At 48.2% G+C, this 230,686-nt stretch carries 186 protein-coding genes and 4 pseudogenes (1 of these 190 running past the window's edge); 148 read left to right on the forward strand and 42 right to left on the reverse strand.

Features of this window, described 5'->3' with window-relative positions; all coding sequences use genetic code 11:
- Positions 1-1,011, forward strand: partial view of a sigma-54 interaction domain-containing protein gene (locus tag AC4EVX_RS00245; protein WP_490159325.1) — the 3' end only. 1,014 nt of this gene lie to the left of the window's left edge; the window shows 1,011 of its 2,025 coding nt (coding positions 1,015-2,025); the start codon falls outside the window, past its left edge; the stop codon is at positions 1,009-1,011.
- A gap of 35 nt (positions 1,012-1,046) precedes the next feature.
- Here AC4EVX_RS00245 and rpoN read toward each other — a convergent pair whose 3' ends face one another.
- Together rpoN and AC4EVX_RS00255 are read right to left on the reverse strand one after the other, a co-directional pair.
- Positions 1,047-2,543, reverse strand: a complete 1,497-nt coding sequence (rpoN, locus tag AC4EVX_RS00250) for an RNA polymerase factor sigma-54 (RefSeq protein ID WP_490159326.1) — start codon at positions 2,541-2,543, stop codon at positions 1,047-1,049.
- Positions 2,544-2,593: 50 nt separating this feature from the next.
- Complete coding sequence (locus tag AC4EVX_RS00255; protein ID WP_177978563.1) at positions 2,594-4,015, reverse strand: amino acid carrier protein; 1,422 nt, start codon at positions 4,013-4,015, stop codon at positions 2,594-2,596.
- Positions 4,016-4,586: 571 nt separating this feature from the next.
- Between AC4EVX_RS00255 and leuA the strand changes: the two genes are divergently transcribed.
- The gene (gene leuA, locus AC4EVX_RS00260) at positions 4,587-6,260 is read left to right on the forward strand and encodes a 2-isopropylmalate synthase (protein ID WP_490159327.1); all 1,674 of its coding nucleotides are present in this window, start codon (positions 4,587-4,589) and stop codon (positions 6,258-6,260) included.
- A gap of 195 nt (positions 6,261-6,455) precedes the next feature.
- Here leuA and AC4EVX_RS00265 read toward each other — a convergent pair whose 3' ends face one another.
- Together AC4EVX_RS00265 and AC4EVX_RS00270 are read right to left on the reverse strand one after the other, a co-directional pair.
- Complete coding sequence (locus tag AC4EVX_RS00265; protein WP_490159328.1) at positions 6,456-7,655, reverse strand: cell wall-binding protein; 1,200 nt, start codon at positions 7,653-7,655, stop codon at positions 6,456-6,458.
- Between the two features lie 190 nt (positions 7,656-7,845).
- Entirely contained in the window at positions 7,846-9,639 is a 1,794-nt protein-coding gene (locus AC4EVX_RS00270) for a sugar phosphate nucleotidyltransferase (protein ID WP_490159329.1), read from the reverse strand.
- 498 nt (positions 9,640-10,137) lie between these two features.
- On the opposite strand from AC4EVX_RS00270, the gene AC4EVX_RS00275 reads away from it, so the two are divergent.
- The 3 genes from AC4EVX_RS00275 (at position 10,138) to AC4EVX_RS00285 (ending at position 12,708) form a co-directional block, all read left to right on the forward strand.
- Complete coding sequence (locus tag AC4EVX_RS00275) at positions 10,138-11,859, forward strand: cell wall-binding protein (RefSeq protein WP_490159330.1); 1,722 nt, start codon at positions 10,138-10,140, stop codon at positions 11,857-11,859.
- A gap of 333 nt (positions 11,860-12,192) precedes the next feature.
- Positions 12,193-12,528: a phage integrase N-terminal SAM-like domain-containing protein gene (locus AC4EVX_RS00280; protein WP_490159331.1), complete on the forward strand. Its 336-nt coding sequence runs from the start codon at positions 12,193-12,195 to the stop codon at positions 12,526-12,528.
- Between the two features lie 27 nt (positions 12,529-12,555).
- Positions 12,556-12,708, forward strand: a complete 153-nt coding sequence (locus tag AC4EVX_RS00285; RefSeq protein ID WP_490159332.1) for a hypothetical protein — start codon at positions 12,556-12,558, stop codon at positions 12,706-12,708.
- Here the strand turns inward: AC4EVX_RS00285 and AC4EVX_RS00290 are convergent.
- From AC4EVX_RS00290 to AC4EVX_RS00305, 4 genes are all read right to left on the reverse strand, one after another.
- Entirely contained in the window at positions 12,690-12,854 is a 165-nt protein-coding gene (locus AC4EVX_RS00290) for a DUF6311 domain-containing protein (RefSeq protein ID WP_490159333.1), read from the reverse strand. The genes AC4EVX_RS00285 and AC4EVX_RS00290 overlap by 19 nt on opposite strands.
- Positions 12,855-12,885: 31 nt before the next feature.
- A complete protein-coding gene (locus tag AC4EVX_RS00295; RefSeq protein ID WP_490159334.1) occupies positions 12,886-13,854 on the reverse strand; it encodes a glycosyltransferase family 2 protein in 969 nt (322 codons plus the stop codon).
- A gap of 146 nt (positions 13,855-14,000) precedes the next feature.
- A complete protein-coding gene (locus tag AC4EVX_RS00300) occupies positions 14,001-14,573 on the reverse strand; it encodes a hypothetical protein (RefSeq protein ID WP_490159335.1) in 573 nt (190 codons plus the stop codon).
- 52 nt (positions 14,574-14,625) lie between these two features.
- Positions 14,626-15,852, reverse strand: coding sequence for a hypothetical protein (locus tag AC4EVX_RS00305; RefSeq protein ID WP_490159336.1), 1,227 nt, complete (start codon positions 15,850-15,852; stop codon positions 14,626-14,628).
- A 768-nt stretch (positions 15,853-16,620) separates the two neighbouring features.
- On the opposite strand from AC4EVX_RS00305, the gene AC4EVX_RS00310 reads away from it, so the two are divergent.
- The 10 genes from AC4EVX_RS00310 to atpC all read left to right on the forward strand — a co-directional run bounded on the left by AC4EVX_RS00310 (position 16,621) and on the right by atpC (position 24,151).
- Entirely contained in the window at positions 16,621-16,884 is a 264-nt protein-coding gene (locus AC4EVX_RS00310; RefSeq protein WP_177977100.1) for an AtpZ/AtpI family protein, read from the forward strand.
- A 217-nt stretch (positions 16,885-17,101) separates the two neighbouring features.
- A complete protein-coding gene (locus tag AC4EVX_RS00315) occupies positions 17,102-17,518 on the forward strand; it encodes an ATP synthase subunit I (protein WP_490159337.1) in 417 nt (138 codons plus the stop codon).
- A gap of 81 nt (positions 17,519-17,599) precedes the next feature.
- Positions 17,600-18,361, forward strand: coding sequence for a F0F1 ATP synthase subunit A (locus AC4EVX_RS00320; protein ID WP_177977099.1), 762 nt, complete (start codon positions 17,600-17,602; stop codon positions 18,359-18,361).
- A gap of 34 nt (positions 18,362-18,395) precedes the next feature.
- Positions 18,396-18,677 carry an ATP synthase F0 subunit C gene (gene atpE, locus AC4EVX_RS00325; RefSeq protein WP_177977098.1) on the forward strand — a complete coding sequence of 94 codons (282 nt, stop codon included), beginning with the start codon at positions 18,396-18,398 and terminating at the stop codon, positions 18,675-18,677.
- Between the two features lie 136 nt (positions 18,678-18,813).
- Positions 18,814-19,320 (forward strand): F0F1 ATP synthase subunit B, encoded by a 507-nt coding sequence (gene atpF, locus AC4EVX_RS00330; RefSeq protein WP_177977097.1) that lies wholly within the window; start codon positions 18,814-18,816, stop codon positions 19,318-19,320.
- Entirely contained in the window at positions 19,317-19,850 is a 534-nt protein-coding gene (atpH, locus tag AC4EVX_RS00335; protein WP_490159338.1) for an ATP synthase F1 subunit delta, read from the forward strand. The genes atpF and atpH overlap by 4 nt, the downstream gene beginning before the upstream one ends.
- 23 nt (positions 19,851-19,873) lie before the next feature.
- Positions 19,874-21,394 carry a F0F1 ATP synthase subunit alpha gene (atpA, locus tag AC4EVX_RS00340; protein ID WP_177977095.1) on the forward strand — a complete coding sequence of 507 codons (1,521 nt, stop codon included), beginning with the start codon at positions 19,874-19,876 and terminating at the stop codon, positions 21,392-21,394.
- A gap of 42 nt (positions 21,395-21,436) precedes the next feature.
- On the forward strand, positions 21,437-22,294 hold the full coding sequence (gene atpG, locus AC4EVX_RS00345; RefSeq protein WP_308450912.1) for an ATP synthase F1 subunit gamma: 858 nt from the start codon (positions 21,437-21,439) through the stop codon (positions 22,292-22,294).
- 21 nt (positions 22,295-22,315) lie between these two features.
- Entirely contained in the window at positions 22,316-23,716 is a 1,401-nt protein-coding gene (gene atpD, locus AC4EVX_RS00350) for a F0F1 ATP synthase subunit beta (RefSeq protein ID WP_177977093.1), read from the forward strand.
- 15 nt (positions 23,717-23,731) lie between these two features.
- On the forward strand, positions 23,732-24,151 hold the full coding sequence (gene atpC, locus AC4EVX_RS00355; protein ID WP_177977092.1) for an ATP synthase F1 subunit epsilon: 420 nt from the start codon (positions 23,732-23,734) through the stop codon (positions 24,149-24,151).
- Between the two features lie 251 nt (positions 24,152-24,402).
- Here atpC and AC4EVX_RS00360 read toward each other — a convergent pair whose 3' ends face one another.
- On the reverse strand, positions 24,403-25,650 hold the full coding sequence (locus AC4EVX_RS00360) for an MFS transporter (RefSeq protein WP_177977091.1): 1,248 nt from the start codon (positions 25,648-25,650) through the stop codon (positions 24,403-24,405).
- A gap of 351 nt (positions 25,651-26,001) precedes the next feature.
- On the opposite strand from AC4EVX_RS00360, the gene AC4EVX_RS00365 reads away from it, so the two are divergent.
- The gene (locus AC4EVX_RS00365) at positions 26,002-27,114 is read left to right on the forward strand and encodes a DUF3810 domain-containing protein (protein WP_490159339.1); all 1,113 of its coding nucleotides are present in this window, start codon (positions 26,002-26,004) and stop codon (positions 27,112-27,114) included.
- Between the two features lie 143 nt (positions 27,115-27,257).
- Here AC4EVX_RS00365 and AC4EVX_RS00370 read toward each other — a convergent pair whose 3' ends face one another.
- Both AC4EVX_RS00370 and AC4EVX_RS00375 read right to left on the reverse strand, forming a co-directional pair.
- A complete protein-coding gene (locus AC4EVX_RS00370; protein ID WP_490159340.1) occupies positions 27,258-28,247 on the reverse strand; it encodes a hypothetical protein in 990 nt (329 codons plus the stop codon).
- Positions 28,248-28,326: 79 nt separating this feature from the next.
- Positions 28,327-28,650 (reverse strand): hypothetical protein, encoded by a 324-nt coding sequence (locus AC4EVX_RS00375; RefSeq protein ID WP_490159341.1) that lies wholly within the window; start codon positions 28,648-28,650, stop codon positions 28,327-28,329.
- Between the two features lie 343 nt (positions 28,651-28,993).
- On the opposite strand from AC4EVX_RS00375, the gene AC4EVX_RS00380 reads away from it, so the two are divergent.
- Positions 28,994-29,188, forward strand: a complete 195-nt coding sequence (locus AC4EVX_RS00380) for a hypothetical protein (RefSeq protein ID WP_177977072.1) — start codon at positions 28,994-28,996, stop codon at positions 29,186-29,188.
- 22 nt (positions 29,189-29,210) lie between these two features.
- Here AC4EVX_RS00380 and AC4EVX_RS00385 read toward each other — a convergent pair whose 3' ends face one another.
- Together AC4EVX_RS00385 and AC4EVX_RS00390 are read right to left on the reverse strand one after the other, a co-directional pair.
- A complete protein-coding gene (locus AC4EVX_RS00385; RefSeq protein ID WP_177977088.1) occupies positions 29,211-29,717 on the reverse strand; it encodes a hypothetical protein in 507 nt (168 codons plus the stop codon).
- 291 nt (positions 29,718-30,008) lie between these two features.
- Positions 30,009-31,406: a cell wall-binding protein gene (locus tag AC4EVX_RS00390; RefSeq protein ID WP_177977087.1), complete on the reverse strand. Its 1,398-nt coding sequence runs from the start codon at positions 31,404-31,406 to the stop codon at positions 30,009-30,011.
- A 236-nt stretch (positions 31,407-31,642) separates the two neighbouring features.
- Here AC4EVX_RS00390 and AC4EVX_RS00395 point away from each other — a divergent pair, with 236 nt between their 5' ends.
- The 11 genes from AC4EVX_RS00395 to clpX all read left to right on the forward strand — a co-directional run bounded on the left by AC4EVX_RS00395 (position 31,643) and on the right by clpX (position 48,861).
- The gene (locus tag AC4EVX_RS00395) at positions 31,643-33,616 is read left to right on the forward strand and encodes a thiamine pyrophosphate-dependent enzyme (protein ID WP_177977086.1); all 1,974 of its coding nucleotides are present in this window, start codon (positions 31,643-31,645) and stop codon (positions 33,614-33,616) included.
- A gap of 67 nt (positions 33,617-33,683) precedes the next feature.
- Positions 33,684-34,655 (forward strand): NAD-dependent epimerase/dehydratase family protein, encoded by a 972-nt coding sequence (locus AC4EVX_RS00400; protein ID WP_490159342.1) that lies wholly within the window; start codon positions 33,684-33,686, stop codon positions 34,653-34,655.
- A complete protein-coding gene (locus AC4EVX_RS00405) occupies positions 34,603-35,808 on the forward strand; it encodes a class I SAM-dependent methyltransferase (RefSeq protein WP_308450921.1) in 1,206 nt (401 codons plus the stop codon). Before AC4EVX_RS00400 ends, AC4EVX_RS00405 begins: the two co-directional genes overlap by 53 nt.
- A gap of 103 nt (positions 35,809-35,911) precedes the next feature.
- Positions 35,912-36,817, forward strand: a complete 906-nt coding sequence (locus AC4EVX_RS00410) for an NAD-dependent epimerase/dehydratase family protein (protein ID WP_308450956.1) — start codon at positions 35,912-35,914, stop codon at positions 36,815-36,817.
- The gene (locus tag AC4EVX_RS00415; RefSeq protein WP_177977103.1) at positions 36,817-37,803 is read left to right on the forward strand and encodes a glycosyltransferase family 2 protein; all 987 of its coding nucleotides are present in this window, start codon (positions 36,817-36,819) and stop codon (positions 37,801-37,803) included. The genes AC4EVX_RS00410 and AC4EVX_RS00415 overlap by 1 nt, the downstream gene beginning before the upstream one ends.
- Positions 37,804-37,835: 32 nt before the next feature.
- Positions 37,836-40,028: a glycosyltransferase family 2 protein gene (locus AC4EVX_RS00420; protein ID WP_177977083.1), complete on the forward strand. Its 2,193-nt coding sequence runs from the start codon at positions 37,836-37,838 to the stop codon at positions 40,026-40,028.
- Between the two features lie 9 nt (positions 40,029-40,037).
- Positions 40,038-41,078, forward strand: a complete 1,041-nt coding sequence (locus AC4EVX_RS00425) for a glycosyltransferase family 2 protein (protein ID WP_308450922.1) — start codon at positions 40,038-40,040, stop codon at positions 41,076-41,078.
- Positions 41,079-41,219: 141 nt separating this feature from the next.
- The gene (locus tag AC4EVX_RS00430; RefSeq protein ID WP_308450923.1) at positions 41,220-42,632 is read left to right on the forward strand and encodes an undecaprenyl-phosphate glucose phosphotransferase; all 1,413 of its coding nucleotides are present in this window, start codon (positions 41,220-41,222) and stop codon (positions 42,630-42,632) included.
- Positions 42,633-42,875: 243 nt separating this feature from the next.
- Complete coding sequence (locus AC4EVX_RS00435; protein WP_490159343.1) at positions 42,876-44,972, forward strand: LCP family glycopolymer transferase; 2,097 nt, start codon at positions 42,876-42,878, stop codon at positions 44,970-44,972.
- 721 nt (positions 44,973-45,693) lie between these two features.
- Positions 45,694-47,013 carry a S1C family serine protease gene (locus tag AC4EVX_RS00440; protein ID WP_490159395.1) on the forward strand — a complete coding sequence of 440 codons (1,320 nt, stop codon included), beginning with the start codon at positions 45,694-45,696 and terminating at the stop codon, positions 47,011-47,013.
- Between the two features lie 399 nt (positions 47,014-47,412).
- On the forward strand, positions 47,413-48,861 hold the full coding sequence (gene clpX / locus AC4EVX_RS00445; RefSeq protein ID WP_490159396.1) for an ATP-dependent Clp protease ATP-binding subunit ClpX: 1,449 nt from the start codon (positions 47,413-47,415) through the stop codon (positions 48,859-48,861).
- Positions 48,862-48,943: 82 nt separating this feature from the next.
- Here the strand turns inward: clpX and AC4EVX_RS00450 are convergent, their stop codons facing one another.
- Entirely contained in the window at positions 48,944-50,683 is a 1,740-nt protein-coding gene (locus AC4EVX_RS00450; protein ID WP_490159344.1) for a S8 family peptidase, read from the reverse strand.
- Positions 50,684-50,926: 243 nt separating this feature from the next.
- Here AC4EVX_RS00450 and AC4EVX_RS00455 point away from each other — a divergent pair, with 243 nt between their 5' ends.
- On the forward strand, positions 50,927-51,487 hold the full coding sequence (locus AC4EVX_RS00455; RefSeq protein ID WP_490159345.1) for a signal peptidase II: 561 nt from the start codon (positions 50,927-50,929) through the stop codon (positions 51,485-51,487).
- A gap of 39 nt (positions 51,488-51,526) precedes the next feature.
- Here the strand turns inward: AC4EVX_RS00455 and AC4EVX_RS00460 are convergent.
- Positions 51,527-51,877 (reverse strand): annotated as a pseudogene (locus tag AC4EVX_RS00460) (TIGR04086 family membrane protein); the annotation flags it as partial.
- Between the two features lie 249 nt (positions 51,878-52,126).
- Between AC4EVX_RS00460 and rpsL the strand changes: the two are divergent.
- The 5 genes from rpsL to AC4EVX_RS00485 all read left to right on the forward strand — a co-directional run bounded on the left by rpsL (position 52,127) and on the right by AC4EVX_RS00485 (position 58,436).
- Positions 52,127-52,549 (forward strand): 30S ribosomal protein S12, encoded by a 423-nt coding sequence (gene rpsL, locus AC4EVX_RS00465; protein ID WP_177977076.1) that lies wholly within the window; start codon positions 52,127-52,129, stop codon positions 52,547-52,549.
- Between the two features lie 248 nt (positions 52,550-52,797).
- The gene (gene rpsG / locus AC4EVX_RS00470; RefSeq protein WP_308450927.1) at positions 52,798-53,268 is read left to right on the forward strand and encodes a 30S ribosomal protein S7; all 471 of its coding nucleotides are present in this window, start codon (positions 52,798-52,800) and stop codon (positions 53,266-53,268) included.
- 15 nt (positions 53,269-53,283) lie between these two features.
- The gene (fusA, locus tag AC4EVX_RS00475) at positions 53,284-55,407 is read left to right on the forward strand and encodes an elongation factor G (protein WP_308450928.1); all 2,124 of its coding nucleotides are present in this window, start codon (positions 53,284-53,286) and stop codon (positions 55,405-55,407) included.
- A 154-nt stretch (positions 55,408-55,561) separates the two neighbouring features.
- Entirely contained in the window at positions 55,562-56,755 is a 1,194-nt protein-coding gene (gene tuf, locus AC4EVX_RS00480) for an elongation factor Tu (protein ID WP_308450929.1), read from the forward strand.
- 364 nt (positions 56,756-57,119) lie between these two features.
- Positions 57,120-58,436 (forward strand): S8 family peptidase, encoded by a 1,317-nt coding sequence (locus AC4EVX_RS00485; protein ID WP_490159346.1) that lies wholly within the window; start codon positions 57,120-57,122, stop codon positions 58,434-58,436.
- 251 nt (positions 58,437-58,687) lie between these two features.
- On the opposite strand, the gene AC4EVX_RS00490 is transcribed toward AC4EVX_RS00485, so the two are convergent.
- On the reverse strand, positions 58,688-60,292 hold the full coding sequence (locus AC4EVX_RS00490) for a D-alanyl-D-alanine carboxypeptidase family protein (RefSeq protein ID WP_490159347.1): 1,605 nt from the start codon (positions 60,290-60,292) through the stop codon (positions 58,688-58,690).
- Between the two features lie 219 nt (positions 60,293-60,511).
- On the opposite strand from AC4EVX_RS00490, the gene nrdD reads away from it, so the two are divergent.
- The 5 genes from nrdD (at position 60,512) to AC4EVX_RS00515 (ending at position 65,866) form a co-directional block, all read left to right on the forward strand.
- Positions 60,512-62,701, forward strand: coding sequence for an anaerobic ribonucleoside-triphosphate reductase (gene nrdD, locus AC4EVX_RS00495; protein ID WP_177976791.1), 2,190 nt, complete (start codon positions 60,512-60,514; stop codon positions 62,699-62,701).
- 85 nt (positions 62,702-62,786) lie between these two features.
- Entirely contained in the window at positions 62,787-63,011 is a 225-nt protein-coding gene (locus AC4EVX_RS00500) for a hypothetical protein (RefSeq protein WP_490159348.1), read from the forward strand.
- An 81-nt stretch (positions 63,012-63,092) separates the two neighbouring features.
- A complete protein-coding gene (locus AC4EVX_RS00505; protein ID WP_490159349.1) occupies positions 63,093-64,280 on the forward strand; it encodes an iron-containing alcohol dehydrogenase in 1,188 nt (395 codons plus the stop codon).
- 161 nt (positions 64,281-64,441) lie between these two features.
- Positions 64,442-65,584 (forward strand): amidohydrolase, encoded by a 1,143-nt coding sequence (locus AC4EVX_RS00510; RefSeq protein WP_177976793.1) that lies wholly within the window; start codon positions 64,442-64,444, stop codon positions 65,582-65,584.
- A gap of 81 nt (positions 65,585-65,665) precedes the next feature.
- Positions 65,666-65,866 (forward strand): hypothetical protein, encoded by a 201-nt coding sequence (locus tag AC4EVX_RS00515; RefSeq protein ID WP_177976794.1) that lies wholly within the window; start codon positions 65,666-65,668, stop codon positions 65,864-65,866.
- 276 nt (positions 65,867-66,142) lie between these two features.
- On the opposite strand, the gene AC4EVX_RS00520 is transcribed toward AC4EVX_RS00515, so the two are convergent.
- Positions 66,143-67,045: an Rpn family recombination-promoting nuclease/putative transposase gene (locus AC4EVX_RS00520; protein ID WP_177976795.1), complete on the reverse strand. Its 903-nt coding sequence runs from the start codon at positions 67,043-67,045 to the stop codon at positions 66,143-66,145.
- 314 nt (positions 67,046-67,359) lie between these two features.
- On the opposite strand from AC4EVX_RS00520, the gene AC4EVX_RS00525 reads away from it, so the two are divergent.
- The 16 genes and pseudogenes from AC4EVX_RS00525 to AC4EVX_RS00600 all read left to right on the forward strand — a co-directional run bounded on the left by AC4EVX_RS00525 (position 67,360) and on the right by AC4EVX_RS00600 (position 85,461).
- Positions 67,360-67,827 (forward strand): hypothetical protein, encoded by a 468-nt coding sequence (locus AC4EVX_RS00525; protein WP_490159350.1) that lies wholly within the window; start codon positions 67,360-67,362, stop codon positions 67,825-67,827.
- A complete protein-coding gene (locus tag AC4EVX_RS00530) occupies positions 67,814-67,987 on the forward strand; it encodes a hypothetical protein (protein WP_177976789.1) in 174 nt (57 codons plus the stop codon). Before AC4EVX_RS00525 ends, AC4EVX_RS00530 begins: the two co-directional genes overlap by 14 nt.
- 306 nt (positions 67,988-68,293) lie before the next feature.
- On the forward strand, positions 68,294-69,694 hold the full coding sequence (locus AC4EVX_RS00535) for an ABC transporter ATP-binding protein (RefSeq protein ID WP_308450936.1): 1,401 nt from the start codon (positions 68,294-68,296) through the stop codon (positions 69,692-69,694).
- Positions 69,695-69,698: 4 nt separating this feature from the next.
- A pseudogene (locus AC4EVX_RS00540) lies at positions 69,699-70,175 on the forward strand (class I SAM-dependent methyltransferase); the annotation flags it as partial.
- A gap of 345 nt (positions 70,176-70,520) precedes the next feature.
- Positions 70,521-73,823: a glycosyltransferase gene (locus AC4EVX_RS00545; protein WP_490159397.1), complete on the forward strand. Its 3,303-nt coding sequence runs from the start codon at positions 70,521-70,523 to the stop codon at positions 73,821-73,823.
- 360 nt (positions 73,824-74,183) lie between these two features.
- Positions 74,184-74,909 carry a sugar phosphate nucleotidyltransferase gene (locus AC4EVX_RS00550; RefSeq protein ID WP_177976799.1) on the forward strand — a complete coding sequence of 242 codons (726 nt, stop codon included), beginning with the start codon at positions 74,184-74,186 and terminating at the stop codon, positions 74,907-74,909.
- Entirely contained in the window at positions 74,903-75,973 is a 1,071-nt protein-coding gene (locus AC4EVX_RS00555) for a GHMP family kinase ATP-binding protein (RefSeq protein ID WP_177976800.1), read from the forward strand. The genes AC4EVX_RS00550 and AC4EVX_RS00555 overlap by 7 nt, the downstream gene beginning before the upstream one ends.
- Before the next feature lie 93 nt (positions 75,974-76,066).
- Positions 76,067-76,678, forward strand: a complete 612-nt coding sequence (gmhB, locus tag AC4EVX_RS00560) for a D-glycero-beta-D-manno-heptose 1,7-bisphosphate 7-phosphatase (RefSeq protein WP_490159351.1) — start codon at positions 76,067-76,069, stop codon at positions 76,676-76,678.
- On the forward strand, positions 76,675-77,334 hold the full coding sequence (locus tag AC4EVX_RS00565; protein ID WP_177976802.1) for an SIS domain-containing protein: 660 nt from the start codon (positions 76,675-76,677) through the stop codon (positions 77,332-77,334). The genes gmhB and AC4EVX_RS00565 overlap by 4 nt, the downstream gene beginning before the upstream one ends.
- 8 nt (positions 77,335-77,342) lie before the next feature.
- The gene (locus AC4EVX_RS00570) at positions 77,343-78,134 is read left to right on the forward strand and encodes a glycosyltransferase (protein WP_177976803.1); all 792 of its coding nucleotides are present in this window, start codon (positions 77,343-77,345) and stop codon (positions 78,132-78,134) included.
- Between the two features lie 49 nt (positions 78,135-78,183).
- Complete coding sequence (locus AC4EVX_RS00575; protein WP_308450943.1) at positions 78,184-80,061, forward strand: hypothetical protein; 1,878 nt, start codon at positions 78,184-78,186, stop codon at positions 80,059-80,061.
- Between the two features lie 100 nt (positions 80,062-80,161).
- On the forward strand, positions 80,162-80,938 hold the full coding sequence (rfbF, locus tag AC4EVX_RS00580) for a glucose-1-phosphate cytidylyltransferase (RefSeq protein ID WP_177978117.1): 777 nt from the start codon (positions 80,162-80,164) through the stop codon (positions 80,936-80,938).
- A gap of 127 nt (positions 80,939-81,065) precedes the next feature.
- Positions 81,066-82,127 carry a CDP-glucose 4,6-dehydratase gene (gene rfbG / locus AC4EVX_RS00585; protein ID WP_177978116.1) on the forward strand — a complete coding sequence of 354 codons (1,062 nt, stop codon included), beginning with the start codon at positions 81,066-81,068 and terminating at the stop codon, positions 82,125-82,127.
- Between the two features lie 58 nt (positions 82,128-82,185).
- Entirely contained in the window at positions 82,186-83,529 is a 1,344-nt protein-coding gene (gene rfbH / locus AC4EVX_RS00590) for a lipopolysaccharide biosynthesis protein RfbH (RefSeq protein ID WP_490159352.1), read from the forward strand.
- Between the two features lie 23 nt (positions 83,530-83,552).
- Positions 83,553-84,398 carry a LicD family protein gene (locus AC4EVX_RS00595; protein WP_177978114.1) on the forward strand — a complete coding sequence of 282 codons (846 nt, stop codon included), beginning with the start codon at positions 83,553-83,555 and terminating at the stop codon, positions 84,396-84,398.
- A 115-nt stretch (positions 84,399-84,513) separates the two neighbouring features.
- On the forward strand, positions 84,514-85,461 hold the full coding sequence (locus AC4EVX_RS00600) for a glycosyltransferase family 2 protein (RefSeq protein WP_177978113.1): 948 nt from the start codon (positions 84,514-84,516) through the stop codon (positions 85,459-85,461).
- A 213-nt stretch (positions 85,462-85,674) separates the two neighbouring features.
- Here the strand turns inward: AC4EVX_RS00600 and AC4EVX_RS00605 are convergent, their stop codons facing one another.
- Positions 85,675-87,240, reverse strand: coding sequence for a BCCT family transporter (locus AC4EVX_RS00605; protein WP_177978112.1), 1,566 nt, complete (start codon positions 87,238-87,240; stop codon positions 85,675-85,677).
- A gap of 286 nt (positions 87,241-87,526) precedes the next feature.
- Between AC4EVX_RS00605 and AC4EVX_RS00610 the strand changes: the two genes are divergently transcribed.
- The gene (locus AC4EVX_RS00610; RefSeq protein WP_177978111.1) at positions 87,527-88,771 is read left to right on the forward strand and encodes an MBL fold metallo-hydrolase; all 1,245 of its coding nucleotides are present in this window, start codon (positions 87,527-87,529) and stop codon (positions 88,769-88,771) included.
- Between the two features lie 107 nt (positions 88,772-88,878).
- Here the strand turns inward: AC4EVX_RS00610 and AC4EVX_RS00615 are convergent, their stop codons facing one another.
- The 3 genes from AC4EVX_RS00615 to tnpA all read right to left on the reverse strand — a co-directional run bounded on the left by AC4EVX_RS00615 (position 88,879) and on the right by tnpA (position 91,951).
- Complete coding sequence (locus AC4EVX_RS00615; protein ID WP_177978110.1) at positions 88,879-89,859, reverse strand: zinc dependent phospholipase C family protein; 981 nt, start codon at positions 89,857-89,859, stop codon at positions 88,879-88,881.
- A gap of 208 nt (positions 89,860-90,067) precedes the next feature.
- The gene (locus AC4EVX_RS00620) at positions 90,068-91,528 is read right to left on the reverse strand and encodes a transposase (protein WP_177978109.1); all 1,461 of its coding nucleotides are present in this window, start codon (positions 91,526-91,528) and stop codon (positions 90,068-90,070) included.
- A 21-nt stretch (positions 91,529-91,549) separates the two neighbouring features.
- Complete coding sequence (gene tnpA / locus AC4EVX_RS00625) at positions 91,550-91,951, reverse strand: IS200/IS605 family transposase (protein WP_177978108.1); 402 nt, start codon at positions 91,949-91,951, stop codon at positions 91,550-91,552.
- Positions 91,952-92,590: 639 nt separating this feature from the next.
- Here tnpA and AC4EVX_RS00630 point away from each other — a divergent pair.
- The 4 genes from AC4EVX_RS00630 (at position 92,591) to AC4EVX_RS00645 (ending at position 97,468) form a co-directional block, all read left to right on the forward strand.
- Positions 92,591-94,051, forward strand: coding sequence for an alanine/glycine:cation symporter family protein (locus AC4EVX_RS00630; RefSeq protein ID WP_490159353.1), 1,461 nt, complete (start codon positions 92,591-92,593; stop codon positions 94,049-94,051).
- 473 nt (positions 94,052-94,524) lie between these two features.
- A complete protein-coding gene (locus AC4EVX_RS00635) occupies positions 94,525-95,694 on the forward strand; it encodes an alginate O-acetyltransferase AlgX-related protein (RefSeq protein WP_490159354.1) in 1,170 nt (389 codons plus the stop codon).
- Entirely contained in the window at positions 95,695-97,119 is a 1,425-nt protein-coding gene (locus tag AC4EVX_RS00640; protein WP_177978106.1) for an MBOAT family protein, read from the forward strand.
- A gap of 55 nt (positions 97,120-97,174) precedes the next feature.
- Positions 97,175-97,468, forward strand: coding sequence for a GIY-YIG nuclease family protein (locus tag AC4EVX_RS00645; protein ID WP_177978128.1), 294 nt, complete (start codon positions 97,175-97,177; stop codon positions 97,466-97,468).
- A gap of 134 nt (positions 97,469-97,602) precedes the next feature.
- Here the strand turns inward: AC4EVX_RS00645 and trhA are convergent, their stop codons facing one another.
- Complete coding sequence (gene trhA / locus AC4EVX_RS00650; protein WP_308450953.1) at positions 97,603-98,253, reverse strand: PAQR family membrane homeostasis protein TrhA; 651 nt, start codon at positions 98,251-98,253, stop codon at positions 97,603-97,605.
- A 279-nt stretch (positions 98,254-98,532) separates the two neighbouring features.
- On the opposite strand from trhA, the gene AC4EVX_RS00655 reads away from it, so the two are divergent.
- Positions 98,533-99,303 carry a pseudouridine synthase gene (locus AC4EVX_RS00655; RefSeq protein ID WP_177978104.1) on the forward strand — a complete coding sequence of 257 codons (771 nt, stop codon included), beginning with the start codon at positions 98,533-98,535 and terminating at the stop codon, positions 99,301-99,303.
- 75 nt (positions 99,304-99,378) lie between these two features.
- Entirely contained in the window at positions 99,379-100,464 is a 1,086-nt protein-coding gene (locus AC4EVX_RS00660; RefSeq protein ID WP_490159355.1) for an AI-2E family transporter, read from the forward strand.
- Positions 100,465-100,575: 111 nt separating this feature from the next.
- On the opposite strand, the gene nudC is transcribed toward AC4EVX_RS00660, so the two are convergent.
- On the reverse strand, positions 100,576-101,436 hold the full coding sequence (gene nudC / locus AC4EVX_RS00665; RefSeq protein ID WP_177978102.1) for an NAD(+) diphosphatase: 861 nt from the start codon (positions 101,434-101,436) through the stop codon (positions 100,576-100,578).
- Between the two features lie 407 nt (positions 101,437-101,843).
- Between nudC and AC4EVX_RS00670 the strand changes: the two genes are divergently transcribed.
- The 14 genes from AC4EVX_RS00670 to AC4EVX_RS00735 all read left to right on the forward strand — a co-directional run bounded on the left by AC4EVX_RS00670 (position 101,844) and on the right by AC4EVX_RS00735 (position 119,662).
- Positions 101,844-102,119, forward strand: a complete 276-nt coding sequence (locus tag AC4EVX_RS00670) for a type II toxin-antitoxin system HicB family antitoxin (RefSeq protein WP_177978101.1) — start codon at positions 101,844-101,846, stop codon at positions 102,117-102,119.
- A gap of 106 nt (positions 102,120-102,225) precedes the next feature.
- The gene (locus AC4EVX_RS00675) at positions 102,226-102,594 is read left to right on the forward strand and encodes a RidA family protein (protein ID WP_177978100.1); all 369 of its coding nucleotides are present in this window, start codon (positions 102,226-102,228) and stop codon (positions 102,592-102,594) included.
- Positions 102,595-103,104: 510 nt separating this feature from the next.
- Entirely contained in the window at positions 103,105-104,463 is a 1,359-nt protein-coding gene (locus tag AC4EVX_RS00680; protein WP_177978099.1) for a CitMHS family transporter, read from the forward strand.
- 360 nt (positions 104,464-104,823) lie between these two features.
- Entirely contained in the window at positions 104,824-106,110 is a 1,287-nt protein-coding gene (locus tag AC4EVX_RS00685; protein WP_177978098.1) for a CapA family protein, read from the forward strand.
- Between the two features lie 495 nt (positions 106,111-106,605).
- A complete protein-coding gene (gene proS / locus AC4EVX_RS00690) occupies positions 106,606-108,039 on the forward strand; it encodes a proline--tRNA ligase (protein WP_177978097.1) in 1,434 nt (477 codons plus the stop codon).
- Entirely contained in the window at positions 108,039-109,283 is a 1,245-nt protein-coding gene (locus tag AC4EVX_RS00695; protein WP_308451193.1) for a CCA tRNA nucleotidyltransferase, read from the forward strand. Before proS ends, AC4EVX_RS00695 begins: the two co-directional genes overlap by 1 nt.
- 403 nt (positions 109,284-109,686) lie before the next feature.
- A complete protein-coding gene (locus AC4EVX_RS00700; protein ID WP_490159356.1) occupies positions 109,687-110,655 on the forward strand; it encodes a phosphate ABC transporter substrate-binding protein in 969 nt (322 codons plus the stop codon).
- 60 nt (positions 110,656-110,715) lie between these two features.
- Complete coding sequence (gene pstC / locus AC4EVX_RS00705; RefSeq protein ID WP_490159357.1) at positions 110,716-111,717, forward strand: phosphate ABC transporter permease subunit PstC; 1,002 nt, start codon at positions 110,716-110,718, stop codon at positions 111,715-111,717.
- Complete coding sequence (pstA, locus tag AC4EVX_RS00710; protein ID WP_331682043.1) at positions 111,714-112,598, forward strand: phosphate ABC transporter permease PstA; 885 nt, start codon at positions 111,714-111,716, stop codon at positions 112,596-112,598. The genes pstC and pstA overlap by 4 nt, the downstream gene beginning before the upstream one ends.
- A 45-nt stretch (positions 112,599-112,643) precedes the next feature.
- Positions 112,644-113,426 (forward strand): phosphate ABC transporter ATP-binding protein PstB, encoded by a 783-nt coding sequence (pstB, locus tag AC4EVX_RS00715; protein WP_490159358.1) that lies wholly within the window; start codon positions 112,644-112,646, stop codon positions 113,424-113,426.
- Between the two features lie 60 nt (positions 113,427-113,486).
- On the forward strand, positions 113,487-114,212 hold the full coding sequence (phoU, locus tag AC4EVX_RS00720; RefSeq protein WP_490159359.1) for a phosphate signaling complex protein PhoU: 726 nt from the start codon (positions 113,487-113,489) through the stop codon (positions 114,210-114,212).
- 180 nt (positions 114,213-114,392) lie between these two features.
- Positions 114,393-115,370 (forward strand): phosphotransferase, encoded by a 978-nt coding sequence (locus tag AC4EVX_RS00725; RefSeq protein WP_177978094.1) that lies wholly within the window; start codon positions 114,393-114,395, stop codon positions 115,368-115,370.
- Between the two features lie 180 nt (positions 115,371-115,550).
- Positions 115,551-117,287 carry a phospho-sugar mutase gene (locus AC4EVX_RS00730; RefSeq protein ID WP_490159360.1) on the forward strand — a complete coding sequence of 579 codons (1,737 nt, stop codon included), beginning with the start codon at positions 115,551-115,553 and terminating at the stop codon, positions 117,285-117,287.
- A gap of 296 nt (positions 117,288-117,583) precedes the next feature.
- Positions 117,584-119,662, forward strand: a complete 2,079-nt coding sequence (locus tag AC4EVX_RS00735) for a hypothetical protein (protein ID WP_490159361.1) — start codon at positions 117,584-117,586, stop codon at positions 119,660-119,662.
- A 126-nt stretch (positions 119,663-119,788) separates the two neighbouring features.
- Here AC4EVX_RS00735 and AC4EVX_RS00740 read toward each other — a convergent pair whose 3' ends face one another.
- The 5 genes from AC4EVX_RS00740 to AC4EVX_RS00760 all read right to left on the reverse strand — a co-directional run bounded on the left by AC4EVX_RS00740 (position 119,789) and on the right by AC4EVX_RS00760 (position 124,078).
- A complete protein-coding gene (locus tag AC4EVX_RS00740; RefSeq protein WP_177978091.1) occupies positions 119,789-120,652 on the reverse strand; it encodes a putative ABC transporter permease in 864 nt (287 codons plus the stop codon).
- Between the two features lie 233 nt (positions 120,653-120,885).
- Entirely contained in the window at positions 120,886-121,551 is a 666-nt protein-coding gene (locus AC4EVX_RS00745; protein WP_177978090.1) for an ABC transporter permease subunit, read from the reverse strand.
- Position 121,552: 1 nt separating this feature from the next.
- A complete protein-coding gene (locus AC4EVX_RS00750; protein ID WP_177978089.1) occupies positions 121,553-122,260 on the reverse strand; it encodes an amino acid ABC transporter permease in 708 nt (235 codons plus the stop codon).
- Positions 122,261-122,263: 3 nt separating this feature from the next.
- On the reverse strand, positions 122,264-123,178 hold the full coding sequence (locus AC4EVX_RS00755; protein ID WP_177978088.1) for a transporter substrate-binding domain-containing protein: 915 nt from the start codon (positions 123,176-123,178) through the stop codon (positions 122,264-122,266).
- Between the two features lie 177 nt (positions 123,179-123,355).
- On the reverse strand, positions 123,356-124,078 hold the full coding sequence (locus AC4EVX_RS00760) for an amino acid ABC transporter ATP-binding protein (RefSeq protein WP_177978087.1): 723 nt from the start codon (positions 124,076-124,078) through the stop codon (positions 123,356-123,358).
- A gap of 570 nt (positions 124,079-124,648) precedes the next feature.
- Here AC4EVX_RS00760 and thrC point away from each other — a divergent pair.
- The 7 genes from thrC to AC4EVX_RS00795 all read left to right on the forward strand — a co-directional run bounded on the left by thrC (position 124,649) and on the right by AC4EVX_RS00795 (position 136,232).
- Positions 124,649-126,136 (forward strand): threonine synthase, encoded by a 1,488-nt coding sequence (thrC, locus tag AC4EVX_RS00765; protein ID WP_177978086.1) that lies wholly within the window; start codon positions 124,649-124,651, stop codon positions 126,134-126,136.
- A gap of 255 nt (positions 126,137-126,391) precedes the next feature.
- Positions 126,392-127,255 (forward strand): class II fructose-1,6-bisphosphate aldolase, encoded by an 864-nt coding sequence (gene fba / locus AC4EVX_RS00770; protein ID WP_177978085.1) that lies wholly within the window; start codon positions 126,392-126,394, stop codon positions 127,253-127,255.
- 298 nt (positions 127,256-127,553) lie between these two features.
- Entirely contained in the window at positions 127,554-129,671 is a 2,118-nt protein-coding gene (locus AC4EVX_RS00775) for a glutamine synthetase III domain-containing protein (protein ID WP_177978084.1), read from the forward strand.
- A gap of 286 nt (positions 129,672-129,957) precedes the next feature.
- Positions 129,958-130,944, forward strand: coding sequence for a glycosyltransferase family 8 protein (locus AC4EVX_RS00780; RefSeq protein WP_490159362.1), 987 nt, complete (start codon positions 129,958-129,960; stop codon positions 130,942-130,944).
- Positions 130,941-132,041, forward strand: a complete 1,101-nt coding sequence (locus AC4EVX_RS00785) for a glycosyltransferase family 2 protein (RefSeq protein ID WP_490159363.1) — start codon at positions 130,941-130,943, stop codon at positions 132,039-132,041. Before AC4EVX_RS00780 ends, AC4EVX_RS00785 begins: the two co-directional genes overlap by 4 nt.
- Complete coding sequence (locus AC4EVX_RS00790; RefSeq protein ID WP_177978081.1) at positions 132,038-132,922, forward strand: glycosyltransferase; 885 nt, start codon at positions 132,038-132,040, stop codon at positions 132,920-132,922. Before AC4EVX_RS00785 ends, AC4EVX_RS00790 begins: the two co-directional genes overlap by 4 nt.
- Positions 132,923-132,950: 28 nt before the next feature.
- Positions 132,951-136,232 (forward strand): response regulator, encoded by a 3,282-nt coding sequence (locus AC4EVX_RS00795; RefSeq protein ID WP_490159364.1) that lies wholly within the window; start codon positions 132,951-132,953, stop codon positions 136,230-136,232.
- 136 nt (positions 136,233-136,368) lie between these two features.
- Here the strand turns inward: AC4EVX_RS00795 and AC4EVX_RS00800 are convergent, their stop codons facing one another.
- Positions 136,369-138,054: a L,D-transpeptidase gene (locus AC4EVX_RS00800; protein WP_490159365.1), complete on the reverse strand. Its 1,686-nt coding sequence runs from the start codon at positions 138,052-138,054 to the stop codon at positions 136,369-136,371.
- Positions 138,055-138,289: 235 nt separating this feature from the next.
- On the opposite strand from AC4EVX_RS00800, the gene AC4EVX_RS00805 reads away from it, so the two are divergent.
- The 13 genes from AC4EVX_RS00805 (at position 138,290) to AC4EVX_RS00865 (ending at position 151,391) form a co-directional block, all read left to right on the forward strand.
- Entirely contained in the window at positions 138,290-139,270 is a 981-nt protein-coding gene (locus AC4EVX_RS00805) for a glycosyltransferase (RefSeq protein ID WP_177978080.1), read from the forward strand.
- A 116-nt stretch (positions 139,271-139,386) separates the two neighbouring features.
- Positions 139,387-140,838, forward strand: a complete 1,452-nt coding sequence (locus AC4EVX_RS00810; RefSeq protein ID WP_490159366.1) for a lipopolysaccharide biosynthesis protein — start codon at positions 139,387-139,389, stop codon at positions 140,836-140,838.
- A 258-nt stretch (positions 140,839-141,096) separates the two neighbouring features.
- Positions 141,097-142,167 (forward strand): ATP-grasp domain-containing protein, encoded by a 1,071-nt coding sequence (locus AC4EVX_RS00815; RefSeq protein ID WP_177978079.1) that lies wholly within the window; start codon positions 141,097-141,099, stop codon positions 142,165-142,167.
- Between the two features lie 46 nt (positions 142,168-142,213).
- Positions 142,214-143,338 carry an aminotransferase class I/II-fold pyridoxal phosphate-dependent enzyme gene (locus AC4EVX_RS00820; protein WP_177978078.1) on the forward strand — a complete coding sequence of 375 codons (1,125 nt, stop codon included), beginning with the start codon at positions 142,214-142,216 and terminating at the stop codon, positions 143,336-143,338.
- 28 nt (positions 143,339-143,366) lie between these two features.
- Positions 143,367-144,062, forward strand: a complete 696-nt coding sequence (locus tag AC4EVX_RS00825; protein ID WP_177978077.1) for a glycosyltransferase family 2 protein — start codon at positions 143,367-143,369, stop codon at positions 144,060-144,062.
- 27 nt (positions 144,063-144,089) lie between these two features.
- A complete protein-coding gene (locus AC4EVX_RS00830) occupies positions 144,090-145,400 on the forward strand; it encodes a lipopolysaccharide biosynthesis protein (RefSeq protein WP_177978076.1) in 1,311 nt (436 codons plus the stop codon).
- On the forward strand, positions 145,397-146,344 hold the full coding sequence (locus AC4EVX_RS00835) for a glycosyltransferase (RefSeq protein ID WP_177978075.1): 948 nt from the start codon (positions 145,397-145,399) through the stop codon (positions 146,342-146,344). Before AC4EVX_RS00830 ends, AC4EVX_RS00835 begins: the two co-directional genes overlap by 4 nt.
- The gene (locus AC4EVX_RS00840) at positions 146,341-146,706 is read left to right on the forward strand and encodes a DUF2304 domain-containing protein (protein ID WP_308451215.1); all 366 of its coding nucleotides are present in this window, start codon (positions 146,341-146,343) and stop codon (positions 146,704-146,706) included. The genes AC4EVX_RS00835 and AC4EVX_RS00840 overlap by 4 nt, the downstream gene beginning before the upstream one ends.
- Positions 146,690-148,492 carry a DUF2142 domain-containing protein gene (locus AC4EVX_RS00845; protein ID WP_490159367.1) on the forward strand — a complete coding sequence of 601 codons (1,803 nt, stop codon included), beginning with the start codon at positions 146,690-146,692 and terminating at the stop codon, positions 148,490-148,492. The genes AC4EVX_RS00840 and AC4EVX_RS00845 overlap by 17 nt, the downstream gene beginning before the upstream one ends.
- 202 nt (positions 148,493-148,694) lie before the next feature.
- The gene (gene rfbC / locus AC4EVX_RS00850) at positions 148,695-149,249 is read left to right on the forward strand and encodes a dTDP-4-dehydrorhamnose 3,5-epimerase (RefSeq protein WP_177978072.1); all 555 of its coding nucleotides are present in this window, start codon (positions 148,695-148,697) and stop codon (positions 149,247-149,249) included.
- Between the two features lie 17 nt (positions 149,250-149,266).
- Positions 149,267-150,079 carry an ABC transporter permease gene (locus tag AC4EVX_RS00855; protein ID WP_177978071.1) on the forward strand — a complete coding sequence of 271 codons (813 nt, stop codon included), beginning with the start codon at positions 149,267-149,269 and terminating at the stop codon, positions 150,077-150,079.
- Positions 150,080-150,141: 62 nt separating this feature from the next.
- Positions 150,142-150,663 carry a peptidylprolyl isomerase gene (locus tag AC4EVX_RS00860; RefSeq protein WP_177978070.1) on the forward strand — a complete coding sequence of 174 codons (522 nt, stop codon included), beginning with the start codon at positions 150,142-150,144 and terminating at the stop codon, positions 150,661-150,663.
- The gene (locus AC4EVX_RS00865) at positions 150,663-151,391 is read left to right on the forward strand and encodes a GNAT family N-acetyltransferase (RefSeq protein WP_177978069.1); all 729 of its coding nucleotides are present in this window, start codon (positions 150,663-150,665) and stop codon (positions 151,389-151,391) included. The genes AC4EVX_RS00860 and AC4EVX_RS00865 overlap by 1 nt, the downstream gene beginning before the upstream one ends.
- 301 nt (positions 151,392-151,692) lie before the next feature.
- On the opposite strand, the gene AC4EVX_RS00870 is transcribed toward AC4EVX_RS00865, so the two are convergent.
- The 3 genes from AC4EVX_RS00870 to AC4EVX_RS00880 all read right to left on the reverse strand — a co-directional run bounded on the left by AC4EVX_RS00870 (position 151,693) and on the right by AC4EVX_RS00880 (position 154,411).
- Positions 151,693-152,433 carry a hypothetical protein gene (locus tag AC4EVX_RS00870; RefSeq protein WP_490159368.1) on the reverse strand — a complete coding sequence of 247 codons (741 nt, stop codon included), beginning with the start codon at positions 152,431-152,433 and terminating at the stop codon, positions 151,693-151,695.
- A gap of 85 nt (positions 152,434-152,518) precedes the next feature.
- Positions 152,519-153,181, reverse strand: a complete 663-nt coding sequence (locus AC4EVX_RS00875; RefSeq protein WP_177978067.1) for a DUF624 domain-containing protein — start codon at positions 153,179-153,181, stop codon at positions 152,519-152,521.
- A gap of 276 nt (positions 153,182-153,457) precedes the next feature.
- A complete protein-coding gene (locus tag AC4EVX_RS00880; protein WP_177978066.1) occupies positions 153,458-154,411 on the reverse strand; it encodes a LysR substrate-binding domain-containing protein in 954 nt (317 codons plus the stop codon).
- A 333-nt stretch (positions 154,412-154,744) separates the two neighbouring features.
- On the opposite strand from AC4EVX_RS00880, the gene AC4EVX_RS00885 reads away from it, so the two are divergent.
- The 7 genes and pseudogenes from AC4EVX_RS00885 (at position 154,745) to AC4EVX_RS00915 (ending at position 162,744) form a co-directional block, all read left to right on the forward strand.
- Positions 154,745-155,686 (forward strand): ABC transporter permease, encoded by a 942-nt coding sequence (locus AC4EVX_RS00885; protein WP_490159369.1) that lies wholly within the window; start codon positions 154,745-154,747, stop codon positions 155,684-155,686.
- A gap of 14 nt (positions 155,687-155,700) precedes the next feature.
- A complete protein-coding gene (locus AC4EVX_RS00890; RefSeq protein WP_177978064.1) occupies positions 155,701-156,555 on the forward strand; it encodes an ABC transporter permease in 855 nt (284 codons plus the stop codon).
- A gap of 1 nt (position 156,556) precedes the next feature.
- Positions 156,557-157,537, forward strand: a pseudogene (locus tag AC4EVX_RS00895) (ABC transporter ATP-binding protein); the annotation flags it as partial.
- Between the two features lie 69 nt (positions 157,538-157,606).
- Positions 157,607-158,587, forward strand: coding sequence for an ABC transporter ATP-binding protein (locus tag AC4EVX_RS00900; RefSeq protein ID WP_490159398.1), 981 nt, complete (start codon positions 157,607-157,609; stop codon positions 158,585-158,587).
- A 106-nt stretch (positions 158,588-158,693) separates the two neighbouring features.
- The gene (locus AC4EVX_RS00905; protein ID WP_177978062.1) at positions 158,694-160,319 is read left to right on the forward strand and encodes an ABC transporter substrate-binding protein; all 1,626 of its coding nucleotides are present in this window, start codon (positions 158,694-158,696) and stop codon (positions 160,317-160,319) included.
- 144 nt (positions 160,320-160,463) lie between these two features.
- Positions 160,464-161,450, forward strand: coding sequence for a mannonate dehydratase (locus AC4EVX_RS00910; protein WP_177978061.1), 987 nt, complete (start codon positions 160,464-160,466; stop codon positions 161,448-161,450).
- Between the two features lies 1 nt (position 161,451).
- Positions 161,452-162,744 carry a glycosyl hydrolase family 28 protein gene (locus AC4EVX_RS00915; protein WP_177978060.1) on the forward strand — a complete coding sequence of 431 codons (1,293 nt, stop codon included), beginning with the start codon at positions 161,452-161,454 and terminating at the stop codon, positions 162,742-162,744.
- A 103-nt stretch (positions 162,745-162,847) separates the two neighbouring features.
- On the opposite strand, the gene AC4EVX_RS00920 is transcribed toward AC4EVX_RS00915, so the two are convergent.
- Both AC4EVX_RS00920 and ispE read right to left on the reverse strand, forming a co-directional pair.
- Positions 162,848-163,522 carry a GntR family transcriptional regulator gene (locus AC4EVX_RS00920; RefSeq protein WP_308451226.1) on the reverse strand — a complete coding sequence of 225 codons (675 nt, stop codon included), beginning with the start codon at positions 163,520-163,522 and terminating at the stop codon, positions 162,848-162,850.
- A 12-nt stretch (positions 163,523-163,534) separates the two neighbouring features.
- Complete coding sequence (ispE, locus tag AC4EVX_RS00925) at positions 163,535-164,425, reverse strand: 4-(cytidine 5'-diphospho)-2-C-methyl-D-erythritol kinase (protein ID WP_177978058.1); 891 nt, start codon at positions 164,423-164,425, stop codon at positions 163,535-163,537.
- 679 nt (positions 164,426-165,104) lie between these two features.
- Between ispE and AC4EVX_RS00930 the strand changes: the two genes are divergently transcribed.
- The 9 genes from AC4EVX_RS00930 (at position 165,105) to AC4EVX_RS00970 (ending at position 176,084) form a co-directional block, all read left to right on the forward strand.
- The gene (locus AC4EVX_RS00930; RefSeq protein WP_177978057.1) at positions 165,105-165,623 is read left to right on the forward strand and encodes a hypothetical protein; all 519 of its coding nucleotides are present in this window, start codon (positions 165,105-165,107) and stop codon (positions 165,621-165,623) included.
- A gap of 184 nt (positions 165,624-165,807) precedes the next feature.
- Positions 165,808-167,802, forward strand: a complete 1,995-nt coding sequence (locus tag AC4EVX_RS00935) for a PrpR N-terminal domain-containing protein (protein ID WP_177978056.1) — start codon at positions 165,808-165,810, stop codon at positions 167,800-167,802.
- A 23-nt stretch (positions 167,803-167,825) separates the two neighbouring features.
- Positions 167,826-168,860 (forward strand): pectinesterase family protein, encoded by a 1,035-nt coding sequence (locus tag AC4EVX_RS00940; RefSeq protein WP_490159370.1) that lies wholly within the window; start codon positions 167,826-167,828, stop codon positions 168,858-168,860.
- 209 nt (positions 168,861-169,069) lie between these two features.
- A complete protein-coding gene (gene garR, locus AC4EVX_RS00945) occupies positions 169,070-169,963 on the forward strand; it encodes a 2-hydroxy-3-oxopropionate reductase (RefSeq protein WP_177978055.1) in 894 nt (297 codons plus the stop codon).
- A gap of 116 nt (positions 169,964-170,079) precedes the next feature.
- The gene (locus tag AC4EVX_RS00950; protein WP_177978054.1) at positions 170,080-170,979 is read left to right on the forward strand and encodes a dihydrodipicolinate synthase family protein; all 900 of its coding nucleotides are present in this window, start codon (positions 170,080-170,082) and stop codon (positions 170,977-170,979) included.
- Between the two features lie 178 nt (positions 170,980-171,157).
- On the forward strand, positions 171,158-172,303 hold the full coding sequence (locus AC4EVX_RS00955; protein ID WP_177978053.1) for a glycerate kinase: 1,146 nt from the start codon (positions 171,158-171,160) through the stop codon (positions 172,301-172,303).
- Positions 172,304-172,306: 3 nt separating this feature from the next.
- A complete protein-coding gene (locus AC4EVX_RS00960; RefSeq protein ID WP_177978052.1) occupies positions 172,307-173,278 on the forward strand; it encodes an AEC family transporter in 972 nt (323 codons plus the stop codon).
- Between the two features lie 329 nt (positions 173,279-173,607).
- Positions 173,608-174,462 carry an aldo/keto reductase gene (locus AC4EVX_RS00965; RefSeq protein WP_177978051.1) on the forward strand — a complete coding sequence of 285 codons (855 nt, stop codon included), beginning with the start codon at positions 173,608-173,610 and terminating at the stop codon, positions 174,460-174,462.
- Positions 174,463-174,773: 311 nt separating this feature from the next.
- Positions 174,774-176,084 (forward strand): nickel pincer cofactor-dependent isomerase, group 22, encoded by a 1,311-nt coding sequence (locus AC4EVX_RS00970; protein ID WP_177978050.1) that lies wholly within the window; start codon positions 174,774-174,776, stop codon positions 176,082-176,084.
- Positions 176,085-176,120: 36 nt separating this feature from the next.
- On the opposite strand, the gene AC4EVX_RS00975 is transcribed toward AC4EVX_RS00970, so the two are convergent.
- Positions 176,121-176,873 carry a LysR family transcriptional regulator substrate-binding protein gene (locus AC4EVX_RS00975; RefSeq protein WP_490159371.1) on the reverse strand — a complete coding sequence of 251 codons (753 nt, stop codon included), beginning with the start codon at positions 176,871-176,873 and terminating at the stop codon, positions 176,121-176,123.
- A gap of 32 nt (positions 176,874-176,905) precedes the next feature.
- Between AC4EVX_RS00975 and AC4EVX_RS00980 the strand changes: the two genes are divergently transcribed.
- The gene (locus tag AC4EVX_RS00980; RefSeq protein WP_490159372.1) at positions 176,906-177,664 is read left to right on the forward strand and encodes a GntP family permease; all 759 of its coding nucleotides are present in this window, start codon (positions 176,906-176,908) and stop codon (positions 177,662-177,664) included.
- A gap of 145 nt (positions 177,665-177,809) precedes the next feature.
- Here AC4EVX_RS00980 and AC4EVX_RS00985 read toward each other — a convergent pair whose 3' ends face one another.
- Entirely contained in the window at positions 177,810-178,721 is a 912-nt protein-coding gene (locus tag AC4EVX_RS00985) for a LysR substrate-binding domain-containing protein (RefSeq protein ID WP_177978048.1), read from the reverse strand.
- A gap of 361 nt (positions 178,722-179,082) precedes the next feature.
- On the opposite strand from AC4EVX_RS00985, the gene AC4EVX_RS00990 reads away from it, so the two are divergent.
- The 4 genes from AC4EVX_RS00990 to AC4EVX_RS01005 all read left to right on the forward strand — a co-directional run bounded on the left by AC4EVX_RS00990 (position 179,083) and on the right by AC4EVX_RS01005 (position 183,956).
- Positions 179,083-180,549 carry an FAD-dependent oxidoreductase gene (locus AC4EVX_RS00990; protein ID WP_177978047.1) on the forward strand — a complete coding sequence of 489 codons (1,467 nt, stop codon included), beginning with the start codon at positions 179,083-179,085 and terminating at the stop codon, positions 180,547-180,549.
- Complete coding sequence (locus AC4EVX_RS00995) at positions 180,546-181,784, forward strand: FAD-dependent oxidoreductase (protein WP_177978046.1); 1,239 nt, start codon at positions 180,546-180,548, stop codon at positions 181,782-181,784. The genes AC4EVX_RS00990 and AC4EVX_RS00995 overlap by 4 nt, the downstream gene beginning before the upstream one ends.
- Positions 181,778-182,155, forward strand: coding sequence for a DUF1667 domain-containing protein (locus AC4EVX_RS01000; protein ID WP_177978045.1), 378 nt, complete (start codon positions 181,778-181,780; stop codon positions 182,153-182,155). The genes AC4EVX_RS00995 and AC4EVX_RS01000 overlap by 7 nt, the downstream gene beginning before the upstream one ends.
- 421 nt (positions 182,156-182,576) lie before the next feature.
- Complete coding sequence (locus tag AC4EVX_RS01005; protein ID WP_177978044.1) at positions 182,577-183,956, forward strand: GntT/GntP/DsdX family permease; 1,380 nt, start codon at positions 182,577-182,579, stop codon at positions 183,954-183,956.
- Positions 183,957-184,086: 130 nt separating this feature from the next.
- On the opposite strand, the gene AC4EVX_RS01010 is transcribed toward AC4EVX_RS01005, so the two are convergent.
- Both AC4EVX_RS01010 and AC4EVX_RS01015 read right to left on the reverse strand, forming a co-directional pair.
- The gene (locus tag AC4EVX_RS01010) at positions 184,087-184,974 is read right to left on the reverse strand and encodes a LysR substrate-binding domain-containing protein (protein ID WP_177978043.1); all 888 of its coding nucleotides are present in this window, start codon (positions 184,972-184,974) and stop codon (positions 184,087-184,089) included.
- Positions 184,975-185,024: 50 nt separating this feature from the next.
- Positions 185,025-186,047 (reverse strand): LysR substrate-binding domain-containing protein, encoded by a 1,023-nt coding sequence (locus AC4EVX_RS01015; RefSeq protein WP_177978042.1) that lies wholly within the window; start codon positions 186,045-186,047, stop codon positions 185,025-185,027.
- Between the two features lie 308 nt (positions 186,048-186,355).
- Here AC4EVX_RS01015 and AC4EVX_RS01020 point away from each other — a divergent pair, with 308 nt between their 5' ends.
- Positions 186,356-187,639 carry an SLC13 family permease gene (locus AC4EVX_RS01020; protein WP_490159373.1) on the forward strand — a complete coding sequence of 428 codons (1,284 nt, stop codon included), beginning with the start codon at positions 186,356-186,358 and terminating at the stop codon, positions 187,637-187,639.
- Positions 187,640-187,773: 134 nt separating this feature from the next.
- Positions 187,774-188,700, forward strand: coding sequence for an alpha/beta hydrolase fold domain-containing protein (locus tag AC4EVX_RS01025; RefSeq protein ID WP_177978040.1), 927 nt, complete (start codon positions 187,774-187,776; stop codon positions 188,698-188,700).
- A 21-nt stretch (positions 188,701-188,721) separates the two neighbouring features.
- Here AC4EVX_RS01025 and AC4EVX_RS01030 read toward each other — a convergent pair whose 3' ends face one another.
- The gene (locus AC4EVX_RS01030; RefSeq protein WP_177978039.1) at positions 188,722-189,639 is read right to left on the reverse strand and encodes a LysR substrate-binding domain-containing protein; all 918 of its coding nucleotides are present in this window, start codon (positions 189,637-189,639) and stop codon (positions 188,722-188,724) included.
- 691 nt (positions 189,640-190,330) lie between these two features.
- On the opposite strand from AC4EVX_RS01030, the gene AC4EVX_RS01035 reads away from it, so the two are divergent.
- The 5 genes from AC4EVX_RS01035 to AC4EVX_RS01055 all read left to right on the forward strand — a co-directional run bounded on the left by AC4EVX_RS01035 (position 190,331) and on the right by AC4EVX_RS01055 (position 197,747).
- Positions 190,331-191,494 (forward strand): efflux RND transporter periplasmic adaptor subunit, encoded by a 1,164-nt coding sequence (locus AC4EVX_RS01035; protein ID WP_490159374.1) that lies wholly within the window; start codon positions 190,331-190,333, stop codon positions 191,492-191,494.
- On the forward strand, positions 191,491-194,544 hold the full coding sequence (locus AC4EVX_RS01040; protein ID WP_177978037.1) for an efflux RND transporter permease subunit: 3,054 nt from the start codon (positions 191,491-191,493) through the stop codon (positions 194,542-194,544). Before AC4EVX_RS01035 ends, AC4EVX_RS01040 begins: the two co-directional genes overlap by 4 nt.
- A 72-nt stretch (positions 194,545-194,616) precedes the next feature.
- Positions 194,617-195,264: a TetR/AcrR family transcriptional regulator gene (locus AC4EVX_RS01045; RefSeq protein ID WP_490159375.1), complete on the forward strand. Its 648-nt coding sequence runs from the start codon at positions 194,617-194,619 to the stop codon at positions 195,262-195,264.
- An 83-nt stretch (positions 195,265-195,347) separates the two neighbouring features.
- Entirely contained in the window at positions 195,348-196,514 is a 1,167-nt protein-coding gene (locus AC4EVX_RS01050; RefSeq protein WP_177978035.1) for a TolC family protein, read from the forward strand.
- 12 nt (positions 196,515-196,526) lie between these two features.
- Positions 196,527-197,747, forward strand: coding sequence for a TolC family protein (locus AC4EVX_RS01055; protein ID WP_490159376.1), 1,221 nt, complete (start codon positions 196,527-196,529; stop codon positions 197,745-197,747).
- On the opposite strand, the gene AC4EVX_RS01060 is transcribed toward AC4EVX_RS01055, so the two are convergent.
- Entirely contained in the window at positions 197,722-198,219 is a 498-nt protein-coding gene (locus AC4EVX_RS01060; RefSeq protein WP_490159399.1) for a stage II sporulation protein R, read from the reverse strand. The genes AC4EVX_RS01055 and AC4EVX_RS01060 overlap by 26 nt on opposite strands.
- On the opposite strand from AC4EVX_RS01060, the gene AC4EVX_RS01065 reads away from it, so the two are divergent.
- The 7 genes from AC4EVX_RS01065 (at position 198,100) to AC4EVX_RS01095 (ending at position 204,205) form a co-directional block, all read left to right on the forward strand.
- Positions 198,100-198,357, forward strand: a complete 258-nt coding sequence (locus AC4EVX_RS01065) for a hypothetical protein (RefSeq protein WP_490159400.1) — start codon at positions 198,100-198,102, stop codon at positions 198,355-198,357. The genes AC4EVX_RS01060 and AC4EVX_RS01065 overlap by 120 nt on opposite strands.
- Positions 198,358-198,647: 290 nt before the next feature.
- Complete coding sequence (locus AC4EVX_RS01070; protein ID WP_490159377.1) at positions 198,648-199,706, forward strand: D-alanine--D-alanine ligase family protein; 1,059 nt, start codon at positions 198,648-198,650, stop codon at positions 199,704-199,706.
- Positions 199,707-199,716: 10 nt separating this feature from the next.
- Positions 199,717-200,583 (forward strand): glutamate racemase, encoded by an 867-nt coding sequence (gene murI, locus AC4EVX_RS01075; RefSeq protein WP_490159378.1) that lies wholly within the window; start codon positions 199,717-199,719, stop codon positions 200,581-200,583.
- A gap of 12 nt (positions 200,584-200,595) precedes the next feature.
- Positions 200,596-201,045 (forward strand): YwiB family protein, encoded by a 450-nt coding sequence (locus AC4EVX_RS01080; protein ID WP_177978031.1) that lies wholly within the window; start codon positions 200,596-200,598, stop codon positions 201,043-201,045.
- Between the two features lie 181 nt (positions 201,046-201,226).
- Positions 201,227-201,925 (forward strand): DUF5058 family protein, encoded by a 699-nt coding sequence (locus AC4EVX_RS01085; RefSeq protein WP_177978030.1) that lies wholly within the window; start codon positions 201,227-201,229, stop codon positions 201,923-201,925.
- A 98-nt stretch (positions 201,926-202,023) separates the two neighbouring features.
- Complete coding sequence (locus AC4EVX_RS01090; RefSeq protein WP_490159379.1) at positions 202,024-202,716, forward strand: hypothetical protein; 693 nt, start codon at positions 202,024-202,026, stop codon at positions 202,714-202,716.
- Between the two features lie 121 nt (positions 202,717-202,837).
- On the forward strand, positions 202,838-204,205 hold the full coding sequence (locus tag AC4EVX_RS01095) for an amidohydrolase (protein ID WP_177978028.1): 1,368 nt from the start codon (positions 202,838-202,840) through the stop codon (positions 204,203-204,205).
- Positions 204,206-204,389: 184 nt separating this feature from the next.
- Here AC4EVX_RS01095 and AC4EVX_RS01100 read toward each other — a convergent pair whose 3' ends face one another.
- Positions 204,390-204,857: a hypothetical protein gene (locus AC4EVX_RS01100; RefSeq protein ID WP_177978027.1), complete on the reverse strand. Its 468-nt coding sequence runs from the start codon at positions 204,855-204,857 to the stop codon at positions 204,390-204,392.
- A gap of 225 nt (positions 204,858-205,082) precedes the next feature.
- On the opposite strand from AC4EVX_RS01100, the gene rpoB reads away from it, so the two are divergent.
- The 8 genes from rpoB (at position 205,083) to AC4EVX_RS01140 (ending at position 220,039) form a co-directional block, all read left to right on the forward strand.
- Positions 205,083-208,952 carry a DNA-directed RNA polymerase subunit beta gene (gene rpoB, locus AC4EVX_RS01105; RefSeq protein ID WP_177978026.1) on the forward strand — a complete coding sequence of 1,290 codons (3,870 nt, stop codon included), beginning with the start codon at positions 205,083-205,085 and terminating at the stop codon, positions 208,950-208,952.
- A gap of 18 nt (positions 208,953-208,970) precedes the next feature.
- A complete protein-coding gene (gene rpoC / locus AC4EVX_RS01110; protein ID WP_308451842.1) occupies positions 208,971-212,669 on the forward strand; it encodes a DNA-directed RNA polymerase subunit beta' in 3,699 nt (1,232 codons plus the stop codon).
- Between the two features lie 270 nt (positions 212,670-212,939).
- Positions 212,940-214,349: a polysaccharide deacetylase family protein gene (locus AC4EVX_RS01115; RefSeq protein WP_490159380.1), complete on the forward strand. Its 1,410-nt coding sequence runs from the start codon at positions 212,940-212,942 to the stop codon at positions 214,347-214,349.
- 211 nt (positions 214,350-214,560) lie between these two features.
- Positions 214,561-215,304, forward strand: a complete 744-nt coding sequence (locus AC4EVX_RS01120; protein ID WP_490159381.1) for a CpsB/CapC family capsule biosynthesis tyrosine phosphatase — start codon at positions 214,561-214,563, stop codon at positions 215,302-215,304.
- A 5-nt stretch (positions 215,305-215,309) separates the two neighbouring features.
- Positions 215,310-216,074, forward strand: a complete 765-nt coding sequence (locus tag AC4EVX_RS01125) for a YveK family protein (RefSeq protein WP_308451853.1) — start codon at positions 215,310-215,312, stop codon at positions 216,072-216,074.
- Positions 216,074-216,871: a polysaccharide biosynthesis tyrosine autokinase gene (locus AC4EVX_RS01130; RefSeq protein ID WP_177976729.1), complete on the forward strand. Its 798-nt coding sequence runs from the start codon at positions 216,074-216,076 to the stop codon at positions 216,869-216,871. The genes AC4EVX_RS01125 and AC4EVX_RS01130 overlap by 1 nt, the downstream gene beginning before the upstream one ends.
- A 204-nt stretch (positions 216,872-217,075) precedes the next feature.
- A complete protein-coding gene (locus AC4EVX_RS01135) occupies positions 217,076-218,530 on the forward strand; it encodes a sugar transferase (protein ID WP_490159382.1) in 1,455 nt (484 codons plus the stop codon).
- A 480-nt stretch (positions 218,531-219,010) separates the two neighbouring features.
- Positions 219,011-220,039: a polysaccharide deacetylase family protein gene (locus AC4EVX_RS01140; RefSeq protein WP_490159383.1), complete on the forward strand. Its 1,029-nt coding sequence runs from the start codon at positions 219,011-219,013 to the stop codon at positions 220,037-220,039.
- A 148-nt stretch (positions 220,040-220,187) separates the two neighbouring features.
- On the opposite strand, the gene AC4EVX_RS01145 is transcribed toward AC4EVX_RS01140, so the two are convergent.
- Positions 220,188-221,387, reverse strand: coding sequence for a class I SAM-dependent rRNA methyltransferase (locus AC4EVX_RS01145; RefSeq protein ID WP_490159384.1), 1,200 nt, complete (start codon positions 221,385-221,387; stop codon positions 220,188-220,190).
- Positions 221,388-221,952: 565 nt separating this feature from the next.
- Between AC4EVX_RS01145 and AC4EVX_RS01150 the strand changes: the two genes are divergently transcribed.
- The 9 genes and pseudogenes from AC4EVX_RS01150 to truA form a co-directional block, all read left to right on the forward strand.
- Positions 221,953-222,261: a DUF6110 family protein gene (locus AC4EVX_RS01150; protein WP_490159385.1), complete on the forward strand. Its 309-nt coding sequence runs from the start codon at positions 221,953-221,955 to the stop codon at positions 222,259-222,261.
- 177 nt (positions 222,262-222,438) lie between these two features.
- Entirely contained in the window at positions 222,439-224,523 is a 2,085-nt protein-coding gene (locus AC4EVX_RS01155) for a heavy metal translocating P-type ATPase (RefSeq protein ID WP_308451969.1), read from the forward strand.
- Positions 224,524-224,626: 103 nt separating this feature from the next.
- Positions 224,627-224,869, forward strand: coding sequence for a hypothetical protein (locus AC4EVX_RS01160; RefSeq protein WP_490159386.1), 243 nt, complete (start codon positions 224,627-224,629; stop codon positions 224,867-224,869).
- On the forward strand, positions 224,844-225,350 hold the full coding sequence (locus tag AC4EVX_RS01165) for a flavin reductase family protein (RefSeq protein WP_308451968.1): 507 nt from the start codon (positions 224,844-224,846) through the stop codon (positions 225,348-225,350). Before AC4EVX_RS01160 ends, AC4EVX_RS01165 begins: the two co-directional genes overlap by 26 nt.
- Before the next feature lie 15 nt (positions 225,351-225,365).
- Positions 225,366-226,760 carry an MATE family efflux transporter gene (locus AC4EVX_RS01170; RefSeq protein WP_308451967.1) on the forward strand — a complete coding sequence of 465 codons (1,395 nt, stop codon included), beginning with the start codon at positions 225,366-225,368 and terminating at the stop codon, positions 226,758-226,760.
- Positions 226,761-226,923: 163 nt separating this feature from the next.
- Positions 226,924-227,856: an energy-coupling factor transporter ATPase gene (locus AC4EVX_RS01175; protein ID WP_308451966.1), complete on the forward strand. Its 933-nt coding sequence runs from the start codon at positions 226,924-226,926 to the stop codon at positions 227,854-227,856.
- A 102-nt stretch (positions 227,857-227,958) separates the two neighbouring features.
- Positions 227,959-228,846 carry an energy-coupling factor transporter ATPase gene (locus tag AC4EVX_RS01180; RefSeq protein WP_490159387.1) on the forward strand — a complete coding sequence of 296 codons (888 nt, stop codon included), beginning with the start codon at positions 227,959-227,961 and terminating at the stop codon, positions 228,844-228,846.
- Entirely contained in the window at positions 228,843-229,637 is a 795-nt protein-coding gene (locus tag AC4EVX_RS01185; protein ID WP_308451964.1) for an energy-coupling factor transporter transmembrane component T family protein, read from the forward strand. The genes AC4EVX_RS01180 and AC4EVX_RS01185 overlap by 4 nt, the downstream gene beginning before the upstream one ends.
- A 191-nt stretch (positions 229,638-229,828) precedes the next feature.
- Positions 229,829-230,563, forward strand: a pseudogene (gene truA, locus AC4EVX_RS01190) (tRNA pseudouridine(38-40) synthase TruA); the annotation flags it as partial.
- Positions 230,564-230,686 lie beyond the last annotated feature (123 nt).

Below are 230,686 nucleotides of genomic sequence, written 5' to 3' on the forward strand. Positions count from 1 at the left end.
GCGCGGTATCATTTTGAAGATATTATCGGACAGTCAGAGATGATGGAGACCTGTCGATTCCGGGCAAAACAGTTTGCAAGACACCATGCGAACGTTCTGATTCTCGGGGAGTCCGGAACCGGAAAAGAGTTATTTGCGCAGAGCATCCACAATTTCAGTCTCAGAAAGGGAAATCCGTTCGTGGCGATTAACTGTGGAGCGCTCCCGGAAAGTCTGTTGGAGAGTGAGCTGTTTGGCTATGTCGGAGGAGCTTTTACCGGCGCAAACAGCAAGGGAAAGAAGGGATTGATTGAGCAGGCGGACAAGGGAACGATCTTTCTCGATGAGATCGGGGAGATGAGTCCGGAGGGGCAGGTGCGTCTTTTGAGAGTTCTCGAGGAGAGGACGATCACGCGAATCGGAGATGACAGGCAGATTCCGGTAAATGTCCGCATCATCGCGGCGACGAATCGAAATCTTTACCAGGAGGTTCAGAAAGGAAAATTCCGTGAAGATCTCTATTATCGCCTGAATGTTCTGACGCTGAATATTCCACCGCTGAGAAAGCGGAGAGAGGATATTGAGCTTTTGGCGAATCATTTTTTAGAGAAGTACAGCAGAGAGAATGAAAAACATGTTGTCCTTGATGCAGGCGCCATGGAAGTGTTGAAAAATTATCCGTGGAGAGGAAATGTGCGCCAGCTCAGAAATTTCTGTGAGCGTCTCGTGATTATCAGTGACCGGAGAGTGATTGGGAGAGAACTTTTGCAGTCCCAGATTCAGGAGATTTATCAGCAGGAGAATGAGGAGATTGAGGAGACTGAGTTGTCGACCTTGAAATCAGGGACGTCGACAGCGGAATCGGATATGGTGGTGGCAGAGCGACAGGAACAGGATGAAGAAACGGAGAGACAGAGGATTCTCGCGGAGCTGAAACTCTGTCTGGGAAACCGTGGGGAGACTGCAAAAAATCTCCACATGTCGCGGGCAACGCTGTGGAGAAAGATGAAAAAATATGGAATTAGTGTGTAAGAATTGATGCGTAAACGGTAAGTGAAATGGGGGACTTATCGATTTTGCTTTCGTCCGCTTGCATCCGGAATTCCCAGTTCCTGGCGGTATTTTGCAACCGTTCTTCGTGCCACTGTGATATGCAGGGAGTTCAGTGCATTGGAAAGTTTCTGATCACTCAGCGGTTTCGCCGGATTTTCCTGATCAATCAGGTTTAAGATTGCGGATTTAATCTGTTCGGAGGTGATTCCGCTACTCTCTGTTTCTTCGCTGTTAAGTGGGAGTGGTTTGTCCTGATCCGATTTTCTTTCCGCTTTTTCTGGTTTTTCTAAGGGCTTTCCGACCTGACGGGTGAAGAAATAATTCAGGGGATAGACACCCTTTGTGCATTGCAGAAATTTTCCTTTCACCGCTCTGCTCACGGTTGATTCATGGATTCCAAGACGGGTTGCCACGTCCTGAAGATTGAGAGGAACTCTATGTCCGTCAGCTTTCAGGAAAAAGGTTTCCTGTGCCCGGACAATTTCTTTTGAGACAAGTTTCAATGTTTCCGCACGCTCCTGCACACAACGCTGAAGCCACTCGACCTGTTGATACTTTTTTTCGAGATATTCTCTGATCTGTTCCGACTCGTCTTGTTTCATCAAATTCAGATAATACTTGCTTGGAAAAATGTGTGGAGTCTGTTCCGTTCCGATCAGCACTTCCAAATAATCTGAAAAGTGCACAACAGTCACATCGGGTTTGATGTACTTCAATTTTTCGCGGGAGCTGAAGGAATTTGCCGGGATCGGGTTTAAGGTCTGAAGAATTGCACAGAGTCGCTGAACTTCAGCCGGGCTGATCTGCATGTGTTTTGCAATCTGATTTAAATGATTTTTTCCGATCTCTTCGATCCAGTGTTCGGTTAAGTCAGTCAGGAGATCGGCATCTGCTCTTGAGAGCGCGCCATTCTTACACCGGCGACGAATCTGGATTTGAAGACATTCTTTTAAGCTCGAAGCACCCGCCCCGGCAGGATCTGCGGATTGAAGCAGTTTTTTGTAGTTGTGTAGCTCGTCCGCAGAGAGACCGAGTGCACTCTGAAGTTCTTCTTCCGAGTCTGTCAGATATCCCCGGGAGTCCAGATTGTATACAAGAAAATTTATACAGGCTTCGTCCTTCGGCGTTTTTAGATCCGTTACAAGTTGACTCAGCACATATTCTTCCAGACTGTTTTCGGATTCTGCGACATTCCGGAAATCTTTGTTCTCATTCTCTTCGCACTCATTTGCATAGTAGATTCGATTCTGCTCATCAGACTGGTTCAGCCATTCCAGTTTTCGGCGAAATTCGATGTCCTGAATGCTGTCGTGACCGGAACGATCAGGGGCAGAAGCGGACAGCGCATGCTCGGTCCGATCTAAATCAATCATTGGATTTTCCAAAGCCTGATTTTGAATATAAGCCTGAAGTTCCTGCAAATCCATTTGAAGAATCTCAGCGGATTGAATCATTTTCTGCGAGATGACGGTCTTTTGTGCCTGAAATTGCTGATAGTCTAGTGTATACATTTGAGTCCCCTCTTTTGTTGCAGTGAAGGTTGGATGCCTTGTAAGTTAAGTCAGTTACGTTGCAGATCAGATACTTTGTGAAGCAGAGAAGCGTTTTTTCCGGATTCATATTGTCTCAGGAGTTCCAGTGCCTCTCTCGACATCGGGTAGAGGATCACAATGTTAAACAGCGTCATCAGTCCGATGCCGACATCGCCGAGATCCCAGACAACCGTGTATTTCTGGAGACCGCCGATGAAGAGCATGATCAGTGCGAGTACCTTGTAGGCGGTCTGGAAGCACCAGCGGTTTCCGAACAGGTAGGAGACGTTGGAGCGCGCATAAAACAGGATTCCGATGAACGTTGAAAAGCTGAACAGTGCGAGTGTCAGTGCAATGAAGATCACGCCGATCGATCCGAGATGATAGTGCATTGCAGTCTGGAGAAGATCCATTCCGGTCAGATCAGTAGTCAGATCCTCCGGTGTGAGAAGCATAATCATCGCGGTACAGCTACACACAACGATCGTGTCGATCAGGACACCGAGTGCCTGGGTGAGACCTGTGCGAACCGGGTCATTGCTGTGGGCAGCGGCAGCGGCACATGGGGCAGAGCCGGAGCCGGCTTCATTCGAGAAGAGTCCGCGCTTGACTCCGTTCATCAGCACAGCGCCAAATCCACCGGAAACTGCCTGACGAAGCCCAAATGCCTCCGAGAAGATGCGGGAGAAGACCGATGGGAGAAGCGTCAGATTTCGGGCGATGATGAAGAGCGTGATCACGAAAAATCCGCCCGCCATGATCGGCACGAGGAAATCGAGGAGCCTGACTGTCGCATTTCGCTGAAGCACAATGACCGCGGAGAGGATCACGAGAATGATCGTCGTGACAAGTGGCGGGATCTGAAACGCATTCTCAAATGCCGAGCTCACCGAGTTGCTGATGACCTGGCTGATGCCACACCAGCAGATCAGACCGGAGATTGCAAACAGACAGGCAATCAGAGAGTGAGACGTTTTTCTGCCGGTTTTCTTCTCTACAAAATGGTGGATGTAGTAGGCAGGTCCGCCGTGGTATCCACCGTAGAGCGGATCAGGCTCCTTGTATTTCTGGGCGAGAACTGCCTCGACAAACGCGGTTGAGGAGCCGATCAGCGCCGTCACCCACATCCAGAACACGGCACCGGCTCCGCCGAGGGAGACGGCAGCGACAACGCCGACAAGGTTTCCCATACCAACGCGGGTCGCAGTGGAGATGATCAGTGTCTGAAGCGAGGAGAGATTGTCTGGATGTTCTTTTTTCTCACTCAGCGCGCGGATCATGTCCGGAAACAGACGAATCGGGAGAAGACGGGTGCGAATCGAAAAATAGATGCCTGCCGGAATCAGGAGCAGAAGCATCAGCGAGATGCCGATTGAGCTGTTGTTCAGCGGAATCGTGAACAGATCGCCCCACAGAAACGAGTAAACGGTTTCAATTAAGTGTATAATCAATGAGAAATCGTTCCTTTCTTGAGATTTTTGCAGTCCGGATTTCTATTTTATTTAAAACCGGACGTTTGCTATTATATCGGTTTCCGGCAGGTTTGTAAATTGACAATTCCTTGAAGTTTTGTCGATAACGGAAGACAGAGTTACTGACTGTATGTTGGTTGCACAAATGATAATGGTAAAGCAGATTTTTCCGATGGATCAGGAAATTCACCAGGGACGGCTTGTCATGCCTGTTAAAATGTGATAAAATATAAGAACGTTGCGACAGAAAAGTCGGAAAATCCCGGGTGTGAGTCTGCATCCGGGATTTATCGTTTGTACTGTGACACCGAAGTTTATGAGAAAAGGAATGATGTACGATGGGGCTGAACCCAAACGAGTGACAATTTTTATTGTCAAGCATTATGGCGTGATTTACCGACTGCAAGGCTCAGGGAGTCGCGTCCTATGACGCTTTCATAGGCTTTGAGAAAGAGAAAGCAGATAAGACTATAAGACTTACAGCCAGATCTAAGACAAATGTAAGATAAGATGGCTGTGACAAGAGAGCGAAAAGCAGGAGGAGCAGATTATGTTAAATTACAAGAGATATAAGAGAGTACCGGTTGTTAATTACCCGGAGAGACAGTGGCCGAACAAGGAGATCGAGAAAGCACCGGTATGGTGTAGCGTTGACCTGCGTGATGGAAACCAGGCGCTGATCGAGCCGATGGTTGTTGAGGAGAAGATCGAGTTCTTCAACATGCTCGTAAAGCTGGGCTTCAAGGAGATCGAGATCGGTTTCCCGGCAGCTTCCCAGATCGAGTATGATTTCCTGCGTCAGCTTGTTGACCGCAAAATGATCCCGGATGATGTTCGTGTGCAGGTTCTGGTACAGTGTCGTGAGCATCTGATTAAGAGAACCTTTGAGGCAATTCAGGGAATCAAGAAGGTAGTCGTTCACATTTATAACTCTACCTCTACCTTACAGCGTGACGTGGTATTCCATAAGAACAAAGAGGAGATCAAGCAGATCGCAATCGACGGAACGAATATGGTCAAGAAGTATGCGAAGGACTATGACGGAGACCTGATGCTTGAGTATTCCCCGGAGAGCTTTACCGGAACGGAGCTGGATTATGCACTTGAGGTATGTACCGCTGTTCAGGATACCTGGGGTCAGGCAACTCCTGAGAAGCCGATCATCTTCAACCTGCCGTCCACCGTTGAGATGAACACTCCAAACGTTTACGCAGACCAGATCGAGTGGATGGATCGTCACTTCAAGGATCGTGACAGCGTGATCCTGAGCGTACATCCGCACAATGACCGCGGAACCGGCGTGGCAGCTACCGAGCTGGCACTGCTTGCAGGTGCAGACCGTGTAGAGGGAACTCTGTTCGGAAATGGTGAGCGTACCGGTAATGTGGACATCCTGACACTGGCTTACAACATGTTCTCTCAGGGAATCAATCCGGAGTTGAATATCGAGAACATCCGTGAGATCGCAGAGGTTTACGAGCGTTGCACAAAGATGAACATCGATCCGAGACATCCGTATGCAGGTAAGCTCGTATTTACTGCATTCTCCGGTTCTCATCAGGATGCCATCAACAAGGGTATGCAGGCTCTGCATGAGCGCGGAGGCGAGATCTGGGAGGTTCCGTATCTTCCGATCGACCCGTCCGATATTGGTCGTCAGTACGAGCCGATCGTTCGTATCAACAGCCAGTCCGGAAAGGGTGGCGTAGCCTTCGTTATGGATACGTTCTACGGATTCAAACTGCCGAAGGGCATGCACAAGGAGTTTGCAGATGTGATCCAGAAGATCTCCGAGAAGCAGGGTGAGGTTGCTCCGGAGCAGATCATGGATGAGTTCAAGAAGAATTACCTCGACAAGAAGGAGCCGATGCACTTCCGCAAGTGCCAGATCACGGATACGGAAGTTGAGCCGGGTGAGTATGCAACCCTTGTCAAGGTTACTTATACGAATCATGGTATCGAGAAGACATTCGAGGGCATCGGAAACGGCCCGATCGATGCCGTTCAGAGAGGTCTTGAGAAGGAGCTTGGCATTCAGATGAAGGTTCTCGACTACAACGAGCATGCACTGACCTCCGGTTCCGGCGCACAGGCAGCTTCCTACATCCATCTGATGGATCAGGTAAGCGGACGTGTGACCTACGGTGTTGGTATCAGCTCCAACATCACCCGCGCTTCGATCCGTGGTATTTTCAGCGCAGTGAACCGCCTGTTCTTTTCATAATCTTTTCATAAACTGAGATCATATTTGTATAGCTTCATATAACTCAGAGTCGATGTTTCCCTTCTTTCTGTTAAGTGGGGGGACATCGCAAAACGAAAAACTGGATAACACAAAACAGGATAACACAAATAGGACAAAAAACGCACCGGAGGAAAATTCCTTCGGTGCGTTTGCTTTTGGTGGTTATTGTGAGCTTTACGGCTGGGGACCGCCGGTCTGACCCGGGGTCAGGCTCGTTCCACCGTTTGCACTTGAACTGGTTGTTGAGCTCGTGCTGTCCGTTGTAGAGGTGGAGGTACCGGACGGAGTTGAGCTTGTGCCGGAAGCCTTTCCTGCTCCAACGGTGATCGTTGTGCCAGTGGAAGTGTTCTCTTTCTGGTTGCCGGTTCCGGATACGCCAGGACCGCTGTTGCTGTCATTGCTGGAAGAAGAGCTTCCAGACGGAGCGGAGGTTGTGCCGGAAGTGTTACCGGAGGTGTTGTTGCTGGTGCCGGAATTAGCGGTTCCGTGGGAAACGTTCTGGGCAGCGGTGCCATCGTAAGCATTTGCAACGGAAACAGTCGTGGTGCAGATTCCATTTGCACCGAACTCATAGGTCGTGCCGTCAATCTTCTTCGACTCGCCTGCAATCATGCGTCCGTCTGCCTTCGGATCAAAGTAGTAATAATTTCCGCTTAATACAACCCAGCCGGTCTGACGATGTCCGGAGGTGTTGAAAAAGTAGTAGTAACCGCTGATGTCCTTGCTTCCGACAGACATGCGTCCATTTGCCGGATCCATGTAGTACTTGTTCGTTCCGTCAGACAGCCATCCGGTCAGCATGCGTCCGTCGGTGTGAAAGTAGAAATAGTAACCGTCGACCTGTTGCCATCCGGTTTTCATTTTTCCGTCTGCGCCGAAGAGGTACCAGCTTCCGTTGACTTCCTGAGCCTTGTTGACAACACATTTTCCGGAATCCGGTGCAAAGTAATACCAACCGCCGTCCATCTGTTGCCATCCGGTCACCATCACTCCGTTGCTTCCGAAGTAATAATAATCCTCGCCGATGTTCAGCCAGCCCTTGTGCATCGTGCCGTCGGTCAGAAGGTAATAGTAGTTGCCATTGTCATTGACAAGTCCATTTCCCATTACACCATCTGCCTGGAAATAATACCAGGTGTTGTTGATCTGCTTCCATCCGGTTGTCATAGCTCCGGTTGTAGGATCAAGATAGTAATAGCCGTTTGAAAGGTTCAGCCAGCCCTTGTGCTGGGAACCGTCTGCATCATAATATACATAGGCATTGCCGGACTGTGCCCAGCCGGTAGCCGCATATGCGGTGAGACCAGAACCGAGTGTCATTGCACTCATCATTCCAGCGACCACGGTTGCGGTAAAGAGCCGTTTGTTCTTCATGATAACCCCATCTCCTTTATCTTATTTTTATACTTAATTTATCTCGTATTGATTATAACACAACAAAAAAAGGAAAAGATAACAAATTTATTACGAACTGCGAAAAAATTCTAGTCGGTATGATGCTCCATTTTAGAAAATTCCTGTTTGAAGAAAATCAAAGGCAGATCAGCAGTTCTTTTGTTACTGTTCAAATGCCTTGCAAACAGTAACGTTCTTTTACTTTGCGGTAGTAGGCTTTCGCATAGCGATACTGGATGATTGTGTACTCGCCAAATTCCTCTCCGAGGGAAGCCTTGTAGACGGCCCAGAGACTCCACAAAAATCCGCCGAGGGCGACATAAGAATAAACGACGAGACGCTCGGTATTATCCGGGATTCGTCCAAAATAGATTTCCATCAGTTTTTCGAGGTCTTCTTCCTTGTAATAGGAATAAATTCCCGCCATCGACAGATCGATCAGCGGATCGCACATTCCGGCATACTCCCAGTCGATCAGGCGCACGGAACCGTCTTTGAGAATCAGGAAATTGTCGGCATTTGCATCGATGTGCGACAGGACTTTTGGGCGGTTCATCGAGTCGAGCTGGTCGAGAAGTTCGATCATCTGAGCACGCACATTCTGATAATCCTCAAACGGGATTCCGCCATGCTGGAGACAGAGACGCTCATAAAACAGAATTCGCTCGCGGATGTCGAAGGAGTGGTCGACCGTCAGACCGGACTCGTGGAGCTGATGCATGACTTTCATGCAGGCGCGCATGTCGTTCCAGTTGAAGGCTTCGGAGTTGCGTGCGCCATCGTAATATCTTGAAATCTTGTAACCGGTGTCTCCACTGATATAGATTAAGCGGTCGGAAATTCCGAGTGGCTGGATGGTCCGGTAAACTTCCGCTTCTTCCCTGCGGTTGATCAAAAGACCGGTTCCGGGTCCCGGAATTCGGCAGATGTAGGATTTTCCGTCGATCTGAAACAGGAACGATTTGTTCGTCATTCCCGATTTCAGACAGCGCAAATCATGGATTTCGGATTCCGGTACCCTGAATACCTTTGCGATCAGCTCAAGAGCTTCGTTGTTGGAGCGGGTCTGATAGCGGGAATCGAATCTGCGGAGCTCTTCAAGGTTCTCAAACTCATAGATCTGGTTGGCAGGCTGGCGGTTAATGTCGATCTCGAAGCGGTCAAAGTGGTGGATCAGAACATTTTCCCAGTAAAATTGCTCTGTTCCCGGAGTCTCGTACTCTTTCTCAAGCTCCGGAAGAAACTCGGCGGAAAACTCCCGCGAGAAGTAGACCGGTCCGTACATCACCCATGCATTTTCGCCTCCGACAGTCACATCGGTGATTCGTCCTTTTTTATTATAGGAAAGAACCCACTCGGAAGTTTTGCCCTCCATATAAGTCGAAGCGTACCACGCACCGCACTCATATTTGTGGAACATGTTTTCGCGGAGCCAGTTGTCGGACGAGAGAATGTACATGTTCTTTCCGTAGAGCGCTTTGCGCGCATGGTAGATCGTTGCGAGCGTGTTTTTGCAGGAATATTCCGGATTGTAGAGCAGGGTCACGTTGTACTTGTCGATCAGGTACTCGAACTTTTCTTTCAGATAACCTACCGCAATCGTGATGTTTTCGACTCCGGCTTCCCGAAGCTGGCGGATCTGGCGCTCAATCATGCGCTCACCGAAGACTTCAAGGAGTCCCTTCGGGGTTTCAAATGTGAGCGGGACAAAGCGGGAGCCGAAACCGGCGGCAAGGATCAGAGCTCCATCCACCTTGAACTGGTTCAAGAAGGTTTCGCCCTCGCCGGTCAGCTCGTAAGTGCCGGCGATACTCTTTCCTGGTGCAATGTAATGAAGATTCATACATTCTTTGATCAACGTGTTTACGGTGCCGAGGGAGAGCTCCATCTTCTGTGCAAGATCTCTCTGACTGCTGTGTGGGTTTTCTTTTAGGTAACGACAAATGAGTCCGATTCGGTTCATAAAAAAATCCTCCATCTTATTATTCAGATTCGTAGGTTCCGTATTTTGCTGGTTTTGCAGGTGCACGATGTTGAGATGCACTGCAGGTGCGCGCATGTCCTCGTGTGCACGACAGAATCGTCATGAATGTTCAAAAATAAATAAAATAACTAACTAATGAACAGTATAGCGCGGAGAACTAAAAAAAGCCATATAAAAACAGAGTTGTACTAATATTAATACAATTTTCGTGAAAAATTCGATTTCCGTAAGATTTTCGTAAGAAAACGCTTAGGGTTTTGTTATAGCATTTCCGGAAAAAGTGTATTATACTGTGAACTGTGATGGAGAGGTGGTAAACTTCCGGGCAGTATCCATAGTTGGTCATTTGTTACATAAATGTGAAAAATGTAAAAAACTATTGATAATTTACCTTATCAGAAGTATAATCACTTCGTGATGCGATTTTAATAGGAATTTTAAGAGCATTTCAGAAAGAAAAAGGAGAGTGCATTCATTATGAAGAAGCAGACTAAGATCGTTGCAGTTGCATCTGCAGCAGCAATGCTTGCTATCGGCGCTTCCATGACCTCTTTCGCAGCTACTGGCTGGGTTGAGGAAGATGGACAGTGGTACTACTATGATAAAGATGGCAACAGAGTAGAGGATGAGTGGAAGAAGTCCGGAGACAACTGGTACTGGCTGGATAGCGAGGAGAACGGCGCTATGGCAACCGATAAGCTGGTTGAGGATGACGACGACACCTACTATGTAGATGCAAACGGCGTTATGGTAAAGAATACCTGGGTTAAGGTAGTAAACGAGGATCAGGATGATGATGATGATCCGGCTGAGTATCGTTACTACTACATGCAGAATTCCGGTAAGGCTTACAAGGCTTCTGATAACACTAGCTCTGTAAAGTTCAAGACCATCGACGGCAAGAAGTACGCATTCGATGAGGATGGTAAGATGCTGTACGGTTGGATCAACAAGGATGATGCATCCCTGAAGACCGAGGACAGCGACTGGGAAGAGGCTACTTACTACCTTGGTTCCTGGGAGGATGGTTCTCTGAAGACTGGTTGGCAGAAAGTCAACGTTTACGATGAGACCGAGGATGATGATTACGATTACTGGTTCAACTTCAAGTCCAACGGTGAGAAGAGAGCATCCGTAGAGGATAAGAAGATCAACGGTAAGCACTATCGTTTCGATGGTCGTGGTGTTATGGTTTACACCTGGGGTCTGGCAAGTGGCGCAGAGGCATCTGCTTCTTCAGCTGCTAACTGGCAGTACTTCAACAGCCCGGAGGACGGTGCTCGTGTAACCAAGGGTTGGTTCAAGGTTGTAGCTCCTATGACCGATGGTACCGACAACACCTTCAAGAACTACGGCGATGGTACCTTCGCAAAGACCAATGCAGATGATGAGTCTGAGAAGTGGTACTATGCAGATAGCGACGGCGAGCTGTATGTTGGCGCAATCAAGAAGATCAAAGGTAAGTACTACGGCTTCCGTCCGGATGACGGCAAGAAGGGTGCTGCAATGCTGACCGGTCTGTGCATCCTGCAGGTTGACAACAGCGGTAACATTCAGAAGGTAATCGATGATGATATCGGTGCTGATGATGTTGATGATATCCTGGATGGCAAGTACGATGGTCAGGATTCTTGGGCAGCTGATGGCGTTAGCCTGTACTACTTCGGTAACAACGCTGATAGCGACGGCGCTCTGAAGACTGGTTCTACCACCATTTCCCTGGATGGTTCTTCCTACAACTTCTACTTCAGCAAGACCGGTGGTACCGAGGGTAAAGGTAAGGGTGTATCTGGTATCGATGATAACAAGTACATCTACATGTTCGGTTGCAAGGTTAAGGCTGATGCAGACGACAAGTACCAGCTGGTTAAGGTTACCGCTAACGAGAAGGGTTCTAAGGACATCAACGCTGACGGCGTAGCTGTAGAGAAGGTTGAGTCTGCTGACTTCAGAGGCGATGCTATCACCGGAACTTACACCAACACCGATAAGGAGTCTGTAAGCTACACCAAGCTTGAGGACGCTGATCTGTACCTGGTTAACACCGCTGGTAACGTTCAGAAGAACAAGACCGCTGCTAAGGATGGCAACGACTGGTACTTCTACGTAAGCGACTACAACGCTAAGCTGTACACCAACAACAAGTCTCTGAAGGCTAAAGATGGTTCCGTAACCGATTGGAAGGGTCTGGTTAAGTAATTAACCTTTCACATCCATTCTGAGCCAAATCAGATGATATAGAAAGCCACTGCTCACAGTTTGAAAAAGCTGTGGGTGGTGGTTTTTTTTGTTTTTTTCGAAAATTGTAGAAATCGGATTGACAAAACTCTTATAATGAAAAGATATGTAGATATTTTATCGTCTTATCGTTTGTTTTAACCTTCATCTGAATTAGAAAAATCAGGTATGGAAATGGAAAATCAGATATGAAGAGGGATGAAAACAGTAGAAGAAAGATCTATTCATTATTGAAACGATTTAGACAGAATAAAGAGGGAGACTCACCGAGGTCTGCAAAGGAGAAAAAACATCATGGAAGAGATTGGAAAAATTGAAAAATTTGAGGAATATCTGAAAGATCAAAATTTAGCCGTCAACACGATCACCTCTTATTTATATGCAATCAGACAGTTTAACAGTCTTTATGACACTCTGACCCGAAAAAATCTGCGGGAATACAAGTTATTTTTGATGAAAACATACAAACCTCAGACCGTAAATCTGCGGATTCGAGCAATCAATTGCTATTTGGAGAGCATTCAGAAAGAGAAGTGGAAGCTCAGTTCCGTCAAAGTCCAACAGAAACCCTTTCTCGAAAATGTGATCAGCGAAGCTGATTATCTGTATTTTAAGAATTGTTTAAAGTGAGACGGGGAAATTTACTGGTATCTTGTCGTGCGATTTCTTGCGGCAACTGGGGCGAGAGTCAGTGAGCTTGTTCAGATCAAATCAGAACATGTTAAGATCGGTTATCTTGATCTCTACTCGAAGGGAGGGGAACTGCGCCGAATCTACATTCCGTCCGCACTTCAGAATTTCCATCCGTAATAGGATTGGGTGAGATCTCCGCTTGCATTTAATATCCAGTCTACATAAGAACCATTAATGATATGAATTCCATAGATGCTTATAAATATGAATGCACCTAAGATACCACCAAGAAATACCGTTTTTTTCATATAGATATTGCTCATTTTTTTCCCCCTTAATGTTTCTTTGATTTTTCTATAAATTATTTACATCAGTAGTTCTTTCGCTAATGATATATCTTGGGCGAGCTTTTGTTTCCAGATAAATTTTTCCGATATATTCGCCTAAAATACCAAGACAAACAAGTTGAACTCCGCCAATAAAACAGATTAGACTGGTCATACTCGCCCAACCGCTTACTGTATTTCCATAGAAATGTTCTACGATAGACCACATACCAGTTAAAAAACTTAATCCTGCAATGATAAGTCCAAGGATTGCGATGATATGAATTGGTTTTACACTTAAACTTGTAATTCCATCAAACGCTAATGCAAGCATTTTCTTTAGTGGATAATGACTTTCGCCGGCAATCCGTTCATAACGCTCATAATAAACGCAGGTACTCTTAAAGCCGACAAGGGGAATCATCCCGCGTAAAAAGATATTTACTTCTTTAAAATTTGCAAATTCCTGAAGAACATGGCTGGATATCAAACGATAATCGGCATGATTGTATACAACCTCTGCCCCCATCCAATTTAGTAACTTATAAAAACTTTCAGCAGTGAATCGTTTGAAGAAAGTGTCCGTCTCGCGTCGACTTCGTACACCATATACGATTTCGCAACCATCTAAATAAGCGTCTACCATTTTATCCATGGCATTGATATCATCTTGTCCATCACAATCAATGGAAATGGTAATGTCGCACTGATCTTTCGATTCCATTAGACCAGCTAAGACAGCATTCTGATGCCCACGATTTCGGCTTTGAGAAATACCTTTATAGATAGAATTGGCTTTTGACAAGTTACAAATAATATTCCAGGTGTTATCTTTACTGCCATCGTTTATGAAAAGAATTTTGCTTTTTGCGGAAATTTTATTTTGGTGAATGAGATCCTGAACTTTATTGAGAAAGAGAGGGGCTGTAATAGGCAAAACTTTTTCTTCGTTATAGCAGGGAATTACAAGGTACAATGTAGGCTTTTTTTCATACATATAAGACTCTCCCTGTGATCTTTAATAGTAAAATAAAGGAAAACAGAGTGTGCAAAATACCCATGATTAGTTTCATAGCTAATTGTGCACACTCTGTTTTATAAAAAACTAACTGTTATCGATACAAAGTAAATAACTTGTAAGAATTAGTCGTTAGCTTCTGCATCACTGTCGGTTGCAGTCTTATTGAGTCCATTATCGTACTTGATAACGCTCTCATACTTATTCTCAATGTCCTTGTAAGCAGAATTCTCGCCACTCTTACCAGTCAGAGTCTTGTTGTTGGTGTAGAGCTTAACTTCCTTATCCTTGCCTACATAGTAGTACCAGTCATTGCCGTCCTTAGCAGCGGTTTTGCTCTTCTGGATCATACCGCTGGTGTTAACAAGGTAGTAACCCTTGCCTTCCAGAACAGAGTAAGTTACAGTCTCATCATCCTTGTTGGTGTAGCTCTTATTACTGCTTCTGAACTCGCTGGAATCCTGCTTAGATACAGTTACACCAGTTGCGTTGATATCATTAGAACCAGTTGCAGTAACCTCAACTAACTGATACTTATCATCAGAATCTGCCTTGATACGGCAACCATACATGTAAATGTACTTATCGTCATCGATACCAGTTACACCCTTACCCTTACCTTCTTCACCGCCAGACTTGCTGAAATAGAAGTTGTAGGTATCACCGTCTAAGGTAACAGTGGTAGCTCCTGTCTTCATAGCACCGTCGGCATCTGCATTATTTCCGAAGTAGTACAGGGTTACATTCTCATTAATTTCCGAAGTAGTACAGGGTTACATTCTCATTATCTTTCCACTTATTCTGGTTAGACATGGTCTTAGCATCATCACCAGTTGTATGGAAGGTACCATCCAGAATGTCATCCAGATCATCAGCATCGATATCATCAGCAAGAACATTCTTGATCTCGCCATTCTCAACTTCGAGCAGACACAGACCAGTCAGCATGGAAGCACCCTTCGCGCCGTTATCATTCCAGAAACCGTAGTATTTGCCTTTGATCTTCTTGATAGCACCGTTGTACAGGTTACCATCTCCATCTGCATAGTACCATTTCTCGGACTCATCATCAGCATGCTTAGCTGCGAAGGTATTACCCTTACCGTAATCCTTGAAGGTGTTATCGGTTCCTTCCATAGGTGCAACTACCTTAAACCAACCCTTGGTTACACGAGCACCGTCCTCCGGGCTGTTGAAGTACTGCCAGCTGTTAGCAGAAGTTGCGGAAGCACCGCTTGCCAGACCCCAGGTATAAACCATTACACCGTTCTCATCGAAACGATAGTGCTTACCGTTAATCTTTTTATCGTTTTCATCAGATCTCTTCTCACCGTTGGACTTGAAGTTGAACCAGTAGTCATAGTCATCTTCTTTTCCATCCTCGTCATCGTAAACAGAAATTTTCTGCCAGCCGACTTTCAGAGAACCATCTTCCCAAGAACCAAGGTAATAGGTTGCGCTCTTCCAAGCATCATCGTCCATCTGCAGGCTCGGGTCATCTTTCTCAATCCAGCCGTACAGCATCTTACCGCTGTCATCAAATGCGAACTTCTTACCATCGATAGTTCTGAACTGTACTTTACTGCTGCTATCGGAAGCTTTGTAAGCCTTACCGGAGTTCTGCATGTAGTAGTAACGATACTCAGCCGGATCACTGTCCTCGTCCTGATCCTCATTTACTACCTTAACCCAGGTATTCTTTACCATAACGCCGTTTGCATCTACAAAGTAGGTGTCATTGTCATCCTCAACCAGCTTATCGGTTGCCATAGCGCCACCTTCTTCGCCATCCAGCCAGTACCAGTTGTCTCCAGATTTCTTCCATGCGTCTTCTACTCTGTTGCCATCTTTATCATAGTAGTACCACTGTCCATCTTCCTCAACCCAGCCAGTAGCTGCGAAAGAGGTCATGGAAGCGCCGATAGCAAGCATTGCTGCTGCAGATGCAACTGCAACGATCTTAGTCTGCTTCTTCATAATGAATGCACTCTCCTTTTTCTTTCTGAAATGCTCTTAAAATTCCTATTAAAATCGCATCACGAAGTGATTATACTTCTGATAAGGTAAATTATTGGGAAGTAGGAGAGCAGTGAAAAAATGGATTGAATGATAAGAAATTAGGATGAAAAAATAGAAAGTAGTACAAGAAAAAATAAAGAAAATGAGCACAGGTAAAAATGGGAAACCATAGAATAAAGAGACAAATTCTGTATACAAAGTGCATATAGAAGAAATTCTTTTGGGTTTTAAGTGGGGCGGATGGAAAGACAAAAGAGAAAATAACACATGTTATCATGTGAAAAAATACGTCACTTTAAAGCAATAAAGAAAAAGTGTAAATTTGGATTTCAGACACATTCTACAAATTTCTTTCAATAAATAGATGTAAACGCTTACAAAACCCTGTAAATTGATAAAAATTAACCTTTTATGAATAATATTAAACTTGAGTTAAGATGTTGTCAAAACCGTTGAGATCGGTTATAATTAAATTTATGTTGTGTAATAATGACAGGAAAATATGATGGTTTTTAGGAAAACAATATAAAAAAGTGACAAAAACAGGAAAGATGTATCTTTTTTTACGTTTTCTTTGCAGAATGATCGGGAACCATTTTTTGACTAATATTTAACGAAGAAAATGGGGATTTAGATGGGGTTGCATAGGAAATGTGGAAACAAGATGATAATGAAAATAGTGAAATTGAGAAATGCTTTTTTGGCAGTTCGAGGAGGAAGAATACGATGAAACACTGGAATTCCGTTTTCCGGCAACTGTCCATGCTGAGCCAGATGGGAATCTCCCTGATGATGCCGCTTCTTCTGTGTCTTTTGGGAAGCTATTGGCTGAATACGAGGTTTCATGTCGGGGGCTGGATTTACCTACTCGGCTTTTTCTTTGGACTCGGTGGTTCCTTTGCGACAGCATACAAGATCTATCAATCCATTATGAAGGAGACGAATCGAAAAAAAGAAAAAAGATGTCCATCTTATAACAGACATCATTGACAAATGTATCGGGAAACCAGCATAATCAAGGAAATGGCAGATACAAGTTCACAAAGTTATCTGAATGGACTTGAGGAAGTTGTGAGAAGATAAGAAACAGCAAAGAATCATAGAATAGAACAAGAATATAGAACAAAAGAGATGAGACAGGAAATTTGTAGGACAGAAATCAGATACAACATATCAGACACAAAATGTCAGCAGAAGGAGGATTCCGGTGATTCAGGTTCAGGATGCAGTGAAAAAGGAGACTGCCCGAATTGGGGCGGGAACGGCAGGAGTTTCTGTCGTGATGATTTTAGTATTTTGGGGCTTACATCTGGTGATTCCGGACTCAGTTCCGTTTGACTACAAGGTGATTCTGGGGGCGGTGATCGGAAGTGCAGTGGCAGTGGGAAATTTCTTTTTCATGGGACTTACGGTGCAGAAGATTGCAGACATGCAGGATCAGGATCTGGCATATCGCCGGATGAAGACCAGCTACCATTACCGCACAATGATTCAGTTTCTTTGGATTATTCTCGCAGTGACGGTACCTTTCATTAACGGAGTAGCGGGAATTATTCCGCTCTTTGTCCCGGGCGCGGTTATCAAAGCCCGCGGAATTTTGGGCACTATAAAAACCAATAAATAATATGTAGGTTCAAAGCCTTCGTTTTCATTCAGGGGGAGCGGAGAACAAGAGCATACATGAAAAAGAAAGGAGGAAACAAGGATGAATTTTGATGTGACAGGTGCAGCCGTCTATTTCACAATTCCTACGGGGATTCCGATCCTTGGTGACATTCAGATCACAGAGACTCTCGTAGTCAGCTGGATTGTGATGGCGCTGATTACGGGACTGTGTATCTGGCTGACCCGTGACCTGAAGGTGGAGAATATCTCCAAACGGCAGGCACTTGCAGAGTTTCTGGTTGAGCAGGCAAACAACTTTGTCCGCAACAATACTGGAAGCAGAAAGTTCGACAAGCTGATTCCGTTTGTCGCTGCGCTCTTTACAACGAGTGTGGTATCGAACCTGATCAGTTTGACGGGCTTGAGAAGCCCGACAGCAGATCTGTCCACGGAGGCAGCGTGGGCGATTGTCGTATTTATTATGATTACAGGCAATAAGATCAAGGCTGGAGGATTCCTTGGATACTTGAAGGGATTCACGACCCCGATTGCGGTCATGACTCCGTTCAATATTCTTTCAGAGCTTGCAACGCCGGTCAGCATGGCATGCCGTCACTTCGGCAATATCTTGTCGGGTGTGGTAATCAATGGTTTGATCTATGCGGCTCTGGCACTTGCGTCAAGCGCACTTCTCGGATGGCTTCCGGGTGCTCTTGGACAGATTCTGGGAAGCATTCCGATTCTCGATGTTGGTATTCCCGCTATTTTGTCTGTATACTTTGACTGGTTCTCCGGAGCCATGCAGGCATTCATTTTCAGTATGCTGACGATCATGTACATCGCCAATGCGGCGGAGGGATGAGGCAGATAAATTTTATTTTCAGGAGGAAATTACTATGACAGATTTTCAGTTACTCGCGCGTGGTATCGCACTGGCAGGTTGTGCAATTGGTGCCGGAAGTGCTCTGATTGCAGGTATCGGACCTGGTATTGGTGAAGGTAATGCAGTTTCTAAGGCTCTGGAGGCAATTGGCCGTCAGCCGGAGTGCAAGGGTGATGTAACCAGCACGATGCTTCTTGGTTGTGCAATCGCAGAGACCACCGGTATTTATGGTTTCGTTACCGGTCTGCTTCTGATCTTCGTAGCTCCGGGTATGTTCATGAACTATCTTGGTTAATTCATGAATGATGCGGATCAGATATTAGATCGAATCAGATAGATATAAATAGATATAGATCGATATGCCGGGTGAAAATCCGGGAAGATAAATGATCCGGAGAATGCGTGAACCGCAGGAAAACAGGAGGGAGAACATGCGCGAAGTACAGGATTTGGTGGGAATTGCACCATGGACCTTTATTGCACAGATCTGCAACCTCTTTATTCAGATGTACCTGATCAAGCGTTTTCTGTTTAAGCCGATCAATGCCGTGCTCCAGAAGAGAAAAGAGATGGCGGATGCTCAGCTGACGGATGCGAGAAAGTCCAAGGAAGAAGCGGAAGCGATGAAAGCCGAGTATGAGCAGAACATGGCTCAGGCAAAGGCAGAAGCAAGCGAGATCCTCAAGGACGCTCAGAAGTCTGCTCAGACAAAGGCAGAGGCAATCCTTCAGGATGCTCAGGCTCAGGCAGCCGGCATCAAGGCGAAGGCGGAGGCAGATATTGCTCAGGAGCGCAAGAAGGCAGTTGGAGATCTGAAGAATGAGATTGGCTCGATTGCCATGGATATTGCAGGAAAGGTAATTGAGCGCGAGGTCAGCGAAGATGACCACGAGAAACTGATTAACGAGTTTATTAAGAATGTAGGAGAAGCGTCATGATGGATACAGGCAGGCTTTATGGAGACAGCCTGTACGATCTGGCTGTCGAAGAAAAGCTGACAGAGACTTTGATGGAACAGTTGGAGATGGTCGCAGAGGTTCTCAAGGAGAATCCGGAGTATCTGACCCTGCTTTCTGAGCCGTCGGTCGCAAAGGCAGAGCGACTTTCTCTGATTGATGAGGCGTTTGGCGAACAGGTGCATCCGTATCTGCTGAATTTTTTCAAGATTCTGTGCAGTGAGGGCATCGTCCGCAGTTTTTCCGGATGTAGTCGGGAATTCAGACGTCGTTATAATGAAGACCACAACATTGCCGAAGCACTCATTGTCACAGCGGTTGCGCTGAAAGAGGAGCAGAGAGAAGCACTCAAAGCACGCCTTGAGAAAATCAGTGGCAAGACGGTCATCATGAAAGAAAAGCAGGAGCCTCAGGTTCTGGGCGGTATTCGCGTGGAGCTCGAGGGAATTGCTCTGGACGGAACGCTTGAGAATCGTCTGGACAACCTGCGAAAGCAAATTACCGAAAACTAAACGTATAAAGGACGGGTGTAAACATGCAATTAAAACCGGAAGAAATTTCCAGGGTCATCCGTAGCCAGATCAAACATTATCAGAATGCGATCGAGCAGAGCGAGACCGGTACCGTATTGACTGTCGGAGATGGAATCTCCAGAGTCAGCGGACTGGCAGGCTGTATGTCCGGTGAACTTCTGGAATTTGAGGACGGCACATTTGGAATGGCGCAGAACCTGGAGGAGACAAGTGTTTCCGTTGTACTTTTCGGTTCGGATCAGGGAATCAGCGAGGGTCAGACGGTAAAACGTACTGGCAAGGTGGTTTCTGTTCCGGTCGGAGAGGCAATGATCGGACGTGTCGTAAATGCAATCGGACAGCCGATCGACGGAGCTGGCCCTATTGAGACATCGGAGTACCGTGCAGTAGAATCTCCGGCACCGGGAATCTGTGACAGACAGCCGGTTAAGGAGCCGTTACAGACGGGAATCAAGGCAATTGACTCGATGATCCCGATCGGTCGTGGACAGCGAGAGCTGATCATCGGCGACCGTCAGACTGGTAAGACGACGATCGCAGTGGATACGATCATCAACCAGAAGGGGAAGGACGTTATCTGTATCTATGTTGCAATCGGACAGAAGCGTTCGACCGTAGCAGGACTGGTATCTCAGCTTCAGGAGAGCGGAGCAATGGACTACACGATTGTTGTCGCTGCAACTGCTTCTGAATCCAGCCCGCTTCAGTACATCGCACCGTATTCCGGATGTGCGATGGGCGAGTATTTTATGAATAAGGGAAAACATGTGCTGATCGTATACGATGATCTGAGCAAGCACGCGGTCGCTTACCGTGCACTTTCTCTGCTGATTCGTCGTCCGCCGGGCCGTGAGGCATATCCGGGAGACGTTTTCTATCTGCATTCCCGTCTGCTTGAGCGTGCAGCTAAGCTGTCCGCTGAGAAGGGTGGCGGTTCGATGACGGCTCTGCCGATCATTGAGACCCAGGCAGGAGATGTATCTGCATACATTCCGACAAACGTAATTTCGATTACTGACGGTCAGATCTTCCTTGAGACCGAGCTGTTCCATTCCGGTATCATGCCGGCAGTAAACCCGGGTATTTCCGTTTCCCGAGTAGGTGGTAATGCTCAGATCAAGGCAATGAAGAAGGTTGCCGGTACTCTGAAACTGGTTTATTCCCAGTACCGTGAGCTTCAGAGCTTCGCACAGTTCGGTTCCGATCTGGATGCGGATACGAAGGCTCGTCTGGCACAGGGTGAAAGAATTGTGGAAGTGCTCAAACAGGGACGCAGTATGCCGGTTCCGGTTGAGAAACAGGTTGCAATTCTGTATGCGGTTGTAAATGGCGTGCTTTCTGCGGTTGCGGTAGAGGACGTTCATGAGTACGAGATGGGTCTGTATGATTTCCTCGACAGCGATGCAAACGGTGCGACTGCAATGGACAACATCCGTGCAAAGGGCACTCTCGATGCAGAGACTGAGGAGAAGCTCAAGACGGCACTCAAGGATTACACGGAGAAGTTTTTAAAAGCAAAATAGGGTGAAAGGAAGCTGAATGAAGCTGAATAAAGGAGGAAACTCATGGCTGCAAATATGAAAGCGGTAAAGCTGCGTATGAAGAGCATACAAAGCACCATGCAGATTACCAAAGCGATGGAACTGGTGGCATCCTCCAAGCTGCGCAAAGCAAAGGAACGTGCCCAGGTCAGCAAGCCCTGTTTTGAGATGCTTCGGGATACCCTTGGACAGATTGCATCTGGAAATACAGATTTCATGTCTCCTTACACCAGAGAGAGCAAAAGCGAAAAATGGTGTTACGTCGTGATCGCGGGTGACCGCGGTCTCGCAGGAGGCTACAACTCCAATCTGTTCAAGCTCGTGGAAGAGCAGGTAGCCGGAAAAGAGTATGAGGTGATGCCGATCGGAAAGAAGACGGTGGAGTACTTCCGTCGTCGAAATACAGGTCTGATGACAGAGGAATTTGCCGAGGCCGCAGATATTTCGATTGGAGACTGTTTTGAGATGGCAAAGCGGATCTGTGAGGGATACCGCGCCGGAAAGTACGGACATGTGGCTCTGTGCTACACGAGCTTCGTGTCGATGCTTTCCCAGAAACCGCAGACGACGGCACTTCTGCCGTTGAGGGACTTCTGTGAGGAGGAGACGGACCCGAAGAATGTTCGCTCTCTGATTCTCTATGAGCCGGACAGTGAGACCGTCTTTGACGCGATCGTTCCGGAGTACCTTGCGGCGCTGATCTATGGTGCAATGTGCGAGTCGGTAGCCAGTGAGCTTGCGGCTCGTCGAACGGCAATGGATGCAGCGACGAAGAATGCGGGAGAGATGATCGAACAGCTGAACCTTTATTACAACCGGGCGCGTCAGGCCAGCATCACGCAGGAGATTACGGAGATTGTTGCGGGCGCGGAGGAATCGTGAGGATAACAAGGAGATTCTTATATGAGTGAGAAACATATTGGCAAGGTAGTGCAGGTAACCGGCCCGGTACTGGATATCCGGTTTGCAGAGGGTGAATTGCCGGCACTGCTGAACGCGATTGAGATTGAGGTGAACGGTCACCGCGTTGTGGCCGAAGTAGCCCAGCAGATCGGCGACGATGTGGTGCGTTGCATCGCTATGAACTCTACCGACGGTCTGGTTCGCGGAACGGATGCTGTGGATACGGGAAATCCGATCACGGTTCCGGTCGGCGAGGAGTGTCTGGGAAGAGTATTTAACCTTCTGGGTGATCCGGTAGATGATATGCCGGCTCCGGAGGCAAAGGAGCGTTGGGCGATTCATCGTCAGGCACCTTCCTACGAGGAGCAGACTCCGGCAACGGAGATCCTCGAGACCGGTATCAAGGTCGTAGACCTGATCTGTCCTTATGCAAAGGGCGGTAAGATCGGTCTGTTCGGAGGTGCAGGTGTAGGTAAGACGGTTCTGATCATGGAGCTGATCCATAACGTTGCGACAGCTCACGGCGGTCTGTCTGTATTCACCGGCGTAGGAGAGCGTACCCGTGAGGGTAACGACCTTTATGGAGAGATGAAGGAGAGCGGAGTTATCGATAAGACCGCTCTGGTATATGGTCAGATGAATGAGCCACCGGGAGCTCGTATGCGTGTGGCACTGTCCGGTCTGACAATGGCGGAGTACTTCCGTGATGTCAAGAACCAGGATGTGCTTCTGTTCATCGACAACATTTTCCGTTTCACCCAGGCAGGTTCTGAGGTATCCGCTCTGCTTGGACGTATGCCGTCCGCAGTAGGTTACCAGCCGACTCTGGCAACGGAGATGGGTGCTCTTCAGGAGCGTATCACTTCCACGAAGAAGGGTTCTATCACTTCTGTTCAGGCAGTCTATGTGCCGGCAGATGATTTAACTGACCCGGCTCCGGCAACAACGTTCACCCATCTGGATGCAACCACGGTACTTTCCCGTGAAATTGCCAGCCAGGGCATTTATCCGGCAGTAGATCCGCTGGATTCTACAAGCCGTATTCTGTCTCCGGAGACCGTTGGACAGGAGCATTACGACATCGCTCGTGCGGTACAGAGAGTGCTTCAGCGTTACAAGGAGCTTCAGGATATCATCGCAATCATGGGTATGGATGAGCTGTCTGAGGAGGATAAGCTGACCGTTTCGAGAGCGCGTAAGGTACAGCGTTTCCTGTCCCAGAGCTTCTCTGTTGCAGAGCAGTTCACCGGTATGGCAGGACAGTACGTTCCGCTGAAGGAGACCCTGAGAGGATTTAAGAAGATTCTTGACGGTGAGTGCGACGACATTCCGGAGAGCTGTTTCCTGTTTGCCGGAACCATCGACGATGTCTATGAGAAGGCAAAGAAGTTACAGCAGTAGGAAGGAGGAAGCCGTATGGGATCAACCTTTCATTTGCAGATTGCCTCTCTTGACGGTCTGATGTATGACGGGCAGGTGCAGAGCGTATCCTGCCGAACGATCCATGGAGATCTTGCAATTCTGGCTCACCACATGAATTATTGTACCGCAATCGGTATGGGTAAGGCTGTTGTGGTGCTCGAGGATGGAACAAAGCGGGAGGCTGCCTGCATCGGTGGAATGCTGACTGTGATGAATGGTGAGTGCCGTCTGATGGCGACGACCTGGGAGTGGAGCGAGGACATTGATGTGACTCGTGCGGAGGCTTCTAAGAGACGTGCAGAGGAGAAGATGGCGCAGACCGGTCTGTCTGAGCAGGATTATAAGATGGCGGAGTCGAAACTGCACCGTGCGCTTGTGCGTATCGGAACAGCGCGACAGAATCGCCGGAATTAATTTTTGAGTGTATGGATATAAAATAATCAAATAATCAAAAAGCAGGGATTTCTCGTCGCAGATGCGTCAGGAAATGCCTGCTTTTTTCGTGCTATTTCTTTTGCGAGAACCTTCCCATGCCGGAGCCTGTGATGCATCCTGAGTTCAAGTCTACGCTTGCAGAGATTTTGTAAGTGATCCTGAGTTATATGTATTTATTAGGCATGCTTACGGATGAATTACCACGTCTGAAGTCTTCGTCTCCTACGCCGTCAGGCGTGGTACTCTGCGATTTTGATAGAACGGAAATAATTTCGCAGTCCGAGCAAAATCATCAGAAGGACGTTGACGCTCAATGTGCCGATTGCACCGGTCATTCCGGAGCGGTCGGCGATCCATCCGATCAGAGCCGGGGTGAGGATTCCACCGAGTGCGGAGACTGCGGTCAGAACAGACATTCCGAGTGTTGATCCGACGATATATTGTCCTCCTTCTGCGATGCAGGTCGGATAGATGCCTGCGAGGAAGAAACCGAGTCCACCGAGGGCGAGTGTGACGATCGGGAGAGTCGTCGCGTGGGTCAGAAGGAAGAAGAATACCGTGCTTCCGATGGTCTGGATCACGATCATTCGGCTTCTTCCGACTGTGGCAGAGATCTTTGCAGTCACGAGTCGTCCTGCCATGATCATCAGCCAGGTGACAGATACCATGTTTGTCGCAAATGTGGTGCTCATGATGCCGGTGTTCTGAAGATAGGTCACGAACCAGCCGTTGATTGAGTTCTCAATTCCGAGATAGAAAAAGAGAACGAAGGCGATGCACAGAAAATCGGAATTTTTCAGGAAATCCAGATTTCCGGAGTTCTTTGAGGTTGGGCTGGTGGCAGAAGCAGTCTTTGAGGAAGCTACCCTGGACGATTGCTTCGTGTTCGATTTCTTCTCAGAGGAAACGAGCGAGTAATCCATGCTGAAATAGCAGATCCCGGCACTTGCGGAGAGGAGAATCAGCAGGTAGAGGATGGTTCTCCAGCCAAAGCCAAGCCTGAGCAGGCAGGCGGTCAGAAATGGGGATGCAAATGCGCCGATTGCAAAGCTACAATGAAGAAGATTCAGGTAGCGTGCAGGCTCTTCTATGACCTGATTGACTGCCAGATTGTTGATGATGGTGACGGAACCGCGCGCCAGACCGATGCAGAAGATCAGAGCATACATGGCCGGGAGCGGAGGAAGGAGAGAAAACAGGAAGAGGGTGATCGGGATTGTGAACGACCAGAACGAGATGGAAACGCGCAGTCCAAAGCGGGCTGTCATTGCCGGAAAAACGAAACTGGCGAGGAAGTTACCGATTGCCATGAAGGACAGAAGACCGCCTGCCGTTGCAAAGTTCATGCTGGATTCTGCAATCAGGGAGGGCATGATTGCACCGAAGGAAAGGATGACCATTCCACTGACAAAGTATCCGTAGCAACAGCGTCGAAAGACGGAGAGTGCCAGTTTGGTTTTAGAAACTGAGGAATTCATACGTTTGCTCCTTTGAAGTGTAGTCTGGTAGCTGTGAGAACGAGGACACAGAACAGTTATGTGTAACTTTCATTATAGGTCTTTCTGCGGACAGTGGCAACTCTTTTCGGACAAGCTGGTGGAGTACAAATCGTTACGGTTCATGCGCATGTGTCCAGTAACGGGATTTGCAGTGGCTTCTCATTTAAATACGGTAAATTCCCATTGTCACCATCTTATCTTACGGAGCTCTCGGTTCCACAGGAGGACAGATTTTCGTTTGTGTGAAGTTGTGTTAAGATAGGGAGTAGAGTGAAATCAAAAGTATGAAAAAGAATTCAAGTCTGGGCGAGATTTCGTAAGAGAAGAGAGATGAGAAACATGATGAGAGATGCAGGAAATGTAGAGAACAAAGAAAAGCAATATACCGTGGTTGCGTGGATCTGTCTGATTCTGGCGCTGTTGTTTCAGGGGATTGCAAGAAATGTGCCGGGATTTGCGGACTGGTATGCACATCACATCTATCCGCTGATTGTCGGGAGTGTGGGGAGAGTGTTTGGGTGGTTTCCGTTTTCTGTCTCTGAGTTTGGAATCTATGTGATTGTGGTTGTCGGAACAGGATGGCTGATCGGGCAGATTCGCGCGCGAAAGCCATGGAGGATGCGTCTTTTGCGGAGAATGTGTTTGACGGCGACGTTGCTGTTTTTCTTGTATACAATGAATTGTGGGATCAATTATCATGCGAGAGCGTTTTCCGAGTATGCGGGGATTGAGACAGGGCGCTATACGACCGAGGAGCTCGCAGATTTGTGTGAGTTTCTGACAGAGAAAGTCAATGAAAATGCGCCTGTTTCCGAGGAAGACCGGGAGAAGAATTTTTCTTATAAAAATAAAAAGTGGGAGTGGCAGAGAGAAGAAATTTGTGCGATGCAGGCGGTTGGAGAACACTATCCGGAGCTTGCGGGATTTTATCCGAGGGCGAAACAGGTTACCGTGTCGGAGATTTTGTCGATTCAGCAGTTGAGCGGGATTTATTCGCCGTTTACGGTGGAGGCAAATTATAACAGGGCGATGACGGATTACAACATTCCGCACACGATCTGTCATGAACTCTCCCATCTGAAAGGGTTTATGAGGGAGGATGAGGCAAATTTTATTGCCTGTCTTGCTTGCAGTTTCTCGGAGGATCGGGCATTTCGGTACAGTGGATACCTGCTTGGATGGATTCATGCGACAAATGCGCTTGCCGATGTTGATCGAGATGCATATCAGAAGTGCGTTGCGAGGTTGGAGACGGAGGTAAGGGAGGATCTTGCCAGGAATAATCAGTTTTGGGATCGTTATGACACAAAGACTGCCAAGGTCGCAAACCAGATCAACGATACCTATTTGAAGGCAAATCTTCAGGAAGATGGTGTGAAAAGTTATGGCAGAGTTGTTGACCTGATGCTTGCCTATCGAAAGCTGGAGAAGCGTGGAGAGTGACGATTAATAAAAGAGAGAGTTCACAGAAGATGAGATTTTCATCCTCTGCGAACTCTCTTGTATTTGTATGAAAGGACTGCATACGAGCTTCTTGCAGGATTATTTTGCAGATCGCAAAAGCATCGGTGATACTTTCACGAATCCTATTCCTCAGTGGAAGCTGCGCTCTGACCAGCTACAAGTACAGTGGAAGTTGCAGTCTGCTCAGCCTCAGCGTTTGCGTTTGCCTCAGCCTCTTCTTTTGCCCGCTCAGCCTCAGCTGCAATCGAATCCTGCTCACTGCAGGTTACAGAGAGGGTTGCGCTTCCGTTGCTGTAAGTCAGGGTGTAGCTGTTGCCAGAATCGGTGTTTGCGCTACGATTGAAGGATGCGGTTCCTGCATTGCGAGCCTCGTTGATCGAGTCAATCACTGTCTGACCCTCAGTCTCGCCTACTGCTGCGATTGCCATCTGATTGAAGGTATTGCCGAAGATCGTAGCTTCCTCACCGCCCATGGCGTTGAAGTTGTAGAACAGATCGAATGCCTGCGGTTTGTAGTTGGTGGAAGACTCCTTAACAGACAGCCACTCGGTTGCCTCTAAGAAATGGTAACCATCGTTGGTCTTGAATGCATAGGTGATCTCGGTGTTGTCCTCGTCGGTTGTGCCGACAATATCGTCATTTGTGCAAGCCTTGCCTGCCTCGATGAAGTATTTGTCCATAAATACCTTCATCTCGGACTGATAGGAAGTGCGTCCTGTCGTGGTAGCAGTGGCAGCTGTCTTTGCAGCGTCAGCAGCGACCTCAGCAGCAGCAGCCTTTCTTGCCGGGCTCGGACGGGAAGCAAGCTCTGCCTTGCGGGCTGCCTCACGCTGGAGATCCTCCTCGGTCTTCTCGATACGACGACCATCATCATCAAGGCGGTATCCCTCAACCTTGGTGTTCGTCATTGCATAACCATCCGGGTCCATGTAATACATCGCTCCGTCTTCCGGATCGGTGAACCAGCCAGCATATACCGGGCGGGAACCGTCATCGTTCTCGTAATATTTACCATTCTCATCGGATTTCCAGGAACCTGCAAATGCGGTCATTCCAGTGGAGATAGAGAGTGCAAGTGCAACTGCTGCCATGCTGAGAAAACGTTTCTTCATGTTAAAAGTCCCTCCATGTTCGTAGAATCAATGTTTTAAATACAGTCATTCATGTATAGGTTGTTGGATGAACGAAAATCTAGCGTTTCTTTTCAAATCTTCCGGAGTTGTCAACGTGGTAGTTGTCAACCCAAGTATTCCTTGCCATTATACCATCTTCATCGAGATAGTACCAGGAACCGTCATCCTTGAGCCAATAATCGGATTTGCGGTTGCCGTTTTCATCGAAATAATAGCGGTTTCCGTCGATTTCAAGCCATCCGGTTGCCTTGGAGCCATCATCCTTCATGTATTGCCACTGATCTTCTCCGGTCTTGCGCCATTCGCCTGCCATTGCAGGAATGACATTCAGAAGAAGACAGAAGGTAATCATAGCAAAGAGTATTCCTATTTTTTTTCGCATAGTCAATCACCTCTTTTTCTTGCTGACCTTATTATAACAGCATGAGAATTTGATGACAATAGCTCGAAAAGGATTGTAAGGAAATCGGGGGAATCGTAAGAAAATCGTTATGAACGTCATGATTGACAGAAATTTGGAGGGAGAAAACTTCTGAACAGTAACAGGTGTCGAACTTTGCGATTAAATTCGCTTTTCAAAGAAACAAAAAAGAATTATATTGATTATATTCATAGAAAAGAAAGTGAACAGAAGACAGGCTCAGAGATTTTCTGACAAAAAATCAGCCGAAAAGAATCGAGAGAAAATCTCCTGAGTCTGCGAAATGATAAAGGAAATTCGCTTGATGCAGGGAGTTAAAAAGGAGGCACATGAGATGGGAATGTTGGAAAATTGGAAACGGCTGAAGCAGGAAAACGAGAGCCTGAAAAAAGAAAATGAGATACTTTTGAAGACGATCCGTCAGATGCAGAAAACGCAGGATCGTCTGATTGTTCGATATATTACTGGTACAGATTGTGTAAAAAATGATGAAAAATAAAAATCTGTGGAAATCCGCTTAATCAATCTGCGGATTCGGATTGCTCATCCGGTGAATCGGTATTATTCTTGGAAGAGAGATCATCCTGCGAGGAGGATGGATCGTGATCCGGCAAAGCATCGGAAGAAAGCGATTCCGGAAGATCCGGAAGAGAATCTGCACTTTCAAAACGCGGTTTTTTGCTGAGAAGTTCCCAGATCGTCTCGTGCATCCAGTTGAGAGTTTCAAGCAGCTGCTTGTTCTCCAATTTCAGATCATAGACCTGAGAGTGAAGAGTGGCAATCGTCTTTCGATAGCTGTGTGCACGGTCTGCGGTCAGAATCCGGTTGGAGACGGACGGATCGTGGGACAGGATTTTCTGAATCAGAAGGGCATCTCTCGCCTCAAGGCTGAGATTGACAAAATCCGGGTATGGCAGGTCGAGACAGTCCAATTTCCTGAGACAATTCGGACAGATTGCGTTCTGTTCAAGATGAAAATATCCGTAGTATCCGCATTTTGGACAATAATAGACAGCCAGTTCCCGCATGATTTTACTTCCTCCCAACAATAAATCCTTAAATCCTTTGATTTTCAAGGCTGATAATGGGGATACTTCCCCACTTCGTATCACTCAAACAATCACAATAATGGTTACGGCAGTTCCGAAAAAATATAACAAAAATTTAAAATTTTTATTTATCTGGTCTTATAAAATTCAAATACGCGTCAGGAATAAAAATAAAATATGGGCAACAAAATCATTTCTTATAGTGGTGAACGGATGAAAAGACTTGATTTTGTGCCCATAATGTTTAATTGTTTTTCGTTCGCTTATGTTTTACTGCTGGATAATGCCGTTTCGGTCAACCACCCAGATCTTATCGTTGGAGTCCTTGAAATCCTTAAATCCGTTTCCAAGCTCCGGTCTGGAGGAAGATTTTGTGGAAGCAGAAGCCTTCTGGATTGCTCCGGAGGTATTTACAAGGTAAAGCGTTCCGTCGAGGTCGGCAGGTGCGTAGCGTAAGTCGCGGTCTGCATCGAGACGCAGTCCACGGCGATAAACGCTGTTGTCGCGGACTCCATGAACGCCCTGTCCCTTGTTTCCGCCGTCCGTGTAGAAGAACCAGGACTGGGTCTCATCGAGATCCTCATCGTAGATCGACTGTCTGCCGGTCTTCATCACGCCGTCCTCTCCAAAGTAAAAGTTTGCGGTAGTTCCGTCCTCAAGCGTTACCTCCTGAAGACCGGTCTGCATCTCTCCGCGGGTGTTGAAGCCATAACGGCGGGACTCCACGCTGAATGTCTGGACGCCGGTCTGTGCGTAGTAAGGTGCACCGTTTTTGAAGTAAAACTTGAAGAGCTCGCCTTCCTCGCTGATCTCCGGAGCGCCCTCGATCGTGTACCAGCCGTTTGCGCGCTTTCCGTCCTCCTCATAGTACTGATAGGAAGAGATCTGCGGTACAGAAGTAGCAGATGCATCGGTGGCGTTGGATGCGGAGGCAAGGTTATTCTCGCCCTCGGTTCCGGTTGCATTTGCAGAATCAGAAGCCGGAAGCTGATACCAGCCGGTCTGTAAAATGCCGTTCTCAAATGTATAGTAATGATTTTCGATCTTGCGGTCGATCTGGTTCATCACCATGCGACCGTTTCCGTCAAAATAGTGCCAGACAAGCTCATTGTCCGGATCATCGCTCTCATTCTCAAGCTGAATCCAGCCCGTCTTCATGACACCGTCATTTTCTTCTCCTAAGTAGTAGGTAAAGCCGTCCAGCTCGATCTTTCCGGTCTGCATATGGCTCTCTTCATTAAAGTAATAGTATTTTCCGTCAATCACCTGCCAACGGGAGGTGACTGCTTTTCCGTCTTTTCCGAAGTAGTACCAGAAAGTGTCCGGGGACTCATCGTCCCATTCCTCTCCATCTTCTCCGATCCAGCAATTCACAACGCGCTTTCCGTCAGCGTCAACGTAGTACTCGTCAACCATCGAGGAGCGTGTCAGACGGCCATCTTCCCCAAGATAATACCACTCGCCGTCCTTCTTTTTCCAGGTGTCGGTGAGATAGTAGCCGTCGCTGTCGCGGTAGCGGAGCTCTCCGTCTTCCTCCACCCATCCGGCAGATGCGCCGAATGCAGTCTGCACCGTGCCCGGAATCCATGCCGGGATCGAAGGAAGAACCGCGGTGAGAACCGCCGTTGTGGATAATACAGCCAGTGTGGTAAATTTTCTGTTTTTCATGAAAATAATCTCCTTTAAATAAATCTCAGATTCTGTTCTTCGCAGAATCTCGGTGGCCGAAAATCCGTCTCTGCATTACTCTGCGATTATAGCGGATTTGATTTTTGATTTAAAGTGATGGTTGATGGAAACGGTGGAAAGGCATGGGAAAGTGTGTTATACTCTCCTCATACTGTACGGACCCCAGAGGGCTGGGGGGTAAGACTAAGTTTAGGAGATAAGCGAGGGGCTTTACTATGAAAATGAAAGTATCAAACTATATCGCACAGAGAATTGTCGATGCCGGAATCAATCAGGTGTTCACGGTGACGGGCGGAGGTGCGATGCATTTGAACGATGCACTCGGACATCAGAAGGGACTTTCCTGTCTCTATCAGCATCATGAGCAGGCGTGTGCCATGGCAGCGGAATCCTATGCGAGAATCCACAATAAAATCGGTCTGCTCTGCGTGACGACGGGACCGGGAGGAACGAATGCAATCACCGGAGTGGTCGGAGGATGGCTCGACTCGATCCCGATGCTGATTCTGTCGGGACAGGTGCGCTACGACACGACAGCGCGCTGGTCAGGAGTCGGTATTCGTGCGATGGGGGATCAGGAATTCGACATCACAAAGTCGATCGCGTGCATGACAAAGTACTCTGAGATGGTGATTGATCCGATGAGAATCCGGTTCTGTCTTGAGAAGGCTCTTTATCTGGCGCAGACGAAGCGTCCGGGTCCGACCTGGCTTGACATTCCGCTGAATGTTCAGGGTGCTTTTGTTGAGACCGAGGATCTCGTCGGCTTTGATCCGGAGGATTATGAAGCAGGTGGCACAGGATGGGCTGGTGTCTATGAGAGCGATCCGCCCCATGCGACTGCGGAGGATTTTGCCGGAAATGGTGAGCAGAGAGAACCGGAGCTTCCGAAGGTGACCGAGGAACTCGCGGAGACGATTATCGAGAAGATCAGACAGGCAAAACGCCCGATTTTCTACACCGGAAACGGAATCCGGATTGCGGGTGCTTACGAGGAGTTTCTTGAGACCGCAGAGCGTCTTGGAATCCCGCTTGTGACCGGCTGGAACAATCAGGACTGTGTCTGGGATGAGCATCCGCTCTATGCGGGACGTCCCGGTGGAATGGGAGATCGCCCGGGCAATCTTGCGGTTCAGAACAGTGATCTCGTCTTTTCCGTGGGAAGCCGTTTAAGCATCCGTCAGGTCGGATATAATTACAAGACCTGGGCGCGCGAGGCCTATGTGATTGTCTGTGATGTCGACGCAGAGGAACTCAAAAAACCGAGCGTTCACGTTGATCTTCCGGTTCATGCAGATGCAAAAGATCTCTTGGGTGTGATGAATCGGGTGCTGAAAAAGCAGGGCGCAGACAAGGATCATCCGGTCTTTAACGGCGGAAATGGTCTCAAAGATCTGAACTGGGTGGAGACCTGCCGGATGTGGAGAAAGCGTTATCCGGTGATCCAGAGCAAGCATCTTAACCGTCCGGATAGCGAACCGGCGAATATTTATGCGCTTGTGGAAGCGCTCAGCAGCAGGCTCAGCGAGGATCAGGTGACGGTTGTCGGAAATGGCTCTGCCTGTGTCGCAGGTGGTCATGCCTACATCATCAAGAAAGGTCAGCGTTTCATCTCGAACTCGGCGATTGCGTCGATGGGATACGATCTTCCGGCAGGAATCGGAGCCTGCATGGCAGTTCACGATCCGGAGTTTGAGGGCGATGGAATGTCGTCCCACGATCTGATTGTGCTGACCGGTGATGGAAGTATCCAGATGAATCTTCAGGAGCTTCAGACGATCATCTCGCATCAGATGCCGATCAAGATCTTTCTGATTAACAACAATGGTTATCACTCGATCCGTCAGACGCAGAAGAATTTCTTTGGAGAACCACTTGTCGGAGTCGGAACTGACAGCCATGATCTGAGCTTCCCGGATATGGAGAAACTTGCGTATGCCTATGGATATCCGTATGTGTCAGCTCATCACAACAGTGAGCTTGCAGATGCAGTCGAGAAGACGCTCGCAATTGACGGACCGGCTATCTGTGAGGTCTTCGTCTCAACCGACCAGAACTTTGAGCCGAAGTCTTCCGCGAAACGTCTTCCGGATGGAACACTTGTCTCCCCGCCACTTGAGGATCTCTCCCCATTCCTTTCGGATGAGGAAATGGATGAGATGATGATTATTCCGAGAATTCGTGGATAAGATCATGGATGGGACAATTTACAAATCCGTGGATAAGAAAATCTGGAAAAGCAGGATAAAAAGTAGAATGAAAATTGTAGTGACAGGAGCAACAAGTTTTATTGGAACCGCCAGTGTACGGCGGTTCCTTCTTGACGGACAGGATGTTTTTGCGGTCATTCGTCCGGGATCAAAAAATCTTCCGGCTCTCTTGCAGGTGGAGAAGGAGGTCGCGGAACAGATGAGTAAAACAGGCACAGTTTCGGGCAGACTTCAGATTGTGGAGTGCAATTTGAGCCAGATCGAAAGGATTTCGGAGCGTGTTCCACAGGCAGATGTGTGGGTGCATCTTGGCTGGGACGGAGCGGGGAGTGAGAACCGTACGAGACGCGATGTCCAGCAGAATAATGTCGTGCTGTCTTTAGCATCTGTGCGCGCCGCAGTCTCGATTGGCTGTGGTCGTTTTTTGTTTAGCGGATCACAGGCGGAGTATGGAGTCTGGCATCAGACTATAGACGAAGATACGCCGTGTCATCCGGTGTCTGAATACGGAAAAGCGAAGGTGGATTTTTACAATCAGGCAAAAAGTCTTTGCAAAATCTTGAAAATGGAGTATATTCATACGAGAATCTTCAGCGTGTACGGGCCGGGAGATCATCCGTGGTCGTTAGTGAATTCCTGCCTGGATACCTGGACACGGGCGGAGACGATGAAACTCGGACCGTGTACTCAGAACTGGAACTTCCTTTATATAGAAGATATGGCGGAGGCGCTTTCTCATCTTCTGAGTGAGGGGAGAGAGGGAACTTACAACATCGCCAGCATGGATACAAGACCTCTGCGCTCCTATGTCGAGGAGATGTATGAGATCTGTGGCAGTAAGGGAAGTTTCCTGTATGGGGAACGTCCTCAGAATGCCGAGGGACCGGCGGATCTGATGCCGGATATTCAAAAAATCTGCCGGGAGACAAGCTGGAGACCGAAGACATCATTTGCGGAGGGAATTTATGAGACATTGCATTGCCTGCGGACATCGTCTGCCGGAGAGAGAATTATTTAAACTGAATCATGCACCGGCATCTGCTCAGGATATTCCGGATGCAGAAGAAGTAAAGGCGGATCGCGGAATTGACCTTGATCTGTATCAGTGTCCGGCATGTGGACTCGTGCAGTTTGATTGTGAGCCGGTATCGTACTATCGAGATGTGATCCGCGCCGGCGGATTTTCGACGACGATGACCGGTCTGCGCCGAAATCAGTACCGTCATTTGATTGAAACCTATCATCTTGAGGGAAAACGATTCCTTGAGGTTGGTTGTGGAAGAGGAGAATTTCTCAAAGTGCTGACCGAGTTTCCGGTGAAGGCATACGGAATGGAGCACAAGGCGGATCTTGTGGAGATTGCAAAACAGGATGGTCTTTGTGTCTGGCAGGAATTTCCGGAGACGAAGGATCAGGTGTTTGCGGGATATGAGGAGGCCCCGTATGATGTCTTTCTCTCCTTTAATTTCCTGGAGCATCAGCCACGCCCGGATGTGATGCTTCAGGCGATTCGGCACAATCTTGCCGAGGATGGAATGGGCCTTGTGACGGTTCCGAGTCTGGAGTATATTTTGGAGAAGGGCAGTTACTATGAGCTGATCCGTGACCATATTGCATACTATTCGTTTGGGACGCTTCGAGCACTTCTTGAGCACAATGGATTTGAGGTGCTTGAGGAGGAGATGATTAACAGGGATACGCTCTCGATGGTTGTAAAGAAGATGTCGGATGAGAGATGGAACAAAATGCAGTCGCAGGAGCGAGCTGGAGAGAAGCAAAAAGAGATTAAGGCGGTTTCAATTCAGCCTCTGCTCGACGGATACCAGCAGGTCAGCGGAGATCTGCGTGCACTTAAGGGACGATTGGAGGCGGAGAAGAAGCGCTTTGCGGTCTGGGGAGCGAGCCATCAGGGATTTACTCTGCTGTCAACGCTTCATATGGAAGAGTACACGTCCTATATCATCGATTCTGCGCCGTTTAAGCAGGGGCGGTTTGCACCGTCGTCTCACATTCCGATCGTCGCTCCGGAGCATTTTCAGGAAGAGCCGGTCGATGTGATTTTGATTGTCGCACCGGGTTACTCTGATGAGATTGCCGGAATTATTCGAGAGCGATTTGGCGCGCAGGTGGAGGCGCTGACACTGAAGACGGATCGGATTGAGCCTGATTAACGGGATTTGATATGAAAAAAAATACGAATGTGCTCGTTCTCTTTGAGTACATAATAGTTAAACGGAGGAATTTGAGGTGGAACTGAGAGGAAAGAGAGTCGTGATGACAGGTGCGACCGGATTTATCGGCAGGAACACGGCGAAGGCTCTGCTTGAGAGCGGAGCGGAGGTCTTCTGCCTTGTGCGTCCAGGTTCGCCAAACCGCGGACTGCTTCCGGAACATGAAAAATTGACCGCAGTCGAGGGAGCGCTTGATCAGGTGGAGAGTGCTGTGAAAACGATCGGTCAGGCGGATGCATTCTTTCATTTTGCGTGGGGCGGTGTCAACCGGGCAGAGATTGATTCGCCGGTTGTCCAGCAGAAGAATGTCGAGGATTCCCTCGCATGTGTGCGCGCCTCCCATGCGCTCGGCTGTACGTTTTTCCTCGATGCGGGTTCCCGCGTGGAGTATGGAATCACCGAGGACGGGACGATGGAAGAATCGATGGAGTGCCATCCGGTCAATGCCTACGGCAGGGCAAAGCTGGAATTTTATCAGCGGGCAGTGCCGTTGTGCAGAGAGTATGGGATGACTTACTATCATCTGCGCTTTTTCAGCGTTTACGGGCGAGGCGATCATCCGTGGTCGATCATCTCGACGCTTGTGCGTGATCTGCCACTGGGCAAGACCGTCTCTCTGAGTGCCTGCCGTCACAGATGGAACTTTATGGATATTCAGGATGCGTCAAGGGCAGTGCTTGAACTTTACCGGTTCAGCGATGAACACAGTGGGGAGAGCCAGATCGTCAATGTCGCAAGTAAGGATACGAGAGTCCTCAGAGAGTTTGTTGAGGAGATCCATGAGATTGCGGGAGGACGAGGCGCACTCGAGTACGGCACGTTTGTGCAGGCAAAAGAAGGAGCGCTCTCGATCTGTCCGAGAACGGAGGTTCTGTCTGAGCTGACTGAGGGAACATGGAAGGAAGAAATCGCGTTTCGGGATGGCATCCGGCGCATGATGGAGGAATGATGAAAAAAATTAGTGTACTGATTCCTTGCTATAACGAGGAGGAGAATGTAGAGCCGATCAGTCAGGCTGTCTTGGAGACGCTGAATCGGGATCTGCCGGAATACGATTATGAGCTGGTCTTTATTGATAACGATTCCACGGACCAGACGAGGTCAATTCTTCGCCGTATGTGTGCAGGAAATCCAAAAATCAAGGCAATTTTCAATGCAAGAAATTTCGGTCAGTTTAATTCGCCGTACTACGGGATGCTTCAGGTCACCGGAGACTGTGTGATTGAGATGGTTGCAGATTTTCAGGACCCGGTTGAGATGATCCCGAAGTACGTCCGGGCGTGGGAAGAGGGATATAAGATCGTCATCGGCATCAAGACGAGCAGTAAGGAAAACCGTCTGATGTATGCCCTGAGAAGCTTTTATTACAAGACGATCAAGAAACTCTCCGATGTCGAGCAAATCGAACATTTTACGGGATCGGGTCTCTATGACCGCGATTTTATTGAGGTTCTGAGAAAACTCGACGATCCGACACCGTTTCTCCGCGGAATCGTTGCAGAGCTTGGATATAAGCGCAAGGAGATCCCGTATGAACAGCCGAAACGGCGTGCTGGAAAAACACACAACAATTTCTACCGTCTCTATGATGCGGCAATGCTGAGTGTGACTTCTTACACGAAGGCAGGACTGAGACTTGCGACGTTTCTCGGAGCGTTCAGCTGTCTCGTGAGTCTTGCAGTTGCTCTCGCCTATCTGGTGATGAAGCTGATCTGGTGGGATCGTTTCCCGGCAGGGATGGCACCGATGCTGATTGGAATGCTGTTTTTGGGATCGGTACAGATTTTCTTCATCGGTATGGTCGGAGAGTATGTGCTCTCGATCAACCAGAGAGTGATGCACCGTCCGCTCGTTGTCGAGGAGGAGCGTTTGAATTTCACTGAGGATAAAAAAGTGAAAGAAAAATCAGAGAGCGAAGCGAACGGGGATAACTAGAGGGAAAAGGATAGGATGAAGGAATAAGATTTATGAAATATAAGGTAGATGTGGTAAGAATTCGGGAAAATTCGATTCAGCTCAACGGCTGGGTAGTCGGAAAGACGCCGGAGTCAAAGGCACAGTTTAAGGTTCTGGATGGAAATAAAAAGCCGGTCAAAGTCCGGTATGTGGCGACGAGACGTGACGATGTGAGCCAGATTTATTATAAGAAGGTGTATGATCGGGATTTTGGATTTGACATCCAGTTTCCGTATGAGAGAGGAAAGGATTACTGGCTTTTAATCCGCTGTGACGGGCGCACTGTCAAGATCAAGTACAACGAACAGCTTGTCGAGAAGCGCGCGAGTGTCCTGCACAAGAGAATCGAGAAGATCCGTGATCTGATGAACATGGAGACCGTCCATGTCGCCCTCGAATTCTGGAAGAAGAATGGACTCAAGGCACTGATCTTAAAGTCGAAGCACAAGATTCAGGGACTCGATAATGACTATGATTACGGTGAGTGGTATAAGCTGACGAAGCCGACCGAGGAAGAGTTGGAGCGACAGAGAAAAGAAAAGCTGGCATCAGAGCCTCTGCTCTCGATTGTGATTCCGGCATATAAGACACCGGAAAAGTATCTCAGAGAGATGCTCGACTCGATCAAGGCACAGACGTACTCGAACTGGGAGGTCTGTGTCGCAAATGGAAGCCCTGCCGGGGAGGGAAAGATCGTCAACCGTGTGCTTGCACAATATGCAAAGGAAGATCCACGATTCCGATTTGTTGATCTGGGTGAGAACCGTGGAATTTCCGGAAACACGAACTCCGCGCTTGAGATGGCAAAGGGTGATTTCATCGTGCTCGCCGACCATGATGACACGCTCCCGGAGCATGCGCTGTATGAGGTGGCCTCTGCGATCAACAAGAATCCTGACTGTGATGTGATTTATTCGGATGAGGATAAGCTCGATATGGATGGAGGCGCTCTGTTTGATCCGCATTTCAAGCCGGATTTCAACCAGGATCTGCTGACAAGTGTAAATTATATCTGTCATCTTTTTGTTGTGAAGCGGGAGCTTTTGAACCAGGTCGGCGGGTTCCGTCAGGAGTTTGACGGTGCTCAGGACTATGATTTCATTTTCCGCTGCACAGAGAAGGCAAACCAGATCGTGCATATCCCGAAGGTGCTCTACCACTGGCGTTGCCATCAGAACTCGACGGCAAGCAATCCGGAAAGCAAGATGTATGCGTTTGAGGCGGGCGCAAGGGCGATCATGGCGCACTATGAGAGATGCGGAATTCCGGCTGAGAAGGTTGTGAAGGGTGTCGACTACGGCATTTACCATACGATTTTCAAGGTGCAGAACAATCCTCTTGTCTCTGTGATTATTCCAAATAAAGACCACAGTGCCGATCTTGATCTGTGTATCCGGTCGATTTTGGAGCGCGCGACGTACGAGAATCTCGAGTTTATCGTCATTGAGAACAACAGCACGGAGAAAGAGACATTTGCATACTACGAGAAGATCCAGAAAGAGTTCCCGCAGGTTCATGTTGTGAAATGGGAGCGCGAGTTCAACTACTCGGCAATCAACAATTTCGGTGCCCAGTTTGCAAAGGGAGAGTATTTCCTCTTCCTGAATAACGATACCGAGATCATTTCTAAGGATCTGTTTGAGGAAATGCTCGGCTACGCGCAGAGACCGGAGGTCGGAATCGTTGGCGTTCGTCTGCTCTATCAGGATAACACGATTCAGCATGCGGGGGTTGTCATCGGATTTGGCGGAATCGCGGGTCACACGTTCATCGGTCTGCATGAGGCAGAGAGCAGTTACTTCCACCGCGCAATGTGCGCTCAGGATTACAGTGCGGTGACTGCGGCATGCATGATGACGAGAGCATCCCTGTTTCGTGAGCTTGGTGGATTTACCGAGGAGCTTGCGGTCGCATTTAACGACATCGATTACTGTATGAAGGTCAGAAATGCCGGAAAACTCGTTGTATACAATCCGTATTCCGTGATGTACCATTATGAGTCGAAGTCGAGAGGACTTGAGGATACGCCGGAGAAGGTTGCGCGCTTTAACCGCGAGATTGCGATTTTTGCCCGCCGTTGGCCGGATGTTTTGAAAAACGGAGACCCGTATTACAATCCGAATCTGACGCTGAGAAAGTCCAACTTTGCACTCAGAGATCTCCAGAAGGAGAAGATCGGAGAGCCGTATAAGCTGGAGGTGTAGAATAGCAAGATGGGTGAAAAGAGCGAGAACAGCGAGAAGTGTGAGATGAGCGAGAAGGGCAAAATGAAGAAAGCGACGATTATTATTCCGAACTACAATGGTCTGAAATTCATGGAAATGTGCATGAGCGCGCTGGAGAAACAGACCTGCAAGGATTTTGAGATTCTCGTTGTCGACAATGGATCGACGGATGGAAGTGTTGAGTGGCTGAAGGAGAACGAGATTCCCTCGATTTTCCTTCCGGAGAATACCGGATTTTCCGGTGCGGTCAATGTGGGAATCAAGGCGTCAAAGACTCCGTTTGTGATTCTGTTAAACAACGATACCGAGGCGAAAGAGGGATATGTTGAGGCGCTGATTCGCGAGATTGAGCGTTCTCCGAAGATCTTTTCGGTCAGCCCGAAGATGATTCAGCTCTACCACAAGGAGCTGATGGATGATGGTGGAGACATGTACAGCATCATGGGCTGGGCATACCAGCGCGGAGTCGGTCAGGAGATTGAGCGTTACAACCGTGCGTGCAATGTGTTCTCGGCGTGTGCCGGGGCGGCGATTTACCGCAGGGAGGTCTTTGAGGAGATCGGATACTTTGATGAGATGCATTTTGCATATCTTGAGGATATCGATGTGGGATACCGCGCAAAGATTGCGGGATACTATAACCGTTACTGTCCGTCTGCTGAAATTTATCATGTCGGGAGCGGAACGAGCGGATCGAAGTACAATGAATTCAAAGTTCGTCTTGCGGCGCGCAACAATGTTTACTTAAATTATAAGAATATGCCGGGCTGGCAGCTGCTCTTAAACAGCATTCCAATTGGTCTTGGAATCCTCGGAAAATATTTCTTCTTCAAGAAAAAAGGATTTGAGAAGGAGTATGTCGGCGGAGTTCTCGAAGGAATCCGTACGGTGAAGAAGACAAAGAAAGTCGCTTATCGACCGGAGGATTTTCAGAACTATCTCGCAATCGAGTGGGAGCTGATCTACGGCGCGATGCTCTATATCTATGAGTTTGGAAGACGGCAGATCAGAAAGAAACTGATAAAATAATGTTACAAGTTGTAAATATAACATTACGAAATTTAAGAGAAATTTAATAGTGCAAAGAAAAGAATTCGTGTATAATCGTTATCATTGAGTTGCTATGCGCTTAAATAGGGAGGAATTTTCCCTGTACGGAGGCAAAAATAAATGATAAAGAGTAACCAAAAGAGGCTGAACCGCATGCATGTGGTGCTGGATGCACTGGTGATTGCAGGGGCGTACATCCTGAGCTGGTTTGTGACAATAAAGAGTGGCTGGTTTGACACGGGCGGAGTACTTCCCGACTGGTTTTATATGGGAGCGCTGCTTGTGCTTGTACCGTTGTACCTGCTGCTGTATACAATTTTTCAGCTTTTCACCCCGAAACGGGTTCAGGGGCGCAGGCAGGAATTTGCCAATATCTGCAAGGCGAACCTGATCGGTTTTCTGATCAGCGGTCTGCTTCTCTATTTGACAGGTAAAAATCCATATCTGAGAGAGTTTTCCCGAAAACTTGTCATTGTCTTCTGCGCGGTCAATGTGACAGCAGAGACGATTGAGAGGAATTTGATTCGAATTTTCCTGCGCTCAATGCGGGCGAAGGGATACAATCAGAAGCATATTCTTCTGATCGGATACAGCCGGGCAGCGGAAAATTATATTGACCGCGTGCTGGCAAATCCTGAGTGGGGATATCAGATTCACGGCATCCTCGATGATCACAAGGCGCGGGGGAGCGAATACCGGGGCATTAAAGTCATCGGTCCGATCAGCAATCTGAGAAACATTTTGAATCTGAATTTCATGGATGAGATTGCGATCACGCTCTGTATTCGGGAGTATGGAATTCTCGAGGATCTGGTGGCAGAATGCGAGAAATCCGGCGTACACACAAAGTTTATTCCGGATTACAACAACATCATTCCGACAAGACCTTACACGGAAGATCTTCAGGGACTTCCGGTTATCAATATCCGCCGCGTTCCGCTCAGCGATCCGCTGAATGCGATGATGAAGCGTGCTGTCGATATTTTTGGAGCGCTGGTAGCGTTGATTTTGTTTTCACCAATTATGCTTGTCACTGCGATTTTGATTAAGCTGACAGCTCCCGGTCCTCTGATCTATTGTCAAGAGCGAGTCGGACTTCACAATCGACCGTTTAAGATGTACAAATTCCGGTCGATGGAGGTGCAGGACCCGAAGAAGGAGAAAAATCAGTGGACGAGTCCTCATGATCCGCGCGTGACGCCGATCGGAAGATTCATCAGAAAAACAAGTATTGATGAGATGCCACAGCTTTTCAACGTGTTGTTTGGCGATATGAGTCTGGTTGGTCCTAGACCGGAGCGACCATTCTTTGTAGAAAAATTCAAGGAAGAGATTCCACGATATATGATCAAGCATCAGGTTCGACCGGGAATGACCGGATGGGCACAGGTAAATGGTCTGCGTGGAGACACCTCGATCACGAAGCGAATCGAGCATGATCTGTATTATATTGAGAACTGGACACTTGGATTTGACTTTAAGATCCTGTTTCTGACGTTTTTTAAGGGCTTTATCAATAAGAATGCTTATTAAATTAGTTAAATGAGATACGAAAGACGAAAGAAAAAGCTATTTTTAAGTGTTAGAGCTTTATAGAAGCAGATAGAGGGATCAATGGACAGATAGCTGTGAGTGGATAACAGACAAATGAGTGGTGCGCTGACAGACAGTGGACAACGGACACCTGAGGATACGGAAGGAAAGTAGAAAGTGATGATCTGAGAGGATCAGGATGATGGGCTTCTTTCCGGGCAATAAATAAAATGAGGTAGATATATGAGTCGTGAGTACGAGGAAGACAGAAGACAGGGAGACGAGCGAAGCCGTCGCCGGACTTCAGAGCGTCAGAGAGAGATGGAAGGACCGGTTATCATGGAGGGCGGTTCGGTGACAGTGAGTCGTTCCGGACATTCGATGCATTCTGCACGTTCTGCGCGTTCTGTGCGCAGAGTTCGCAGTGTGCAGACTTCTGGAAATTCTGTAAATTCCGGAAGCAAAGAAGCAAAGCGGTGGCGCACAGCATCCTCTTCACCGGAGTCCGGTGCGGGGAGACACCAGAGTGCACAGAGAAATGTTTCTCCAAGTAAAAATATTTCCAAGAGTGCATCTTCGAGAGGAGGCGGTGGCAATTATAACAATGGCGGTCACGGTAATGGTGGTGGTCGCAATGGTGGCAATAATAATGGTTATAATGGCAATAACAACGGAAATAACAACCTGCCGAACCCGAGAAAAGAGATGGAGCGCGCCAAGAAGAGAAGAACGATCCGCAGAATCATCACGACAGTGATTGCGGAGTGCTTTGCGCTGTTCTTTATTTTCGGATATGGATTTTTCGCACGCACGGCGGCAAAGATTCAGCGACCGAGCGAGGAAGAGATGAAGGAAGTTACGGTCAATCAGGATCTTCCGGAGGTCGCAACCCAGAATATGAAGGGTTACTGGACAATCGCAGTCTTCGGTGTGGATGCCCGTGACAATGCGATCAAGAAGGATACGAATGCGGATGTCAACATCATTTGCAGCATCAATCTGGAAAACGGAGAGATTAAGCTCGTTTCCGTTTACCGTGACTCCTATCTGAACATCAGTCAGGAGAAGGGAAGCTACAATAAGATTAACCAGGCATATTTCCTTGGTGGACCAGCTCAGGCGATGACCGCGTTAAACCGCAACCTCGATCTGAATATTACGGACTATATCACCTTTAACTGGAAGGCAGTTGCGCAGGGAATTGATATCCTTGGCGGTGTTGATGTGGAGCTGAGCAAGGCAGAGTTCTACTATATTAACTCTTTCATCACAGAGACCGTAAAGGCAACCGGAATCGGTTCGACTCAGCTGACCCATGCAGGAATGAATCATCTTGACGGTGTTCAGGCAGTTGCATATGGTCGTCTCCGTCTGATGGATACGGATTATGCGCGTACTGAGCGCCAGAGAAAGATTATCAGCCTTGCGTTTGAGAAGGCGCAGAAGGCAGATTTCCAGACTCTTTATCGTCTGATCGGAACCGTGTTCCCGAATACTTACACCAGCCTTTGGGTGGATGATCTTGTAAACAATGCGAAGAACATCTCGAAGTTCCATCTCGTAGATACGACTGGATTCCCGCAGGCGCGCGGTGAGGCGAATATGGGCAAGAAGGGATCGGTTGTTGTTCCGGCAACGCTTGAGAGCAATGTCAAACTGCTTCATGAGTTCCTCTACGATGAGACCGATTATGAGCCGTCTGAGACCGTAAAGAAGATTGGCGAGAAGATCTCTGCGAATACCGGCATCTATAAAGAGGGTCAGGTTGTCAAGAAGGTGGGAACGGACAGTGGAGTTGTTCAGCCTCAGAAGACGACGGCTTCTGCGACAACTGGATCTTCAAAGAATTCTAAGGATGAGTCTGGCACCGATGACAAGAAAGATGTAAAGGTGACTGTGGAGTCGGATGATTCATCTACCGGAAAGATTTCCGAGAGCACGAAGGCGGATGAGAAGGGGTCTAAAGACTCGAAGGATGCTCACGAGACGACATCTGCAAAGGATGTAAAGGAAACGAAGGACGCAAAAGAAACGACGAAAGAGACAACAAAAGAGGAGAAGGGAACAACAGAAATAAAGGAGACGATCGCGCCGAAGGAGAGCACGAGTGCGAGCCATGCGGGAACGTCGACGACCTCCGCTTATCGTGAGACAACTGCGTCTCATTCTACTTCCGGTGGAACATCTGAACTTCCGCCGGCATCGACTGTACGCGGAGAGGGACCGGCTTCGTCTACGACGTCAGCGTCCAAGGAGACCACTGCACATGTGGGACCGGGAGGAACAAGTACAATGCCGACGACTGCTGGATCTGGTCCGGTTTCAAGACCGGGGCAGTAAAGTGGGCTGGTGTTAGCTAGCACGATGAAGATTTTAAACATTTTCGACAGGTAATAAAAAAATAAGAGATTATAAGATGGCTCATGGCTCCGTTCACGGGTAAAGTCATGCAAACGCGCTCTCGCTCCGGGTTCAACGTAGCGGTGCATAAGACCGTAAAAGACACGGTCTAAGCACCGACGTCTCACACGGGTTTGCATGTACTTTCCCGCTGACGGAGCCTTTTCTGCATATATATTCATTGAAAGAAAGAGACAGAAAAAAGTGTCTGTCATAGCTGTTTTTGTATACACGTTTCCCTCAACTATTTTTCTTATGTGTATGTTTCACATCTTAGATACGTTTCCATCACATTTCCGACACAATTAATTGTTATAGTCTTGATAGTAAAGAGAGAACATGCCGTATGATATGGTGGCGGTAGCAGATTTTGCCGATTTGGAATACGAAGCATTCGCAAAATCCATTGTTGTTTGCAGGGTGTGTGAACAGTTATGAGAACATAAAAGATATTTACAATAGAAGATGGTTTTCTGAGACAGTGAGAGTATGGAAAACGTGATTGCGAATATCATGAGGTGATAGAGGAAAGGGGACTGGAGACATGTTTGAGGATGAGGACAGAGAGTTCCATGAAGATAATAGAGAGAACGATTATCATGATGATGCATATGACAGAATGAACGAGAGCAATGATGACGAGCAGAGAACATCGCAGGAAATGTGGGAGGATGACGGACAGGAGTCTGTGAAGGAAGATCCTCAGAGCGGATGGGTGGAGAATCATCCGAATGCTCAGATTCCGGATGAGCCGGTTCACGGTTCAGTGGGGATGCCACCGGTTGTCAAAAGGATTGCCGGGGTTGCAGTTTCGGCGGTTCTGTTTGGTGTGATTGCGGGTGGAACGATGTTTGGAGTGAACCAGGCAGGAAATTATCTGAGAGATCAGTATTTTCCGAAGAGTGAGACTCAGCTGATGATTGCCCAGGCGCCGACGGCAGATCAGGGTGGGGACGCTGCATCTTCGATTCAGACCGGAATGGATGTATCGGAGATTGCTTCCAATGCAATGCCGTCCGTTGTGGCGATCAATAATACGATGCTGATGCAACAGCAGACCTGGTTTGGGCCGGGAAGAACCGTGGAAGTACCGAGCAGTGGATCAGGAATCATCGTCGGACAGAATGACAGTGAGCTTCTGATTGTGACGAATAATCACGTTGTCGAGGATTCCAATCAGCTGACAGTGACCTTTATTGATAACAGTCAGGTCAATGCGACGATCAAGGGAACGGATGCCGATCAGGATCTTGCGGTTATTGCAGTTTCGTTGAAAGATATCCCGGCGGAGGCAATGAGCCAAATCAAGATCGCGACGCTCGGAGATTCCGATGCGCTCAAGGTTGGTCAGGGTGTTGTCGCAATCGGAAATGCACTTGGATATGGACAGTCGGTGACGGTTGGCTACATCAGTGCGCTTAACCGAGAAGTAAAGACAAGTGAGACGGATGTGAAAAAACTGCTTCAGACGGATGCTGCGATCAATCCGGGTAACAGTGGTGGTGCACTTTTGAATACGAGGGGTGAGGTGATCGGAATCAACTCTGCCAAATATTCTTCGACCGAGGTTGAGGGAATGGGATATGCAATTCCGGTGTCTCAGGTCAAGGATATTATTAATCAGTTGATGAACCGTAAAGTCCGCACAGAGGTTGCACAGGCACAGCAGGGCTACCTTGGAATTCAGGGACAGAACATCGATGACAATGCAGCGTCGATGTATGGAATGCCAAAGGGAATCTATGTCTACAAGATTGTGGAGAATGGAGCAGCGTCGAAGTCAGAGCTGAAGGAAAAGGATATCATCACAAAGTTTGATGGGCAGAGTGTTCGCACAATGGCAGACTTGAAAGACTTACTGAAATATTATCGGTCCGGTGAGACGGTTGAATTGACCGTTCAGTCGCTGGAGAACGGAGAGTATCAGGAGCGTACCGTTTCAATCACACTCGGAACTAAACCGGCGGACAGCAGACAGTAACGGACAGAGATAAATTTAGATAAAAAATGGGTACTGTGATGGGAGAAATCTTCTTTTGTCACAGTACTTTTTTGTATGATAGGAAATTGCGTCCTATCATACAAAAACGCTCCGCGAGGATGCGCACTCGGCGCAGGGAAAGAGGGTTGCCGAAGCAACCGCGCCTCAGCGCGAGAATGTGCCAGGGCACATTCTTTTTTATTAGACTACCTCTTTTGCTGTCTGGCAGATTTTCTGCATTGACCTGTGAGGAAGATGCGTATAAAGTATACATGAGGGCGAACAGGATAGATTCGGTCAAGGCTGGAGAAGGAGAGAACGATGGAAGATTTCAGAGAAGTACAGGATGAACAGAAAAAAGATGATGTGAAAGAGATAACAGGAGAAAAGACAGAAAATATGGAGATAGATGATAAGACAACAGAGAAGAAGGAAACCTCTTCGGACACGCAGGAATATGAGAAAGTCTGCTACATTTGCCGGAGACCGGAAAGCAAGGCAGGAAGCATGATTATGATGCCGGGAAATATCTGCCTTTGCCATGACTGCATGCAAAAAGCCTTTGACTCCATTATGGGAAAAGGCATGGATATGTCGAAGATTGACTGGTCGAAGATGGATCTCTCCCAGATTCCGGGGATGCCATATATGAATATGAATTTTACGAATCCGACGGATATGGAGGGATTCGGGAATGCGATGATTTCAAACAAGCAGAAGGTAAAGAAGCGCAAGGAAAAAAACGGACCGGATTTTCAGTTAAAGGACATCCCGGCACCCCATATTCTCAAGGCAAAGCTCGATGAGTATGTGATCGGTCAGGACAAGGCGAAAAAGGTGATGGCGGTTGCCGTTTATAATCATTATAAGAGAATTTTTGATGAGGAACAGCGCCAGGCACTCGAAAAAAAAGGCGAGAAGTCAACAGATGATGTGCGCATTGAAAAGTCCAATATCCTGATGATTGGACCGACCGGAAGCGGAAAGACGTATCTTGTCAAGACACTCGCAAATCTGTTGAATGTTCCGCTCGCGATTGCCGATGCGACCTCGCTGACGGAAGCAGGATATATCGGAGACGATATTGAAAGCGTAGTTTCCAAACTCCTGACGGCTTCCGGAAATGATGTGGAGAAGGCGGAGCATGGAATTATCTTTATCGATGAGATTGATAAAATTGCCCGCAAGAAGGAGACGAACACCAGAGATGTGAGCGGAGAGTCTGTTCAGCAGGAGCTTCTGAAACTTCTTGAGGGAAGCACGGTGGAGGTTCCGGTCGGAGCCGGTCAGAAAAATGCGCTTACACCGACGACAACCGTGAATACAGAAAATATCCTGTTTATCTGCGGGGGCGCTTTTCCGGATCTTGAGACGATCATCCGTGAGCGTTTGCAGAAAAAGTCATCGATGGGCTTCGGTGCTGTTCTCAAGGACGATGCAGAGCAGGAGAGACAGATTCTCTCAAAGGTGACGACGGAGGATCTCAGAAAGTTCGGTATGATTCCGGAGTTTCTCGGAAGACTTCCGGTTACAGTTACGCTTGAAAAACTGAATGAAGAGCTATTGATGAGAATTCTCAGAGAGCCGAGAAATGCGATTCTCCGTCAGTATGAGAAACTTCTCTCAATGGATGAGGTCAAGCTCGAGTTTGAGGAGGACGCACTCAGATGGATTGCAGAAGAGGCACTCCGGAGAGATACCGGAGCGCGTGCGCTTCGGGCAATTCTTGAGGAGTTCATGCTCGACATCATGTATGAGATCCCGAAAGATCCGGGAATCGGCACGGTTGTTGTGACTCGCTCGTACCTTGAGAAAAAGGGTGGACCACTGATCCAGATGCGTGGATAGTAGTTAGCTGTCCCAGATGTAGTTCGACACGGATTTTTTATCTCATTACGACACCTATGGAATATTGTTTTTACGGACTTATTTATTCCCTTAAATTTAGAAAGGAATGATACAGATTTAAAGTTCCATATCCCCACTGTCGATTTGGATAGCGGAAGGCAGGCTTGCGTCCGGAACCTCCGATCAGCATTGCCTTGACGGAGGTGCTTGTGAGGTAGGGCGCATTGCCATCGACAAATGCCCAGGAAAGGATAACAGCACAAGCACCTGCGGTGAGCCCGGCGGAGACGGAGGTTCCTGTTTTGCGGGTGAAGAGATTTTCAGGATCGGCATTGGGATCGTCCGATGAGGAAGCACCCTGCACATCGACACCCGGGGCGCACAGATCTGGTTTGATCGCGCTGGAGCGGGTGTACCCGCGACTGCTGTGAATGTAAATACTGTCGGATAGATGGTTGTAAGCCCCTACGGTTACAGGCATCTGCCCGTTTCCGGGATCGGTGATCGTCGTATCCGGATCAGATCGGAGAAAGATGGTTCGAGGAGCGATAAATGGATTTTGCGGAAGCCAGATATGGAACTGTCCGCTGAGATAGAGCACCGGATAGACACGGATGTGCCAGATCCCCGGAGATGGAGTCTCAAAGCGCAGAAAAATCAGCTGGCTTCCCGAAGAACTCTCATAAGTCTGATAGGTAAGCGCGATCTTTGTCGCGTCGAGAGCAAAGGTGATCTCTGTTTCTTTTCCGAGAACAAGGGGGACGCGCTCGATCTGCTCTCCGGACGGCGACACAAAACCAATCGTGTAGAGATCTGGCTCATTTGCCCAAAGTTCCATGCAAAAACCATTTTCCCCTTCTGAGACGCGAAGTTCCACATCGTCCCATTCTTCTTGTTCTGAAAGATTTCCCAGATAATGATGATGATATCCGGTCTCATTCCCGGCTCCTGCGACAGCGACAAGTCCCATTGAACTTGTGAGTGCCTGAAGCTGAAGGCAGAGCGGAGAAGTTCCATCGTGACTTCCCTGAGACGTTCCAAGCCCGAAGAGAAGGACGAGGGGCATCCGGCGATCACCTGCTAACCCGAGGAGAAAGCTCACCGCACTCATAATATCATTTTCCTGATAAGCAGGTACATCTGGAGCAATTAAAAAGAAATCACGCAGATATTGTTTTGCTGGTTTAAGTTTGACAACAGCAAGCTCTGCCTCAGGTGCTGAGCCGGAAAAGGCAGTCGGAGTCTGAATTCGGCTTCCACCGGCAATACTTGCAAGAAAGGTGCCATGCCCGTTCGTATCGCGACTCGGGACGAGTTCATAAGGATTTCTAAGACGCAGAGCGTTGTTAATGTCATCCTGTATGTATACAGTTCCGTAAAAAGGCTGAAAGCCAGAAACCGCCTGTGGTTCTGTATCAGAGGTGATTGTCTGATCCCAGATTCCGACGATGCGCGTGGTGCCGTCGGCACGGCGAAAAAGAGGACTCGTGTAATCAATTCCGGTATCGATGATTCCGATCATGACTCCTCGCCCCGATGCCCGGATTGCAGGTTGACGGACTGCATCAAGAACCCCACTGCTCTCAAGTGCTGTGGTATCCAACAGACTATAAAGTTTTGGAATTGCGGTGTAGGTGTAACGACTGATACTTAGAGGGAGAACACTCTCGAGAGGTGTGTGAACGATGGCAAATTCACGACTGATAAAATTGATACAGGTACTGCTTGTGAATTTGAATACCTCATCGCTTGTGCGTGAAGAATAACGAAGAATAAAGTCGGCATAATCTTCCGATGCCGGATCAAAGGAACAGGGGATCATGATAGAAAACTCCGGTGATTCGCTTTTATTCTCTTATATTTTATGGAAACAGAATGAGAATGACAGATCAAATTTAATTCTAAGAAAGAAATAATGAATAGGATGAATTGATTTGACGGAAAATTGAGCAAATAGTAAAATGAATATGGAGGCTTATCGGATATATTTTATTCCGCGGTCGGAGCCATAAGAGGCAGATAGAACAAAGCTCTTATTTCACAGTCGGAGCGGAGAGGAGAAGATATGATTTATTTATTCTTAATTGCGGGGATTGCAGGTGGAGATCTCGCACTTAAATGGTGGGTGGAGAAGCAGAATCCAGAGGATTTCCCGCGGGAGCTCAAGGGAAGCCACGGAAAAATCTGGCTTTACCGCAATCACAACGCGGGATTTCCATTTGGATTTCTCGAAAAGTATCAGCAGATTGTGCGCTTGATTCCACTTTCGATCATTTCTGGTCTGTTTGGCGTGTTTCTTTACCTGCTTCCGAAAAAGGGAGCACAGGCGCATGTTCAGAAGCTCGGGCTCTCGATTCTTCTCGGAGGAGCACTCAGCAATCTCTATGACCGGATGGTTCGTCATTACGTCGTAGATTATTTCAGCATCCGAATCGGGGCACTCAAGAAAGTTGTCTTCAATCTCGGAGATTTTGCAGTTTTCTTGGGGAGCGGAATCCTTGCAATGTTCGGGCTGGTTCAGGATGTGAGACAGACCCTTGCAAAGCATGCGGAGATGATGCAGGCGCATGCAGAAAAGAAGAAAGAACTCGGCGCGGTGGCGGAGCATGCCGGCGATAGGTTATAAGTTGGAGAGAGTCCGAGTCCACTCTTATCCCGCAATTCCACCGATCATTCCGGAGACCGCACAGCAGATTACGATGGAGATCAGTCGGCTTGAGTAACGGCTCTCCTCCTGTCCGAAAAGCCAGGAGACGGCGACTAGGACGAGCACATAGAGAAGACCGGTTAAAAGTCCCCAGAAAAAACGGCGTGATCGGATCAGGCGTGCGCTTGCGAATCCTCCGACAAGGCAGGAGAGCGCATAGACACCGAGGATTAACGTGCCGGTCATTTGCTCGGAAATCTGCATTTTCCACACTGCGAAGGAGAGCAGAAGCAAAAGAATTCCGGAGATGAGATAGGAGATCAGAAGAGAAGTGAGAAGCGCTTTGGGTTGAAAACGGGAAGAGGACATGACGATTTGATCCTTTCTTAGTTTATTTTTGAAAGTTTCCGGTTAAAAAATTCCTACCCGTATACAGGGAAGCAGAATCCACTACCATCATACAGAAAATCCTTGTAAAATATGAAAAATATCTTGACAGTGGGTAAGAATATCGATATAATGATATGGCGTGCAAATTTCACGCAATGTTTTTGTGTGCAAAAAGCAAAAGCTTGAATGTACAGCAACCAACAGACAATATCACAGGAGGTGAAAAGAATGCCAACATTCAACCAGTTAGTGAGAAAGGGAAGACAGACCGCAGTTAAGAAGTCTACTGCTCCGGCTCTGCAGAAGGGATACAACTCTTTACAGAAGCGCGCAATTGATACTTCTTCTCCGCAGAAGAGAGGCGTTTGCACCGCAGTTAAGACTGCTACCCCGAAGAAGCCGAACTCTGCACTTCGTAAAATCGCCAGAGTACGTCTTTCCAACGGCATCGAAGTTACAAGCTATATCCCGGGTGAGGGACACAACCTTCAGGAGCACAGCGTTGTTCTGATCCGTGGAGGAAGAGTAAAGGACCTTCCGGGTACCAGATATCACATCATCAGAGGTACTCTGGATACCGCAGGCGTAGCCAACAGAAAGCAGGCTCGTTCTAAGTACGGCGCTAAGAGACCGAAAGCTACCAAGAAGTAAGATTGACTGCATAACAGTCAGACTGCCCCTGGCAGTGTAACAGATGGAGCAGATTCCCGCAGAAGCGGAAATTCCGACTCCAATGTACCACTAACGTAAGTAAAAAGTGACTGCATATGCAGTTGCGCCGGAAGTTGATATTGACCTGTAGGTTGCAGGAAATAGATATTTACCCGCGCGAACACATTTTATGGAAACATGTGAGTACCGATGAATTAATGCAATTTATGATTAAGGAGGGAAGTAACGTGCCACGTAAAGGACATATTCAGAAAAGAGACGTATTAGCAGATCCTTTATACAACAATAAGGTTGTAACCAAGCTGATCAACAACATCATGCTGGATGGTAAGAAGGGTGTTGCTCAGAAGATCGTATACGGTGCATTTGGCCGTGTAGAAGAGAAGACCGGTAAGCCGGCAGTAGAGGTCTTTGAAGAGGCTATGAACAACATCATGCCTGTTCTGGAAGTAAAGGCAAAGCGTATCGGTGGTGCTACCTATCAGGTGCCGATCGAGGTTAAGCCGGAGAGACGTCAGACCCTGGCACTTCGCTGGATCACCATGTTCTCCCGTAAGAGAGGCGAGAAGACCCAGGAAGAGAGACTGGCAAACGAGATTATGGATGCAGCAAACAACACTGGCGCATCTGTAAAGCGTAAAGAAGACATGCACAAGATGGCAGAGGCTAACAAGGCCTTCTCCCATTTCAGATTCTAATAGGAGGATAAAGCTTTGGCTGGAAGAGAATATCCGTTGGAGAGAACCAGAAATATTGGTATCATGGCTCATATCGATGCTGGTAAGACCACTTTGACTGAGCGTATCCTGTATTACACTGGTGTAAACTACAAGATCGGTGATACTCATGAAGGTACTGCAACCATGGACTGGATGGAGCAGGAGCAGGAGAGAGGTATTACCATTACTTCTGCAGCTACTACCTGTCACTGGACCATTCATGGTCAGGATAACCGTCCGATCAAGGGACAGCCGGAGTATCGTATCAACATCATCGATACCCCTGGACACGTAGACTTCACTGTTGAGGTTGAGCGTTCCCTCCGTGTACTGGACGGCGCAGTAGGTGTGTTCTGTGCAAAGGGTGGTGTAGAGCCGCAGTCTGAGAACGTATGGCGTCAGGCTGATACCTACAACGTACCGCGTATGGCATTCATCAACAAGATGGATATCCTGGGTGCAAACTTCTACGGCGCAGTAGAGCAGATTCGTACCAGACTTGGTAAGAACGCTATCTGCTTACAGCTCCCGATCGGTAAGGAAGATGAGTTCAAGGGAATCGTCGACCTGTTCGAGATGCAGGCTTACATCTACAACGATGATAAGGGCGACGACGTTACCGTTTGCGAGATCCCGGATGATATGAAGGATGATGCTGAGCTGTATCACACCGAGCTGGTAGAGAAGATCTGCGAGCTGGATGATGATCTGATGATGGCATACCTTGAGGGTGAGGAGCCGTCCATCGAGGAACTGAAGAAAGTTCTGAGAAAGGCTACCTGCGAGTGTACCGCTGTTCCGGTATGCTGTGGTAGTGCATATAGAAACAAGGGTGTTCAGAGACTTCTGAACGCAGTTATCGAGTTCATGCCGGCTCCGACCGACATCCCGGCTATCAAGGGTGTTGATATGGAAGGCAACGAGATCGAGCGTCATTCTTCTGATGACGAGCCGTTCGCTGCACTGGCATTCAAGATCATGACTGACCCGTTCGTTGGTAAGCTGGCATTCTTCCGTGTGTACTCCGGTACTCTGAACTCCGGTTCTTATGTACTGAATGCAACGAAGGATAAGAAGGAGCGTGTAGGACGTATCCTTCAGATGCATGCTAACAAGCGTCAGGAGCTCGACAAGGTTTACTCTGGTGATATCGCAGCAGCAGTAGGATTCAAGAATACTACTACTGGTGATACCATCTGTGATGATCAGCATCCGGTAATCCTGGAGTCCATGGAGTTCCCGGAGCCGGTTATCGATATCGCAATCGAGCCGAAGACCAAGGCTGGTCAGGGCAAGATGAGCGAAGCTCTTGCAAAGCTGGCAGAGGAGGATCCGACCTTCCGTGCTTCTACCAATACCGAGACTGGTCAGACCATCATCTCCGGTATGGGTGAGCTTCATCTGGAGATCATCGTAGACCGTCTGCTGAGAGAGTTCAACGTTGAAGCAAACGTTGGTGCTCCGCAGGTTGCTTACAAGGAGACCTTTACAAAGGCTGTTGATGTAGATAGCAAGTACGCTAAGCAGTCTGGTGGTCGTGGTCAGTACGGTCACTGTAAAGTACACTTCGAGCCGATGGATCCGAACGGTGAGGAGACCTTCAAGTTTGAGTCTTCCGTAGTTGGTGGTGCTATTCCGAAGGAGTACATCCCGGCTGTTGGAGAGGGTATCGAAGAGGCTTCCAAGACTGGTATCCTGGCTGGATTCCCGGTACTGGGTGTTCATGCTAACGTATACGATGGTTCTTACCATGAGGTCGATTCTTCTGAGATGGCATTCAAGATCGCTGGTTCCATGGCATTCAAGGATGCTATGCAGAAGGCAGGTTCCGTTCTTCTTGAGCCGATCATGAAGGTTGAGGTTACCATGCCGGAGGAGTACATGGGTGATGTTATCGGTGATATCAACTCCCGTCGTGGTCGTATCGAGGGTATGGATGACGTCGGCGGTGGTAAGATCGTAAAGGCTTACGTTCCGCTGTCTGAGATGTTCGGTTACTCCACCGACCTGCGTTCTAAGACTCAGGGTCGTGGTAACTACTCCATGTTCTTTGAGAAGTACGAGCCGGTTCCGAAGTCCGTACAGGATAAGATCATTAACGAGCATAAGGGCAACTAATACTAATGCAATCCTTAGCCTCCAGACAGTTTTTTGAACTGTCCGGGGGCTGGAAAATAGGCTTGAAAATATTGCGCAAATAGCATATAATTGTAAACAGCCTAATTATAAATCAACAAGCCCAAATGGGCCCAATTAAGGAGGACGCTATAAAATGGCAAAAGCAAAGTTTGAAAGAACCAAACCGCATTGTAACATTGGTACCATTGGCCACGTTGACCATGGTAAAACCACTCTGACTGCAGCAATTACCAAGACCCTGCATGAGAGATATGGCACTGGTGAGGCTGTTGCATTCGAGAACATCGATAAGGCTCCGGAGGAGAGAGAGCGTGGAATCACCATCTCTACCGCACACGTTGAGTATGAGACTCCGAACAGACACTATGCACACGTTGACTGCCCAGGACATGCTGACTACGTTAAGAACATGATCACTGGTGCTGCACAGATGGATGGTGCTATCCTGGTAGTAGCAGCAACCGATGGTGTTATGGCTCAGACCCGTGAGCACATCCTGCTGTCCCGTCAGGTAGGCGTACCGTACATCGTTGTATTCATGAACAAGTGCGATATGGTTGACGATCCGGAGCTGCTTGAGCTGGTAGACATGGAGATCCGTGAGCTGCTGAACGAGTACGAGTTCCCGGGCGATGACACCCCGATCATTCAGGGTTCCGCACTGAAGGCTCTTGAGGATCCGCAGAGCGAGTGGGGCGACAAGATCCTTGAGCTGATGGAAGCTGTTGATAGCTGGGTTCCGGATCCGCAGCGTGAGACTGATAAGCCGTTCCTGATGCCGGTTGAGGATGTATTCACCATTACCGGTCGTGGTACCGTAGCTACCGGTCGTGTAGAGCGTGGTGTTCTTCATCTGAACGATGAGGTTGAGATCCTTGGTATTAAGGAAGAGGTTAAGAAGACCGTTGTAACCGGTATCGAGATGTTCCGTAAGCTTCTGGATGAGGCTCAGGCTGGTGATAACATCGGTGCTCTGCTTCGTGGTATCCAGAGAACTGATATCGAGCGTGGCCAGGTTCTGGCTAAGCCGGGCAGCGTTACCTGCCATCACAAGTTCACCGCTCAGGTTTACGTTCTGACCAAGGACGAGGGTGGTCGTCATACTCCGTTCTTCAACAACTATCGTCCGCAGTTCTACTTCAGAACAACCGACGTTACCGGCGTTTGCGAGCTGCCGGAGGGCACCGAGATGTGCATGCCGGGTGATAACGTAGAGATGACCGTAGAGCTGATCCATCCGGTAGCAATGGAGCAGGGTCTTCGTTTCGCTATCCGTGAGGGTGGTAGAACCGTAGGTTCAGGCCGTGTTGTTTCTATCGTTGAGTAATTAGAGTTTCTAATTATCTACCTTTAGAGCGCGATAAATAGGAGAAGCGTCAAATGACAAGATTTCTTGTTGTTTGGCGCTTCTTTTTGTGTTGTATATGGCAATTGCACATCATAACTGTATATGGTAACGGTATACGTTAATTGTGCATATCGCAGTTATATATCGCGGAAGAATGAGACCGTGACGCATCGGCTGATTTGTGCTATACTGAGTATGTTTCTATTTGAAATTGGGGATACCTTCCATGCATAGCATGCACTCCAGGAGTCTCCCTTGCACCTGCCTTTATGGTCGATTTTTCACAAAAACAGGCATAAAAAGATTCCGAGAGCACATTAGCGCGAAAAGGAGAGCTTCAGATATGACGAGAAAGAATTATAAGAGAGTGATTGCACCGCTTCTGGCGGTATTTCTGGCAGGAAATCTTCCGCTTGCCGTCTATGCGGAGCAGACGGAAATGAAAAATACGCAAATGGAAAATGCGGAGCAGAAGGCAAAGACAAAGATGCCGTTTTCCGCCCGGGTCTATGGTCCGGGAGAGGAGAATCTGTCCGCGTCCGATCCCTATGCTCGCTATCAGTGGGGACTCAAGAATGACGGGGAACTTCAGTATGTGGAGATCCAGAATAAGTTTGAGAACAGCAATCCAGAGCTTGCAAAGAGGATTGATCTTGCAAACTATCTCGGAATTCCGGCACCTGTTTCCGGTCCGGATGCCTATTATCAGGCGACGATCACCTCAGTAAAGGGAATCGACATCAACATTTTGCCGGCGTGGGAGCTGTACGATCAGGACACGACGTCGGAGCGAAGAAATGTCACAGTCGCTGTGATTGACACGGGAATCAATATCAATCATCCGGATCTGAAGGATTCGATCTGGACGAACGAGGGGGAGATTCCGGGAGACGGAATCGACAACGATGGAAATGGATATGTGGATGACGTGCACGGCTGGAATTTTTTCAACAACACGAATCAGATCTATGTAGGAAAAGAGGACGATCACGGGACTCACGGTGCAGGAACGATCGCGGGAAGCCGTGGAAAAGACGGAATTGCGGGAATCGCGGATAATAAGTATGTGAAGATCATGCCGGTCAAGGTGCTTGGAACCGACTACGGTCTCGGTGAGGAAGACGCGGTGATTCAGGCAATCGAGTATGCTGAGGCGAACGGCGCTTCAATCTGCAACCTGAGCTTTGGAACGACGACGTATTACCCGCATCTCGAGCAGGTGATGAAGGACTCCAAGATGCTCTTTGTCGTGTCTGCTGGAAACGGTGATTCTGCGGGAAAAGGCATCAACATCGATGAGACACCGGATTATCCGTCTGGTTTTGACTGTGACAACATTATTTCCGTTGCAAACCTCATCTTTGACGGAAACCTTGAGGCGAGCTCAAATTACGGCATCAAAAACGTCGATATTGCGGCGCCTGGAACCTACATCGTCAGCACGGTTACGGATGGATATGGCTTTATGTCGGGAACCTCGATGGCAGCGCCGATGGTGACCGGAGTGGCGGCGTTTCTGTATTCTTACCGCACCGACCTTGAACTCAAAGATGTGAGAGACGTGATTCTCAACTCAGCGCGAAAACTCGACACGCTAACCGATAAGGTTGCATGTGGGGGTATGCTTGACGCTTATTCGGCGATCACTTATGGAAAATAAAAAAAATAATCAAAGAATAATCAATCATCGGCGGATGCGTCACTGGCGCATCTCCGATATACAAGAACAAGATAAGATGCAAGATAAGACGCATGACAATAAAATACGCCCGATCGGCACTCACAACTTGCTTCAACATGTGATGCCTGGTCAGGCGTGTTTTTTGTATGACAGGAACTTGTGCCAAGGCACATTCTTTTCTTATTGTTCAAGTCGACGTTCGCGAGGATTTTGTGTGTGATTTTTTATTTCTAAAAATCATCATCAGAATTATTTTCTGCGGGATCAGTGGTCGTTACCTCATCATCAGAGTCCGGATTTATCTCTTCCCCGGTGTGCTCTAAAGTCTCATGAATCGCATTTCTCTGTTGCTCTCTGAGACGGGAATCGCGCTTCCTGCGCTCTGCCATCAACTTCTCGAAGGCATCCGTCTCACCGGCTTCCTGAAGGCGCTGGCGACGGCGCTCTCTGCGCTTTGCCATTGCGACTTTTTCTTCATGATGGCGATACAGAATCAGAAGAATCAGTGCGAGCACGAGAAGACCAATGATAGCGGCGACAATCAGAAGAATCGTTTGTGTGGAAGAGAGATTCAGAGACTGACCAAGACCAGTCTTCTGGTTATCAGTTTTCGTCTCATCAGGAGCTGTGGTCTCCGGTTCCGTGACAGCAGTGCTGCTCTCAACTTCCGGTTCGCTCGTCTCCGGCTCAGCGCCGTTGTTGACCTTGACGCCGTCCTTTGCAAGCAAAAAGGCTTTTCCGATTGCACGGTCATTGTAAGTGTATTTCAGAACTGCTGTTGCATTTGAGGGGAACTCATCCGGCAGGTAGTCGAGAGAGACCTCTGCGTCGTCAAACGAGGCATCATTTGGCAGGGTGATAACCTGGTCAGGTTCGATCTTTAAATCGGATGCCTTGAACGAGCCGGTGTTGAGATCAATCGTGGCATTTCCGGTCACATAGCGCTCCTCCGCATCTGCAATCACAACGTTTTTGAAATTGCGGAAGCCAAAGTCAAGGAGTGCCTGGGTGTCGAGGAAGTACTGGCGTGGCTGACCTTTCAGGATAACGGAGATCAGATGGCGACCATCCTGCTCGGCGTAGGTCACAAGCGTATTTCCGGCAGCCTGGGTGTAACCGGTTTTTCCGGCGACAGCGGACGGCGTGTAGAACTCACTTGAGGAATCCTCCGCAATCACGAGGCGATGTTCCTGCTGGAGTGTCTTTCCGTTTGGATTGTTTGTCGTCGGTGCAGTCTTGTAAGTGATCGTGGAGCTGATCTTTAAAAGCTCCTTGTTGTTGTAGGCAGCCTGACCGATCAGTGCCATGTCGTAGGCAGTCACATACTGGTCGCTGTTGCTCAAACCGGACGGATTGGCAAAATGGCTCTCCGTACAGCCGAGTTCCTTGATCTTCTCGTTCATCATGTCCACAAAGCCGGAAAGGCTTCCAGCCGTGTGAATCGCGAGTGCGTTCGCGGACTGGTTTGCGGAGACGAGAAGCAGGGAGTAGAGACAGTCCTCAACGGAGAGCTGATCGCCAGCGACGATGCTGAGCTTATTTCCGCTGTCCGGGTCAACGCTGTTGACGGCCTCGGTCGTGAAGTCGACGGTCTCATCGAGATCGCAGTTTTCGAGTACGACGAGGGCAGTCAGAAGTTTTGTGATGCTTGCCGGTGCGTAGGGAACGTGAATGTTCTGTCCGAAGAGAATCGCTCCGGAATCCATGTCCATCACGATGCCTGCCTCTGCCTGAATTCCGGTGTCAGCCGGCCAGTCAGGTCTGGCGAATGCAGTGATCGAAAAGATCTGGAAGGCCAGCAGAAAACACAAGATTTTTCTTATTTGCTGTTTCAATGGAATCCTCCTGTAATGTCTTGTTTTAGAAAAAATTTGCGTAAAATACCCGCATTTTACATGCTATTTTATCATAACTCATGGGAATAAAATATTCAACAAATATTGCAAAATTCCCCCTTTTCAGAAGAGTACTTTTGTAGTATGATATTACTCGCACCATATATAGTTGGACGAAAACAAACATTTAACAAGATATAGTAGGTAGGAGCGGGGAAGATGAGCACAGACGTGAAAAACAACGTAATTAAGCGAAATGGCAAGGAGGTTATCTTTGACGAGGCCAAGATTGTCAACGCAATTCGGAAGGCTAATCAGAGTGTGGACAAACTTCACCAGATGAACGATTATCAGATCAAGGCGGTTGCCGACACGATTGCCTCAACGGTTGACAAAGCAACCCATGCGATCAATGTGGAAGACATTCAGGACATGGTCGAGACCGGCATTATGGAGATGCGTGGTTATGAGGTGGCACAGAAGTATGTGCGCTACCGCTACAAGAGAGAGCTGACGAGAAAGTCGAACACGACGGACAATGGAATTCTCTCTTTGATCGAGCACATCAATGAGGAGGTCAAGCAGGAGAACTCCAACAAGAATCCGGTCATTAACTCCACACAGAGAGATTATATGGCAGGAGAGGTCAGTAAGGATTTGAGCCGTCGCGTTCTGCTCCCGGAGGAGATCGTGCATGCTCATGAGGAGGGAATCATTCACTTCCATGATACGGATTACTATGCCCAAAAAGAGCATAACTGCGACTTAATCAACCTTGAGGACATGCTTCAGAACGGAACCGTGATCAGCGAGACGATGATCGAGAAGCCTCACAGCTTTTTCACGGCCTGCAACGTGACGACACAGATCGTTGCACAGGTGGCGAGCAACCAGTACGGCGGTCAGTCGTTCACTCTGGCTCATCTTGCGCCGTTCGTGGACATCAGCCGTAAGAAACTGCGCAAGAACGTGATTGAGGAGCGCAAGGAGTGTGGAGAGTCCCTCGATGAGGCGATTATCGATAAGGTTGTCGAGAGACGTCTGCGAGAGGAGGTCAAGAGCGGAATTCAGACGATCCAGTACCAGCTGATCACGCTGATGACCTGTAATGGTCAGGCTCCGTTTGTAACTGTTTTCATGTACCTCGATGAGGTTCCGGAGGGACAGACGAGAGATGACCTTGCTCTGATCATCGAGGAAGTGATGATTCAGCGTATGCAGGGTGTCAAGAACGAGAAGGGCGTGTGGATCACCCCGGCATTCCCGAAGCTGATCTATGTGCTTGACGAGGACAACATCACCGAGGATTCCAAGTATTGGCATCTGACGGAGCTTGCTGCAAAGTGTACTGCAAAGCGCATGGTTCCGGATTACATTTCCGCAAAGATCATGAAGCAGATGAAGAACGGAAATGTTTACCCGTGCATGGGATGCCGTTCATTCCTGACCGTTGAGGATTCTCAGCGCAATGCAGACGGAAGCCACAAGTTCTATGGCCGTTTCAACCAGGGTGTTGTGACGATCAATCTGGTCGATGTGGCATGTTCTTCCGACGGAGATATGGAGAAGTTCTGGCAGATTCTCGAGGAGCGTCTTGAGCTCTGTCATCGCGCCCTGCGTTGCCGTCATGAGCGTCTTCTCGGAACGATTTCCGATGTTGCCCCGATTCTCTGGCAGAACGGAGCACTCGCTCGTTTGAAGAAGGGTGAGACGATCGACAAACTGCTGTTTGACGGTTATTCCACGATCTCTCTTGGCTATGCAGGTCTTCATGAGATGTGCGTTCGCATGATGGGTAAGTCCCACACCTCCCCGGAGGGCAAGGAATTTGCACTCAAAGTTATGCAGCGCCTCAATGACAAGTGCGCTGAGTGGAAGAAGGCAGAGAACATCAGCTACTCTGTATACGGCACACCGATGGAGTCCACGACCTACAAGTTTGCAAAGTGCTTACAGAAGCGTTTTGGCATCATCAAGGGCGTTACCGACAAGAACTACATCACGAACAGCTACCACGTTCATGTGACTGAGGAGATCGATGCATTCAGCAAGCTGAAATTCGAGTCCGAGTTCCAGAAGCTGTCCCCGGGTGGCGCAATCAGCTACGTTGAGGTTCCGAACATGCAGAACAACATTCCGGCTGTTCTGTCCGTGATGAAGTTCATCTATGACAATATCATGTATGCGGAGCTGAACACGAAGAGCGATTACTGTGAGTGTTGTGGTTACGATGGCGAGATCAAGATCGTCGAGGATGAGACCGGTAAGCTGATCTGGGAGTGCCCGAACTGCGGAAACCACAATCAGGATAAGATGTCCGTTGCCCGCCGTACCTGCGGATATATCGGAACACAGTTCTGGAACCAGGGACGCACGCAGGAAATCCGTGACCGTGTCCTTCACCTGTAAAACGTGTTTTTTTGATGCATAAATGTACATGGATTCAGCTGACAGAACAATTATACAGTTGATATATTTGAAGAAAATATGAGTGATGGTCAGTGATGGCGAAAATGGAGCTTGGCGAAAGTCAGGCTCCATTTTTTTATTACACGGTTTGTTGAAAGATGAGGGTGAAAAATATTTTACAAAGAAATACTCTTTTTTTGAAAATTCCGATCCCATGTACAGCAACTTTTGGTCAGCTCTGCTGACCGCTTCATCTCATCTTCCAATTGTCTTGAGAATCGGCGTGATTTCTGATATATTCGTATCATGAAGTATTGCAATTACAGGAAAAAAACAAAATAGTCACTAAAATAAACAACAACGATACGAAATGATACGGAGGAGAAGGATCATGTTTGGATTTGGGTATTATTCCCCGACAAAAGTAATCTTTGGAAAGGGTACAGAAAATCAGGTAGGGGAACTGATTAAGACGTATGGTGCGAAGAAGGTATTGATCCATTATGGCGGGAAGAGTGCTGTAAAATCAGGTCTGATTGACCGGGTAAAGGCATCTTTAAAAGCATCTGGAGTCGCTTATACGGAGCTGGGCGGAGTTGTGCCGAACCCGCGCTTGTCGAAGGTGAGAGAGGGAATTGAGCTTGGAAAGAGAGAGGACGTTGATTTTATTCTTGCAGTTGGCGGTGGCTCTGTGATTGACTCTGCAAAGGCGATTTCCTATGGATTGGCAGAGCCACAAAAGGATGTCTGGGAGCTTTTTGCAAAGAAGCGCAAGGCGGAGAACTTCCTGCCGATTGCGTCCGTTCTGACGATCTCGGCAGCGGGCAGTGAGACGAGCAACAGCTGTGTGATTACCAATGAAGAGACTGGAGAAAAGCGATCCTACAACGATGATATTGCCCGCCCCAAATTTGCGATTATGAACCCGGAGCTGACAATGAGTCTGCCAGATTATCAGACGGAATCGGGATGTGCAGACATTATGATGCACACGATGGAGAGATATTTTACGCAGGGCGGAAATATGGAACTCACCGATGAGATTGCAGAGGGACTTCTCCGCACGGTGATAAAATGTGCAAAAATTCTTCATCACGATCCGGAAAACTATGAGGCGAGAGCAGAGGTGATGTGGGCGGGAAGCCTGTCCCACAATGGACTCACAGGTTGCGGAAATGATGGCGGTGATTTTGCGTCCCATATGCTGGAACACGAGATGGGCGGAATGTTTGATGTAACACACGGCGCCGGTCTTTCCGCGATCTGGCCGAGCTGGGCAAGATATGTGTATAAAAATTGCCTGCCGAGATTTGTGCGCTATGCAACTCAGGTGATGGGAGTCACCCCGGAAGATACCGATGAAAAAACTGCGCTCAAGGGAATTGAGGCGATGGAAAATTTCTATCGCGAGATAGGAATGCCGGTCAACTTTAAGGAGCTTGGGATCGCGCCGACGGATGAGCAGATCAGGGAGATGGCGGAGTCCTGTGTGAGAGCAACGGGAGGTCATAAAGGCTCAGCGAAGGTTCTCTATTTAGAGGATATGATTGCGATTTATCGCATGGCAAATCAGGCATAATAGATTTAACACGCCGTGAGCAAGAAATTCCCCTGATTGATTTAAAATGGGTAGATCGGTGAGAGTGCTGGGAGACGACTCTCGTTGCGATCTCAGAGATCGTAGCACCGCTGTAAGTTGAGTTACATATTTAGGTTTGGGTAAGTGAGGCGAAAAGAGACATGGAAAGAGACTGGAAAGAATTGTTCTGCTGGTTTCACCGGCATCCGGAAATCGGCTTTCAGGAGCATGAGACGACTGCAAAAATCCGTGAGATTTTGAAGGAAGAGGGGCTTACTCTGCATCCAATTGAGCTAGAGACGGGTGTCATTGCGGTAGTGGAAGGCAAGAAGCCCGGGAATACAAATGGGAAAATAATCTGCCTTCGTGCGGACATCGACGCACTTCCGATTGAGGAAAAGACGGATCTTCCCTATGCATCGGAGTACCCGGGATGTATGCACGCCTGCGGTCATGATTTTCATACGACGGTGGCGCTGAAAGTAGCCTCTCTTCTAAATCAAAGAAAAGAGAATCTGGCAGGGAAAATTTATTTTGTCTTTCAGCCCGCCGAGGAAGTCGCCAGTGGCGCAGAATATGTGCGAAAAAATGGAAATCTGCCCGAATATTCGGAGGTTTTCGGCTTTCATGTGGAGCCGAGTCTTCGACCGGGGCAGGTATCGATCCAGCCGGGCAGTGTAATGGCAGCGGTGGATGGATTTCGGATTGACATCCGCGGAAAGGGGACTCACGGGGCGACTCCACAGTTGGGAGTCAATCCGATCACGACAGCCGTTTCGGTGGTGGAGAAACTTGGGCGCGTTGTTCCAGAGTGTTTGAGTCCACTCCATGCGGGCGTCGTCAGTGTGACACATCTTGAGGGCGGAGCAACCTGGAATGTGATTCCGGAAACTGCGTTTTTAGAGGGAACTGTTCGGACGATGGACGGGAAGGATCGAAGCCGGATTAAAGCGGAGATCTATCGGATCGCAGAATGCATGAACCAAGACGGGCGTGTACAGACGAAGGTAAGCTGGCATGAAGGTCCGCCTGCCGTCATCAATGACGAAGAACTGTGTGAATCGGCAAAAGATCTGGCACAAAAACATGGTCTGCAAAATGTGATTCTGGATCCGGCGATGACCGGCGACGACTTCAGCAAATTCGTCTCGGAGGGAAGCAATGTAAAAGGGCTTTATATCAAAGTCGGAACAGGACCGAGTGAAAATCTGCACAGTGATCGGTTTCGGGTGGCTGTGTCTGCCTTGGAGCAGACAGCGGAATTTTTAGCGGAGCTTTTGGAAAAGCAGACGATTCGTTCTTAATTGATGAAAAAGTAGAAATATTTTTAAATGGGTATTTGACATGTAAAAGTGCAGAAATATCTATGGCATGAAAAATATATTTTGGGAGAATGGGATTCTTGTAAATGGGAATTTGGTGGCACGGAATTATTTAAAGGTGATTCGATCAAGGAGTTTATTTTTAAATTTATATCAACAATAATTGCTTCTCCTAATGTAGCTTATCAAGCTATTAGAGAAAATACAAGAGTCGTTTGGCAGGTATTTGGAAATGTAGAATGGGATACTTGGGTATATTATTGAAGAGAATGATTATGGAATAATACCACATCAAAATTCTATCATTATGATTTGGTTTTCTCGTGTTTGGAGAAGAGATAAGAATTTTCTTTATGTTGTTCCTGTTATTTTTTATAACCTTTTAACAATGTTGTTATTATGCGGACCTAGTCATCGATACTTTTATTTTAATAATGTTATTTTCTTTCCAGTGTTGTTATTAATGTTAAAATAATTAGTATATAAATCTCCGTGATATCCGATTTAGTCACGGGGATTTATATACTATTATCTCTGTAACTATTTATTCTTCTTTTCTAATTGTTCTATGGTTTTCCAGAATTCTTCTTCATTCATATTTAAACGGTTTAACACCGTCTGCAATGGCAGTTCATTGTTACGAACAATTTCTGCATAAGTAAGGATTTTTCCTTCCATCAGCCCCTCTTCGCGTCCCTCCAGGATGCCTTCTTTTCGTCCATTTGCTTTTATACGATTTGCAACATCACACATATTTTTCAGCTCCTTTCTGTCTTCATCGGTTCTGATTAAGTTAGCGTATTCCTGGTCATTTGTCATTACCGATAAAAGTTTTAATACTTCATCTACATGTGTAAATTCTGTAAGATCATCAGGAATATAATCTTTACAAGTGCGCTTTTTTTGAAAGAAATTTGCGACAATTCGAAAATCACTGCAAAATTTTGCGATCTGTTCATCTGTCAGCCATGCGATATCAAATACATGAATTTTATAATCGTTTACGAAATCTTCCATTCCGTTTGGAATATTCATTAATTCTTTTAGACTTGTTGGGGCACTCCAAGGTTTTTCAGTGCCAAAGTGCAGAACAATTGTGACAACAGGAACGATGTCTGTTGAACGATCATGTAATTGACTACGATAACTTGCACCGTCGTATCCGAACATCCGGACAGGCATAAAGCGATCTACCTTTGTTTGATTTTCGATACCGAGAACGGCGAAGCGGATTCGGTTTGGACCATTCCAATATTTTGCAACATCGCGCTCTTGCTCATGTATTTTTGTATCATCTGCTTTATATTGAGAATGTACAGATGCATGGTCGAGGCTTTGCGGAGTAATTACTTGTTTTCCATCAAAGATTAGACCATTGATGATATCGGCAAAGACATCATTATAATCTTCAAGAATTTTTTCCGTTAAATCTTTTTGGCCCATGGGTCGTTCCTTTCTGCTTTTCATTTGTAATGGGCTTGGTTTAGAAAGGTTTCTAGTGATATTATATCATAAGTTTGCAAACTCAAAAAGAGAATGCGTCACGAAGATTTTAAGTGCTGTAAAAAATAAATGATACAGAAATAAAATGGAAAACAAAGTTTGAAGAAGCCGGGATTGACATCAGATAACCACAGGCGTATACCTCTTTTAATCCCAAATGGGATTAAAAGAGGAGGAAGAACATGGATCGAAATACACAAAAACTGCACGATCAGGTCAACTAGGCGATTATTCGGTGCCGAAGGGTTTACTCGATGTGGGCGAAGGAAAATCAGGTCAGCTATAATCGGATGCTGGTGCTTTATACAATTCGGGAATATGGATTTTGCACGCAGAAGCAGGTCTGTGATTCCTATCTGCTTCCGCGTCAGACGGTGAATCATGTGATCACAGAGATGAGAAAAGAGGGGATTCTTGAGATTAATAAAGAGAAGTCCTTTGGAAAAGAGAAGGCACTCGTACTGACAAAAACCGGGGAAGCATACTCGGAAAAACTTCTGTATTCCTTAAGCCTTATGGAGGAGCGGACAGTGAAGCGGATTGGAGAGGAGCGAATCCGGGAGATGACAGAACTTTTTATGGAGTATGATCGGATCTTGGAAGAGACGTTGGCGGAAACTTTGGGAAAGACGTTGGAAAAGGTTTCGGAAAAAACTTCAGAAAAGACTTCGGATGAAGTTTTAGATCTGACTTTGGAGGAAATGGATCATGAAAAAGGATGATAGAGCAGGAGCAGAGACAGAGCCTTTCCGGACAGAAAAAATCTCAAAGATTTTATTGAAAATTGCTCCTCCGGTCATGCTTGCACAGCTGATTCAGGCTATGTACAACATTGTGGACAGCTTTTTTGTGGGGCAGTATTCGGAAACAGAATACGATTAGAAGGTGGAAAAAATAGAAGAAAAGATAACAAGGGAATCGTAGCGTGCAGGACGGATGTGAGTAGATTTTGTGCAATGCAGAAACGGTAATGGAAAATGTGAATAAGGGATTCCTTGCACCTGCGTGGAATAAATGGTATAATGCTCCTCGAAGTAGGAAGCGTATGCCGGGATTTGCATTTGGAATGCATATTTGAGATCTGTATTTAAGATCCGCATTTGGGATCGATATGTAAGATCTGTATTTGAGATCTATATGCAAGGTCTGCATTTTCTGGCATGCTCGAGAGGAACGAAAGGAAATTTCATGTCTTCAGACAACGAATATGCAATTCAGGTACAAAATGTAAGTAAGATTTATAAACTATATGAGAAGCCGATTGACCGGCTGAAGGAATCTCTTAGCATCACCCATAAGAATTATCACAGGGACTTTTTTGCGCTGAGTGATATTTCTTTTAATGTCAAGAAGGGCGAGACCGTAGGCATCATCGGAACGAACGGATCGGGAAAGTCCACGATCTTAAAGATCATCACCGGTGTTCTGACCCCGACCTCCGGAAATGTGCGCGTCAGCGGAGTGATCTCGGCACTCCTCGAGCTTGGAGCCGGATTCAACATGGATTACACCGGAATCGAGAACGTGTTCATGAATGGAACGATGATGGGATTCACGAGAAAGCAGATGGAGGAGAAACTGCCGGATATTCTGGAATTTGCGGATATCGGGGATTTTGTCTACCAGCCGGTAAAGACTTACTCGAGTGGTATGTTTGTCCGCCTCGCATTTGCGCTCGCGATCAATGTTGAGCCGGAGATTCTGATTGTCGATGAGGCGCTCTCGGTAGGAGATGTCTTCTTCCAGTCAAAGTGTTACCGCAGAATGGAGGAGATTCGCAAGAACGGAACGACGATTCTGATGGTTACGCATGATATGGGAAGTGTCATCAAATACTGTGACAGGGTTGTTCTCTTAAATAAGGGACATTACGTCGCAGAGGGAGCGCCGGGCAAGATGGTCGATCTCTACAAGAAGATCCTTGCGAACCAGATGGGGGCGCTTGAGGAAGAGCTTGCCGAGATGAATGATTTCTCCGGTGGAATCGGGGATGAGGAGAATTCTGCAAAGTCAGGATCAGGAACTTCGGATTCTAAGACCGGAAAGAGTGCAGGTGGTCATCAGAAAACAGTGCATCAGGGATTGATGCGCGACAAGCTGACGATCAACCCGAGCAAGACCGAGTATGGAAATGGCAAGGCAGAGCTCTATGACTTCGGTCTGTTTGATGAGAGAGGAAACCTCACAAATCTGCTCCTCAAGGGAGAGTATTTTGAGATTCGTGAGCGCATTCATTTCTATGATACGATTCAGGCACCGATCTTTACCTATACAATTAAGGATAAGAAGGGTGCTGATCTGACGGGAACGAATACGATGTTTGAGGGAGCGGATATCCGTCCGGTCAAGGATGGAGATGAGTATGAGGTCTGCTTCCGCCAGAAGATGACGCTTCAGGGCGGAGAATATCTGCTCTCGATGAGCTGTACCGGATTTGAGCAGGGCGAGCACACGGTTTATCATCGTCTGTACGACATTGCCAATATCACGGTCATCTCCAACAAGAACACCGTGGGCGTTTACGATATGGAATCTGAGGTCGAGGCAGTTTTGAAGCCATCGGGCACGCAGGAAGAAAAAGGAAATTAAAAGCATGAAAAAGATTGATGAGGAAATACAGGCACTCTTAAAAGAGCACAAGGGAAATGTCCGGGAAATTCTCGAGCAGAATACGCGCCTGGATTATCTGTATGCGCTCTCCGGGCAGAGAGAGCTTCTGCTTGAGTGGTATGACTTTAAGTCGGACGCTTCTCTGTTGCAGGTCGGTGCGGATTACGGTGCGATGACCGGACTGTTCCGCAGAAGTGTGAGCCGGGTGACGGTTCTTGATGAGAGCAAGAAGGCGCTTGAGACCGTGCAGATGCGGTATCCGGGTGCGCCGAACATTCGCTATGAGGAGGGCACGCTCTCTGATTATGCGCAGAAGCATAAAAAAGAGGCGGAGGATGCCCAGAAATCAGAACAGAAATACGATTACATTGTGTTTGCGGGAACGCTTGAGGCTCCGTATGAGGAGCAGATTCAAACGGCGAAGTCCCTGCTTGCACCGGATGGAGTTTTGATTATTGCAGTTGCAAATACGCTCGGCATGAAGTATTTTGCCGGAAGCAGGGAGGATGAGAATGCACTTTCCAAGAAGCAGATTCTCGAGCTTCTCTATGGAATAGAAAAGACTGTGAGTATGTCCGGTCGGGCAGAGTTTTACTATCCGATGCCGGATTACCGCACACCGGTCAGTATTTATTCCGATCAGTATCTTCCGAAAAAGGGAGATCTGACGCGAGTGACGCCAGCGTATGATTATCCGCCGTATCACATGATGGATATGGGAGAGAAGTTTGATGAGGTCTGCGAGGCAGGTGTCTTTGACTTGTATGCAAACTCCTATCTTGTATTCTGGCAGGCGAACGCAAGCATGCAGGCAAGCGACCGCCGGATTTATATCAAGTACAATAAGACGCGCAGAGAGCAGTTCCAGATCAAGACCTGTATCTGTGAGCGACTGACTGAGCAGAGTGCACCGGCACCGTATGAGAATTTGCAGGAAGTGCAGGTTTCTGCTGGCGCAGGTACAGAGGGCGCAGAGAACAAGCAGTCGACAAGCACAAGTTCGGCATCGGTTCAGAATGCAGGAACTCCGGGTCACGCAAACAAAGTCTGGAAGCGCTATGTTGAGAAGTCGGCTCTGAGCCTTGACGGGGCAGAGCATATCTGGTCATTTGAGAAAAAGTATCGGGCACTGACCAATCAGCACCGTACGCTCAAGGTTGCAAAGGCATTCTGCGAGAAAAACGGAAATTCCGCGTATTTTCCGTATCTGAATGGACAGACCTGGGCGGAGAAACTCGGAGAGCAGATCCAGAACGGACAGGTTCCGGCGATGGCGCTTAAGGAGGCGATGGGGCAGATTTATGACATTTCTCCGGAGTATCGCAGTGCATTTTCAGAGACAGAGGAGTTTGACGAAGTTTTTGGAGTGAGGCTGACCGATGAGGAAAAGGGCGTTCTTGCGAGCGATACCGCCTGCAAGGTTTCCAACATCGATGCTCTGTTTGAAAATATGCTTCTCACAAAGAACGGTATTTTCTGCCTGGATTACGAGTGGGTCTTCCTGTTCCCGGTTCCGGAACATTTTGTGAAATACCGGATTCTGTACTATTTCTATGAGCAGTACCACAGCGTTCTCGGTCAGCTCGATCTCGACAGTGTGCTTGCAATGTTTGAGATCACACCGCAGATGGCGGAGATCTACCGCAAGATGGAGGAAAACTTCCAGAACTATGTGCATGGAGAAAATCAGCAGCTCTATCTTGGCAACTACATGGTTTATTCCCGCGGAATCCGCGAGATCCGCCAGACCGAGAGTGACCTTGCGCGTGCGAGAGAGCGCATTGAGCAGATGAAGATTCACAGCCGGGAGAAGGATGTCGAGATCCGCAAGATCACAGAGGTACAGCGGCTGACAAACAACCATGTGACGAACCTTGAGGCGATTATCGCGGCTCTGCGCCACGAGAACGGAGAACTCGGAAAGACGCTTAATTACCTCAACAAGCATGAGGCGATTCTGTTTAAGATTCGCCGGAAACTCGGCGACAAGTTCAACCAGAAATATCCGAGAGGATCGGTGGAGCGCAAACGCCTTTCTTATAAAAAGGAATACCTGATGCATCCGATCCGTTCGATGAAGTTATACTCGACTCCGGAGGGACGCAACCTGAGAGATGGAGATTTCAACATCGGAGAGATCTACCGTCAGCATGGAAAACTTCACTTTGAGAAAGCAGAGAACCCGCAGGTATCGATCGTGATTCCGGTTTACAATCAGATTCATTACACCTATGCGTGCCTGCTCTCGATTCTTGAGCATACGAAAGATGTGACGTATGAGGTGATCATCGCGGATGATGTGTCGACCGACGCAACCTCTCGTCTCGGTGAGTTTGCGGAGGGGCTTGTGATCTGCCGAAACAGCACGAACCAGGGCTTCCTCAGAAACTGCAACAATGCGGCGCGCCATGCCCGTGGTAAGTATGTGATGTTCCTCAACAACGACACGCAGGTGACAGAAGGGTGGCTCTCTTCGCTCGTTCAGCTGATCGAGTCTGACTCGACGATCGGAATGGTAGGATCGAAGCTCGTATACCCGGATGGACGACTTCAGGAGGCAGGTGGAATCATCTGGAGCGATGGTTCCGGCTGGAATTACGGTCGTCTCGATAATCCGGATAAGCCGGAGTACAACTACGTCAAGGATGTCGACTATATCTCGGGAGCGGCGATTTTGCTGTCCGTTGATCTGTGGAAGCAGATCGGAGGTTTTGACACCCGATTTGCACCGGCATATTGCGAGGATTCCGATCTCGCATTTGAGGTCAGAAAAGCCGGATACCGCGTGGTTTATCAGCCACTCTCAAAAGTGATTCATTTCGAGGGCGTTTCCAACGGAACCGATGTGCAGGGAACCGGACTCAAGCGTTATCAGGTTGCAAACTCCAAGAAGCTTAAGGAAAAGTGGGCAGAGGAGTTTAAGAAGCAGTGTGAGAATGATGGCAATCCGGATCCGTTCCGCGCACGTGAGCGCAGTAAGGGCAAGCCGATTATTCTTGTCGTTGACCACTATGTGCCGACCTACGACAAGGATGCCGGTTCCAAGACGACGTTTGAGTATCTGAAGATGTTCATCAAGAAGGGATTTGTCGTAAAATTCCTCGGTGATAACTTCATGCATGAGGAGCCGTACACGACGACGCTCGAGCAGATGGGAATCGAAGTGCTCTACGGACCGGAGTATCAGGTGAAGATCTGGGATTGGCTCAGAGATCACGGCGATGACATTGCAGTCGCTTATCTGAATCGTCCGCATATTGCATCGAAGTATGTCGACTACATTCTCGACAACACGGATATCAAGGTGATTTACTATGGTCATGATCTGCATTTCCTCAGAGAGAGCAGAGAGTACCAGATCACCGGAGATCCGAAGATCCGCGAGAATGCCGAATACTGGAAATCCGTGGAGCTGACGCTGATGAGCAAGGCAGCGGTTTCCTATTACCCGTCCTATGTGGAGCGTGATGCGATCCATGAGATCGATCCGACGATCAATGTCAAGGACATCACAGCTTATGTCTTTGATGAGTTCAAGAGTGATATTCAGGAAGATTTTGCGAAGAGGGAAGGACTGCTCTTTGTCGGAGGTTTCGCACATCCGCCGAACGCTGATGCCGTTCTGTGGTTCGTGAAGGAGATCTATCCGCGGATTCGTGAGAAGATGCAGGCACTCGGTCAGACCCCGCCGGATTTCTATGTGGTCGGATCGAAGGTGACCGATGAAATCAAGGCGCTTGCAGAGCCGGGAAATGGCGTGATCATCAAGGGCTTTGTCTCGGAAGAAGAGCTGAGCGAGCTCTATGCGACGAGTCGAATCGTTGTGGTTCCTCTGCGGTATGGAGCAGGCGTAAAGGGTAAGGTTGTCGAGGCAATCTACAACGGAGCGCCGATCGTCACGACATCTGTCGGAGCTGAGGGAATTCCGAATGTCGAGGATGTGCTTCTCGTCGAGGATGATCCGGAGCAGTTTGCCAAGACGACGGTTCGCCTCTACCAGAATCCGGATGAGTGCCGTGCGCTCTGTGAGAAGACTCAGACCTATATCCGCCAGCATTTCAGCATGGATGCGGCGTGGAAGCGGATTGAGGATGATTTTAAGAGATAAGATCTAAATGTGAAAATTTTGGGGGCTCCTCAGGCGGGTAAAGTCATGCAAACGCGCTTTCGCTCCGGGTTTGCCTGCACTTTCCCGCCCTCGGAGCCATAGATGGTTTACAACAGAGATATTGTGATAGTTTGTGTATATAGGATTATATATAGGCTGAAAAAATTTGGGGGAGAACCTGCCAGGAAGAGAGACGTATTCCTGGTGGGTTTTTCGTTTCTAAAAAAAACTCTTATTACAGATTTATGAAGTGGGTGGAATCTTTGACAAGAAAATGATATACTGTTCGGGTAGTTAATGGAAACGTGTACGGTTGGACAACCAAAAGAACAATATTTTAGTAATATGGGAGAATGAAAAATGCAGGCAATTTTACTCGCAGGCGGTCTTGGAACGCGTTTACGCAGTGTGGTGAGCGACAGACCAAAGCCAATGGCACTGATACAGGATAAACCATTTATGGAGTATGTGGTTCATGAGCTTGCAAAGCATGGAATCACGGACATCATTTTTGCAGTGGGCTATAAGGGATCAATGGTGGAGGAGTATTTCGGGGATGGAAGCCGTTTTACCGCTCCGGATCAGACTCCGATTAAGATTCAGTATGCCTACGAGAAGGAGCTTCTCGGAACTGCCGGTGCGATCAAGAATGCCGGAAAGCTCGTGACGGAGGATGCCTTCTATGTGTTGAATGCGGATACGTTCTATCAGATCGATTACAGCAGACTTGCGCAGATGCAGGCAGAGAAGGATCTGGATCTGGCTCTTGTGCTCCGGGAAGTTCCGGATATTTCCCGCTACGGCGAGGCGACTCTCGATCAGGGCATGCTCACAGGATTCAATGAGAAGACGAGTGAGGCGCGTCCGGGAACGATCAACGGCGGAATTTATTATATGAAGAGAGGGCTTCTCGACGAGATTCCGGAAGGAAAAGTTTCCCTTGAAAATGAGATGATTCCGAAGTGGCTCAGTGAGAAGCGGAGACTCGGCGGATTTGTACACGATGGCTATTTCATCGACATCGGAATTCCGGAGGCATATTATCAGTTTATGGACGATGTGGAGAAAGGGGTGATCCGATGGTAATTCGAGGGAGAGCACCTCTGCGCGTGAGCTTTGGCGGAGGCGGTACGGATGTAGCACCTTTCTGTGTGGAGCAGGGAGGAGCGATTATCGGCAGTACGATCAACAAGTATGCGTACTGTTCGATTGTGCCGAGAACAGACGATCAGATTATCGTGCACTCGCTTGATTTTGATATGACGGTCAAATACAATACAAAAGAGAACTATGTGTATGACGGCAGACTTGATCTCGTCACTGCGGCACTCAAAGCGATGGAGATCAAGCAGGGCTGTGAGGTTTATTTGCAGTGTGATGCACCGCCAGGATCGGGACTTGGAACATCCTCGACGGTGATGGTGGCACTTCTTGTCGCAATGGCGCGCTGGAAGGGAATTGAGATGGATGGATACCGTCTTGCCGATCTCGCTTATCAGGTAGAGCGCGAGGATCTGAAGATTGCCGGAGGATACCAGGATCAATATGCAGCAGTGTTCGGTGGTTTCAATTTCATTGAGTTTCACGGACGAAACAACGTAGTCGTAAACCCGCTTCGAATCAAGAAAGACATTATTCATGAGTTGCAGTACAACCTGCTTCTGTGCTACACCGGAAATATCCATGTTTCTGCAAATATCATTCAGGACCAGGTCAAGAACTACGAGAAGAAGGATGCGTTTGACGCGATGTGCGAGGTCAAGGCGCTTGCCTATGCGATGAAGGATGAACTTTTGAAGGGAAATCTTCACAGCTTCGGAAAACTTCTCGACTATGGTTGGGAGAGCAAGAAGCGCATGAGCAGTAAGATCACGAACCCGCAGATCGATGCGCTCTATGAGGAGGCAAAGAAGGCGGGCGCACTCGGCGGAAAACTCCTCGGAGCAGGCGGAGGCGGTTATCTTCTGATGTATTGCCCGTACAATGTCAAGCATAAGGTCGCAGAGCGCATGGAGCAGGTCGGCGGTCAGCTTGCAGACTGGAACTTTGAGCTTCGCGGTGCCCAGTCATGGATTGCAGATGAGGATCGCTGGGATTACAACGAGGTGAAGGTTCATCTGCCCAATGGGGATTACAAGTTTGAAGTGTAAGTGCTCAGAAAATAAAACAATGAGAGTACTAAGAATGATGAAAGCACTAAGAAAACCGTAACAGATCGAACATGGGAGGACAGTCAGGAGACGATGGAGAGAGTGATTTTTCTTGACCGGGACGGCACGTTGAATGAGGAAGTCAACTATCTGCACAGAAAAGAGGATCTCGTGCTTCTGCCCGGAGTCGCAGAGGCGCTTGGTGCGCTCAAGCGGGCAGGCTATCGCCTTGTTGTGGTGACGAATCAGGCAGGTATCGCACGGGGATACTACGGGGAGGATGAGGTAGTCAGTTTGCATGCCTATATGAATGAACTTCTCGCACCGCAGGGGGCGCAGATCGATCACTTCTTTTACTGCCCGCATCACCCGGAACACGGAATCGGTATTTACAAGAAAGCCTGTCACTGCCGGAAACCGGAGACGGGGATGTTTGAGATGGCGGAGCAGTACTATGAGATTGATAAGGAACATTCCTGGATGATCGGAGATAAGAAGATCGATGTGGAAGCCGGGCGCAATTACGGTGTGCACACGATTCTGATCGGAACCGGTTATGGAGCTGAAGAGAGAGCGGAGGCAGAAGAAAATTTGCACGAGGGAGAGAGCCTTCCGTGGGATTTTTACGCCGACACGCTTCTTGAGGCAGTAGAGGAAATCTTGAAAAGCAATGATCTTGAGAAAGGAACAAAACAGGAGACATGACACAGGGATTATCAGAGAAGGAAGCGAAGATTCTTGATGAGCTGACAGAGCGCTATCCAAAGCTGGAAGCTGTGAAGACGGAGATTTTAAATGCTTATGAACTGCTCAGAACCTGCTACGAGCATGACGGAAAACTTCTGATTGCGGGAAATGGCGGGAGCTGTGCGGATTCCGAGCACATTGTCGGAGAACTGATGAAGGGATTTGTAAAGCGCAGACCTCTGCCAGAGGAGCTTTGGCAGAAGATCTGTCAGGAAAGTCCGGAGTATGGGGAGGAGCTTGCGCGCTCACTTCAGGGTGGACTTATGGCGATTGCACTGACTGGACATGCGGGACTTTCGACTGCATTTGCGAATGATGTCAACGGAGATATGACGTTTGCTCAGCAGGTCTGTGGATATGGCAGAGCGGGAGATGTATTTTTGGCGATTTCCACGTCTGGAAATTCCAGGAACATTGACTATGCGGTGACGACGGCGAAGGCGAAGGGAATTTCCGTGATCGGACTGACCGGAAAGAACGGTGGAATCCTCGGAAAGCGCGCGGATGTCGCAATCATTGTGCCGGAGTCTGAGACGTTTAAGATTCAGGAGCTTCATCTTCCGGTCTATCATGCGCTCTGTCTGATGCTTGAGGAGCACTTTTTTAAGGAGTAATGGGAATAATGAATCACATCGATCACACATTTGCAGTCTGTGCGTATAAGGATTCTCCGTATTTGGAGGAGTGTATCCGCTCGCTGAAACGCCAGTCGGAGCCATCAGAGATTATTCTGTGCACCTCGACGCCGAGCGCGTTTATTGAGGAGATCGCAAAGAAATATGACCTTCCGCTGTTTGTGCGCGAGGGACAGAGCGATATTCAGGAGGACTGGAACTTTGCGTGTGCAAATGCGAAGACACGCCTTGTGACGATCGCGCATCAGGATGATGTTTACCACCGGGATTATGCGAAGGCAGTGAAAGATTGCTGGGAGCGGTATCCGGATGCTTCGGTATTTACAACAGACTGTGTGATTCTCCGGAATGGAAAGACCGAACAGCCAGGACTGATCCACTTTGTAAAGAAACTTCTGCGTCTGCCCCTGCGTCTGCGCCCGCTTGCGGACAGAACCGGAATCAAGCGGATGGCTCTGATGTTTGGAAATCCGATTATCTGCCCGTCCTGCACCTACAATCTGGAGTTGCTTCAAAGACCGCTCTTTGATTCCCCGTACAAGTTTGCGCTGGACTGGGATATGATGTGGAAGTTTGCGGGACAAGAGGGACGGTTTATCTGTGAGGAACGTCCGCTGATCGGCTACCGGATTCACGACGGGGCGACGACGAAGGCGTGCATCGAGAACAACCGGCGCTCAAAAGAGGAGACAGAGATGTACCAAAAGATCTGGCCCGACTGGATTGTCCGTGTGCTGATGTTTTTTTACCGCGGGGCATATTCTGCCTATGAGAAGTAGGCGAGAATAGAAAATATATTTAGGAGAGTTATCATTTAGGAGAGTTATCATGGAAAGAAAACGTGTACAGAGAAAAGACAGGGAGGGGGAAGATCTCAAGCACAGTTTTGTCAAACGTCAGATTGAGTGGAGGTCAGAGCTTCTGATTGTGTGCCTGCTTGGGGCGTTTGCTTTTTTTGTCAATCGGCATATGGAGATCAAGGGACTTTATATGGATGATCTGTATCAGTGGTACAGTTACAATTCAGAGTCTTTTCTCCAGGCGATCTTCACGTTCGGCGGAAGCAGATGCCGTTTTCTCTATAATTTAGTGGCATGGATCGAGATGGCGATCTTTGGACCGCATGTGGGTTGGTATGTTCCGTTCAATATCCTGTTAAACACTGGTCTTGCATACACACTTTACCGGATGGCGCGCAGTTTCAGCCGAAGCAGATATTTAGGAATTCTGTTTGCGCTGATTTTTTTGATGTCCCGCATGTCCTACTATCAGATTGGACAGGCACTTGGACTGATGGAGACGATGGCACTGTGGCTCGCAATTTCGATTCTTTATCTTCTGTACCAGATTTTGCATGAGCATGACGGAAAGGGAGAACGCCGGATGTTTCTTGCGAGCGGACTCTACTTTGCAGTCTGCTTTGTCCATGAGCGATACATGGTGCTTCTTCCGCTGTTTTTCCTCGTGCTTCTGTTCCGCAAGGAAAAGGATGTGCGCCAGTGGATTGCACCGGCGGTCTCATTTGCAGTCGTTCAGCTGATCCGTTTCTTTGTGATCGGCACGGTTGCACCGGCTGGAACCGGTGGAACAGATGTCGCAGATACGATGTCGGTCAGCTCTGTGATTAAGTTTGCGCTTAGCCAGATTGCCTACCTGTTTGGAATCAATGCGGGACCGGAGCATTTAAACGGTCAGAACTTCCGCGAGGCTCCGCTCTGGGTCCTGATGATGATTGCGATCGCAGATCTGATGCTGATTGTGATGGTTGTTGCGCTGTTTATACGCCTGATTCAGAAAAAGGCGAAGCGCGTGGAGAGAATCCAGACCGTTGTATTGTTTGTGATGTTTATCGGCGCGTGCATTGCCTGCTCAAGTGTGACGATCCGCGTGGAGATGAGATGGGTCTATGTTTCCTATGCGACGGCGCTCTTGTTTATGGCGTGGATTTACGGTGTGCTGACGGAAGGAATGGCAGAAAAAGGAATCTGGCTTCAGGCTTTTCCGTATCTGTCTGTGTTGACGGTCTATGTTGTGTTGATGCTTCCGGTTGAGAATTATTATCGCGGTCTGTACCCGAATTTGTATTACTGGGCAGATCAGGAGAGATACAACTCTCTCGCGGAGGAGACCTACGGCAATTATGGGGTCGGAATCTTCGGAAAAAATATCTTCGTTGTCGGAAAAAATTTTGAGATGGAGGATTTCACAGCGGAAAACTTTTTCCGTGTTTTCGATCCGCTCAAGAGGGAGGAGAGCACACGCGTTGTTCATGTGAGTGATGTGCGTCAGTTCGGTCTTGTCGATGACAACATGCTCGTGATTCAGGAAGACCCGGAGCACAATCGTTTTCAGGATGTGACCCATGTGGTCAAGACGTTCAAGTGCCGTCCGATCTACGGATTTTACGATGATGGATGGATTGATGAGAAATCGAAGGTTCAGGTCATGGCGGGAAAGACAGGAAAGATTCATCTGAGTTTTACTTATCCGCGTGATCTGACGGACGACCAGTGGCTGACGGTCTATGTCAATGACGAGCCGGTCGATTACCTGCACTTTACGGAGACTTCGGTGGAGACAGAGATCGAGGCAGAGCCATATGATGTTGTGACGCTTCGGTTTGAGACGAATTTCTTTGTTCCGAATGCGATGGAGCAGAGAGGAACGACGAAGCTCGCCCTGCTTTTGAAGATGACGGCAGAGTAAAGTAGAGAATGTGGAGTACAAAAAACACAGAAGAGTGCAGAGTAGGATAGTGGTTACTGTACAGAAGCAGAAGTACAGAGAAGAGAAAGGAAATACATTTATGAAAGTAGTAATTCTTGCAGGAGGTCTTGGAACGAGAATCAGTGAAGAGAGCCATCTGAAGCCGAAGCCGATGATCGAGATCGGAGGCAGACCGATTCTCTGGCATATCATGAAATATTACTCGGAATTTGGCTTCCATGATTTCGTGATCTGTCTGGGATATAAGCAGTATGTGGTGAAGGAGTTCTTTGCGGATTATTTCCTCCACACCTCAGATGTGACCTTTGATCTTGCAAACAACAAGATGGAAGTCCACAACAACTATGCAGAGCCGTGGAAGGTGACGCTCGTGGACACCGGTCTTCACACGATGACAGGTGGTCGTGTCAAACGGATTCAGCCGTATATCGGCGATGAGCCGTTCATGCTGACTTACGGCGACGGAGTCTGCAACGTCGATCTCGAGGCACTCGTGAAATTCCATAAGAGTCACGGACGCATCGCGACGATCACGACGGTAAACATCGGTCAGCAAAAAGGCGTTCTCGACATCGGACCGGACAATGTGATCCGTTCATTCCGCGAGAAATCCGATTCAGACGGAGCAGTCATCAATGGCGGATTTATGGTGATGAATCCGCAGGTGTTCAATTACCTGAAGGACGATCAGACTGTATTTGAGCAGGAGCCGATGCAGAGACTTGCAAGTGAGGGTGAGCTGATGTCGTTCTACCATGATGGATTCTGGCAGTGCATGGACACGCAGAGAGAGATGAAAAAGTTGGAGGAGCTGTGGCAGTCGAAGCAGGCTCCGTGGAAAATCTGGAAAGATTAGTTAAGCTTAGATAAGATTAGATAAGATTAGATTAAAAAATTGTAACTGGAAAATCATAATCAAGAAATGCCGAGAGGGCGAAAGTCGAAGAGAGTCGGAGAGAGAAAAGGTGGAGAGGTGGTTGAAGATGAGCAGATACAATCTGGAAGCGTGTGAAAAATTTTATAGAGGAAGACGGATTCTTGTGACCGGTCATACCGGATTTAAGGGTTCGTGGCTTTGCCGGATTCTGACATTGGCAGGGGCAAAGGTGACAGGATTTTCGCTTCAGCCACCGACAGAACCTTCGATGTTTCAGATTCTCGGACTTGAGGATACGATGGATTCGGTGATCGGAGACATCCGTGATTTCAGTGCCATGAAGAAGGTATTTGACCGCGTACAGCCGGAGCTTGTGATTCATCTGGCAGCACAGCCGATCGTAAGAGATTCTTATCGAGATCCGGTTTACACCTACGAGACGAATGTGATGGGAACCGTTCACCTGCTTGAGTGTGCGCGTCAGACGCCTTCAGTGAAGTCGCTTCTCAATGTGACGACCGATAAGGTCTATGAGAACCGCGAGTGGGAATATGGATATCGCGAGTGCGATCCGCTCGATGGATATGATCCATATTCCAACAGCAAATCCTGCTCCGAGCTTGTGACGCACAGCTATCAGAAATCGTTCTTCCAGGATGGACGGTGTGCGATCTCGACGGCCCGTGCCGGAAATGTGATCGGTGGCGGTGATTTTGCGAATGATCGAATTATCCCGGACTGCGTTCGTGCGATGGCAGTCGGAAAGACGATCGGCGTGAGAAATCCGTATTCCACGCGCCCGTATCAGCATGTCCTGGAGCCGTTATTTGCTTATCTTGAGATTCTTGAGAGACAGTATGAGGACGGAGCATATGCCGGATACTACAACGTGGGACCGGATGAATGCGACTGTGTGACGACAGGAGAGCTTGTGACACTGTTCTGCGATGCCTGGGGCGATCAGGCAGACTGGGAGAACCAGCATGACGGAGGCCCTCACGAGGCGAATTTCCTGAAACTCGACTGTTCTCACATCAAGCATGTCTTCGGATGGCAACCGAGATGGCATATTGCGGAGGCACTTGAAAAGACTGTGGAGTGGTCGAAAGCCTACCTTGACGGCGAGGATATGCTCGAGGTTACCGACTGCCAGATTCGGGAGTTTTAGGGTTGGTGTTTGAGAAAATGTGAAAAATGAAGCGGTGAGAGAAAGGATGGATTGCAAGATGGATAAGAAACAGGAAGAGGCACGCCAGCAGATTCTGGATCTGGTGGCAGACTACTGTGAGAATTACCACATCAAAAATAAAAAAGAGTTTGAGCCGGGAGATAGAATCCCGTATGCATCGAGAGTCTACGATGCAAATGAGATGGTCAACCTTGTGGACAGTGCGTTGGAGTTCTGGCTGACGTCGGGACGCTACACCGATGAGTTTGAGGCAAAGCTGGCAAAGTATCTCGGAGTCAGATATTGCTCGCTTGTCAATTCCGGTTCCTCTGCGAACCTGAATGCGTTTATGGCATTGACTTCTCCGCTTCTCGGAGATCGTCAGATAAAGCGCGGGGATGAGGTCATTACGGTCGCAGCAGGTTTCCCGACGACCGTAACACCGATGATCCAGTATGGCGCTGTTCCGGTCTTTGTCGATGTGACGATTCCGCAGTACAACATCGATGTGACCCAGCTGGAGTCTGCTTATTCCGAGAAGACGAAGGCAGTGATGATCGCACATACGCTTGGAAATCCGTTTGACCTCGGTGCAGTCAAATCCTTCTGCGATCGCCATAACCTGTGGCTGATTGAGGACAACTGTGATGCACTCGGAAGCCGGTATGAGATTGACGGCGAGGAGCGTTTTACCGGAACGATCGGAGACATCGGAACTTCAAGTTTCTATCCGCCTCATCACATGACGATGGGAGAAGGTGGAGCTGTCTACACGGACAATCCGCTGTTAAACAAGATCATCCGCTCGTTCCGCGACTGGGGACGCGACTGTGTCTGCCCGTCCGGACGAGATAATCTCTGCGGTCATCGTTTTGATCGTCAGTACGGAGAGCTTCCTCTCGGTTACGATCACAAATATGTGTACTCCCATTTTGGATATAATTTAAAGGCAACGGATCTTCAGGCATCGATCGGCTGTGCACAGCTTGATAAATTCCCGGGATTTGTGGAGCGCCGCAGACACAATTTCGACCGTTTGAAGACGGCACTTGCCGGAACGGAGGACAGACTGATTCTGCCGGAGGCATGTCCGGGATCACGTCCGAGCTGGTTCGGTTTTCTGATCACCTGCAAGGAGGGGGTTGACCGAAATGCCCTTGTTCAGTATGTGGAGAAGAAGGGTGTGCAGACTCGTATGCTGTTTGCAGGAAACTTAATCAAGCATCCGTGCTTTGATCAGATGCGCGAGAGTGGAACCGGATACCGCGTTGTCGGAGATCTGGCTGTGACCGATCGAATCATGAGAGATACGTTCTGGATTGGCGTTTATCCGGGAATGACGGATGAGATGATCGACTATATGGCAGAGACGATCAAGGAGGCACTGGACGCACAGAAGTAGAGAAGGGAGCGTAAGGATACGATATGGAATATGATCTGACCAGAGTGCATGAGACAAATCTGAAGATTCTCAAGGAGATCGATCGGATTTGCCGAAAATATAAGATTCGATACATGCTGGATGCGGGCACGCTTCTCGGAGCTGTGCGCCACAAAGGGTTTATCCCGTGGGATGACGATGCCGATGTGGCATTCACGAGAAACAACTATGAGGCATTTATGAAAGTAGTTCGCCGGGAGCTTCCGGACACGATGGAACTTGTGATGCCGTGGAGCTACCGGGACGGAAAAGCATTCTATGATTTTACGGCGAGAATTATCTACAAGAACAGCCGTACCCATGAGGAGTCCGAGGAGATGAAGTTCTACGGCGGAAAGCTCAACCATCTCTGGGTGGATCTGTTCACGATTGACACGCTCCCGGCAAATAAGCTGGATGCGACGGCGACACTTCTGATGCACAAGATGATTTACGGAATGGCGATGGGTCATCGCTATCACCTTGATTTCGGCAAGTACAGCCTGTTCCACAAGCTCGCAGTCGGGGGAATGTCGACAGTCGGAAAGTTCGTTCCGCTTTCCGTACTCTTCCGCTTGCAGAGAATGGTGGCACTTCGGGATCACAAAAAGAAGAGTCCAAAACTTTATTACAGCAATTATCAGCCGGATTACCTCTATGTGACGCTTCAGAAGGAGTGGTGTGAGGATATCGTGGATCTGGACTTCTGCGACACGAAACTTATGGCATCCTCCCACTGGGATGAGGTGTTGACGTGGATTTATGGGGACTATATGAAACTTCCGCCGGAGGACAAGCGGATTCCAAGCCATTCCACAATTGAGATTCAGGTGTTTGATGAGGAAGTTTGATACGGATTTTGACGAGAAAATCGAACAAAAAATCAGACGAAAAAGTCAGACAGAGAACTCAGAAAAAACTTGGACAGAAAACTTAGACAGGAAACTCTGAGACGAGGAAAATGACATGAAGAAAGTATTGTCCGTCGTGGTATCTGTATACAATGAGGAACAGGCACTTCCGATGTTCTACGAGACAACAAAGCCGATTTTGGAGAGTCTTGACTGGGATTACGAGCTTGTGTTTGTCAATGACGGAAGTAAAGATCGAAGTGCAGAGATTTTGCGGGATCTTGCACAGAATGATCAAAAAGTAAAGGTGATCTATTTTTCAAGAAACTTTGGACATGAGTCCGCGATGATTGCGGGGATTGATTATGCGTCCGGTGATGCGATTGTATGCATGGACGCCGATCTCCAGCATCCACCCCAGTGTCTTCCGGCGATCATTGAGAAGTTGGAGGAGGGCTGTGGGGTCATCAGCATGGTCAGGACGAAAAATCGGTCGGCGGGACTGATCAAAAATATTACCTCCGCAGGCTTCTATGCGCTGATCAATGCGCTCTCCGATGTGAAATTTGAGCCGAATGCCTCCGATTTTTTTGCCGTCTCAAGACAGGCGGGGGATGTGCTTCGGAAAAATTACCGCGAGAAGGTGCGTTTTCTGCGAGGATATGTGCAGAGCATCGGATTTAAGCAGGGAATCATCGAGTACGAGGCGCAGGACCGCGTGGCAGGTCATAGCAAATACAGTCTCAGAAAACTGTTTGCATTTTCGATGAACACGATCATGTGCTTTTCCAACCTGCCATTAAAACTTGGCATGTATGCGGGTGTCGGGGCAGTGTGTTTCGGAATTGCAGTGATGATCTATACCCTGTGCACGAGACAGGGAGCACCGAGCGGATATGCGACGATCGTGATTTTAAATTGTTTTATGTTTGCAGTCCTCTTTGTGATTGTCGGAATCATCGGGGAGTACATGGCGATTCTGTTCAGTGAACTCAAAGACAGACCGATCTATATTGTGGAGAAGACGGATAATCTGAAGAATCCGGAAGAGATGGATTCATAAGATATGGATTTATGGAATCTGGATGAAAAAAGGTAAAAACAAAACTGAAAATTAGAATTAGAAGAAGTGTGGACTGGCTCTTGCGAATCGTGACAGATTGCAAGAGTCAGTCTTTTTTTGTATGATAGGAAATTGCATCCTGTCATACAAAAACGCTCCGCGAGGATGCGCACTCGGCACATTCTTTTTTACATGTATCAATGCGGAGAAATCTTAATTTCTGTTTTTCCGGTTTTCCGCTGGGTGTTCGGCTTCGTTTTCTTTCAGGTAGTCGTTTGCATCCTTGAAAAAGCTCGCGAGAATCAGAATGATGATGATTCCGACTGGAAAGGCTGCAATAATTGACACCGTCTGAAGATTTGCCATCGAGTTCTCAGAGAACAGCAGGGCAACCGGGAGCAGAATCAGGAAGATCGCCCAGAACAGGCGAACACGGCGGTCCGGTTCCTGATCGTGATCGAGCTTTTTGTAGGTGTAGGATGAGGCAACCATCGTGATCGAGTCAAATGTCGTTGAGTAGAACGTCACCATGCACAGGACGAGCAGAATCAGGACAAATTTTGATGCGGGAAGATGACTGAGCAGGGAGATGATCGCCTGATAGAGGTTGCCATCGGAGGCGTAAGCAGTCAGCACATCGATTTTTCCGTGCATCTGAAGCCCGAGACCATAGTTTCCCAGAATAATGAAGGAAGTGAAGGTGCCGGAAAGACCGTAGAGATAACCGCCGAGAATCGTTTGGCGAATCGTTCTGCCCTTGCTGATCGTGCCGATGAAAAATGGGACTGCGACGCACCATACCATCCAGTAAGCCCAGTAGAAGATCGTCCAGGTCTGTGGGAACGAGGAGGTTCTCATCGAATCCGTCCATGTCGCAAGTTCGATGAAATTCTGCGCAAGATTTCCGAGCGCAGTGATGCCTGCTTCCACGATGAAGCGGGTCTCACCGCCGAAAAAGAAGACGTAGGCGAGAAGTCCGAAAAACAGGTAGGTACAGCAGGAAGCGGAGAGCTGTACGCCCTTCATGCCGAAGAAGACTGCAAATGTGTAGATTGCGCAGACAACAATCAGGATCAGGATCGTCAGACCTGTGGTCTGGGGAATTCCGGTCACACGGCTGACTGCAAGAGAAAGCAGAGGAGTCGCGAGGGAGAATGTCGTTGCGGTTCCGGCGAGAAGCGCGAAGACAGCGACGAGGTCGATGATTCGTCCAGCCCAGCCATCCACACGGTTGCCGAGGAGCGGTCGACAGGACTCAGAATATTTCTGTTTTTCCCGGTTGCGGACATGGAGCATGAATCCGAAAGCGACAGAGAGAACCACATAGAATCCCCACGGGATCGGACCCCAGTGAAACAGCGGATAGGTGGAAGCCCAGTCCTGAATCGCGCCCATCTCTGCGATATGTGGGTCGGAGGCATAGAGCATCCATTCACAGCAGGAGTAAAACAGAATGTCGGCTGCGAGTCCGGCCGTGAACATCATCGCGCCCCACTGAAAGCCTGAGTACTGCGGTTTTTCGAGGTTGCCGAGTCGGATCTGTCCAAAACGGGAAAATGCCAGGTACAGGGAGCACAGAAAAATACCGAGACCGATCAGCAGGTAGTAACTTCCCATCTCATCGCCGAGAAAACTGCGGATCGAGGAGAGAACCTGTGAGGAGCGCTCCGGACTGACGACGAACCAGATGCACAGAGCGGTGATACACAAAAATGCGAATACGGTATCAAAGAGATCAAGCTGTGCAAGCAAAGGTTTCCTAGAATGTTTTTGATCCATGATAAAATGATCCTCCTTTGGGATGATTCTCTGAACTTTTGAAAAAAGTTCAGAGTTTAGTGTTCAAAAATTTTAAAATACAAATCTTATTGAACATATTACCACCGGGAGCACCAAAATGCAAGCAGAAAAATTCTTTCGGAATTCTAAAGATTTATTCAATTTTATGAAGATTCTGTGGACAGGGTTTTACGAAGGTGCGAACTCTGATAGAATACAAGAGAGGAGTTATATGATTATTAAAAGTGGGTTAAAAAATTCTGCGGAGTTTAGGAGAGAGTCGGAGATGGAGCAGGGAGTGCGTGACAGGGAAATGAGAAGAGCGAGAACGAATCAGCGGGGAAAGAGCAGAAAGAGAGAAAGAAGAAATGGAGGGAATCTACTTGCGTTTCTTGTCGCTCTGCTTGCAGTGGGAGTGGTTGGAACAGCAGGTCATCGTCTGGTCAGCGAAGGGATGGAGGCGTCTAGGCAGGCCGGACAGGTTCAGGTTCAGGAGAGCGGGCAACAAGAAGCAGACGAAGTAAATGGAGCCAATGGGGGAAGCGCGGAAAATTCTGGAACAGAGACAGAGGCAGGAACGGAGAACGGGAATTCTGATGGGACAGAAAATCTGAATGCGAGTGGTGAGGGCACTCAGGATACTCAGAGTGCGTCAAATGATCAGGCAGAGCTGATCACAGAGGGGGAAAAGCCTGAGTCGGAGCGGGATACGACACCGCATCTTGGTGGAGCAGAGCTTCGGATGTTGCAGTCCCAGACAAAGGGACAGATGATGTCGTTTCTGTTGAAAACAAAGTCGGGAAAACTGATTGTTGTGGACGGAGGAAGATGGGATGACGGGGATTACCTGATGGAGCAAATTCAGAAAGAAGGTGGTCATGTGAGTGCGTGGTTTCTGACGCACGCTCACACGGATCATGTGGGAGCATTGCTCAAACTTCTGACGAATGAGGCAGATGGGGAGGATACCGGAATCACGATCGATCACATTTACTATAATTTTGCGAGTGCGGAGTGGTATCAAAAGCATGAACTCGGAGATCTCGGAACGGCGATGAGTATTCTTCAGCAGTTGTCTGCACTTCCGGCGGGAGTCTGCCAGACTGTAAAGCGTGGAGATGAGATTAAGGTCGATGATGTGATGATTCAGGTGATGAATGATCGGTATGAGCCGGAGGAAGTCGGGGAGAGAGACGGAAACGATGCTTCGGTCGCCTATCGAATGGTGGTAAATGGAAAATCGATTCTCTTCCTCGGAGATCTTCAGAAGAAGGGTGGAGCACATCTGCTTCAACAGGCTGGAGGCGGGCTGAAATCGGATATGGTTCAGATGGCACATCATGGTCAGAACGGTGTGGAGGAAAATGTCTATGAGGCGATTCAGCCTTCGGTCTGCCTGTGGCCAACTCCACAGTGGCTCTGGGACAATGAGGGTGGAAGCTATACGACACCTGAGACAAAAGCGTGGGTCAAGAAGTTGAATGTGAGTAGAAATTACTGCATGAAGGACGGGGACCAGGTAATTCGCTGATTGGATGATTGGAAGTAAAAAAATGAAACATTCAGATCCGGCAAAGCATGATCTCTCGAAGGAGACGAGGAGGAAAACGGTTTGCCGGATTGTTTGCAAGTTTTATTTTAATCTTCGACATGGAGACCGCTGTGATAGGAGTAGCTTCCAAGCTCGTCAAGCAGGCGGGAGAGCTCCTGTTTGGAAATCTCCTTATTTCCGACGACAGCAGAATTGATGATCGCAAACACGGAGTTACACTTGGCGAGCGACTGACGGAACAGATCCGGGAAGGATGCTCGGGATGCGAGACGACGATCCCAAGGGTTACACCAGATCTCATGGTCGAGGTTCAGACACTTGCGCGGATTTTTGACTTCGTCCGTGACGAGCTTTTGTGAGGCAATCGGACTCCGGCGAAGCAGGCGTTCAATAAAAGCGATTTTATTTCGCTTGGAGCTGTTGGGGTCTGCGAGTGTCCGACATCCGAAACGGATCGCAAGGATGGATCGGTAGACCATCGAGGGGGTTACCTGAAAGTTGTTGCTGTAAGTGATCGGATAGTACGCCTCATTGATACATTCAGACAGAAAACGGGAGATAAACTGCATCTCCATTCCATTTAAGCAGATGGAAGCCGCCTGGTTGAACTGGGACGGCTTTTTCTTTTTGTATTTCATGAGCAGGAGCGCGTCAATGTCATTCTCGAGGGCTGCATGAAGACCGTGCGTGTGACTGCTTGGATGTTTGGCATCGTAACCGATTCTTCCATAGACATAGGGGTGGCAGATCGAGTCTCCGATGTAATGGCAGAGGTATCCGCAGAAATATGCCAGTCCCTCCTCGCGTTGCTGTCGGGAAGAAATCTTTGCGAGGTGCTTTAAATAACAGGAAAAGAAATCCTGAATGTGATGCTCATGCATGTAGGAACCGACATTTCGATAGTCGCGGTGGCGCAGAATCGGAATGTTGTAGAAGAAGATATCCGGTCCCTGAAGACCGAGCTGGTAGAGCCATCGGTATTTCGCGACGATGTATTTCAATTGGTTATTGGGGAGGTCGTTGTATGCCTTCATTCCCAAAATATAGTGAGTAGTAAATCCAGGCATAAAAATCCTTCTTTCTCTCAAAAAGTCTGATAAAACGTTCTGACACTCCAACGGCTAAAGCTCGTTGGGGTCTCATATACATGAACTTCCAAATATGCTCGAAAGTATATAAGACTGATTCATTTCCATGAAACTTTCATTATCAATCATTCTAATAAATGAATTAACGATAACATACGGCTCGTGTCAAAACCGTTTTTTCTACTTTTTAAATGCCCATACTACTCAAAGTATGGGTATTTTTTAATCTTTGAATTTCTATATCATGAAGTATTTTAAAAGTATGAAATCTGTCATTGCATTTCTCTATATCAAAATTTTCTAAATCACCTGAAATATTCATTATTAAAAAAGCACTGTATAAATCTCTCTGAATCTTCATTCCGTTTAAGTCATTCCATCGTTTTGAAAGTGATTTTTTATGATACTCACCTGTTATATGATTAAATTGACTGGCTTTTGCTTTAAAGGTATTAATTTCTATCAAATTCAATCCATAATAAGCAAGTTTTCGATTAATAATCGTCAATAGCATAGCAGGCGCTCTCTTTGCGAGAGATTTCCCGAATCGCTTCTTTTTCTTGAACCTTCCTTTTTCATTCTTTTCGGTTTTAGTTGCTTTCTTTTGCAGTCCAGAAAAATTCATTTCTTCAACATAAATGTTATTACCAAGAGAGAGAATATAATTCGCCAAACATTCGTGCTGATATTTTCGGACATCGGCTTGCTTTCTATATAATTCCTTTAACTGATTTTGATATTTCATATAATGCTTTGATTTATTCCAAATAACTTTCTTATTTCCCTGCTTCTTAACCGTTCCGTCTTCCTTGTAGTTTTCAGGATTTGTTGCGCGTCTACTGCGATCCATTTTCCTTAACAGCCTGCGTTTTTTATCTTCAATATTTTGCACTTTATCTGCTAAAATTAAAAGTTTCGCATCTGTTTTACTGGAAATTGCAACCGTAGAAGTTCCAATATCAATGCCAACATCTCCGTCACCAAGAGGATGTTTCATTTCTCCAGTTTCGCTATTAAATTTTTGGGGTGGTGTTCCTTTAAAAACTACTTGAACATAAAATTTGTACTTGTTATGAATAAACTTTCTAACGATTCGACAATAAGAAATTTCAGATTGCATTGCCTGGGCTTCATAAGGGTTTTTCCAATCAATCCTCACTGGTATTTGCAATCCATTCCAGCTTAAATGCTCATTAATCAAGCGAATTCCCGTAGAGTTCGATTTTCCTTCCAGAGAATTCATATCTCCATATCGCTTATAATAGATCTGTTTTCCATTTCCATAAAACAACTTCTTGTATGCTTTCCATAATGTAGTTGCAATTTTCTGAGCGGTAAACGAATCCATATTTTTCTTAAAATGCTTTTGCATTTCTTTTACATCAGCGTGAAGGAAATATTCGGTCAAATTGTAGTCTTTTCGCATCTGATCAATCTGGTCCCAAATTAGTTTATCTGATTTTTTGTTTCCAGTCAGCATCGACATCAAATTTCTATACTTTTTGGTTTTAATCATTTCTTTATAACGCTTTTGAGAAACACTTACCAAAGCATTATAAATTTTTCTTCCAATTTCAAACCGTTTATTCAAAACATCTTCTTGATAAGATTCTGTTTTTAATGGAAATTGAACTACAAAATTTGCCATAATATTCACCTCACTCTCCGTTTAATATCGTTTCCTTTGATCCTCTACATACTTCTTAATTGTTTCACTACATACATTTTCAGCAGTAGAAACAAAGTAGTTTCTAGTCCATAAACTAGGCATTTTAGACAATTCAGAAAATTCTTCTCGAAGTATCTTACTCGTGTATCCTTTAATTTGTTGCATAATATCGGATGGACTCAAGGTCGGCAGACAATTTAAGAACATATGGGAATGGTCTTTATCGCATTCTATTGCAATAATTTCAATTTCTAGCTCCTTACATTTTATTTTGACCAGTTCTTTAAAGCGTTTTTCAACATCCGGTATTAGAAAAATCTTTCTTCTGTATCTCGGACAAAATACAAAATGATAGTTTATCAAAGATACGGTTGTATTTGTATGTCTATAATTATTTTCCATACATATATTATACTGCTATATGTGTATAAAATCAATTATTGCTTACACATTTCTTGATTGTTTTGCGCTATCCATCCCACACCTAAAGGCGTGGGATGGATAGCGCATTCATTGTAAAATATGTCAAGGACGCTTTGGAAACGTGTTTGATCTGTCTTTATCATAGCATATTTTAGGGGGAAATACGAGAGGAATCCATTACCGTTTATTAGCGTTTGTGTAGCAAGTGTTACTGTACACAAGTTGGCATGTTAGTGTGTTGGTGTATTCGCTCGCGTGGCTCCTCCAGAGGGAAAAGTCCTGCAAATACGCTTGCGCTCCTGCTTCAATCAGCGGATGCATCATGCATCACTGGCGCATCCTTGATACGCAAAGCGAACGCAACGGGTTTGCAGTAGCTTTCCCGTCTTCCGTCGCCGTGAGGTCTTGGTCAGTTCTGCTGACATATCCCAATTAGAATTATTACATATTCACTTCTGAGTTCAAAATTCCTGTATATAGTAGGTTGAATTTCGCATATAAATCGCATAGAGATGCAGAAAAGAGCAGAGAAGACCACAAAAGATTCGTGCTGGTTGTGTCAGAAAGCGGTGGTCTCCTTGAGTAAAATAAAATCTGAGATAGGCAGGGATGGGAACTATGCGGGTGATACAAGAGTTGCATTTGATTTTGTGGGGACCGTGGACACTGGTATTGTTTTTGAGTACGGGAATCTGGTTCTTTGTCCGTTCTGGCGGTTTCCCGATTTTTCGGTTTGGATACTGGTGGAATTGCACGATCGGGAGCATTTTGAAGATGACGGGCGAGACGGAGAAAAGCAGAGATGCAATAAGGATTAAGGAGGATGGGGAGAATCAGGATCAGGAACAGATTACGGTCTTTCAGTCGGCATGTACAGCGCTTGCGGCGACGATCGGAACGGGAAATATCGTCGGTGTCGCGACTGCGCTGACGGCAGGCGGAGCCGGAGCGCTGTTCTGGATGTGGGTCTGTGCGTTGCTTGGGATGGCAACTGCGTATGCAGAGACAAGTCTGGGACAGAAATTTCGCTTTCGCAGGGAGGATGGGACTTGGATCTGTGGTCCGATGATCTATATGGAGCGGGGGCTTAAAGCCCCTCTTTTGGGCATTTTTTATGCGGGTTCTGCGTGTCTGGCATCTCTTGGAATGGGGAGCATGGTGCAGGCAAACTCGATTCAGGAGACTTTAGAATATGGATTTGGAGTTCCGCCAATCTTGGGCGCAGGGATGATTTCCATATGCTGTGGACTGGTGATTTTCGGCGGAGCGAAGCGGATCGCGAGAGTTTCTGAGCGCTTGATGCCGACGATAGCAGGAATCTATCTTCTGTGTTCGGTGCTTGTGATTGTGCAGTGTTTGCCTGTTCTTCCGGGAGTGATTGGAGAGATTTTCCGCGATGCCTTTTCTTTTCGCTCGGTCGGAGGGGGAATTGCTGGAATCCTGTTTTCTAAAAGTGTGCGCTACGGGATGGCGCGGGGCGTGTTTTCTAACGAAGCGGGGCTTGGAAGTCTGGCAGTGCTTCACGGAGCGACCGAAGAGACGACACCTGAGGAGCAGGGTATGTGGGCGATGTTTGAGGTGTTTTTTGACACGGTGGTCGTCTGCACCTTGACCGCTGTGGTGATTCTCTGCGTGCAGAGGCAGGCGGGGGAAAGTGCAGTCGGAGTCGGGGATGGAGCAGTGCTTGCATCGTGGTGTTTTGGGCGAAAACTTGGGATGGCTGGTGAGTGGATGATGTCAGTCGCGATGATCGTGTTTGCGTTTGCGACAATCATTGCGTGGTATTACATGGGAGAACAGAATGTGGAATATTTGCGGATGCGTTTAGGTGGAATGTGGGAAGGCAGATCAAAAAACAGAGAGAGAACAACAAAAAACAGAAAATGGGAGAAGCAAGCAAAGACAACTGGGAATCTATACCGGATTCTCTATCTGGGGAGTGTGTGTGCGGGAGCATTGTGTCGACTCGACTTAATCTGGGCACTGGCGGATCTTTGTAATGCACTGATGGCATATCCGAATCTGTTGTCGTTGTGGATGCTCTCGGGAAATGTTGTTTTTCCGGGAAAACGAAAATAGTAAATCAAAAAATAAGAAAAAACAGGATAAAGTAGGATAAACAACGAGAAAGGATCTCTCCGCAGCTGAGAGATCCTTTCCACGTATGTTTTGAAGAGGTAAAAAGGGAGGAGAGCTGATTATTCACGTTCGTATCAGCTCAAAAGTATTATGAAAAAAATCTTTTTGGCACTTCATAAACAACTTGTTTTGTTGTTTATGGTTATAGTATATGGGAAAATCGTGAAGAAATCGTGTTGATTATGTAAAAGGTTTTTGAATGATTTATGAATGAAATATGAACAAGGAAAAACGGAAAGTTGAGGGATACGATATACTTTTCACAGAAAATGTGATAGGATGAGGGACAGGCTTGGTTTATACGATTTTTAAATAAAAAATGAGTGGGAACCTGACCAGACCGAAGGGTGATAAAGGAAATATAAGAGAGATAAGAGAAAATAAAAAACGATAGAAAAAAACAGGAGGGAACTATGCATTTGAGGCGGGCAAGACAGGTGATGACGATTGCGATGGCGGTGCTTGTGCTGGCATCTCCGCTTCTGCTGAAAAAGAGTGATGAGAAATTTGCGCTTGACGGAGTGGAGAATACGGCTCAGTTTCCGAAGCTCTCTGCTGAAAAACTGGTGGATGGAAGCGCCCAGTCGGAATTTGAGACCTATGTGCAGCAACATCTTCCGGGAAAGCCATTCATGGTCAGACTGCGCAATGAGATTACATTTTCTGCGCTTCATACTGTGTCGAACATCAATTACAGCATGAACCGGGATCGAAATCTGTTCAGCTGGGAGAATGTGAGTTACTATCTTCAGTATTTTGCGCCGATCAGTGAGGATGGAATGCAGGAACTGATCGGAAAACTTGAGCGTCTTGAGGCATTGCTGGAAGAGCATGGAAAACAGATGTATATTTTTATCACGCCGAACAAGGTGCGCTACATGGAGGATGAGCTTCCATGGGTGGACACGGCGATGGCGCCGAAGAATCAGGAAGCCGGAAACTACGAGAAGCTGACGGCAGGGCTGGCAAAAAGTCATTTGAAATGGTTTGACAGCATCGCTTATATCAACGAACACAGACAGGAATTTGACAGCAGAGTTCCACTGTTTTATCGGACAGGTCTGCACTGGTCGGTCTACGTCGGAAATGTTGTTGGAAATGCGTTTGGCGAGTATTTGGAGGCGGAGAGTGGGTATCAGCTTCCGGAGATGACGGTGTCGGCACAGCCGTGTGAAGAACCGGTCTATCCGGATGCGGATTCATTTGAGGTTTTCAATACGCTCGAAAAACCGTATGATTCCTACTATGAGCCGGTAATAGAGATGAATGACCCGACGACGTCTGCGCCGGGCTTTCTCTGCCGGGGTGGAAGCTTTATGGGACAGAGCCTGTCGGTTTTGATCCGCAATCACTATTTTGGAAAGAATGTCTCGATGGAGAACCGACAGATTTTTACAGATGAATTTGAAAATGTCGTTCCGTTCACGGACTATGAGGCTGTGGATATGAGAGCGTATCTCAGGGACATTGATCTTGTTGTTCTTGAAGTGAATGAGACGGCAGTGTCCGATATGAGTTTTGGGTTTATCGACTATGTGTTGGAACACCCGGAGATTCTGGAGAGTGAGGAGGCTGGCGAGTAAATGGTATTTTCATCACCGGTATTTTTATTTTTGTTTTTGCCGATGACCCTGCTGTGCTATGCGCTTGCGTCGATTCGGCGAGATGTTCGCCTGCGAAATGCAGTTTTACTGATTGCCTCGATTGTCTTTTACGGGTACGGCGGATTTGGCTATCTGGGGCTGTTTTTCGTCTCGATTTTTGTGAACTGGAAAATCGGACTGATTTTGAGTGAGAGCGAAGGGCGGAGGCGTCGCTTGGTATTCTGGGCGGGAATCGCCTGGAATCTCGGAATCCTGATCGTTTTTAAATATTTGAATCTTCTCGGGGAGACATTTGCCTCTCTTGGAGGTTTTCTGTTGCGACGGGAGATCGAAAGCCTGATTCCTCAGATTGTTCTGCCGATCGGAATCTCGTTTTTCACGTTTCAGATCATGTCCTATCTGATTGATGTGTACTGGAATCGTGTCCCTTGCCAGAAGAGTCTCTCACGGCTGGCGCTCTATATTATGCTGTTTCCTCAGCTGATTGCGGGACCGATTGTGCGATACATCGATGTGGAGACGGAGATTGGAAAGCGGGAGAGTCGTCTCGACGATGTCTATGAGGGCGTTTTCCGTTTTATGTGTGGATTTGCGAAGAAGATTCTGCTGGCAAATGCGATGGGAAAGGGAGCGGATCTCGCTTTTGGTCAGAAACCGGGAATGGGAATGATCTATGCGTGGACCGGGATTTTCTGTTACAGTCTTCAGATTTATCTGGATTTCTGGGCATATTCCGATATGGCGATCGGACTCGGACGAATCTTTGGATTTCATTTTCCGGAAAATTTCAATCATCCGTATCTCTCAAAGAGTGTTGCAGAGTTCTGGAGAAGATGGCACATCTCGCTCTCGAGCTGGTTTCGGGATTATGTATACATTCCACTCGGGGGAAGTCGGTGCAGTACAGCGAAAAACTGCCGCAATTACCTGATTGTATTTGCGCTGACGGGAATCTGGCACGGGGCAAGCTGGAATTTTCTGTTCTGGGGGCTCTATTTTGCATGTTTTCTGATTGTGGAACGCCTTGGATTTCGAAAAATTCTTGAGCGGCTGCCCGCGATTTTGCGTCATCTGTATACACTGATTGTTGTCGGAGTCGGTTGGGTGTTTTTCCGTGCGGAGACGTGTTCCCAGGCAATCGGATTTCTGAGAGAGATGTGTTCAATGAAATGGATGGGAAGTCTTGACCGCGAGCTGGCAGAGCTGATGGCAGGACCGAAATTTATTCTGCTGTCTGTGATCTCGATTCTTTGCTGTACGCCGTTTTTCTCCGGTCTGCGCTCGTGGCTGGAGCGTCACCATCTCGGAATGGTTGCAGATCTGGGAATCACTGTGGTCTTCTTCCTTTCCGTCTGTGAGATGATGGCGAGTGGATATAATCCGTTCATTTATTTCCGGTTCTGATAATTTTCGTTTTGTTGTGGGAGGAGATTTTGTGTTGGAAGGAAGGTTGCGGGAAATTACTTGTTTTACGTATCTTATTCAGTGTGCAGACGGGAGTCTGTACTGTGGCTGGACGAATGATTTGGAAAAACGAGTGAAAGCGCACAATGCGGGACATGGTGCGAAGTACACGAGAAGTCGAAGACCGGTGAAGCTTGTCTATTATGAGACGTTTGCGACAAAGCAGGAGGCGATGAGACGGGAGTGGGAGATCAAGCAGCTCAGAAGGGCAGAAAAGCTGGACTTGATTAACGGAAACAAAAAATATGCTCAGCCACCGGTCGCTTCGTCTGAACAAGTGTCGACTTGAACTCATCAGATCGGTGATGGCCGAGCAATTTCTGTGATTTTGATAAGAAGATGTCAGCAAAGCTGACCAGAATCATGTGCCAGGTCGATGCTTGTGAGCGTCGACCTGAGTGCAGGAACGGCATTCAACTTAAGTCATGCAACAAATGCATACATCATGATATAATGACAGAGACTTCCACCCATCACAAAGAGATGAAAAATCTCATGGGAACCGAAGTTCTTGTGGCGGGAGTTGAAGATCGGAAGTTTCAGTGCATAGATCACACCGCCAACGGTGTAAATGATTCCGCCTGCGAGCAACCAGCCGAAGGCTTCTGCCGGGAGGGCAGAGACAATCTTGCCGAACGCGAAGATGCAGACCCAGCCCATCGCAATGTAGATGATTGAGGAGAACCATTTAGGGCAGGTGATCCAGAGTGCATTGATTACAATTCCGACAATCGCGATCGTCCAGACAGCTCCGAGCAGTGTCCAGCCGGTGTGATCTCCGAGAACGAGGAGGCACACCGGGGTGTAAGTGCCGGCGATCAGGATGAAGATCATCATATGGTCAACTTTGCGAAGCATCTGGTTGACTTTCGGAGAAATGTCAAGTGTGTGATAGATGGTGCTTGCCGCGTACAGCAGAATCATGCTTGTGATGAAAATGGTCAGTGCGAGCACGTGGATGTGGTCCGGAGTGTGGGCAGCTTTGATGATGAGCGGTATGGATGCAAACAGTGCAAGGATCATCGCGATGAAATGAGTCAGGGCACTGCCCGGGTCTTTGATTTTCTGTAACATAAAAATCCCTCCAGTCTGATGAGGTACTCAAAAGAGAAAGAGTACCAAATAAAACAAAATAAACAGATGCGAATAAAACAAAAACTTTAAAATTTCAAAAACCCTACAATGTAGTATTGAAAACTATATGCAAATGTTTTCTATACTATACCACTTGCGCAAAAAAAATACAAGAGGGAGATTAAGGCGGGGGGAAAATTTCTACCCATGTACAGGATCAAAAACATGGAAACTGTGATAGCAAAAGAAAAATAAAAGAGAATTTGGAGGAATGAGCATATGTTGCAGGTGATTTTTGAGGATGAATATCTTCTTGTTGTCTGGAAGCCTGTCGGGATCGAGTCTCAGTCGAGTCGCGGGTTTGGTGCAGATATGGTGAGTGAGGTGCGCAAACACATTTTTAAAACATCGAAGAAACAGGGCGAGCCGTATGTGGGCGTGATTCATCGGCTGGACAAACCGGTCAGCGGAGTGATGGTCTATGCGAAGGATAAAAAGACGGCAGGTGCGCTGAGCCTTCAAGTCACGGAGAGAAAAATGCAGAAGAAGTATCTTGCAGTTCTCTGCGGAAGACCGGAATCAAATGAGGAGACGTTTGTGGATTATCTGAAAAAGGATGAGGCAGGAAATGTTTCTGGAATCGTGGCGAGAGGAACAGAGGGAGCGAAGCGCGCGGAACTGATCTGTCGTGTTGTCGGATTTCGGACTGACCCGGTGTGGGGGGAATTGACGCTTGCGGAGATTGAACTCAAGACCGGACGTCACCACCAGATTCGCGTTCAGATGGCGGGGCATGGACTTCCGCTCTGGGGCGATGGAAAATACAATCCGATGTTTGGAGGCTCTGCGATGCAGATGCCGGAAAGTGCCTCTACCCTGGCGCAGAATGGGAAAAATGAGGAAACAAATAGGAGAAGAGGGGGACAGCCTCAGATTGCACTTTCTTCGTTTTCACTGAGCTTTATTCATCCGGCACTTGGGCGCAGAGTTTCTTTTGAGCATCTGCCATCTGCTGAAATTTTCAGAAATTTTGAAAAACCGGAAAGCTGAGTCATGCATATTTTGGTTTGCTGTGGACACACTAGGAATGTACAAAGGAAGTACAAATCAGAAGCAGGTGAGTCCATGGGTAAACCAGAAAAGAAACTGAAGAAGATATTACGCATTCTGGGAATCACGGGTGCAGTATACGGAGTATTCCGCTTTCTGCTGCCCCTTGTGGTTCCCTTTCTGTTTGCCGTACTGTTTGCAGTGTGGCTTTGGCCGTCCGCACAGAAGATTTCCCGGCATTTGCGGTGGAAAGTTCCCGGCATCAGGAGAGAGCTGATCATTCCGGAGGGCGCAGTTGCGGTGTTCGAGTTGTTGCTTCTTTTTGCGATTTTGATGGGAATTGTCAGCCTTGGAGGAAGAAAACTTTTTCAGGAGTTGGTTCGTCTGTCAGAGCGCCTTCCGTTCTGGGTTCAGGAGATGGATCGCGGGTTGACAAAGCTCTGTCGTCTGACGGAGCAGACCTTTTGTCTCAAAACGGATATGGCGGTGTTTGCGGTGAGAGCGATGCTCAAGGAAGGAATTTTCAGCTTAAGACAGAGGGCGATGACATTGTTCGTGAACCATTCTGCCTCCTGCCTGCGCTTTTTCGTCTATATGGGAGTTTTCGGGGCGATCGTTTTGATTGCGACGGGGCTTCTTGTGCAGGAGATGGATTTCTGGAAAAAACGTTTTCGCCAGTCTGAGTTTCATGAGGAGTGGAGCCGGGTCTGCGAGCGTCTTACAAATGCCGGGACGGCCTACCTTCGCGCACAGGGAATTCTTCTCGTGATTACGACGCTGATCTGCGTTGTCGGATTTTGGCTGATGGGAAATCCCTACTATCTGCTTGTTGGAATTGCAGTGGGGATTCTCGATGCACTTCCTGTATTTGGCGTCGGGACAGTTTTGATTCCGTGGGCGATTCTGATGCTGATTCTGGGAAAATGGGAGAGAGCAATCTGGCTCTTTGTCATCTATGTGATCTGCTATTTCCTGCGGGAGATTCTGGAGGCGAAGCTGATGAGCCGGAAAGTTGGAATGACTCCGTTTGAGACGCTTTTGTCGATGTATGTGGGAGTGCAACTGTTTGGAATTTTTGGATTTTTGCTTGGACCGGCAGGATTTTTGCTGATCCGTGATTTGAATCAGGTCTGGGGGCACGAGGCCCCCGATAATTGCTGATTAATGAGTGATGATTGCTGATTGGGAGTGAGATGAGAGCGCGAGATGAGAGTGTAAGATGGGGCGAGAAAATCGTTGCTGTCTGCACAATGCGTGAACAGTAACAGAAAATCAGAATTTCTCAGGATGTTCCTTGAAGAAACGGATCATCTCGTGGGTCAGGCTTGCGTGATCTTCGTCCTCGAGCGGGATGTCCTCGCGCTCAAACCACTCTGCAAGGGACAATTCTTCCTGATCGAGATGAATCGAATCGTGCTCTGCGAGATCACAGAAAAAACCGGCAAGCAGGGTGTCGGAGAACGACCATGGCTGACTTTTGTAGTAGCGGATATTTGTGACTTTCAGACCGACTTCTTCCATTACTTCGCGGGAGACTGTTTGTTCAAGCGTCTCACCGATCTCGGTGAATCCGGCGAGAAGCGCGTATTTCTTGTAGGTGCGCCCATTGTATTTTGAGAGGAGAAGGCGATTTCCGTCCGTGACAGCGATGATGACAGCGGGGCTGATCTTCGGGTACTCCATCTGGTGACAGCGGTCGCAGTACATCATGCGCTCCTTCTCGTGCTTGCGAAGTGGTGCGCCACAGCGTCCACAGTAGCGTCGGCTCTGGTACCAGTTGGATAGCTGATATCCGGTGATTCCGGCAAAGGAGAGAAAGCGCGGGGAAAAATTGCGGAAAATCTGCGTGCTTTCCATAGAAAAGTGGGACGGAGCCGGAATCGTGATGTGTTCAAGCAGATAGAAGTCCTGACCGTCTATCGCAAAGAGGTAGATGCAGTGCTCGTAAATGTCATCGTTTTCCTTCTCAAGATCCCGAAAACGGGGAAAATCGAATTCGCGGGAATCTGAGGTGTTTTTCAAGTGAACGAGGGTCCTGTGTGGTTCAAAGTACAGCGCGTAGCTGTCGGGTGAGGGTTTCGCATCCGGTTGGTAGGCATTGTCATAGTGGTGTGGGGCGATATCCTGAATCATGATTGTTTCTCTTCCTTTCCAGTTTCTTCTTTTTTACTTTTTTTTATATCATCTTTTTTGGGGTTTCTGCTCTTCTGGTTTTTGCCCAAATTTGCAGGCATGGCATGTAAGTACAAGTTTGCGATTAATTATAGCAGGAGTTTTTTGCAGGTGCAAGTTTTCACCCGTTTACAGATTGGCGGGATTGACGTATAATAACTCAAAGTGGGTGCAAAGCGCCGGTGGCGCTTGTTCTGCACCGACCGCAGTGAAACGGAGAAGCGCAGTGATTATGATTGGAAGATGTCAGCAAAGCTGACCAGAATCGCGCGCAAAATCTTCGCAAGCGTTGACTTGAAACAAAAATGCACACAGGACGATCCGCTACAAGACGGAATGCCAATGGCGTGCGGAGAGGAGATTGCAAAATGACTTTTACTTATCCAGCGGTGATTGTTCCGCACAAGGATGACAATGGATTTCATGCAGAATTTCCGGATCTGGAATGTTGCTATGCAGATGGCGGAGATCTGGAAGATACGCTCGATGCGGCGAGAGAGGCAGCGTATGACTGGCTGTTTCTGGAATTAGAGGAAGGCGGACATTTTCCGGAGACATCCCATCCGGAGGACATCAAAGTGCCGGAAGACGGATTTGTGCGCAATATTATGGTACGAATTAAACTGCTTCCTGACAGTGATTGAGTGAGGCTTGATCGGAGAGGGCGAAAACCCTTGAAAGATAAAAGAGAGAAACTAAAAAAGAAAGATTAAAGAAAGAAAACAAAAACGGTACAGGAGGAGACGAAAGATGAAGGTAATCGCAACAGAGAAGGCACCGGGCGCAATCGGACCGTATTCTCAGGGATATGAGAGCTGTGGACTTGTATTTGCATCCGGTCAGATTCCGGTAAATCCGGCAGACGGAAGTATTCCGGAGGGAATCACCGCACAGGCAGAGCAGAGTTGCAAGAACGTGGGCGAGATCCTGAAGGCTGGTGGAAGTGGCTATGAGAAGGTTGTCAAGACAACCTGTTTCCTTGCAGATATTGCAGATTTTGCAGCATTCAATGAGGTGTATGCAAAGTACTTTGTATCAAAACCGGCAAGAAGCTGTGTTGCAGTGAAGGATCTTCCGAAGGGCGTTCTGTGTGAGGTTGAGGCAATCGCTGAGAAATAAAGAACGAACGATCTAAGGAAGATTGATAAAAAGATTAGAATGTGCCGGAAGGCGGAATGGACGAAAAGGACAGATGAGTGCGCAGAAAATGGGACTCATCTGTCTTTTTTTATATGATAGGAAATTGCGTCCTATCATACAAAAAATGCTCCGCAGGGATGCGCACTCAGCGCAGGAGAAGATGGTTGCTGAAGCAACCGCGCCTCGGCGCGAGAATGTGCCAAGGCACATTCTTTTTTTATGTCCTTTTTTGTGAAATCCAAGGATACTGCTGCGAATAATATTCTGATGTAATATTCTGGTGTGCGCGTGGATTTGAGAAGAATTTGAGAAATTTTGTTTATAAAGTTTATGGAAAAATTTTACAAAAAGTTTATAGGTATTGACTTATATGCGATATAAAAAAATACATATTGGACGTAAAAAAATACAAGTGTTATAGTTATTGCATAAAAACTATGCTTAATCTGGCACAAAACAGATCAAAAAAGTGCAAAGGAGAAAGAAAGTATGTCAGAGGTTGTTGTAGGTCTTCTTGGTTTTGCCTGCATCGTTGCCATCGTGGTAACCCTGTTTAAGAGCAAAACTCTGCCGAGTATCGCGTTCATTACGTTCCCGATGATACTGGCACTGATTCTTGTCCTGGGTGGTTACTATTCCTGGGAAAACATTGGAAAGCTGATTAAGAGCGGATTTTCCAGCACAGGTCCGACTGCGGCACTGTTTGTATTCAGCGTTCTTTACTTCGGTATCATGACAGATGCCGGAATGTTCGATGTTATTATCGGTAAGCTGATGCTTCTGGTAAAGGACAACGTTATCGGCGTTTGTGTAATGACCGCTATCATTGCCCTGATCGGACATCTCGATGGCGGTGGCGCTTCCACCTTCTGTATTGTAGTTCCGGCAATGCTTCCGGTTTACAAGAAGATGCATATGCGTCCGGTTACCCTGCTTCGTATCGCAGTTATTTCCATGGGTGTCTTAAACCTGATGCCGTGGGCTGGTCCGACAATGCGTGCGGCTACGGTTCTTGGTATCGAGGCATCTTCTCTGTGGCAGACCCTTCTGCCGATTCAGGCATGTGGTATCGTTCTGGCATTGGTTGTTGCTGTTATCAACGGTGTTATCGAGCAGAAGCGCGGTGCAGGTTTAAATGGTAGACTTGCAAAAGAGGCTGGCGTTCACAGCGCAGAGGAAGAGGCAGCTGCTTCTGAGGAGAACAAGGATCTGGCTCGTCCGAAACTGTTCATCTTCAACATCATCCTGACGATCGCAGTTATCGCTCTGCTGATCAAGGATATCTTCCCGAGCTATGTACCGTTCATGATCGGTGTTGCAGTAGCAATTCTGGTAAACTATCCGGGCGCAAAGATGCAGAAGAAGATCATCAACATGCATTCTGGTCCGGCTCTGATGATGTGCTCCACCCTTATGGGCGCAGCAGTTCTGATGGGTATTCTGGTTAAGGATATCGAGGGTGTGACCAGTGTTATCACCTGCATGTCCAACCTGATCAGTAGCATCCTTCCGGCAGCACTTGGTCAGCATCTGCCGTTAGTAATCGGTATCCTGAGTGTACCGCTGGCACTGGCATTCGATACAGACAGCTACTTCTACGGAATGCTTCCGGTTATGATCGGAATCGGCGAGGGCTTTGGCGTTTCTGCTATGCCGATCGCAGTAGCAATGGTTGTTTGCCGTAACTGTGCAACCTTCATCAGCCCGATGGTACCGGCTACTCTGCTGGGTGTTGGTCTTGCAGATGTGGACATTAAGGATCACATCAAGAACAGCTTCCTTTGGGTATGGGGATTCAGTATCGTGTGTATGCTGATTGCGATTGTACTTGGCATTATGCCGTTATAATCTGATCGCACAGGTTGTATAAAAAGAAAACAGAGCATGATTGAATGATTGAAGTTTTGTGTCAGAACATAAAAACAGTAGCTGAGAAGTTATTGGATCTTGAATCATACGATTAAGAAAAAAATAAGGATAGTTAAGATTAAGAATAGTAAGGAAAAGGCAATGTGACTCTTCGGAGTGGCGTTGCCTTTTTTCTTTGCGGTCGATATAATGAGGGGAGACAGGAAGAAGTAGAGCATAATAATGGAGGTGTCGACGGCGAATAAATGCCGGTAAATGAAAGCAGGGTACCACGTCGCCAGAAGCGTTGAGAATTCTTCGCGGAGCGTATAACTTAGAAGGGACTATTAGGAGGGATATATGGGGAGAAAAACCGGAATTTTGATGGCAGTGATGGCCGCTTTTTTGCTTGCTGGGTGTGGGGGTCATCAGAGTGAGCAGATTGATTTAAGAAAGATAAATGCAGAGAAAATCATTGAGGAGAGCCAGAGTGAGGGGGATCACTCGGGGATTGTTATTGAGCTTCCTGAAAATCAAGATCAGAGTCAAACAGATGAGTCTAATCGAGAAAATGATGAGATTTCAAGGAAAAATACATCAGAGAAAGAAATGGGGGAAGGAAATACAGCTGATGGAGAAAATCAGATAGAAAACGAATCGAAGGAACAAACAGATAAAATAGAACCGATTCAGGAACAGGAGTTTCATTTACTATTTTCCGGTGATGTGCTCTTATCGGACCATGTTCTGAATGCCTGCCAGAGAGCGGGGGGAATCAGTGGAGTCCTCGATCAGGGGTATCGTGATTTGATTGCAAATGCAGACTATTTTATGGTCAATGAGGAGTTTCCGTTTAGCAATCGCGGGACAAAGGCGAAGGATAAGCAGTATACGTTTCGGCTTGCACCGGAAAAAGTTTCGATGTTTCAGGAACTTGGAATTGATGCGGTGACACTTGCAAATAATCATGCGCTTGACTATGGGACAGATGCTCTTCTTGACTCGTGTGAGGTGCTTGATCAGGCAGGGATTGCGCATACCGGAGCGGGAAAAAATCTTGAGGAAGCGAGAAAGCCGGTTCGGATTGAGGTAGGAGGAAAAAAGATTGCAGTGATCGGTGCAACGCGTGTGATTCCGCAGACGGACTGGTCAGCGGGAGTTTCTCATCCGGGAATGCTTGCAACTTACGATCCGACGCTTCTTCTTGAGGAAATCCGAAAACAGAAACAGGAGAATGATTATGTATTTGTCATGGTGCACTGGGGGATTGAGCGTGATGAGCGCCCGCAGGAGTATCAGCGAACGCTTGGAAAACAGTATATTGATGCTGGTGCGGATCTTGTGATTGGAAGTCATCCTCATGTGCTTCAGGGAGTCGAGTATTATAAGGAGAAGGCGATTGTGTACAGCCTTGGAAATTTTATCTTTGGAAGTTCGATTCCGCGGACAGCGCTTTTGGAAGTCCGTCTTCCTGGGATGGAGAAGGATGGAAATCTGGGGCTTCGTCTGATTCCCGGCACCTCAAAATCCGGGTACACGCAGATGTTTACAGAAGAACGTTCCCTTCAGGAGTTCGCTTCTTATATGCAGGGAATTTCTTATGGAGCAGTGATCGGACAGGATGGAAGAATCTCACAAATTGAGTAGATTATAATCAATGGGTCATTTTGGATGAATTTGAAATGTGAGGCATCGGCAAAATTCATTGATGTTTGTGTAATGTGTGAACGGTAACAAATAGAGATGAGCCGGATGATGCTGGGATATGGTTTGGACTTGACAAAGCCTGAAAAACAGCGTAAAATCAAGCATGCGAACGACTGTGAAGAGGATTAGTAAGCAGACAAACACAGGCAGAGAGGAGATCATTTGGTGCGAGATTTCCGTGTCCCTGGATGCTGAACCGGCCTTGGAGTTCCACAGTGAACTGTGGCGTGTGTTCCGACGTTACACGGAAGAAGAGAGAGCAATGATAAAGGATTTGTTGCTAACTGAGGGTGGTACCGCCGAATAATCCGGTCATTCGGTCCCTTGCTGTGCAGATTGTGCGGCGGGGACCGGATGACCGTTTCTTTTGCAGAAAAAGGCACGGAAAGCTGTCTTGAGAAACAAAAATGATTATAAAAAATAAGGAGATTGATGATGGCAAACGACAAGAAATTAGTAGAAGCGATCACATCCATGGATGTGGATTTTGCCCAGTGGTATACCGATGTGGTAAAGAAAGCAGAGCTTTGTGACTACGCAAGCGTGAAAGGATGTATGGTAATTAAGCCGGCTGGATATGCAATCTGGGAGAACATTCAGCATGAGCTGGATCGCAGATTCAAGGAGACCGGTGTACAGAACGTATATATGCCACTCTTTATTCCAGAGAGCCTGCTTGACAAGGAGAAGGATCACGTTGAGGGATTCGCTCCGGAGGCAGCATGGGTAACCGTAGGTGGAAATGAACAGCTTCAGGAGCGTCTGTGCGTTCGCCCGACTTCCGAGACTCTGTTCTGTGATTTCTATTCCAGAGACATTCACTCTTACCGCGATCTGCCGAGAGTATACAACCAGTGGTGTTCCGTTGTTCGTTGGGAGAAGACGACCCGTCCGTTCCTGCGTTCGAGAGAGTTCTTGTGGCAGGAGGGTCATACCGCTCATGCAACTGCTGAGGAGGCAGAGGCACGCACGATTCAGATGCTGAATGTTTATGCAGATTTCTGTGAGGAAGTTCTCGCAATCCCGGTTGTTCGCGGACGCAAGACCGATAAGGAGAAATTCGCAGGTGCAGAGGCAACCTACACGATCGAGTCCCTGATGCATGATGGTAAGGCACTCCAGTCTGGTACGAGCCACAACTTTGGTGATGGATTTGCAAAGGCTTACGGCATCCAGTATGCAGCAAAGGACAACTCCTTGAAGTATGTATTCCAGACTTCCTGGGGTATGACGACCCGTATGATCGGCGCAATCATCATGGTGCATGGAGATGACAATGGTCTGGTTCTGCCTCCGCGTATCGCTCCGACTCAGGTTGTGATCGTTCCGATCCAGCAGAAGAAGGAAGGCGTTCTTGACAAGGCATTTGAGATCAAAGATGTTCTGTCTAACTTCCGCGTGAAGGTGGATGATTCCGACAAGAGCCCGGGTTGGAAGTTCTCAGAGTCCGAGATGCGTGGAATCCCGGTTCGTGTTGAGATTGGACCGAGAGATATCGAGAATAATCAGGCTGTTCTGGTTCGCCGTGACACCCATGAGAAGCTCACTGTATCGATCGACAACATCGAGGCAGAGGTAGAGAAACTGCTTGATACGATCCAGCACGATATGCTTGAAAAGGCAAGAGCACACAGAGATGCTCATACCTATGAGGCAACTGATTTTGACAGCTTTGTCAAGACAATCAATGAGAAGCCGGGCTTCGTAAAGGCAATGTGGTGCGGATGCCAGGAGTGCGAGGACAAGATCAAGGAAGTTACCGGTGCAACCTCCCGTTGCATTCCGTTTAAGCAGGAACAGCTTTCTGACAAGTGTGTATGCTGTGGCAAGCCGGCAACTAAGATGGTTTACTGGGGTCGCGCATATTAATGGTGACAAAGACAGCCATGAAGATTCCTGGCAATGTCGAGCGGATTATCCGCACACTGAACGATCACGGATACGAAGCCTACGCCGTAGGTGGCTGTGTCCGCGATACGCTTCTTGACAGGAAGCCGGGGGACTGGGATATCACAACCTCCGCGCGACCGCAGGAAGTCAAGGAGCTATTCCGCCGCACGATTGACACAGGAATTCAGCACGGAACCGTGACGGTGATGATGGACCGGACTGGTTATGAGGTTACGACTTACCGTATTGACGGGGAGTATGAGGATGGACGCCACCCAAAGCAGGTGGAATTTACATCAAGCCTGATCGAAGATCTGAAACGCCGTGATTTTACAATCAATGCGATGGCATACAGTCATGAGACGGGAATTGTGGATGAGTTTGGCGGAGTCGAGGACTTAAATGCAAAGACGATTCGCTGTGTCGGTGATCCGATGGAGCGATTTACTGAGGATGCACTGCGAATTCTGCGAGCAATCCGTTTCTCGGCCCAGCTTGATTTCACGATTGAGGAGCAGACGTGGAATGCGATTCGCGTAATTGCGCCGAATATCGCAAAAGTCAGCAAGGAGAGAATTCAGGTCGAGTTGACAAAACTTCTTCTGTCCGATCATCCGGAAAAGATTCGGGAAGTCTACGAGACGGGAATCAGCCCTTATATTTCAGAGAACTTTGATTCCCTGAACTGGAAAATGGCAGAGATTCCGACCACTCTTCCGAAAGAAAAATATGTGAGATGGGCAGGATTTCTGCGCTGTGCAAATGCGTATGATGTCAACGGCACACTTATGCCTCAGCCGATTCCGTCAGTCACAGAAGTGCCGGAGTCAGCCAGCCGCGCAGTAAAGATTCTTCGTGATCTCAAACTTGATAATGACACAATCGGACGTGTGAAGACTCTCGTATCATGGTCAGGAGTGGAACTTCCAGAGACCCCGGAGGCGGTTCGCCGTGCGATGAGCAGGATGGAGGCGGAAGTCTGGGATGCGCTGATGGAACTCAACGAATACAGCGAGAAGATTCACGCACTGACCGAGGAAATCCGCACGGCAGGAGACTGTCTGGATCTCAAACATCTGGCAGTCAAGGGACAGGATCTGATCAAGGCCGGAGTCCAGCCAGGAAAGGCGCTCGGTGCGACCTTAAATCAAATGCTCGATGATGTTCTTTCTCATCCGGATCACAATGAAAAAGAATATCTCCTGGAACACTTTATCCGATAATGTGTGACATTCACTCCAGGTGATAGAAACCGACATAAACGATAATCCTACTAATTTATCTTTTTTACAGAGATTACCAGCCCCGCGAGAACAGGTGCTCTGGTGAAGACCGTTACGCGCCGATCCGAGCGGAAGCGAGTCTGAGCAGAGCCTTAGTTCTTAGCGGGGCGTTTGTTTTATTTTTAGTGTTCTTAGTCTTCTTCATGTTTTATACTCTCTTCTTTATTTCCATTCAAAATCAAAAATCCGAGCAAAAAATTTTACACACATCTTACAGAACCTCCTTAAAAAATTTTACACATCCAAATTAGAATAAGCACTGTAAATGAGAAAACCAATTTGAGGGATTTCCAGATGATCTGGAAAATTTGGAAAATCCGGGAAATTTGAGGAGGAAATAATTATGAGAAAGACAAGAAAGACAATCGCGTTAATGTTCGCGACTGTGATGGCAATGAGTGCAATGAGCGGATGTTCTTCCAATTCTGCAAATACGACGACTTCCGCAGAAACCAAGGCAGACGATACCAAAGCAGAGGACGCCAAGGCAGACGGAAAAGATACTGCAAAAGATGCAAAGGCAGACAAGGATCTGACCGGTTCTGTAACCGCAGCTGGTTCTTCTGCTTTAAAACCACTTGTCGATGAGGCTGCTGATCTTTTCAGTGAGAAATATCCGGATGTTTCTCTGACGATTGATGCCGGTGGTTCTGGTGAGGGACTTAAGCAGGTTGCTGAGGGCACCGTAAATATCGGTAACTCCGATGTTCCGGCAGAGGATAAACTGGATGCAGACAAGGCAAAAGAGCTTGTCGATCATCAGGTTTGTGTTGTAACAATGGCACCGATCGTAAACCCGGATGTAAAAGAGGCAGGTGTGACGACCCTGACAAAGGATCAGCTGATTGCAATCTTTACTGGAGAAACGACGAACTGGAATGAGGTTGGTGGACCGGATGAGAACATTGTTCTGGTAACCCGCCCGACGTCTTCCGGAACGAGAGCAACCTTCCAGAAGTACGCACTTGACGGAAAAGAGGAGGCATCCAATGCTTCAATGGAAACCGATGATTCCGGAGTTTTGCTTCAGAATGTAAAGGATACAAAGGGGGCAATCGGTTATGTGGCTCTGTCCTATCTCGTAGATGATCCGGGTGTCGAGACCGTAGCGATCGACGGTGTCGAGCCGACTCTGGAAAATACTTACAGCGGAGCTTATCCGGTATGGACTTTTGAGCATATGTATACAAAGGGCGAACCGGATGAGGTGAGCGGAGCTTTCCTTGAGTACATCATGTCTGACGAGTTTGGAACTCATATGGAGAACATGGGGTACGGCGTATCCTCTAAGATGACGAAGACCGAACACTAAAATTTCGTTTTAAGAAGGGTTCGCCAAAGAGAAGAAGAGAGAAGGCGAACCGGAGGAATTATGGATACAGGAAAAGAAAAAAGTATGTTTGCGAGAGAGTATTTCTGGCAGGGTCTGATGACTCTGTGCGGACTCTTTGTAATCGTGTTGACGATTGTGATTGGAGCCTTTCTCGTCTACAAGGGATCTGCGACGTTTACCACCTTTCATCACTCGCTTCTGGAGTTTCTGGGATCGGGAGACTGGACACCTCAGGATGACGTATCCGGCGGTGGAGCAGTCGGTGCTCTGATCTTTATTGTGGGTTCGCTCTGCACCTGTGGACTTGCGCTCTTGATCTCGACTCCGTTTTCACTCGGATCTGCGATCTTCATCACGGAGATTTCTCCGAAGTTCGGAGAAAAGTTTTATCGTCCGGTTGTGGAGATCTTTGCAGGAATCCCGTCGGTGGTATACGGCTGGGTTGGACTTACGGTTCTTGTTCCGGCGATCAAAAATGTGTTTCATCGTCAGGTCGGTCACTCTGTTCTGGCAGCAGGACTTGTCCTTGCAGTGATGATTTTCCCGACAATCACAAGCGTGTCGGCAGATGCACTTCGCTCTGTCGGGAAAGAGACGAGAATGGCGGCATACGGACTGGGATCGACGAGATGGCAGACGATTTACCGCATTGTGATTCCGGCAGCAGGTCCTGGCGTAATCACAGGAATCATCATGGGATTTGCGAGAGCCTTCGGTGAAGCACTTGCAGTTGCAATGGTAATCGGACAGACGACCGCGCTCCCGACGAGCATTTTTTCGACGACAAAAACATTGACGACCGAGGTTGCCGCTCAGATGGGAAATGCAATGGAAGGCGGAGAACTCAAGTCTGCACTCTGGACAATGGCACTTTTGCTGTTCCTGATTTCACTCTTATTTATTTTCCTGATCCATATGGTTTCCGCAAAACAGCCGGAATGCAGTGTCAGAAGTGAAAAGAAAATGGTTGCCAAGGGTGCAACCCGTGAAAAGGAAAGAATAGCCGAAGAAAAAATTGATGCGATGGGAGGAAAAGCATGATGGTTGACGCAAAAATTCAGCGTTCGCGCATGGTAGACAGTGTAATGACGGCTGTGTTTTATGTCATCGCTGTGTTTTTCTTTACCCTGCTTCTGGGATTTGCATGTAAGGTCATTATCGGAGGACTCCTTGGGGCAAAGCCGGAGATGTTCCGGTTTGCGAGAAAGGGAAGTCTTGGAAACCAGCTCTTTAATACCATTTATCTTGTGGTTTTATCTCTTCTCGTCTCCGTTCCCCTCGGTGTGGGCGGAGGAATCTATCTGGGGATGTACGCAAAGCAGGGCAAAGGCGCACATTTCCTCAGAATGTGTATCGAGACGCTTTCCTCTCTGCCGTCGATCGTAGTCGGTCTGTTCGGATATCTGGTTTTTCTTGTATTTATGGGAATGGGGAAGAGCCTTTTCGCAGGTGCACTTTCCGTGTCGATTCTGACGCTTCCTCTGATCACGACAACGACGGAGGATGCGCTCAAAGGTCTTCCAAAAGGATATTTTCAGGCGAGCCTCGGTCTCGGAGCAACCAAATGGCAGTCGATTTTCCATGTTCTGCTTCCTGCCTGTGTTCCGCGAATTATGACCGGTGTGATTCTTGCAGCAGGTCGTGGTTTTGGTGAGGCGGCAGCACTTTTGTATACAACCGGATCTGGAACGGATCTTCGATGGGGCAACTGGAATCTCTCAGCTCCGACCTGCCCGCTCAATGTATTTCGCCCGGCAGAGACTCTGTCGATTCAGATCTGGAACTTGCAGGTCAACGGACAGGATCGGGCACTGGCAAATGCCTCGTCTGCAATCCTGATGCTTCTGGTGCTGGCATTCAGTATTGGCGCAAATCTCTGGAGCCATCACATCAAGAAAAAGAGTGCGGGAGAGGAAGCATAAGAAAAGAACCTGAAATAAAATCAGGAGAAAAAAAGGAGAGAAATCATGGAAGAGGGAAAACTGATAGAAAACGGCGGAGTGCCGAAATTTGATATCACGGATCTGAATCTGCATTATGGAACATTTCATGCATTAAAAGGAATCAACATGAAGATCCGAAAGAATGAGATTACTGCCTTCATTGGACCGTCCGGATGCGGAAAATCCACATTTTTGAAGACATTGAACCGGATGAATGATCTTGTGGACAATGTGAAGATTGAAGGTGGAGTCAAGCTCGACGGAAAAGATATTTTTAAAGAGATGGATGCGATCACTCTACGTCACCGTGTCGGGATGGTCTTCCAGCAACCGAATCCGTTTCCGAAGAGCGTGTACGACAATGTCGCTTATGGACCGCGAATCTTTGGCATTCATCGCAAGGCGGAGCTTGACGAGATTGTGGAGCGCAGTCTGCGTCAGGCAGCGATCTGGGATGAACTCAAGGATCGTCTGAATAAGTCAGCTCTCGGTCTTTCAGGCGGTCAGCAACAGAGACTCTGCATGGCGCGCACACTGGCAGTCGAGCCGGAAGTCATTTTGATGGATGAGCCGACCTCAGCGCTCGATCCGATTTCCACTTCAAAGATTGAGGATCTGGCGATGGAGCTGAAAGAGAAATATACGATTGTGATTGTCACACACAATATGCAGCAGGCAGCCCGTATTTCGGACAGAACAGCATTCTTCCTGCTCGGTGAGATGGTTGAATTCAATGAGACCGAGAAAGTCTTTTCTATGCCTCAGGACAAGCGAACCGAAGACTACATCAGCGGACGTTTCGGTTGATGCAAAGAGGAGAGAAGAGAGGGCTGCTGTTTGCAAAGCAACAAGAGGGGAGGAGAAAGAATGCTGAGAGTTCATTATGGTCAGCAGTTGGAGGAACTCAACAAGAAGCTCATTGAGATGGGCGCTTACTGTGAGGACTGCATCAGTGAGGTGGCAACGGCACTGAATAAAAAGAACAACAAAACGGAGGATTTAAAGACGAAGGAGCAGGCTCTGACAAGTCTTTTAAATAAGGTTTACAGCACCGATGCCTCGATTGACCAGATGGAGAGGGATATCGAGACACTTTGCCTGAAACTTCTTCTTCAGCAACAGCCGGTTGCTGGGGATCTGCGGTTGATTTCGGCTGCACTCAAGATGATTTCAGATATGGAACGCATCGGAGATCAGTGCGCAGACATTGCGGATATCGTCCGTGTTCTCAATGGCAAGAATGCATTTGAGCTGGAGTCCCATGTCCACATTCAGGATATGGCATCTGCGACGATGAAGATGGTAACCGCGTCCGTGGACTCCTATGTGGCACGCAATCTTTCCTCTGCGAGAATTGTGATTAAATCCGATGATGAGGTGGATGACCTGTTTGATAAGGTAAAACGGGAGATTGTTGATCTGATCGCAAAATACCCGGAAAAGGGTGAGGCACTTCTCGATTTTCTGATGATTGCCAAGTATTTTGAGCGTATCGGGGATCACGCGACGAATGTCGCAGAGTGGGTGGAATTCTCGATCACCGGAGAACATCAGGCAAAAACGAAGTATCAGAACTTAAGTACAGGAATCTAAATAAACTGTGCGTATTGAAATCCAGTAGATGAGATTCAGTGAAATCCGGATTTTTGTTCGGAACTGTTACGAATAATCTCCCCTCTATTGCTCATACTTTGGAAGTAGCCGGGAATGGAGAGATGTTTCTGGGAATGAAAACGAAGGGAACAGAAACAATCAGAGAGTGGAGGGGTGGGTGTGAACGACAGTTATCTGGATGTTTTACAGCATTACGAGGGGGAGCTGGATGGAGTCCGCCGGGGGCGCGGAGCATGGATCTGGGAGCAGAATGACCGGATTTTTCTGCTCAAGGAATATCGCGGAACCGTAAAACGGCTTGAGTTTGAGGAGGCGGTTCTTTATGCTTTGAGAGAGCGGGGAATTCCTTATGTGGACCAGTATATCCGCAATAAGGAGGGCGAGCTTGTCACGGTAGGACCGGATGGCACCCGGTATGTATTAAAAGAATGGTTTTCTGAGCGGGAATGTAGTCTGCGTGACACGAGAGAGATCTTTGTCGCAGTAGAATGGATCGGAAGGCTTCACCGAGCATTCCAGGGAATTTCCTGGCAGGATGCGTGGAGTATGGGTTCCACAATTCCGCCCGATTTGAGCTGTGAGATGGAACGGCATAACCGGGAAATGAAGCGGGTTCGGGCTTTCATCCGCGGAAAACGAAAGAAAAGTGAATTTGAACGCTGTGTTGCGACTGACTTTGATCAATTTTATGAGCAGGCGCTTGAGGCACAGAAGGGGCTGGAACGACTCGAGAAAAAGAATGAGGAGAACCGGCTTTTTTTGTGTCATGGGGATCTTGACCAGCATCATTTGCTTCTTCGCAGGGATGAGGCAATTTTTGTGGAATTTCATCAGATGCATCGGGGGAGTCAGATGAGTGATCTGAGCCGTTTCATGAGGAAAGTCATGGAAAAACATGGCTGGAATGAGCTGCTGGGGGTGTCTTTGCTTGAGCGATATGAGAGGGAAAATCCACTTGATGAGACGGAGCGAAATCGGCTGTATTACCTGCTTCTCTATCCGGAAAAATACCAGAAACAGCTCAATTATTACAACAACAGCAATAAAGCGTGGATTCCGGAGAAGAATGTGGAGAAGCTTCGCGTGTTGGTATCCCAGCAGGAGAAAAGAATGCACTTTCTCGAAAAAATAAAGTAAGAGAAATTCCCGGGTTTTTCTTCCTTTTTCAGATGCATTGTTATATAATAAAAGCATCGCAGGTCGTACCCGTGACCTGACAGAAACGTCGGAAAGTCGATGGATGTAATCGAAAATAGATCATCAATTTGCCATCGGAAGAACGATAAGAATGGGGAAAAACAGGAGGGAGTATTAGTTATGAAGGATTACATGAAGATTTATCAGGAATGGCTTGATAATCCGTACTTCGACGAGGCTACAAAAGAGGAACTGCGCGGAATTGCCGGAGATGAGAATGAGATCAAAGAGCGTTTCTATAAGGATCTGGAATTCGGTACCGCAGGTCTGCGTGGTATCATCGGCGCCGGTATCAACCGCATGAATATCTATGTAGTACGCCGTGCAACCCAGGGACTTGCAAACTACATCATCAAGCAGGGAGGAGCAGACAGAGGCGTAGCAATCGCATATGACTCCCGCCGTATGTCTCCTGAGTTTGCAGATGAGGCAGCACGCACTCTGGCAGCAAACGGAATCCGTGCTTACAAGTTCGAATCCCTGCGTCCGACTCCGGAGCTGTCCTTTGCAGTGAGAGAGCTTGGATGTATCGCAGGAATCAACGTAACTGCAAGCCACAACCCGCCTGAGTACAATGGATACAAGGTATACTGGGAGGATGGCGCACAGTTTACTCCGCCTCATGACAAGGGTGTTACCGAGGAAGTTCTGGCAATCGAGGATCTGTCTACTGTCAAGACAATGACCGCTTCCGATGCAAAGTCTCTTGGACTTTACAAGGTAATCGGCGCTGAGATCGATGATAAGTATCTGGCTCATGTTGAGGCTCAGGTTGTCAACCAGGATGCGATCAACAAGATGCAGAAGGACATCAAGATCGTGTACACTCCTCTGCATGGAACCGGAAATGTTCTGGTACGCCGTGCTCTGCATGACATCGGTTTTGAGAATGTCTATGTAGTTCGTGAGCAGGAGCTTCCGGATGGTGAGTTCCCGACTGTAAGCTATCCGAACCCGGAGGCAGCAGAGGCATTTGCTCTGGGTCTGAAGCTCGCAGAGGAGATCGATGCAGACCTTGTTCTGGCAACTGATCCGGATGCAGACCGTCTTGGTGTGTATGTGAAGGACACCAAGTCCGGCGAGTACATTTCCCTGACCGGAAATATGTCCGGTTCCCTGCTGTGTGAGTACGTTCTGAGCCAGAAGGCTGTTCAGAACAAGATCCCGGCAGACGCTGAGGTTGTTAAGTCTATCGTGAGCACGAACCTCATCGATGCCGTTGCAGGTGCTTACAACTGTAAGCTCGTGGAGTGCCTGACCGGATTCAAGTGGATCGGCCAGCAGATCCTCAAGGAGGAGAATACCGGTGTTGGTCACTACATGTTCGGTATGGAGGAGAGCTACGGCTGTCTGATCGGTACCTATGCGCGTGATAAGGATGCAGTTTCCGCTACGGTTGCTCTGTGTGAGGCTGCTGCATACTACAAGACCAAGAACATGACTCTGTGGGATGCAATGGTTGCAATGTACGACAAGTACGGCTACTACAAGGATTCCGTAAAGTCCATCGGTCTGTCCGGTATCGAGGGTCTGGCAAAGATTCAGTCGATCATGGAGACTCTGAGAAACAACACTCCGGCAGAGGTTGGCGAGTACAAGGTTCTGTCCGCACGCGATTATCAGAAGGATACGATCAAGGATATGGCAACCGGAGATGTTGTACCGACCGGTCTTCCGGCATCCAACGTTCTGTATTATGACATGAACGACAATGCATGGCTGTGCGTTCGTCCGTCCGGTACTGAGCCGAAGATCAAGTTCTACTATGGCGTAAAGGGCACTTCCTTAGCTGACGCAGACGAGAAGTCTGAGGCACTCGGAAAGGCAGTTGCCGAGATGGTGGACAAGCTGATGTAATTTATGTATGTAAAACTCTGAGGAGAACCCAAACTTTTGAGTTTACAGGGAGTCAGATTGCTTTGTGGCAGTCTGGCTCCTTTTTTCTTTTTTGTGAGAGTGATGGAGATGGTGGTTATTATAGAGAAAACTGGTACGAAAAAACAGTTGACAGGGATCAGAGCTACGTCTATACTGAATTTATCTTCACCGGATTTCTTTCCGGTTGGGTTCTAAAGATATCGAGATGTTCATGCGCAGATTTCGCGGACAGATCAGAAGAGAGAAAATCAACAGAATAAACGAAAAAGAGCAGGATGCAGACATTTTGCCCGGAGATCGTTCTCGAGAATGTTCCGGAAGCGGAAGTCGGATGCATTCGGAGAGGACAGATGAGTATGGAAATGGTGATGAGTGGGAAACTCCAGTGCAAGGTGCGCGCAAAGGCGAAGCTGATGCAGTATTTTTTAAGCGTGCCGGAGTATCGGATGGCGCTGATGGAGCGCATTGGAGATCTTGGGATTGGGAGAAAGAAGATTCCCGAGAAAATTCGGTGTCGTTTTCCGGGTGAAATCGGAAAGACAGTTGAAAATATGGCAGTTCTCGATGAGAATGCGCTTGAGCTTGCGTATGAGCAGGTCGTGAGCGGGGATGTCTTGGAGGCATGGTTGGAGCATCAGACCTTGGCGATCGCTTATCACAGCCGAAAGGCACTGGAGCTTGACCAGAAGACAATCACAATTTCCATACAGAAGTATCTGGTCTATGCGCTCGTCAAAAACGAGAGGTGTCTGAAAGAAATTCGTGCGGTTCGTGAGAAACTTTCTGGGGCTTCGGGGTCAAGTCCTGATTTCCGGAAAAATGAATTTCAGGATCAAAATTTCTTCGCTTGGTTTCCTCAGTGGCGGAGGGAGGATGCAAGATGGTGCATGGAGCTTCTTGAACAGATTCGTCAGAATGCACCTCAAAAGGGAGATGCCTATCAGATGTTCTGGGAGATTGCGCAGAGTGGATACAGAAAGATGCAGAAGTTTCTCCGCGGGTGTGAGCGGATGAATGGAACCGTCTTTGCACAACTTTCCACAGAGTCTGATATGGCACTTAGAATCTCGGCGTCAGTTCTTGGAATTGCTATGGCAGAGAAACTTGAGATTCCGCGAGAGGAGGATTTTCTGTTTTATACCTTTCTTCCGGTCCTTCAGGATTACGAGTTGCAGATGAATGAGACGGAAGAAGAGGTCGCAATCAGTGCAGAGGGACGCAAAAAATTCAGGGAGATGAAGGAGATCTATCGCTGTGAGGATTACGTCAAGAGTTGTCTCGAACACCCGCTTCGGGATGTGAGTGATGAGACGCTTCGGAAAATGATGGCGGAGGCAGAAGGAATGGAGGGCACTGAGGCAGAACATGCGGAAAACGGGGATGGAGATGGCACGGAAGTCGGATGCGATTATCGGGAGATCTTTTCGATTTTTCATATGAATCCAAGGATGTTGCAGGGAATCCAGCTGACCGATCAGGAGATTCAGAAGATTTTTTCTCTGAATGCCGATATGGACTGGGAGGAGTATATGCCGTGGCTGTTGGCATCCACCCTGTGTAAATATATCGGAAAGCTGACGGAATACTGTGAGCGGAATCGTGAGGAGCGGGAAGAACAAAAGAGACGAAAGAAGTTTTTCGGGGATAGAGAAAAACAGATTGATGTGGAAGAGTGCGAGAGACTTTTAAGACGTCTTCAGGAACTTCAGAGAGAGAATCTGAATTTGCGAGAGAGATTGGAGAGAATGAAGACAGATCGCAAGAACCTTGATCAGAGCCTCTGTCAGGCAAATCAATGTCTCGAGCAGAGAAAGGATCAGATTGAAGAGCTGAGGCGGGAGCAGGAGCGAAGAGGGAAGGAGTTAAACCAGCTTCGAGAGTACGTTTGGCAGATGACGGGGAGTTTTCGCGGGGGATCTGGAAGGTCACAGAATCCGTATTTGGGACAGTATATAGATGAATCGGAGAATAGTAAAGATACAGAAAATACAGAAGATACAAAAGATATAAAAGAAACAGAAGAAATAGAAAAAATGGGAGGAAACTGTGCGGAAAATCTTCGGACAATCCTGAAAGGACGCCGGGTGATTGTGATCGGAGGTCATGTGAACTGGCAGAAGCGGTTTCGAGAGCAGTTTCCGCAGTGGCAGTTTATGTCCGCGGACAAGAATAACTACGACGGAGAGAGCATCCGAAGCAAGGAAGTCATTATTGTAAATACGGCGGTACTCAAACACAGTTGTTATTATCGGGTGCTTGCGGAGCGCGGGGAGAACCAGATTCTGCTCTATGTCAATGGAAGCAATCCCGAGCGGTGTATGCAGGAGCTGATTGAACAGTTGAAGTGCGTTTGAGTTTTTGGCTGGATTTTCTCGCGCTCCGCCAAACGAAATACTTTTGCGAGTTAAGAAAATAAAAATGATCTTTAATAACGTCAACAGGTTCTCTTTTGCTAATTGATTTGATTAAACATTTTTGGGCTATAAGTTCTCAATTGTACTACGCAATTCCTTCAGCGCAGAAGCAAAACGGCGGGAGATTGCACCTGGGTTTCGACGAAGGATTGCAGGGGTACGTTTGCCAATGCGTGTTTTGAGAACGTCGCGCTTTTCGTTCAGCTGTTTGGACAGCTCCTGAATTCTTGTCTCGAATTCTTCTTTCTTGAGGTTTATATTCTCATGGCGAAGCTCGGCAGATTCGACAACGGAATCGCGGACATTTTCTTTGATGCGGTGGATTTCCTGAACCGTCTCAGCACGCAGAAGGGCAATCTGAACCTGCATATCCTCAAGCTCGGCACGCAGTTTGGTGATTGATTCGAGGGCGCGAGCGAGGTCGAGAGCTTCCTTCGTGGACTGGAACGTATCATATCCAAAGAGAATCGTTGTTGTGATCAGGAAAAAACATTCTGTGTGAGGTTTGATTTCGAGAACAGCCTTTGCAATCGGTGGATGAATTACTTCCGTCATAAGGATTGTCAGGAAACCCCATGCAATCGAGGAAGTCAGGCAAATGTATCCGTGCAGATTGAATTTCTGATTGCTGTAATCCCAGTAACGCACTTTAAATAAACGTTCCATCGCCCATCCGGTGATGTATTCGAGAACAGTGGCTCCGATTAAACCTGAGAAATAGACGGCGATCAGGCTGTTTCTCACCGGCAGAGAGACCCATAGCATCATCACTGCTCCGGTTCCGTAAAGAGGGAGCATTGGGAGACGGAGAAAGCCACGGTTGACAAAGTGTCTCTGTTTCAGAGAAACGTAGGTGGATTCAAAAATCCATCCGAAAAAGCAATAGACGTAAAAGAACGTCAGCCAGTGGTACCAAGCGTAAGTATACATGACAGTGAGTCCTTTCTAAATGTAGAATGAGAGATAAGAAGCCTGTGTTAAGTGATTTGAGTCATACCTCTTAATTTTTCTTTTTCGCACATTATACCATAAAAGCAGTCAATCAAAAAGACAGATGTTAGAGCGTGCCTGAAAATAAATATTTCAAACATGCTCTAGCATCTGTCTCGAACAAAACTTCATATTCCTTAATAAATAGTTTTACAAACAGAATCCTAGATTTCTTACGCGGTCGCCTGAATCCGTTTCTGGTAAAACCGCACGGCGCAGGACAGGGAGAAGCAGATTGCAAAATAGCAGAGTGCGATGAACGCATACAGGGTTGTGATCTGTGCAGGACTGCGCAGAGAACCCATGACAATACTGCTGTTTCTCATGAACTCGGCAATGTCGACTGCTTTCAGGAACGAAGTATCCTTGATGACAGTGATAACCTGAGAGAGCAGTGCCGGGATGATGCTCTTGAATGTCTGCGGGAGAACGATGTAGACCATCGTCTGCCAGAATGTAAAGCCCTGGGAGGCAGCTCCCTCAAACTGTCCTTTCGGAACGTTGTTTAAGCCTCCGCGGACGATCTCTGCAATTACAGCGGTTGTGAACAGCGTACAGGCGAAGATTGCTTTCACGGTCGGATCACCCTGCATCGTGAAGCGAATCCAGAGAATCCACAGGATGTTCGGTGTACAGCGGAAAAATTCGATGTAGGCTCCGACAAGGCGGGAGAGGATCGTCAGCTTTCCGGTACAGAAGTGGCGAACCATTGCGACGAGTGTGCCGAAGAACAGGCTCAGAACAATCGTGCATGCGGAGATCAAAACCGTCGTCAGAAGTCCCTGCATCATAAAGAGAAGATTGGATTTTGTAAAGATGGATGCAAATACCTCAGCCATTTCATGCCACCCCCTTCATTTTTTTCGGAACCGGAGTGCGCTTTGCGCGGATCTCCAAATAGCGGGAGAGCTTTGCGATCGGGAAACAAATGACAAAGTACAAAAGAGCACACGGCAGATATGCCTGCACGAAGTATCCGAGATCACTGCCCCAGGAATCCGCATGATACATCAGATCCATTCCTGCGATCATTGCGAGAACAGAAGTGTTCTTCACAAGGTTGAGCGCCTGGTTTGCAAGCGGTGGCATGATCATCTTGAGCGTCTGCGGAAGAATGATGTAGCGCATCGTCTGAATGTAGGTGAAACCCTGTGAGTATGCGGCATCAAACTGTCCTCTCGGCACAGCCTCGATACCGGTTCGGATGACTTCGGAGATGTAGGCACCGTGGTAGATGCCGACGCCGATGACACCGATGATGAATTTCGGAACTCTTCCGCCGATCACGAACGGCAGGCAGTTGTAATAGAAGAAAACCTGTACAACGAGAGGAGTATTCTGGAAAAATTCCACATAGATTCTTGCGATGACATTTAAGACTTTTACTTTCACAGTGGAAAGCATTCCAAAAATGACACCTAAGGCAAGCGCCAGCAGGAGACCTGCCAGCGCTACTTTCAGTGTCATGATAAAACCTGGTATGTATTCCTCCGGGAGGACTTCCATGAATGCCTCCCAGCCTTTTACGTTAAACAGTTCTTTTATCATGAGTTATTCGATTCCCCAACCTTTCATCATTTCGTCCATTTTACCACTGCTCTTGAGATCGTCGACAACGCCGTTTACCAGCTCTGCAAGTCCCTTGTTGTCGAGCTTGGAAGCAACACCGTACTCCTGCTCTGCGAAACGATCCGGAAGAAGGGTGGTGGAGTCATCGTTGTATCCTGCAAGAATTGCGCGGTCAACGGAGAATACATCGATGTTCTTTGCTGCAAGTGCAGCTGCCAGAGACGGATAACCGTCAAACTCCTCAAATTCCGGCTTCACGTTGATGTTGTTTTCCTTGGTGTACTCACCGAATGCCTTTGCAGTCGTGGAACCCTGAGAAACACCAATGATCTTGCCGTCAAGGTCATTGATCGATTCAATGCCGGAGTCTTTCAGAACGAGAAGACCAACAGCGTCTGTATAGTATGGGTCAGAGAAATTCCATTTTTCCTTACGCTCAGGAGTGATCGTGTAAGTTGCAATGACGAGGTCAACCTCACCATTGTCGAGAAGCGGTCCTCTTGTCTTTGCAGTCACACCCTGGAAAGTGACGAGATCCTTGTCCTTTGCCTCGTCAGCGGTGCATCCGAAGATCTTTCCTGCGATCTCGTAAGCCAGATCAACTTCTACACCCTCCATCTTTCCGGTTTCCGGATTCTGGTAACCGAACTTCGGAACATCGACTTTCGTTCCGACTTTCAGTTTGCCGGCGTCGATAATCTTCTGAACGTCAGCAGTGGTGTCTCCGGATGCGGAGGAATTGTCAGCAGAGCTTCCTTCCGTGGTGGTTGCTGTGGTATCAGCAGGAGCAGTTGTGGAAGCACCCGAATCGGAACCGGAGCATCCGGTCAGTACAGCTGCCATCATCATAGCAGTAGCAAAGAGAGCGGTACCTGTCTTGAACATGTTCTTTTTCATAATTGTTTCCTCCTCAAAAAAAGTTTCTGTGACTCATTTCTATACAAAAAGACTCCCTGACCTGATTATTCCTGCATATCTATGTATGTGGTATATTTTGGAAAATCGTCGAAGGAGCCTTTATGCTAGCAGTAATATTAAGAAAGCAAAATCGGCGCCATCGTTTCTTGCGATTGTTTAATGAAGAATCTTGCTTAAGAACGCTTTGGTACGCTCGTTCTCCGGATTCGTGAAGAAATGCTCCGGAGTTCCTTCTTCTACAATATATCCGCCGTCCATGAAAATGACGCGGTCAGCAACCTGTCTTGCAAATCCCATCTCGTGGGTGACACAAACCATTGTGATATTTTCTTTGGAGAGTCCGACCATAACGTCGAGAACTTCCTGAACCATCTCCGGGTCGAGAGCGGAAGTCGGCTCATCGAAGAGGATCAGTTTCTGCTTCGTGCAGAGCGCACGGGCAATCGCCACACGCTGCTGCTGACCACCGGAAAGGTTCTGAGGATAGGCGCCAGCCTTGTCGGCAAGACCAACGCGCTCAAGATATTTCATAGCCGTCTCTTCGGCTTCTTTTTTCGGAACTTTCTGCAACTTGATCGGTGCCAGAGTCAGATTCTGGAGAACCGTCATATGTGGATACAGATTGAACTGCTGGAACACCATCGAGGAATACTTTCTCGCCATCTCACCGCGGTTTTTCTTTGTCATCAGCTGATCGTTGATGTAAACCTCTCCGGCGGTCGGCTCCTCTAAGTAGTTCATGCAGCGAATCAGAGTGCTCTTACCGCTTCCGGACGGTCCGATGATAACAAGCTTCTCGCCCTCCTCAACAGTCAGATTGATATTCTTTAAAACCTCCAGGCTTCCGTAGTTCTTTTTCAGGTTCTCAACTTTTATCATAATCTCTGCCACCTTTCTATGAGATAGTCATTAAAAGTTCCATTTGCGCTTCCGCGATAGAATTGAGAGTAAAAAAGGCACTCGAACATGCCCCCAGTTGCGGGGGATGCCGAGCGCCTTTGCTCCTCTGATCTATGTTGCATTTCTGTTTGAATTGCTTTTTTTTGCATTATATGCGCCAAAAATCGAAAAGTCAATAGTTTTTTCGAAAAAATACAATTTTTAACTTGTTTTTGCCACAGGTTTTTGGTTGTAATACTTTATTAAATTAAATTTGTGAAGGTGTAGAGTGTGAAAATGAGAAGAAGAACGATGGCGGAAAAGAAATAGGAAGAGAAGAACCAAAGAGGGTTCTGATCGGGAGGACGGTCGAGCACGGTTTTATGACAAAAAAACGACGGAGTTGGAGTCTTGCACCATTTCCATAAATATGTTACACTCTTCGCAAAGGTCAGCATGTAAGGACCCAGTTTTTGTTGCTGTGCATGCAGGGAACAGATCAGAATTTGCTCGTTGCTGGGAGCAGTAACCATTCAGAGACATTCAGAGAAGAGAGAAAGGAAGATACCCATGAATTTATCTTATCAGAGCACACGGGGCGGAGAGAGCGGTCTGACTGCTTCTCAGGCAATTTTGAAAGGTCTTGCAGATGACGGCGGTCTGTTTATGCCGGTGGAAATCCCGAAACTGGATATTCCGCTGAAAGAACTCTACGGGGCAACTTATCAGGAGACAGCTTATCAGGTAATGAAGCTGTTCTTCACCGACTTTACAGAGGAGGAGCTTCGTTACTGCATCAATCACGCTTACGATGAAAAATTTGATACCGAGGAGATTGCTCCGCTTGTAAAGGCAGATGGTGCTTACTATTTGGAGCTTTTCCATGGAAAGACGATTGCATTTAAGGATATGGCACTCTCGATTCTTCCGTATCTGATGACGACATCCGCAAAGAAGAATCAGGTAAAGAACGACATCGTGATCCTGACGGCAACCTCCGGTGATACCGGAAAGGCGGCTCTTGCAGGTTTTGCGGACGTTCCGGGAACGAGAATCATCGTCTTTTACCCGCAGGGCGGTGTCAGCCGGATTCAGGAGCTTCAGATGGTGACCCAGAAGGGAGACAACACCGCAGTTGTCGCAATTCATGGAAACTTTGACGATGCTCAGACCGGAGTGAAGAATATTTTCGGGGACAGGGATTTTGCAGAGCGACTTGCAGGCAAGGGCTTCCAGCTCTCCTCTGCAAACTCGATCAACATCGGTCGTCTTGTTCCGCAGATTGTATATTATGTGTATGCATATGCAAAACTTGTGAGCAATGAGGAGATTGCAGACGGAGATCCGATCAATGTGACGGTTCCGACCGGAAACTTTGGAAATATTCTGGCTGCCTACTTTGCAAAACAGCTCGGCGTGCCGATCAAGAAGCTGATCTGCGCTTCTAATGACAACAAGGTACTCTACGATTTCTTCCAGACCGGAACGTATGACAGAAAGAGAGAGTTTATTCTGACGACTTCCCCGTCTATGGATATTCTGATTTCGAGCAACCTGGAGCGTCTGATTTACTTAAGTACCGGTTGCGATGCGATGGCAACGGGCGCACTGATGAAGGAGCTGAGCGAGAAGGGCGCCTACACGGTAACCGACGCACAGAGAGATTTTATGAAGGATTTCTGCGGTGGTTATGCGACCGAGAAGGAAGATGCAGATGAGATCCGCCACGTCTACGAGGAGACCGGATATGTGATCGACACCCACACCGCTGTCGCAAGTGCAGTTTGCAGAAAGTACCGCGAGGAGACGAAGGACAATACTCCGATTGTGATTGCTTCGACGGCAAGTCCGTATAAGTTTGCACACAGCGTTATGGAGGCGATTGCAGGTGAGCAGGGTGACCGCGATGAGTTTGCGATCGTGGATGAGCTGAGCAAGACTGCGAATGTTCCGGTTCCTCAGGCAGTTGAGGAGATCCGTACCGCACCGATCCGTCATACAAGAGTTTGCGACCGCACGGATATGGAGAAGGAAGTCGCAGAGATTCTCGGATTATAAGAAATACAGTTAGTTTAGATAGAAAAAGTACCTTTTTGGCGGTTGAAAAAATTCGGAAAAGCGAATTCTATTGCCAAAAAAATAACGAAGGCTCTTTTCAAATCACAAAAAATGTATTATACTATGGGTATGTTTTTGAAAAGAAAATATGTAACTGTGGGGATACATGAAGAAGGTATGAAACAGTTGTTACAGTTCATGCGTTAGGCGGATTGTAACGGACAGTTACAAATATCATGAATGGAGGATGGAATCATGTTAGTATCTGCAACAGAAATGCTGAAAAAAGCAAAAGAAGGGCATTATGCAGTAGGACAGTTTAACATCAATAACCTGGAGTGGACAAAGGCAATCCTGGCTACGGCTCAGGAGATGAACTCCCCGGTAATTCTGGGTGTTTCCGAGGGTGCCGGCAAGTATATGACCGGATTTAAGACCGTAGCACAGATGGTTAAGGCAATGATCGAGGAGATGAACATCACAGTTCCGGTTGCTCTGCATCTGGATCATGGTACCTATGATGGCTGCTACAAGTGCATTAAGGCTGGTTTCTCCTCCATCATGTTTGACGGTTCTCACTATGCAATCGAAGAGAACGTGGAGAAGACCAAAGAGCTGGTTAAGGTTGCTCATGCAATGGGTCTGTCCATCGAGGCTGAGGTTGGTTCCATCGGCGGTGAGGAAGATGGCGTTATCGGTATGGGCGAGTGCGCTGATCCGAACGAGTGCAAGGCAATCGCAGATCTGGGCGTTGACTTCCTGGCAGCAGGTATCGGCAACATTCACGGAAAGTATCCGGCAAACTGGAAGGGCTTGAGCTTTGAGACTCTGGCAGCAGTTCAGGAGAAGACCGGTGATCTTCCGCTGGTTCTGCACGGTGGTACCGGAATCCCGGCTGATCAGATCAAGAAGGCAATCTCTCTCGGCGTTGCAAAGATCAACGTAAATACCGAGTGCCAGCTGGCATTTGCTGCTGCTACCCGTAAGTACATCGAGGAAGGCAAGGATGAGCAGGGCAAGGGCTTTGACCCGAGAAAACTGCTTGCTCCGGGCGCAGAGGCAATCAAGGCAACCGTAAGAGAGAAGATTGAACTGTTTGGTTCCGCAAATAAGGCTTGAAATTAGGGGTCGTACTTAATAAAATAAACTTCTGACAGGAAAAGAAGAAAATCGCGAAAAAGTACTTGCTTTTTCTGGTAAGATGGGTTATTTTAATAAAGAACGATGGCGTTCTTCTTATAAGAAGGAGGGCGCCATTTTTTTTTATGCAGGATATACAGAAACAATGCAGATTTATTCATTTTTTATTTTCTGCGTGATTTCATGAGGAACGGAAGGGTGTTCAACCCCGGTATGGACTGTATGAATCAATGAGGAGATCCGGAATGGAAATTCAAAGGAGAGGAAGGAAAAATTTATGAGCGAGATCGTAAATATGTCTGAAGTATTCGGCAAGAATGTCTTTAACGAGACTGTAATGAAAGAGCGCCTGCCGAAGGCCGTATTCAAGAAGCTGAAGAAAACCATCGAGGATGGTGCAGAACTGGACCCGTCTATCGCAGATGTTGTTGCTCATGCAATGATGGATTGGGCAATCGAGAGAGGAGCAACTCACTATACACATTGGTTCCAGCCACTGACCGGCGTTACCGCTGAGAAACATGATTCCTTCATTTCCGCTCCAGATTCCGAGGGAAGAGTCATCATGGAGTTCTCCGGCAAAGAGCTGATCAAGGGTGAGCCGGATGCATCTTCGTTTCCGTCCGGTGGTCTTCGTGCTACCTTCGAGGCAAGAGGATATACCGCTTGGGATTGTACTTCTCCGGCATTCTTAAAGGAGGATGCAATCGGTGTGACCCTGTGCATTCCGACCGCATTCTGTTCTTACAAGGGTGAGGCACTCGATCAGAAGACCCCGCTTCTTCGTTCGATGCAGGCAATTGATAAGCAGTCCCTGAGAATTCTGAAACTGTTTGGCAACACCACTGCAAAACGCGTGGTTCCGTCCGTAGGACCGGAGCAGGAGTATTTCCTGGTTGACCGTGCAAAATATTTACAGAGAAAAGACCTGATCTACACCGGTCGTACCCTGTTCGGCGCAATGCCTCCGAAGGGTCAGGAGCTGGATGATCATTACTTTGGAGCAATTCGTGAGAGAATTGGTTCTTATATGAATGAGGTCAACAAGGAGCTGTGGAAACTCGGCGTTACCGCTAAGACCCAGCACAACGAGGTTGCACCGGCACAGCATGAGCTGGCTCCGATCTACGATCAGGCAAACCTTGCAGTTGATCACAACCAGATGGTTATGGAGACTTTGAAGAAAGTTGCCGGTCGTCATGGACTGTCCTGTCTGCTTCATGAGAAGCCATTCGCAGGTGTCAATGGTTCCGGTAAGCACAACAACTGGTCCCTGACTTCTGATAATGGTGTAAACCTGTTAAGCCCGGGCGAGACCCCGCACGAGAACATTCAGTTCCTTCTGGTTCTGGCATGTATCCTGAAGGCTGTTGATGTTCATGCAGATCTGCTTCGTGAGTCCGCAGCAGATGTCGGCAACGATCACCGTCTTGGCGCAAACGAGGCACCGCCGGCAATCATTTCCGTATTCTTAGGCGAACAGCTTGAGGATGTCATCGATCAGCTGTGCAGTACCGGTGAGGCAACCCACTCCAAGAAGGGCGGTACCTTAAAGACCGGCGTTGCAACTCTTCCGGATCTGGATAAGGATGCAACCGATCGTAACCGTACTTCACCGTTTGCATTTACCGGAAACAAGTTCGAGTTCCGTATGGTTGGTTCCGCAGATTCCATCGCTTCCCCGAACGTAGTTCTGAACACGATCGTTGCAGAGGCATTCAAGGAAGCAGCAGACGAGCTGGAGAAGGCAGATGACTTCGACACCGCTGTTCATGATATGATCAAGAAGCTGCTCAGAGAGCACAAGCACATCATCTTCAACGGCAACGGTTACTCCGATGCATGGGTTGAGGAGGCTGAGCGCCGTGGTCTGCCGAACATCCGCTCTATGGTAGATGCAATCCCGGCACTGACCACTGAGAAGGCAATCAAGCTGTTCGAATCCTTCGACGTATTCACCGAGGCAGAGCTTCAGTCCCGTGCAGAGGTTGAGTACGAGGCTTACGCAAAGGTCATCAACATCGAGGCAAAGACGATGCTCGACATGGCAGGCAAGCAGATCATTCCGGCAGTTATCAAGTACACCACCGAGCTGGCTGAGTCCTTAGGTAAGGTAAAGAGTGCTTGTCCGGAGGCTGACACCAGCGTACAGACCGAACTGCTTACTGAGACTTCTGCTCTGCTGTCCGATATAAAGGTAGCACTGGCCGCTCTGGCAGATATTGTTGAGGAGTGCGAGGGCATGGAGAGCGGAAGCGATCAGGCTCACGCTTACCACGACAAGGTTGTTCCGGCAATGGCTGCTCTGCGTGCACCGGCTGATAAGCTGGAGATGATCGTGGATAAGGATCTGTGGCCGTTCCCGAGCTATGGCGATCTGATGTTTGAGGTATAAAAGATCAGATATTTGTTTGATAAATGAGACTACCGCAATCCCACTGACTTTAGACAATGGGTAGTTCACATATGGGTTCTTTTTTTGAGAAAATAAAGGTTACTGTTTGTGCACTGCATGAACAATGACAGCTAGACGGCGGTTCCGCAGGAGATGGCGGGACCGCCGTTTACTTTTTTCCATGAATATTGTATGATAGAAACAGCGCTATTTGAAAAAAGTTTTTCTGTATATTTTGAAATGATGGAAACGGAAAATAAGATCTGAGGAATCTGAGGAAAAAGAAATGAATGTAGTTTATGCGTCAAATGACGCTTATGCAAGGCATTTAGGCGTGTCGATGTATTCTCTCTTTGACCGGAATCAGGAGGTCGAGAAGATTGAGGTCTGGGTGCTGTCAATGGCGATTTCAGAGGAAAATCAGGAGAATTTAAAAAAGATTGCCGATCAGTATCGCCGCAGATTAAATTTTGTGGAGCTTGCTGATCTCAAGCAGAAAATTGGTTTTGAGGTGGAGACCGGTGCCTATGACATCAGTATCATGCTTCGTCTCTTTGTCGGGGAGACCTTGCCGGAGAGCATCGAGAAGGTTCTCTATTTCGACTGTGACACCGTGGTTGCCCAGCCACTCAGGCATCTGTGGAAGACGGAGCTTCATGAAAATGTGATCGGTGCGGTGATGGAACCGACAATCTATCCGGAGGTGAAAGCCTCGATCGGGCTTGATAATGACGAGCCGTATTTCAACTCGGGGGTTCTGCTGATCAATCTGAAAAAGTGGAGAGAAGAGGGCGTTCAGCAGAGACTTCTCGATTTCTGGAAGGAGAAGGGCGGAAAACTTTTTGCGAGCGATCAGGATGTGATCAACGGAGGGCTGAAAGGGCAGATCCAGATGATTTCTCCGCGATATAATTTTTTTACGAATTACCGCTATTTCTCTTATCAGACGCTTGTGCGCCATGAGCCTGCATATCGGGCAGTGAAGAGAGAACAGCTCACAACGGCGAAGCGTCACCCGGCGATCATTCACTATATGGGGGATGAGAGACCGTGGATTGCCGGAAACAGAAATCATTATCGCAAGGCGTATGAGTTTTATCTGGAAAAGACACCGTGGGCAGGAAGTCCGAAGGAGAAGGGAAAAGAGCGTTACATGCTCGCCTATCATCTGATGGATTATGTGACAGCAGTTTGTCCGGCAGTGCGCTGGGCAATCAGCCGTCAGATGGGAATGAAGTTTGTGGAAAACAGAAAGAGAGAAAATAAAAAATGATTACGGTTTTGATGGCAACCTGGCAGGGAAAGAAATATCTGGAACAACAGCTTGACTCGATTCTGGCGCAGACTGTGCCCGTGCGGATTGTGATCTCGGATGACGGATCGGATGACGGAACGAGGGAACTTCTTGAGCGCTATGCCGAGTGGTATCCGAAGCAGATTGTGCTTCATCATCACCAGACTCCGCAGGAGCGAAAAGCATTGGCATTGCAGAAATCAGAGGGAAAAGAAAGACAGAGAATTCCGGCATCAGCACAGAATTTCTTCTCGCTGATGGAGTTTGTCGCTGAGGAGGACGAGAGTGATTATGTGATGCTCTCCGATCAGGATGATGTCTGGTTCAACGACAAGGTGAAAGTGCTTGCCGGAAGAATGCGCCAGATGGAGAGACAGATGGGAAAGGAGATCCCGATTCTGCTTCACTCGGATATGGAGGTTGTGGATGAGAATCTCGCGCCGATTGCCCCGAGTTTCTTTGAATATCAGAACTGTCACCCGGAGCGCAGCTCGTTTGCAGAGGTATTGATAGAGAATCCGGTGACGGGCGGAGCCTGCATGATGAACCGTGCACTCTTGCATCTCGTCGCAAAGGCGCCGAAGAGCTGTTGCATGCATGATTGGTGGATTGCGCTTGTCGCTTCGTGCTTCGGTGTGATCAGCTGGGGAGACGAGGCGCTCTATCAGTATCGCCAGCATGAGGACAATGTGCTCGGCGCACAGAAGAAGGGACTTTTGACGGCGATTGAGAGCCGGAAGGGACGAGGAGAGGAGATTGCCCGTGCATATGGACAGATCTTTGCGCAGGCGACGGCATTTGGTCACCGTTTCTGGAAGGAGATGACACCGGAGCAGAAGAGCACGCTTCGCGCATTTCTTGCGCTTCCGTATCAGTCTCCGGCAGGTCGTGTAAAGAATATCATGCGTCACCATTTCTGCAAGAATTCCCGGGTTCAGACACTTGCGATGTGTGTGACGATCCCGAAGATGGCGGGGGGACAGCTCTCGCTTGACCGTCTTGAGGCGCAGGGTCAGAGAGCACAGAAAGACCGTCCGATTCCCTGGAAAAAGGAGAAGGAGGATGAATCCCTGTGAATGTGAAGACGAAAATTTGTAGTGTGATTCTGAATTATAACGATGCCGAGACAACCGAACAGCTCGTCCGCCTGATCCATGAATATGATGTGCCGGAGGAGATCGTGGTCGTCGATAATGCGTCGACCGATGATTCGTGGGACCAGCTCAAAGGTCTGGAGGATCAGAAAGTTCATGTGATTCGAGCAGAGAAGAATGGCGGATACGGAGCGGGAAATAATTTTGGTGTTCGCTATGCGGTCGAGCACTGTCAGGCAACCCATGTGCTGATCATGAATCCGGATGTGACGATTGCGGAGGAAACGATCATTCGGATGTTGAAACTTTTTGAGAAGCATCCAGATATCGGGGTGATGAGTGCGCGAATGCACGATGTGACTTACGGGGAGATGACGGGAGGTTGGCCTCTGCGCGGGTATACGAGACAGCTTCTCGCGATGGGACCGGTCAGCCGTCGTCTGTTTGCGCCATTTCTCGAGTATTCCAAGCCGTATTTTGAGGGAAAAAAGGCAGTTTCCGTTGATGTCGTCCATGGTTCTCTGCTGATGATTGATGCGGGGAGATTTCTTGAAGCCGGAGGATATGATGAGGGAATCTTTCTGTATCAGGAGGAGGATGTGCTCGGGTGGAAGATGAGAACGATGGGACTTCGCACGGTCTTGCTTCTCGACCGGAGTTACGATCATGCGCATTCGGTGTCGATCAGCAAGTCATTTTCAGGGCAGATGGAGCGTCAGCGCCTTCGTGAGCAGAGTGTTTTTTATTATATGAAGAATTATCTGCATATCAGTCGAATTCAGGAGTGGTTTGCAAGGGTGTGGTTTTGGGGAATCCGGATGGAAATTCGCACAGCACAGATTTTCAGTCAAAAAGAAAAATAATAAAGCAGGGCATAAACAGGGAGGCGATATGATCTGGGATGGAGAATATATAGATAAGTTTAAGAGAAATTTGCGCAGATATGGATGTTTCTTGCTCTGCATGATGATTTTTTCGCTACTGCCGATGAGAGCGAGTGCGGAAGAACAAGAACATGCAGGAGAAAAGACAGATTCCAAGGTTGTACGTGTGGGCTGGTATGAGGATTCCTATCACATTACCGGTGTCAATGGTGGTCGAAGCGGGTACGCTTATGAGTACGAACAGGCGGTAGCCGGTTACACCGGATGGCAGTACGAGTATATAAAGGGAAGTTTTGGAGAATTGGTGAGAATGCTCGAAGCCGGGGAAATCGATCTGATGGCAGCGCTCTCCTACACGGACGAGCGCGCAGAGAAGATGCTGTTTTCCGAGTTGCCGATGGGTCAGGAAAAATATTACCTGTATGCGGATCTCACGAAAAAGGATATTTCCATGTCGGATCTGTCTACTCTGAATAACAAGAAGGTCATCGTCATGGAGGACAGCATTCAGTCGACGCAGTTTTCTGAGTGGGAGAAAGAGCATCGGATCAAGACACAGCACATCAATATTGACAGCATCGAACGGGCGATGGAGCTGACAGGAAAGCACGAGGTGGACGGAGTAATCTCCACCGAGACCCCAATCTGGGTCGAAGCAGGGATGTCTGCAATCGTCACAACCGGAGGCTCCGGCATTTATTATGGAATCAACAAGAACCGCCCGGATCTGAAGGAAGAGCTGGACAATGCGATGCGTTCGATGGAGTATGATAAACCGTTTTATTCCGATGATCTTTACAAGGAATACCTTGCTACGGAGTCCGTGGCAGTTCTCTCCACGGAAGAGAAGGAATGGCTGAAGGAGCATGGCGCGATTCTGGTCGGATATTTGAAGGATGATGCCGGAATCAGCTCTTTGCAGGCGGAGAGCGGAGAGGTAATCGGTGTGATCAATGATTACATTTCGTATGCGACGGACTGTCTCGGAGATCATGCGCTGAAGTTTCAGTTGGTGGGATTTGACGCTCGGGATGATGAGATACAGGCATTAAACGATGGCAAAATCGATATGATTTTCCATGTTTCACAGAACCCGAATCTGGCGGAGAAAAATAATTTTTCTCTGTCCAATACCGTCTGGAGCACAAATCCGGCAGCAATCACGACAAAGACGTATTTTGATGAAAATGCGGAGAATACGATTGCAATTCCAAAAGACAAACTTGCGTTGAAATGGTACCTCTCCTACAACTATCCGCAGTGGAAAATCGTGGAGTATGACACGCAGGAGGAAGCTCAGAAAGCTGTGCGCGGTGGCGAAGCAGACTGTTTTGTTGTCCGCTCAAGCCGGGTCGCAAATTATATCAAAGATAGTAAGTTTCACAGTGTTTCTTTGATTCAACCGGAGAATGTATCTTTTGCAGTGAAACGTGGAAATTCGGTTTTGATGTCCATTTTAAATAAGACGCTGAAATCCATGCCGAGCACAATGCTTACCGGTGCGTTGTCCATGTATGACAATCGTTCAAGAAAAGTCACGGTTGTGGACTTCATCAAGGACAATCTGCTTGTGGTAGCGACGACCTTTATTTTGGTCTTTCTCCTCATTCTGCTTATCATTCTCAGCTTTTTGAAAAAGTCTCTGCGTGCGGAGGCAAAGGCGAAGGAGGCGGTTGAGCAGTCTCAGGAGCTGAATGAAAAATTGCAGAAGAGCCAGGAAGATTTAAGGACAGCCCTGCTTCAGGCGGAGAGTGCCAACTCTGCAAAGACTACGTTCTTAAACAATATGTCCCATGACATCCGGACTCCGATGAATGCGATCATCGGCTTTACCTCCCTTGCAGCTTCGCACATTGACAACAAGGAGCTGGTAAAGGATTATCTCAAAAAAATTGGAACCTCGAGTGAGCATCTGCTCTCCCTGATCAACGATGTGCTTGACATGAGCCGAATTGAGAGCGGGAGAGTGAAGATTGATGAGAAACCGCTTCATCTTCCGGATCTGCTCCACGATCTTCGCACGATCATCCGCCCGTCTGTCACCTCAAAACAGCTTGATTTCCTGATTGACACGGTCGATGTGGTGGACGAGGACATTATTGCAGATAAGCTGAGACTGACGCAGGTCATTCTCAATATTTTGAGCAACGGAGTGAAATACAACAAAACAGGCGGTGTGCTAAGCCTTAGAGTCAAACAGGAGAAAAAGGCACCGAAAGGCTGTGCAACCTACCATTTTATTGTGAGAGATAGCGGAATCGGTATCAGCAAGGAGTTCCAGAAACACATCTTTGAGAACTTTTCGCGTGAGGAGACCTCAACCGTCAACTGCATTCAGGGTACGGGTCTCGGTCTTGCGATCACGAAAAAGATTGTTGAGATGATGGGCGGAACGATTCATCTCGAGAGTGAGGAGGGTGTCGGCAGTGTGTTTGATGTCTGCCTGACCTTCCGGCTGAACGGGGAGAGAAAAATCTACAAGAAGATTGGTTCCTTGCAGGGGCTTCGCGTGCTGGTTGCAGATGACGATACCGATACCTGTCTGAGCGTTTCTTCGATGCTGACTGAGATCGGAATGCGTTCTGAGTGGACGGTTTCCGGCAAGGAGGCAGTGATTCGTGCAAAACATGCAGTGGATATGGGAGATGAGTTTTATGCCTATATCATTGACTGGCTGATGCCGGATATGAACGGTATTGAGACCGTCCGCCGTATCCGAAGGGTGATTGGAGACAGCAGCCCGATCATCATCCTTACTGCTTACGACTGGTCGGATGTGGAGGAAGAGGCGAAAGAAGCCGGCGTGACAGCCTTCTGTGAGAAACCTCTGTTCATGTCGCAACTCAGGGATATTCTCACAAAACCGATGGAGATCAATAAGCCGAAACCGGAAGACGAGATTCACATTCCGGCAGGAAAGAAAGTTCTTCTGGTTGAGGACAATGAGCTGAATCAGGAGATCGCCTATGAGATTCTCACGCAGGTGGGACTCAGCGTAGAGGTTGCAGGGGATGGAACGGTTGCTGTGGAGAAGATGGCAGCTTCCAAACCCGGACAATATGATCTGATCATGATGGATATTCAGATGCCGATCATGAATGGATATGAGGCGACGAGAAAGATTCGTGCGATGTCTGCACAGCGCTGCAAGACGATTCCGATTATCGCCATGACAGCAAATGCGTTTGAGGAAGACCGGGAACTGGCGAAAGAAGCCGGAATGACCGGATATCTGGCAAAACCGATTCAGATTGACAAGATGTTGAAAGAGATCAGTTCTTTCTTATAAGATTCTGATAGAGGGTTCTTAATCCTAAAAAATGGCTACCGCAGATTTGTGCGATAGCCATTTTTGCTGGCTGTTTTTGCTTGTCATTTTATGTTAGCCGTTTTATGTTTGGTATTTTATGATAGCTGTTTTATGATTACTGCTGAGCGAACTTTGCAAGGATCTGCTGAGTTGCCTGAGCGATGCCTTCCTCGGTGACGTTCGGATCAGTCGGGTCCCAGGTCTGCTCAAACGGAATTTCTTCCTTGATTGTCGGACGTTCAAACGGACCTGCGATCTCACTGTTATATACCGTAACGGTCGTGCCAATCGGGCAGTGGTCGTAAATCCACTTTGCATCTCCGCTGACAAGGCGGATACATCCGGCGGATCGGGCGATTCCCATGTTGTTGTATGTACTTGCCCAAACGGAATAGGAGTTTGGAGCATCGTAGATGATTGAGTGGAGCAGGATCGGAAGACCAGCACCGAGACGGGTTGCATACTGCGTGTAAACGTCGTGGATCATCAGTCTCCAGCGGTATTTCTCCGGAGTCTTGAACGTACCGATCGGGGTGTCATCGCCGACGGAGGTCAAGAAGGACTTGACCGGAATGATGTAGCCGTTTCCGCCATCCTGAGCGTATACGGTTAAGCAGTTCATCTCTTTGTTGACTTTAAGCAGGTACGGACCGTCGCTTCCGAGAACGGACTCGACATCGGTCAGAAGTTTTCCATCTTCCTGGAAATAGTACTTGAGACCGTCGATGTACTGCCATCCGGTTACCGGAACGGAGTCCTTAAAGTAGTAGCGATCACTTCCCTGCCAGCCCCAACCGGTGTAGTTCGAGCCGTCGCCGTGGATGTATCTCATTGCACCGTCAACGATCTGGATGCCGTCTGAATGGTCGGAAACGAGAGCGTTTGTCGTGTCGAGAGCCTCTGCTCCGTTTGTGCCCTTGCGGAAGAATGCAAGGCGGTAACCGGTGATGTAAAGTCCCTTGTTCATCGAGCCGGCACTCTCACCGTTCTTTGCCCATCCGGTCTGGGTGCCATCGCTCAGAATCGTGGAGTAGTAGATGTCGAACTGATCGCCGACGATTCCAGCGAAGCGGTACTGGATTGCCTCAACCGGGATCGGATTGGAAGCACCGGCAGTCTGCTGACCGTTCATCGCCCATCCGGTCCATCCGGTCTGAGAATTGTATACACGGTAGAGAAGATCACCGTGAATGTTCTCAAGGAAGGTAGAAATTGAGCTGAATCCTGCGGAAGCGCCCTCGATCTGCTGATCGTTGACGTATGGGTTTGACCAGGTCATTCCATCTGCGATCAGAAGAACGGTTGTCTGTAAATGCGGTTCACGCTGAGGAACTTTTAACGGGTTGTTGGAATCTTCCTGAGCCTCTGCCTCTGCTGCTGCGCGCTCTGCCTCGAGCTCTGCACCCTGAGCCTCTGTCAACGCATTTCCATCGGAAGAAACTTCAGAGGAAGCAGAAGTTTCGGTGGAAGTGGAATCCGTAGTGGTCGGAATTTCCGTCGTGCCGTCCGGTGCATTTGTGGTCACGCCATCCGGAGCTGCCTCAGTAGTGGAAGCAGACTGGGTCGGCATGCCCGGACCACCGGTCTCAACCTGAGTAGATCCTGCATGGATCGTTCCGCTCGTCTCGGCTGTGGCACTTGTTGTCCCGGTGGTTTGCTCCGTTGAGGTGCCTTCCGTGGTTGAACCGGGAGCGTTGAATGTCACAGTCTCGGCAAATGCCGGGAAAACAGATCCGACTGCAAGGATGCCGGAGAGCATCAGTGCGAGACCAGATTTTTTGCATATATGTTTTTTATACATGAGAAAATCCTCCTGAAAAATGAATTCATATACATTGTTAATCTAACACAAATGAGAGGAAAATTCCATATTTGATTTACAATTTATGGGGGATATTGTAAAATACAAGGGATTAGCAAGAAAAATGTAAGGATATTGTAACGGTTAGTTGCCGTACACAGAGCAGGAATTTTCCAAACAGAGAATTCTGTACGGTTATCCCGTGGAAGATAGATAATAGGATGGAAAAGAAATCATGAATTCAAATAAAAGGGAGATCATGGTCAGCATCTGCTGTATCACCTACAATCAGGAGGCGTATATTCGGGATGCTCTGGATGGATTTATCAAACAGAAAACGAATTTTCAGTGGGAACTTTTGATTCACGATGACGCTTCGACAGATCGCACAGCTGAGATCATTCGGGAGTATGCAAAGCGCTATCCGGACCGGATTTTCCCGGTTCTTCAGACAGAAAATCAGTACTCGCAGGGACTCACGAACATCAGTGGAACGTTTAATTTCCCGAGAGCGAGAGGAAAATATATTGCGATGTGTGAGGGCGATGACTATTGGACGGATGAGACGAAACTCCAGCGCCAGGTCGACTTCATGGAGGCACATCCGGGATGTTCGCTCTGCCTGCACAGCGCAAGGATTGAGGTTCAGGGAAAGGCTATAACGGAACACATGATGCGTCCGTACCGCAGAAGCAGGAAGCTTCGTCCGGAGGAGATTATTGACAAGACATCGGGTTATCCGACGGCATCGCTGATGTTTCGTAAAAGTATGGTCGAGCATCTGCCGGACTTTTATGTGAACGCTCCGATCGCGGATATTCCGCTTCAGTTGATGAGTGCGAATCGCGGGTGGGCATACTATATGGATCGGTGTATGTGTGTCTATCGCCTCGGCGGTTCGGCATCGTGGACGACGCTGATGAAACAGGGCAATTATGAAGAAAAACAAAGAAATTATGCCCGTGCGATGGAGGAGATGTACCGCGGATTTGATAGAGAGAGCGGGGAGCGTTTTCATCAGACTGTGGAGAGAGCATCTGCGCGGATTCGTTTTCTGACCTGGGTCAATACGCGCAAGTATGAGAAGGTATTTGACCGGAAATACCGTCGGTTTTATCGGGAACTCAATCTGAGAACACGGTTCTTCATCCGGTTAGAGACGATGGCACCCGGATTTTACGCGATGTTGCAGAAACGGTTTCATCGGGCAGAATAAAGTCGAATCGGGCAAAATTGAATCAGGAAAAATTGAATTAGGCAAAATCGGATAAAGGAAAGATAGAGATTGCGGATTTTATCGTGTCGAGACCGCAGGAAATAAGGAGTTTTGGTGTGGCAGAGACAGAAATGAAACAAAAAGTAGTGAAGGGACTTTTCTGGAAAGTCCTCGAAAATGGAGGTGCGCAGGGCGTACAGTTTGTGATTGCAGTGATCCTTGCACGCCTTTTGAGTCCGGCAGAATACGGAGTCGTCGGAATCATTTCCATTTTTATTGTGATTGCAAATGTGTTTGTCCAGAGTGGATTCAGTACCGTTCTGGTGCAAAAACGCCATGCAGATGAGCTGGATTTTTCCTCAGTCTGCTATTTTGAGCTTGCGATGTCGGCAGTCATGTATGTGCTCTTGTATTTGTCGGCACCAGTGATTGCCGGATTTTATGAGATTGATCATCTGACAGAGATTGTGAGAGTGCTTGCGGTTGTATTGTTTCCGGGCGCAGTGATCTCCGTACAGACTTCCTATGTGTCCCGAAATATGGAATTTCGCGGGCTTTTTCTTTCTACTTTGACGGCATCGATCATCTCCGGTGCGATCAGTGTTGCAATGGCATATTTAGGTTTTGGCGTCTGGGCGATGGTATGGCAACAGATCACCTATTATCTGGCGCTGATGATTACCTTGTTCTTCACAGTGACGTGGAGACCGAAGCTGTGCTTTGCATTATCGAGGGTGAAGGAGATGTTTTCGTTTGGATGGAAACTTCTCTGTGCTTCCCTTCTCGACAATGTTTTTAATAATCTGTATGGACTTTTGATCGGAAAGATATATAATGAAGAATTACTGGGAAGCTATAACCGCGGAGAACAGTTTCCGAAACTGATTGCGACGAATCTCGGAGCGGCGATTCAGGCGGTGCTTCTGCCGGCATTTGCGGAGAAACAGGAAAACCGCGAGCAGGTTCACCAGATGATGAGAAGAGCGATCCAGCTGAGCTCTTTTGCGGTGATTCCGATGCTTCTCGGAATGTTTGCGGTCGCGGATACATTGGTTTTGGCACTGCTTGGAGAAAAGTGGATGATCTGTGTGCCGTTTCTAAGGATTATGTGTATCTCGTATTGTTTCTGGCCGATTCACATCGCGAACCTTCAGGCGATCAATGCGGTTGGGCGCAGTGATATTTTCCTGAAACTTGAGATTGTGAAGAAACTTCTGAGTGTGGTGGCACTCGTGATCGGTATGCAGTTTGACGTCTATGTGATGGTATGTTTGAAAGCCTTTCAGGACTTTCTCTGCACGTTTATCAATGCAGATCCGAACAAGAAACTGCTCGGATACAGCGTTTTGCATCAGTGGATGGATGTGATGCCTCCGGTTTTGCTCTCGGCAGTGATGTGTGCAGGAGTCATGGCATTAGGAAGCTGGATGGGAGCGATGTCTGTGTGGATCAAGCTCGTGATTCAGATCATGGCGGGAATTGTGATCTATGCGGGACTTGCATGGGGATTTAAGTTAGAGAGTTTCCGGTACCTGTGTGGGATGATTCAGAAACGCAAGGGGGTCTAAGTTCACTTGGCGCGTGATTTTGGTCAGCTTTGCTGACATCTTCTTATTTCATAGGAAATTGCGTCCTATGAAATAATAAATGCTCCGCAAGGATGCGCACTCGGCGCAGGAGTAGATGGTTGCCGAGGCAACCGCGCCTCGGCGCGAGAATGTGCCAAGGCACATTCTTTTTTATCAAACTCACTGCGTATTCGCTCTGAGTTATAAATGAAAACAAGGGAAATCATATAGACATAAATAAGGAAGGACAGATAGAAAATGGAGATGGCGAGAGAGGATGAGAGAAAGACCGCACTGGTGACGGCGATCGGATCATTTTCTGCGCGTGAGGTGATTGCAGGATGCAGAAGAGAAGGAATGCGTATTATCGGCTGTGATATTTATCCGGCGGAGTGGGTCGCAGATTCCGCAGATGTGGATGTGTGTTATCGGGCGCCTTATGCGACAGATGAGACTGCATACTGCGCATTTCTTGCGGAGGTTTGCGAGAAGGAGCATGTAGATTTCGTACTTCCGTTGACAGATGTCGAGGTTGATGTTCTTCAAAAGTGGAGAATGGAGTCTATGGATGCGACGAAAGAGTCTGAGGTGACGGCAGAATTTGCCCCGCTTCATGCTGTGCTCTGCATGTCCGGAGTCGAGACGATTCGCCTGTGCCGAGATAAGGAGAAGATGCAGAATTTCCTGTCGGAGCGTGGCCTTTGCCGGACAATCCCGGGAAGGGAACTTGCTGAGGTTGTGGAGGCAGAAGCGGGATCTGGATATGAGAATCTCTCTTATCCGTTGGTTATCAAGCCGGTTGACGGGCGAAGCAGTCAGGGACTGGCTCGTGTGAAGAATGCCCGCCAGATGACGTATGCGGTTCTGGAATGTGTGGAACACGGCGGTCGTTTTCTTGTACAGCCGATGATTGACGGAAGTGTGGTGACTGTCGATGTTGCCCGCGATCCAAAGAGTGGAATCGTTTCAGCGGTTGCGCGCAGGGAGCTTCTGCGGACGTTAAATGGTGCTGGAACATCGGTCTACGTCTATCACGATGAGATGCTTGAGCAAGAGTGTCGCGAGATTGCAAAGGCACTTGATATCTGTGGCTGTGTGAATTTTGAGTTTATTGATACTGCGTGTGGGGAAGGAATAGAGGCAAAGAACCGCTATTGTTTCCTTGAGTGTAACCCGCGTTTCTCGGGGGGAGTTGCGTTTTCCTGCATGGCGGGCTATGATATGATTCGGGCACATCTGGCATGTTTTATGGGAAAAACACCGGAAAAAACGGTTGTTGTGGAGAATCAGTATATTGCCAGACGCTACACGGAGTATCGGATGAAATAGAGATCGATGATAAAGAAATTGGCTCGAAAAAAGGAGGAAGACTTGCATGGAAAAGCATGAGCAGGCGGTGATGGTGACGCGCTCATCGATGCCACCGCTTGAGGAATATGTCGAGATGCTCAAACCGATCTGGGAGAGCGCTTGGCTGACGAATATGGGCGCTTATCATGAGGAATTGAAACAGAAACTTAAGGAGTATCTGGATGTTCCGCAGTTGGAGCTTTTTGTGAATGGACACACGGCGCTCGAGCTTGCGATTCAGGCGTTTGATCTTGAGGGAGAGGTCATCACGACCCCGTTCAGCTTTGCTTCCACGGCACATGCGATTGTGCGAAATGGCTTGACACCGGTATTTTGCGACATCAATGAGAAAGATTATACAATGGATGTGGACAAGATTGAGGAGCTGATTACGGATAAGACGTGTGCGATTGTTCCGGTTCATGTCTACGGAAATCTCTGCGATGTGGAGCGGATCGAGGAGATCGCAAAGCGCCATAATCTCCGCGTGATCTATGATGCGGCACATGCATTTGGAGAGACATGGAAGGGACGCGGGGTAACTCAGTTTGGCGACGCGTCGATGCTGAGTTTTCATGCGACAAAGGTCTACCACACGATTGAGGGAGGAGCAGTCGCATTTCATGAGGATTGGTTAAAGGATCGCCTCTATCAGCTCAAGAATTTTGGAATTACCGGATATGAGAGCGTCGAGTACGTCGGAGCAAATGGCAAGATGAACGAATTTCAGGCAGCGATGGGACTGTGCAATCTGCGCCATATCGACGGGGAGATTGCAAAACGAAAGGCACTTGCAGAGCATTACCGCGAGAGACTTTCCGGTGTGCCGGGAATCCGTCTCTGCCCGCAAAACCCGGATGTCCGTTACAATTATGCCTATATGCCGGTTGTGTTTGAGGGATATGGTGCAGGTCGCGACGAGATTTTTTCCGCGCTCAAGGGACACAATATCTTTGCAAGAAAATATTTCTACCCGTGTATCAATGATTATGCGTGCTATCGCGACCGTTTCAGTGCGGATGATACGCCGGTTGCAAAGCGGATTGCCTCGGAGGTGTTGACTCTGCCGTTGTTTGCAGATCTGTCGATGGAGATTGTGGATGAGGTCTGCGACGTGATTCTGAGTTTTCGACGGGATAGAGAAAGGTAACGGGAGAGTGACAGGAGAGAAAAGTGAGATGAGAAATAAGGTACTGGTGATCATTCCTGCCTACAATGAAGAAGCAAATATCGAGATGGTTGTCGGAGAGCTTGAGGAGAAGTATCCGCAGTATGATTATCTTGTTGTGAATGACGGGTCAACGGACCGGACGGAGGAGATTTGCCGGGAACATGGATATAATCTGCTCGATCTGCCGGTAAATCTCGGACTTGCCGGATGCTTTCAGGCGGGAATGAAGTATGCCTATTATCGAAAATATGCCTATGCGATCCAGTTTGATGGGGATGGACAGCATCGTCCCGAATACATTGAGCCGATGATGCAGAAGATGAAAGAGGGCTATGATATTGTGATCGGAAGCCGATTTGTGAATCAGAAGAAGGATTTTTCTTTCCGGATGATCGGAAGTCGACTGATTGAGGGTGCAATCTATCTGACGACAGGAGTCAAGGTGGCTGATCCGACCTCGGGAATGAGAATGTTCAGTCAGAAAATGATCCGCGAGTTTGCTCTGAATCTGAACTACGGTCCGGAGCCGGATACTGTTTCCTATCTGCTCAAACAGGGCGCAAAGATTGCGGAGGTGCCGGTAAAGATCGCACCGCGCGCAGGCGGAGAAAGCTATTTAAAGCCAATGGTTGCCGTCAGCTATATGTCGCGGATTCTGATTTCAATTCTGTTTATCCAGAATTTCCGCAAGAGCAAAAGATAGAAGAAATAGAGGAAAGGATTTTCTCTTATGATGAACTATATCACAGATCTTCTGATTCACACCGGAAAAGACCGGCAGAAGATGAATCTTTACTGGAATATGCTCGGAAGTTTCTGCTATGCATTTGCCAGCATGGTTCTGGCATTTCTCGTCATGCGTGTGGCGGGAAGCCAGAAGGGTGGAATCTTTGCATTTGGATACAGCACGGTGGGACAGCAGATGTTTCTTCTGGCATATTTCGGAGTTCGCTCGTTTCAGATTACGGATACGAGACAGGAGTATCTCTTTGGAGATTACCTTCATTTTCGCTATCTGACATGCACAGTTGCGCTCCTGTTTGGGTGTGCGTATGTCCTGTTTAATCGGTACGATTTAGAGAAGACGATGGTGATTTTTCTCCTGATCGGATACAAGGTGATCGATGGATTTGCAGATGTGTACGAGACGGAGTTTCAGCGAATCGGCAGGCTGTATCTGACCGGAAAGTCAAATACATTCCGCACGATTCTGAGCGTTGGCGTCTTCTTTGCCGTTCTTGTGCTGACGCCCGGGAAAAATCTTCTGCTCGCATGTATGATGGCACTTTTGGCTCAGCTTGTCGGGCTGTATGTATTTGATATTGCGGTGCTTGGGCGTTATCGAATCGACTATCGCTGGTCGAAACGACGGATCAAAAAGCTGTTTTTTGCGACGGTGCTTTTGAGCATTTCCGTTTTTCTTGATTTCTATGTATTTTCGTCTGCCAAATATGCGATTGACGCACACATGGATGACACAGCCTCTGGATTTTTCAATATCGTCTTTATGCCGACTTCGGTGATCAATCTGGCAGCGGGATTTGTGATTCGACCATTCTTAAATGGACTGACGGATGACTGGAATGAGAAAAATTTTGATTCCTTTGTCTCGAGACTGCGGATGCTGACCGGAATCATCAGTGGACTTGCCCTGCTTGCGACAGTTGCAACGGCGATTCTTGGAAAACCGGTGCTCTGGATTATGGAGATGCTTCTTGGAAGTTCCTATGAGGGAATGTTGACGAGATACAGCCTTGCATTTCTGATGATTGTGGCGGGCGGAGGTTTCTATGCACTCTTAAATCTCTGCTATTATGTGCTTGTGATTATGAGACGGCAGAAAGAGATTTTTGGAGTCTATATGGTGATGACCGGAGCAGGGATGATACTTGCACCGGCGATGGTAAAGCGAAATGGAATCAACGGAGGTGCGCGTGCCTACCTGATCTTGATGGTGATGATGGCGTGCGGATTTGCGGTATGTGCCTGGTATGGACTGCGTTGCGGGAAGCGCATGGCGCAGGAGGAGGATGAAGAATGACGGTAGATGTGCTGATTCCGGCGTATCGGCCGGACCGGCGTTTTGCGAGACTTTTGCAGATGCTTTCCAAGCAGACAGTGAAGCCACGCCGGATCATTGTAGTGAACACAGAGGAATCCTACTGGAATGAGGAAGGATACAAGGGAATTCGCGGTCTGGAAGTCCATCATGTGACGAAGGCGGAGTTCGATCACGGCGGAACGAGAAATCTGGCGGCATGGTATTCTGAGGCAGAGATCATGATTTTTATGACTCAGGATGCGGTTCCGCAGGATGAATATCTGATTGAGGAGCTTCTGAAAGCATTTGAACAGACCGGACCGCATGGTGAGGTTATCGCCCAGGCGTATGCGAGACAGCTTCCGGCGAAGAATTGCCATCTGATTGAGCGCCTGACAAGGGATTTCAATTATCCGGATCAGCCGATGGTCAAGACAAAGGCGGATTTGGAGAGGCTTGGGATCAAGACCTATTTTGCATCAAATGTCTGCTGTGCATACCGAAAAGATATTTTCGAGGCGCGGGAGGGATTTATCACAAGTACGATCTTCAATGAGGATATGATCTATGCGGGAGGCATCATTCAGGATGGATATGCAATCGCTTATGTGCCGTCGGCAAAGGTGATTCACTCCCACAACCTGAGTCCCTTAGAGCAGTTCCACCGAAATTTTGACATGGCGGTGTCTCAGGCGGATCACCCGGAAGTGTTTGAGGGTCTGCCGTCAGAGGGAGAGGGAATTCGCCTTGTGAAGCAGACGGCGGTGAAACTCCTGAAAAAAGGACGCTTCTGGTTGATTCCATCGCTCATTGTCTCGAGTGGATGCAAGTATCTCGGATACCGGATGGGAAAAAAATATCGCAGTCTTCCGAGAAAAGTAATTTTGTGGTGTAGCATGAGCCCGGCATACTGGGAGCGCAGATGGAAGGAGAGACAGGCATGATGACAACAACTTTGAGAGTGTTGCTGATTCTGGCATCGCTTGGTACGTTTGCATTGATGATGCATAAGATTCGTCGTTCCAAGGTTCAGATTGAGAGTTCGATCTTTTGGATTGTGCTTGCGCTTGTCCTTGTTGTATACAGTGTATTTCCACCGGTTGCAGATTTCTGTGCGCGTCTTCTCGGAATTTATGCGACGACGAACTTTCTGTTTGTGCTGGCGATCTTTGTGCTGATTGTAAAGGTTTTCTATATGACAATTCATATCTCCCAGCTCGAGACGAGAGTCAAGGAACTGGTGCAACAGATGGCACTGGAGGAGAAATTTCATGAGGAAGAGAAACTGCATGAAGAAGAGCACTGAGAAAAACAGAGAACGACAGAAAGAAAAACAGAAAGAAAAACAGACAGGAAAACAGACAGGAAAACAGACAGGAAAACAGACGGAAAGACAAAAAGAAAAGTGGGCTGGTCATTTTGGTCAGATTAATTGGAAAGGAATTCTTGTCGGAACAGGTCTTGTGGCGCTGTTTGCCGGGTATCATGTTCAAGATGTGCGCGCAGGAGCGATTGCGACTGGGGATCGCTGGCTGATTTTCTGGTATCTTGTGCTTGCAATTGTGGCAGTCGCAGGGGTCTTTGTGCTGGGCTATGGTTTCTTTGGAAAGAGAAGAGAGTCGTCTTCACCGATTGCACTTGAACGAGTTTATACGGTTGCAGGTCTTTTGCTGGGACTTCTCTCACTTTTTATTTTGCCTCCGCTCTCAGCACCGGATGAGATCAGCCACTATGTGAGTGCGTATCAGCTCTCGAGTCATTTGATCGGGAAACAGGCGACAGATCGCTATGGTCGTGTGCTTCTTCGCCCTCAGGATGTCTGGGTTGAGGATCTGGATGCAAGCCATGTGTATGAGATCGGAGAGGATGGAACCTGGAAGGCGGATGTCTCAGTATCCGGGGAGAATCGTGTGATTGCTCAACCGCTTGAGGAGGGATCTTACCGTCAGATTCATGAAATTTTTGAGAGTGGAGTTTCGGAATATCTTTTGCACACGGAACTTGGGGAGACTGAGGCAGATTCGCTGTTTCCGCCGGTGACGACGACTCCGCTTGCGTATCTTCCGCAGGCGATCGGAATGGCAGCTGCGCGTCTTCTCGGACTTGGGACGCTTCCGCTCTTGTATCTGGGGCGGATTTGCAACCTGATTTTCTTTGTTGTGATGACGACGCTTGCGATGCGGAGACTGCCGTTTGGAAAAGAGGTGCTGTTTGGAGTGGCGCTTCTTCCGATGACGATTCATCTCTCGGCATCGTACTCGTATGACGTGATGATTATGAGCTGCTTCTTCGTGTTCACGGCGGTTTGTCTCGACCTTGCGTGTGCACGGGAAAATGTGAGGAAGCGGGATGTTGCACTTCTGGCAGTTCTGATGGCAGTCGCAGGTCCGTGTAAGATGGTCTATGCGCCGATGATGGGACTTTGTCTGCTGATTCCGATTTCAAAATTTGGAAACTGGAAACGCTGGCTGATCTCAGCACTTGTCGTGGGATTGGCGTTTGCACTGGCGATGTTTTTTGTCAATTGTCAGGTGATTGCATCCTATGCGGTTGCGACGGAAGCAGACAGCTTTGTGGAATGGGCGTCAGAGCCGGGGTACACACTGACGTTGTTGATTCATCAGCCACAGAGACTCGTGAAAATTTTCTACCAGACGATTCTCTGGCAGACACAGCAGTATCATTTGACGATGATTGGAGCGAGTCTCGGAAATCTCGATCCGGTGCTTGATGTGCCATATGTCGTTGTTATGACGCTTTCGCTTTGTCTGCTTGGACTTGCATTTAGAAATCCTGGAGAAAGTTTGTATTTCTCGGGAGGACAGAGGATCTGGATTGGTGTTGTCTGTGCAGGGTGCGCGGGGCTTGTGATGCTGTCGATGCTGATTGCGTGGACTCCGCTGAGTTCGAGAGTCATCAATGGAGTGCAGGGGAGGTATTTCTTGCCATTCTTGCCGGTGCTTCTTCTTGCACTGAAAAATGATACTGTTGTTTTGACAAAGAATCTAAATCGTAGTATATTGTATCTGATGTGCTGTCTGGATGCATATGCGTTGATTCGCCTGTACAGCGTTGTGAGTATGAGGGTGTAAATTTGAAAATGCTTAGCGTATGTTTGCGTCGCCATTGCAAAGTAAATGGGCAAGCATAAAAAATTTACAAATCAAAAAATGTAAAACGATTTTGATGGAACTTGCAAACGGAGCGAAACGCTATGTAAGACAGGAATGAAAAAGTAACAGAAAAGTAGAGCAAAAATGACCAAAATGGTCAGAAAAAGAAGAGGAAAACACAATGGGAAAAATTAAAGTGACAACCTGTGAGATTGAGGGACTTTGTGTCATTGAGCCGACTGTGTTCAAGGATGAGCGCGGTTATTTTATGGAGACTTACAATCAGAATGATTTCAAGGAAGCTGGACTGGATATGGTATTTGTTCAGGATAATCAGTCTATGTCTACGAGAGGTGTTCTGCGTGGTCTTCACTATCAGAAGCAGTTCCCGCAGGGAAAGCTGGTTCGCGTTGTTCGCGGAACGGTATTTGATGTTGCAGTTGATCTGCGTACCGGTTCTAAGACCTATGGAAATTGGTTTGGCGTGGAGCTGAGTGCAGAGAACAAGAAGCAGTTCTACATTCCGGAGGGATTTGCACACGGATTTCTGGTACTCTCTGATGAGGCTGAGTTCGTTTACAAGTGCACTGATTTCTATCATCCGGGCGATGAGGGCGGAATGGCTTGGAACGATCCGGAGATCGGCATTGAGTGGCCACTTCAGGATGGTGTGGAGCTGATCATTTCTGAGAAAGATCAGAAATGGGGTGGTTTCAAAGAAACCTTTAAGTTTTAAGTGAGGGCCATATTTATATGATGTATGTGCTTTCTCTTTTAAAAGAAATTATCCGGAAGCGGAGATTGATCTGGGATCTGGCAAAGGCAGATTTTAGAAAGCGTTTTGTTGGTTCCTACTTTGGTGTGGTGTGGATGATTGTACAGCCGATTGTAACGGTGACAATTTATTTTTTCATCTTCCAGCTTGGATTTAAGAGCGCACCGCCGGTTCCGGGAGTTCCGTATGTGCTCTGGCTTGTGCCGGGTATTGTGCCGTGGTTTTATTACAGTGAGGCACTTAACTGTGTGACGGGATGCCTTCAGGAATACAGCTATCTGGTTAAAAAAGTGGTATTTCAGGTAGAGATTCTTCCTGTGATTAAGCTGATTTCCTGTCTTCTGGTTCATGCATTCTTCGTGGCAATCATGTTTGTGATGTGCCTCTGTTATGGAAGAATGCCGGCGATCAGTTGGCTTCAGGTCATTTATTACAGTTTTTCCGCATCGATGCTGGCACTTGCAATTGGATATTTCACTTCGGCAGTCAATGTATTTTTCAAAGATATGGCTCAGATTGTTAGCATTTGTCTTCAATTTGGCATGTGGCTGACCCCGATTATGTATGACGAGAGCATGTTTGCGACAGATTATCCGTGGATTGTCTCTGTGCTCAAAGTCAATCCGTTTTACTACATTGTTGCGGGTTACCGTGACAGTATGCTGACAGGCAGTTTCTTCTGGGAGCGTCCGCGCCTGACGATTTATTTCTGGGTGTTCACAATTGTGATTGGACTGATCGGATTGAAAGTCTTTAAACGTCTCAGACCGCATTTCTCAGATGTATTATAACTCTCACTTTTATATTATAGGTGGAGGAGAATAAATAATTAACTATTCAGGAGGAAACAAACATGAACAAGAATCCAGAGATTACGATCACGATGGAAAATGGCGATCAGATTCGTGCAGAGCTCTATCCGGAGATCGCACCGAATACGGTAAAGAACTTTATCAGCCTGGTAAAGAAGGGCTTTTATGATGGACTGATTTTCCATCGTGTTATTCAGGGCTTTATGATTCAGGGTGGATGCCCGCAGGGAACTGGAATGGGTGGTCCGGGCTACTCCATCAAGGGTGAGTTCTCTCAGAACGGCTTCAAGAACGACTTAAAGCACAGTGAGGGTGTTCTGTCTATGGCACGTTCCATGATGCCGAACTCCGCAGGTTCTCAGTTCTTCATCATGCACAAATCCGCTCCACATCTGGATGGCGCTTACGCAGCATTCGGAAAAGTTGTTGAGGGTATGGATATTGTCAACAAGATCGCAGAGACCCGCACGGATTACAGCGATCGTCCGCTGAAAGAGCAGAAGATCAAGAGCATCACCGTAGATACTTTCGGTGCAGAGTACGACGAGCCGGAGAAGGCTTGATGACTCGTCAGCACGAATTGCTGATTGACGGAAACTTATACGGGATTACTGTATCCGATGAGAGGGAGGCTCTCCTTACCGCGAAAGCGGTGGGGAGAGCCTTTGTCGCAGTCGGAGATGAGATGTTTTCGGGAATCGGTGTAGAATATGCAGTGGAATCATTTGAGGCAGTCGATGAAAAATACTTAGAACGGGTGCTCCGTCGTCACCTCGGTCTGCCCTGGAACATCATAGAATCCGATCGCGTGTTAATCCGTGAACTCACACCGGAAGACTATAAGTTTGTCAGCAAAGAAGAAAATGCCTTTTCCGATGAGGAACAATATCTCGCATACTTAAATAGCCAGTATCGCTTTTATGAGTATGGACTCTGGGGAATAGAACGTCGTGAAGATGGAATCCTTGTCGGAACAGCTGGAGTCTGGAATTACGAGCCAAAACGCACAGGAAATAACCGTGTGAAAATCCGCGAACCGCAGAATGTGTGGAGATGGAATAAGAAAAATCCGGAAAAAGAAACCGCGGAAGATTTTGTTTTACAATTAGAACTAGGATACCGTACATTCGCTCCATATCGCCGAAATGGATATGCAGAGGAAGCATGTAAATTGATTTTCTCTTATGTAGGCGAGTGGTATGGAGATGAATATGAAATCTTTGCAGTGACAAAGGCATCCAATACAGCCTCAGAGAACCTCTTAAAGAAATTAAATTTTATGATAGTTTAGTACGGGGGCTGTTTTTGAAAAAAATAGGGATTTATTTGTCGATTCTAAAGTGAGAAAGTTAGATTTATGAGGTATCCAAAATGACTGAAAAATATTGAGTTATATGGATAGTATTTATATTTGTAGAATTTCCAAAATTAAGGGTGGAACAAGCTCCGCAGTCGGGCAAGTTAATGCAAACCCGGAGTGAGAACGAGTTTGCATGACTTTGTCCGCTGTCGGAGCCGTACAAAATGACAATAACATAATAACAAAATGGCATTAATAACATTAATCTCATTGATTGGTGTATTTCTTGGCTTTATTTTGCAACCTCAAAAATATACTTCAACAGATCCAACGACGTCTCCGTTCGCACACTGTTGCTGACAATTCCAAACAATGCCGGTGAGAGCTGGATATTAGAATTTTCTGCAAATGCAGTGCCAGAGATGTCAACCGCATACGCATGGCGGGTTCCATCTCCATTTTCTGTATAATACAGGCGATCTTTGACTACATTCAAGAGATCCTCTGGAAGCACAGCTTCAAGATCGAGATAGCCATCCATCGAAGAGTAGTGATCAAGCGTTTCCTCATCGCAGATCATCACATCGAGATCCTTTGCGGCGACGAGAGCGGAGATCTTTGCCATCGATGCATAAATATACTCAGATGCATCATCCCCAAACGCAAGGAAGGTAGTTTCGGAGATAATTTCGTCCTTCTTCCCCATCCCGGCCCAGGATGCAAAATCCTGCTCGAGTGGTTCTGCCTGGAATCCCTCTTCATCCCGGCTGTTGATAATCATGCAGTGCAAAGCGGTGTGAAACGTGCCGTGATAAACCACGGTTCCGACGTTGACGGCGACAACAATCGCGAGAACGGCGGCAACCATATGAAAGCGATAGTAGTTCCAGATATACCACAGTTTATCCTGAAAATTCATCGAGCGGAGTTTTTCGCGCTCCGTCAGGTGAGGCTCTTCCGGTTTTTTAATATTTTGGTTTTCGGCAGAAATCTCGCCGGAAGTCTGTTTCATGGATTCTTCCGTAATTCGCATAGTGATTTTAAGTCCTTATACTGTTTTTTATTCTTTAATTCAGCTTTTTAATTCACTTCTTTGCTTCTTTTGCTTCAACCCAATTTTACATTTCCGAATCTGTCACATGCTCTTCCGTCTGTTTCGGCATGTATTTATCAAAAATTCCGACGAACATAAAAGAATTGATAAATGCAAACAGCGGAAATCCGAACAGGAACAAAAATGGCTGGATTATCGGCAGAACGAAAAATGCGAGTGCCGGAATCGCAAGGTCAATCACCAGAATTCCGATTGTCTGAAGAAAATGGCGGATTGACATAAAAAATGCATTGAACAGCGTCCGTCTCACCGGATTGTAAAAACGGCACTGAAGCGGGAAGACAAACAGTGCGATTCCACTCCAGATCAGACCGAATCCAGCAAAAATTGCGAGCATCACCATGCGCAGAGTCGGAGAAACATTCTGCACGCGGATGAAGAAATACAGATCTCCTGCAATGATGATTCCGGTGATCAGAAGAACGATCCAGATTGCGGTTGCCTGCTTGAAATTCTCGCGGAATGATTTGAAGAAAGCCTTTACGGTGGAACCTTCCTCATCGCGGACAAGTTTCAAAGTCACATAGTAGACGGCTGTCGTGGAAGCTCCGATCGTGAAAATCGGGATACTGCACACCATCCACAGGATATTCAGAATCAGAATATCAAAAAATTTGCCGATAAACCGCCAGACGGGGTTATCGTAGTTAAAAAGTCCCGAAAGCATAATCTTGTTCCTCCATACATGTTGAGGTGCTCATCGCTCATAAAATTTTTCCGGCATCTGGCACTGTCAATGTAATTGAGATCCATTTCTCACAATAATCCATTTTCAGGATAGATTCCGGGAGCACATATTAGCTTTCATTATACAGGAGTGAGAATAAAAATGCAATGTACACGCAGGGAAAGTTTGGTTAGCGTTCAGAAAATTCATTCAAAAAAATAAATATAGATATATACACTGTTAATTTTCGGCATTATACTATATTTTGACATTTTTTTAGCCCTGTGTTCCGGGAATGAGATCTCCGACTTCCGGATTTAAGTCGCTCCACTGCTCGGTGTATTCCTGTGCCATCTCAAACAGTCGCTGGAACGGTAGATCCTTCTCCATTTTCTTGCGGTAAACCATGCAATGAATCCGGTAAAGCGGTGGATCGAGCAGGAAGTACACAATATTCGGATCGAGCACCATGTTGCTGACCGGGATGAAGCCGATTCCCATGCCGGAGGAGACTGACTTGACAATCGCGGAAGCGTTACTTGTATTCAGAATAACACTTGGCGTCATGTGCACGGCGCGGAAGACTCCGTCGGCGAGGTAGCGGATGCAGGAGCCGGGATGCTGGAGAATAAACGGTGCGTCGTGCAGTTCCACCGCAAACGTCTCCAAGTCGAGCTGATGAATATAGTTGTAATTTGCATTCTTGCAGAGAGCCATCCGGCTTGGCACGGCGAGCGCAATCTTTTCGTTTCGGAGCGTGATCATCTGCCCCTTGTAGAGATCGGTCGATGGGATGGAGCCAAACGCGAGATCCAGTTCATTGTTGACGACTTTTGCCATCGTTGTGAAAGAGTTTCCCTCAGACATCGCAATATCAATATTCGGGAATTCCTTGCGGTAAAGTGGAATCAGGTGGGTGACCATCGAGATCGCTTTTGTCGTGGAGGTACCGATCTTGAGAATACGGGTATTCTTAAATCCCTGCATTGCCTGGTTCATCGTGTTCTCAAGTTCAATGATCTGTTCGGCGTACTTGCAGAACGTCTCCCCGGCGGGAGTCAGGGTGTAACGCCCGTTCATCCGCTTGAACAGACTGATTCCGGTCGTAGTCTGATAGTTTCGGATAAACTGGCTTAGCGTCGGCTGAGAGATGTACAGATCTTTCGCAGCCTGTGTGATATTTCCTGTCTTTGCAAGTGTGAGAATGTATTCCATATATCGAATATCCATATTCTGTAAGACCTCCTGATGCTAATGATGTGCGCACAGATTTAATGGGTAAAAAATCTCTTAAATTGTATGCACATGGATAAATGTGTGAAAATAATAGATTGATGGGGAAATTAATAATAATTATAGGCAACATCAATAATATATATAAAATACACGATATAGATTCAAAAATCAAGAGGAATATCTGGAAAAATCGTACAAAATATTGGATACATAGGCGTGGACTATAAAAAATGTGCTAGAACTAATTGGTATTTGTTATCAAAAACGATTAAAATTGAATCATCAACAGGAGGGGAGGACGTGCAGAACTTGTTCTGACAGACAAAGATGAAGGGATATATAGCAAAAAGAACGGGACAGATGTTATTAGTTGTATTTCTTCTTTCTATTTTTATTTTCCTTCTGGTATCCATGATTCCGGGCGACCCGGTTTATGCGATGCTTGGAGAGGAAGTATCACAGGAAGAATATGATCGAGTGTTCCATGAACTGAAACTGGATCAGCCGGTGATTGTCCGGTATTTCAGCTGGCTTGCGGATGCGCTCCGTGGAGATCTCGGAGAATCCACCCAGTTCCACATGAAGACCTCGGAAGTACTTGCATCGAGAATTCCGATCACTCTGTTTTTCTCGATTGCAGCGTTTATCATTAGCGTTCCATTCGGAATTCTGTTTGGAGTTATCAGTGCAGTGAATCGTGGAAAGCCACTTGATACGGTTGTGACGCTGATCGCAAACGTGACGGCATGTCTTCCTCAATTCTGGTTCGCCTTGCTGATCATGTTCGTGTTTGCGATGAAGCTAGGCTGGTTGCCTTCCTACGGATTTGATTGGCCGTGGGTGAATGCGATGGGATGGAAACAGATGATCATGCCACTGTTTTGTCTTTCCCTGGGAGGTATCGCTTCCACGACGAGACAGACGAGATCGAGTATGCTTGAAGTCATCCGTCAGGATTACATCCGAACCGCAAGAAGTAAAGGTATCGCAAACAACAAGGTTATTTATCTTCATGCTCTGAAAAATGCATTGATTCCGGTTATCACGATTCTCGGTATGAGACTTGGAAACCTGATTGCCGGTTCGATGTTTGTAGAATCTGTTTTCAACATCCCGGGAATGGGATCTCTGATGGTAAAGGCAATCCAGTCAAGAGACATTCCGGTTGTTCAGGCTTGTGTGCTGGCAATCGCGCTGGTATCCTGTCTGGTGAATCTGGCAACGGATATCCTCTACGCAGTAGTCGATCCGCGAGTACGGTTTGAGTAAATTGGGAGGGCAGAATGAAAGATACAAAGAACATCAAAAAATTTTTCAAAACGGTATTTGCAAGAAAGGTGACGATCATCAATGCGATCATTGTCCTGCTCTTCATCTTTCTCGCACTATTCGCTCCGTTTGTCGCTCCGTATGATCCGGATAAGCCCGACTTTGCGGCATTTCTTCAGATGCCGAGTACCGCTCATTTTCTCGGAACCGATAACTTTGGACGAGATGTCTTGAGCAGAATTATTTACGGAACGAGAGTCAGCCTGATCATTGGCGTTCTCGCAGTCGTTGTGGCATGTGCAATCGGCACGGTGCTCGGAATGATCGCCGGTTATTTCGGTGGCTGGATCGATGATCTGATCACAAGACTGATGGAGGCGGTACGAGCAGTACCGCAGATCATTCTGGCGATGGCGCTGACCGCAGTATTTGGAAGCGGAATCAAGAACCTTGCAATCATCCTTGGAATTTCCTCAATGGCAGGATATGTCCGAATGATGAGAGGTCAGGTGCTTACGATAAAACAGGCAGATTACATCATGGCAGGAAAACTTCAGGGAAACAAAGATTTCCGCCTGATGTTTCGACACATTTTGCCAAACAGTATTTCCCCGATCATCGTTATGATGACTCAGCAGGTTGGTTCCACAATTCTTGCAGAGGCAGGCCTTAGCTTCCTCGGACTTGGAATCAGCGCACCGACAGCTTCCTGGGGAAGTATGGTCAGTGAGGGAAGAAACTATCTGATGGACAATCCGGTCTTTGCACTTATTCCGGGTGTCTGCGTTGCGATTCTGGTTATTTCGTTGAATATGTTGGGTGACGGTGTTCGAGATGCTCTCGATCCCAGACTGAGAGGGGAAGCATAGGATGGCAGAAAAACATTTATACGAGATCAAAAATATTGAGACGAGTTTTCGCACCGACGGAAAAATGTTTAAGGCAGTCGAAGATGTCTCCGTCTATCTGAATCCCGGAGAGATCATCGGAATTGTAGGAGAGTCCGGAAGCGGAAAATCCGTCACGATGATGAGTGCGCTTCAGCTGATTCAGGAGCCGGGCAAGGTCACCGGAGGAGAGGTTTATCTCGACGGAAGCGACAAAAACATGCTCAGTTATGGACCGAACAGTGCAGAAGTGAGAAAGATGCGCGGTGGAAGAGTCAGCATGATCTTCCAGGAGCCGATGACTTCGTTAAACCCGGTTCTGACAGTCGGATTTCAGATTCAGGAAAATATCATCGAACATCTTCATTTGAGCAAAGAAGAGGCAAAGAAACGTGCGATCGAGATGATGAAGATGGTCAACATTCCGGATGCAGAGGAGAGATTCACCTATTATCCTCAGCAGTTCTCCGGTGGTATGCGTCAGAGAATCATGATTGCGATGGCAATGTCCTCCGAGCCATCTGTCCTTGTCGCAGATGAGGCGACGACGGCTCTCGATGTAACGACTCAGGCTCAGATCCTTGAGATGATCCGTGACATCGCAAAGAAGACGAACACGGCTGTCGTGATCGTTACCCATAACCTTGGAATCGTCGCAAGATTCGCAGAGAGAATCTATGTCATGTATGCAGGCGGAATCGTGGAGACGACGGACGCCGAGAGGTTGTTTGAGAATCCGGAACACCCGTACACGAGAGCTCTTCTTCGTGCGATTCCGAGACTGGACGATGACCGTGACAGAATCCTGATTCCGATCGACGGACTTCCGCCGAACCCGGCATTGCGTCCAGAGTACTGCCCGTTCTATGACCGGTGTGAGTACCACATGGACAAGTGTAAATCTCAGAAAAAGCCAGTTCTCAAAGAACTTGAAAAAGATCATTTCTGTGCCTGCCATCTGACGGAGGCAGAGAAAGCACTCAAAAAGGCGGAGATCGATGCAAAGCCGGTGAAGAAGGCTGAGAGAGCTGTGATCGGCGATGAGATCTGTCTCGATGTAAAAGATGTGAAGAAGTATTTTCCGATCTACAAGGGAATGATGAGAAAGCATATCGGAGATGTGAAGGCGATCGAGGACATCAGCTTCCGCGTCAGAAAGGGTGAGACCCTCGGAATCGTAGGTGAGTCCGGATGTGGAAAGACAACCCTTGCGAGATGTATCATGAGAGTCTACCAGCCGGACAGCGGTGAGATCAATTTCAACGGAGTCGACATTGCAAAGTTCAACGACAAGCAGATGTATCCGTACCGCAAGCAGATGGCGATGATCTTCCAGGATCCGTTCTCCTCACTTGACCCGAGACAGACCGCAGAGTCGATTGTCGGGGAGTCTCTTCTGATTCACAAGCTCGTCAAGACGAGAGAGGAGTATGAGAAGAAAGTTGATGAACTGCTTCGGATGGTTGATCTTGACCCGTCGATGAAGAACCGTGTTCCTCACGAGTTCTCCGGTGGTCAGAGACAGAGAATCGGAATTGCGAGAGCACTTTCCTCAAATCCGGATCTGATCATCTGCGATGAGCCGATCTCGGCACTCGATGTCTCGATTCAGGCGCAGATCATCAACCTGCTTGAGGAACTTCAGGCGAAACTGGGACTGACGTACCTGTTTATCGCCCATGACCTTGCAGTTGTCAAACATATCAGTGATCGAATTCTCGTCATGTATCTCGGACGAATTGTGGAGATTGCGGAGTGTGAGGAACTTTACAGCAACACGCTTCATCCTTACACGAAGGTTCTGTTAGGGGCAGTTCCGGTCGCAGATCCGAAGGTCGAGAAGACGAGAGAGCGCGTGGAGATCCGCGGTGAGGTTCCGAGTCTTACGAACCGTCCGACAGGATGCCCGTTCAGCGATCGATGCAACTGTGTGACTGACCGGTGCCGGAAGGAAGTTCCAAAGTTAAAGGATGTCGGAAACGGACATGAGGTTGCATGTTTCCTGTATGAGTAAGCAGTACCTCTTATAAAGTTGATTCTTATAGCGGTCGGTGAGATGACCGACCGCTAATGATAAGAGCAAATTAAGGGAAAAAGGAGAAAAAAGGAGGAGGCAATTTATGAAGTTCAAGAAAGTGTTATCGATGTTTTTGGCAGCATCCATGTGTGCAGGTGCACTCAGCGGATGTGGGGGATCTGCAAAAGACAGCGCGGAGACGACCGCACAGCAGAGTGCGTCTGGGGAGACCACTGCAAGTGCTGAGTCATCCGCAGAGAGCAAGCCGGCAGGCACTCTGAAAGAGGGCGGAGACTTAAAGATTGCGATTCCGCAGTTCCAGAAGACTTTCTTCATGCCACAGTCGACTTCAACCGGTGACTGGTTCGCAGCACAGCCGGTTCTCGAACAGCTCGGCAGACAACTTGAGGATGGTTCATATGAGCCGTGGCTTGCAGAGAAATTTGAGACTGATGCGGATAACCTGACCTTCACGATCACGCTGAGAGATGGGGTAAAGTTCAGCGATGGCAGTGATTGCAATGCAGAGGTTGTTGCATGGAACATTCAGCAGTATGTGGACAACGGAAAAGGATCTGAGGTCTGCAACCCGAAGAGCATCGAGGTAGTGGATGACAAGACGGTCAAGATCACGTTTGATGAGTGGTCAAACATCTGGGACAGCGCAATCGGCAGTGTCTTCATCGCTTCCAAGAAGGCTTATGATGATAATGGTGAAGAGTGGTGCAAGACACATGCAGTCGGCACCGGTCCGTTCATCCTTGATGAGTATGTAACCGATAACAAGGTAACCTACCACAAGAATCCGGATTACCGTATCGCGGGCGAGCCGCATATCGACAAGCTCGAGATCGACATGATGTCGGATGTGAACACGATGATGTCCGCAATGCTGAACAAGGAAGTCGGTGTTGCACTGAAGTTTGAGAGCGATTCGATCATCAAACAGCTCCAGAATGCAGGATTCACAGCAATCGGACGTAAGACCGCAAACGTTGCAGATATCAAGCACATCATCTGGAACAGTAAGTCCGACAAGCACCCGATGGGAGATCTGAAGGTTCGTCAGGCAATCATGCATGCAATTCCGTGGGACGATGTAGCAGGTGCACTTTCCGGTGGTATCGGTGAGGCAACCCCGCTGTTCGCAGCACCGGACTCCTGGGCATACAAAGAGGGAACCGAGTTCTATGAGTACAACATAGATCTCGCAAAATCGATGCTTGCAGAGGCAGGATATCCGGATGGATTTGACACTAAGATTTACTGCAAGTCTCAGGATAACGATACGGCTACCGCATTCCAGGCAATCCTGTCTTCCGTCAATGTCAATGCAGAGGTTGTAACGATGGACGCATCTGCTCTGGCTGAAATGCAGAAGGATGATGATATTGATGGATTCATTGCAAACCGTGGCGCAAGTAAGATGGACTTCACCGCAAACTATATCCGCCTGTACTCCACCGAGGGTATCAAGAACCATGGCATCATGCTTGATCCGCCGGAATTTGAGGACCCGCTGTTTGCAGCAAGAGCCGCAAAGACTCAGGATGAGAAGAAAGAAAAACTTCAGGAAGCAGCTGTTGCACTCGCACATGACTATGTGATGATCACTCCTCTTGCTATCATTTACTATCAGTCCTTTGCAGATCCGGCACTTGCAGATACTGGAATTTACGATGTAAGCCTTGAGCAGTGGACTCCGGAAGCAGTACACTGGACCGAATAAAAAGGTCGAAGAAAACGACCAAAGAGATAGACTAGAGACAGAGACAGCAAGAGAGAACGGACGGTTACTGCTTGCGCAATGCGTGAACAGTAACGCCGGACGACAAAAAAGACGGGGAGAAATTAGAAAAAGGCGGGTAGGACTATGTTAGGAGAGAAGATCAAGATCCAGTCGAGAGTCAATTCCGACTACACCGACGAGCAACTGCTTTTAATCAAGCAGATGGGAATCAAGTATGTATATGTAATCTTTTCCGATGAGGACAGCAACTATGACAGCGTGATGCGCTTCATGAACAGACTGGACAAGTTTGGTCTGACCTGTACCGATGCGGGAAATGTGGGAATTTACAAGAACGCAAAGATTCATCTCGGACTTCCGGGAAGGGATGAGGCGATCGAGAAATTCAACCAGTTCAACATTATTCTGGCAAAGGCAGGCATCCACATCGGATACATGACCTGGGAGCCGAACAAGGTATTGACCTCAAAGTGGGCAGTTGGTGAGAAGACGAGAGGAGCCGTCGCAAGAATCGTCGACACCGATCAGCTTGCACAACTGCCGTACACACATGGAAGACTCTACACGAAGGAGGAGATGTGGGACAACTTCAAATACTTCCTCGACCGGGTACTTCCGGTGTGTGAGGACATCGACTTGAAGCTCGCTCTTCATCCGAACGATCCGCCGGTAGACTGCCTGTGTGGAATCTCCAACCTGATTACCTCCGCAGAAGATTACAAGCATGCGTTTGAGCTTGCGGGAAACAGCCCGTATCTCGGCATGAAGATGTGTATCGGATGTTGGCTTGAGGGCGGAGAGCATTTCGGAAATGTTCTCGAGGACATCAAGTACTTCGTGGAGAATAAGAAAGTGCTCTGCGTACATTTCAGAAATGTCAGCAACACCATACCGCGATTCGAGGAAACTCTGCTTGAGGACGGCTACATGGATATGTACAAAGTCATGAAAGAGTTTGTCAAGGCAGATTACGACGGCGTGCTTCACGCTGACCACGTTCCGCTGTGGGGCGAGGGAGTCGGCACGGGTGGATCAACGACCGCATGGACATACAGCATGGGTTACATCAAGGCACTTTGGAAATGTGCAATGGCAGAGGTAAACAAGTAAAATGATTAATATTCTTGATTTCGGAGCCGTGGGCGACGGAGTCACGCTTGATACGCAGGCAGTCCAGCAGGCGCTGGACTCCTGCCGTGAAAGCGGTGGCGTTGTGCTTGTCCCGGGCGGAAGAACATACAAAATCGGAACCATTCAAATTTACTCCAACACCGAACTTCATATTGAGAGCGGGGCAGTGCTCAGGCAGAGCGAGCGCATCGAGGATCTTAGAAGTATTACGGTTGTGGAAAAATCAAACAATGAGACGGACATTCCCTCGTATATCAACTGTGAATACAATGGCAAGCCGGCTCATTATTTTATTTATGCAACCGGTGAGAATATTCGGATCACCGGTCACGGAGCGATCGATGGAAATGAGGTGGTCTACTACGGAACCGAGACCCAGTACCACATCGAGGGTGCGTGGTATCCGAGAACTCCGCTTCTCTATATCGAGGATGTCCGCCACTTCACAATCACCGGCGTGACGCTTCAGAATTCCGCATTCTGGACGCTCCACATGGTCGGCTGTCAGGATGTTCTCGTCGATGGAATCCGGATTCTGAACAATATGAAGATGGCAAACTGTGACGGAATCGACCCGGATCACTGCCAGAATGTGAGAATTCAGAACTGCTACATCGAGTCAGCGGACGATTGCATTGTGCTCAAGACAACTGAGGCAGAACAGAAATACGGGACGACTGAAAATGTAATCATCAGTGGTTGTATCCTTGAATCCACAAGTGCGGCAATCAAGTTCGGAACGGAGAGCGAGGGTGATTTTAGAAATATCCTCATTGACAACTGCATCATCCGAAAGTCGAACCGTGGCGTAGCCCTTCAGCTTCGCGACAAGGGAAATATCGAGAATGTGCAGATCCGCAATCTGATGATCGAGACGAGAAATTTCATTGACCAGTACTGGGGCAATGCGGAGGGCATCTATATCACCGCAGAGGAGCGCCATGAGGGTCGCCCGTTCGGAAAAATTCGAAATGTAAGGCTTGAGAACATTCAGATCACCGGCGAGAGCGGAGTCTTCGTGTACGGATCAAAGCCAGGGCATATCGATGGAATCTCGATGAAGGACATCTCGGTTCATCTGCTCAAAAACAGCAAGTGGGCTTGTGACGGTTACGACATCCGACCGTGTGACGGCGAGGGACTTCTCGCAGGTAAGATCTACGGCGCATACATTCGCGGGGCGAAGAATGTGACCGTCCAGAACCTGAATGCGGAGGCAGAGGATGGTTTCCCGTATGGAGGAGAGGTCTTCTGGGATGAAGCGGAAGCGTAAGAAAATTTTTTAGTAGTAAGTAAGATAGTCAGGTTAAGATAATGAGATGAAAAAAGCGATGAATCGGAGAAAAAATTAATTTCTGATTCATCGCTTTTTTTATTTACTGCTGTTCCTTTAAATTCCTGGAAACCGTGATCTCCTGATTGTCGATGTGCTCGCGGATTGCGGTCTTTGCCTCTGCGACGTGGCGACCACGGATTGCCTTGAGGATATTGTCGTGCTCAACGACGAGGATCTGGCGTTTGTCAGCGTCCTTGATGTACTCGAGGCGGTAGCGGTACATCTGCTCTCTCAAATTGTTCAGAATCTGAACGAGGCGGTTGTTTCCGGTTCCGTTGTAAATGATGTCGTGGTAGCGTTCATCGGTCTCTGCCATGCTCATTGCATCGCCGGAGGTGATTGCAATGCGGAACGCATTCTGTGCTTCCTGAAGTTCACGGATGTCATCTTCGGTCATACGCTGGCAGGCAAGCTCGATTGCAAGTTCCTCGAGGGAACGGCGAACCTCAAGCACATCGCGCAGACTCTTCTCGGAAATCTTTGCGACTTCTGCTCCCTTTCTCGGAATCATGAGAACGAGACCCTCCAGCTCGAGTTTGCGGATTGCCTCGCGGATCGGGGTACGGCTTACGCCGAGGCGGTCGGCAAGCTGAATCTCCATCAGACGTTCACCCGGCTCAAGTTCGCCTTTTAAGATTGCCTGGCGCAGGGTGTTGAAGACTACATCTCGAAGTGGCAGATATTCGTTCATATTGACTTTCAGTTCATGATTCATAATGCACTCTCCTTACTGATTCAGATTGTAAAAGTTTGTCAGATAAACCTGTTTAGCGAGATTGGAGGACTCGCCGAACCGCATGTGTTCGTAGGCGGTTGTGGCGGTTTCCTGATCCGGGAAAAGACCAAAGACCGTAGGTCCGCTTCCGCTCATCAGAGATCCGATCGCGCCGTGACGGAGCATCGTGTCCTTGATCTCCTGAATGATCGGATATTCCTTGATGGTGACGGTCTCAAGAATATTTCCAAGATTTTCCGCGATTCCGGAAATCTGACCGTCGCGGATCGCGGTGAGAATGCCGTCAATATTCGGGTGATCAGCCGGGGAGAGCTGATTGAGGTGCAGGTTTTCGTAGACAAATTTTGTAGACACATTAATTGATGGCTTGGCAATCAAAACCGGACACTGGGGAACCGGCGGGAGAGGAGTCAGAATTTCTCCGATTCCCTCGGAAAGTGCCGTTCCGCGCATCAGACAGTAGGGAACATCTGCGCCGATCTTGACACCGCGTTCCATCAGCTCTTCCATCGAGAGTCCGAGGCGAAAAATCCGGTTGACTCCAAAAAGAACGGCAGCCGCATCGCTGCTTCCGCCCGCCATTCCCGCTGCAACCGGAATAAACTTTTTCAGACGGATGGAGAGTCCTTCTTTGATGTCGAATTCATCCATGAGGAGCTTGGCAGCCCGGTAAACCAGATTGTTTTCGTTTGTAGGGAGATAATAGAGGTTACATTCCACCGAAATGCCCGGTTCAGGCTTCGGTTCAAGATCGAGACGGTCAAAGATGCCGACGGTCTGCATAATCATGCGAACTTCGTGGTATCCATCTTCTCGGCGTTTCAGGACATCAAGTCCCAGATTAATTTTTCCATATGCTTTCAGAGCAAGATGTCTGGCCATAAATTCCTCCTTAGAAGGTTGAACAGACAGGTGTTTATGGGTCTGTCTGAACATTATTTTGCATCGTATCATCGTGTTCTGTCTGGTCACTGTTTGCGGGATTTCGTGAATAGTGTGGGGGGCTTCCAGTGACGCTTTCGATCCATACCTGCAATGATACGGGTCACATATTTCTTGTATACAGTATATTATAAAATGGAGCGCACAAATGTGCAAGTGATTTTGTCGCAGTTTTAACGAAAGTTTTTCATGTTTTTATGCCGTAAGATGCCGTAAGCGCTTTCATTTTTGCGGGAGGAATCTGGCCGAAGCAACCGTGCCTCGGCGCGAGAATGTGCCAAGGTACATTCTTTATTTCTTTATGTGAAATAAGAATGAAAATGGTAGATAAAAAATGAAAAGAGGTTCCTGTTTGCATAACAGATGAACAGGAACGAAATTGTGAAATTTTCTTTACTTTTTCTTGAAAAACCTGTTCAAATGAAAAGGAATCGTATATAATACATCGTATTGCGTCGTCTGCTCCATAAAATTTTGGGATCCCTCTCTGGTGAGGGAAAAAGTGGTGACCGTTTGTGATACTGTGTTTTGGAATTTGAAGAGATAGAGTGAGCTGGCGACGAAGATAAAAATATGGATGAAGTTTTGAAAAGTGATGAAAATCAGGAGGAAATGAATTATGAAAAAAAGAACACTGACTTCCCTTCTTCTGGCAACTGCCTGTGTACTTCTGCTGGGTGGTTGTACAAAGAGCAACATTGTGCGTCAGGATGAAGCGGCTTCTGACGGAGCGCCGGATTTCAATATGTATATGAACATCGAGATTGATGAGGATCAGCTTCACGACGATGTGAATGACGTGATTCTCGAGGAAGATGACTATCCGATGGCATCACAGGTAGACTTTGCCCTTCATCTCGATCAGGAGTACATCGATGTTGAGGTTGTCGTGAAGGATGGAACGAGCGGAGCAGATGCAGCGGAATACGCAAGCGATGCGCTCAAGTGCATCAACGATCAGGTCGCTGTACAGGATTTCTCCTACGGTGAGTCTGGGGATGATACATTCGGCGGTCTGTATCAGGATAATGAGGTAAATTTAAAGATCTATCAGGAGTCTGAGTATCCGGATGGAAAGCCGATGTATGAGACGACGATCCCGAAAGATACCTATATGACATTTGATGTGGAAGACTGAGAATAGATGAAGAGATAAAAAGAGACGAAGTAATTGTGAAGATATTGAACAGTTAAATTAGACATGCTTTAAATGAGGAGGCTGTCGCAAGGCGGACTGAGAGACAGTTCCAGCATTTGCGACAGCCTGTTTTTCGTTTTACAGGAATTGTTTATTTCTTACAGAAAATTTAAAGGGGGATTTTATGGGGAAGATAGCACTTCTGGTCTCGAGGGAGGAGATGCTTCATCAGGCGCACAATATTTTGCAGGAGAAGAAACTTGAGATTCAGGAAATGCGCGTGATCCGGACGGAGAATGCGGTGACAGAAGCCAGACGCTCGATTGCGGACGGGGCTTCGATCATCATTGCGCGAGGACTTCAGGCGTCGTTAATCAAGCAGTACACGGATATTCCGGTTGTCGAGATTGTGCTGACCGCTCAGGAGATGGCGCTCCTTGTGATGAAGGCAAAACAGATCGTCAAAAAGCAAAGACCGGTGATCGCGGTTGTGGGATTTCAGAATATGTTCTGTGATATGTCCTACTTTGATGAACTCTATGGGATTGAGCTGAGGACGTATTTTGCAAGACAGGGAGCGGGACTTCCGGGGGCGGTGCGCTCGGCGATGGAGGATCAGGCGGATCTGATTATCGGAGGAGATACGGCGGTTTCACTTGCGACGCAGGCGGGAGTACCGTCACTGTTTCTCTCGATGACTGAGGATTCGATGCGTCAGGCATTTTCAATGGCGGAGAGCATGGACTATGCGATGAGCGTGGAGAAGAAGACAGCTGCCCAGATTGAGACGATTTCGGATTACTCGTTCAGCGGAATTATGCGAATGGATGCAGACGGGCTTGTCGCGGCGGTGAATCCGGTGATGGAGGATCTGTTCGGAAAACCTCAGGAGAAACTCTGTGGTCAGAATGTTCGGACTTTGCTTCCGTCGATCGGGGAGGAAGCACTCAGAAAAGTGCTCGGTGAGGGCAAAGATTATTCGCTGACGATGGAGATCGGTCATGTTCCGCTCTATGTCCTCCTTGCACCTGTGCTCTATGAGAGTCGGGTGGACGGTGCAATCATGAGCTGTCACCGCGTGAGAAGGAGCGTACAGGTTCTGCCAAAGAGCAGTGAGAAGGAGAGGGGGCAGAAAGGGCTTCCGCCACTCGTTCGTTTTGACGATATTCTTCAGGAATCGCCTGCAATGCAGGAGTGTATCCGCCTGGCAGGGCTTTACGCGCTCTCAGAGCATCCGGTTGTGCTCTCCGGGGAGCCGGGAACGGAGAAACGCATGATTGCGGAGAGCATTCACAACAGCGGAAGCCGGAGCAGAGGTCCATTTCTCGATGTGCCGTGTGAGGGACTGACCGGAGAGGAACAGCGAAATATGATTTTCGGGGAGAGGGGAGCGGTGCTTCAGGCTCAGGGCGGAACCCTGCTTCTTCGGGATCTTGAGTATCTGACCTCGGCAAATCAATACCGCCTCTACCAGTTGATCCGGTTTCGCGTCTGCTACGGCGCGGACATTGCCTCGCTCAGAAAAGTCAGCGTGCGCGTTATGGCGACGGTCGGAGAACCGCTGGCGCTTCTTGCAGATCAGGGAAGAATCAGCCGGGATCTCTATTACCTGCTCTCGGGTCTGGAGCTTGCGGTTCCGCCACTCAGAGAGCGACCGGAAGATTTGAGTGAGAAACTTGAGGAGACGCTTCAGGACTGCTGTGACCGCTATTCGCGATACCATGTGCTGACAGCCGGGGCAAAACAGCTTTTGATTCATTATCCATGGCGTGGAAATCTGTTCCAGATAGAGAGCTTTTTTGAGCGCCTGATTTTGACTGCAGATCGCAGAAGTCTTGATGAAAATGTGGTGCGTGCACTCTTAAATGAGCTTTACCCGGAAAATACGCACCGAAAAGTCTGGGGGAATGAAGATGCCAATTTCTCGGCTTCCGGAATCGGAATCCCGGGGCAGACCGGACAAAATTCACAGATTTTACAGAACTCCCAGACGACACAGATGGTACAGACGACACAGAAAGATCAGAGTGTGGGAGCGTTACCGATTTCTCCGCGTGCACAGGTGATCCTTGACACGCTGAAAAAATATGGTGGGAACCGGGAACAGACGGCAAAAGAACTGAAAGTCAGCAAGAGTACGCTGTGGCGACTCATGAAGAAATACAATATTAACTGGTAGACAGGGAGGTCAGAGAGAACGATATGATGGAAAACAACAGCGAAAAACACAATAAGAATCACTGTGACAGTGAGATTGAGATGAAAAAGGGCACAGAAATGCCGATGGAAGGATTGGTGGAAACGGAGAACGGAACATTTTCTTCGATTCAGGAGGCACTTGATGATCTGGAGCATCATCCTGATACAGTGCGCCGGATTCTCGTTCATCCGGGTATCTACGAGGAGCAGGTGACGGTGCGTGTGCCAGGAGTGACGATCTGCGGGGAGAGCCGTGAGACGGCAGAGCAGACCGTAATTACCTGCGCGCTCGGAGCGAGAACGATCCTCGACGACGGAAAGAAGAGAGGGACATTTCGGACTTACACGATGTTTGTCGACGCTCCGGATGTGACACTGGAAAACCTGACAATCGAGAATGGCGCCGGTCCGGGAACTGAGGTCGGACAGGCGATTGCACTCTATGCGGACGGAGATCGGCTCTGTGTGCGCGGTTGTCGACTGCTCGGATGGCAGGACACGCTGTTTACAGCTCCGCTTCCGCCAAAGGAGATCGAGAAGGACGGTTTTATCGGACCGAAGCAGTTTGCGCCGAGAACGAAGACACGCCAGTATTATGAGGATTGCTATATCGAGGGCGAGGTTGACTTTATCTTTGGAGGCGCAATGGCGTGGTTTGAGAACTGCACGCTGTTTTCCAAGAACGTCGACCGCGAGATCAAGGGATATGTGACAGCCCCGTCCACGCCGGAAGATCAGCGGTTCGGCTATGTGATGAGCCACTGTCGGTTTGAGAGTAACTGCCCGGAGAAAACTGTTTATCTCGGTCGTCCGTGGAGAGAATGGGCGAAGGTTGTTCTTCTAAACTGCGAGATCGGTGCTCATATCCGTGCGGAGGGATGGAATGACTGGGGAAAAGAGCTTGCGCACGAGACTTCGTTTTTTGCAGAGTACGGATGCTTCGGGCAGGGTGCAGACCTTAGTAATCGTCCTGACTGGACGCACCAGCTGACAAAAGATCAGGCAGAAGAGTATAGCGTAGCAAAAATGTTTGAATAAAAATGAAATGACTCTTAATAAAAATAAAATAAAATGAAATATTGTCTTTTTTGTATAGAAAACAAACTCGAATTTAGTAAAACAGCCGATTGCGAACCGCAAAAAAATTTCTTATAATCAGGTCAGAGTTAAGGAAAGAGATTCCTTGACAGACCAAATAAGAAGTAACAACCAAACTTATCATATATTAAGAAAGTGAGGAAATTGAAATGAAAATTGGATTTATTGGACTTGGTATCATGGGAAGACCGATGGCAAAGAACCTGGTAAAAGCAGGTTACGAGCTGGTCGTTTTCGATTTTAATAAAGATGCAGTAGCAGATCTGGTATCCTGCGGTGCAAAGGCAGCAGAGAGCGGTAAGGAAGTAGCTTCCCAGGTAGATGTAGTTATCACCATGGTTCCGAATTCCCCGCACGTAAGAGCAGCAGTCCTGGGCAAGGATGGCGTTGCTGAGGGTGCTAAGCCGGGTCTGGTTCTGATTGACATGAGCTCCATTGATCCTACCGAGAGCAAGAAGATCGGTGAGGAGTGCGCAAAGTACGGCATCGAGATGCTGGATGCTCCGGTATCCGGTGGTGAGCCGAAGGCAATCGACGGAACCCTGTCTGTTATGGTAGGTGGTAAGAAGGATCTGTTCGACAAGTACTATGACATGCTGATGGTAATGGCTGGCTCTGTTGTATACGTTGGCGATCTTGGTTCCGGTAATGTTGCAAAGCTGGCTAACCAGATGGTAGTTGCAATCAACATTGCAGCAGTTGCAGAGGCTCTGACCTTCGCTAAGAAGGCTGGCACCGATCCGGAGCTGGTTTACAAGGCAATCCGTGGTGGTCTGGCTGGATCTACCGTTATGGATGCAAAGGCACCGATGATGCTTGATGGCAACTACAAGCCGGGCTTCCGTATCGAGCTTCACATCAAGGATCTGAACAACGCTCTGAATGCAGCACATGCAATCAGCTCCCCGGCTCCGCTGACCGCTCAGATGATGGAGGTTATGCAGTTCCTGAGAGCAGAGGGATGCGACAAGGAAGATCATTCCAGCATCGTAAAGTACTACGAGAAGATCTCTGGTACCAGCGTAGTAAAAGAGAACAAGTAATTAGAGTAATTACAGAATTACAATAAATTTCTAACAAAACAGAGGGTGCCAAATGATAACAGGCTGAAAAACAGATAACGTTATCTGGAGGCACCCTTTTTAAAAGGAGAATGGCGATGAATACAGATTTTATTAAGGGTGTAGTAGTTCCGATTCTGACCCCGATTGATGAGAATGAGCTGATTGATGAGAAGAAGATGCGTGAGCAGGTTGATTTCGTAATCAACGGCGGTGTAAGTGGTATCCTTGCATTCGGTAGCAACGGTGAGTTCTATGTGATCGAAGAGGACGAGATGGAGCGTGGCTTAAAGATCATGGTAGATCAGGCAGCTGGTCGTGTTCCGGTATACTTCGGAATCGGTGCAATCAGCACCAAGAAATGTGTTCGTCTTGCAAAGATGGCAGTTGCAAACGGTGCAGCAGGTATCTCTGTACTTCAGCCGATGTTCTTAAAGCCAACTGAGACTGAGCTGTTTGAGCACTTTAAGACGATCGCAGAGGCAGTTCCGGATACCCCAATGCTTCTGTACAACAACCCGGGACGTGTTGGTTACACGATGTCCGGAAACCTTGTAGAGCGTCTGGCTCATGAGGTTAAGAACATTGTAGGTATGAAGGATACCAGCGGTGATATCACCCAGACTTCTGAGTTCATCCGTCGTACCAGAGACGTAAACTTCAAGGTATTCGGTGGAAAGGATACTCTGCTGTACGCTTCCATGTGCCACGGCGCAGTAGGTGGTGTATGCACCGCAGCGAACTTCATGCCGGAGCTGATCACCGATGTATACAACAAGTACGTTGCAGGTGATCTTCAGGGATCTCTTGAGGCTCAGTTCAAGCTGAATCCGGTACGTCTGTCCATGGATGGTGCCAGCTTCCCGGTTGCAGCAAAGGATATGGCAAATCTGCGCGGAAGAGAGATCGGTGTTCCGTACAAGCCGAACCTGCCGACTCCGGAGGGTGCAGTTCTTGACAAGATCAAGAAAGAGATGAAGACCGCAGGTCTGATCTAATCATTCTTATTTCTAATAGACTTAATTAATTTGACAGACGAGTTTTTTGACAGGTATATTTTTCCAAAAAATATAGAGAAAAACGGCGAGTGAACCGGCACCGGCGAATGTCCGGTGTCGGTTCTTTTTCATATAGGATATATGCGATATAAGATAAGAGTATAATAGGAGGGTGATTATGAAGTTACTGTTTGCTTCTGATTCTTTTAAGGGGACCCTGTCCTCAGAGCAGATCATTCGTCTTTTGACCGAGACGGCAGAGAAAATTTTCCCGGGATGTGAGACAAGCGGAGTTCCGATCGCAGACGGCGGTGAGGGAACGGTTGATGCAGTCATTGCAGTGACAAAAGGCTCTCTGCGCAAGGTGAAGGTTCACGGACCTCTGATGGAGGAGACGGAGGCTTCTTACGGTGTATTCCACGGCGACAGCGCAATCATTGAGATGGCAAGCGCATCTGGTCTTCCGATGGTTCCGACCGAGAAGCGCAATCCGTTAAACACGACAACCTACGGAACCGGTGAGCTGATCAAGGATGCCTTGGATCAGGGATACCGCAAGCTCTCGATTGCAATCGGCGGAAGTGCAACGAACGACGGTGGAATGGGCGCAATGCGTGCGCTTGGAGTTCGTTTCCTCGATGTGGATGGCGCAGAGCTTTCTGGCTGTGGCGCAGACCTTGAGAAAGTTGCAAAAATCGATATGAGCGGTCTTCATCCGGCTATCGCTGAGGCAGAGATCACCGTTATGTGCGATGTCAACAATCCGCTGACCGGACCGGACGGCGCGACTTACACCTTCGGCAAGCAGAAGGGCGGTACCCCGGAGATTCTTGACCGGCTTGAGGCAGGCATGAAGCACTATGCTCAGATGATGCGCGAGAATGGCATGGATGTCGAGCAGATGGCAGGTGCAGGTGCAGCAGGTGGTCTTGGAGCAGCTCTCTGTGGATACCTTCATGCATCCTTAAAGTCCGGCATTGAGACCGTGCTTGATCTGATTAATTTTGACGGTCTGCTTGAGGGAACCGATCTGGTTGTGACTGGAGAGGGAAGAATCGACTGGCAGTCCGCATTCGGAAAAGTTCCGAGTGGAATCGGTCTGCGTTGCAAGAACCACGGTGTTCCGGCTGTTGCGATTGTCGGCGGTATGGGAGATGGCGCTGAGAAGATTTATGAGTTTGGTGTGGACAGTATCATGTCTACGATCAACGGCGCAATGGACATTGAGGAAGCCCTTGACCGTGCGGAGGAGCTGTATCGCGGTGCAGCAGAGCGCACGTTCCGCCTGATTCGTGCAGGAATGGAGATTGGAAAGAAGGCGTAATCCATGGACATTACCGGGCTGTGGACGTTGCAGTGCATGATGTTTCTCATGGTCGCTGCGGGTGCCATTCTCAAAAAAATTGGAATTTTGAAGGCAGAGGGAAAGGGAATGCTCACGGATCTCGTGCTGTATTTCTTCCTGCCCTGCAACATCATTCATTCCTTTCAGATGCAGTTTGACGTGTCGATTCTGCAAAAATTTGCGGTTGTTCTGGCGACCTCTCTGGTTGTGCAGGCAGTCTGCTATGGAATGAGCAAGGTGTTTTATCGAAACCGTCCGGATGGAGTGCGCCGGGTCATGCGCTACTGCACCCTGGTTTCAAACTCTGGATTCTTGGGACTCCCGATTGCGGAGGGAGTCTTCGGAGCTGAGGGCATGATGTATGCCTCTGTCTTCATCATTCCGATGCGTGTTATGATGTGGTCTGCCGGAATTGCGTGCTTTACGGAGAGTCCGGATTTTAAGACGGTTATGAAAAAGATTGCAGTTCATCCGTGTATCATTGCGGTATACATTGGACTTGGACTGCTTCTGTTTCAGCAGCCGCTCGGAGCAGTGTATACCTGGATGGTGACTTCCCTCGGTCCGGTCGGACTGATTGTGAAGATCCTGCTTCAGGCATTGCAAAAAGGAATCAATTCAGCTGGAGCCTGCACAACGCCGAGCACAATGATCCTGATCGGTATGATGCTTGCGGAAGTGAAGCCGAGAGATATGCTGAACAGAGATGCAATGGTAATCACCGTGGTGCGTCTGGTGCTTGTTCCGTTCCTTGTTCTCGTGGGATGTCGTGTTTTTGGCATCAGCGGAATTGTTGCAGGCGTCTGCATCCTGATTTCCGGAATGCCGGCTGGAAGCACAGCTCCGATTCTGGCATCGAAGTACAACTGCGATTATGTATTCGGAACAAAGTGTGTGGTTGTCTCCACGCTGCTCTCAATGCTCTCGATTCCGCTCTGGTGCATGGCGATGTAGGTAGATGGTAAATCTTGAGTATCGATATCGATGATTGAAAATTTTGGTTTTGTGAAGGCGTTCAAAGCTAATCCATCATGGATCTTGGGTCGATCTGTGAGAGTTGAAGTTGAAATGTAATTTTAAGTAATTTTTATATAAATGAAATAAATCCCGGAATGGACAAAACATAGACGGGTGTGCGAAATCAGCCTTGTGATCAGGTTCGGGCTTCGGTTTATCCGAAAATCCGGGGCTGTCGCGGGGCTGAATTTGCGCTAAGTCGCTGTAAGCGTTGATTTGAACAAGTGACGGTAAAAAAAATAGAATTAAAGAATGAGGTGTAAGAAATGAAAAATATGGTAACACTGCCGGATGGTGCAAAGGTACCGGCAATCGGACAGGGAACCTGGTTTCTCGGAGAGCATCCGACTCGCTTAAAGCAGGAGGAGGAAGCACTTCGCGCTGGTGTTGGAGCCGGAATGACGCTGATTGACACCGCAGAGATGTACGGAAATGGAAAGGCGGAGGAGCTGATTGGAAAGACGCTTCCGGAACTCAAGCGGGAAGAGCTTTTTCTCGTTTCTAAAGTGTATCCGCACAATGCAGGACGACGCAACATTTTTAAGAGCTGTATGGCGAGCATGAAGCGAATGGGGGTTGATTATCTTGATCTCTACCTGCTTCACTGGCGCGGTGCGATTCCGCTTGAGGAGACGGTTGCATGCATGGAACAGCTCAAGAAGGAAGGAAAGATCCGCAGATGGGGTGTTTCCAACTTTGATACGGCTGACATGGAGGAGCTTTGGAGCGTTCCGGGCGGAAAGAACTGTGCGGTCAACCAGGTGCTCTACCATGTGGCATCCCGTGGAATCGAGTATGATCTTCTGCCGTGGATGAGAGAGCATCATGTTCCGGTTATGGCATACTGTCCGCTTGCTCAGGGCGGAGATCTGCGCCGTGGTCTCTATGGCAGTGCCGTTTTAAATAAGATTGCACAGGCACATGGAGCAACGGTTTCCCAGGTGCTTCTCGCTTTTGTCATTCGTGGGGGAGATGTGATCGCAATTCCGAGAAGTGGTCATGCAGAGCACACGCTTGAGAATGCAGGTGCAGATCAGATTGTGCTCAGTGCAGAGGAGCTGGCAATGATCGATAAGGAGTTCCCGGCACCGACGAGAAAAGTTTATCTGGATATTGTATAAGGGTAAAAAATTCTCTCAAAAATGTGCGTCGATACGCTTTTTCGAGAACAAATTGCCCCTTTTGGCTAAGATCAAGTTGATGCCACATCCTTCAATCCTTCGTTTTGTTATGGTTTGTCGTAATCTTAGTTTTATTAACACACCTCAAAGAATTATTAAATTTACTTTATTATGAGGATTTTTTATAATAATGGCAGAAAGAAACTTGCGTAGAACAGAGTACATAGGAGATCTGTATACATGGATCACGGATGATGAAAAAGCATCGTTGATCGAAGATATATGGAGGAGTGCGGGAGAAGGAGGACAAAATGAAAGTAACAGTTGGAGGCACGGTTTCAAAACTTTTGAAAGACACAAAGATTCCGAAGATGTTTCATGCAAAGCAGACATTTCCGCGTGAGGTCATCACGGCTGAGGAGATTCCGGCAGTTGTGAACCGTGAACTCGGACAGGAGCAGTTTGCATCCCTGATTCAGCCGGGAATGGAGATCGCAATCACAGCGGGAAGCCGTGGAATCCGAAACGTGGATATTATCACGAAATCAATCGTGGATTTTGTGAAATCGAGAGGGGCAAAGCCATTTATTGTTCCGGCGATGGGAAGCCATGGTGGAGCGACTGCGGAGGGACAGCTTGAGATTCTCGCAAGCTACAACATCACACCGGAGACGATGGGATGTCCGATCAAGTCTTCGATGGAGGTCGTGGAGCTTGGCGTGTCGGAGCGTGGAAGAACGGTTTATCTGGACAAGAATGCCTACGAGGCAGACGGAATTATCGTGTCCTGTCGTCTGAAACCGCATAATGCATTCCGCGGTCGCTACGAGAGCGGTCCGTGTAAGATGATGACGGTCGGTCTTGGAAAGCAGGCGGGAGCTTCCCTCGTGCACAGTGATGGTATGGATGTGATTGCCCAGAACATTCCGACGATGGCAAAGGTTGTTCTCGAGAAAGCGAAGATTCTTCTCGCCATCCCGTGTATCGAGAATGCCTACGATGAGACCTGTAAAATCGAGGCGATTCTTGCAAAGGATATCATGACAAGAGAGCCGGAACTTTTGAAATATGCATTCACGAATATGCCGAAACTTATTGTCGGGGAGACCGATGTCCTCGTTGTCGATGAGGTCGGAAAGAATTACAGTGGAACCGGTGTTGACCCGAATATCACCGGAACATTCTCAACCCCGTATGCAACCGGCGGAATCAAGGTGCAGAGAACGTGTTTTCTGAATTTGAGTGAGGCTTCGCACGGAAATGCGCTCGGCTGTGGTCTTGCCTCCGCAATCACGAAGAAGATCTTTGATGAGATGGATATTGAAAAAATGTATCCGAACTGTATCACGAGCACGGTTCTCGCGTCCGCGCGGATTCCATGTGTCGTTGCAAACGACAAAGAGGCAATCCAGATCTGTATCAAGACCTGCAACAAGATCGACAAGGATCATGTGAGAATGGTGCGAATCGCAAACAGCCTGCATATCGGAGAGATCATGCTGTCCGAGTCCTACTATGAGGATGTCAAGGCAGGCAGATATCCGGGTGTGGAGGCTCTCGACGAGCCACAGGAGCTTGTGTTTGATGAAGAGGGCAACCTGACTGACAGGATTCCGGAATAAATGATTCTTTTATTTGATAAAAGTCTGGGGACGGACTCAGAAACTCTGAGTCCGCATCTCCAGGCTTTTTTCTTTGAAATAACGCATTGCCAGGCTGATAAAATTCTGGGCGGCATTTGTCAGGTAATACCCCTTCTTGTGCAGGGCACAGAGCTCCCAGCGCGGGCGCTGTGGCAGATAGAAATAGGCAATGTCTGAGAGATCGCCTACATAGCTCTGAGCAAGAAGCGTACATGCCATATTGTTTTTTACCATGTTTCTCATCGTCACATTGCTTGCTGTCTCAAACAGAATCTTCGGCTGAAATCCGGCTTCCTCAAACAGCGGATCAATCAGTGTCCTCATCGTCGAACTCTTGAACATCAGCACAAAATACTCATCCCGAAATGCTTTCAAATCGATCGTGGTGAACGGTTCTCCGGGCGCAGAGGCGTTCTTGGCGAGCGGATGGGAGCGGGGAACGGCGAGAAAAATGTCCTCGTAGAGAATGTGGTCGTAATCGTCGCTGTTTTTGTCCTTTGGAGTCACGGTTACGAAGCCAATGTCGAGATCGCCCTTATTGACCATGTTCTGTTGCTTGTGGACACCAATCTCGGTAGGTTCAATTTTGATGTTCGGAAACTGTTTGTGAAATTCCGGATAAATACTCATCAGCATATTGATTCCACGTTCCGGAGTCAGCCCGATCGAGAGCGTGCCGGCCTTATTTTCAGCGAGATCATTAATGATGTTGTAGGCTACTTTCTTGAGAAAACAGATTCTCTGACCATACTCCACATGAATTACCACGTCTGAAGTCTTCGTTTCCTACGCCATCAGGCGTGGTAATTCATCAGATTCGTACCTATGACCGCAAAGAATTCAAGAAAGAGTACATCAAGACGATGGATCAGCTCGACCAGATTATGAACGCAAAAGAGCTTCCGGGTCTTTGGAACTCCCTCTCTCCGATCGTTGTTCCGCTTATCCTGATCTTCTGCAAGACTGGTTTAAGCCTGACTTCCATCGAGAGTGGACTGCTTTACAATGTGGTAAATCTGTTTGGTGCTCCGATCGTGGCTCTTGCAATCGGTACGACGCTTGCTGTTTATGGTCTTGGCGCAAAATTGGATCAGAAGCAGATCATCAGCATCATGAACGACAGCATCAAGGATACCGGTATCATCATGCTGATCACTGGTGCCGGTGGTTCTCTGGGAAATGTTGTAAAAGTCAGCGGTGTCGGTGATGTCCTCGGTTCCATGGTAGTCAGCTGGCCGATCTCGGCAATCCTGATTCCGGTTATCATCGCAGCACTGATGAGAATCGCTCTCGGATCTGCAACCGTTGCAATCACGACCGCTGCTTCCCTGACAGCTCCGCTTCTTCCGATGCTCAACGTATCCCCGGTTCTGCTTGCACAGGCATGCTGTATCGGCGCAATCGCCTTTGGATATTTCAATGATAGTGGATTCTGGGTATTCAATGGAATGTTTGGACTGACAGATATGAAAGATCAGTTGAAATGTAAGACTGCCGTCTCGATGGTCATGGCAGGAGTCGGAGTCGTCGAGCTATTGATTATCAATATGTTTATTTAAAAACCTGCGTTATTTGAATGTTATATGTATGCTCTGCGAGTGTTGAGTTGAACGAAACGTAAAAGCATACAGGAAATTGTACATCGAAGATGCATCAGCCCCGCCTGTTCCCTGGCGGGGCGTATTTTGTTGTATTTTGATATTTTTAATCCAACTTCTCCACCCAATACTCCTGACACAGCTCTAAAAATCTCTTCTCCGCATAACTTAAATAAGCATCCTTGCGACAGCAGATCGTGACTTCCCAGTGCGGGTGCTGGGTCAGGCGGAAGTAGACGACATTTTCAAGCGGGACGGCGAAGGTTGCAGGAAGAAGTGCGCATCCGACCCCGGCATTTACCATCCGATACTTGCTGACATTACTGCTGGTCGAAAACAACACTTTCGGTACAAATCCGGATTCCGCAAACAGTCGCTCCACAAGCGGGTACATCGTGGAAGTCTGGGCAATCAGAATAAAGGGATCTTCCTGAAACTGTGTCAGAGAAATCTCCGGAGCCGTCTTTCGGTCTGGACTTCCGAGCTTTGCAAAGCGATGGGAGGTGGGAACAGCGAGAAAGATTTCCTCGTCTGCCATATGCAGGTAAGTGTTGTCATCTTTCTGGTCCGGCATGAGTGTGATCAGACCGAGATCGATGTTTCCTTTTGAGATCTGTTTCTGCATCGTGCGGACGTTCTGTTCGATCGGCTCGAGGATGACATTCGGGAGTTCGCGGTGAAAAGCAGGATAAATTGCGGTGAACATATCGACCCCGCGTTCCGGGATCAGACCGATTGTGAACTGCCGATGCGACTGTTCAGCGAGGTCGTGAATCCGGCTGTATGCGTCCTTTCGGATATTCAGAATCTCTTTTGCGGAATCGACATAGATCTGCCCCGCCGGTGTGAGCTGCCAGTCGGAGCGGGTGCGGATGAAAAGAGGAGTGCCGAGCTCTTTTTCCAGTTTTTGAAGCTGCTGGTTGAGCGCTGACTGGGTGATGAAGAGCTTTTCGCCTGCGCGTGTGATGCTGTGTTCCTCGCTGATTGCAATGATGTATTCAATTTGCTTTAAATCCATAGTATGATACCTGCTTTCATGATAATGATTTGATCGTGATTATCTGCCGATCGCAAACGAATTTTTCACTTATAAACATTAGAAAAACTAACATATAAGTAAGAAACATCAATTTGACTAACATATACTCCATATATATAATAAAACACAGAAGAATTCAAGAGAAAAATTATCAAAAAAATGGCGAAAAAGTTATTGTATATGGGTAGGCATTTTCTGAACTGAAAATACCGTATGATACAGTGGCGGTGGTAGTAGAATTTGCCGATCTGGAATGCGAAGCATCGGTAAAATCCGTTGCTGTTTGCGCAACGTGTGAACAGTAACGCGAAAAAAAGAAGTACAGGAGAAGTGAGAGAGAATGGAACGATTTGATGTCATCGTGATCGGCGCGGGGGTTGTCGGTTCTGCGGTCGCAAGAGAGCTTGCGAGATACCGTTTAAACAGCTGTGTGCTTGAGAAAGAACTCGATGTGGCATGCGGAAACAGCAGTAGAAACACTGGTATGCTTCACGCCGGATTTACCTACAAGCCAGGTTCCTTAAAAGCAGAGTGTGCCGTTGAGGGAAACAAGGAGTTCGATCAGGTCGCAAAGGAGCTTGGTGTTCCATTTAAGCGTACCGGAAAGCTCGTTGTCGGGTTTACCGAGCACGACCGCGAGAATATCTTAAAGTACAAGGTGATCGGGGAGAAGAATGGTGTCGAGGGCATGAGGATGATCGACAAGGAAGAGATCGAGAAGATCGATCCGAATGCCGGTGGAGAGTTCGCAATGTATGTGCCATCCTCCGGAATTCTCGATCCGATGGCGTACACGATTGCACTTGCCGAGAATGCGTGCATGAACGGTGTGAAGTTCCATTTTGGAGAAAAAGTCGTAAAGATTGACCGTCCAGACTCGGAAGATGGCGATTACCGGATTCACACCGAGGAGAACGAGTATGCGACGAGATGGGTGATCAACTGTGCGGGTATGTATGCGCCGGAGATTTCCGAGATGCTCGGCTATCCGAATTATCCGACGAAGGGCTTCAAGGGCGAGTACTATGTGCTTGACAAGAAAGCTGGAAAGTATCTCTCGATTCCGGTTTATCCGGCTCCGAACGACAAGGGCGGATTTTCCACCCATGCGACCCCTACGGTTGATGGAAATGTGCTTGTTGGTCCGGATTCCTATGTAACTGAGGATCGTGAGGATTACAAGGTCACAAAACCACATCTCGACGGTCTGTTTACAGATGGAAGCCGGATGTTCAAGCAGATGAAGCGAGAGTATTTTATTCGCAACTTTGCAGGAATCCGCTGGAAGCGGTATAATCCGGAGACTGGCGAGATCCTCGATTTTCTGCTCGAGTCGGATGAGGCGCATCCACACACAGTCAACCTCGTCGGCATCGAGTCGCCGGGAATCACCTGTGCGCTTCCGCTTGCACGGCGCGCAGTCGCACGACTTGTCGCAAAAGAAAATCCGCAGAAAAATGAGACGTTTAACCCGGTTCGCCCGGCGCCGAAGCGTTTCTACGATATGACGCGCGAGGAGCAGAGAGAGGCAGTCGAGAAAAATCCTCTTTATGGCGAGATCGTTTGCCGGTGTGAGACTGTGACGAAGGCAGAGATCCTTTCCGCGATTCACAATCCTCTCGGCGTTCATACTGTGACCGGAATCAAGAACCGGACGCGCGCGACGATGGGACGCTGTCAGGGTGGTTACTGTGAGACGAGAATCACCGATATGATCGAGGAAGAACTTGGAGAGAAACCGGAAGATGTGCGATATTCAAAGAAAGATTCCTACATGTTTACAGGGAGAGTGAGGGACGCGAAATGAGAAATGTGGATGTAGTGATCATCGGCGGTGGTCCTGCCGGACTTGCAAGTGCCATTGAACTTTACAAAAAAGGAGTAACCGACATTTTGATTTTGGAGCGCGAGAAAAAGCCGGGCGGAATTTTGAGACAGTGTATCCATGACGGCTTTGGACTGACCCGTTTCGGGGAGACGCTCAGCGGACCGGAATATGCCTCCCGGTTTGTGCATCAGGCAGAAGAACTCGGAATTCCGTGCATGACCGACACGACTGTGCTCGAGGTGACAAAGGACAAGAAAGTCTATGCATCTTCCGCAAAAGAGGGTTTTGCCGAGATTCAGGCGAAAGCCGTTGTGCTCGCAATGGGATGCAGGGAGAGAACGAGAGGAGCGATCAGCATTCCGGGAACCCGCCCCGCAGGCATTTACACCGCAGGTGTCGCCCAGGCGTATATCAACCTCAGGAATGAGATGGTCGGAAAAGAGGTTGTGATCCTCGGTTCCGGAGACATCGGAATGATCATGGCGCGCAGAATGACGCTCGAGGGCGCACATGTCATCGGAGTTTTTGAGCTTCAGCCGTATGCGAGCGGACTTCCGAGAAATATTGAACAGTGCTTAAATGACTACCACATTCCGCTGTATTTGAGCCATTCAGTGACTGATATCCGCGGAAAAGACCGACTCGAGTCGGTTGTGATCTCCGAGATGGACGAGCATTTACAGCCGATTCCGGGAACCGAAAAAGAATATCCGTGTGACACGCTGATTCTTTCCGTTGGACTGATTCCGGAGAATGAGCTGACCTGGGGAGCGGGAGCCAAAGAAGATCCGGGAACAAAGGGCGCATCGGTAGATGAGAGCTACCAGACGACGGTGCCGGGAATATTTTCCGCAGGAAATGTGCTTCACGTTCATGATCTCGTCGATTTTGTGTCGATGGAGGCGGAGGCGCTTGCAGACTGCGCAGTGCGTTATGTCAGAGAGGGAAATCTTCCAGAGTGTAAGCTCGCCGTGAAAGGCGATGCGCTTGTCGGTCAGCTCGTACCGGCGAGAATCAGTGGAACGAGTGATGTGACGGTTTCCTTCCGGGTGAGAAAACCGCTGAAAGGCTGTACCGTGGAGATCTGTCAGGGCGATAAGGTCGTGAAGAAGCAGAAATTCCCGAAGGCGCTTCCGGCAGAGATGATTCAGATGAAACTGAAGGCAGAGCAGTTGAACGAGCAGGATGATCTGGAGGTGAGAGTGGTATGCTGAGAACATTTACCTGTATTATGTGTCCGCAGGGCTGTGACATCACGGCAGAACTCGAAGAAAATCAGGGGAAAATGGAGATTTTGAGCATCTGTGGAAATAAGTGTCCGAAAGGAAAAGCATATGTGACGCAGGAGCTTATCGCTCCGATGAGAAATATTGCAACCTCGGTGCTTGTGACAGGCGGAGAGCTTCCACTCGCAAGTGTCCGGCTGACGAAGCCGATTCCGAAAGACCGGATTTTTGATGTGATGGCAGAGATCCGAAAGGTTCATCTGAATGCTCCGGTTATAGAAGGTGAGGTTGTGATCGCGAATGTGCTCGGTCTTGAGAGTGATGTGATTCTCACGAGAAGCGTTGACAAAAAAGACTGAGAAAAAGGATTGAGAGAAAATAGTCGAAAGCCTGAAAAAATCTTGGAAAATGAGAAATAGAAGCGTGGAAAACCAGGACTCATAACATAAAGGCTATATTAAGATTAAGAAAAGAGGTGTGGGAAAACGCACAAAAAAACTCGTAAATCTTCGGATTTACCGGGTCTTTTTTGTATATAATGACAAAAGTGTATCAAAAACCGTCAAAATACTATTCAAAAAACTTATAGATCTATCAGAAGTACGCGTTTTACTTAGAGAGAAAAACTCGCTATAATGACATCGTCAACGAAATGACAATCGTGAATGAAACGATCGTAACCGGTGCGATGTTCAGACAACAAATCAAACAAAAAAGACACAAAAAAAGATACGACACAAAAGAAAATTAGCAAAGAAAGCAAGGAAAGAGGAGTTGGGTATGTCACAGGAAACGCAGATGCTTCTGGGATTAGTTCTTGGAATTGCAATTATGATCATTCTGGTCATGAAGACGAAAACACATACGTTCATTGCACTTCTTCTGGCTGCACTGATTTGCGGTCTCGTGGGAGGAATGACTCCGTCTGATGCGATCACAGCGATTCAGGACGGATTTGGTAACACATTAAAGAGTACAGGTATCATTATTGGACTTGGCGTTATGATGGGTGGAATTCTGGAGAAAACCGGAGCTGCCGAGCGTCTCGCTTACACCTTTATCAAGGCAATCGGAAAAGGAAAAGAAGAGTGGGCACTTGGTATCACCGGATGGCTGGTTTCGATTCCGGTATTTGCAGATTCCGCAGTTGTTATCTTTGCACCTCTGTGTAAAGCACTTTCCCGCGTCAGCGGAAAATCCGTCATCGGTCTGGCACTTGCAATGGCATGTGGTCTTCAATGTACTCATGTACTTGTTCCGCCGACTCCGGGTCCTCTGACTGCTGCAGGAATGATGGGCGTTGATGTCGGTCAGATGATCATCGCAGGAAGCCTGCTGTCCATTCCGATTTTTATTGCAGCAATGCTGTATTCCAAGTGGATTGGAACGAAAATTTATCAGGTTCCGAACACCGATGGCACATTTGATCGCAAGGAGTTCAAGAAAGAATACATCAAGTCTATGGATCAGCTTGATGAGATCATGAACGCAAAAGAGCTTCCGGGTCTGTGGGATTCCATCTCCCCGATTCTGGTTCCGATCGTTCTGATTCTCTGCAAGACTGTTGCCGGTCTGACCTCTCTCGACAGTGGTGCTGTCTATGAGATCATCAGCCTGCTCGGTTCCCCGATCGTGGCACTTGGAATTGGTACGACGATGGCAGTTTACGGTCTTGGAAAACATATGGACCAGAAGAAAGTCATCGGCATCATGAACGAGAGTATTAAGGATACCGGTATGATCATGCTGATCACCGGTGCCGGTGGTTCTCTTGGTAACATCGTAAAAGTCAGCGGTATCGGTGATGCACTCGGTGCAACCGTTATGGCTCTTCCGATCCCGGCAATCCTGATCCCGGTTATCATCGGTGCTCTGATGCGTCTGGCACTCGGATCTGCAACCGTATCGATCACAACCGCAGCTTCCCTGACAGCTCCGCTTATCAGCCAGCTTGGACTGAATCCGGTTCTGATGGCACAGGCAAGCTGTATCGGCGCAATCGCCTTCAGTTACTTCAACGACAGTGGATTCTGGGTATTCAATGGAATGTTCGGTCTGACGGAGCTGAAAGACCAGGTAAAGTGTAAGACAGCAGTTTCCCTGATCATGGTCGGTGTCGGCATTGTAGAACTGTTGATTCTGAGCGCAATCTGGAAATAAAATCAGAGATAAATAAGAAATAAAAATTAAGAAGAAACCTCCCCTGTGGTTTTGGGTCAGCCACAGAGGAGGTTTTTTGTGTCAAAATATGTGGGGTGTTGGGGATAAATCAGGCATCGGTGTTATTTGTTTACTGCGGGGCATTTTTGAGCAAAAGCATAATCAGATCGCGGATTGGACCGGTCAGGATGATTCCTTTTGAGTAGGCAATGACGACATGAAAGATCATCGGCTCTGGCAGAGAGAACAGGTGGCATCCTTCCGCGTGATCGTAGACCGAGCGCGGAAGGAAGGCGATGCCTTTACCGTTTGCGACCATGTTGCTCGATGCATTCAAGTCGCGGATCTCACAGAGGACATCCGGGGTGAACGAACAGTGGGAGAGGATCTCTCTCTCAAGACTTCGGAAATAGCTGTTCTGCTGGTTTAAGATAAAGGGCTCATCTCGAAGCAGGGAGAGATCAACCCCATGTTTCTCAAATGAGGAGACTGCGGGGTGAGAGGCGGGCAGGGCAAGCATGAGTTCTTCATCTCTGAGGGGCATGAACTCGAGCATCGTGTGGCTTGCCTCCCTCGTCGCGATGACGGCGAGATCTGCCATTCCATTTGAGAGGTAATCCTTTGCGATCGAGGCATTGCCATCGATTGTGCTGATTCTTGTATTCGGATGGAGCTTGCGAAACTCAGACAGGATGTCGACGGAGAAATCCGGCAGAAGCGCATTATTATAGATGAAAGTGATCTGTCGTTTTCCGGATTGTTCGAGTTTTCGGATCTCCTCAAGTGCGTGCTCGTAAATACTTTGGACGGATCGCGCCCCGTTCACATAGATTTTGCCGGCATCGGTGAGAATCATCTCGCCCCGCTCGCGCAGAAAGAGCTTTGTGCCGAGGCGCTCCTCGACGCGCTTGAGCTGTCGGCTGATCGCGGGCTGTGAGACGAGAAGGCGGTCGGCGGCGCGGGAGATCGATTTTTCTTCCGCAATCGCGATGATGTATTCAAGAGTTTGGGTGTTCATAGTATCTCCTTTTCTGAAAATGTGCTCTCGAAGTTCCTTTGGGTGTTCTCTTAGAGTCCTGTGAGAAGTGGGCTTGGTTGGGAACGCTCAAGTGGGGAATTGGGGGCAAACTCTTCCCAGATCGAGCGCGCGATTGCGTTGAAATCCGGAGTGTAAATCGGATTTGAGAGATCATGACATATCATCAGATAGATGAAGTAGCGTTCACTCGCTGACAGGACATGATTTTTCCGAAGAATGACGCAAAGATCCAGGGAAATCCGTGGGGAGAGCGAGAGGTAAACAATATCGGAGGAGTGCTCGATTGCAAATGAAATAGGAAGAAAACCGACACCGGCTCCGCCATAGATCATATTTCGGATGACGATGTTATTTCCACTCTCAAAGACAACGGTGGGATGGAAACCAGCCTGGCTGAAAATATAGTCGGAGACGGCGCGAACCGAGCTTCCCGGGGACATGATGATGAATGGAGAATCAGAAAACTCGTTGATCGAGACAGAGGCAAAGCGTTGCCCGGCATTTCGTTCGCTTGCACGCCCGGCAAGCGGGTGGAACGACGGGACACCGAGGACGATCTCTTCGCGAAAAAGCGTCACATAGTCAAACTCGGTGGATTCCGTGTCAAAACACGTTCCGAGAGAGCAGGAGACACTGCCGTTTCTTACCATTTCTTTTAAGTCGCGCATATAGCCCTCGCGCATTTCCAGACGAACGGTGGGAAAACGCTGAGAAAATTTCGAGAAAATCTGCGCTGCCATCGCGGAACCGCGCAGGGGAGTCACACCGATGCGGATCGTCTCAGTCGGCTTGACGCTGAGCTGATGAATGGACTGAAGGGTCTGTTCCTGCACAGCGAGAATCTTTCTTGAGGCATCGAGGTAGATGCGTCCGGCAGGCGTCGGGATCATCTGTTTCTTGTTTCGGACAAAGAGGTCGATTCCGAGTTCACACTCTAAGTTGGAGAGAAAGGCGCTTAACGTCGGCTGGGAGATCCCGAGTTTTTTTCCGGCTCCGGACAGAGTACCGGTCTCGGCGATTGCGACAAGGTAGGACAGGGTTTTAATATTCATATGGAATTCCTTTCTATGACTTCTGGTTTTGCACAGGGCGAAAAACGACTTGTGCAAGAAAAGCGAGAAGTGAGTTGGATAAGGACAGAATAGTGGATGTGGGGCGAAAAGTCAAGAAAAAGTATAGCTTTTTGTAATAATATATATAGCGGTAGTTGGATTGTGTATTTACAAAGACAATGATAAAATACTAACATAACAAGTGGGAAGAAAAAGGTTTTGTGAACATTCTGCACGGCCGAATATCATGAGCAGAGGGCGAACTGGATTCTTTTTGCATGCAAAAATGTAATGGGAGATAGTTTGAGATGAATGTACAGATGATAATGGCTTTGTGTATTCTGGTATTTATGGTAGTCATGCTGTTGACGCATGTTCTGCCGTATGGTGTGACCGCAATGATCTGCTGTGTTCTCTTTGTATTCACAGGCGTTCTGGATCTGAAAACTGCGTTTTCCGGTCTGTCGAGCAGTACGACACTGATGATCGCACCGATGATTGTAGTTGCAAGCGCACTCGGAAAGACGAGTTTGATTCACCGGTTAAGAGGGGTGATGGGAAAACTTCAGGGAAAGAGCGGTCTGCTTCTGATCCTTGGTATGTGTGGAATGACGATTGTTCTGTCTCAGCTGATGGGACAGGTTGCCTGCATTTCCGTTATGCTTCTCTTTATTCAGACTTTTGACGATGACAGCGAGTACTCTCCGTCGAGACTGCTGTTTCTTGTAGCAACGATCAACTGTCTGGCAACATCCAAGTTCCCGATCGGTATGGGAGCAACGATGCCGGGCACCATCACTTCCTATTATCAGGGACTGGTAGGACCGGAGGATTATCTTGGAATTACCGATTTCTGCAAGGCAGGAATTCTTCCTCTGATTGTAGGAACGATCTATTGTGTGTTATTCTATAAACTGATCCCGAATGGCTCAATCGACAAGTCTCAGGTTAAGGATGTCAAGGATGTAGAGCCGATCTCCAAGAAAAATGAGTTCATGATCTTTGCAGTATTTATCGCAATCATGTTGGGATTTGCATTTACCGAACAGCTCGGAAGCGACATTACGAATGTAATTCCGTCTGCCGGTCTTCTGATTCTGATCGTGTTTAAAGTACTTCCGATTCCGGAGGTTATGAAGACTCTGACTTGCGATATGGTATGGATGGTAGCCGGAATGAGCGTTGTCTCCACCGCCCTTTCCAAGACCGGTGTCGGCGAACTGATCGGTCAGACCGTATTGAATATCCTTGGTGGTCATCCGAGCGGACTCTTTGTCAGCATCGTCTTCTGTGTTGCCTGCGCGCTGATGACAAACTTCATGTCCAACATGGGAACGATGGCTCTGATGAGCCCGATCGCAGCTTCGACCGCACTGGCAGGTGGAATGAATGTGAAGGCAGTTGTTCTTTGCTGTTGCGTATCTGCATGGCTCGCATTTGTAATGCCGACCGGTTGTTCCGGAACGATGATGGCATTTGGTATCGGCAATCAGAACCCGATCAAGACGATGAAGTTCACGCTTCCGCTTCTTGTGCTCACGCTGATTGCGTTGATTATCGGAATTAATATCTTCTTCCCGATTTACGGCTAAAACTGATTTACGGATGAGGTTAAAAAATCGAGTCCTGCTTCATCATTCATTTGCTGAGGCAGGGCTTTATTGGCAGGATGGCAAAATGCTTTGTCTATGTCAGCTTGAAAAAGAAAAAAAGGAGAGCTCATACAATGAGAAAAGTATTTGATCCAGGTACAAAAAAGAAAACTCTGACATTGATTGACAATGTCGTATATTCAAATGTAAAAGATCTCGAGGGAAATCCTCTGGAATTGAAGATGTCGATTCTGCTTCAGAATGGAAACAGCGAGATGCGTCTGGCAGTCGGCGAAGATGATCCGAAGGAGGATCACAGCCCGAAGCCGGCACTCGTGTGGATTCCGGGCGGTGGCTGGAGAGGGGCTGACAAGAACCTGATGCTCGGCGAGATGGCAGAGTTTGCAAATGCGGGCTACGTTGTGGCATCGATCTACTATCGGAGCAGTGCACAGGGACATTATCCGGACCAGTTACTCGATGTGAAGACCGCAGTTCGTTTCCTGCGTGCAAATGCACAGAAGTACGAGATTGATCCGGAGCGGGTCGGCGTGTTTGGAAGATCCGCGGGCGGTCACCTCTCTGCGATGATGGCGATGAATCAGGACGGATTTGACGGTGAAGAGTGGGCTGGCTACTCCTCCGAGATTCAGGCAAGTTGTGACATGTTTGGACCGGTCGATGTGCGTGCGCTGATGGAGGGCGAGGAAGCCCGCTTCTCCGATCCGAATTTCCGCTGGCATCGTCTTGAGGACACCCACGGCGGTGCGCTGATCGGCGGAGATCCGGCTACGATGAAGGAGAGAGCGGAGCTTGCAAGCCCGGTCAACATGGTAAATCCGAAGATGTGTCCGCTCCAGATTCTGCACGGTGACAATGACCCGCTCGTCCCGATCGAGAAGAGCAGTGAGGTGCTCTATCAGAAGATCGTGTCTGCGGGAATGGAGGATCGAGTAGAATTCTATACCTTCCCGGGTGCCGGACACGGTTCAAGAGAGTTCTTCCAGGATTCAGTCAAGAAACTGCAGATTGAGTTCTTTGACCGTTACCTGAAACGATAAGATATAAGATTTAGACCTGACTTACCAGGACTCCTCTTTTGACCAGTATTCTTTTGCAAGGCGAACGAATTCCTTTGCGCCGGAGCTTAAATAGCTTCCCTTCTTGTGAAGGATCGTCATATCCCAGGTTGGGTGGTCTTCGAGGGCGAAGCAGGCGAGGCGCGCCGAGGGATTGCGAACATAATAATGAGGGATGATACCGCAACAGAGTGTCGATTCGACCATCGGCACGATGCTTGCGGTATTGTTCGTCTCGAAGAGGACATTTGGGGTAAATCCCGCCTTTGCAAAAATCTGATCGCAGACAGCTCTGAGTGTGGAGTTCTTGTCCATCAGGACGAAAGGCTCATACTGGAGCTCTTTTAAGTCGAGGATCGAGAGTGGTTTGCCGGGGGCGGAGGCACGGACGGCGAGCGGATGACCGGACGGAATGATGACGCTCATCTCCTCGGTGCCGAGAAGGATGTGGTTGTCGCTCGTCCGCTCGCTGAGCGGAAGCGTGATGAAGCCGAGATCGATCTCTCCGCGGGCGACGGCCTGCTGTTGGAGGTAGACGCGCATCTCAATCGGAACAACCTGAAGGTGGGGACAGTTCTTGTGAAGTTCCGGGTAGATGCTTGTGAACATCCGAAGTCCGCGTCCCGGTGTCAGACCGATCGTGAGCTTTCCTTTCTGGATGTTTGAGACATCATAGATTCGGTTGTAAGTCTCCTTCTTGATGCTCAGCATCGCTTTTGCGCCCTCGACATAGATCTTGCCGGCTTCAGTCAGTCCCCAGTTGGTGCGGGAGCGGTGAAAAAGCGGAGTCCCGAGTTCCTGCTCAAGTTTTAAGAGCTGTTGATTTAAGGCGGACTGGGAGATGAAGAGCTTTTCAGCTGCGCGAGTGATGTTGTTTTCTTCTGCAATCTTCAAAATGTATTCAATCTGTTTGGTATCCAAGCGATCGACTCCTTTTAACAAAAAATATATTTTAGTATAACATAAATATTTCGTCAGAGGTACTCGGAGATTCTCATTTACGGATACGACTAGATACTACTAGATACGACTCACTACTCTTAGAAAAACTGATAGGTCTATTGGAATCCTGTATTTTACTTATCGAGAAAAAATGCATATAATAAGAACATGATGAAGGCGATGAAAAAAGCCGACAACAAACCCTCTAGCTTGGAAGAAGTGGAAGATGTGTGCTGGACGCATTTTCCGCTTCTTTTTCTTTTCTATGATTTTTTTCTTCTTTCTTTCCTAAATTTTTCTGTATTTTTACAAAAAAATAAAAAATCAAGATATTTAATAATAAAATCAGATAAATAAAACGACTTTGGGAAAGAAAAACCAAGTATTTCTTAAAGTGTTAAAAAAGTATAAAGTTCCCATCCACCTATTGACAGAGTGACAAGTTGTCATTATAATGAGTGACAGATTGTCACCAGAAAGTCTGGGCTCGTGTGAGGTGATGGATGACCGGTTTTAAGTTTGAGCCGATGCTCTGGGAGCGTTGACTTGAATGCAGAGACCGGGCAGAAAAACATGAGTCAGATTGCATCTGTCGGCGGACAGTCGCATAACAATCAGAAACAGGTGTCAGAAATCGGAGACAAACAAAAAGGAAGGAAAAGGAAGAGAAATGAAAGGAAAGATGAAGTGGATTGTTGGCGGAATCGTAGTGATTCTTGCCGGAGGACTGATTTACTCCCGCTTTTTCAAGAAAGAGCCAGTTGTGGAGTATGAGAACCGTCCGATTGTTGCTGTGGAACAGCCTCAGCAGGGAAATATTGTATTGTATACGGATGTAACCGGTGTCGTGGAGCCCCAGTCCAGAGCATCGGTAATGCCGAAGATGGACGGTGAGGTTCTGGAGGTTTACTTCCAGGCAGGAGATACGGTGAAGGCAGGACAGCCGTTAATCAAGATCGATTCGGACGCTCTGACATCCCTTCAGCTTCAGGTCGACGCTGCAAAGGTCGCTCTTGACAGTGCGAACGATAACCTGACCCGTACCCAGGCGCTTGCAGTAGATGGATTTGTCTCTCAGCAGGCACTTGAGCAGGCACAGAATTCCGCAAAGAGTGCGCAGATCTCTTATGATTCTGCAAAGCATCAGTATGATCTTCAGGTCGGGTACACGACTGTGACTGCTCCGATGGATGGTGTGATTGAGAACCGTAATGTTGAGCTTCACGACCATGTAAACAGTCAGACCGCAATCTGTGAGATATCCGGTCAGAATCAGCTTGAGGTGAAGTTCGGCGTGACCGAGAAGACGATGAAGAATATGTCTCTTGGTGATATCCTGACTGTTGAGAAGAATGGAAGCAGTCGAGAGGGCAGCATCACCGAGATCGGTTCAATGGTAAACAGCTCCACAGGTCTTTATGATGTGAAGGCATCTCTTCCGCAGGACGGAAGCCTTTCCAATGGAACCCGCGTTAAGATCACCGTTGTGATGGATCATGCGGATGACGTGATGACAATTCCGCTTGATGCAGTCAACTACGACGCAGGTGTTCCGTTCGTCTATGTATACAACAATGGTGTCGCAGAGAAGACGGAGATTGAAACTGGTATCTACGATTCCGATAGAATGCAGGTGGTTTCCGGGCTGAATGCAGGCGATCAGGTCATCACGACATGGAGCAATGAGCTTGTAGCAGGTCAGGAAGTCCTTCTTGACAATGGAACGGATTCTGCTGAAATGACCACAGATTCTTCTAGTGATTCTTCTGCGGAGAGCGCAGAGAGCAGTGCAGACAATGAGGCAGGAGCTGACAGCGAGGTGAGCGCAAAATGATTAATTTGACAAAATTTTCTCTGCGCCGTCCGGTGACAGTCATCCTGTGCCTGATTACGTTCGCGTTTTTCGGCTTACAGGCACTGCTCGGGGCGAAAGTAGAGCTGACTCCGGAGATGGAGATGCCGATGCTGATCATCTCCACGGTCTATGCCGGAGCGAGTCCGGATGATATCAATGAGCTGATTACGATGAAGGAAGAGGACGCGATATCGACTCTGGATAGCGTGGATTCAGTTACTTCCTATTCTCAGGAAAACGTTTCGATTGTGCTGGTTCAGTATGAGTACGGAACCAACATGGATACCGCATACATCAACTTAAAGAAGGCGGTCGATGGAATTCAGAGCGATCTGCCGGATGATGCAAATACGCCTTCGATCATGGAGCTCGATATGAACTCTCAGCCGGTCATTTCTCTTGCAATCAGCGGAGATGTGAGCGGAAACTTATATACTTATGTAGACAACAACATCGTGCCGGAGTTTGAGAAGCTCAGCTCCGTCGGTGAGGTATCAATCTCCGGTGGTCAGCAGTCCTATGTGCGGATTCAGCTTGATCCGGAGAAGATGGCACAGTACCATCTGAGCATGAACACCGTGGCACAGCTTATCGGTGCCGCAGACTTTACGATTCCGGCAGGCGATGTAACAGTCGGAAAACAGAAGCTTGATGTCAGCGTCGGCAACGACTATGACAGCACAGAGGAACTCAAGAACATCGTGCTTCCGCTTGCCGATGGTGACACGATTCACCTGTCCGATGTCGCAGAGGTCTATGATGCACTCGAGGAGGCATCCTCAATCGGTCGTTATAATGGTCATGACGTTATCTCTGTCGGCATCAAGAAACAGCAGAGCAGTACTGCGATTGATGTATCGAAGCAGGTACTCAAACAGATCAGCAAACTTCAGTCAGAGTATCCGGATCTGGAGTTCACGATTGTAAACGACAGCAGTGAGATGATCACAAGCTCAATCAAGAATGTTGTGCAGACGATGGTTATGGCAATCATCCTCTCGATGATCATCCTGTTCATCTTCTACGGAGAGCTTCGAGCTTCCGTCATCGTAGGTACTTCGATCCCGGTTTCCGTTATGATCGCACTGATCTGTATGAATGCGATGGGATTCTCGATGAACGTTATCTCTCTGACCTCCCTCGTACTTGGTGTCGGAATGATGGTAGATAACTCGATCAACGTTCTCGATGGATGTTTCCGTGCGAAGGAAGAAAAGCCGAGTTTCTATGAGGCAGCAATCGAAGGTACAAGAACGATGATCGGTTCGATCATCGGTGGTACGGCGACGACCTGTGTTGTATTCATTCCGCTGGCACTGCTCTCCGGTATGAGTGGACAGCTGTTCAAACAGCTCGGTTATACGATCGTATTCAGCTTGATTGCATCCCTGTTCTCCGCAGTCACGATCGTACCGCTGTGCTATCTGCACTGGCATCCGCAGGCAAAAGAGACGGCACCGGCTGACCGTATTCTGAAGCATTTCCAGGCATGGTACCGCAAGACGATGCCGAACATTATTCCGAAGACGAAGACCGTATTTGCCACGGCAATCGCTCTTCTCGTTCTCGCATTTATGATGGCGAGCCGTCTGGGAATGGACCTGATGGCATCTGCCGATGAGGGAATTGTCGACATGACAATTCAGGTAAAGCCGGGTCTGACGATTGATGCAATCAATGATGCGGTGAAAGATGTTGAGGAGCTTGTCTCAGGTGATGAGGAAGTGGATCACTATCTGCTGACTTACGGAGCGAGTGGACTGAGTGTCGGAGCAGGTTCCGATGTGACGCTGACCGCATATCTGAAGGATGATCGCAAGCTCTCGACCGATGAGGTTATGGATAAGTGGAGACATGAGACTGCATATTATAAGGATTGCACCGTTTCGATGGAGAGCGGAAGTTCCACCTCCTCAAGCTCAATGTCGAGCGGAGATCAGATTGAGGTCGATCTTCAGAGTGTAGACTACGATGCGCTGAAGCTGGCAGCCGATCAGCTTGTTGAGGATTTGAGACAGCGTGACGATGTCATGCAGGTACACTCCTCGATCGAGAATGCAGCGCCGGTTGTCAAGGTAAAGGTTGACCCGGTTACCGCAGAGGCAGAAGGACTGACCCCGGCAAGCATCGGTTCGGTGATTTATTCAAACCTGAGTGGTGTGAAGGCATCGACGATCCGTATCAACGGAGAGGATGTCGATGTCAAGGTTGAATATGCTTCCGACCGTTACGACACGATTGATAAGCTGCAGGGCATGATGATTACGACAGCGACAGGCGCAACGCTTCCGCTTGAGGATCTCGCAGAGATTTCTTATCAGGACAGCCCACAGCAGATCAAGAGAAAAGATAAGCAGTATCAGGTGGCAATCACGATGCAGCCACAGGCTGACGCAAAGAAGACTGCGAAACAGGCGGTCAATGACTATGTAAGAAACGACTGGAACATGCCGGCAGATGTCGAGATGGCGACAAACAGCATGGATGAGATGATGGGTGAGGAGATCGGAGCGCTCGGCGGAGCACTTGGAACTGGTATCTTCCTTGTCTTCATCGTCATGGCAATCCAGTTCGAGTCTCCGAAGTACTCACTGATGGTGATGGCGACGATCCCGTTTGCAATGATCGGTTCGTTCGGTCTTCTGTTCCTCGCGGACAGCACAATCAGTATGACGTCCATGCTTGGATTCCTGATGCTTGTCGGTACCGTAGTAAACAATGGTATCCTATATGTGGATACGGCAAACCAGATGATCGGGTCGGGAACCCCGCTTGACAAGGCACTCGTGGAAGCCGGAGCAATTCGTGTCCGCCCGATGATTATGACAACACTGACGACAATCATCTCGATGATCCCGAATGCATTTGGATTCGGTAAAGCAGGTGCGATGATGCAGGGTATGGCACTCGTAAACGTAGGTGGTCTGACAACTTCGACGATTCTGACCCTGATTCTTCTGCCGACGTTCTACCGTTTTGTATACATGGCGGGAAGAAAGTGGATAGACGGAGAACCAATGGCAGATTAATCGTTGCGGTTCACGCATTGCGCAAACAGTAACGATCAATCCATTCGGGGAAGCAAGAAAGGGAAAGAAAAGATGCCAACAGAGAGATTTATGCGACTTCCGGAGCAGAAAAAGGCTCTGATCCGCTCAGCCGCAATGAAGGAATTTGCGAGAGTTCCTTTTGAAAAAGCATCAATCAACCAGATTATTCATAATGCAGGAATTTCAAGAGGAAGTTTTTATACCTATTTTGAGGATAAGTCAGATGTCGTGCAGTTCTTAATGGAAGATATGAGACGGGAATTGCAGGAATTCTGTGAGAGAGAGATCAGGAGAAGTGGCGGAGATTATTTCGCCCTTCTCGATAAGATGTTTGAATATTTTGTGAGGACGCTTCAGAAGACAGAAGGTCTGCTTCATATGGCAAAAAATCTCTTCTCATATCAGGAAAATATCAATGGAGTTGGTTTTAAAGACTGGTCGAAACCGTGCAATATGATAGGGGAGGACAGTCCGTCGGCGTGGTTTTTCAATCTGGTCGACAAGAATAAACTGCGTGTGGAGACCGTCGAGGATTTCTCAGCATTGATGCCTCTTGGGACAACGGTGATTCTGCTCGCAATCAAGCAGTACTATGAGAATCCGGATTCACTGGAGTTTGTGAGAATGGTCTTTCACAAACAGCTTGATCTTCTCAAGTATGGTGCGCTCAAAGAGCGTCACCCTCATGAAGTGCAGTGAGAAAAAACGTGGGAAAACGAAATGTAATAAAACTGTAATGAAACGGGTGCGGAATTACCCACCAACATGATAAGGAGAGAAAAATGAGATTATTGAGATATATTCTTCCGGCCGGCATCGCCGGTGTCCTGGCGGTGTCCGCCCCCTTAGTGGCATACGCCTCAAGTCCGGAATTTTCCCGGACCGCAGAGGAGTGGGCGCAGTTGCGGGATGACAAGATCGAGTATTCAGAGCTTGCCGGTCTTGTGCACGAGTACAATGCGACGGTTCAGAAAGATCAGATTGATTACAATGAGTTCCGCAAAAAGTACGGAGATACAAAGGAAGATGTTGCAGATGAGTATCGCAAACTGGCGGCTGATCTGCGAGATGCACTTTCCTATCCGGATGTCGATGATTCCAACTATGGTTCGATGATGGCACAGATTATCAATAACAATCAGACCGCAAAGACGTATGAGGAAAAGGCGGATGATGCTCTTGAGGACAGTTATGTCAAGTACATGACGAACTGCCAGACGGAGGCCGGCATCGTGCAGAGTGCGCAGAGTGAGATGATCAGCTGGTATCAGAACCAGATCCAGCTTCAGGTTGATCAGAAGGCAAAGGAGCTTGCACAGGAGAATTATCAGGCAGTTGAGGCGAGATGCAATGCGGGCATGGCGACAGACATTGAGGTTCTGAGTGCGCGTGAGTCGCTTCGCAGTACCGATCAGGCGCTGATCAATGACCAGTCCGCAATTGATACCGGAAGACAGAAGCTTCAGGTGATGCTCGGCTGGTCAGCAAATGCGAATCCGGAGATCGGTTCGATTCCGGATGTCGACGATGCGCGGATTACCGAGATGAATCCGTCAGTTGATAAGGATAAGGCACTCGAGAACAACTATACGCTTCTGATCAACAGGCGTCAGCTCTCGAATGCGAGAAGTCAGGATAAGAAAGATGATCTGACGACGACGGTAGCGGACAATGAGCGCGCGATCGTGGCTTCTGTGAACAGCAGTTATCAGTCTGTACTCTCCGCAAAGACCGCTTACGATCTCTCTGTAACGCAGGCAACGCTCGAACAGCAGAACCTTCAGATTGCACAGAGAAAGGCACAGACCGGTCAGCTTGACAACCTGTCCTTGAAGACTCAGCAGAACACGACGGAGACCGCAGAGCTGACGGTGCAGATCAACCGCTACAAGCTGTTTCAGGCAATTCAGAACTATGAGTGGACGATCAACGGTTTAGCAGGAACGTAAGGCGGTGAGGGCATGAGAAGAATAAAAACAAGAAGAGAGAATGCGAAAAGCAGTTTTTCTCGTCTGCTGACGGTCATGCTCGCCACGGCAGTTCTTGGCACCTCGACGGCAGTAGCATTTCCGAATCAGGCATGGGCGGGAGCCGGTCCTTTGAGTGACCGTGTGAATTCCGGATACGATGATGCGACCTGGGCGAAGCTGACTGACGATGTGATCGAGTATGATGAGGTTCCAAATCTGATTCACGAGTTCAACACGACGATGAGAACACAGTGGGATAATCTCGACGAGACGAGACAGGATCTCGCAAACAACCTCGAGGAACTCCAGAGCGCGAGACGAAAAGCGTCTGACCGTCTTGACAACGCAAAAGATGACGGGGATCTCTCCGCAGTTATCAACAGCACGATCCAGAAGACGGTGCTCAGTGCCGTGGTCAAGGCGATGAGCTCGGCGGCGGTCAATCCGTTAAGCAAGAGCAATCTGATTCAGCTTGAGAAGGCAGAGAAGCAGATCACGATGTATGCGCAGTCTGCAATTCTCTCGTATGATTCCCTCTCAAAACAGCGCGCCGTTCTGGTTCATATGAAGGAACTCTACGATCGCCAGTATGCGCTTGCGCTCAAACAGCAGGAACTTGGAATGGCGACGGCGACAGATGTGCTGACTGCACAGAAGAACCAGTTGACTGCACAGTCGAATATTGAGACGATTGACAGTGCGCTCACCCAGATCCTGCCGAAGATCTGCACGATGACCGGATGGCCGGCAGACGCGACCCCGCAGATTGCATCGATTCCGTCCGTGGATACTTCCAAGATTGCTCAGATGAATCTTGAGGAGGACACGAGAAAGGCGATCGGAAACAATACCCAGCTTCAGCAGTTGCGCCGTTCTGCTTCCGCAAACACTTATGCGGGAGATACTGCCCGTCTCAACGCGATCAATGAGAGCGATGAGAAGATGACGATCAAGATGCAGGAACTCTACAACGATGTGCAGGCAAAACTTGTCGCGTATGAGAGTGCAAAAGATGGATTTGAGTCGGCAAAGAAGAGTGCGGACAGCTACGCAAAGATGAAAGAACTCGGAATGATGTCGGAGACGCAGTATCTTGGAGGAATGCTCAGCTATTACAGCAAGGAGGCTTCCTACGAGAATGCGGATACGGCTTTAAGACAGGCGATTGAGACGTATCAGTGGGCAGTCACGGGACTTGTGAATCCGGATTAAATAAAAATGAAAAAGTAACTTCCAGATCAGGACGATTATCCACAAGGGCGGGGTAATCGTCTTTTTGGATCACGGATTTCAGCCTGGCGAGTTCTTTGGCGGCGAGTGGTTTGCAGACCTCATCGGTGAAGCAGAAGGCAGGGTATAGGACACACCACCAGTTATGACCTTGTCCACTTCCGAGGATGAGGCGAATGGCATCGTAATTTCCACATGGAAAGATGAGATTGTCATAAGTCCGGGTCGGAAAGTAGGTGTGCTCAAGGGAGAGCTGGGACTCATAGGAAAAGCCGTGATCGGAGAGGTAGGAGTTGGCGGTCTGCTCAATAAATGGTTTGGATGAGAGAATCCATTGAATCGTTTCTTGCTTGTCAGCGTGTTCTGGCAGGTGTTCTTTGATCAGGTCGAGAATGAGACTGCGGACTTCGAGCTTAACGCGCTGGTCTTCCTTGCGGTCGCTGTCTGCGAGCACATGAAAACGCAGAATGGCAGGAGAAATGTGTGTGGCAAGTGTCTCCCGCTGATTTTGGAGCGCTGTGAGGCAGAGCAGAAAGACGAGGAGAATGATAGCGAGGACTCCCGGAAAGTAGGGACGGGTGGAGCAAGATGAGTTTTTCAAGAAAATTCTCCTTTCTGTTAAATTCATGGCTTGTTTTATTGTAGAATTTTTTATAAACTTCATTTTGGGTGCGTCGGATGATTCTTGTTTTTAAGTATTGACAAATATGATATAATTAATCAGATTCGACGCAGTCAGATCCCATATTTTCCCAGACTTGTCTTTTGTGGAAACGAAATCCAAGAAGAAAATCGAAGAAATTAAGAAGAAACAAGGGAAAGAGAACAATGGGGAAGCGGGATCGGAGTGAGTATGAGCATATTTCCAGGAGGAAAAGAGAGATGAATAAGAAAAAAATCGCAGTTCTGTTTGGAGGACAGTCTTCTGAGCATGAGGTATCCTGCATGTCCGCAGGAAATGTGATTGAACTGATAGATCAGACCAGGTATGACTTGATTCTGATTGGTATTACCAAAGAGGGACATTGGGTGAAGACGGATTCTGTTGAGGAGATTCGTTCCGGCGCATGGAGAGCTGGCAAGGTAAGTGCGTTCCTGCTTCCGGATGCGACAAAGCAGTGTGTTCTGTTCCAGGAGGGTGATAAGACCTGGGAGGAGCATATCGATGTGGCATTCCCGGTTCTGCACGGTCTCTACGGCGAGGACGGAACGGTTCAGGGTCTGTTTGAGCTTGCAAAGATTCCATATGTGGGATGTGGTGTTCTGGCGTCCGCAGTTTCGATGGATAAATTGTATACAAAGATTATCGTTGACGATCTCGGTATCCGTCAGGCAGCCTATATTCCGGTAATGCGTTGGAAGATGGAGAAGGATCTCGACAGCGTTGTGCGCCGCGTGGAAGACCGTTTTGCTTACCCGGTATTTATCAAGCCGTCAAATGCAGGTTCTTCAAAGGGTGTTTCCAAGGCAGAGAACCGCGAGGAGTTGATCGCAGGACTGAAAGAGGCTAGTCGCCATGACCGCAAGATCCTTGTCGAGGAGACGATTGTTGGACGTGAGATCGAGTGTGCTGTTCTCGGCGGCGGCACAAAACCGGTGAAGTCTTCCGTAGTCGGTGAGGTTCTGGCAGCGGCAGATTTCTATGATTTCGATGCAAAGTATAACAATCAGGAGTCGAGAACGGTTGTGAATCCGGAGCTTCCGGGTGATGCGAGTGCTCGTGTCAAGACTTCCGCAGAAAAGATCTTCAACGCAGTGGACGGTTACGGTCTTGCACGCGTGGATTTCTTTGTAACCGCAGACGGGGAGGTGATCTTTAACGAGATCAACACCCTTCCGGGATTTACGGCGATCAGCATGTATCCGATGCTCTGGGAGGCAGCTGGAATTCCGAAGACAGAGCTGATTGACCATTTGATTGATCTTGCATTTGAAAGATAGGTGACAGACGATGGGAGCAGAGGAAAAGAAAATTCCAAATGATCTTGATCGGATTGGCATCGATAGAAATGCGCCGGTTGGCGTGTTTGATTCTGGAATCGGCGGTCTCACGGTTGCAAGAGAGATCATGCGCCAGATTCCGGAGGAGCGCATTGTCTATTTTGGAGATACGGCACGCGTTCCTTATGGAAGCAAGTCTCAGGACACGATTGTCCGTTATTCTCGCCAGATCATCCGTTTCCTTCGGACAAAGGGAGTCAAGGCGATCGTGATTGCCTGTAACACGGCGAGTGCGTATGCGCTTGAGATTGTGGCAAAAGAGTCGGATATCCCGATCATCGGCGTGGTCAATGCAGGGGCGCGGGCAGCAGTTTCTGCAACGCGCAATGGAAAGATCGGCGTGATCGGAACGGAGGCGACTGTCCGAAGTGGAGTCTACACGAAGGTGATGCAGGAGATGAGACCGGACATCGAGGTGACCGGAAAGGCCTGCCCGCTTTTTGTTCCGCTTGTCGAGGAGGGACTTTGGCACGATTCTGTGACGGATGAGATGGCATCCCGCTATCTGACACCGCTCAAGGGTCGCTACATCGACACGCTTGTGATGGGTTGCACGCATTATCCGCTTTTGCGCTCGACGCTTCGTCGTCTGCTCGGCGATGAGGTAACGCTCGTCAATCCTGCCTATGAGACGGCGATTGAGTTGAAGGAACTTCTCAAGGCGCATGGACTGAATCGAAATCCGGAAGATCCGCTTGAAGGAGAAAAGTATCAGTTCTATGTCAGCGACCTTGCGGAGAAATTTACGGATTTTGCGACCTCGATTCTTCCGGATGAGGTGAAAGAGACGCAAAAGATCAACATCGAGGAGTATTAGAACGGAGGAATTATGACGAGAGATGTTCTGGTGCGGATCAGCGGACTTCAGCTGATCGATGGAGAGCACGATGATGTGGAAGTCATCACATCCGGAGATTATTTCTGGAAAAACGGCAAACATTATATCCTTTATGACGAGGTGATTGACGGGATCGAGGAGAGTATCCGAAACACGATCAAGATCTCGGAAAATCGCATGGAAGTAAAGAAGACCGGTGCAGCGACGGCGGTTCTCTCGTTCGCAGAGGGGGAGAGAAGCACGACGAGCTATGCGACTCCGATGGGAGAGATGCTCGTTCAGCTGACGACAACCAAGATTGAGCAGGAATGGGAAGAGGACCACCTTCATGTGGCAATCGATTATTCTCTTGACATTAATTACGACCATGTCTCAGACTGCCAGATCACGGTCGATGTCTGCCCGCGTGTCGGCGCAGATTTGCAGCTGATGGAAGAGTAATTATTGACAAATTAAAAAAATATTGCTATGATTACGCTCAGAAGCGAAGATGCCTTGAGGAGGGCAACTTCGCTTTTTTTATACTTTTACACCTGTGAAATGCCAGTGACCGGTTCGGTTCATGGATGCGTTTCAAAGAAAAATCTATTGTAAAAAATCAAGGTACAGGAGGTAGTTGAGTATGGATGCTATGAAGATTGCAAATGGACTTCCGATGTGGATTGCATGTGGAATTCCGGTCGCGCTGGTGCTTGTGCAGGCGCTTGTGTTTGCGAGAAATGCGTGGAAAGCAGGAGAGAAGATTGGGTTGACGGACCAGCAGATGAAGCACGCTGTCAGGAGCAGTGCGACGACATCGATTGGTCCGTCAATTGTTATTTTGAGCGGAATGCTTTCTCTGCTGATTACAGTCGGAGCGCCGATGGCGTGGATGAGACTCTCCCTGATCGGTTCAGTTATGTTTGAGTCAATCGCAGCGGGATTTGGAACTTCCTCCGTTGGCGTTCAGCTCGGTGCTGATCCGATGACTCCGCTTGCACTTGATATGGCAGTGTGGACGATGGTGCTTGGATCAATCGGTTGGATTATCTTTGCAACGATTTCCGCAAACCGCATGGACAAGGTACAGCACAAGATTTCCGGCGGTGATCCGGCGAAGCTGATGGCGATCTCCACGGCAGCAATCATCGGTGCATTCAGTTCGATGTCAGCATCTCATCTGATTAAATTAAATAAATATTCGATTGCCTGTGTGCTTGGAGCTGTTTTCATGGCGGTTCTCCTGAAATTATCAGAGAAAGAGAATTTAAGATGGCTCAAAGAATGGAATCTGACGATTGCGATTCTGTCGGCAATGATTATCACGGCACTACTTCCGTAACCGTTTTTTAGATGGTTTGGTTTGCAAAATAAAAAATGCATGGTGTGTGATAGATTTAGAAAGTTCAAATCGATGTGAATTTGAGGGAGGAATGGACAATGGGAAAAAATGATTTTTATGAGAGCGAATATATGCCGAAGATGCACAGAATCGGAAAAGTCACGGGATTTCTCGGTGTTGTGTGCTCGTTTCTTCCGGCAGTGATGCTTGCAGTGGTATACGGATTACTTCCGGATCCGGCAGCTCTTTTGACTGTTTTTATTGCGGCAGCGAGTGCATTTGGATTTCTGTGGATCGTAGAGCCGATCTCCTACTTCACGGTGCTTGGTCCGATCGGAACGTACATGGCATTCCTGTCCGGAAACATCTCGAACATGAGAGTTCCGTGTGCAAGCATGGCACAGATTGCGGCAGGTGTAGAGCCGGGAACAGAGAAGGGATCTGTGATCTCGATTCTCGGTATGGCAACCTCGATCGTCATCAATGTCTCTGTACTCACGATCGGTGTTATTCTTGGAAGCTCTGTTCTTGCAAAAATGCCGGCAGGAGTCATCGAGGCACTGAACTATCTGCTTCCGGCTCTTTTTGGAGCCCTTCTGATGCAGTTTGGAATCCGCAAAGTCGGATTTGCAAGCGGAATCCTGATTTTTTCGATTCTGATCTATGTGGCAATCAAGGCAGGAATCTTTGCATGGCTTCCGGGTGCAGCAAACTATCTCGGAACGTTGGCAAGCGTCTTTGTCGCAATCGGAGTGACACTTGCAACTTACAAGAAACAGGCAGATCATTAATATAGAATATGGATCATTGAAATTTTACGCTGAATGAGCGACAATGAGAAAAAAGATCATTGTCAATTTTGAAAGGAAACTGAGAGTGGTTAGAAATTTCTATGAAAAGGAGCGAGGTAAGATGAGCAAGAAGGAAATGCTGGATCACATGAAGGATCTCGAAGCAATGTGTACAAACGTCTGCTTGGATCTCTGGAATCACCCGGAGACAGGCGGAAATGAGAAACGCTCGGCAGATCTGATGCGGGAACTTTTGACAAAAGAGGGATTCACAATCACGAACAATGAGCATCTTCCACATGCATTTTATGCAGAGTATGGAAGCGGAAGTCCGGTGATCGCAGTTCTCGGTGAGTACGATGCACTTCCGGGACTTTCCCAGAAATGTCAGATCACAAAAGAGCCGGTGACTGCCGGAGCACCGGGACATGGCTGTGGTCACAATCTTCTCGGTGCAGGTGCTGTGACTGGAGCGATTGCGATTCGCCGTTTCCTCGAGAAAGAAAAAATTCCGGGAACCATCCGTTTCTATGGCTGTCCGGAGGAAGAGCTTCTCAGCGGAAAAGTAAAGATGGCATATTATCACATGTTTGACGGCTGTGATATGGCACTCAGCTGGCATCCGATGTCCTCGAACATGGTCTGCGACGAGGGCTATCTTGCAAGTGCATCTGTAAAATATAAATTTAAAGGACGCACCTCCCATGCAGCATTTGCGCCGGAGCGCGGAAGAAGTGCCCTCGATGCAGTGGAGCTGACGAGTGTCGGCGCAAACTACTTGAGAGAGCATGTGATGGACAAGGCGAGAATCCATTACACAACGGACAGCGGCGGTTTTGCTCCGAACATCGTGCCGGACAAGGCAAGCGCATGGTATTTTACGAGAGCTCCGCACATCTCTGATGTGAAAGAAATCCTCAGACGTCTTGGTCTCGTCGCACAGGGCGCTGCAATGATGACGGAGACCGAAGTTGACATCAAGGTTGAGTATGGTTGCTGTGATATGCTCGGTGAGAAATCGTTCGAGGATCTGACCTGGGAGAATATGAACGAGATCGAACCTCCTGTATATACGGAGGAGGAACTTGCATTTGCGAAGAGTCTTCAGGATACCGTAGATTCGGCGATCAAGGCACACGACCAGAAAGTCTACGAGGCGAAAGAAAAAGTTCTTGCCGAAGGCATTGTATCAAGAGACGCGTGGGAGAAAGCACCGCTCACCGCTTCCTCCGACACCGGAGATGTCAGCCAGATCATGCCGATGAACTTCTTCACAACCGCATGCTGGCCGGTCGGTGTCGGACCGCACACCTGGCAGAGCTGTGCCTCCGCTGGAAGCACGATCGGACAGAAGGGCGCATTCTACGCCGCCAAAATTTTTGCAGGCACAGCCTATGACCTTTTCACGAAGCCGGAGCTTCGCGCAAAGATCCGCGAGGAATTCGATTCCCAGGACCGCGAGCCATACGAGCCGATGTATGAGGAGTAATATATTGCTTTTTATTTTTGCAGGGATGTATCTTGAAGTGCTCCGAAGCGGGAAAGATCATGCAAACCCGGAGCGAGAGCGTGTTTGCATGACTTTACCCGCATGAGGAGCGCAAGAAAAAAACTCCCGACCGATTCGGCATCCAGCAAAATCGATCGGGAGTTTTATTTCTGTCCTGAAGTCATTATTTCTCGTTCTTGTCTTTCTTGAAACGTGCGAAGAAGCCTTTTTTCTTCTGCGGTTTCGGGAGCACGCCACCGCGGACGCTCTTAATCTCGGAAATATAGATTCCGCTTATCACAACCTTTGCTTCCACCTTAACCGGAAGAATCTCGAATACCCGCTCATCTGCGATCATCGTCATCATACGCGGTCCGATCTTAGCCTTAACAACCGGCAGTTTTGCCCAGCGCATATAGGAAGGAGTCTGCTCAAGAACCTGTTTCGGAAGACCAGCTTCCACAGCATCCTTGATTTTCATTTTCTTCTTATCAACAATCAGCATCGACACGGTCTGTTTTGCAGCTTCCAGCATCTGCTGCTGTTCTACCTGTTTCTTTTCCAGCTTCCGGCCAAAGAAATACAGCACACCGAGAGCGATGGCCATGATGACCAGAATCACCAGTAACACATTGAATACAATCGACCACATGGGGGCTACCTCCAGTAAATTCTTTCTGTATTAGGACAGACTTGTTCCATTAGTATATCATTTTTGCAAATAAAATGCAAGATTTCCTGAAATTTTTGTGCATAAAAAACTTGACACCTTGACATGGCTATGATATTATGGAGTGTGCACTATTGTGGCATTATGGGCCTTTTGCGCCCTGAGAATGCTTTAGAATATCGATTAGAAAACAGGGGTGAAACGTCAATGGAGAAAAGCAGAATGCGTCCGGTCACATCCGGGAAAAGCGTTAGAATGAGCTTCTCAAGACAGAAAGAAGTTCTTGAGATGCCAAACCTGATTGAGATTCAAAAAGACTCCTATCAGTGGTTCCTCAATGAAGGCCTGAAAGAAGTATTTGAAGATATCTCCCCAATCTCCGACTTTGCAGGTCATTTGAGCCTGGAATTCGTAGATTTTACTTTATGTAAGGATGAGGTCAAGTACACCATAGAGGAGTGCAAGGAACGCGACGCTACTTACGCAGCACCGTTAAAGGTGAAAGTAAGACTCTACAATAAAGATAAAGAAGAGATCAATGAACACGAAATTTTCATGGGCGATCTTCCGCTTATGACCGACACCGGATCATTTGTCATCAACGGTGCAGAGCGTGTTATCGTCAGCCAGCTGGTGCGTTCCCCGGGCATCTATTATGGCATTGGACATGATAAGATCGGTAAGGAGCTGTACAGCTGTACGGTAATCCCGAACCGCGGAGCATGGCTGGAGTATGAGACGGATTCCAATGATATCTTCTATGTGCGCGTGGACCGTACCCGTAAGGTACCGGTGACCGTGCTGATCCGTGCGTTGGGCTATGGTACGAACGCAGAGATTCTCGAACTGTTCGGCGATGAGCCTAAACTGCAGGCTAGCTTCGGCAAAGATACCTCCGAGAACTATCAGGATGGTCTGCTGGAACTCTACCGCAAGATCCGTCCGGGCGAGCCGTTATCCGTTGATAGTGCAGAAAGCCTGTTAAACAGCATGTTCTTTGACCCGCGCCGTTATGACCTGGCCAAAGTCGGCAGATATAAATTCAACAAGAAACTCCACTTCAAGAACCGCATCAAGGGTCAGAAGCTGGCAGAGGATGTTGTTGATATGACCACAGGTGAGGTACTGGCAGAGGCTGGAACCACCGTGGACAAGGAGCTGGCAGAGACCCTTCAGAACTCCGCAGTTCCGTTTGTTATGATCGAGGGTATGGAGAGAAACTACAAGGTTCTGTCCAACCAGATGGTAGACCTGTCTGCTTATGTAGACTTCGATCCGGCAGAAGTTGGTGTTACAGAATTAGTATATTACCCGGTATTAAAGACTATTCTGGAAGAAGCTGGAGATGATCAGGATGCACTCAAGGATCTGATCCATCGCAACATGAGCGAGCTGATCCCGAAGCACATCACGAAGGAAGACATCATCGCTTCGATCAACTACAACATGCATCTTGAGGGTGGCATCGGTAATGCAGATGATATCGATCACCTGGGCAACCGTCGTATCCGTGCAGTCGGCGAGCTCTTACAGAACCAGTACCGCATCGGTCTGTCCCGTATGGAGCGTGTCGTTCGCGAGCGTATGACGACTCAGGATATGGACGGTATTACACCGCAGTCTCTGATCAACATCAAGCCGGTAACCGCAGCAGTTAAGGAGTTCTTCGGAAGTTCCCAGCTGTCTCAGTTCATGGATCAGAACAACCCGCTTTCCGAGCTGACTCATAAGCGTCGTCTCTCCGCACTGGGACCTGGCGGTCTGTCAAGAGACCGTGCCGGATTCGAGGTACGAGATGTACACTACACGCACTACGGTCGTATGTGCCCGATCGAGACTCCTGAGGGACCGAACATCGGTCTGATCAACTCTCTGGCAACCTACGCTCGTGTAAACCAGTACGGCTTCATCGAGGCTCCATACAGAATCGTTGATAAGAACGATCCGAATGGCCCGCGCGTAACCGATGAGGTTGTTTACCTGACCGCTGACGAGGAGGATAACTTCATCGTAGCACAGGCAAATACCCCTCTCGATGAGAATGGCTATTTTGTAAATAACAACGTTTCCGGTCGTTTCCGCGAGGAGACTTCCGAGTTCTTAAAGAAGAACGTAGACCTGATGGATGTATCCCCGAAGATGGTATTCTCCGTGGCAACTTCCATGATTCCTTTCCTTCAGAACGATGATGCAAACCGTGCTCTGATGGGATCGAACATGCAGCGTCAGGCCGTTCCGCTTCTGACCACCGAGGCTCCGGCTGTTGGTACCGGTATCGAGGCAAAGGCAGCAGTTGACTCCGGTGTCTGCGTTGTCGCAAAGCATGCCGGCGTGGTAGAGCGCTCTGCTTCCAATGAGATCATCATCCGCCGTGATGACAACGGCAATCGTGATGTATATCATCTGACGAAGTTCAAAAGAAGCAACCAGTCTAACTGCTACAACCAGAAGCCGATCGTATACAAGAACGATCACGTTGAGGTTGGCGAGGTTATCGCAGATGGTCCGTCCACAAAGAATGGTGAGATCGCACTTGGTAAGAACCCGCTGATCGGATTCATGACCTGGGAAGGTTACAACTACGAGGATGCAGTTCTTCTGTCTGAGCGTCTTGTTCAGGAGGATGTATACACTTCCGTTCATATCGAGGAGTACGAGGCAGAGGCTCGTGATACCAAGCTCGGACCGGAAGAGATCACCCGTGACGTTCCGGGCGTCGGTGACGATGCTCTGAAGGATCTGGATGAGCGCGGAATTATCCGTATCGGTGCAGAGGTTCGCGCCGGAGATATTCTGGTTGGTAAGGTAACCCCGAAGGGTGAGACTGAGCTGACCGCTGAGGAGCGCCTGCTCCGTGCAATCTTCGGTGAGAAGGCAAGAGAGGTTCGTGATACCTCCCTGAAAGTACCGCACGGTGCATATGGTATCATCGTAGACGCAAAGGTATTTACGAGAGAGAACGGCGACGAGCTGGCTCCTGGCGTAAACCAGACGGTTCGCATCTACATCGCTCAGAAGCGTAAGATTTCTGTCGGCGATAAGATGGCAGGACGTCATGGTAACAAGGGTGTCGTTTCCCGCGTTCTTCCGGTAGAGGATATGCCGTTCCTGCCGAATGGCCGTCCGCTTGATATCGTACTGAATCCTCTGGGCGTGCCGTCTCGAATGAATATCGGACAGGTCCTGGAGATTCACTTAAGCCTTGCAGCCAAGGCACTCGGCTTCAACATTGCAACGCCGGTATTCGACGGTGCAAACGAGGTTGACATCATGGATACCCTCGATGTCGCAAATGATTATGTAAATTCCTCTTGGGAAGATTTCCAGGAGAAATATAAAGATACCCTGAAACCGGAAGTGATGGATTATCTCGGATCTCATCTGGAGCACAGAGAACTCTGGAAGGGCGTTCCGCTTAGAAGAGACGGTAAGGTAAGACTGCGTGATGGACGTACCGGTGAGTACTTCGACAGCCCGGTAACCATCGGACACATGCACTACCTGAAACTGCATCACCTGGTTGACGATAAGATCCATGCGCGTTCCACTGGCCCATACTCTCTGGTTACTCAGCAGCCTCTGGGTGGTAAGGCACAGTTCGGTGGACAGCGTTTCGGAGAGATGGAGGTTTGGGCTCTTGAGGCATATGGTGCATCCTACACCCTTCAGGAGATCCTGACCGTGAAGTCTGATGATGTTGTAGGTCGTGTTAAGACTTACGAGGCAATCATCAAGGGCGAGAACATCCCTGAGCCGGGCGTTCCGGAGTCCTTCAAGGTACTGCTCAAAGAGCTGCAGTCCCTCGGACTGGATGTGCGTGTGCTGCGTGAGGACGGCAGCGAGGTTGAAATCGGCGAGAACATCGACTACGGTGATACCGATCTTCGTTCTGTTATCGAGGGAGATCATCGTTACAAGGACGATGAGGATTCCTATGGCAAATACGGTTACCAGAAGCAGGAGTTCAAGGGCGACGAACTGGTAAGTGTAGGTGGCGAGGATGCGAACGATGACGCGTATACCCATGATGACTACACAGATGGCGATGATTTTGACGATTCCACAGAATTAGAATAACAGAAGGGAGTATCGCTCATGCCTGAGACAAATGAAACAACTTATCAGCCGTTGACATTTGACGCTATCCAGATCGGTCTGGCTTCCCCGGAGAAGATCCTGGAGTGGTCCCACGGAGAGGTTAAGAAGCCTGAGACCATCAACTATCGTACCCTGAAGCCGGAGCGCGATGGTCTGTTCTGCGAGCGGATCTTCGGACCGACGAAGGACTGGGAATGTCACTGCGGAAAATATAAAAAAATTCGCTACAAAGGCGTTATCTGCGATCGATGTGGCGTAGAGGTTACCAAGTCCAGCGTGCGTAGAGAGCGCATTGGTCATATTCAGCTGGCTGCTCCTGTTTCCCATATCTGGTACTTTAAGGGAATCCCGAGCCGTATGGGTCTGATCCTGGATATCTCCCCGAGAATCCTGGAGAAGGTTCTGTACTTTGCATCCTACATCGTTCTGGATGCAAAGCAGACCGGCCTGCAGTATAAGCAGGTTCTGTCTGAGAAGGAGTACCGTGAGGAAGTAGAGAAGTGGGGCTACGGCAACTTCCGTGTAGGAATGGGTGCCGAGGCAATTCTCGAACTCCTGCGTGCAATCGATCTGGAGAAAGAGTCTGAGATGCTCCGCAGAGAGCTCAAGGATTCAAGCGGTCAGAAGCGTGCCCGCATCATCAAGCGTCTGGAGGTTGTGGAGGCATTCCGCACCTCCGGCAACAAGCCGGAGTGGATGGTTATGACTGTAATTCCGGTAATTCCGCCGGATATCCGTCCGATGGTACAGCTTGACGGTGGTCGTTTCGCAACCTCCGATCTGAATGATCTGTACCGCAGAATCATCAACAGAAACAACCGTCTGGCACGCCTGCTTGAGCTTGGCGCACCGGATATCATCGTCCGCAACGAGAAGCGTATGCTTCAGGAGGCAGTCGATGCCCTGATCGATAACGGCAGAAGAGGCCGTCCGGTAACCGGCCCGGGTAACCGTGCTCTGAAATCTCTTTCCGATATGCTGAAAGGTAAGCAGGGACGTTTCCGTCAGAACCTGCTCGGTAAGCGAGTTGACTATTCCGGACGTTCCGTTATCGTCGTAGGACCGGAGCTGAAGATCTTCCAGTGTGGTCTTCCGAAGGAGATGGCAATCGAGCTGTTCAAGCCGTTCGTTATGAAGGAGCTGGTTCAGAACGGAACCGCTCACAACATCAAGAGCGCAAAGAAGATGGTAGAGCGCCTTCAGCCGGAAGTTTGGGATGTCCTCGAGGATGTCATCAAAGAGCATCCGGTTATGCTGAACCGTGCACCTACCCTGCATCGTCTGGGTATCCAGGCATTCGAGCCGATCCTTGTAGAAGGTAAGGCAATCAAGCTCCATCCGCTTGTATGTACCGCATTCAACGCAGACTTCGATGGAGACCAGATGGCAGTACATCTGCCGTTGTCCGTAGAGGCACAGGCAGAGTGTCGTTTCCTGCTTCTGTCTCCGAACAACCTGCTGAAGCCGTCCGATGGTGGTCCGGTAGCCGTTCCGTCTCAGGATATGGTCCTTGGTATCTACTATCTGACCCAGGAGCGTCCGGGTGCAAAGGGCGAGGGCAAGGTATTCAAGAGTGTCAACGAGGCAATTCTTGCATACGAGAACGGTGTTGAGACTCTGCACTCCAGAGTAAAAGTCCGCATCAGCCGCAAGATGCCGGATGGCACCGTAAAGACCGGCGTGGTAGAGTCCACCGTAGGTCGTTTCATCTTCAATGAGATCATTCCGCAGGATCTTGGATTCGTGGATCGTTCGATTGAAGGAAACGAGCTTGTTCTGGAAGTTGATTTCCACGTAGGTAAGAAGCAGTTGAAGCAGATCCTGGAGAAGGTTATCAATGTGCATGGTGCAACCCAGACCGCAGTAACTCTGGATGACATCAAGGCAATCGGTTACAAGTACTCCACCAAGGCTGCTATGACCGTATCCATTTCCGATATGACTGTGCCGGCTTCCAAGCCGAAGCTGATCGCTGACGCACAGGCAACGGTTGACCGTATTTCCAAGAACTTCCGCCGTGGTCTTATCACTGAGGAAGAGCGTTACAAAGAGGTTATCGAGACCTGGAAGAACACCGATGATCAGCTGACCCATGACCTGTTAAGCGGTCTGGATAAGTACAACAACATCTACATGATGGCTGACTCCGGAGCTCGAGGATCTGATAAGCAGATCAAACAGCTGGCTGGTATGCGAGGCCTGATGGCAGATACAACCGGTCACACAATCGAACTTCCTATCAAGTCCAACTTCCGTGAGGGTCTTGACGTACTGGAGTACTTCATCTCTGCACACGGAGCTCGTAAGGGACTGTCCGATACGGCTCTTCGTACCGCTGACTCTGGTTACCTGACCAGACGTCTGGTAGATGTCTCCCAGGATCTGATTGTCCGTGAGGTTGACTGCTGTGAAGGCAAGGCAATCCCGTACATGGAGATCAAGGCATTTGCAGATGGCAAGGAGAGCATCGAGAGTCTTGAGGAGCGTATCACAGGTCGTTATATCGCTGAGACCATCGTGGATCCGGATTCCGGTGAGACTGTGATCGAGGCAAACCATATGTGCACCCCGAAGCGTGCGGCAGCAGTTATGAAGGTTCTGAACAAGCAGGGTCGTGACTCTGTGAAGATCCGTACCGTCCTGACCTGTAAGTCTCATGTCGGTGTATGTGCAAAGTGTTACGGTGCGAACATGGCAACCGGCCAGCCGGTACAGGTTGGTGAGGCTGTCGGTATCATCGCAGCACAGTCCATCGGTGAGCCGGGTACTCAGCTGACAATGCGTACCTTCCATACCGGCGGTGTAGCAGGTGGAGATATCACACAGGGTCTTCCTCGTGTCGAGGAGCTTTTCGAGGCTCGTAAGCCGAAGGGACTTGCAATCATCTCCGAGTTCGGCGGTGTTGTTACCCTGAAAGATACGAAGAAGAAGCGCGAGATCGTTGTAACCGATACCGAGACCGGCAACACCAAGACCTATCTGATTCCTTACGGTTCCAGAATCAAGGTTCAGGATGAGCAGGTAATCGAGGCTGGTGATGAGCTGACCGAAGGTAGTGTAAACCCGCATGATATTCTGAAGATCAAGGGCGTTCGTGCCGTACAGGATTACATGATCCAGGAGGTACAGCGTGTATACCGTCTTCAGGGTGTAGAAATCAACGATAAGCATATCGAGATGATCGTTCGTCAGATGCTGAAGAAGATCAGAATTGAGGAGAGCGGTGACAGCGATGTTCTGCCGGGCGTATCCATGGATGTTCTGGACTTCAATGAGATGAACGAGAAGCTGATCGAGGAGAACAAGAAGCCGGCAGAGGGCAAGCAGGTTATGCTTGGTATTACGAAGGCATCTCTTGCAACTGATTCCTTCCTGTCCGCTGCATCCTTCCAGGAGACCACCAAGGTTCTGACCGAGGCTGCAATCAACGGAAAGGTTGACCATCTGATCGGTCTGAAGGAGAACGTTATCATCGGTAAGCTGATCCCGGCTGGTACCGGAATGAGGCACTATCGCGATGTCAAGCTGGATACTGAGCTTGAGATGGATGACGAGATCATGATGGACGAGGATGATGACGATACCGTAACCACATCTGAGGAGAATGATACCGAGGCTGTTGAGGTTCTTGACATCAACGACGACGATGACAGCGATGATTTCGGTGCGGATGAGGACAACACTCCGGAAGAGTAAGCGATTGTTTTGCTTTCCGATCTTGAATCATGCATAGTTTTATATAGAATCATATAGCAAGAATACAGGTCCCCGGTGCTGCCTTTTTGGACACAGTGCCGGGGACTTTTCGCATAGGAAAGATTTCTGAATTCGGAAAAGATTTCTGTGTTTAAATTTAGAAAAGACTGTTCTCATGATAGAAAAAACAAGAAGCGAATAACGTTACATACATTTGGCATCAAGGAGAGACAGAATGATAAAATTGATTCGATTCTTTGGGGGAAACAGATGAGTGAAAAGAGGAGAGACGGCGGATTCAGCGAGGAGGAGAGACGTCAGATTCAGGCAAGGAGAGAGCGCCTGAGACGTCAGAGGATTCGCCGTGCAAGACGAATTCGTGCCATGTTGGTGATGGCAGTGATCCTGTTTTGTCTGGCAATCGGCTCTGTCGTCATGGCAGTTGCCGGGCATTTTGGAAAAAAGGCAAGTTCCGATCAGGTTGTCTCGTCAGGCGAGGTAAATGCGAGTGAGTCCGATGCAGATTCGGTAAGTTTAGACGGAGCGGACGGAGCTGGAGCCGGAGCGCAGGATGGTCAGAGCGGTGCAGAGGGACAAAGCGAGGAGAGCGGTGACGGAGTCAGTGCAATCTACGGAGTTTCTGTAAGTAACATTGGCTGGAGCCGTTTCTTTGCGGATAATTCCTACTGCATGACACCATCAGACAAGTATGTGACCGCATTTCGTGCGACTTTGAATGGTCAGCCTTACGGAATGACGGGAACTGTGACCTATCGCGCAAACTTGAGCGGAACTGGATGGCTCGACTGGGTTGAGGATGGCAATGAGTCCGGAAAAGCGGATGGAAATGAACCGCTTGAAGCAATCGCGATGGAGCTGACGGGTCAGCTTGCCGAGCAGTATGACATTCTTTACAGCGTTCTTCAGGATAACCAGTGGACAGACTGGATGAAAAATGGAGAAGAGGCAGGTGCATATGGTGTCGGTCTTCCGATTCAGGGAATCCGAATTTCGGTGGCAAAGAAACTTGCCGACGGTAATTCTTACGCCGGAAACATCGATCCGACAAAGCCGATGATCGCCCTGACTTATGATGATGGTCCTTCTTCCGAGTCCACAGCGCGAATTCTTGCAAAACTCAAAGAATATGGAGGTCGGGCAACGTTCTTCATGGTCGGTCGTCAGGTTGCAAAAAATATGGATGTCGTCAAGCAGATGGTTGCCCAGGGCTGTGAGGTCGGAAACCACACCTATGACCATGTCGCAATGACGAAGGAGGATCAGGCGGGACTGACGGCTCAGCTTGAGCAGAATAACCACCTGATTTCAGATGCCTGTGGAATCACTCCGGTGCTGATGCGTCCGGTCGGCGGAGCGAAGAGTGATGCTGGAATGGCGGCAGTCGGAGCGATCTCGATGCCGGCAATTCTCTGGAGCGTGGACACGCTCGACTGGAAGACAAGAGATGCACAGAGTACAATCCAGACGATTCTCGACAATGTGAAGGACGGAGACATCATCCTGATGCACGACCTTTACAGTGCGACCGCAGATGCAAGTGAGGTCGTGATTCCGGAGCTTGTGAACCGGGGATACCAGCTTGTGACGGTGAGTGAACTTGCATCTTACCGCGGCGGAATGATTCCGGGAAAATCCTACAGTCAGTTTAGACCAAAATAATAGAGTAAAATATATGGGTATTTCCACCAATTTTTGATGAAATGGCGGGAATATCCTTTGTTTTTGAGGAAAAACAAAGCAGAAAATGGAAATGCTGAAAAGAACTTGAATTTTGAGATGTTTCATGCTATCTTAGGAATGTGGCAAAACCGCCACATTTCGAGATTCTTTTCAGAACATCATGACACGATCAAAGAAAGGAGGAGAGGGCGTGAATAGACTGCCGGTTATTGTAGATGTTCATGCGCATATTCTTCCGGGAGTGGATGACGGTTCTGGATCTATGGAGGAGTCCTTAAAGATGTTGGAGATGGCTGCAGCAGAGGGAATCGGTGCAGTGGTTGCAACTCCACATTATTCTCATCGGCGTGGAATCACAGGATATCAGGAATTGATTCAGGAACTGAGACAGCGGGTTCAGCAGAAGCTGCCGAGTTTTCAGCTTTATCTCGGACAGGAAACCTATTATAAGGAAGAACTGTTGAGAGATTTGGAAAACGGGCGTGCTCTGCCTTTAAATGGAAGCCGTTATGTTCTTGTGGAATTTGATCCATCTGTGCCGTATCAGAATCTGTATCGCGGAATCCGTCAGCTTCTGTCTGCCGGTTATGTGCCGATCGTCGCACATATGGAGAGATATCGTTGCCTGAGAGAGGAGAGAAATCTTCAGGATTTGAGACGAAGCGGATGTTTGCTTCAGATGAATTATGACAGTCTGAATGGAAGTATTTTTCAGGCAGAGACCCGTTGGTGTCGAAACCAGGTCAAGAAGGGTTATATTCATCTGATGGGAACGGACATGCATCGGATTGACTGGAGAGAACCGAAGATTCAGGAGGCACTAAAGTGGCTTGAGAATCATTTGGATGAGGAGATGCTCCGAAGATTACTGCGAACAAATGCAATAAAAGTGTTGAGAAATGAACCAATAGGGGAAATACAAAAACAGGGATGAAGAAAATGGAAAACCAAAATCAGATGAATAATGACAATGATGAGGTAGAGATTGACCTGCTTGAACTTCTTCTTGCAATGAAGAAGAAACTCTGGGCGATTATTCTGGCAGCAGTTGTCTGCGGCGGAATCGCCGGTGTCTACAGTAAGCTGGTACTGACTCCTCAGTATACTTCCACAGCGATGATGTACATCCTGTCGAAGGAGACGACGCTGACTTCACTTGCAGATCTTCAGATCGGAAGCCAGCTGACTGCGGATTACAAGGTAATCCTGAGTAGCCGTCCGGTGCTCACCAGTGTGATTTCTGAGAATCACCTGGATATGACCTATGAACAGCTGAAATCAAAGATTACGACGGACAACCCGTCTGACACCCGTATCCTGACCGTGACTGTGACCGATCCGGACCCGGTACTCGCAAAACAGCTTGCTGATTCGATTGCATCCACCTCTTCTGAGTATATTGGTGACATCATGGAGATGGTTCCGCCGAAAATCATTGAGAAGGGAACGATTGCAGATTATCCGACAAGCCCGAATAATAAGAAGAATGCGATGCTCGGCGCAGTGGCAGGTATCGTGATCGCTTGTGGTGTGATTGTGCTTACCGTTCTGATGAATGATACGATCCGCAGTGAGGAAGACGTAGAGAGGTATCTCGGTCTTACCGTTCTCGCATCGATTCCGGACTGGGAGAATGCAGGAAGCGGAAAGAAGTACGGATATTACGGAAAGTATGAGAGAGAAGAGAATGGAGGAAAGAAGTGATGAGCGGACAGATCGTAGAGCTGGCAGGACAGCTTGCCGGTGAGAGCAGTTATGCATATCGCGAAGCTATTAAGACACTTCGTACCAACATTCAGTTCTGCGGAAGCAATGTGAGAAAGATCATGTTCACAAGTGCACTTCCGGATGAGGGAAAGAGCCAGATTGCAGTTGTGACGGCAGTTTCTCTTGCACAGATTGGAAAGAAAGTTCTTCTGATCGATGCAGATATCCGTAAGTCGGTACTCGCAAGCCGTTATCAGATGAAGAAAGAGGTTGGCGGTTTGTCTCAGTACCTCAGCGGACAGAAGAAACTTGAGGATGTGATCAATCGGACGGATGTCGAGAATTTTGATATTATTTTTGCAGGACCGTACTCCCCAAATCCGGCAGAGCTTCTCGAGGAGGATCTTTTCGGAGAGCTGATCAACTACGGTGCAGAGCAGTATGATTATGTGATTCTTGATACCCCGCCGATGGGAGCTGTCATCGATGGTGCGATTGTTGCGACGAAGTGTGACGGAGCCGTCATGGTGATTGAGAGCGGAAGCATCAGTTACCATCTGGAGCAGAAGGTAAAGGATCAGCTCGACAAGAGTGGATGCCGAATTCTCGGAGTTGTGCTCAATAAGGTTCGCCCGGATGAGGACCCGCATGGCAAGTACTATGGCAAGTACGGAAAATACGGCAAGTATGGTCGTTACGGAAAGTACTATGGCAAGTATGGAAGATACGGCGAAGGGGATAACAGCCAGTCAGATGACGGAAAAGCAGGCAAGAAGGGAAAGACTGGAAAGTAAGCTGAGAAAATCAAAAACCTTGTTGCCTGACGAGTTAAGTTAGGAAGGCAGAAGTGGGAATGGACCCTGCAAGGTTCTTTCCCATTTTCTTTGTTAAGAGAGAATCCTTATCAAATAAGGTCTATTGAGAAAGTGACAAGAGATCACTTTTCAGAAATATAAAAATAAGGGAATTAGAAAAAATTAGGGGGGGGGGGTAAAACTATGTACAAGAGAAAGATGCAAGGCTGGCTAAAGCATCTCGACTTTGCTGCGCTTGATCTCTGTTGCCTCCAGATTGCCTATCTGGTCGCCTATGCGATTCGGCATGGTGGAATCACGGCACATGGGGACAGCATTTATTTGACAACAAACCTTGCAATGTTACTCATTGATATGTGTGTGATGGCATTTTTCCTGACGATGAAAAATGTGCTCAAGCGAGGTTATTATTCCGAGTTCACGGCGACGATCAAACATGTCTGTCTCGTGGTTCTGATGACGGCGTTTTATCTGTTTGTGACGAAGGAGAGTTCAATTTATTCCCGGTATATGATGTTGATGATTGCGATTATGTATGCAATCCTGGGTTTTGTTACAAGAATCCTCTGGAAGAAGATCATTCTCGCCTATATGGCAGATTCGACGAAACGTTCTCTGATTATTGTGACGGTCAACAGCATGGTCGATCAGGTGGTTACGAATATCCGCAATCACAATTATGATGGATTCAAGATTGCCGGCGTTGTGATTCTCGATGCGGATCGTGTCGGAGATGTGCTTGACGGGGATATTCAGGTTGTCGCAAATAAGGATACTGTTGCAGAGTATGTCTGCCGAGAATGGGTGGATGAGGTTTTCTTAAATATTCCGGATGGACAGGAGCGCCCGAAGAAGCTGATGGATCAGTTTATGGAGATGGGTGTTGTCGTTCATTTAAGACTTGCGAAGTCGGAGGATTTTTCTGACCACATTCAGTTTGTGGAGCGGTTTGGCATTTATACGGTGCTGACGACGAGCATCAACTGTGCAACTCCGATGCAGGCATTCTTGAAGCGTGCAATGGATATCGCGGGTGGTCTGGCAGGTTGCCTGATCACAGGAATTCTTTATCTTTTCCTTGCACCGGCGATCAAGAGTCAGTCTCCGGGACCGGTGTTCTTCTCGCAGGTTCGTGTGGGAAAAAATGGTAAGAAGTTTAAGATGTACAAGTTCCGCAGTATGTATATGGATGCAGAGGAGCGCAAGAAGGAACTGATGGCACAGAACCGTGTCAAAGATGGTTTTATGTTCAAGCTCGACTGGGACCCGCGTATCATTGGAACGAAGAAACTGCCGGATGGAACGATCAAGAAGGGCGTTGGAAACTATATTCGCGACTGGAGTCTCGATGAGTTCCCACAGTTCTTTAATGTGCTGAAAGGTGATATGAGTCTGGTTGGAACACGTCCGCCGACAGTCGATGAGTGGGACAAGTATGATCTTCATCACCGCGCACGTCTGGCAATGCGCCCGGGTGTGACAGGAATGTGGCAGGTAAGCGGTCGAAGCAATATCACAGATTTTGAGGATGTTGTAAAACTGGATACAAAGTATATCCGCGAGTGGAGCATGGGACTGGACCTCAGAATTTTGATCAAGACCGTTCTGGTTGTGTTCAAAAAAGAGGGTTCGATGTAAGGTGCGTTGTGCATGTGTAATGGTGAAAAATATAGATATACATGTATCGCATATAAGACGCAGAGATGTAATACAGAAATGGATTAGATTTGCAGACATAATTTGGGAGAAGATTCCGAGTTGTGTCTGCTTTTTTGTGCTGTCATGTAAAGAAATGGGAGATGTGAGGTAAATGAGAATAGGGGGTTCGATGTAGTAGTGCATAAGGTCACAAAATACGTGACCTAAGCACCGACGTCTCACACGGGTTTGCCTGCACTTTCCCACCGCCTCGCCCCACGCAAAGGTATTGTGAACTGGATTGCCTTGTTCCTTAAATATAGTGAAAATGGGTGGGGTGAAATTCCATACATACGCTAGGCTTTTCCTGAGATTTGTGGTATGCTTGAGGGAACAGGTGGGGGACTGTTTTGTTGGAGTTCATTGTTGATTACACGGTATGTAGGCAGTGATAATTAAAATTTCAGGAGGAGTTTATTTATGAGAAAATGGAAGAAAACGATGTTGGCAACAGCAGTATGTGCCATGATTGCTGTTCAGCCGGCTTGGGCGAGTTCTGCTGTGATTACAGTTGGACAGGGTGTGACAACAGGAACGTCCGCAGAAGCGCAGGGGGAGGTTAGTCTCGGCAATACACCGGAGAGTTCTGAAAGTACAGGTTCGATGAGTGAGCAGGCGAGCGTTGGATCGGCACCGCAGGAGCAGACAACCTCCCGTGTGATCACAATGGGGGAGAGTACAAAGTCTGAGGATACACAGACGGACGAAGTACAAAGTGAAGCTACGCAGGAAGAGCAGGCAGTGAGTGAGACAACGACGGAGGAGTCTCAGCCAGCTGAGAATACAACAGCTGCTGCAACGGAGGAGACACAGGATCAGACAGGCACAGGACGACAGATTGATCCGTCGAAGCCTATGGTAGCGTTGACGTTTGATGATGGTCCTCAGCCGTCTGTCGGCAATCGAATTATGGATTGTCTGGCACAGTATGGAGGAAAGGCAACGTTCTTCATGGTGGGAAGCCGTGCGGGATCTTACAAGACGGAGATTCAGCGAATGGTTGCAGAGGGGCATGAGGTTGCGAACCATACGATGAATCACAAGTATCTTCAGAAACTTGGAGCGGGACAGATTCAGGAAGAAGTCAACCGGGGAAACGATGCGATAGAGAGTGCCTGCGGAGTTCGCCCGACACTTCTTCGGCTTCCGGGGGGGAATCATAATGCGACAGTTGTTGCGAATACGCATATGCCGATGATTCAGTGGAGTGTGGATACACTTGATTGGAAGACAAGAAATGCTGATAAGACAACATCTGCCGTCTTAAATCATGTCAAGGATGGAGATATTGTTCTGATGCATGAGCTTTATACCTCAACCGCAGATGCTGTGGAGCGAATTGTGCCAGAGCTTGCCCGTAGAGGATTTCAGATGGTGACAGTCACCGAGATGGCAAATGCGAGAGGAAAAAGTCTTCAGGCAGGACATTTATATTCTGAGTTTCGGTGAAAAATGGAAGATTTTATAAAAAAGGGCGTGTGAAAAAATGAGAAATCATTTTTCGCACGCTCTTTTTTGTGAGCCATTAATAAATTATAAAAAATTTAAGGTGCTGTAGCATTAGAAAAAACAAGTTTGTCGTCACCAATACAACCCCTTACTTCTCATCACATACCTGGAAAATATAGAACTTCAGGTAGTAAGAAGACTGGTCTTTCTCCCACAGGATCGGATGGTCTGCTGCCTGGGTGCGATACTCAACCTGGCGCAGGCGCTTATGAACTCCGGCTGCCGCCTCGCGGATCGTCTTTGCGAAGAGCTCCGGGTCCATGAAGTGAGAGCATGAGCAGGTGGCAAGATAACCGCCGTCCTTGACGAGCTTCATTCCGCGCAGGTTGATTTCGCGATAACCCTTGACGGCATTCTTGATGGAGTTGCGGGACTTTGTGAATGCCGGAGGATCGAGGATGACAACATCATACTGCTCACCCTGCGCTTCCAACTGTGGCAGAAGATCAAAGACATCTGCGCAGGTGAATTTAACGCGATCGGATAAACCATTTAAGGAAGCGTTTTCCTCTGCCTGTGCGACACCAAGTTCAGAAGCGTCCACACCGAGCACGGAGGAAGCACCGGCGATTCCTGCATTCAGAGCGAAAGAGCCAGTGTGGGTGAAACAGTCGAGAACTTTCTTACCCGGGCAGAGACGCTGGATTGCGAGACGGTTGTACTTCTGGTCGAGGAAGAAACCGGTCTTCTGACCATCCTGAACATCTACCATATAGTGAACGCCATTCTCAATGATCTCAACCTTTGTGTCAAATGGCTCGCCGATAAATCCCTTGAAACGCTCCATTCCTTCCTGAAGACGAACTTTTGCGTCGCTTCTCTCGTAAATTCCGCGGATTGTGATACCGTCCTCCGCGAGAATCTTTTTCAGACGGTCGAGGATTGTCAGCTTCAGACGGTCGATACCGAGTGCGAGAGATTCCACAACGAGAACGTCGGAGAATTTGTCCACGACGAGTCCCGGAAGGAAATCTGCCTCTCCAAAAATCAGACGACAGCTGGAGGTGTCGACTGTGGACTTGCGGTACTCCCACGCATTGCGCACGCGCATCTCAAGGAAAGCATCATCGATGACGGTATCCTTGCGCCGTGTCATCATGCGGACGGTGATCTTGGAGCGGGTGTTGATGAAGCCCTGCCCCATCGGGTATCCGTCAAAATCTTCTACATGAACGAGATCTCCGTTTTCGTAATCCCCCTTGATCTCATTGATTTCATTATCGTAAATCCAGGCTCCGCCGGCTTTGATGGTACGGCCCTCGCCTTTTTTCAAAATGACTGTTGCCATGAAAATAATCTCCTTTGTCCTGTTTATCGTTTTTTGTTTTCTTTTTTGTTTTTTTGTTTCCTGTTTTGTTGAGCTATCTGTTTCTGAAATGGGTAATTTATCAATCCCTACTTTGAAATATTATAGTACAGAATTACGGGGACTGTAAAGAAAAACAGAGAAAGAAAAAAGGCAAAAAAATAGAAAAAACAGAAAAATTGGGAAAAGTATGCGCCCAAATTATTGTCGAAATGGTTAGCAAAAAACAACATAGCGGTTAGCAAAAAACAACACAATAGTTAGCAAAAAACAACATTTTTTATTGATAAAAGTTGGGCTTGACTAACAGGGATCTTGAGTGCTAACATCTGTTTAACGGTTCGGACAAACCGAAAAATCACTGCTGTTTTGGGTGACAGAAGAGAGGTGTGAGAAAGGGATGAAGCAACACAGATTCTGGGCCTGGGCGATGATGCTTTGTCTGGCGATGACGGTTTATACTGGATATAAGCACAGATAAAGAATAAGAGAGACGAACCCCGAAAAATAAAAAATAATTGGTCTTATAAAGAAGGAGGATTTTATCATGAAGATTAGTGTAGATTGCGCAAAGAAGATTGGTTTATTCGCAGGTGGCGTTCTGTTCGGAACTGCTGGTATGAAGGTTCTGGGAAGCAGTGATGCAAAGAAGTGCTACATCAACTGCCTGGCAGCTGGTCTGCGCGCTAAAGAGTGCGTAATGAACACCGCTACCAACATTCAGGAGAATGCTGAGGATATCCTGGCAGAGGCTAAGGAGATTAACCGTCAGCGTGCAGAGGCAGAGAACGTTGTATTCGAGGACGAGAGCGAAGAGGCAGAGACTGCTGCCGAGGAGACTGCTGAGGAAGAGTAATCACGGCAGACGGGCAATCGCTTGAAATCAGACGGAAAAAGGGGGCTGTCGCACAATGGGGCGTACATTGCCCCCTCTTTTATGCAAATGATGCAAAATTCGTCGCTGATGAGATTGACTGTGTGATATGCGTGAATTGGGAATCGTAACTGTGCAGAAGGAGAAAGAGAGAACAACATGAAATTTGCAGTAAAACATGAGCTTGCCGGACGAATCCGCGTGCATATGTGGCAGAAGAACATGACGATGCGGGAAGCGGATATTCTGGCATATTATCTGGAAAATCTGCCGGGAGTAACTCTGGCAAAGGTATATGAGCGGACAGCAGATGCTGTGATCTGTTATAGTGGAGACAGAAAAGACATCCTGGAAGGATTGCAGAAATTCAGCTACCAGGATAACCAGCTCGAGGAGATCGTTCCGAAGGACAGCGGAAGAGAGCTGAATGCAGAATATAAGGAAAAGCTGATTCAGAGAGTCTGCACACGAATTGTGACTCAGACCGTTCTTCCGGCACCGGTTCGTGCGGTCTATACGGGAATCAAGGCAGTTCGCTATATCATTAAGGGAATCAAATGCCTGTGGAAGCGCAAGCTGGAGGTTGAGGTTCTCGATGCAACGGCAATCACGGTTTCGATCCTGAGAAGAGACTTTAATACAGCAGGTTCCGTCATGTTCCTGCTTGGAATCGGAGAACTGCTGGAGGAGTGGACGCACAAGAAGTCCGTCGGTGATCTGGCACGAAGCATGTCCTTAAATGTCAGCAAGGTATGGCTGAAGGCAGACGGCACCGAGGTCCTTGTTCCGATCTCTCAGGTTAAAGAAGGTGATGAGGTTCTCGTCCATGTCGGAACAATGATCCCGCTTGATGGTATCGTTGTAGAGGGCGAGGCCATGGTAAACCAGGCATCGATGACGGGCGAGTCCATTCCGGTTAAGAAGGAAACGGGTTCCTATGTCTATGCCGGAACCGCTCTTGAGGAGGGAGAGATCACGATCTGCGTCAAGAAGGCAGCTGGTTCTACCCGCTTTGAGCGAATCGTCACGATGATTGAAGAGTCCGAGAAATTGAAGTCTTCCGTAGAGGGTAAGGCGGAGAACCTTGCAGATGCCCTTGTTCCGTGGAGTCTTGGCGGTACGGCTCTGACCTACCTGCTGACCCGCAATGCGACGAAGGCACTGTCTATCCTGATGGTAGATTTCTCCTGCGCACTGAAACTTGCAATGCCACTCGCTGTGCTTTCTGCAATCCGTGAGGCAAATGTTCATCACATTACCGTAAAGGGTGGAAAGTTCATGGAGGCGATTGCAGATGCAGATACGATCGTCTTCGATAAGACGGGTACTCTGACCAAGGCAAAGCCGGTTGTTGTCGACATTGTGACCTTCGGTAACAGAGACAAGAATGAGATGCTCAGAATCGCAGCCTGCCTTGAGGAGCATTTCCCGCACTCGATGGCAAATGCAGTCGTTCAGGAGTCTCTGAGCAGACATCTTGTTCACGATGAGATGCACACGAAAGTGGAGTACATCGTTGCACACGGAATTGCAAGCCAGATCAATGGTGAGCGCGTCGTGATTGGAAGCCATCATTTCGTATTTGAGGATGAGAAGTGTGTGATTCCGGCGGATGGTCAGGCGAAGTTTGATGCACTTCCGGAGGAGTATTCTCACCTGTATATGGCGATCGGCGGAGAGCTCGTAGCCGTGATCTGCATCGAAGATCCGCTTCGCCCGGAGGCAGAGGCAGTTCTGCGTCAGCTTCGTGAGGCAGGCATCAAAAAACTTGTCATGATGACCGGTGACAGCGAGCGTACCGCTCGTGCGATTGCGCGCAGAGTCGGCGTGGATGAGTATTATTCCGAGGTTCTGCCGGAGGATAAGGCCCGCTATGTTGAGGAAGCGAAGAAGAATGGCCACAAGGTTATCATGGTCGGTGATGGCATCAACGATTCCCCGGCACTTTCTGCCGCAGATGTCGGTGTCGCAATCAGCGAGGGTGCGGAGATTGCGCGAGAGATTGCAGATGTGACAGTTTCTGAGGATGACCTTGCACAGCTTGTGATCCTCAAACAGTTGAGCAACTGCCTGATGAAGAGAATTCACTCCAACTATCGTTTTGTCATCAGCTTCAACCTTGGACTGATCCTCTTAGGCGTAGGCGGAATCCTTGCTCCGACAACGTCGGCACTTCTGCACAACACTTCCACGCTTGCGATCAGCCTGAAGAGTATGACGAACCTGATCGAGGAGCAGGAGTAATTTACTCAGTCATTTATCATGCGATTGAGTACTTTTTCCATCACCCGGAAAAAGTATGCTCGTGCCAATGGGTAGAAGTTGTCGGTGCGAGGCAGAAAAACACATGTGGTTTGCTGTGAGCGCAGAGCGTGTTGGTCAAAATATTTTGATCAACAATTCAGAGAATAAAAAATACAGAAGATACGGCTGTACGGGGGAGAGCTTGTACAGCCGTATTTTTGTGCGCATTGCCAAAAACGCGAGTCTGCTATATAATGATAAAATGACACCGGATTTTTCAAGATTCGGCACAGGTGTGGAGAGAATAAGGAGGAAAAATCATGGCATTTCAGGAGATTTCGATTGACAGTCTGGAGTTTAATCCGTTTCATAAGATTCAGAAAGAGTGGATGCTGATCACAGCCGGAGATGAGAAGAAGAGCAACACGATGACAGCAAGCTGGGGCGGTCTCGGCATTATGTGGGGAAAGAACATTGCGACGGCATACATTCGTCCTCAGCGCTACACGAAGGAGTTTGTTGATGCCAATGAGTATTTTACACTCTCCTTCCTGCCGGAGGAGTACCGCAAGGCGCTGAGCGTGTGCGGAAGCGTATCCGGACGCGACGGGGACAAGTGGTCGGCTTCCGGTCTTCATCCGTACTATGTTGATGGAACGACGGCAGTCGAGGAGGCAAATCTGATTTTTGTATGCAAGAAACAGTATCATCAGGAGATGAAGCCGGAGTGCTTTGATGAGAAGGAAAATGACACGAAATGGTATCCGGAAAAGGACTACCACACGATGTATATGGGAGAGATCGTAAAGGTTCTCAGACGTGTATAAGGGGAAGGAGAAATCATGGGGAGTGCAGGCGAGGAAAAACAACACCAGAAAAACAGGCGTGAGATGCTGATTGAGGGGGATGTCCGAAAAGTAATTCCGCGCCTTGCAGTGCCGACGATCATCAGCATGATGATCAGTGCGATTTACAACATGGCGGATACTTTTTTTGTGAGCCAGCTTGGAACAAGTGCTTCCGGAGCAGTCGGGATCATCTTCTCGGCGATGGCGATCATTCAGGCGATTGCGTTTACGATCGGAATGGGAAGCGGAAACTATATGGCGCGCTGTCTTGGAGGAGGAGATCAGAGAGAGGGCGAGATTGCTGTCTCAACGGCATTTTTTACGGGACTGATTATCGGAACTGCGCTTGGCATTTTCTGCCTGTTTCGGATCGATGAGATTGTTATGCTCCTCGGTTCGACGGAGACGATTAAACCGTATGCGGTGGAGTATGCGCGCTATATCTTCCTTGCGACCCCGTTTATGATGTGCTCGTTTATCATGAACAATCTCCTGCGTCTTCAGGGACTTGCCTCCCTCGCGATGATTGGAATCACGACAGGCGGAATCCTCAATATGGTTCTCGATCCGATTCTGATTTTCGGTTTTGGACTCGGAACTTCCGGAGCGGCGATTGCGACCGGATTTTCTCAGATTGTGAGCTTCTGTATCCTGCTCTATCAGTGCAACCGTGGCAAGGGCTGTATCCCGATCCGCTTTAAGAATTTTCGCCCATCGCTTCATCTGTATGGTCAGGTGCTCAACGGCGGAATGCCATCTCTGTCACGTCAGGGAATGGCGAGTCTTGCAACCGTCATTTTAAACACGACGGCTCACCCGTTCGGAGATGCGTCGATCGCGGCGATGGCGATTGTAAACCGTCTTGTTTTTCTCGTAAACTCTGCGGTCATTGGTTTTGGTCAGGGCTTTCAGCCTTTGTGTGCATTCTCGTTTGGAGCCGGGAAATATCGCCGTGTGAAGGAGGCCTTCTGGTTCTGCGTGAGGTTCACGACAACGATTCTGCTTGTGATCTGCATCGGCGGATTTCTTGTGTCAAAACCGGTGATTATGATGTTCAGACGAAATGATCCGGAGGTCATTGCAATCGGAACGCTTGCACTCCGCCTTCAGATTTTGACGATGTGGATGAATGGATTTCTGACGATGAGCAACATGATGTCGCAGTCAATCGGATTTGGTGTACGTGCCACGATCCTTGCGATTGCGAGACAGGGACTCTTCCTGATTCCGATTCTTCTGATTGGAACTCATTTCTGGGGACTTCTCGGAATTCAGACAGCCCAGCCGATCGCAGATCTCTTTACCCTGCTTCTCTCCGTGATCATCATGAGTGGGATTTTCAAGGAGCTTGACCGCAAAGAAAAGGAAGCAGAATCCGTTACCGCTTAAGCAACGCGTGAATAGGAACATGGTAACAGACTCCGAGTAGAGTGTTTGCGGAAAAGCACTTGACGGCAGACAGGATATGACATAAAATTGAGAAACGAATGAAAATGTAAAGTGGAAAAACCGATCAGGTTGACAATAACAATGTGGAAAGGAAGGCTTTGCTATGGGCATCATCCGAGCTTCCAAACTGATATATGAATACATCCGGAGAGATGAAGATGAGCACGTGGAAGAAGTCAACCGTGCCATCGATCAGCTGACTGTGGATATCAAAAAGGGAGATTTTGTGGCGGTTCTGGGACACAATGGTTCCGGAAAATCCACATTTGCAAAACAGATCAACGGAATCCTTCTTCCGAGCGGAGGAACCGTGTGGGTGTCAGATATGAACACGTCGGACGAGAGTCATATCTGGGACATCCGAAAGACAGCGGGAATGGTTTTCCAGAATCCGGACAACCAGATCATTGGAAACATTGTTGAGGAGGATGTCGGATTCGGACCGGAGAACCTCGGTGTTCCGACGGATGAGATCTGGAAGCGTGTTGATAGGAGTCTTGCGGCAGTCGGGATGACGGCATACCGATTGAAGTCCCCGAATAAGCTCTCGGGCGGTCAGAAACAGCGCGTGGCGATTGCAGGAGTCATGGCGATGAAACCTCAGTGTATTATCCTTGATGAGCCGACAGCAATGCTTGATCCGAACGGAAGAAAAGAAGTTATTGCGACGCTTCACGAATTAAATAAGAAGGAGAATATCACGATTCTTCTGATTACGCATTATATGGAAGAAGTCATTGACGCGGATCGAGTGATCGTTATGGATGACGGAAAACTTGTGATGGACGGAACTCCGAGAGAGATTTTCTCTCATGTGCAAGAGTTAAAGTCATATCGTCTGGATGTTCCGCAGGTGACAGAGCTTGCGTGGGAGTTGAAGAAGGCAGGAGTCGATCTTCCGGATGGAATTCTCAGCCGGGAGGAATTTATGAATGCCATTCTTCCACTGATGAAAAAACGCTTTCCGGATCAAGTGAATTTGGAAGGTTACTGTCCAGATGTAGGCACTTTTGGAACCGAAAGTGCCGTAAAATAACGTGGTGGTAGCAGATTTTGCCGATTTGGAATGCGAACCATCGGCAAAATCAGTTGCTGTTTGCGCAATGCGTGAACAGTAACGCTGGAAGGAGAAGAATAGATGTCAATCCGAGCAGAACATTTGAATCATATTTATGGAGATGGCACGGTCTACGAGCAGTATGCCCTGCGCGATGTGAACTTTGAGATTCAGGACGGAGAGTTTGTCGGACTGATTGGTCACACAGGCTCCGGAAAATCCACGCTGATCCAGCATTTGAACGGACTGTTGAAGGCGAGCAGTGGAGCGATTTATTACAACGGAGAAAATATTTACGGCGAGGGCTATGACATGCGCGCTCTGCGCAGTAAGGTCGGACTGGTTTTTCAGTATCCGGAGCACCAGCTTTTTGAGGTGGATGTGTTCTCGGATGTCTGCTTTGGACCGAAGAACCAGGGACTTTCGAAGGAGGAGATTGAGGAGCGCGCAAAGGATGCGCTTCGTCAGGTCGGACTTGATGAGAAGTTCTGGGAACAGTCCCCATTTGAACTTTCCGGTGGACAGAAGCGACGCGTCGCGATCGCCGGAGTGCTTGCGATGAAGCCGGAGGTTCTGATCCTCGATGAGCCGACGGCAGGTCTTGACCCGAAGGGACGGGATGAGATCCTCGATGAGCTCACGGCGCTTCACCGGGACAAGCACATGACGATCATTCTCGTCTCTCACAGCATGGAGGACATTGCCCGCTATGCGGACCGAATCATGGTGATGAATCACGGCGAGAAAGTCTTTGACGGACCGCCGAGACAAGTCTTCCATCACTATCGGGAACTTGAAAGGATTGGTCTGGCAGCACCTCAGATCACTTACATCATCCATGAGCTGAGAGATCACGGCGTTCCGATCGATCCGGATCTGATCACCGTGGAGGAGGCGAGAGATGCAATTCTTGCACTTCTCGGCAAGGCAGAAGAGAAGGAAGAGAAGGGTAAGGATAAAGCGGAATGATAAGAGATATTACATTAGGGCAGTATTATCCGGTGGATTCGGTGATTCATCGGATGGACCCTCGTACCAAGCTGTTCGGAACAATGGTATTTATTATTTCTCTGTTTCTTGCGAACAGTATTGTTGCTTACGCAGTGGCGACGGTCTTTTTGATTCTGGCGGTTCGGATATCGAAGGTGCCGTTTAAATTCATCGTCCGGGGACTCAAAGCAGTTGTCTTTCTGCTTCTGATCAGTGTCAGCTTCAACATGTTTCTGACACCGGGCGAGCCGATTTTTCAGATTGGATTTTTAAAGTTGACATGGGAAGGTCTGAGAACTGCCGGATTCATGGCGCTTCGCCTGATCTACCTCGTGCTCGGTTCTTCGATCATGACGCTGACGACAACGCCGAATGAGCTGACAGATGGTCTTGAGAGAAGTCTTGGATTTTTGAATAAAGTCGGAGTTCCGGTGCATGAGATTTCAATGATGATGTCGATTGCGCTTCGATTTATTCCGATTCTCATAGAAGAGACAGATAAGATCATGAAAGCGCAGATGGCGCGCGGTGCTGATTTTGAGACGGGCAACCTGATTCAGAAGGCGAAGAGTATGGTTCCGCTTCTCGTACCGCTGTTTATCTCCGCATTCCGCCGTGCGACGGATCTGGCGATGGCAATGGAAGCGCGTTGCTATCACGGTGGAGAGGGTCGAACCAAGATGAAACCTCTGAAATATGAGAAGAGAGATCGGATCGCTTATCTGGTTTATATTGTGTATCTCGTGCTTGTGATTCTTCTGAGAAAATAGGAGAGGAAGAGCAAAGAATAAAGAGCGAAGAACAAAGAGCGAAGAGAGAAAAACGAAGAGCAAAGAACAAGAGAAAACATAGACAGAAAGGCAATGCGCCTGGAATTCGGATGTCAGGGAGGACGGCAGTTTGAGTTTCAGGCGTTTGTCCTATCAGAGAAAGCGGAGATTGGGGGAAGAGAAAGCACAGGATGAAACGAATCAAACTTGTAGTGGCGTATGACGGCACGAATTACAGGGGATGGCAACTTCAGCCAAACGGAGTCACGATTGAGGAGATGCTCAATCGTGCACTCACGGATTTGTTGAGAGAGCCGATCACTGTGATTGGGGCGAGTCGGACGGATTCTGGTGTCCATGCGAGGGGAAATATCGCTGTGTTTGACACGGAAAACCGTATGGCACCGGAAAAAATCTGTTTTGCGCTGAATGCGAGACTTCCGGATGATATTCGGATTCAGTCCTCACAGGAGGTTCCGGAAGACTGGCATCCGCGCAAGGCGAATTGCACGAAGACGTATGAATATAAGATTTTAAATCGAAAGATCGCGATGCCTCTCGAGAGATTGTATGCACATTTTTGCTATTTTCCACTCGATGTGGAGCGGATGCAGGAGGCAGGCAATTATCTCGTCGGAGAGCATGATTTCAAGAGCTTTTGCACGACGCGGACGCAGGCAGAGGACACGATCAGGACGATTTACAGTCTGAGTGTCACAAAGCAGGACGACATGATCACGATTCGCATCAGCGGAAGCGGTTTCCTCTATAATATGGTGCGAATCATTGCGGGCACGCTGATGAAGGTCGGAATGGGAGTCTATCCACCGGAGCATGTGGTGACGATTCTCGAGGCGAGAGATCGCAGACAGGCCGGGCAGACTGCGGCTGCACATGGATTGACGCTTGTGAGCATGGAGTATGAGAAAGAGCTTCCAGCGTGGCATTACAGCGAAAATTTGCAGTGGAATTATGATATTTTGCAGTCCCATATCAAGGAGGAGAAACTGGCATATTTCCTTGTGGAGCGGTGTCTCGACGAGGAGTGG

The sequence above is a fragment of the Brotaphodocola sp. genome (assembly GCF_983179755.1).

What these genes read in the sequence shown, in the direction of transcription:
- rpoN (WP_490159326.1), bottom strand. Translation starts at nt 2,543, where the DNA reads ATGTATACACTAGACTATCAGCAATTTCAGGCACAAAAGACCGTCATC.
- leuA (WP_490159327.1), top strand. Translation starts at nt 4,587, where the DNA reads ATGTTAAATTACAAGAGATATAAGAGAGTACCGGTTGTTAATTACCCG.
- AC4EVX_RS00265 (WP_490159328.1), bottom strand. Translation starts at nt 7,655, where the DNA reads ATGAAGAACAAACGGCTCTTTACCGCAACCGTGGTCGCTGGAATGATG.
- AC4EVX_RS00270 (WP_490159329.1), bottom strand. Translation starts at nt 9,639, where the DNA reads ATGAACCGAATCGGACTCATTTGTCGTTACCTAAAAGAAAACCCACAC.
- AC4EVX_RS00275 (WP_490159330.1), top strand. Translation starts at nt 10,138, where the DNA reads ATGAAGAAGCAGACTAAGATCGTTGCAGTTGCATCTGCAGCAGCAATG.
- AC4EVX_RS00280 (WP_490159331.1), top strand. Translation starts at nt 12,193, where the DNA reads ATGGAAGAGATTGGAAAAATTGAAAAATTTGAGGAATATCTGAAAGAT.
- AC4EVX_RS00290 (WP_490159333.1), bottom strand. Translation starts at nt 12,854, where the DNA reads ATGAGCAATATCTATATGAAAAAAACGGTATTTCTTGGTGGTATCTTA.
- AC4EVX_RS00295 (WP_490159334.1), bottom strand. Translation starts at nt 13,854, where the DNA reads ATGTATGAAAAAAAGCCTACATTGTACCTTGTAATTCCCTGCTATAAC.
- AC4EVX_RS00300 (WP_490159335.1), bottom strand. Translation starts at nt 14,573, where the DNA reads ATGAAGACAGGAGCTACCACTGTTACCTTAGACGGTGATACCTACAAC.
- AC4EVX_RS00305 (WP_490159336.1), bottom strand. Translation starts at nt 15,852, where the DNA reads ATGAAGAAGCAGACTAAGATCGTTGCAGTTGCATCTGCAGCAGCAATG.
- AC4EVX_RS00310 (WP_177977100.1), top strand. Translation starts at nt 16,621, where the DNA reads ATGAAACACTGGAATTCCGTTTTCCGGCAACTGTCCATGCTGAGCCAG.
- AC4EVX_RS00320 (WP_177977099.1), top strand. Translation starts at nt 17,600, where the DNA reads ATGAATTTTGATGTGACAGGTGCAGCCGTCTATTTCACAATTCCTACG.
- atpE (WP_177977098.1), top strand. Translation starts at nt 18,396, where the DNA reads ATGACAGATTTTCAGTTACTCGCGCGTGGTATCGCACTGGCAGGTTGT.
- atpF (WP_177977097.1), top strand. Translation starts at nt 18,814, where the DNA reads ATGCGCGAAGTACAGGATTTGGTGGGAATTGCACCATGGACCTTTATT.
- atpH (WP_490159338.1), top strand. Translation starts at nt 19,317, where the DNA reads ATGATGGATACAGGCAGGCTTTATGGAGACAGCCTGTACGATCTGGCT.
- atpA (WP_177977095.1), top strand. Translation starts at nt 19,874, where the DNA reads ATGCAATTAAAACCGGAAGAAATTTCCAGGGTCATCCGTAGCCAGATC.
- atpG (WP_308450912.1), top strand. Translation starts at nt 21,437, where the DNA reads ATGGCTGCAAATATGAAAGCGGTAAAGCTGCGTATGAAGAGCATACAA.
- atpD (WP_177977093.1), top strand. Translation starts at nt 22,316, where the DNA reads ATGAGTGAGAAACATATTGGCAAGGTAGTGCAGGTAACCGGCCCGGTA.
- atpC (WP_177977092.1), top strand. Translation starts at nt 23,732, where the DNA reads ATGGGATCAACCTTTCATTTGCAGATTGCCTCTCTTGACGGTCTGATG.
- AC4EVX_RS00360 (WP_177977091.1), bottom strand. Translation starts at nt 25,650, where the DNA reads ATGAATTCCTCAGTTTCTAAAACCAAACTGGCACTCTCCGTCTTTCGA.
- AC4EVX_RS00365 (WP_490159339.1), top strand. Translation starts at nt 26,002, where the DNA reads ATGAGAAACATGATGAGAGATGCAGGAAATGTAGAGAACAAAGAAAAG.
- AC4EVX_RS00370 (WP_490159340.1), bottom strand. Translation starts at nt 28,247, where the DNA reads ATGAAGAAACGTTTTCTCAGCATGGCAGCAGTTGCACTTGCACTCTCT.
- AC4EVX_RS00375 (WP_490159341.1), bottom strand. Translation starts at nt 28,650, where the DNA reads ATGCGAAAAAAAATAGGAATACTCTTTGCTATGATTACCTTCTGTCTT.
- AC4EVX_RS00380 (WP_177977072.1), top strand. Translation starts at nt 28,994, where the DNA reads ATGCAGGGAGTTAAAAAGGAGGCACATGAGATGGGAATGTTGGAAAAT.
- AC4EVX_RS00385 (WP_177977088.1), bottom strand. Translation starts at nt 29,717, where the DNA reads ATGCGGGAACTGGCTGTCTATTATTGTCCAAAATGCGGATACTACGGA.
- AC4EVX_RS00390 (WP_177977087.1), bottom strand. Translation starts at nt 31,406, where the DNA reads ATGAAAAACAGAAAATTTACCACACTGGCTGTATTATCCACAACGGCG.
- AC4EVX_RS00395 (WP_177977086.1), top strand. Translation starts at nt 31,643, where the DNA reads ATGAAAATGAAAGTATCAAACTATATCGCACAGAGAATTGTCGATGCC.
- AC4EVX_RS00400 (WP_490159342.1), top strand. Translation starts at nt 33,684, where the DNA reads ATGAAAATTGTAGTGACAGGAGCAACAAGTTTTATTGGAACCGCCAGT.
- AC4EVX_RS00405 (WP_308450921.1), top strand. Translation starts at nt 34,603, where the DNA reads ATGAGACATTGCATTGCCTGCGGACATCGTCTGCCGGAGAGAGAATTA.
- AC4EVX_RS00410 (WP_308450956.1), top strand. Translation starts at nt 35,912, where the DNA reads ATGACAGGTGCGACCGGATTTATCGGCAGGAACACGGCGAAGGCTCTG.
- AC4EVX_RS00415 (WP_177977103.1), top strand. Translation starts at nt 36,817, where the DNA reads ATGAAAAAAATTAGTGTACTGATTCCTTGCTATAACGAGGAGGAGAAT.
- AC4EVX_RS00420 (WP_177977083.1), top strand. Translation starts at nt 37,836, where the DNA reads ATGAAATATAAGGTAGATGTGGTAAGAATTCGGGAAAATTCGATTCAG.
- AC4EVX_RS00425 (WP_308450922.1), top strand. Translation starts at nt 40,038, where the DNA reads ATGGGTGAAAAGAGCGAGAACAGCGAGAAGTGTGAGATGAGCGAGAAG.
- AC4EVX_RS00430 (WP_308450923.1), top strand. Translation starts at nt 41,220, where the DNA reads ATGATAAAGAGTAACCAAAAGAGGCTGAACCGCATGCATGTGGTGCTG.
- AC4EVX_RS00435 (WP_490159343.1), top strand. Translation starts at nt 42,876, where the DNA reads ATGAGTCGTGAGTACGAGGAAGACAGAAGACAGGGAGACGAGCGAAGC.
- AC4EVX_RS00440 (WP_490159395.1), top strand. Translation starts at nt 45,694, where the DNA reads ATGTGGGAGGATGACGGACAGGAGTCTGTGAAGGAAGATCCTCAGAGC.
- clpX (WP_490159396.1), top strand. Translation starts at nt 47,413, where the DNA reads ATGGAGATAGATGATAAGACAACAGAGAAGAAGGAAACCTCTTCGGAC.
- AC4EVX_RS00450 (WP_490159344.1), bottom strand. Translation starts at nt 50,683, where the DNA reads ATGATCCCCTGTTCCTTTGATCCGGCATCGGAAGATTATGCCGACTTT.
- AC4EVX_RS00455 (WP_490159345.1), top strand. Translation starts at nt 50,927, where the DNA reads ATGATTTATTTATTCTTAATTGCGGGGATTGCAGGTGGAGATCTCGCA.
- rpsL (WP_177977076.1), top strand. Translation starts at nt 52,127, where the DNA reads ATGCCAACATTCAACCAGTTAGTGAGAAAGGGAAGACAGACCGCAGTT.
- tuf (WP_308450929.1), top strand. Translation starts at nt 55,562, where the DNA reads ATGGCAAAAGCAAAGTTTGAAAGAACCAAACCGCATTGTAACATTGGT.
- AC4EVX_RS00485 (WP_490159346.1), top strand. Translation starts at nt 57,120, where the DNA reads ATGACGAGAAAGAATTATAAGAGAGTGATTGCACCGCTTCTGGCGGTA.
- nrdD (WP_177976791.1), top strand. Translation starts at nt 60,512, where the DNA reads ATGAGCACAGACGTGAAAAACAACGTAATTAAGCGAAATGGCAAGGAG.
- AC4EVX_RS00500 (WP_490159348.1), top strand. Translation starts at nt 62,787, where the DNA reads ATGGTCAGTGATGGCGAAAATGGAGCTTGGCGAAAGTCAGGCTCCATT.
- AC4EVX_RS00505 (WP_490159349.1), top strand. Translation starts at nt 63,093, where the DNA reads ATGTTTGGATTTGGGTATTATTCCCCGACAAAAGTAATCTTTGGAAAG.
- AC4EVX_RS00510 (WP_177976793.1), top strand. Translation starts at nt 64,442, where the DNA reads ATGGAAAGAGACTGGAAAGAATTGTTCTGCTGGTTTCACCGGCATCCG.
- AC4EVX_RS00520 (WP_177976795.1), bottom strand. Translation starts at nt 67,045, where the DNA reads ATGGGCCAAAAAGATTTAACGGAAAAAATTCTTGAAGATTATAATGAT.
- AC4EVX_RS00525 (WP_490159350.1), top strand. Translation starts at nt 67,360, where the DNA reads ATGTGGGCGAAGGAAAATCAGGTCAGCTATAATCGGATGCTGGTGCTT.
- AC4EVX_RS00530 (WP_177976789.1), top strand. Translation starts at nt 67,814, where the DNA reads ATGAAAAAGGATGATAGAGCAGGAGCAGAGACAGAGCCTTTCCGGACA.
- AC4EVX_RS00535 (WP_308450936.1), top strand. Translation starts at nt 68,294, where the DNA reads ATGTCTTCAGACAACGAATATGCAATTCAGGTACAAAATGTAAGTAAG.
- AC4EVX_RS00545 (WP_490159397.1), top strand. Translation starts at nt 70,521, where the DNA reads ATGCAGGCAAGCGACCGCCGGATTTATATCAAGTACAATAAGACGCGC.
- AC4EVX_RS00550 (WP_177976799.1), top strand. Translation starts at nt 74,184, where the DNA reads ATGCAGGCAATTTTACTCGCAGGCGGTCTTGGAACGCGTTTACGCAGT.
- AC4EVX_RS00555 (WP_177976800.1), top strand. Translation starts at nt 74,903, where the DNA reads ATGGTAATTCGAGGGAGAGCACCTCTGCGCGTGAGCTTTGGCGGAGGC.
- gmhB (WP_490159351.1), top strand. Translation starts at nt 76,067, where the DNA reads ATGGAGAGAGTGATTTTTCTTGACCGGGACGGCACGTTGAATGAGGAA.
- AC4EVX_RS00565 (WP_177976802.1), top strand. Translation starts at nt 76,675, where the DNA reads ATGACACAGGGATTATCAGAGAAGGAAGCGAAGATTCTTGATGAGCTG.
- AC4EVX_RS00570 (WP_177976803.1), top strand. Translation starts at nt 77,343, where the DNA reads ATGAATCACATCGATCACACATTTGCAGTCTGTGCGTATAAGGATTCT.
- AC4EVX_RS00575 (WP_308450943.1), top strand. Translation starts at nt 78,184, where the DNA reads ATGGAAAGAAAACGTGTACAGAGAAAAGACAGGGAGGGGGAAGATCTC.
- rfbF (WP_177978117.1), top strand. Translation starts at nt 80,162, where the DNA reads ATGAAAGTAGTAATTCTTGCAGGAGGTCTTGGAACGAGAATCAGTGAA.
- rfbG (WP_177978116.1), top strand. Translation starts at nt 81,066, where the DNA reads ATGAGCAGATACAATCTGGAAGCGTGTGAAAAATTTTATAGAGGAAGA.
- rfbH (WP_490159352.1), top strand. Translation starts at nt 82,186, where the DNA reads ATGGATAAGAAACAGGAAGAGGCACGCCAGCAGATTCTGGATCTGGTG.
- AC4EVX_RS00595 (WP_177978114.1), top strand. Translation starts at nt 83,553, where the DNA reads ATGGAATATGATCTGACCAGAGTGCATGAGACAAATCTGAAGATTCTC.
- AC4EVX_RS00600 (WP_177978113.1), top strand. Translation starts at nt 84,514, where the DNA reads ATGAAGAAAGTATTGTCCGTCGTGGTATCTGTATACAATGAGGAACAG.
- AC4EVX_RS00605 (WP_177978112.1), bottom strand. Translation starts at nt 87,240, where the DNA reads ATGGATCAAAAACATTCTAGGAAACCTTTGCTTGCACAGCTTGATCTC.
- AC4EVX_RS00610 (WP_177978111.1), top strand. Translation starts at nt 87,527, where the DNA reads ATGGAGCAGGGAGTGCGTGACAGGGAAATGAGAAGAGCGAGAACGAAT.
- AC4EVX_RS00615 (WP_177978110.1), bottom strand. Translation starts at nt 89,859, where the DNA reads ATGCCTGGATTTACTACTCACTATATTTTGGGAATGAAGGCATACAAC.
- AC4EVX_RS00620 (WP_177978109.1), bottom strand. Translation starts at nt 91,528, where the DNA reads ATGGCAAATTTTGTAGTTCAATTTCCATTAAAAACAGAATCTTATCAA.
- tnpA (WP_177978108.1), bottom strand. Translation starts at nt 91,951, where the DNA reads ATGGAAAATAATTATAGACATACAAATACAACCGTATCTTTGATAAAC.
- AC4EVX_RS00630 (WP_490159353.1), top strand. Translation starts at nt 92,591, where the DNA reads ATGCGGGTGATACAAGAGTTGCATTTGATTTTGTGGGGACCGTGGACA.
- AC4EVX_RS00635 (WP_490159354.1), top strand. Translation starts at nt 94,525, where the DNA reads ATGCATTTGAGGCGGGCAAGACAGGTGATGACGATTGCGATGGCGGTG.
- AC4EVX_RS00640 (WP_177978106.1), top strand. Translation starts at nt 95,695, where the DNA reads ATGGTATTTTCATCACCGGTATTTTTATTTTTGTTTTTGCCGATGACC.
- trhA (WP_308450953.1), bottom strand. Translation starts at nt 98,253, where the DNA reads ATGTTACAGAAAATCAAAGACCCGGGCAGTGCCCTGACTCATTTCATC.
- AC4EVX_RS00655 (WP_177978104.1), top strand. Translation starts at nt 98,533, where the DNA reads ATGTTGCAGGTGATTTTTGAGGATGAATATCTTCTTGTTGTCTGGAAG.
- AC4EVX_RS00660 (WP_490159355.1), top strand. Translation starts at nt 99,379, where the DNA reads ATGGGTAAACCAGAAAAGAAACTGAAGAAGATATTACGCATTCTGGGA.
- nudC (WP_177978102.1), bottom strand. Translation starts at nt 101,436, where the DNA reads ATGATTCAGGATATCGCCCCACACCACTATGACAATGCCTACCAACCG.
- AC4EVX_RS00670 (WP_177978101.1), top strand. Translation starts at nt 101,844, where the DNA reads ATGACTTTTACTTATCCAGCGGTGATTGTTCCGCACAAGGATGACAAT.
- AC4EVX_RS00675 (WP_177978100.1), top strand. Translation starts at nt 102,226, where the DNA reads ATGAAGGTAATCGCAACAGAGAAGGCACCGGGCGCAATCGGACCGTAT.
- AC4EVX_RS00680 (WP_177978099.1), top strand. Translation starts at nt 103,105, where the DNA reads ATGTCAGAGGTTGTTGTAGGTCTTCTTGGTTTTGCCTGCATCGTTGCC.
- AC4EVX_RS00685 (WP_177978098.1), top strand. Translation starts at nt 104,824, where the DNA reads ATGGGGAGAAAAACCGGAATTTTGATGGCAGTGATGGCCGCTTTTTTG.
- proS (WP_177978097.1), top strand. Translation starts at nt 106,606, where the DNA reads ATGGCAAACGACAAGAAATTAGTAGAAGCGATCACATCCATGGATGTG.
- AC4EVX_RS00695 (WP_308451193.1), top strand. Translation starts at nt 108,039, where the DNA reads ATGGTGACAAAGACAGCCATGAAGATTCCTGGCAATGTCGAGCGGATT.
- AC4EVX_RS00700 (WP_490159356.1), top strand. Translation starts at nt 109,687, where the DNA reads ATGAGAAAGACAAGAAAGACAATCGCGTTAATGTTCGCGACTGTGATG.
- pstC (WP_490159357.1), top strand. Translation starts at nt 110,716, where the DNA reads ATGGATACAGGAAAAGAAAAAAGTATGTTTGCGAGAGAGTATTTCTGG.
- pstA (WP_331682043.1), top strand. Translation starts at nt 111,714, where the DNA reads ATGATGGTTGACGCAAAAATTCAGCGTTCGCGCATGGTAGACAGTGTA.
- pstB (WP_490159358.1), top strand. Translation starts at nt 112,644, where the DNA reads ATGGAAGAGGGAAAACTGATAGAAAACGGCGGAGTGCCGAAATTTGAT.
- phoU (WP_490159359.1), top strand. Translation starts at nt 113,487, where the DNA reads ATGCTGAGAGTTCATTATGGTCAGCAGTTGGAGGAACTCAACAAGAAG.
- AC4EVX_RS00730 (WP_490159360.1), top strand. Translation starts at nt 115,551, where the DNA reads ATGAAGGATTACATGAAGATTTATCAGGAATGGCTTGATAATCCGTAC.
- AC4EVX_RS00735 (WP_490159361.1), top strand. Translation starts at nt 117,584, where the DNA reads ATGCAGACATTTTGCCCGGAGATCGTTCTCGAGAATGTTCCGGAAGCG.
- AC4EVX_RS00740 (WP_177978091.1), bottom strand. Translation starts at nt 120,652, where the DNA reads ATGTATACTTACGCTTGGTACCACTGGCTGACGTTCTTTTACGTCTAT.
- AC4EVX_RS00745 (WP_177978090.1), bottom strand. Translation starts at nt 121,551, where the DNA reads ATGGCTGAGGTATTTGCATCCATCTTTACAAAATCCAATCTTCTCTTT.
- AC4EVX_RS00750 (WP_177978089.1), bottom strand. Translation starts at nt 122,260, where the DNA reads ATGATAAAAGAACTGTTTAACGTAAAAGGCTGGGAGGCATTCATGGAA.
- AC4EVX_RS00755 (WP_177978088.1), bottom strand. Translation starts at nt 123,178, where the DNA reads ATGAAAAAGAACATGTTCAAGACAGGTACCGCTCTCTTTGCTACTGCT.
- AC4EVX_RS00760 (WP_177978087.1), bottom strand. Translation starts at nt 124,078, where the DNA reads ATGATAAAAGTTGAGAACCTGAAAAAGAACTACGGAAGCCTGGAGGTT.
- thrC (WP_177978086.1), top strand. Translation starts at nt 124,649, where the DNA reads ATGAATTTATCTTATCAGAGCACACGGGGCGGAGAGAGCGGTCTGACT.
- fba (WP_177978085.1), top strand. Translation starts at nt 126,392, where the DNA reads ATGTTAGTATCTGCAACAGAAATGCTGAAAAAAGCAAAAGAAGGGCAT.
- AC4EVX_RS00775 (WP_177978084.1), top strand. Translation starts at nt 127,554, where the DNA reads ATGAGCGAGATCGTAAATATGTCTGAAGTATTCGGCAAGAATGTCTTT.
- AC4EVX_RS00780 (WP_490159362.1), top strand. Translation starts at nt 129,958, where the DNA reads ATGAATGTAGTTTATGCGTCAAATGACGCTTATGCAAGGCATTTAGGC.
- AC4EVX_RS00785 (WP_490159363.1), top strand. Translation starts at nt 130,941, where the DNA reads ATGATTACGGTTTTGATGGCAACCTGGCAGGGAAAGAAATATCTGGAA.
- AC4EVX_RS00795 (WP_490159364.1), top strand. Translation starts at nt 132,951, where the DNA reads ATGATCTGGGATGGAGAATATATAGATAAGTTTAAGAGAAATTTGCGC.
- AC4EVX_RS00800 (WP_490159365.1), bottom strand. Translation starts at nt 138,054, where the DNA reads ATGTATAAAAAACATATATGCAAAAAATCTGGTCTCGCACTGATGCTC.
- AC4EVX_RS00805 (WP_177978080.1), top strand. Translation starts at nt 138,290, where the DNA reads ATGAATTCAAATAAAAGGGAGATCATGGTCAGCATCTGCTGTATCACC.
- AC4EVX_RS00815 (WP_177978079.1), top strand. Translation starts at nt 141,097, where the DNA reads ATGGAGATGGCGAGAGAGGATGAGAGAAAGACCGCACTGGTGACGGCG.
- AC4EVX_RS00820 (WP_177978078.1), top strand. Translation starts at nt 142,214, where the DNA reads ATGGAAAAGCATGAGCAGGCGGTGATGGTGACGCGCTCATCGATGCCA.
- AC4EVX_RS00825 (WP_177978077.1), top strand. Translation starts at nt 143,367, where the DNA reads ATGAGAAATAAGGTACTGGTGATCATTCCTGCCTACAATGAAGAAGCA.
- AC4EVX_RS00830 (WP_177978076.1), top strand. Translation starts at nt 144,090, where the DNA reads ATGATGAACTATATCACAGATCTTCTGATTCACACCGGAAAAGACCGG.
- AC4EVX_RS00835 (WP_177978075.1), top strand. Translation starts at nt 145,397, where the DNA reads ATGACGGTAGATGTGCTGATTCCGGCGTATCGGCCGGACCGGCGTTTT.
- AC4EVX_RS00840 (WP_308451215.1), top strand. Translation starts at nt 146,341, where the DNA reads ATGATGACAACAACTTTGAGAGTGTTGCTGATTCTGGCATCGCTTGGT.
- AC4EVX_RS00845 (WP_490159367.1), top strand. Translation starts at nt 146,690, where the DNA reads ATGAAGAAGAGCACTGAGAAAAACAGAGAACGACAGAAAGAAAAACAG.
- rfbC (WP_177978072.1), top strand. Translation starts at nt 148,695, where the DNA reads ATGGGAAAAATTAAAGTGACAACCTGTGAGATTGAGGGACTTTGTGTC.
- AC4EVX_RS00855 (WP_177978071.1), top strand. Translation starts at nt 149,267, where the DNA reads ATGATGTATGTGCTTTCTCTTTTAAAAGAAATTATCCGGAAGCGGAGA.
- AC4EVX_RS00860 (WP_177978070.1), top strand. Translation starts at nt 150,142, where the DNA reads ATGAACAAGAATCCAGAGATTACGATCACGATGGAAAATGGCGATCAG.
- AC4EVX_RS00865 (WP_177978069.1), top strand. Translation starts at nt 150,663, where the DNA reads ATGACTCGTCAGCACGAATTGCTGATTGACGGAAACTTATACGGGATT.
- AC4EVX_RS00870 (WP_490159368.1), bottom strand. Translation starts at nt 152,433, where the DNA reads ATGCGAATTACGGAAGAATCCATGAAACAGACTTCCGGCGAGATTTCT.
- AC4EVX_RS00875 (WP_177978067.1), bottom strand. Translation starts at nt 153,181, where the DNA reads ATGCTTTCGGGACTTTTTAACTACGATAACCCCGTCTGGCGGTTTATC.
- AC4EVX_RS00880 (WP_177978066.1), bottom strand. Translation starts at nt 154,411, where the DNA reads ATGGATATTCGATATATGGAATACATTCTCACACTTGCAAAGACAGGA.
- AC4EVX_RS00885 (WP_490159369.1), top strand. Translation starts at nt 154,745, where the DNA reads ATGAAGGGATATATAGCAAAAAGAACGGGACAGATGTTATTAGTTGTA.
- AC4EVX_RS00890 (WP_177978064.1), top strand. Translation starts at nt 155,701, where the DNA reads ATGAAAGATACAAAGAACATCAAAAAATTTTTCAAAACGGTATTTGCA.
- AC4EVX_RS00905 (WP_177978062.1), top strand. Translation starts at nt 158,694, where the DNA reads ATGAAGTTCAAGAAAGTGTTATCGATGTTTTTGGCAGCATCCATGTGT.
- AC4EVX_RS00910 (WP_177978061.1), top strand. Translation starts at nt 160,464, where the DNA reads ATGTTAGGAGAGAAGATCAAGATCCAGTCGAGAGTCAATTCCGACTAC.
- AC4EVX_RS00915 (WP_177978060.1), top strand. Translation starts at nt 161,452, where the DNA reads ATGATTAATATTCTTGATTTCGGAGCCGTGGGCGACGGAGTCACGCTT.
- AC4EVX_RS00920 (WP_308451226.1), bottom strand. Translation starts at nt 163,522, where the DNA reads ATGAATCATGAACTGAAAGTCAATATGAACGAATATCTGCCACTTCGA.
- ispE (WP_177978058.1), bottom strand. Translation starts at nt 164,425, where the DNA reads ATGGCCAGACATCTTGCTCTGAAAGCATATGGAAAAATTAATCTGGGA.
- AC4EVX_RS00930 (WP_177978057.1), top strand. Translation starts at nt 165,105, where the DNA reads ATGAAAAAAAGAACACTGACTTCCCTTCTTCTGGCAACTGCCTGTGTA.
- AC4EVX_RS00935 (WP_177978056.1), top strand. Translation starts at nt 165,808, where the DNA reads ATGGGGAAGATAGCACTTCTGGTCTCGAGGGAGGAGATGCTTCATCAG.
- AC4EVX_RS00940 (WP_490159370.1), top strand. Translation starts at nt 167,826, where the DNA reads ATGATGGAAAACAACAGCGAAAAACACAATAAGAATCACTGTGACAGT.
- garR (WP_177978055.1), top strand. Translation starts at nt 169,070, where the DNA reads ATGAAAATTGGATTTATTGGACTTGGTATCATGGGAAGACCGATGGCA.
- AC4EVX_RS00950 (WP_177978054.1), top strand. Translation starts at nt 170,080, where the DNA reads ATGAATACAGATTTTATTAAGGGTGTAGTAGTTCCGATTCTGACCCCG.
- AC4EVX_RS00955 (WP_177978053.1), top strand. Translation starts at nt 171,158, where the DNA reads ATGAAGTTACTGTTTGCTTCTGATTCTTTTAAGGGGACCCTGTCCTCA.
- AC4EVX_RS00960 (WP_177978052.1), top strand. Translation starts at nt 172,307, where the DNA reads ATGGACATTACCGGGCTGTGGACGTTGCAGTGCATGATGTTTCTCATG.
- AC4EVX_RS00965 (WP_177978051.1), top strand. Translation starts at nt 173,608, where the DNA reads ATGAAAAATATGGTAACACTGCCGGATGGTGCAAAGGTACCGGCAATC.
- AC4EVX_RS00970 (WP_177978050.1), top strand. Translation starts at nt 174,774, where the DNA reads ATGAAAGTAACAGTTGGAGGCACGGTTTCAAAACTTTTGAAAGACACA.
- AC4EVX_RS00985 (WP_177978048.1), bottom strand. Translation starts at nt 178,721, where the DNA reads ATGGATTTAAAGCAAATTGAATACATCATTGCAATCAGCGAGGAACAC.
- AC4EVX_RS00990 (WP_177978047.1), top strand. Translation starts at nt 179,083, where the DNA reads ATGGAACGATTTGATGTCATCGTGATCGGCGCGGGGGTTGTCGGTTCT.
- AC4EVX_RS00995 (WP_177978046.1), top strand. Translation starts at nt 180,546, where the DNA reads ATGAGAAATGTGGATGTAGTGATCATCGGCGGTGGTCCTGCCGGACTT.
- AC4EVX_RS01000 (WP_177978045.1), top strand. Translation starts at nt 181,778, where the DNA reads ATGCTGAGAACATTTACCTGTATTATGTGTCCGCAGGGCTGTGACATC.
- AC4EVX_RS01005 (WP_177978044.1), top strand. Translation starts at nt 182,577, where the DNA reads ATGTCACAGGAAACGCAGATGCTTCTGGGATTAGTTCTTGGAATTGCA.
- AC4EVX_RS01010 (WP_177978043.1), bottom strand. Translation starts at nt 184,974, where the DNA reads ATGAACACCCAAACTCTTGAATACATCATCGCGATTGCGGAAGAAAAA.
- AC4EVX_RS01015 (WP_177978042.1), bottom strand. Translation starts at nt 186,047, where the DNA reads ATGAATATTAAAACCCTGTCCTACCTTGTCGCAATCGCCGAGACCGGT.
- AC4EVX_RS01020 (WP_490159373.1), top strand. Translation starts at nt 186,356, where the DNA reads ATGAATGTACAGATGATAATGGCTTTGTGTATTCTGGTATTTATGGTA.
- AC4EVX_RS01025 (WP_177978040.1), top strand. Translation starts at nt 187,774, where the DNA reads ATGAGAAAAGTATTTGATCCAGGTACAAAAAAGAAAACTCTGACATTG.
- AC4EVX_RS01035 (WP_490159374.1), top strand. Translation starts at nt 190,331, where the DNA reads ATGAAAGGAAAGATGAAGTGGATTGTTGGCGGAATCGTAGTGATTCTT.
- AC4EVX_RS01040 (WP_177978037.1), top strand. Translation starts at nt 191,491, where the DNA reads ATGATTAATTTGACAAAATTTTCTCTGCGCCGTCCGGTGACAGTCATC.
- AC4EVX_RS01045 (WP_490159375.1), top strand. Translation starts at nt 194,617, where the DNA reads ATGCCAACAGAGAGATTTATGCGACTTCCGGAGCAGAAAAAGGCTCTG.
- AC4EVX_RS01050 (WP_177978035.1), top strand. Translation starts at nt 195,348, where the DNA reads ATGAGATTATTGAGATATATTCTTCCGGCCGGCATCGCCGGTGTCCTG.
- AC4EVX_RS01055 (WP_490159376.1), top strand. Translation starts at nt 196,527, where the DNA reads ATGAGAAGAATAAAAACAAGAAGAGAGAATGCGAAAAGCAGTTTTTCT.
- AC4EVX_RS01070 (WP_490159377.1), top strand. Translation starts at nt 198,648, where the DNA reads ATGAATAAGAAAAAAATCGCAGTTCTGTTTGGAGGACAGTCTTCTGAG.
- murI (WP_490159378.1), top strand. Translation starts at nt 199,717, where the DNA reads ATGGGAGCAGAGGAAAAGAAAATTCCAAATGATCTTGATCGGATTGGC.
- AC4EVX_RS01080 (WP_177978031.1), top strand. Translation starts at nt 200,596, where the DNA reads ATGACGAGAGATGTTCTGGTGCGGATCAGCGGACTTCAGCTGATCGAT.
- AC4EVX_RS01085 (WP_177978030.1), top strand. Translation starts at nt 201,227, where the DNA reads ATGGATGCTATGAAGATTGCAAATGGACTTCCGATGTGGATTGCATGT.
- AC4EVX_RS01090 (WP_490159379.1), top strand. Translation starts at nt 202,024, where the DNA reads ATGGGAAAAAATGATTTTTATGAGAGCGAATATATGCCGAAGATGCAC.
- AC4EVX_RS01095 (WP_177978028.1), top strand. Translation starts at nt 202,838, where the DNA reads ATGAGCAAGAAGGAAATGCTGGATCACATGAAGGATCTCGAAGCAATG.
- AC4EVX_RS01100 (WP_177978027.1), bottom strand. Translation starts at nt 204,857, where the DNA reads ATGTGGTCGATTGTATTCAATGTGTTACTGGTGATTCTGGTCATCATG.
- rpoB (WP_177978026.1), top strand. Translation starts at nt 205,083, where the DNA reads ATGGAGAAAAGCAGAATGCGTCCGGTCACATCCGGGAAAAGCGTTAGA.
- rpoC (WP_308451842.1), top strand. Translation starts at nt 208,971, where the DNA reads ATGCCTGAGACAAATGAAACAACTTATCAGCCGTTGACATTTGACGCT.
- AC4EVX_RS01115 (WP_490159380.1), top strand. Translation starts at nt 212,940, where the DNA reads ATGAGTGAAAAGAGGAGAGACGGCGGATTCAGCGAGGAGGAGAGACGT.
- AC4EVX_RS01125 (WP_308451853.1), top strand. Translation starts at nt 215,310, where the DNA reads ATGGAAAACCAAAATCAGATGAATAATGACAATGATGAGGTAGAGATT.
- AC4EVX_RS01130 (WP_177976729.1), top strand. Translation starts at nt 216,074, where the DNA reads ATGAGCGGACAGATCGTAGAGCTGGCAGGACAGCTTGCCGGTGAGAGC.
- AC4EVX_RS01135 (WP_490159382.1), top strand. Translation starts at nt 217,076, where the DNA reads ATGTACAAGAGAAAGATGCAAGGCTGGCTAAAGCATCTCGACTTTGCT.
- AC4EVX_RS01140 (WP_490159383.1), top strand. Translation starts at nt 219,011, where the DNA reads ATGAGAAAATGGAAGAAAACGATGTTGGCAACAGCAGTATGTGCCATG.
- AC4EVX_RS01145 (WP_490159384.1), bottom strand. Translation starts at nt 221,387, where the DNA reads ATGGCAACAGTCATTTTGAAAAAAGGCGAGGGCCGTACCATCAAAGCC.
- AC4EVX_RS01150 (WP_490159385.1), top strand. Translation starts at nt 221,953, where the DNA reads ATGAAGATTAGTGTAGATTGCGCAAAGAAGATTGGTTTATTCGCAGGT.
- AC4EVX_RS01155 (WP_308451969.1), top strand. Translation starts at nt 222,439, where the DNA reads ATGAAATTTGCAGTAAAACATGAGCTTGCCGGACGAATCCGCGTGCAT.
- AC4EVX_RS01160 (WP_490159386.1), top strand. Translation starts at nt 224,627, where the DNA reads ATGTGGTTTGCTGTGAGCGCAGAGCGTGTTGGTCAAAATATTTTGATC.
- AC4EVX_RS01165 (WP_308451968.1), top strand. Translation starts at nt 224,844, where the DNA reads ATGGCATTTCAGGAGATTTCGATTGACAGTCTGGAGTTTAATCCGTTT.
- AC4EVX_RS01170 (WP_308451967.1), top strand. Translation starts at nt 225,366, where the DNA reads ATGGGGAGTGCAGGCGAGGAAAAACAACACCAGAAAAACAGGCGTGAG.
- AC4EVX_RS01175 (WP_308451966.1), top strand. Translation starts at nt 226,924, where the DNA reads ATGGGCATCATCCGAGCTTCCAAACTGATATATGAATACATCCGGAGA.
- AC4EVX_RS01180 (WP_490159387.1), top strand. Translation starts at nt 227,959, where the DNA reads ATGTCAATCCGAGCAGAACATTTGAATCATATTTATGGAGATGGCACG.
- AC4EVX_RS01185 (WP_308451964.1), top strand. Translation starts at nt 228,843, where the DNA reads ATGATAAGAGATATTACATTAGGGCAGTATTATCCGGTGGATTCGGTG.